This window comes from Armatimonadota bacterium (assembly GCA_031432545.1).
GTDB lineage: Bacteria > Sysuimicrobiota > Sysuimicrobiia > Sysuimicrobiales > Sysuimicrobiaceae > Caldifonticola > Caldifonticola tengchongensis.
Genome location: JAVKGX010000001.1, coordinates 169,298 through 398,037, shown reverse-complemented (window position 1 = coordinate 398,037; position 228,740 = coordinate 169,298). Strand labels below are relative to the sequence as shown.

Genomic DNA, 228,740 nt, shown 5'->3' with positions numbered 1-228,740 from the left:
GACGTCCGATCTCCGGCTCGTCCTCGACGACCAGCACCATCGCGGCGCGGTTTCTGGCGCCCGCCGATCGCTCCGTCACGGCCGTATCCCCAAGACGAGCTCCACGTTGAGGACCCGCTCGCCCCGAATCACGCGCAGACGGACGCGCTGGCCCGGCACACGTTCCCCGACTGCCCGCAGCAGATCCTCCATGCCGCCGAGCGGGGCCTCGTCCAGCGCGGTGAGGACGTCTCCGCCTGCACCGTTGTCCGCCCCTCCCCGCAGCCCGGCCCGGAAGGCTGGGCTGCCCGGCACCACCTCGACGACGAGGACGCCCCGCGTGACGGGTAGGCCCCGTTCGGCGGCCAGCTCGGGCGTGACCGAGGTACCCACGATCCCGATCCACGCCCGCTCGGTCCGTGCGCCCTCCAGCAGAGACGGCAGCGACGCGGAGATCGTCGGGCCGGACACCGCCAGGCCGCCGGTCGCCCCGGGCCGCGTGGAGGCCGCCACCACCACGCCGATCGCCTCGGCCCGCGCGTTCAGCACCGGACCGCCCGAGCTGCCCGGCGCGACCGGCGCGCTGAAGCGCACCAGGATGCCGGGCACCAGGCCCGGAAGCGTCGTGTCCGTATCGAGAACTTCGCCGACGGTCATCACACCCGGTCGCCCGCGGGGCGTGCCGATCACCGCCACCGGGTCGCCGACCCGTACGTGCTCGTCGCTGACCCGCAGATGGGGAACCGGCCTGTCCGCCTCGACGCCCAGAACCGCCAGGTCGCGGCGCGCGTCGTATCCCACCAGCCGCGCCGCCTGCGGTCGGCCGCCGGGAGAGGTGACGGTGATGCGGTCGGCGCGGCGCGCCACGTGCGCCGCGGTGAGCAGATGGCCGTCGGGCGAGATCGCGAACGCGGTGCCCACGCCCGTGCGACCGTCGTGCACTGTGCGCACGACCGCGACGGCCGGAGCGGCACGCGCATAGATCGCCGCCGGGTCGAACGACGCAGTCTGCGCTGCCGCCGGCAGCGCAAGGGCCACGGCAACCGCCAGCGCCGTCACGCGCAACCCGGTGTGCATCACCCGCCTCGTCACGCCGGACCTCTCACAGATAGGCCAGCAGCCGCCCACAGGCGATCACCGATACCCAAACGGCCAGCGACGTCGCACCGGCAATCCTCGCCGGGCGCGGCGTGGGGACGTCGCGGTCCCACTGCGCCACGGAGCGGAACACGGTCCGATGAAAGACGAACTGATTCACCCAGGCCACGCCGATGAGTCCCATCTTCACGGGGAATACCGGGTTGGTCGACCACTCCGTGGGGTGCGCGACGAACATCGTCACGCCGCTGGCGCCCACGACCGCGAACCCGCCCCACGCCCAGGGCAGCAGGTGCCGGGCCATCTGAGAGACCGGCAGCCCGCGCGAGAGCCCCAGCAGCCGCAGGTCCCACATCGCGACCGAACCCACCAGCACCGCGATGCCGGTAATGTGCACGATCTCCGCAACCGGATACGCCCACAGCGCCTGGCGCATCCACAGCGCGGGCGGCGTAGCCTCCAGCCACACCGCCCACGCCGGAGCCCCCTCGTGGATCATCGCAGACGGAACACGCGCTCGCCGATCGCGATCCGCAGCGCACGCATCTCGTCGGGCACGCTGCGGTGCACGTAACCGGCCACCCTCACCACCGAGCCCTCACCCAGCAACTCCGCGGTGAGCCCCATGGCCCGGGCACGGGTCGGCGGAGGTAGGATCACCGTCCAGATGCGCTGCTCGGTCTCCAACTGCACGGTCACGTGTGGGTGTTCGTACGAGGACGATCGGATCCGGCCCGTCAACGCCACCTCCCGGCTGTCGTCGTAGGAGGACCAGCCGTGGTGCCCCGAGGCCACCGCTGCCGCGACCAGCGCCGCGCCGACGGCGAGGATCATCGCTGCGCCGAGTCTTCCCATGTCCGCACCTCCCGCTCTTGGCTCACGGTGCTGCACGCTTTGAATCGTCTGCCCCCCACCGTGATGTGCACAGGTGCGATCCAAAGGTCACCATCGCCCAGGTCCTTCAAGGAGATGTGAAGGACGGCAGGCGCCCCGTCAGGTCCGCGGCGCCGAAGGGACCTGGATCGGCGATCAGGGCGCGCGCCGCATCGACCTGTCCCCAGACGTTCCACAGCAGCACGCCGCGCACGCGGCCGTCGCGTAGGTAGTAGACGACACCCTCCCGGTATGGCTCCTTCCAGTCCTCCACCGTCTGCAGCCGCGCATCTACCTCGCCCACGGCCTCGTAGCCCACGTCGAACAGATCGGAGTAGAAGAAGGGCAGGTGCACGTACGGCTCGCCGGCGCCCGCCATATTCCGTCCCGCCGTCGTGCCCTGCGTGTTCGCATTGTCCTCGTGCTCCACGCGCATGCGCGTCCCCAGATCCGGTTGGATGAAGCGCGCCACATCTCCGGCGGCGAAGACATCCGGATGGCCGGCGCGCAGGTGCACATCGACCAGGATCCCGTCCTCCGCGTCGATCCCCGCACCCGAGGCGAGATCGGTGTTGGGGCGGATGCCGATGCCCGCGATGACCGCATCAGCAGCGAGCGACCGCCCCGCGTCCGTCCGAACGACGAACCCCCGTGTGCTGCGCTCGATGTCCGCAGCGCCCTCGCCGCTGACCACCTCGATGCCCCGCTCGCGGTAGTACTCGTTGAGGAAGCGTGCCAGTCCGGAGGGGAACAGGCGGCGGCCGATCCCTTCCTCCGGGAACACCATCGTGACTTCGGCGCCGTTGGTTGCCAGCGCGGCGGCGATTTCCGACCCGATGAAACCCCCTCCGATGACCGCAAACCGGCGCCGGCGCACGGTGAGCCGGCGCAGGTACAAATAGTCGTCCAGCGTGCGGAAGTAGACGACGCCGTCGCCCGACGGCAGGCGGCGCGGAGAGCCGCCGGTGGCGAGCAGCAGCCGGTCGAAGGTGTGCGCCTCGCCCCGATCGTCGGTGACGTGCTTGGTGGACAGATCGAGTTCGCGGGCGACCCTCCCCAGGTACAGCCGGACGCCTCGCTGCTCGGTGTTGCGCCAGATCTTCTCCAGGGGCTGTCCTTTCCACAGGCCCTTGGACAGCGGCGGCCGATTGTAAGGGGGGTGCGCTTCTGCGGACAGGATCCCGATCTCACCGTCTGGGTCGAGCTCGCGGATCCCCCGGACCGCAGCGTCGGCGGTCATCCCGCCGCCGACGATCAGGTATGGATGATGCGGCATGGTTGCCTCCTCAGTCTCAGACGCCAGACCCCACCGCCCGCACCACCGGATGAACGATCGGCACGCACGACAGGGCCAGGTCCGGAGTCGCCCTTCGCGCACCAGGCGTTCTGCTACTTCTCCAAACACGGGCGATCAACCCCGGCATTCCCGTCCCGCGTCGCACACCGGGTGCCGGATCGAACCGACAGTCCCAAATGCTAGCTGCCCGCCCGCTTGCGGCACTCGGCGATCAGTGCCTGCAGGACGGCCTGTGCGGCGTCCGCGTCCGCCGCCCGCACCAGCAGGTGGTCGCGGTGGAAGGTGGAGACGACGCAGACGGGGATGCCGGCCCGTGCGAGCCGTTCGGTGACGACCGAGAGGTAGCCGATGACCGATGCGTCCAAGACGGCGTCGAGGGTGATCATGCGGTAGTCGCGCTCCACCCGCGTCGGACGCAGCCCCCGGCCCGCCTGGTCCCACTCCACCTCGCGGCACACGAGCGACACCTCGTCCGGCGAGAAAGCAAGACAGAACGGCGAGTGGAAACGATCGGCGCGCCGCTGGACGGCCTGCGCTTCGGACAGCGGCAGGCTGACGACCGCCAGCGGCTCGGGTTCCACGAGGATCTTCGTGTTCGCCAGCACGGCGGCCAGTTCGGGATCGACGAGTGGCTGTGGAAGGTGCCGCACCGGTGTCGGCTCCGGACGAACGGGCCTCACTGCGATGATACCCGGACGGACCTCGAAGGGCCTGCGGCGAAGCGTACGGTCGGATCCGGACCCGTCCTAGCCGGCACCCAGGGCCTGCTCCAGGTCCTCCAGCAGATCCTCGACGTCCTCGATGCCCACGGAAACCCGGATCAGGCCGTCGGTGATCCCGGCCCGGATCCGCTCCTCGCGGGGCACGTGGAGGTGCGTCGTCGATGCGGCGTGGGTGACCAGGGAGTGCACCCCGCCCAGGCTGACCGCCAGCTTCATCACCCGGAGGCGCTCGACCAGCCGCGCGCCCGCTTGGACGCCGCCGCGGACCTCGAACGCCAGCATTCCCCCGAAGCCACGCATCTGCCGCGCGGCGACCTCGTGGTTGGGGTGATCTGCCAACCCGGGGTAGAAGACGCGTTCGACCCGCGGGTGTCCGGCGAGGAAGCGGGCGATGCTTATCGCGCTTTGGTTCTGACGCTCCATCCGCAAGCCCAGGGTCTGCACGCCGGTCAGCAGCAACCATGCGGCGAAGGGATCGGCGGAGCCGCCGTAGATGCGCAGTCGGTCCCAGCAGGCCTGCACGAACCGCCGCGTGCCGACGACTGCTCCCGCCACCAGGTGGTGGTGCCCGCCCAGGTACTTCGTGGCGCTGTGCACCACCGCGTCGGCGCCGAGCGCAAGCGGGCGGGTGTTGTAGGGGCTGGCGAACGTGTTGTCCGCGATCGCAAACGCGCCTGCCTCGCGCGCGATGGCGGCGACGGCGGCGATGTCCGTGACCTTCATCACCGGATTGGCCGGAGTCTCGATGTAGACAAGCCGCGTGTTCGGACGAATGGCCCGTGCAAAGCGATCCGGGTCTTGCGGGTCCACGAACGTCGTCTCGATCCCGTAGGCCGGCAGCATCGTGTGGAACAGCTCGAACGTCGCGGAATAGACCGCGTCGGCGGAGACGATGTGGTCTCCGCTGCGCACCACCGCCAGCACGGCGTGGCTGATCGCGGCCATCCCCGACGCGGTCAGCAGGCACGCCTCGCCGCCTTCGAGCGCTGCGATCCGCTCCTCGGCCACGCGGACGGTCGGGTTCGCCCAGCGCGTGTAGAAGGCCGGGGAGGCCTCCTGGGCCCGCCTGGCCCCTTCGGCGACGGTGCCGAAGGCGAACGTTGACGTCTGGTAGATCGGCGGCACCACCGACCCGAGCGGGTCGGGGTTCGTTCCCGCGTGCACCGCCAGCGTGTTGAAGCCCGCAGCGCGCCCCATTGCTACCCCTCGGTTGCCAAGGTCAGTCCGCGGTCGACAGCCGCCGGTCGATGGCGGCCGCCGTCCAGGCTCGGGTCGGCGCCCTCATCTCCGCCACCACGATGCCGACCAGGATCAGGGCGGCGCCGATCCACTGCACGCCATCCAGCACTTCCCTCAGCCACCAGCGCGCGAACAGCGCCGCGGCGACCGGCTCGGACGCGAAGACCAACCCCACGTGCGTGGGGGGCGTGAACCGCTGCGCCCAGGCCTGAATCGAGAACGCCCCCGCGCTCGCGACGACCGCCATCCCCGCCACCGCCCCCCAGATCTCGACCGGCACGGCGGAGGGCAACGGCTCGGTGGGGACCAGCAGCCCGCAGACGGCCGCCGCGGCCAGCATCTGCATCGCGCCGAGCGCAAGGGGCGGTGTCCGGGCCGAGGCACGGTCCAGCAGCAGGATGTGCAGCGCGAAGCAGGCGGCGCAACCGAGCACCAGGAGTTCGCCCACCCCCGGCCAGCTCGCGCCGTCCAGGGTGAGCATCGCAAGCCCTGCGGCGGCCAGTGCGACACCCGTCCACTCGCGCGGCCCGGGGCGTCGCCCCCACATGGTGCCCAACACCGGCACCAGCACCACGCTGAGCCCGGTGATGAAGGCGGCCGTGGTGGCGGTGGTGAGCCGAAGCCCGAGCGTCTGCAATGCGTACCCACCACCCAGCGCGGCGCCGCTCCACAGGCCGCGCCTCCACGCGGGCGCACCGGCGCGCCGCAGTGCACCGGCCGCAAACGGCAAGAGCAATGCGGCGGCGAGCGCAAAGCGCGCCCCCAGATAGGCGAACGGAGGGACGTGCTGCAGGATCGCCTTGGCCAGGGGGAACGTAGCGCCCCACACGGCCGCTACGAGGAGCAAAGAGGCATCGGCGACCAGACGGCGGGTGATCGGTGAGGGCGGCATGGAAACATCATAACGGGTCCTCCGGCGGCCTGCGGCCGGCCGCAATGCTACAGTAGTCCCGTGCGGTTCGGTGCCCACGTTTCGATCCGTGGCCGGATCCACAGGGCGGTGGATCGCGCCGTCGCCATCGGTTGCGAGTGCATGCAGATCTTCGTGGGCAACCCGCGCCAGTGGCGACCGGTCGTCTACGACCGATCCGACCTCGCCGAGTTTCGCCGCAAGCGGGCAGGGGCCAGCCTGGATCCGCTGTTCGCCCACACGCCGTATCTGGTGAACCTGGCCGCCGACGGCGAGCTGCACGAGCGGTCGACGCGTTCGCTGCTGCACACGCTGCGCGTGGTCGCCGCCCTGGAGGGAGCCGGCGCGGTGACCCACATCGGCAGCGCGGCCGTTCCCTTCCCCCGCGCCGTCGCGCGGGTGGCGTGGGCGGTGCGGCGTGCGCTGCGGGCCAGCGAGGGGGTGGCGATCCTCCTGGAAGGCAGCGCCGGGGCGACTCTAGGAGCCACGTTCGACGAACTGCGCGCGTTGCTGGACGCCGTCGACGGCCACCCACGTGTGGGGATCTGCCTGGACACCGCGCACCTGTTCGCGGCGGGGTGGGACATCCGCACCCGGACCGGCGTCGGCCGCATGCTCGACGCGTTCGAGCAGACGATCGGGCTGGGGCGGCTGCGGCTACTCCACCTGAATGACTCCCGGGCCCCGTGTGGCAGCCGGCTCGACCGGCACGAGAACATCGGACAGGGAACCATCGGCTTGAGGGGATTCCGGGCGATCGTGCGCGAAAGCCGGCTGCAGGGGCTGCCCGCGATCATCGAGACCCCCGGCTTCGACCGGGCAGGACTCGATCGCCGGAACCTGGACGTCCTCAAGACGCTGCGGGGAAAAAGCGGTCAGGACAGACTCCGGCCGCCGACCGAAGTCCCATGACCGCCATCCGCTGCGCGTTCCACCGCGATCGCGGCGCGCTGTTCTACTGCAGCCGCTGCGGAAAGGCGCTGTGCAGCGACTGTGTGGTCAAACTGTCGTCGGGGAACTACTGCCGGACGTGTGCCGAAAGCCCGTTCGGGCCACCGGGCCAGGTCCGCTCCCGATCGTACCTCTGGATCTGGCTGGTCGTCGGCGCCGCAGTCTTCCTGTTGGCCCTGTTCGCGTACGTCGCACGTTGACGGGTCAAGCGGAGCGGGATCGCGACAACCCCGATCCTCAGTCCGCTTGCCCCTCCACGTGTTTCACGCGCGCCCTGCAGGCTCCCCGGTGGGATCGAAGCGCAGGAACATCGCCTCCAGCGCCAGCCGCGGGTTGACGTTGCGGCGCAGGGCCGACTTGGCCTCCTCGATGGCCGCCACGCGGCGGCGCAGAGCAGCCAGATCCATCTGGGAACTGAGCTGGGCGATGTCGTCTTTGCGGTCCAGGTTCACCAACAGGGTGTCGTCCGCCGCCTCCTTCCACACGATCAGATCACGGTACCACAGCAGCGCGATGTCCAGCAGGTTGGCCAGACGATCCTTCTCCTTCGCTAGCTTCTCCGCGGCCTCCAGCATGGCGAGCAGTCCCTCGCGCTCGACCCGAGCAACCAGCTCCACGACGGCGTCACGATCCGCGAGCGCGTCCGGCCGCCGCGCCCACTCCGCCGCGAGTGCGACCCGGCCGCCCGACAGCGCCGCGAGGACCCGGGCGCGTGCGGGCTCGACCTCGTACTGCACCCGCAGGGCATACTCGATCTGCCGGATGGGCACGAGGTTGAAGCGTACCAGCTGGCAGCGGGACACGACGGTGGGCAGCAGTGCGTGGGCGGACTCGGCGATCAGCACGAATACGACCCGCGGCGGAGGTTCTTCGAGGAGTTTGAGCAGACTGTTTTGCGCTTCGGGCAGCATCGTCTCAGCCGGCCGCACGACGAAGATCTTGGTCCTGCCCTCGTACGGGCCGTAGGCCGCCTCCCGCCGGACGTCGCGGATCTGGTCGATGCCCACAGACTGGCGGCCGGGCGCGGGCCCGATCCACCGGACATCCGGGTGGGTGCCGGCCGAGACCCGGCGGCATGCGTCGCACTCCCCGCAGGCATCCTCCCGGTAGCGCTCGCACTGCAGGGCATGCGCGAAGGCGGCCGCGGTCTCCGCGCGTCCCGTGCCCGCCGGCCCGGCGAAGACGTACGCGTGGTGGAGCCGCCCGCTCCGCAGCGCCGAGCGCAACAGCCCGATGGCGTGGTGCTGGTCGAGGATGTCGGCGAACCGCATGGGTCCTAAGCTGCTCACAACCGCTCCATCCGCTCCACGTCGAGCACGAACACGATGGCGCCCCCGACCTGGACCCGCACGGGATACGTCACGTAGGAGTCCACCGGTTCGACGACGGGAGGGATCGGCGTCATGAGCTGTTCGCGCGTGTGGCAGACGCGCCGGATCGCCTCCAGCACGCGCTCCACCTGGTCGGCTTCCACACCGGTGAGGATCGTCGCGTTGCCGGCGCGCAGGAACCCGCCGGTGGACGCCAGCATCGTCGCCTGGAAGCCCGCCTCCGTGAGCTCGTCGATGAGCTTGCCGGCGTCCTTCTCTTGGACGATCGCCAGAACGAGCTTCATCCCATCCCACCGGGTGGATCGGCCTGCCGCCAGCGGCCCTTCGCCTTCAACAGCTGCTCGACCTCGCGCCAGATGCGCTCTGCGATCTCGTCGGGGTCGTCGGTACCCGTGATCAGCCGGATTCGCGGGTCTTCTGCAGCCAGACGGAGGAACCCTTCCCGCACCCGTTCGTGGAACTCCAAATCCTCCCGTTCCATCCGGTCCGCCGCGGCGTCCCGGCCCTCCAGGGCCCTGCGCAGCCCGAGGTCGGGCGGGACGTCCAGCAGGATCACCAGGTCGGGGAGAAGCCCCCCCGTGGCGACGTCGTTCACCGCCCGCACCAGGTCGACACCGAGTCCGCGCGCGTAGCCCTGGTAGGCCAGCGAGGCGTGGACGTACCGGTCGGAGAGCACGATCTTGCCCATCTCCAGCGCCGGCCGCACCATCTCGGCCACGAACTGCGCGCGCGAGGCGGCAAACAGCAGCATCTCCGTCTGGGGTGCCATGCGGGCGTGGCTGGCGTCGAGGAGGATCCGGCGGATCTGCTCACCGATCGCAGTCCCGCCGGGTTCGCGGGTCACGAAGACGTCGTAGCCGGCCGCGCGCAGTCGCGAGGCCAGGCGTTGTTGCTGCGTCGTCTTGCCCGCACCCTCGGGGCCTTCCAGGGAGATGAACACGCCCCTCATGGCGGGGTGCGCCGCCCGATCATCGCGGATAGATCACCACGCGCCTGTACGGCTCGTCCCCCTTGCTCTCCGAAGACAGGCCGTAGCGCTGGACGAGCTGGTGTTGTAGCCTGCGCACGTAGGAGTTCTGGGGCGACAACTCCACCGGCTGCGCCTCGTCGAGCACCTCGCGGATGGCGTCTTCGACCTCCCGCAGCGCCGCCTCCTGATCGTCCAGATAGTCCCCGACGTCGAACACCGACCGCAGGAAGTTCTCCAGCTGCGTCACGGTGTTGCTCTTCACGACGTGCAGCGGCATCCCGCGTGCCTGGGCGTCGCGCAGACGCTTGGGCTGACGCTTCTCCTGCGACTTGATCGTCAACACCACGTCTGCGTCCTCGAGGTGGTCCACCACGTAGGCCGGGACGCGCAGCTCACGGATGGCCCGCTCGAGGCGGTTGCGGCTCACCGCATAGGGGTAGATGCGCAGCACCTTGCGCCCGGGCCGGTCGCCGCCCGGCGAGACCGGCGCCGCGAACGGTCCGGAGGGGGCGAACGACTCCACGCGCGGCTCGTAGGGACGGATCTCGACCTCGCCCTCCTCGGTCCGCACCCGTACCTCGGGACGCGGCGGCACCCCGCGCAGGAACCGGTCCACAACATCGGCGACGTCGTGGTGCACGGCCAGCTTGTCCTTCTCCTGGATCTCGATGACGACGTCGAACGTCGGAGGAGCCTTTCGCTCCAGCACCGTCTTCTGCGTGCCGCGCCGGCGTGCTTCTTCATCGGACAGCGTGACGGCCTGGATGCCGCCGATCAAATCGGACAGAGTCGGGTTCTGGAGCAGGTTGTCCAGCGTGTTGCCGTGGGCGGTCGCGATGAGCTGCACCCCCCGCTCGGCGATGGTCCGCGCCGCCAGCGCTTCGGCCTCCGTCCCGATCTCGTCGATCACGATCACCTCGGGCATGTGGTTCTCGACCGCCTCGATCATCACCGCGTGTTGGAGGGCGGGCTCGGGCACCTGCATGCGGCGCGCCCGCCCGATGCCGGGGTGGGGGATGTCGCCGTCGCCGGCGATCTCGTTGGAGGTGTCCACGACCACCACGCGCTTGCCCAGCTCGTCCGCCAGGACGCGGGCCGCCTCTCGCAGCAGCGTGGTCTTGCCGACCCCGGGCCGCCCCAGCAGGAGGATCGAGGCCCCAGCCTCGATCACGTCCCGCACGATGTCTACGGTGCCGAAGACCGCGCGGCCCACGCGGCAGGTCAGGCCGACGACCTCCCCGACGCGATTGCGGATTGCCGAGATCCGGTGCAACGTCCGCTCGATGCCGGCTCGGTTGTCCTTCCCGAAGCGGCCGACGCGCTGGGTCACGTAGAGGATGTCCTCGCGAGTCACCTGCTCGTCGGAAAGGATCTCGGCGCCATTGAGGAATCGCGCCTCGGGCAGGCGGCCCAGGTCCAGGACCACCTCCACCAGCCCGTCGCGGTGCGGTCTGCGCTCGATCGCCTCCCGGATGTGCGGCGGCATGACCGCCAGCAGCAGTTCCAGATCGTCGGTGATGCTGATCTGCCTACCGGACAATTCCCTCTGCCTCCCGCGCACAGCTGTGCGCCATCCCCCTGCATTCCGCCGAAGCGGCAGCTGCGCGAGTCGTGCGATCGCCATGGGATCCCCTCCCGGCGTGCCGTGTGTGCGCTGCGAAGTCAGACGTCCCCCGCGACCCGCTCGTCGTGGCCCCGCACCGCCCCCAAAAGCAAAAGGAGGGGCAAAGACCTCCCCTCCTCCCGTCGGCTGCGTCGCGCTGCGGCATCGGGTCGCGTATCACGTTTGCCTACTCTATTATAGCGGCGCCGCCGATCTCCTGCTCCGCGTCCGTACCCCGGCGCCCCGACGGCGAGTCTGTGGCCCGCCAGCGCCCGCAGACTCGGCCGGCTCCTCGCTGACGAGCCTTCCCCCCTTCACGGTGGCACCGAGCACGATCCCCGCGCTGATGAGAACGATGTTCTTGACGATGTACTGGCCCTCAAGCGTGGGGGCGTACGGGATCCTCACGAAGACTTCATGGGGGAAGAGGAACAAGGGTGTGATCGTCCCCAGCATCTGCAGCCACAGGAGCAGCAAGGTCGCGCGCATGAACACGCCAAGCATCAAGCCCAGACCAATCAGGCATTCCCAAGCAGCGAGGATCGGGATCGAGACGTCAGGAGGGAGTCGACCGAACGTGAGGACAGAGATGGTGCGAGTGGCGAGATCCTGCGCGGGGCTCAATCCGCTGAAGAATTTGAGGAAGCCAAACCAGAAGAAGACGATGCCCAGACTCACGCGCAACAGAACGATCCCGTGGCGCGCCATCCAAGCGGTAACCCGGCGGTCCACGGCCTCAAAGATCCGCTGGAGCGCACCCACGCCTGCCCTCCTGATGGGAACCGGCAATCGAGGTTGCGGACACTATGCACCTACCCCTCACGTCTCCTCACCCGAGCCAGGCCCCAGCTCGCTGACGGAAGCATCGTTCGGGTGCGTTGCGCCCTCGGGTTGGTCAGGTCACGCTCACCGCGCACACCGGTTCCTCAAGGATGCTAGCACAGGGGCTGCACTCCTGGCCCCTTCCCTGACACCAGGTGTCAGAGACCGGGAGCGGCTCTTCGTGCTGGCGATCCTGGCCATCGCGGCGGCTCCGGCTCTGTTCTTGCCGGCGGAGACGACCGTCCGTAGCGCCCCAGACCCCAACGGCTGATGGAGGTGGCCGGCCCGGCCATCCGGAGACATCCTTTGCGCTGCCGAAACCGCACCAACCCCGCCCAGGTCTACGGAGGGGAGGAACCAGCATGGCGTGGCTGGCCTAAATCTCGGCAATCCGTGAGGAGGTCTTCACGATGAGCAATCCAGGGAATCCGCCGGCGGTGGTCGGCACGACCCCGTTGCGGTTCGTTCGCAGGGTGCCAGGCCGGGCCGTGCTCGGCTCGACGGCCGCCCTCGCCGCCAGCACCCTGCTCGTGCTCCTCTCCCTCTCCACGGTCCGGGTGGCGGCAGCGCAGAGCGGCGGCGAGCACCATCACCACCCGTCCGGGCCGAGCCCCTGTCCCTCTCCCACTACTGCCATCCACGATTCGCCGGGTGGGGTGACACCTGAGCAGAGGGCCACCGCCGACCGGTTCCTCGCGGAGGTGCGGGCTGCGGCAGTCCGATTTGCCGAGGTGCAGGCTGCGGAGGCCGAAGGCTACCGGCGCGTGACTCCGTTCCTCTTCGGGACGTGGAGGGCCGGCGCACTGGCACAACCGCGCCTACAACCGCGATGGACGGTGGCTCGACCCTCAGTACCCCGAGGGGCTGGTCTACCTGCGGTTGCGCGGCGGGCGGACCGCGCTGCGAGGGGTGATGTTCGTTGCTGCCAAAGGACAGGGTCCCCGTCCGGGCGGGCGGCTTACGGCGTGGCACACCCACGACAACCTGTGCATCCGCCCCGACGGCCGCATAGCCGGCGCGCTCGGGCCGGGACGGTGCCCGCCCGGTAGTGCCTTCGTCGGGGAAGCGGTGGAGATGATGCACGTCTGGCTGTTCGACCACCCAGGCGGGCCGTTTGCCCACCACCTGGACGCCGAAGGTCTTCGCGCAGCACTGAGGCAGTTTGGCCGGTGACCACGTGAGCCTTCCGGTGTCTGACACCAGGGGTCAGAGATCATCTAATCCACCACATGGAGGACGAAGCACTTCAGGTACCGGGTCTCGGGCATCGCCGCCAGCATCGGGTGATCGCGGGCCTGCCCGCGAGCCTCCAGCAGCCGCAGCCGACGTCCGGCGTCTGCGGCCGCGTCCAGCACCGCGTTCCACAGCATCGCCTCGTCGACGTGGTACGAACACGAGCAGGTAACCAAAAAGCCGCCCGGTCGGAGCAGCCGCAGGGCCCACAGGTTGATGTCCCTGTAGCCCGCCAGTGCCCTCGGCACCGCGGCCGCGCGACGGGCGAACGCCGGTGGGTCGAGGATCACTACGTCGAAGCACCGGCCCGCACGCACCAGGGCGCGCATCTGGTCGAAGGCGTCGGCGACCTCGTACGCGCACACCTGGGCGACGTCGTTGTGCACCGCGTGCTCGCGCGCTTGCTCCACAGCCGGCCCGCTGCGATCGAAGCCCAGCACCGACCGGGCACCGCGCAGCGCACAGTGGATCCCAAACGCCCCGGTATAGGCGAACGGCTCCAGGACCTCTGCATCGCCAGCCAGGGGTGCGACCGCCAGCCGGTTCTCCCGCTGGTCACAAAACCAGCCGGTCTTCTGACCGCCCTCCACGTCGACCACAAAGCGCGTGTCCGCTTCTCGGATCTCCTGTCGCGCATCCGCCCGGCCCCGCAACCACCCCCGGTACTGGGGTAGCCCCTCCAGCAGGCGGCTTTCGGCGTCGTTGCGGACGTAGACGGCCCTCACTGCCGTCTCGCGGCTCAGGATGTCCGCCAGCATCTCGGCCCGCACGTCCATCCCCACGGTGAGGGTCTGCACGACGAGAACGTCGTTGTACCGGTCGACGATCAGTCCCGGCAGCAGGTCCCCTTCCCCGAACACCACCCGGTAGGCGGTCGTGTCCGCGACGACCCGCTGCCGCAGTGCCACCGCCGCCCGGATGCGCCGGACGAAGAACGCCTCGTCGATCGGCTCCTGGTCGAATGTCAGGAGGCGCACGCGGATGCGTGAGTGCGGGTGGAACAACCCCCGGCCGAGATAGTGGCCACGATGGGACACCACGTCGACGCAGGCGCCGGCGGCCGGCTGCGCCGACGCCTCGGCGATCTCGCCTTCGTAGACCCACAGGTGGCCCTGGCGGACCCGGCGGTCCCCGCCTGGGCGGAGGGTTACCCGCACGATCCGTTGGGTCTCGGTCATGACGCCGGACCCGGATCGACCCTCAGGCTAGGCTGTGCCCGGCAGAACACGGCGTGCGGCGCGACGCTCGTTTGGGGCGCGATCAGAACAGGTTCATCTGCGCGGTCTGCGCCGGCTCGCTGTCGCGCATGCCCGGTGGGGGATCTTCGAACAGGTGGATGCGCCCGAACTCGCCGTCGTACCCGGGCTCGATGTATACGCGGCCCTCGCGCATCCGGCGGATCCCCTCGGCGACGCGGGGATGTGCGGCGCGCTCCAGTTCCCCCAGCGGGGTGTCCATGAGCACCCTGAACTCGCCGCCGAAGCGCTGCACGAGCTTGAGGTACTCGTCGCGCACGCGCATCGTGGCCACGCTCTGACCGAGTCCTTCCGCGACGATCTCCTCCAGCGGGATCAGGTTGCGGTACGGGGGCCGGCCCGGCGGCGTGTAGCCTTCCTCGCGATCCGCCAGCGCCTCGATCCGGTGCAGGACGCCGACGGTGACCGGGCGGCCACACTCGGAGCACCGTCCGCGGTGGGCGATCGTCGTCTGCGGCTTCCAGCGGATCCCGCATTGCCGGTGCCCGTCGTAGTGATACTTGCCCTCTTGGGGGAAGAACTCGATCGTGTACGCGATGGCACCCGTGCGGATCGCCCCGACGATCCCCTCGTAGGACAGCTGACCGTCGAGCACCGTCGCCTCCCGCCCGAGTTTGGAGGGCGAGTGCGCGTCGCTGAACGAGACGAGCGCCACGCCGTCCAGTTGCGACAGCCGCCAGTTCATCGGCGGATCGCTGCTCAGTCCCGTCTCGATCGCCCGGACGGAGGACACCTGGTCGCCGAAGCACTCCGCGAGGGAGTCGAACCCCGAACGGGCGCCGAAGACGGAGAACCACGGCGTCCACGCGTGCGCGGGAATCACCAGACACTGTGGCGAGATCTCCATGACGTACTCCACGAGCCGCCGGCAGGAGATCGTTAGCGTTGGCCTGCCATCGGCCATCAGGTTGCCGAACCGCCCCAGCACGGCGTTGATCCGGTCGCACACCTCGAACGACGGGCTGCAGACGATGCTGTGCACCTTGCGCAGGCGGCCGTCCTGCGCGTAGACGTTGCTGACTTCGGCCGACAGGACGAAGCGGGTGTCACCGTACCGTAACAGGCCCGGCTCGGCCGGGCTGAGTTTGGCTCGCAGCTCGCGCAGCCACACGGGATGGGTGAAGTCGCCGGTCCCCAGGACGTCGATCCCCTTGCGCTGCGCCCACGCGCTCATGTGCTCGACGTCCATGTCGGCGCTCGTAGCCCGGCTGTACTTGGAGTGCAGGTGCAGATCGCAGATGAGCATCGAAGCCTCCTCGGCCGTCTGAACCCGACCGCGCATGCACCTCCTGGGAAGGGAGATTCTCTGCTCAGGGTGGGGCGTCCTCGCGGTGCGGCCGAAATAGGCGGGGCCGGGCGCGCGTTTTCGCGTGCAGGATGCGACTGCGAACCGTCAGTGCTCCGGCCACGGACCGCCAGGCGGCACGATCCGCCGGAGGAGACGCGGCTGCCCTCGACGCGTACTCGCAGGCGGTGATCGGCGCCGTCGAGCGGGTGGGCCCCGCGGTCGTCAGCGTCGGCATGGCCCGGCGGGCGCCAAGGGGTGCCCAGGCCGAAGCCGCCCCACCGCTGCGCGGGGATGGCAGCGGCGTACTCATCACACCCGACGGCTACGTCCTCACCAACAGCCACGTCGTGCGGGGCGCGGACCGGATCGAGGTGCGCCTGCCCGACGGCCGCGCGATGGACGCACGCGTGGTGGGCGACGACCCGCACACCGACCTGGCTGTCCTCAGCGTGCCGCACAACGGTCTTCCGCATGCCGAACTCGGCGATTCTTCCTCGCTGCGCGTCGGCCAGCTCGTGATCGCGATCGGAAACCCGCTGGGCTTCGCCGCCACCGTCACCGCCGGGGTCATCAGCGCCCTGGGCCGCACGCTCCCGACGCAGACGGGCCGGCCGATCGAGAACGTGATCCAGACCGACGCCGCCCTCAACCCCGGCAACTCCGGGGGACCGCTGGTGGACTCCGGCGGCAGGGTCATCGGCATCAACACCGCAGTGGTGTTCGGCGCACAGGGGATTTGCTTTGCGATCCCGGTCAACACCGCGCGCTGGGTCGCCGGCCAGCTCATCCGCGACGGTCGCGTGCGCCGCTCCTACCTGGGGATCGGCGCTCAGGTCGTCCCGCTGGAGCGCCGCCGCGCCGTCGCCCACCGCCTCGCCGCCGACAGCGCCGTGCGCGTCACCGAGATCCATCCCGACTCGGCGGCGGAGCGGGCGGGCGTGCGCACCGGAGACCTGGTCGTCCGGGTGGGAGAGACCGAGGTGCGGTCGCTGGACGACCTGCTGATCGCCCTCGGCCGCCATCCGGTGGGCGAGCCTCTGACGATCCACGTCCTGAGGGGGAGCGAGCGTCTGGTCCTGGAGGCGCGGCCGACTGAGTTGCCCTCCTGACCGTACCCGACGGCGTGATCGTCTGCACGGGGAGGAAATCTCCAGACACCTAGGATCGCCCAATGGGTGGTGGAGCGGTCCGGCCCGCCGTAGAATCGATGACGGGATGCGTCTTTCCGTCGTCGTGCTGTTGTGCCTGTTGGTGTCGGTCACGGTGGCTGCGCCCGCAGCCCCGCTGTTCAAGCGAGGGACGGTCACGATCGTGCAGGCGGACCGGCGGGTGGTGCTGGACGTCGAGGTCGCCGACACGCCGCAGGCGCGTGCGCAGGGCTTGATGCACCGGACCTCGCTCGCAGACAACGCCGGCATGCTGTTCATCTTCGAGGAGGCCCAGCGGCTGTCGTTTTGGATGAAGAACACGTTCATCCCGCTGTCGATCGCCTTCATCGACCCGCACTGGCGGATCAACGACATCCAGGACATGGATCCGCCCCAACCCGGTGGCGACATCCCCATCTACGTCTCGCGCCACCCGGCCAAGTACGCGCTAGAGGTCAACCAGTGCTTCTTCCGCCGCCACGGGTTTACCGTCGGCGCGCGCGTCGTCTACCGCCCGGCAGCGGCGGTTCGGGGAAGGGACGCCGGGGGTCGGGGATCGGCACTCATCAAGGGCTGCACGGCAGGGCCTTGAGGACGTCGCTGGCGCGGGTCCTCATCGCGTTGTGCCTCGCCCCGGTCGGCTGCGCGCAGCGCCGGCCGTTGCTGTCCGTCTGCCTGTCGGCCGACGCCCGCTTCGAGATCCGCTACGTGCACTCCGTCGAGAAGACGCCGGTGATCGAGATCTACCGGGTCGGCCCCGACGGCGCGATCTCCATTGAGGGCATGCGGTTCCGGTCGCTGGGATGGGGGCTGCCGTCGGAGGGGTACGTCTACCGCGACGGCTGGTACGTCGTCTCCGATCTGCACCGCCGCATCGGCACGCTGCACCTGCGCGTCAGCAAGATCGCCCGCCACGAGCTCCTCACAGGCGCACGCACCTTCCCGCTGTACGACCGGGTGCGCGACGGCGCCGGCGTCGTCGTGGCCGCCTCGCGAACACCGGACTGCCCGCTGCGTCTGGAAGCGGTGCCCGCCAGTCCCTAGGCCGCCCACCCGGGACGCAGGGCGTACACGGGCGCTTGGGCCCTCTTTGGGTGAAAGCAAAGGGGACGTCACCCCGGCACTGACCGAGGTGTTGCTGCGAACGCCTGCTCAGCGTACGCCCGCGGGATCAGTCCCCTCCCGCGCCAGCGTCCCCAGGCGCGCGGCCAGTTCGTCCAGCAAGACCCGCCGGGAGGCCCCCGACAGTTCGGACCAAGGTGGGATCTCACACCACGCACGCTGCTGCGAAGGCTTCTTGGTGGGCCCGAGGAGGATGGTGTGGCTCGAGGGTTGCTGGAACCCCTCTACGAGGACCAGGTCGACACCGAGCCCGCATCCGGCCGCGACCCGGGAGCACAGCTCCACGGCACCGTGCGCGGCGACTTCGACCATGAGCAGCGGCGCCCCACGCGGGCCGCGAAGAACGGACCGCCGGGCCTGATGTCCACTCTGCCCGCGACTTTCTGTGCTCCCAGCTCCAGCCAAACCTGCGGGACACGGTCGTAGCAGCCCACGGAGACCGCGCCGGTCGTGAGCACCACATCGCACGACCCCGACAGCACCTCCCGGAACGCGGCTCGAAGGCTTTCCGGCCGGTCCGGCAGGATGCCTCTGTACTCCACCTCACACCCAAGCCGAGAGATTTCCGCCACCAGCGCGGAGGCGTTGGTGTTGAACACTTTGCCCGGCGCGGGCTCTGCGGGAGGTTCGCTCAACTCGTCGCCCGTAGAAAACAGCACCACTCTGGGCCGACGGTAGACCGGTATCTCCGGGACCCCTCTTGCCACGAGCGCCGCCACCGCGCCCGGCCCCACCACCGCGCCCGCGTGCAGGACCTGCGATCCCTCCTGCAGTTCTTCGTCGGGCTGCACCACGTGGGGCTTGCGGGGCGGCGACTGCGCCACCACCCGGCCGACCGCACCCGGGGACAGCACCCACTCCACGTCCACGGGGTCAGTCGCCCCCAGCAGGATGCGCAGGATCTCCTCCACCCGCTCCGCCATCCCCCCCTAGCATCGCGCAACCCGCCCCGCGTTACCACTCGGTAGCCGGCTTCCGCCCCAGCACCGTACGTTCTGCTAGAAAACGTCCGTGCGGTCGAAGGGGGCACCGGCGGTACGGTCCTCGGAAACTCCTGCGGCTGCGGGAACTTGAGCCAGACCGCGTCGGTCAGCGGGGCAAGTCGTGACGGGGCCGGCCGGGGCGGCTGTGCAAACACCCGGTCGGCTGGGTCCCCGCCGGAGGAGTCGCCCGAACCGAGAGAACAGCGCGAACTGCGCGACTTCGGCCCACGCGGGCGGTCTGCGGAACACACAGCCCGCCCGGCCCGTGAGTAGGGAGGACGCCATTCCGCTTTGGGAGGATACCGATGGTACGCCGTGCGCTGATTGCCGTGTTCACCGCGATGCTGTTCGCCGGGTGTGGCGCCAACGGGATCCTGGGAGAACAGCCCGTCACCAGCACGTTTCGGGATCCGCAGGGCGACGCGGCGCAGACCAGTGGGACGAACTACGACGTGACGTTGATCCGCACCAGCCGCACGTCCACAAACCTGTCGGTCGAGGTCACATTCGCCCAGGGCGTCGCGCTGCCGGGTGCGGGTCAGTCCCCCGGACCGACGCAGCTGTCGGGCTGGGTCGAGTTCGACACCGACCGGAACAGCGCCACCGGCAACCCCTCGGCCTGCTCGCCGTTGCCGTTTGCCCTCGGCGTCGACCGGTACCTCGACCTGCGGTTTCGCAACCCCGACGGGACGTACGAGGTCTTGGACCACACCTTCAACTCGACGGGGCGCGCCGCGGTTGCGGCCTCCGGCAACCGCGTGATGTTCCACCTGACGCCGTCCGCCCTGGGGGACCTGCACACCTACCTGGTGGTCGTGGCCGGAAACGGGCTGTCCGGATTCACTCCCACCGACTGCGCGCCGGATCAGGGCGGTGCGGTGGTCACGCGCAAGGACCTGCCGACCCCGACGCGTCGTTAGGTTGGCCTCGGTCATCGGCACGGCGGGGCGGCGGTCGGCCGCCCCGCCGCGTTTTGTTCGTGCGCACCCGCCCCTGGTAGAATCCACACCGGAGATCGCGTGGAGATGAACGGCGATCCGCAGGCCCAGCGAGCACGGCGGAGCCCCCGGCCGGACACGGGCTGGGGAAAGCTGTGGGGCCACGTCCGCCTGTACTTCGTCGCCGGTCTCGTGGTCCTCGCACCGCTGACCATCACGCTGGTGATCCTGCGGTTTGCCTTCTTCTTCCTCGACGAACGGGTTGGCGGCTTCGTAAAGCGGCTGACCGGACTCGACGTCCCCGGCGTCGGCATCCTCGCGACTGCGGTGCTGATCCTACTGATTGGCGTCGTCACGACGAACGTCCTGGGCGCCCGGGTGGTGCAGGCGCTCGAAGCGGTGGTGTTGCGCGCGCCCCTGGTCAACACGATCTACCTCACGGTCAAGCAGGTGAGCGACCTGGTCTTCAAGCCCGACGGGGTGGCCTTCAAGCGGGCAGTCCTCATCCAGTACCCGCGCCCCGGCGTCTACTCCCTAGGCTTCGTCACCGGATCCGCGCGGCGCCTCGACCCGAACAACCCAGACGACGAATACCTAATCGTCTTCGTCCCCACCAGTCCCACGCCGGCCACCGGCTTCATGACCGTGGTGCCCACCCGCGACGTCCTACCGCTGGAGATGTCGGTGGAAGAAGGCGTGAAGACTGTCGTCTCGATGGGCGTCCTCATGCCCCCGCGCTTCTCAGCACCCGGCCCGGCCAGCGACGATCCGCCGCGCGGCTAGCCCGACGCCCTGTGAGGATGGTGAGGTATGCTGGCGTCATGAGATCCCTGGCCCTGATCGCCGCCGTCGTCCTGCTGGCCGGCACCGCGCACGCCCAGCTGCTCGCCACGGGGACGTTCGTGGTGTCGGGCAACGACTCCCGCGTCGAGATGTTCGTCCGCGACAACGTCGGCGGCTTTTCCGCCCGGGCGCGAGAGGTCGAGGGACAGGCCACCGTCCGGCAGACCGGCGAGCGCAGCTTCGTCGCGGACCTGGAGGTCCGCGTCCCGGCACGCTCGATTACGACCGGCTTCGGACCGCGCGATGCACAGATGCACCGCGAGACGCTGCAGACCGAACGGTTCCCGGCGATCGTCTTCGTGGGGTCGGTCACCACGGACGCCGCGCGCGTCCTCTCGACGTTCCCCGCGGTCGCCCACGGCCGCCTCACGCTGCGCGGCACGACCCGGCAGGTCTCCGTCCCCGTCCGCATCACTCCGCTGCCCGACGGGTTCCGGGGCCGCGGGGAGTTCGAGATCAAGATGTCCGACTTCGGTATCCCCGTCCCGCGCTTTCTGTTCTTCGTCGCCGAAGACGCCGTCAAGGTGACGGTGGACCTGCTGCTGCGCAGCCCGTAGTCCCTACCTGTAGACGATCCGGGTGCCTTCCACTCGTGCAAACCGCGTGAGCCGGTGCGGTTGGCAGGCGCCGTCGAGGATGTGTCGGACGAGCCACCCGCGGACGCAGAGCGCATCGGCCAGCAGCTGTCGGTGACAGCGCCACGGCACCGCCTCGGCGCACATCAGTGCCAGCCGCCGTCGACCGGCGAGGGCGCACACCTCCGCCACGATCTCCTCGAAGGCCGGCTGGAGCATAAAGTCGGCATATCCGCGAAACGCCCCCACACGCCAGCCGGTGTTCGGTGAGTCCGGCACGGGCGTGCGGTACCCGCCCAGATCGGCGCGCCAGACGTAGTCGATTCCGCGCACGGCCAACGCCGTGGCCAGCGCCTCGCGACCGAAATGAGGAAACCGCCGCGACGAGGGCCACCGCCGCACGTCGACCACGGCCTGGACGGCGTGCCCTTCCAGCAACGTGAGGAAGTGATCGAGCGATCGGGTGGAATGGCCGATCGTGTGGACGACGCGATCCTGACAGCGGTCCATGTCTCAGCGGCCGAGTGAGGAGGCGATCGCGAACAGCCCGATCGAGCACAGGACGATGGCGCCGCCTGCCGCGATGTCCAGGTAGAAGGCCGCCGCCATCCCCACGACGACCGCGACCACCGCCGCCCCGGCGGCCAGCAGGAGGGTCGCGCGGAAGTCGCGAGCCGCCCGCAGCGCGGTCAGCGCCGGGATGACGATCAGAGCGCTGGTGAGCAGGATGCCGACGATGCGCATGGTGACGACGACCGTCACCGCGACCAGAATCGTCAGCAGCAAGTTCAGCGCGTCCACCGGCACGCCCTGGACCCGCGCGCTCTCTTCGTCGAAGGTGATGGCGAACAGGTCCTTGTACAGCACCGCGACGCTGCCCAGGACCACAAGACCAAGACAGAGGATGATCCACAGGTCGCGGGGCTGGACGGCCGTGATCGCGCCAAACAGGTAGGAGAACAGGTCGGCGTTGAAGCCACGGGCTAGACTGATCAGGACCACGGCCACCGCGAACCCGCCGGACAGAAACAGCGCCAGCGCCGCCTCGCCGAACAGCTGGCCGGACGAACGCAGCCGCTCGATCCCGACCGCGCCGATCACCGTGACCGCCAGCGCGCCGGCCAGGGGGTACGTGCCCAGCAGCAGGCCGGCGGCGATCCCTGCCAGCGCCACGTGTGACAGGGTGTCGGCGATGAGGCTCAACCGCCGCAGGACCAGAAAGACACCGATCGTCGGGGCGATCAACGCGATCATCGTCCCGGCCAGCAGCGCCCGCTGCATGAACCCGTAGCTGAGCAGTTCCATGGTCGGCAACCAGCCGTCGGCGCCGGGCGCCCTCAATGCCGGTGGGCCACCACCAGGCTCTGCGCCCGGTACAGTTGCTCCAGCGCGCCGGACCGCAACGCCTCCTCGGGACTCCCGTGGAAGAACAGGGATCGGTTCAGGCACGCCAGCTGCGTGACCTCCTGGGCGACCACGCCGATGTCGTGCGAGACCAGCACGAGCGTCGTCCCGAGGTCGCGGTTGAGGTGGCGCAGCAGCCCGTAGAAGCGCTCCTGGGCCTCGACGTCCACCCCCACCGTCGGTTCGTCGAGGACCAGCAGGTCCGGCTCGCTCGCGAGCGCGCGCGCGATGAAGACGCGCTGTTGTTCGCCGCCGGACAGCCGGCCCACCAGACGATCCCGGTGCGCGGCCATGCCGACCGTCTCCAGCGCGCGCTCGGCCGCTTCGTAGTCGGCGGGTCCGAACCGCCGGCCCAACCCGACCCGCCCCGTGCGGCCGCTGACCACGACCTCGAACACGCTGGCTGGGAAGCGGGACTCGAAGGCCACCGCCTTCTGCGGCACGTAGCCGATGCGGTGCCAGTCCCGAAACTCGCGGATGTCCTGGCCGAACAGCCGGACGTGACCGCAGCACGGGCGCAGCAGACCCAGCATCACGCGCAGCAGCGTCGTCTTGCCCGAGCCGTTGGGACCGATGATGCCGAGGAAGTCCCCGCGACGCACCACCAGGTTGACGTGGTCGAGGACCCGCTCCGTGCCGTAGTCGAAGCAGACGTGCTCCAGCTCGGCGACCGGCGTGCCCCTAGCGGCACTCGAGCCCTTCGACGAGATTTCGAAGGTTTTCATCCATCACCGCGAAGTACGTCTTGCCCTCCCGCCGGTCTTCTTCCGTCAATCCTTCGACCGGGTCCAAGACCAGGGTGCGGGCGCCCACCTCGCGCGCAATCGTCTCCGCCACGCGCGGGCTGACCAGCCTCTCATAGTAAATCACCTGGATCCCGTGCTCGCGAGCCTCCCGGACGATCTCCCTGAGCTTGCCGGGCGAAGGCTCCGCCTCCGGCGACAGCCCCGCGATGGGGATCATCTTGATGCGATAGCGGCGCGCGAAGTACCCGAACGCCGCGTGCGCCGTGATGAACTCCCGGATCCGGCAGTCGGCCAGCGCCTGCTCCAGACGCTCGTGCAGGGCCTGCAGGTCTTTGCGCAACGCCTTGCTGTTCGCGCGGTAGGTCGCCTCACCCTCCGGATCCGCCCGAACGAAGCCCGCGAGGATGTTGTCCACCTGTTGCTGCGCGAGGACCGGGTCCAGCCACACGTGCGGGTCCAGCGCCTCCTTTTGGGGGCCTTCTTTGCGTTCCTCCCCCGGGTGGTCGTGCCCGTGCTCCGCGGCGACCAGGGGCAGCCCCTCGGTCGCGTCCACGACCACCGCGCGGTCGGAGATCTCTCCCCGCAGGCGTTCGATCCACGGCTCGAATCCGGCTCCGTTGTAGATCACCAGGTTTGCCTGACCCAGGGCCACGACGTCCTGTGGGGTCGGTTCGTAGTCGTGGGGTTCCGCCCCGGGGGGCACCAGCAGCCGGACGTCCGCACGGTCTCCGCCGATGCGCTGGGCGAACTCGTACAGCGGATAGAAGGACGCGACGACCGACAGTCTCTGCTCCGGGCGAGCCGGAGCGCACGCGACGATCGCCACGAGCACGGCCGACAGCCAGGCGACACGCTTCATCCCAACACACCTCCAGTGTTCGGTTCGGGCTTGACCGCGCGGGAGGCGCGCGGTAGGATTTACTGGAATATTACCATATAGGAAAAACACTGACAATGAAGGCTCGCCACGACGACCTGCGCAGACACGGGTTGCGGGTCACGCCTCAGCGCACCGCGATCCTCGACGCGATCCGCCGTGCGGGACGACCCCTGACCGCCCGCGATGTCTGGGAGCGGGTCCGCGCCGCCCATCCCCGGATGAGCCTGGATACCGTCTACCGCAACCTGGTGGCCCTGGCGGGGTTGGGCGTGGTGGGCCAGATCCACCTGCAGAACCAGGAAGTCGCCCGCTTCGAGTTCCAGGGGCCCCGAAGCCACCACCACCACGCGGTGTGTCTGCGGTGCCGCAAGACCTTCCACATCCCGGCCTGCCCGCGGCCGCTGCTGCGCCCGCCGCGCGAGGACCCCGGGTTCCGCATCACCAGCCACGCCTTCGAGATCTACGGGTACTGCGGCCGCTGCGGCGAGCCGGCGTGACGACCGGGCAGCGGGCAGGCGTCAGGCGGGAGTCTGTGGGCGGTCGTCCGGGTGGAAGGCCCCTCCGGGGGCCGGCCATCCCCTCAGGTCCTGCTCAATGGCCGTCTGCAACGCCTGGCAGGTAGCACCCATGGCGCTACCGACGAAGATCCGAGTCCCGGTCGGATTTACCACGACCACGAAGTCTCCGTCTTCCAGCACCCGGTAGCCCGGCGGCAGCCGGAAACCCAGTTCCTCCTCGGTCACCTGCCACATAGACCTTATGGATTCCTGGGGAAGCAATTTTAATGCCCACAGAGGGTTCATTGCGTTCGGATGCCCGGGTTGCATCTGCTAGGCTGCTGCCATTGGCGGCGATAGCCACCTCCTTGGGCGTTCGGGCACACCTGCTTGACACCACGGCGGCGACCACCCACAGGCGATCGGGAGCTGGGATCCCGCATGCGGTCGGCCCGCAAGTCCGCGGGGCTGGCCATCAAGGAACTCGCGGCTCGCCTCGGGGTCCGGCCCGGGCGCCTGGTGGCCTGGGAGAGCGGGCAGCGGCAGCCGCCTTTGAAGTACCTGCTCGAGGTCGCCTCGGTCTGCGGGGTCGACCTCGGCTGGATCCTGACGGGGGAGCGCAAACCCCAAGCCCCGTGGGAAGCGCACCTCGCGCGACTCGAAGAGGAGGTGCGGGCGCTGCGGGCTCTCGTCGGCGCGATCGCCGAGCGACCGCCCCGCTACCCGACGTCCTCGGGGCCCGTCGGCGCCGAGCAGCTAGCCTCGTTTGTCGGCGACTTGGACGTGGAGCGGGCGGCACGCGACCTGATGCCGGCGTTGCTCGCCGTGCTGCCGAGAGTCTCCCGGACACAAACCCGCCACCTGGAAGCCGCGCTGGTGCACGCGTTGCGCACGGCGCTGCCGGCCCTGCTGGCCGACCTCCTCGCGCGGCTCCAGCGGGAGCCGGTCGCCGCCGAACCGTAGCCGTTCAACCACGTGCGGTCTGCCACGCCAGGTGCTCGATCTCGGGCAGGACCAGCCTGTCCATCGCCAGCCGCACCGCGTCGGGAGACCCCGGCATGCACAGGACGACCCTGCCGGCGACGGTCCCGCCGACCGCGCGGCTGAGCATGGCCGCCGGACCGACCTCCTGATACGACAGCATCCGGAACAGTTCGCCGAACCCGTCCAGACGCCGCTCGATCATGCGCGAGACGACCTCGTAGGTGTTGTCCCGGGGCGAGATCCCCGTCCCGCCGGTAGTGAGGATCACCTGCACGCGGGGGTCCTGGGCGGCTGTCCGGATCCAGTGCTCGATCTGCTCCGGTTCGTCGCGCACGATCCCGCGGCGCACCACAAGGTGGCCGCACGACCGAAGAAGGTCTACGATCAGCTGCCCGCCGGTGTCGGTCTCCGGCGTGCGCGTGTCGCTGATGGTCAGCACTGCGCACCCGACCGGCCCCCGGGCCGCCTGGTGGTGGGCGTGCACGCTGGGCGTTCCCTCCACCGCCCCTCCCGCTGCGTTGGACGCCGACGCCGATCCAAACTTATCCTGAGAGCAGGATAGCGCACCAACCACCCCAGGAGCAGATTTCGGCGCAGCCGCCTCGACGCGGAGGCCACGGCGGCACCGGGCAGGCACATGCAGGACCTCCACAGGACCCTGGAGCGGAAGTCAGCGGAGCTGACCGCGCTGCGTGAGATCAGCCGCACGATCAGCCAGGCCCACGACCTCGACACCACGCTCGCCACGATCACCCGCAAGACCGCTGAAGTCATGGGCATGGACTCGTGCTCCCTGTACCTCCTCGACCCCCAGGGCGAGCACCTGGTCTTGCGCGCCACGACCGGCCTCGCGCCCGAAGCCGTGGGACGCGCGCGGTTGCACATGGGAGAGGGGCTGACGGGCTGGGCCGCGGAGAACGCGCAGCCCGCGTGGAGCAGCGACGCCGCCTCGGATCCCCGGTTCGTCCTGCTGCCCGAGACGCAGGAGTTCCGCTTCCGATCTCTGCTGGCCGTGCCGTTGACCGTGGGCGGTCGCGTGCTGGGAGCGATGAACGTGCAGACGCGGGCGGTGCACGAGTTCGCCGACGACGAAGTGGAACTGCTGAGCATGATCGCCGACATGGCCGGTGGTGCGATCGAGAAGGCCACGCTGTACGACCACATGCGCCGGCAGATCCACGAGCTGTCCACCTTGGCCGAACTCAGCCAGACGCTGTCGGCCCCCCTGTACCTGGATCAGGTGCTGCAGGTGATCGTCGAGATGGCCGCGCGCATGCTGGACGCGAAGCTGTGCTCCCTGCTGCTGGTCGACGAGGCCGCCGGCGTGCTGCGGCCGGCTGCGGCGCACCCCACTGGACAGGCCTACACGCAGCGCCCGCCCCTGGCGCTGGGCGAAGGCGTCGCCGGACGGGCGGCGCAGAGCGGCGAAAGCGAGGTCGTGTCGGACCTGCTCTCAGACCCGAAGTACGCCGACCCGGACTTTGCACGCCGCGAGGGCCTGCGGTCGATGGTCTGCGTGCCGCTGCGCGTACGGGATCGCGTCATCGGCGTGCTGAACTGCTACCGCGCCCGCCCCAACGCCTTCTCGGCCGCCGATGTGAGCCTGCTGACCACGCTGGCGACCCAGACCGCGCTGGCGATCGAGAACGCGAACCTGGCGATGCGCTCGGCCGTCGTGCGCGAGATGCACCACAGGGTCAAGAACAACCTGCAGACGATCGCGATGCTGCTGCGGCTGCAGATGTCCGACGGGGACGGCCCGCGCGTCCGCGAGGTGCTCACCGAGACGATCAACCGCGTGCTGGGCATCGCCGCGGTGCACGAGATCCTGTCGCTGGAGGGGTTTCGAACCGTAAACCTGCGCGACGTCCTCGAACGGATCGCCCACGCCGTCGTCGCGAACATGACCCGGCCAGATCTGGCGCTTGAGGTCTCCGTGGAGGGTGACGACGTGTACTTCCCCTCCCAGCAGGCCACGTCGGCGGCGCTGGTCGCCACCGAACTGATTCAGAACGCTCTCGAGCACGCCTTCGTCGGGCGCGAGCGCGGCAGGCTGACCGTCCGAGTCGTGGACGCACCTGCGTGCGTCCACCTCGAGGTCGCCGACGACGGAGCGGGACTGCCCGCAGGCTTCGACCCGTCCCGCTCGGCCGATCTGGGCCTGCGCATCGCGTCGACTTTGGTGCGCGAGGACCTGCACGGCGAACTGACCGCCCACGACAGGGGCGGTGCGGCCTTCGTGGTCACCATCCCCAAGGAGACCCTTGTGCCGTGACGCGCCAGACGGCGACCCGCATCGTCATCGCCGACGACGAAGCCCTCATCCGCATGGGTCTGCGGGCCATGCTCGAGGACAAGGGGTACCGCGTCGTCGGGGAAGCCTCCGACGGGGCACGCGCGGTCGAACTGGTGCGCCGGCTGCGTCCCGATCTGGTGTTCTTGGACGTCAAGATGCCGGAGATGGACGGGATCGCCGCCGCCGCCCGGATCCAGCAGACCCAACCCACGCCGGTCGTGCTGCTCACCGCGTACAGCGAGCGCGAGCTGGTTCGCCAGGCGCAGCGGTCCGGCGCGCTCGCCTATCTCGTCAAGCCCGTGAAGGAAGCCGACCTGGTGCCCGCGATCGAGGTCGCGCTGGCACGCTTTGCGGATCTGCGCAGCAAGGACAACAGGATCGGGGAACTGCAAGACACCCTGCAGGCCCGCAAGCTCGTGGAGCGGGCCAAGGGCCTGCTGATGCAACGCCACGGCCTCACCGAGGACGCCGCCTTCCGCCGCATCCGGTCCGAGGCCCGGCGCACGCGCCGGTCGATGGCCGAAGTCGCCCGCCACATCCTAACCACCCAGCGCGGGACCTGACCGGACCTGTGGTGGCACATCAGAGGATGTCGGGCAGTGCCGCGACCAGCCGCTCGATGTCGTGGGCGTCGTTGTAGACCTGGACCGACACGCGCAGCAGACACCGGCCGTTCCAGCGCACGATCGGGACTTCGATTCCGAGGCGGTGCAGCCGATCCTGCGCCGGTTCTGGGTCGGCCAGCGGCAGGAGAAGGCTGACCATCTGCGCGTAGAAGTCGGGCCCGTCGGGGCTCAACGGCGGCAGGCCCGTGATCCGTCCGATCCGCTCACGCGCCAGGCTCGCCAGGTCGTGGCATCTGGCACGGGCCTGTGGGCCGATGCGATCGCGCAGGAACGCGATCGCAGCCGGCACGCTCAGGTAGGCTGCTGGGTCGCGCGTGCCCTGCCATTCGTGGTGAGCGACCAGGCGCGATCGCGCACCGCCCAGCAGCAGCCCGCCACCCTTCGCTTCCTCCCGGTCCGCCCCCGCCGCCGTCGGCCGCTCCGGGTCCCACCCCCAGCTGACCACGAGCGGTTCGAGCAGGTCGTGTACTTCCCGTCTCGCCCACAAAAAGCCCGCGCCCTTGGGCGCGCACATCCACTTGTGACAGTTGCCGGCGTAGAAGTCGGCACCCAGCCGCCGCAGATCGAGCCGGACCTGGCCGGGCGCATGGGCGCCGTCGATCACCGTCAGGATGCCGGCGGCCCGGGCGCGGCGGACGAGTTCCGCAACGGGGAAGATGAGCGCGGTCGGAGAGGTGATGTGGCTGCAGAACAGCACCCGCGTCCTGTCGGTGACGCGTGACCACACCGCGTCGACGACCGCCTCGTGCGAGGTGACGGGCACGGGGACTTCGGCCCGCACGTAGCGCGCACCGCGTCGCTCGCAGACGAACCGCCACATGCGATCCACGGCACCGTACTCGTGGTCGGTGGCGAGCACCTCGTCACCCGGTCCCAGCCGTAGGGAACGCGCGACGACGTTGAGGGCGGTCGTGGCGTTGGGCACGTAGACGACTTCGTCGGGGTGCGCGCCGATGAAATCGGCCAGGGCGGCCCTCGACGACGCCATCAGGTCGGGCAGGCGGCGCCCGAGGAATTCGACCGGCTGCCCTTCGAGTTCTCGCTGCCAGCGCTGGTAGTCCTCGAAGACGGACTCGGGGCAAGCGCCGAACGACCCGTGGTTCAGGAAGACGACGTCGGGCCGCAGCAAGAACGCCTCGCGCACATCCCCCACGCTACCACCCCTCCGACCACGGCGAAACCCGGACGATCCGCCCACCCGCCGCTTGACATTTGGGCTTGCGGTTTGGTAGGTAACCAGAAACCGAATAGCGATCGCGGCGCAGTACGCGGCGAGGAAGTGCGCCTAGGGTTCCGCGGCCCCACCGGGGCCGGTCTGGTTCGAGCGGCGCAGGCGGGCAGCAGCCCGCTACACCGTCGGGAGAAGAAGCCCGAGGGGGAGGTTCCTCACAACGAGACCCCCTCGGGCTCTTTCTATAGGAGCGCGCCAAGTGTCCATGCACACCTCCTGCCACACCGCAACGCCTGCCGAACGGGATGAAAAAGACGCCTGCGGCGTCGGATTCGTCACGCGCACCGACGGAAGCGCTTCCCACGCGGTCCTGCAGAGCGCGCTGGGGGCTCTGCGCAACCTGGCGCACCGCGGCGCGCAGGCAGCCGACGGACGCACCGGCGACGGTGCGGGCCTGCTGACCGACATCCCGCGAGGGCTGTTTGCCCGCATCCTGCGCGAGATGGACGTCCACCCGCAGCCCGGGCGGTTGGCCGTCGGCGTCTTCTTCTTCCCGACCGACCCGGACGCCCACGCAGCATGTTGTCGCACCTGCGAGGAGGAGTTCGGATCGCTGGGTCTGCGGCTGGCCGGATGGCGCCAGCCGCCTATCCAACCGGCGGCGCTGGGCGAACACGCCGCGAGGACCCTGCCGCGCATCGAGCAGGCCTTTGTTTTCGGCCCCGAAGACCTCGACGAGGAGACCACGGAACGCCTGCTGTATCGTGCGCGTCGCCGGATCGAGCGCCGCCTGGCACCAGCGCGCGCCTACGTCGCTTCCCTGTCCTGCCGCACGGTCGTCTACAAGGCGCTGGTGTCGGCGCCGCAACTGGAGCGTTTCTATTTGGACCTGCAGGACCCTGACTTCGCCGTGCGGGCCGCGGTGTTCCACCAGCGCTACAGCACCAACACCAGCCCGTCGTGGCCGCTGGCGCAACCGTTCCGCCTCCTGGCACACAACGGCGAGATCAACACGTTGCTGGGCAACGTCCACTGGATGCGCGCACGCCAGGCCGACCTGCGCAGCCCCCTTTGGGGTGAGGCGATCTGCGATCTGCTCCCGATCGTCCAGGAAGGCGGCAGCGACAGCGCCATGCTGGACAACGTCCTCGAACTGCTGCGGCGCAGCGGGCGCGACGTACTGCACGCGCTGCGGATGCTGGTACCCGAAGCCTGGGAGGGTGCCGCCGACCTGGATCCCGACGTGCGCGGCTTCTACCGCTACCACGCCTGCCTGGCCGAACCGTGGGACGGGCCGGCGGCGGTGGCATTCTTCGACGGCACCGTCGTCGGCATGGCGCTGGACCGCAACGGCCTACGCCCTGTCCGCTACACCGTGACGCGCGATGGGTGGGTCGTGGCCGCGTCGGAGGTGGGCGTCGTACCCGTCCCGGCCGGCCGCGTGCTGGAGCGCAGCCGCCTCGGTCCGGGGCAGACGATCGCGGTCGACCTCCAACGCAAGGCCGTCCTGCGGCATCCCGAGATCCGCCGCGTCCTGGCCGCCCGCGCCCCCTACGCCGGGTGGGCGTCACGCATCGTCGAACCGGACGTGGGGGCGCGGCGCCACCTCGAGCACGCAGGCGACCTGCACGCCCTCCACGTGGCCTTCGGCTATACGAAGGAAGACGTGGACCGCGTGCTGCGCGCGATGGCCTCCGACGGCAGGGATGCCGTCGGCTCGATGGGCGACGACACGCCACCTGCGGCGCTGTCGGCCAGGCCCCGGCTCCTGTACCAGTTCTTCCGCCAGCGCTTTGCCCAAGTAACCAACCCACCGATCGATCCGCTGCGCGAGCGCGTGGTCATGTCGCTGGACGTGCGGCTGGGCCCGCGTCGGTCGCTGCTCACCCAGACACCGGAGCACGCCGAGGTGGTGGAACTGCGCAGTCCGATCGTGGCCGACTTCCACTGGATCCGCCACACCCCTCTGCGCGCGGCCAAGGTGGCAGCGCTGTTCAACCCCGCAGGCGGCACCGCCGGAATGCAGGACGCCCTCGAACAGCTCTGCCGCGAGGCCGCAGAGCGCGTGCGGGCGGGCCACAGCCTGATCGTCCTGACGGATCGGGGCGTCGACTCGGAGCGGGCAGCGATCCCGATGCTGCTGGCGACCTCCGCCGTCCACCACCACCTGATCCGCGAAGGCCTGCGCATGCGGGCGGGCATCGTCGTCGAGACCGCAGAAGCCCGCGAGGTCCACCACGTCGCCTGCCTGATCGGGTACGGGGCGGAGGCGGTCTGCCCATACCTGGCGCTGCAGACCGCCCAGGCGCTGGCGCCCGACGGTGCCGCCAACCTCGTCCGCGCCCTGGAAGGTGGGCTGCTGAAGGTCATGGCGAAGATGGGGATCGCCACGCTGTCGGCATACTGCGGAGCTCAGGTCTTCGAGGCGCTGGGACTGCAACGCGCGCTGGTGGAGCGCTACTTTCCTGGCACGCCGACCCACGCCCCGGGCGTGGGGCTGGAGGCGATCTGCCGCGACGTGCTGCAACGCCACGCGGCCTTCTGCCAAGTCCACCACCGGCCCTACTCCGTGCTGCCGGACACGGGGTTCTACCGGTTCCGGCGCGGGGGCGAAGTCCATGCCTACGACCCCGAGGTCGTACGCGCCATCCACGGCGTGAGCCTCACCGGACGCGACGGGAACGTCCGCACGCTGGTGGACACCGTCGGTGCACGGCCTCCCCTAGCGCTGCGGGACCTCCTGGAGATCGTCCCCGCCGGCCCCCCGCTGCCGGTCGAGGAGGTGGAAGGCGCCCAAGCGATCCTGCGGCGATTCGCAATCTCCGCCATGTCCCACGGCGCGCTGTCCCGGGAGGCCCACCAGACGTTGGCGATCGCCGCCAACCGGTTGGGCATGCGGTGCAACAGCGGCGAGGGCGGCGAGGATCCCGCGCGCCGGTCGGTGGAGCCCAACGGGGATTGGCCCAACACCACCATCAAGCAGGTGGCCTCCGGACGGTTCGGCGTCACCGCCGGTTATCTGAGGTCGGCACGCGAGATCGAGATCAAGATGGCCCAGGGCAGCAAGCCCGGCGAAGGCGGCCAGCTGCTCGGCTTCAAGGTGACCGAGGAGATCGCGCGGCTGCGCAAGACGCAGCCCAAAACGACCCTCATCTCCCCACCCCCTCACCACGACATCTACAGCATCGAAGACCTCGCACAGCTCATCTACGACCTCAAGCAGGTGCACCCCACCGCGCACGTGGCCGTGAAGCTGGTGGCCACCACGGGCGTGGGTACCATCGCCTCCGGCGTGGCCAAGGGATTCGCGGACGTCATCCAGATCAGCGGCCACGAGGGCGGCACGGGCGCCTCTCCTCTGGACTCCATCAAGAACGCGGGTTTGCCCTGGGAAGTGGGGCTGAGCGATGCCCGGCGCGCGCTGAGCGCCAACGGCCTGCTCGGCCGGGTGCGGCTGCGGGTGGACGGGGGGTTCAAGGTGGGGCGCGACGTGGTGCTGGCGGCTTTGCTGGGGGCCGACGAATTCGGGTTCGGCACCGCGGCTTTGGTGGCCCTGGGCTGCGTGATGGCCCGGCAGTGCCACTCCAACACCTGCCCGGTGGGCATCGCCACCCAGCGGGAGGACCTGCGCGCGAGGTTTCCCGGCACGCCCGAGCGGGTGGAGACGTACTTCCGCACCCTGGCCGAGGACGTCCGCTCGCAGCTGGCGCGACTGGGTGTCCGATCCCTGGGCGAGATCATCGGCCGTTTGGACCTGCTGCGCGTGCGGGACGACGTGAGCCTGTACCGCGCCGAACGCCTGGACCTCTCGGAGATCCTGCAGCCGGCGGACGGTGAGCGGCGCGGCCGCATCGCGAACCCGCTACCCGTGGAGGGCAAGTTGAACCGTCTGCTGGTGCAGCAGTACCGCCAGACGGTGGAGCACGGGGTTCCGGCAGAAGGACGCCACCCCATCACCAATCGGGACCGCGCCGTGGGCGCCACCCTCGCGGGTGAAATCGCCCAGCGGTGGGGCGACGAGGGGCTGTCGGAGGGCACCCTGCGCCTGACCTTTGAGGGTGCTGCCGGCCAGAGCTTCGGGGCGTTCTGCGTACCGGGGATGCACCTCCGGCTGGTAGGCGAGGCCAACGACTACGTCGGCAAGGGCATGTCGGGGGGCGAGATCGTGATCGTGCCCCCGCCGCCGCTGCACCGGGAAAGCTGGCGGCACACGATTGCCGGCAACACCGTACTGTACGGGGCCACCGGCGGGATGTTCTTCGCGGCGGGCCGGGCGGGTGAACGGTTCGCGGTGCGCAACAGCGGCGCGGTCGCGGTGGTCGAGGGCGCCGGCGACCACTGCTGCGAGTACATGACCGGCGGGGTCGTGGTCGTCCTCGGGCCGGTGGGCCGCAACTTCGGTGCCGGCATGACCGGTGGGTGCGCGTACGTGCTGGACGACGCCGGAGTGCTGGGCCACCAGGTCAACGCGGACTCCGTCCAGACCGCGCCGCTCACGGAGGACGAAGCGGAAAAGTTGCGGTCGCTGCTGGTCCGCTACCACGAGGCGACCGGAAGCCACCGTGCCCGGTCGCTGCTACGCCGGTGGGGCCGGGTCGTGCGTCAGTTCTGCGCCGTCCGTCCCTGCCCCGTGATGCACGCCACTTCTTGGGTCCCTGTGCCGGAGGCCTCCCCGACCCGCTCCACGCGCTGACGCAGCGTGCGCAAGCCGCTACCCTGACTTCGCACTCTCAGGCCGCGGTTTCCCCCTAGGCCACACCCCCTCTCCCCGGGGGCGTCTACTGTTCCGACAGGTCGAAGGCGCCCGACGAGCAAGCGGATGGTGATGGCGAGGGACGAAGCCGTAATGCGCATCGGTGTGCGGGCGCCGAAGCTTCCTCCGCCCGATGGGGGAGGTGACGGGGGCGGTTGTGGCTCACGGGCAGATTGTCTCACCGAAACCCAAAACCCGTTGACAACGCCCCGGAGACGGGATTACAGGCCCGTTCGGATCACGACCATTTGAATGCTCGTCATCTCCTCCATCGCGAACCGCACGCCCTCCCGGCCGACACCGCTCTGCCGGTTCCCACCGTACGGCATGTGATCCACCCGGAACGTGGGGACGTCGTTTATGACGATCCCGCCGAAATTCAACCGGCGAATCGCCTGGAACACGCGGCCCAGGTCCCTTGTGAAGACTGCCGCCTGCAACCCATACGGCGTTCGGTCTGCAGCCCGCAGCGCCTCCTCAAAGTCCTCGTAGGGAATCACGGAGGCGACCGGCGCAAAGGCCTCCTGCGCTACCACCTTCATCTCGGGCCCTACGTCCGCCAGGACAGTTGGCCAGTAAACCGGGCCCTCTCGCCGCCCGCCAACCACGATCCGCGCTCCCTCCTCCACCGCCTCGCGGACCCACTGCTCAATCCGTACCGCTTCTCGTTCGTCGATCATCGGTCCCACATCGACCCGTTCGTCCAGTGGATCCCCGACGACCATAGACTCCGCCGCGTCCGCGAACCGCTCCAGGAACGGTTCGTACTCCTTTCGTTGAGCATACACCCTCTGCACAGAAAGGCACACCTGTCCGGAGTTGTAGTACGCACCCACGGCACACCGCCGCGCCACGTCCTCCAGATCAGCGTCCGGCGCGACAATTACCGGCGACGTATTGCCCAGCTCAAACGTCACCTTTTTGATCCCCGCGCACTCCGTAATCCGACGTGCCACGTCCGTGCTCCCGGTAAACGTTACCTTCGCCACCCGCTGGTCGCTCACCAGCCACTCACCCACGGAACCGCCGGGCCCCAGCACCAGGTTGATCCCTCCCGAAGGTAGCCCGGCGTCCTCGAGCAGTTCACACAGAACGACCGCTGTCAGCGGTGTGGTGGTCGCAGGCTTGAGCACGATCGCATTCCCCGCCGCGATCGCCGGCGCCACTTTGTGTGCTACCAGATTCAGAGGGAAGTTGAATGGGGTGATCGCTGCTACGACTCCAACAGGCCGCCGGATATAAAACCCAAAGTAGCCGTCTCCCTGAGGGACGGCGTCGAGGGGGACGGTCTCTCCATGGATGCGCTTGGCCTCCTCGCTCGCCACGTTGAAGGTGTTGATGGCCCGGTCCACTTCCACACGGGCGTACTTGAGCGCCTTGCCTGCCTCCGCAGCGATCAGGCGCGCCACTTCTTCCCGCCGTTCCCGCAAGGCGGACGCAACTCGAGCAAGGACCTCCGCCCGCCGGTACGCAGGCAACTCCGCCATCCGCTCCGCGGCTATGCTCGCGGCTCCCACCGCGGCGTCCACGTCCTCCCGGCGCGCCGTCGGCAGCGTTGCGAGAACCTCCCCCGTGTACTTGTTCCGAACCTCGACTGGATCGCCTCCGGGTACCCAGTCGCCCCCGATGAGCAGGCGCTCGCGGATTTCGAATGCCATCGCCCGTTTCCTCCTTCTTATGAGAGCCGCAAGTACGCGGTCTGTAGCGATTGGCTGGTTGCGAGTTCCGACGCTGTCCCCTCCGCCACCACCCTGCCCTTCTCGAGCACGTAACCTCGGGAGGCCACTGCGAGCGCCTGGGTGGCGTTCTGCTCGACAAGCAAGACCGTCGTACCCTTATGCGCGACCCGGTGGACTGCTCCCAGCAGCTCCCTCGTCAGGCGGGGCGACAAACCCAGGGACGGCTCGTCCAGCAAAAGCAGGCGCGGTGAAGACACGATCCCTCGGCCGATCGCTACCATGGACTGCTCTCCCCCGGACAGCGTGCCCGCAAGCTGCTGCCGGCGTTCCCGAAGGACAGGAAACAACTCGTACACCTCGCTCAGCCCCTGCCGGACACGTTCCTCGGAGCGGACGTGCAACGCTCCCATTCTCAGGTTCTCCTCGACCGTCATCTTAGGGAACAGGCGGCGCCCCTCAGGCACCACACCCAGGCCCCACGCGACCACTTGCGCCGGTGGCGAGCTGTCGACGCGACGGCCGCCGAGCCACACCTGGCCACTACGCGGACGGAGAACTCCCACCACGCAGCGTACGACGGTCGTTTTCCCGGCTCCGTTGGCTCCTAGCAGGCACACGACCTCACCTTCGTGAACCCGGAGCGACACATCCTGCAGGGCCCGCACCGCCCCATACCACGCAGACACTTCCCTCAGCTCCAGCAACACACTCATGCGCCCAGGTACGCCTCCCGGACCTCCGGGCTCGCCGCCACCTCTTCGAAGCTCCCCTCTGCAATCTTGCGGCCGTAGTTCAGCGCCACCACCCGCTCCGCCAGACCGCGAACCACGGCCATGTCGTGCTCGATGAGGGCCACCCCTAGGTTGGGCCGGTGGCCGCGCAGACCCGACACCTCGTCCATGAGGGCTTGCGTCTCCCGCACGTCCAGACCCGCCGACGGCTCGTCCAGCAGAAGGAGTTCCGGGTCGCTGGCCAGCGCGCGGCACAGCTCCAATCGACGGCGTTCGGCCAGCGTCAGTTCACGGGCGGCGCGGTAACACCGGCGCCTGAGGTCGGGGCTTACTTCCTCGAGCAGGGCGGCTGCCCGCTCTGCCACCTCCCGCAGACGCCTCTCTGACACCCGCGGACTCATCAAAAGGTCCGACCACCGCGTTCGCAGGGGCCCGACGCAGCCCAGCATCACGTTGTCGAGCACGGACAGGTCTAAGAACAGACGGCTGACCTGGAACGTACGAGCCACCCCACGCTGCACCACTTGGTGGGCGGGCAGCCCTGTCACATCCTCTCCCTTCAGTGCCACCCGGCCGCGGTGCGGAGGGTAGATCCCCATGACCACGTTGAAAAGGGTGGTTTTCCCGGATCCGTTAGGCCCGATAATCGCCACGACTTCCCCTCGGTTCACCTCCAGGCTCACACCGTCCAGGGCCGTGAGCCCGCCGAACCGTATGAGCAAACCCTCAGCGGACAGCAACGGTGTCGGACTCAACCCGCCTCCCCGCGCGCGGCACGGTGTGCGATCCGGAGACCGAGGGGTAGCTGCGCGTGCCTTTCGGCAGCAGGCCCCGCGGCCTCACGTGGAGCATGCCCAGCAGCACCGCGCCATACAGCAGCAGCCGGTAGTCCTGAAAGGCCCGGAACTTCTCGGGCACCACCGTGAGCAGGACCGCGCCCACCACCACGCCAGCCACGTGATCCGCCCCTCCCAGGATCACCATGCTCACAAGCATCACAGAGTGGAGAAACGTAAAGTTGTCCGGCGCGATGAAACCCACGGTGTGCGCGTAAAGGGCTCCCGCGAGCCCACCTAGGAATGTCCCGAACCCCATGGCCCACAGCTTCGCCCGAGTCACGTCCACCCCGAGACAGCGCGTGGCTACTTCGTCCTCCCGTAGCGCGTTCCACACAAGTCCCAGCTCCGAGCGATGCAAACGCTGCGCGATCCATGCGGCGGCCGCGAGCACCACAGCCGTCAGATAGAAAGACGTCGCCTGCGCGGGTAGGGAGAGGCCGGCGACCGACACAGGAGCCCGCAGGGAGAGGTTACCCACGGACAGCGGCGGAATGCGACCTAGCCCGGACGGCCCCCCAACCGCGGTCAAGTTCACGAGCACCAAGTACACGACGATGCCGAAGGCGATGGTCACCAAAGAGTAGTAGTACCCGCGCGTACGGGCGGCGGGGAGTCCCACGAGCACCCCCACCGCGCAGGTGACCACGGCACCGGCCACAGTTCCCAACCAGGGATCCCACCCCACCTCCCGGCTCAGCACCGCGGAGGTGTAGGCACCGATCGCCGCGAATCCCGCGAACCCCAAATTGACCATTTCGGTACTGCCGACCTGGACATTGAGTCCCACGGCCATCAGTGCGTGGACTCCGGCCAACACGAGGACAAACAACCAGTAAGGACTCCCCCGCAGCACGAAGGGTATCAAAAGTACCCACACCGCGAGGCCGCCCAGGGCCCACCCCGCACACTCCCGCACCGCTCCGAACGGCCGTCCGTCTCGTCCCGCGGTCCATCGACCCGCCCACACGCCGCCCCCCGCGCCCGCAGCGAGTAGGAGGGCAAGACCTGCCCAGGATTCCACCAGAAGGAAGGCGAACACCCACGCGCCAATGGCAGCTTCCACCATCAGCACCCGGGACGGCATCGGGACGCTCATACCTTCTCCACGGACCGCTCGCCCAGGAGGCCGGTGGGTCGTAGTACGAGGAAGGCGATCACTAAGAGGAAGGAGAGAACGTCGCGCAACTGCGACCCACCCGGCAAGTATGCCGCTGAGGCGGTCTCCACTCCGGCCAGCACCAGGCTGCCCACCAAAGCGCCGTAAAAGCTCCCTAGCCCCCCCACCACCGCCGCCGAGAACCCCTTGATCGCCATCAGCAGACCCATGTCGTACCGTACGATGCCGTAGAAGGCGCCGTTCAGGATGCCGGCAACCGCACCCAGTGCGGATCCCACAAAGAAGGTGACCGCAACGGTCCGGTCAAGATCCACGCCCATAAAGAGGGCTGCCTCTCGGTCTTGTGCCACCGCACGGATACACGCACCCATGCGGGTGCGGTTGATGAATCGATCGCACATCGCAATCAACAACCAGGCCACCACGAGGATGGTCACCGCGTCGTAAGGGACCCTCAGGCCCCCCAACGCGACCGAGCCCCCCGGGAACAGAGAGGGAAACACCTGCGGGTTCGATCCGGCCGGGTACAGCAGCCTTACGGCCTCTCGAAGGACGATAGAAACACCGACCGTAGCCAACAGCATCAGCAGCGGTGGCGCCACGCGCAAGCGGCGCAGGGCCAGGCGCTCCACGAGCACCCCTGCGCAGCCCACAAGCACTATCGCCGCTAGGACTCCACCCCAGATGGCCTCCCCGGAGCCCCACGCCGTCAAGACCAGCAGCGCCAGCGAGACAAACACCGCCAGGGTGGCCATCTCTCCGTGCGCGAAGTTCACCAGATCGAGCACACCAAAGAAGAGGGTGAACCCCACGGCCACCAGCGAGTACATGCCCGCCAGCAGCATAGCGTTCAGCAGCTGCTCTACCACCACAGCGCGCCCAGCCTAGGGATCAGCGCACCTGGCGCCTACCCTTCGCGTACTCGGAGTCTTCCCACACCGTCCACTTGCCGTCCTGGACCACGTACCGCGTCACAACCACCAGGCGGGTCTGTCCCTCCCGGTCGAAGGTCACCTCTCCAAGGAGGCCCCGGTGGCGTATGTTGCGGACGGCATCCACCAGCTTCGCCCGATCCGGGCCTACCTGCCGTACCGCCTCCAAGAGGATGTTCGTGGCGTCATACGAGTACGGGCCGTACGCACCGTACGGCTCTCGGTAGCCGGCCGTCCGGTAGTCCTCGATGAACCGCCGACCTGTGGCGATCCCCTCCAGGGGGACGCCCGGTTTGATGGCCAGCGTACCCTCGGCGGACGGGGCCGTCGCCACGTCGATGAATCGGTCGTCGAAGATCCCTGAAATGCTGAAGAAGGCGGCGGCAAGCCGCGCACGCACCATCTGAGCCCGGAGAAGCGCTCCTTCCGTGACGACTCCGCCGAAGAAGACGGCGTCGGGGCCTAGGCCCCGCAGGCGCGTGAGCAGAGCGCTAAAGTCCCGGTCTCCCACGTTGATGCCGTCTGTGCTCAGGATCTCCCCACCCAAACCCCGCGCGGTACCCACGAAAGCGTCCCGCGTAAAGTTGCCGTATGTTGTGGTGTCGTGCACCACCGCCCACCGCCGCAGACGCAGGTCACGGATCACCCAACGCGCGCCGACCGCGGTTTCCTGTTCCGCGGTGGGAGCCACGCGCGTCACCTCTGGGTAGCCCCGGCGCGTGATGTCCGGGTGGATGGCGCCCCAGATCACGATGGGAGTGCGGTGCTCGTGAAATACCTCGATGGTCGCAAAGGCTACGGGGCTGTTCCAGTGGCCCGTCGCAGCCACCACTGCAGGATCCGAAACGGCCCGCAACGCCGCAGCCCGTCCGGTCGCCGGGTCGGAAGCGTCATCCAGCACCACACCCTCGATCCGGTACGGGAACCGGCCCGAAGCGTTGGCTTGACGAATGGCCAGATCAAAGGCGTTGCGCGCACCCAGCCCCTGCGGGGCGTTAGGCCCGGTCAGCGGGCCGAGAAACGCCAGCTTCACAACGGGTGCGGGCGCACCTGGCGCGCCTCGGGCCAAGCCCAAGGCGACAACCATCACCACGAGCCAACCAAACGGCAACCTACGCATCACCTGCCCTCCTCTCATCCGTTGTGTCCTGCAAGTTCGTACAGCGCACGGGCCACGGCTTCCGACCTTATCGGTAGTTCCGTGACGCGCACGCCCACCGCGTCGTAGACGGCGTTCGCGATAGCCGCCGCAGGTGGCCCCACCGGCGGCTCCCCGATACCCCGAGCACCGAAGGGTCCCATGCCCTCCCCGGACTCCAACACCAGGGGGATCACGTCAGGGACGTCCATACTCGTAGGAATCAGGTACGTGGAGAAGCTCGTGGTCTGGTTGTTCCCTGCGTCCAGGATCACCCTTTCCATGAGCGCGTATCCGATCCCCATCACTGCTCCGCCCTGAATCTGCCCCTCGACGCTCTGAGGGTTGATGGCCTGCCCCACGTCGTGGCAAGCTACGTAGCGCCGGACCCGGATTGCCCCGGTCTCCGTGTCTACCTCCACCTCTGTAGCGTGAGCGCCGTACGTGAAGTCGGGGAACACTCTCCCTCCGCCCCTGTCCAAATCTATGGGATCGCCCGCTGGCGCATGGTAGGTTGCGAAAGCGCTGCGGGGTACACCCACCCGAGCACACTCGCGCAGGACCCGCACAAGGGAAACACACCGGCCGTCGGGCGTACGCACCTCGTGGCCATCCAGCTGCAACTCCACCGGGGTCGTCTCCAGCAGTTGGGCGGCCACCCGCAAGACGTGTTCCCGAAGCTCGGTCGCCGCGCGAAGTACCGCGTTGCCGGACATCATAAGCTGCCGCGTGGCGGTGGTCGTCCCCGCCAGCGGCGTGAGAGCGCTGTCGGATACGTGGATGGAGACGCGATCCAGAGGAACACCGAGCACTTCGCCGGCGATCTGGCACAGGGAGGAGGCCTGGCCCGCGCCCACGTCCGGCACCCCTGCGCGTATGAGGACGCTACCGTCCATCTCGAATCCCACCCAGGCGCTCGCCCAATCATGGAGCCAGACGATGCGCCCGTAGGGCTGCAGGTTGCATGCAAGCCCGCGTCCTACCCGCAGGTGCGGCCCCGAAGGAGGCTGGGCGGGCCCTAGGGCTTGCCACGCCCGGCGCGCGACCTCAGGCAGGGCCACGTGCGTCTCCAGTACCTGGCCGATGGGTAAGCGGTCACCCTTGCGCAAGCCATTGCGAACCCGAAGCTCCACCGGGTCCATTCCGAGCTCCCGGGCCAGACGGTCCATCTGCTGCTCGTACGCGAAGACCACCTGCATGGCCCCGAAACCGCGCATGGCGCTGGTGGGCGGGTTGTTGGTGTAGACGACTTGCGCGTCCACAGCCACGTTCGGGACGCGGTACGGCCCGCATGCCGTCGTTGACGCATAGAGTAGGACCAGGGCACTGAGAAAGGCGTACGCGCCCGCGTCCGCCAGCAGCTCTACTTCCTGCGCGACCAACTCGCCCGTGCGAAGCGCACCCGTGCGGTACCTCATGACAAAGGGGTGGCGTTTGGGCCGCGCCAGCAGGGACTCCTGCCGCGTCCAAACCATCTTCACAGGCCGCCGCGTCACCCACGCCAGTAGCCCCAGGAATACCTCCACGGTGACGTCTTCCTTCCCGCCGAACCCACCCCCCAAGTACGTGCCGATGACGCGGACCTTGTTGTGCGGCAGGCCCAGGACATCCGCCACGTCGCGGAAGTGCTCGATCACCTGGGTGGCCACCCGGATGGTCAACACACCGTCCGAGTCCACCCAGGCCACTCCCGCCTCCGGCTCCAGGTAAGCATGGTCCACGAACTGGGTACGGTAAGTCCCTTCGACCACCACGTCGGCCCGGGCCAACGCCCCTCTCACGTCACCGGTCCGGACGGTCCACCGCGCCAGGAGGTTGCTCTTGCTGTCCGAGTGCACGAGAGGTGCGCCCGGCGAAAGTGCCTCTTGGGGGTCGAATACCCCCGGCACTGGGTCGTACTCCACCTCGATGGCCCGCAGCGCCTCCTCCGCCAGTTCTTCTGACTCCGCAGCTACCAGGGCGACAGGTTCACCCTGGTAGCGGACCCGCTCCTCAGCCAACACGTGCACCTTGGCCCGCAGGGGTCCCACCTCCGTCGTCTGGCCGGGCACGTCCGTCCACAGGGTGTTCCTGGGCACGTCTCGAGCTGTGAGAACCGCAACCACTCCCGGAAGGGATCGGGCCCGCTCAGTGTCCAGGCGGACGATGCGGGCCGACGGGTGCAGCGACCGCAGCACCTTGCCCACCAGCATCCCCGGCATTTCCCAGTCCGCGGCGTACGCGGTACGTGCCAGAACCTTGTCCCACGCGTCGTGGCGCGGGACGGGCTTCCCGACGACGCGCCAACCGACCCGCTCCAGCACCTCCCTAGCGGACACTGCACACCTCCCGGACGTAGGCCTCCACAGCGTCCAGAAGCTTCGCATAGCCGGTACACCGACACAGGTTCCCTGCAAGAGCCTTGCGGAGCTCCTGGCGCGTGGTCTGCGGATGCGACCGGACGAACGCGTAGGCGGTCAACACCATCCCGGGTGTGCAGAACCCGCACTGCACCGCACCGTGGCGAACAAACATCTCCTTGAGCGGGTGCGGTCGGCCATCCGGCGACAACCCGAGGAGGGTGGTGATGCGCGCGCCGTGCACCCGCGGCGCGAGTACCAGGCAGCTACTGACCGCCCGGCCGTCGAGCAGCACGGTACAGGTCCCGCAAACCCCCTCGTCACAGCCCTCCTTGACGTCCACAGTCCCCAGGTCATCTCTCAACACCGACAGGAGGGTACGATGCGCTTCCACCTCGATGCGGCGCGGGCTACCGTTGAGCTCGAAGGAGATGGAAAGCCGCGTGCGTTCCTTCATGGTGTTGCCTCCTCGGCGCGGGCCAGAGCCCGGGTGAGTGCCCGGCGCGCAAGCACGTACGTAAGGTGGCGACGGTAAGCCGCGCTGGCGTGGACGTCCGACTCCGGCTGGATGTCCGCGGCGGCCCGCCGGGAAGCGGCCTCGACGCGCCTGGGGTTTGCTGGCGCCCCCACCAGCTGGTCCTCTGCGCCCTGTGCCCGGACCGGCGTCGGTCCTACGCCCGCCAGCGCGAGGCGAACCACGTCCACCCTTCCCTCGTCGTTGAGCTGCACTCGCGCCGCGGCCGCAACCACTGCGAAGTCACCTTGGCGCAACGCGAACTCCTCAACCGCCCATCCCTCCCGGGGTTGCCGTACGGCCACTCGTACCTCCGTAAGCAGCTCCGCAGGCTCCAGGGCGGTGGTGAGGTACCCCCGGAAGAACTCCTCCGATCGGAGGGTGCGTGAGCCGGTCGGTCCTTCCGTGACCAGTTGAGCATCCAAAGCCAGGGACACCATCGGCAGCTCCGCCGCCGGGTCCGCGTGTGCCAGGCTCCCTCCCAAGGTGCCGAGAGCGCGCACGCGGACATTTCCGACGAGGCCCGCAGCCTCCGACAGCAACGGGCACAGCGCCCGGACCTCCTCGGACTCCTCGAGCGTTTGGTGGCGCACCAGAGCACCGAGCACCATGGCGTCGTTTTCCCTTCGCAGGTGGGCCAAGGGCAGGTCGTTGATGTCCACCAACAGCTCGGGTTCCACCAAACGCAAATTCATCAGCGGGACCAGGCTCTGGCCGCCGGCCAGCACTCTCGCGTTCGCTCCCCCTCGCCGCAAGCAATCTATGACGTCGGCGACACTCGTGGCCCGCTCGTAACGAAATGGCCGAGGACCCATCAGACGTCCCAGCCTCCGTCCACCACAATCTCCTGACCGGTGATCTGGCGGCTGTCGTCGGACGCCAGAAAGACCGCGGCCGCGGCGATGTCCTCCGATGTGGAGAACCGTCGCAGCGCCATCTCACGAACGTATTCCTCGTACACCTCCCCGGCGGCCCGGCCCTGTTTGCGTGCCTTTTCCCGGACGATGATGGTCATTCGATCTCCCTCCACTACCCCGGGCACGAGGACGTTGACGTTCACGTTGTGTGGGCCCACTTCGAGCGCAAGGGTTCGTGTGAGACCCCGGATCGCCCACTTCGACGACGAGTACGCGGCCCGATAGCGGTAGCCCCGCAAACCGGAAGTGCCACCGACGTTGATGATCTTGCCGTAGCGCTGTGCCATCATGACGGGAACCACCGCCTTGCAGCACAGAAAGACGCCGTACAGGTTGCTGTTCAAAACGTAGTGCCAGTCCTCCGACGAGATTTCATGGAGTGGCGTCTCGATCGGCCCAATCACCCCATGCGCGGTCACCAGGACATCAATCCGTCCGAACGCATCCACACACGTCCGGGCCATCGCCTGCACGGACGCTTCGTCCGTCACGTCCACCCTGACCGGCAGCACCTGGCGCTCGGGGAAGGCCGCGCGGATTCGACCGGCGTGCGCCTGCAGAGCCTCGCGGTCCCGGCCTGCGATCACCACGTGCGCACCCTCCCGTGCCAAAGCCGCGGAGATGGCGCCCCCCATCCCCTTGGCACCTCCCGTCACGATGCACACACGGCCCTCCAGCTTCATACGCGCCTCCTCACCGGGGCTCGAGGTTCAGCAGCCGCGCCGGGTTGTCCCGCGTCATGCGTGCGAGGACGTCGAACGGTACGCCTTCGTCCAGCAGCGCCGCCACCAACATTCGCAAGCCCTCGGGGTGCGGTGGACCCGACAGCTGCCCGAGATCCGAGCTCAGCAGCAGGTTCTGGCCCCCGAGTTCCTTGATCCATACGGCGAGCTCTGCCGGTTTCTGTTCGTAGAAGATGGGCGACACACACGACACCGCAACGTACTCGAGAAACGCGCCCTTGCGCACAAACTCCCGCTGGGCGTCCAGGTCGTAGCGAGTGAGGGCCCAGTTTGCGTGAGTCACCAGAAACTTTCGGACGCCCCTTCGGAGGGCTTCTTCCAGCAGCAGACGCGTCTCCTGGGGACTCAGATGACCCGTGGCCAGGCACACGTCCGCCTCAGCCACCAGATCCAGGATCGTAAGGACTTCGGGCTTCAACTGGCCTTCCTCGTCCAACACCGTGATTCCGGGACCTGAGAGCTGCTTCCGGGGCCGACCCAGCTGTGGGTAGTCAGAGGTCTGGAAGTACTCCGCGTGCCACTTGGAGTGGTTGCTGGGCATCCAGACGACCTTGGCTCCGTAGTGGATGGCGGCCTGCACGACGTGCGGGTTGAGTCCGCCCACGGACCGGTTGAGCACGATCGCCCCGAAGGCCTGGATTCCGTCAAACATCTTGTTCACGTAGTAAGCACGACCCACGGTCATGGAGTCGTGGTCCTTCAGCACGAACCCCCGCATGCCGTACTGCAGCGCCGCGCGTGCGAGGTCCGCGTCGTCCAGGGGCCTTCGGAACAGGGCAGGATGCGTGTGCGCGTGCATGTCGATGGCGTCCCGCAGCAGGTCCAGGTCCGGTCGATCCATCCCCTCCCCTCCCTCCCGGTTCCCTAAACAGCGGCGAACAAACCTTCACCCTTCATCTCCCGCAGGGTGTCCTCCGCGGCCTGCAGAATCGCATCCACCTCACGGTCCGTATGAGCCGCCGACAGGAACCAGTGCTCGTAGTTGTCTGGATGCACGAACACGCCCCGAAGGATCATGCGGTGTGCAAACTCCCTAAACAGGTCACGTCGGGTGGCGGCTGCCTCCCGGTACGTGCGGACCTGCGTCAGACGGGTCACGTACAGCTGCATCATGGAGCCTTCTCCCTGCACGAGCACGGGCACCGCCAGTCGCGTCGCCACCTCGCGCAAGCCATCTTGTAGACGCGTCCCCAGCCGGTTCAACGTCTGGTACACTTCGCCCTCGCCGCGCCGCAATACGTCCAGGGTGGCTTTAGCCGCGGCCAGGCAGAGAGGGCTCGCGTTGTAGGTGCCCGCGTGCCGCACCCGCCCACCCTCCAGAAGCGCCATGATCTCCCTCCGTCCCACGAAGGCACCGACGGGCGCGCCATTCGCCATGGCCTTGGCAAAGGTGGACAGATCCGGGCGCAGACCGTACACCTCCTGCGCGCCGCCCGGAGCCATGCGGAAGCCGGTAATCACCTCGTCCAGGACGAACAACACGTCGTTCTCTCGGCAGATCCGCTCCAGCGCCTGCAGGTATCCGGGGGCAGGCGCGATGAAACCCTTGTTGGCCATCACCGGCTCCGTGATCACCGCGGCGAGCTCGTGCCGGTGCCGCCGGATCCAGCGCTCGGCCTCTTCCAGGTCGTTCCACGCTGCCACCAGAGTGTGGGTGTAGTGCTCCTCCGGGATGCCCGACCCCACAGGCACCCGCACAGGGGCTCTCTCCGAGCCCACCACGTCCAGGGGAGGGTTCACGCTCACCAGCACGGCGTCGTGGTTGCCGTGGTAGTGACCCTCGAACTTTAGGATCTTCGGCTTACCGGTGAAGCCGCGGGCCAGCCGCAGCGCGTGCATGGTGGCCTCGGTGCCAGACGGTGTGAACCGTACCATCTCCGCAGTGGGGATCATCTGGCGGACGGCCTCCGCCACCTCCACCTCGAGCGCGTTGCAGGTCCCGTAGATCAACCCGCAAGCTGCCTGGTCCTGGACCGCCTGGGTCACCTCGGGGTGTGCATGGCCCAAAATGACAGGCCCGAACGCCATAACGGTGTCCACGTAACGGTTCCTGTCTTCGTCGTAGAGATAGGCACCCTCCGCGCGGGCTGTGTAAAAGGGGTGCGGTTCGAAGGTCCGCCCGCCCCGCACGGGCGACGAGACCCCATCGGGAAGAACCCGTCGGGCCCGCTCCGCAAGCGCAGCCGACTGGGCCATCTTTGCTTGCCAGGTTTCCAGCTCCGTGGTCACTGTCCACCTCCCCTTAGCGCGATGCCCCAAGGGGCGTCGCTGCTCGCTGCCCTCCCAGCGCCCGCGTGATCTCGTCCGCGTGCCTGCACACCAATGGGATCAAGTGTGTCAGTGCCTCGTCCCCGAAGCGGATCAGGGGGCCGGCGATCCCGAGCCCACCCGCAAGTTGTCCTGCGACATCGAACACCGGCGCCGCTATCCCCGCCGCGCCCTGGTTCGTCTCCTCGAAGCTCAGCGCGTACCCACGGCGCCGGATTTCCGCGAGCTCCTGCTCCAATGCGTCTGGTTCCGTGATTGTGTTCTTGTTCAGGCGCGGCAATCCGCGCAGCGCGACCACCCTCCGCACCTGCTCGGGCCGCATAAAAGCGAGGAGGACCTTGCTGGAGGCACCCGCGTGAAGGGGGACCCTGCGACCCACCTCGAGAATGAGGCGCAGACGTTGAGGGCTCTCCAACCGTTCCACGCACACGCTCTCCGTTCCGTCCTCGCTGACGACCGTGAGCAGCACCGTCTCCCCCGTAGCCTCCTGCAACCTGCGCATCACGGGGTAGGCTACCTGCCTCAGCTCAATGCTTTCCAAGGCTCTCCGCCCCAGCGCCAACGCACCTGAACCGAGTCGGAAGCGACTGGTCACCGGGTCCCGACGGACATAGCCGTACACCTGGAGTGCTCGCAGGATTCGGTAAACCGTCGGACGCGACAGCCCCGTAGCGTGACTGATCTCGCTGACCAGCCAGGCCGGCCGTTCAGGCGTGAACATGTCCAGGATCTTCAGCGCCCGCTCTAAAAGTTGTGCCCCGCGCATGTTTACAATATGGACAGTTCACCACATATTGATACGCCCAATACAAGCGGAGACGAGCACGCCTGTCAAGTGGTTTTGCGTGTGCACTTCCTCGGAAGAAGACTTGGAGGGCTCGGACATCCCCGAACACGGTACGCTCGCCTACGCCCCCGAGGCGTTGGCGGCGGGTGCGGGGTTGTATGGCGAACGTCAAACCGTAGGAGAAAGGGAGGTGAGGACCGTGGAGGGGTGGGTCGCGTTGGGCTGGTTCGTGCTCCTGTTCTGCGCGTGGGTGGTGCTGCCCACCCGCCTCCTGCGGCGCGCGGGTCGAGGATGAGGTTTGACGGCCGGCTTCCTACGTGGTATAAGCGTAAAAAACTGAATCATCGACTCGGGGCCACGACGCCCCTGCGCGGATGCGCGGGGGTGTCGTGTCTTTTCGGTCGGTGGATGGAAAGAACGATGGAGCGACGTTGGGATCCATTGATGCTGTGGGATGACTCCGGCGCCGCGCCGCCGGGCGAACCGCGCACGCGCGTCGAGCCGAACAGACGGGACGAGCCAACAGAGTCGGACGAAACGGGAGGTGCGCAGAATGGCTTCGAAGACCGCACGTGACGTCCTGGCAGAGATCAAGGAAAAGGGCATCCAGATGGTGGACTTCCGGTTCACCGACCTGCCGGGTACCTGGCAGCATGCGACGATCCCGGTCTCGGCGATCGACGAGACGACGTTCCGCAAGGGCATCGGCTTCGACGGCAGCAGCATCCGCGGGTTCAAGGAGATCCAGGAGTCGGACATGATCCTGCTCCCCGACCCCGACACCGCGCGGGTGGACCCGTTCTGCACCGTGCCGACGATGACGATGATCTGCGACGTGCTCGACCCGGAACTGCGCGCGCCGTTCTCGCGTGACCCGCGCCAGGTGGCCAAGCGCGCCGAGGAGTACCTGCGCGAGACGGGTATCGCCGACGTCTCCTACTGGGGCCCCGAGGCGGAGTTCTTCGTGTTCAGCGACGTGCGCTATGAGAACTTGCCGCACCGCGCCGGCTTCGCCATCGACTCGCCGGAGGGCATCTGGAACACGGGGAACGGGGAGCGCAACCTCGGCTACAAGATCCGCACCAAGGAGGGGTATTTCCCGACTCCGCCCAGCGACACGCTTATGGACCTGCGCAGCGAGATGAGCATGTTCCTCGAACAGTGGGGCATCCCCGTCGAGTACCACCACCACGAGGTCGCCACCGCGGGACAGTGCGAGATCGACATGCGGTTCGCCACCCTCCTGCACATGGCCGACAACCTCATGTGCTACAAGTACATCGTCAAGAACACCGCCCGGCGCCACGGGCTGACGGCGACGTTCATGCCCAAGCCGCTGTTCGGCGACAACGGGTCGGGGATGCACACGCACCAGAGCCTGTGGAAGGGCGACCGCAACCTGTTTTACGCCGAAGGCCAGTACGCCGAGCTGAGCGAGACGGCCCTGTACTACATCGGCGGGCTGCTCACGCACATCGACGCGCTGTTGGCGTTCTGCGCCCCGACGACGAACTCCTACCGCCGCCTGGTGCCGCACTACGAGGCGCCCGTCAACGTGGCATTCAGCAAGCGCAACCGCAGCGCGGCGATCCGGGTCCCGATGTACGAGACCGGTCCCGAGGGGGCCGCGGCCAAGCGCGTGGAGTTCCGGCCGCCCGATCCGACGTGCAACCCTTACCTGGCGTTCGCGGCGATGCTCATGGCGGGGCTGGACGGCGTGCGCCGCAAGATCGACCCGGTGGCGGCCGGGTTCGGCCCCCTGGACAAGAACACCTACGAGCTGGACCCCGATGAGGCAGCGCGCGTGCGCAGCGTGCCCGGGTCGCTGGCGCGCGCGCTGGAGGCACTGGAGAGCGACTGCGAGTTCCTGCTGGAAGGCGACGTCTTCACGCGCGACCTGATCGAAACCTGGATCGCGTACAAGCGGGAGAAGGAACTGCACGAGGTCAACATCCGGCCGCACCCGTACGAGTTCTACCTGTACTTCGACGTCTGAGGCCGCGGTCTGCGGTGTCCGGAGACCCTGACCGCGTGGACGTCGCGGTCCGCTACCGCACCTACGCCACCGAGCACGTGCGCGCCGTGCGGCGGCTTGTTGGGATCGAACTCGACTACTCGCCCGCGTCGCTTGAGATCTGCGACCGCCTCATCGACGAAGGATGGGCTGACCACACGCCCGGCAAGGTCGATGCGGTGGTGAACCTCTTCGGTGCCTATCTGGGGGAGGTGATCATCCGCAACCTCGGTGGGCAGTGGGCCGTGGACGACAAGTTCGGGATCTGCGTGGCGGGCATCGGCCGCATCGGCGGCCGCGCGCTGCCCCTCGTGCACGCCGGCCGTCGCTTCCTGCAGGGCCGCCAGGCGTCGCTGTCCGCCTACTACGAATCCCTGGCCGCCCTCCTCGAACGGCTCGGCGGCTGAGCCGTCGCGGCACACAGGAGACCGCACCCGCTCAGAGCTTCATCCGGGGATCCAGCGCGTCGCGCAGCCCGTCTCCGAGGAGGTTGAAGCCCAGCACCGTCAGCATGATCGCCAGCCCGGGGAAAACCAGGGTGTGGGGGGCGAGCTGGATGTACTGCCGGGCGGTCGAAAGCATCGCGCCCCACTCCGCGGTCGGCTGCTGCACGCCCAGACCCAGGAAGCCGAGCGCGGCCGCCGAGAGGATGGCGGTGGCGACCTGCAGGGTCGTCTGCACGATCAGCACGGCCATGGTGTTGGGCAGGATGTGCCGGAACACGATGCGCCCGTCGCCGGCCCCCAGGGCGCGTGCGGCGTCGACGAACTCCTGCTCCTTGAGGCCCAGCACCTGCCCGCGCACCAGGCGCGCGTACACCGGCACGGACACGATCCCGACGGCGATCATCACGTTGACAAGCCCCACCCCCAGGATCGTCACCAGCACGATCGCCAGGATCACCCCCGGAAACGCGAGCATGATGTCCATCAGCCGCTGCCAGAACAGATCGAACCAGCCACCCAGGTACCCGGAGAACAGCCCGATCGGCGTGCCGATCACGACCCCGATCGCGACCGAGATGGCGCCGATCACCATCGACAGCCGCGCACCGAAGATGATGCGGCTGAGGATGTCCCGCCCCAGCTCATCCGTCCCCAGCCAGTGGCGGGGGCTGGGGCCGGCCAGGCTGGCCTCCAGGTCCGAGAAGTAAGGGTCGTAGGGGGCGATCAGCGGCGCGAACATGCCGCACGTCGCGAACAGCCCCAGGATCCAAAGACCGAGCACCGCGCCCCGGTTGCGCCGCAGGCGCCGCCAGACCTGGCTGCCGGCGGTACGCGCCCGCATCAGGGGCCGGGGAGCCGCCACGGTATCGGTCGCCATCACTCGTACCGAATCCGCGGATCCAGCATCGCGTACGTCGCGTCGACAACGACGTTGAGGAAGACGAACGTCGCCGCGATCAGCAAGACCGCGCCCTGGATGATCGGGTAGTCGCGCGCCAGCACCGAGTCGACCAGCAGCTTGCCGATGCCCGGCCAGGAGAACACCGTCTCTGTGAGCACGGCCCCCGACAGCAGTGCCCCCAGCTGCAGGCCGACGACGGTCACCACCGGGATCAGGGCGTTGCGCAACGCGTGGTGGTTGACGACCACGCGCTCGGCCAGACCCTTCGCGCGTGCCGTGCGGACGTAGTCCTGGCGCAGCACCTCGAGCATCGCCGAGCGGGTCATGCGCGCGATGATCGCCGCCGACGCCGTGCCCAGCGTGATCGAGGGCAGGACGAGGTGTCGCCAGGTCTCGTACCCGAACGCCGGCATCCAGTGCAGCCGGACGGAGAAGACCAGGATCAGGTTCAGCCCCAGCCAGAACACCGGGATCGAGACTCCCGCCAGTGCCAGGATCATGACGATGCTGTCGACCCACGACAGGTGGCGGGTCGCCGACAGGATGCCTGCCGGGATGCCGATCAGCGCGGCGACGAAGATGCTCGCCAGCGCCAGGCGCACGGTGCGCGGGAAGCGTTGCCCCAGCTCTTCGCTGACGGGCACCCCGCTGAACAGCGACCGCCCCAGGTCGCCGGTCAGCGCGTTGCGCAGGAAGTACGCGTACTGCACCAGGATCGGCTGATCCAACCCCAGCGACTCGCGGATCTGCTCGACGACCTCCTGCGTGGCCGCCTGCCCGGCCATGATCTGCGCCGGGTCTCCGGGGATGAACCGGACCATCGCGAAGACGACGATGGACACCCCCAACAGCACCGGGATCGCCAGCAGAACGCGCTTGAGGAGATAGCGCCACATGGGCTCAGAAACCGGCGGCCAGCCGCTGGGTGTCAGAGCAATAGGGGTCAGGGGACGGGCAGGCCCTGCCTGCCCGCGGTCCCTGACCCCCTTACGTGCGTCCCCCTACCGCCGCAGCCAGGCGTGGAACGCGACGATGCGCTCCGTCGGGTGGACCAGCAGATCCTGCACCTCACGCCGCACACCGGTTACCTGCGACTCGCTGTGCAGGAACAGCCACGGCGCGTCGCGCCAGATGATCTCCATCGCCTCCCGGTACGTCGCCGCCCGGCGTGCCGCGTCCGTCATCGCGCGCGCCTGGTCGAGCAGGCTGTCCACCTGCGGGTTCCGGTAGAAGAATCGGTTGAAGCCCGCCGGCGCCCACTGGCTGCTGTGGAACAGGCTGTACAGGCCATAGTCGGCGTCGCCCGTGACCGTGCCCCAGCCGAGCATGAACGACTCCACCGGCGTGCGGTCCGGCGGCTGGTTGGTGAACGATAGGTAGGCTGCCCACTCCATCGTCTGCAGCCGCGCGTTGATGCCGGCTGCGCGCAGCTGGGCCTGGACGGCCGCAGCGACCTGCGCGTCCTGCACGTACCGCCCGGTCGGGTGCAGGATCGTGACGTTCACCCCGCCACCGTGCCCGGCTTCGGCGAGCAGTTGCCGCGCCCGGTTGACGTCGTAGGGATACCCGCCCGCCTGGATCCCACTGTAGCCGACGATGCCGGGCGAGATGGGAGCGTCCGAGACCCGCGCCGCACCGCCCAGCACCGTCTGCGCGATCGCGCGCTTGTTCACGGCGTAGTTGAACGCCTGTCGGACGCGGACGTCGTTGAACGGTGGCTTTTGGTTGTTGAAGGCGATGTAGATCGTGCGCACGCTGCTCGTACGGTCGATCCGCAGCGCCTGGTTCAGGGCCAGGCGCGTCGTCTCCCGCGGAGGTACGCGGACGGCGACGTGGATCTGCCCACCTTCCAGCGCGAGCACGCGCGCCCCGTCGTCGGGGATGACACGCCACACGATCTGGTCGAGCAGGGGCTTGCGCGGACCCCAGTAGTCGGGGTTGCGCTCGAGCACGATGCGGTCACCGCGCACCCACTCGCGGAACCGGTACGGCCCCGTGCCGACCGGCTGCCGCCCGTAGGGTTCGCCGGTGGGCGGCCGCATGCCGCCGGCCCGCTGCACCGCCGTCGGGCTGTGGATCGCGAGGAAGTCGTGCGTCAGGTGTGCGAGCAGCGGCACGAACGGGCGCCGCAGGTTCAGGCGCACCGTCCGCGCGTCCACGGCGTCAACGCTGGCCACCTCGCCGAGCAGGATCGCACGGAACGGTGCCCGGTTGTCGGGGTTGAGGATGAAGTCGAAGTTCCACTTCACCGCCGCGGCGTCGAACGGCGTGCCGTCGTGGAACCGGATGCCCGTCCGCAGGCGGATCGTCATCGTCCGCGCGTCGGGCGACAGGGTCGGCATCGCCTCCGCGAGCAGCGGGACGATCCGCCCCTCCGGCGTGAGTTGGTAGAGCGTCTCGGCGATGTGCGCGATCACCTCGGCGTCCGGAGAAGCCGAAGCGTACGGGCTGAGCGTCACCGAGTCGGCCCCCCGCCCGATGATCAGCGTGCCGCCCGCCTGAGGCGTCGCGGGCGCGCCCGTCGCCGGAAGGACCAACACCGCCGCCACGAACGCGGCGACGATCACCAGCGCGAGTCGTCTGGACACAGCGTCCCCCCTCCCTGGCCTGAAATTGCCCTGCTTTGGATTCGGGCACGAACGCTCCGGCTCCTGCGCCGTGCCGGAGAAGCGACCAAAAGACCTTTGTGACATTATATACTGTGCGCGTGTCACAGGTCGACGAACTCGTCCAGGAGATCCGGGGGGTCACCGGAGGGCGGCCCGTGGTGGTCGCCTTCAGCGGCGGGCTGGACAGCACCGTCGTGGCCGCGCTGTGCCGGCGGGCGCTGGGCCCCGACAACGTGCTGCTGGTCACCGTGAACATGGGGCAGTACGCGTACCACCGCGGCAACGAGATCGTGCTGGAGATCGCCGACGCCCTCGGGCTGCGCCAGCGCTGCCTGATCGGCCAGCCGATGCAGGACCGGATCATGGCGTCCGGCCCTGCATGCAACCGGTGCACACGGGACATCAAGCTGGGCCTGGTCAAGGCGGCGGCCCAGGGGCGCCTCGTCCTCACCGGCGCCAACCGATCGGACACGTGGGGCCGCTTCGGGCTGCGGGTGTGCAACGGGTACTACGCGCCGCTGCTGGACCTGGACAAGGAGCAGATCCGAGCCCTGGCCGCCGAGCTCGGCGTCACCCCTCCCCGGATCGGCGAGAACCCGGGCCGGGAGGGGTGCAAACTCAAGCACCTGCTCAAGCCGCTGGCCAACCGCGACTACCACGGACGCGCCGTGGCGGCGGCCAACGAGGTCGTGTTGGAGGTCGTGAGGCGGACGGGGTTTGCGGCCGAACTCGCCAACGTGAAGATCGTCGGTCCGCTGCGGCGCAACATCGGTCTGGTAAACCTTCACCCTCGCCCGCCGGACGGCGTGACACGATCCGTGCTGCTCGCTCTCGCCCAACTGCCCGAACTGGACGAGGTGCACATCGTGGACAAGCCCTTGGTCCTGGTGGCGAAGGCGAACCCCTCAATCCTGGGGGACGTCCAGGCCCGCTACTGGCTGCAGCACGGTCGGATGCAGCCCGACTTTGCACAGCCCATCGAGGTGGAGTGGCATCCGGCCCGGAACCGGAAACTGAAGACCTTCCACGTGGTCGCCTTCCGGTGGGCGGATCCGGGGGCGGCCTAGGATGCTTCGCACCCCACACGACTCCCGCTGGCCGCACGAGTCCGGCGGCCAACGACGACCGGGAGGCAGCGTGGGAACGAACTCTCGCACGGCGGTCGTGTTCGTTGCGGCCGCCTTGGCGATCTCGGCGTGCGGAGGCAGCGGGGCGGTCCCGTCCCCGGCGCCGCGATCCGTGGCATGCATCGATCTCGCCGCGGATGCGTCCGTCCGACAGGGCGCCCGGTCGGCCGTCCGTCCGCTGCCGATGCGCCAGCTCCCCGCCGGACCGGCCGAGATCCCCGGCGAATACGTCGTGAAGTTCCCCGCAGGAGTACACGGCTCGGCGAGGCGGCTTGCCGTGACCCTGGCGGGCGCTTCGGTGGTCACGGAGCACCCCGCACTCGGGGTGGTCGTCGCTCGCGTCCCAGCACCCTCGGAAGCCGAAGTGCTCGCCCGCCTGCGCGCCGCCGCAGGCGTCGCGTACGTCGAGCACAGCCTGCGCGCCTACGTCCTCCGCACGCCGAACGACCCGCGGTTCCCCGACCAGTGGAACCTTGGCATGGCCACAATTTGTATGCCGGCGGCCTGGGAGATCACCACCGGTAGCCCGGCGGTGAAAGTGGCCGTCGTCGACACCGGGATCGCCGCGCATCCGGACGTCCTGGCGATCTCCTACGAAGACGGCAAAGACTACATCGACGGCGACGACGACCCCGCGGATCCGGGCTATCCGGACGACGGGTTCAGCCACGGAACCGCGGTCGGCAGCGTCATCGGGGCGGAGACGGACAACGGTCGCGGCATGGCCGGCGTGACGTGGGGTACGTTGGGCGTGCGCCTGGTCATCGTGCGCGCGCTGGACAGCAACACCGGCGAGGGGCGCTTCGTCGACGTGGCGGCTGGCATCGTGTGGGCCGCCGACCGGGGAGCCAGGGTGATCAACCTCAGCCTCGGGGGTGCGCCCGGAGCCGACTGCCCGCAGGTCATCAGGGAGGCCGTGGACTACGCGGTCGGCACGAAGGGCGCTGTGGTTGTCGCCGCCGCGGGCAACGACGGCAAAGCGGTCAGTTGCCCCGCCAACCTGCCCGACGTGATCGCGGTCGCGGCCACCGACAGGAACAACCGGGTCACCTCGTACTCCAACCGCGGCCCCCAAGTGGACGTGGCCGCGCCCGGCGGCGACGGGTTCGGGTCGGACTGCTCCCACGGGATCATCGTCGCGAGCCCTTCCAAGCTGGTGACAGAGACGTACTGGTGCGCGAACGGCACGTCGTTCGCCGCTCCGCACGTCTCCGGCGTGATCGCCCTCATGATCGCCAACGGCATCACAGGCCCCGACACAATCAGGCGGAAGCTCGCACAGACGGCTTTGGACATCGAAGAGCCCGGACGTGACGACAAGAGCGGGTGGGGCCTCGTCCAGGCCGACCGCGCCGTCACCCCCTGACGGGCCGGGTCTGGGTCGTCAAGTAGATACCCTTGACACATCGTAATATGGCTGCTAGCATTGGGTTGGGGCGTGCATGGTAACCTTGACACGCTCCGAACCCAGGATCCCAGCAGGAGGTGGTATGCGATGCTGACCCGTTGGAACCGTTGGAATCCCTTCGAGGAGATCAACGCGATCCAGCGTGAGATCGGCAACCTCTTCAACCGGTTCTTCGGGAGCACCGAGGCCGCGACGACCCGGATGACCCACTGGATCCCGCCCATGGAGGCCTTCTACCACAACAACGCGCTCGTGCTCCGTTGCTTCCTGCCGGGCGTGGATCCCAAGACGGTGGACGTCTCGGTCACCGACAACCTGCTGACGATCAAGGGCGAGCGGAAGCTCGAACTGGAGATCCCGCGTGACGATTACCTGTTCAGCGAGGTGGCGTACGGGACGTTCGAGCGGACGTTGACCCTGCCGCAGGCGCTGAAGAGCGACCAGGTTGCCGCACGGTACTACAACGGCGTCCTGGAGATCACGATCCCGGTGGCCGAGGGCGCGCTGCCGAGGAAGGTGAACGTCGAGGTCGTCGCGCCTGGCGAGAAGGTCCTCGCCGGGTCAACCCGGTAAGGTCTCCCAAGCCGTGCGGTGGCCGGTAACCGTGTGGACAGGTTTCGCCGGCCACTTCCTACAGGAGCGGAGCTGCCCACAGCGGCGGCTCTGCTCCGTCTTCTGGGTCCGAAAGCCGGCGGCCCCCGGTAACGGTCACGTAACGCCTCAGGTCCTACGGTGGAACCGGCAGATCCGGTGCGCAAACTGTCGGCCGCCGTGCGTTCACCCAACAGAAGACATAGGCGCCGTTGGGACTGGGGAGGTGGCGGGCATCGTGCAGGAACCGTTGGTCTTCTGGACATCCGTCTTGCTGTTCGTGCTGCTGTGCCTGTCGCTGGCACCCACCCGAGGACTGTCCCGGCCGGCGCGACGCCGGACGACCGTCGGACGACCGCAACCCGTGCACCGGGAGGCGGACGCCCAGTCGCTCCCCGTCGGGGACGGTTCTGCGGTCGCGTACCGTGTGAGGAAAGGCCACCGCGGGTGAGGAAGACGAGATGGACCCCGGACCTTCCGAGAACCGCCTGCTCGCCGCGCTGGGCTACCCGCTTTGGATCCCCGCGCTGATCGTCGTCCTGACGGACATGAGGTAAGGATCCCTACATGCACTACCACGGCTGGCAGGCGCTGTTTGGGGATTGGCTTGGCTGGCGGTGTGGGTGGCGCTCAGCGTGCTGTCCAGCCTGCTCTGGTTCATCCTTTTCCCCCTGCTGTTCCTGCTGCCGCTGCTGTCGGTGGCGGTCCTCGCGATCTCCATCTGGTTCGCCGTGCGGGCGTACCGCGGCGAGCGCTTCGAGATCCCGGTCGTGACCGACCTGGCGCGCAAGTACATGCTGAAAGAACCGCAGGCCTGACGTCCCTGCCCGTTTGCAGCACGACGAAGGCTGACCCAGAAGCCTGCCCCCTCGGCTCCCAGCACATCGGCGCAGGATTCGGCGGGCGCACCGGGAACACAACCGGCCAGGGAACCTTCGGCAGACGATGGGCTATCGCGTTCTGCATCCCCCTTCGCACGAAGACCCCGCCGACCTGGAGGGTCTGCTGCGCGGGCCCGATGTCGTGTGGGTCGACATCACCGGTCCCGCGGAGGACGACGTCGGGGTGATGCGCGACGTCTTCGGATTCCACCCGCTGGCAATCGAGGACACCCGGAACCAAGGTCATTCTGGTCCTGACGCTGGCGGGCATGCGGTTGTTCCGGCAGGAGGCGGTGTATTGATGCCGCGCTCGATGAGCGCAGATCCCAACCGTTCCTGGCGCCGCCTGCCGGCCTACGCCCTGCTGACGGCGGGGGCGGTCGCGACGGTCTTGCCGTTCGTATGGATGGTGCTGGGATCGTTCAAGACCGACGCGGAAATCTTCCGGTTCCCGCCCACATGGCTGCCCGAGCAGTGGAGGTTCGAGAACTACACCGAGGCGATGCGGCGGGCACCCTTCGCCCGCTACTTCCTGAACAGCGCGATCGTCGCCGCCGCCGGCGTCATGGCGAACCTGCTGTTGAGCAGCATGGCCGGATACGCGTTCGCGCGGCTGGACTTCCCCGGCAAGCGCGTGCTGTTCGGTGCCATCCTCGCGACGATCATGATCCCCTTCTACGTGACGCTGATCCCGCTGTTCGTCCTGGTCACACGCATCCCGATCTTTGCCGGCCCCCAGGTGCGCGCTGGTCCTGTGGACGGTGCTGTTCGCCGGCCATTTCCTCACGCGCCGGATCCACGATCGGCCGGCGTGGATCGCGCTCCTGCACCCGGTCGCGGCGTTGGCGATCCCCTACGTCATGCTGCGTTCGATGCTGCGCACCCTGCGTCAGGGCGGCATCACGTGGCGCGATACCTTCTATCCGCTGGCGATGCTCGCTCCCAACTCCGGTCGGCACCGTCCGACGACCTCACGATCCGGACGAGACGCCCACCGCTGGAGGAGGCGCGCCTACCGGTGAGAACGACGCGCGACCCCTTGACCCGCGAGCCGATGCGCCTTCTCATAAAGACGTGCCGCTTCGGGGAAAGCGCGTCCTCGTCACCTCCGGCCCCACGCGGGCGCCTCTGGATGCCGTCCGCTACATCACCAACAAGTCCAGCGGGCGGCTCGGATCGTTGATCGCGGAGATGGCTGTACAGGCGGGGGCGTCGGTCACCTTCGTCTACGGGCGCGGCTCCCAGTTGCCGCAGATCCGCGCCCGGGGGCGGGACCACCTGCGGCTGGTGCCCATCGAGACCGTCGACGACCTCGTCAACGTGTTCCGCGACGAACTGCCGTCCGGTTACGACGCGGTCGTCCATCCGATGGCGGTGCTGGACTTCGCTCCCGCTCAGGCCCACCGCGACAAGGTCGCCTCCGAGGAGGAGTGGGTCGTGCGCCTGGTACCCACGCCCAAGGCGATCCGGCTGGTGAAGGAGATCAGCCCGCGCACGTTTCTCGTGGGGTTCAAGCTGGAGGTCGGCAAGACCCCCGAGGACCTGGTGGCCTCGGTGCGGGAGTGGAAGCGGAAGAACGACTGCGACGTCGTCGTCGCCAACGACCTGCGCGAGATCGAAAGCGGGGTGCACCGCGGCTACTTCATCGGGCCGGAGGGGGAGCTGCTGAGGATCGCGGAGGGCAAGGAGGAGATCGCCCGCGCCGTGATCGAGATCCTCGACCGCGCCTGATGGGAAACACGACAACGCCCGGGCCTCGCTGAGGGAGGCCCGGGCGTTTGTCTGGGTTCGTTCAGTAGCTCTCAGGGATCGGCGGGCAGCTCCCAGGGCCCGGCTGGACGAGCAGGCTGCCGTTGTTGTTCGCTGCGTCCAGCGCATTCTTCAACTGCTCCTGGTAGGCACGCTGCGGGTGGCCGGCCGGTGTGTTGCCGTCGGTCCCCAGCGAGGCGTTGGCAAGGGCCATCAGGTCGTTGACCGAGATGAATCCCGCGGCGTTCGCTCCCGGGAAGCCCACGCCCACGAAGAGCATCCCGCTGCCGCTGACGAACCCCTCGCGCACGTTGAGCGCCATCGCCGCCAGCTGCGCCGACAGCATGTAAGCCATGTTGGTCGCCGTCGCGTTTAGCAGCCACGTGCGGAGCTCAGCGGCGCTCACGGGATCGAAGTGACTGCCGTCGGCGTTGCGCAAGTTCAGAGCCTGCAACGTCGCGAGATCGTCTGCATCGATCAAGGCCTGCCCGTTCCGGTTCGTCCAGAAGCCGATCGTCCGCCCGCCGGTGGGGCCGAGGCAGACGTTGCCGAAGTTGGGTCCGGCCGCGTCGGTCGAGCCCACCGTCACCGTCCCGGATGTCGGCGTCGTCGGGACCCACACACCGGCCGGGTGGAAGCCGGGGGGCGGCGCGACTTCGCTGATCGTGTAGGTACCGGAGTTGGCCTCTACGAGGAAGCCGTAGGTCCCCAACCCCGGGCCCTCGATCGACGACGTGTACGTGACGTCCGCCGGCGTGGGCGGGGTCTTCTCGATCCGCCAGCCGCCGATGTTGACCTCGTCGCCGTCCTTGGTCCCGTTTGTGTTCGTGTCGTACCACTTGTAGCCGGTGATGGAGACCAGCGGCGGCTGCCCGTTGCCCCGACGCCGCACCTTGAAGTTGTCCGTCTTGGCATTCCTGCTGTCGAAGATCAGCGTCTTGCCGTCGGAGCCGATGGTCGCGTGGTCACTGCGGATCAGCCAGACCTTGTACTCTCCGCCCAGGTTGGGCGTGTCGTCGTAAGGCATGAGCTTGACGGGTGTCACCCCGGTGGTCGGGTTCGTGGTTCCGTTGGGGTGGGGACAGAGCCCCGTCGCACCGGTGATGCGGCCCCCGGATACGGTGACCTGCCGGCACTCGGCGTTGTCGCTGGACAGCAGCGTCGCCCCTGACGGGTCGGTCACCTGGAAGTAGTACGTGCCGTCGGGAAGGCCGGCGGCCCTGGGACTCTGCGGACCACCGTTGATGTAGACGTCGTCCTTGCTGTCGTAGATGTTCGCATTCACCGTGGTCCCGTCGCTGAGCGACGTCCAGATGGCGCCGGTGATCTGCAACGTCCCAACCCGGGAAACGACCCCCGATCCGCATCCTGCGACGAGGGCGATCGTTGCCAGGTACAAGAGGACTCGGTTGTGCCTGGCACGCATGGCCAACCCCCTCCTTGATCCTGCTCCCTCCGCCACTGTGGCACCGCTGAGACCTGCCCGCCACCGCTGAAGGTCGTCCGCCCGCGAGTGGGAGGACCTAGGACCTCGGACGGATCCGCCAGGTGGGGCGAGTGGGCATAAGAGCAACTACCAGCGAGTCAGAGGGGGTGTCGCCCATGGGAGCGTGCTGGCGTGTCGTGTCAGTCGTGACGGCATCGGCCGCCTCGGTCTTGCACGGCCGTGCGAACGGCCGCATCGGAAAACGTTTGAGGCGGCGCACGGGTCCTCTGCTGGCCGCCGTCGTCGCGTTGATCGTCGGGATCCCTCCGCTGGCGCGCGCCGACGTCGTCTACAACACCCTATCGAGCACGGCAGGCGCCAGCGTGACCATCCCAGCCGGGGGTTCGGCCGTGGTCGGGTACTACATCCAACCGACTAACACCCCACCCGGAGATGTCAGTGGCTGCAACGCCACCGGCAGCGCCCCCGCCACAGTGACTCTCTCGGTGCCCAGCGGCGTAACGGCAAATCAGACCTCGCTTGTGTTTACGGGCTGCGCCGGCGCCCCGCCGCAGTCCATCGGTGCCCCCAACGTGCTGGCCGTCACCTTCTCTTCCAGTATGCCGGGAAGCTACACCATTTCGATTGCCAGCGTGACCGGCGGAAGATCGGGCAGCCTGTGGGATACCTCCAACGCGACCTTCACGCTCGTCGTGACTGCGTCCGTGAGGCCCACGCAGACCGCCGTGGTCTGCGTACCCAACCCCGTTCCCGTGAACGCACCGACGACGTGTACGGCCACCGTGACGGATACGGGCTCGGGCACGCCCACGACTCCGGCCGGCACGGTCAACTGGACGGGCGGAGCAGGATCCTTCAGCAGCACGGCGTGCACGCTGAGCGGTTCCGGCAACGCCGCCAGCTGCCAGGTCACCTACACGCCCAACCCGGGCTCGGTCGGCGCCCACAGCATCACCGCCACCTACGCGGGCGACGCCAACCACTCCGGCAGCAGCGGCAACTTCTCGCTGACGGTCGCCCAGCGTGAGACCTCCACGGCCGTGGCCTGCGTTCCTGCGGCGGTCTTCGTAAACGGGAACACGACATGCACGGCGACGGTTACGGACACAAGTGCCGGCACGGCGATCACCCCGACCGGCACGGTCACGTTCACCAGCAGCCTGCCCGGCGCCTTCACCGGGAACCCCTGTACCCTGAGCGGCTCGGGGAACTCGGCCAGCTGCCAGGTCAGCTTCAACGCGACCGCCGTAGGGTCGCACCAGATCAACGGAACCTACAGCGGTGACATCAACCATACGGGCAGCGGGGGAAGCGCTGCGCTGTCGGTGACCTACAACTTCGTCGGGTTCCTGCCGCCGATCATGTTCACGAACCCGTCCCCCGGCTTTAACGCCGTCCGGGCCGGGTCCACGGTGCCCGTCAAGTGGCGGCTGCTGGACGCGAACGGAGCATACGTCAGCGCGTTGAGCGCGGTGGTGTCGATCCAGGTCGTCCCCATCCACTGTACCAGCGAGGCGGAGGCCGGCGTGCCCGAGGAGGCGACCGCCACGGGCGGCACGTCGCTGCGCTACGACTCGACGGAAAACCAGTACGTCTTCAACTGGCAGACGCAGCGGGACTGGGGCAACCACTGCTACCGTCTGCTGCTAAACCTGGACGACGGCAAGACGCACTCGGCCGACTTCCGGCTGAGGTAGGTCACAGCCGAGCAACCTGGCGCCGCCGTGCTGGCACGCACCCTGAACGACCTCCTCGCGGCGGCGCTGGCTGTGCTCCTCGCCTGTCACTTCGCCCTGCCCGAGGCTTGGGCCCAGCAGACGTTCACGGTCGTGCGGTTCGTCACCGCGCGAGAGGGCGGACCGGTGCCGGTGGGGGAGACCAATCTGTTCGAGGCCACGGACACCAAGGCCGTGGCCTGGGCGCAGGTCATCGTGTCCGGGCAGGCCCACGCCGTGGTGTTCCGGTGGATCGATCCCCGAGGACGGCTGCACCGCGTATCGCCGACCCGCCTCGTCCCGCCCGGAGACGACGTCATCTGGGACGAGTTGCCGATCCGCGGGCAGCCCGCTGCGGAGCTGCCTGGTGTGTGGAGCGTCGAGCTGTACGCGAACGATCGACCGGCGGCGGCGGCGAGGTTCACCATCCTGCCGCGGCGGGTGCCCCCCGCATTCACCCTGGTCCACCAGACGACCGTGGCGACCCGAAGCCAGCAGACGCAGACGGGATCCGGCACCTATACCCACAGCGTCATCAACTCCACGGACCACCTGACGCAGTTCACCCTCCGCCTGCGCCCCGACGCCAACCTGATCGCATCGGCCTCCGGAGGCTTGTTGTGGGGGACGTCGTCCGGGACGCGGGGATCGCTCGCGATCTCCTACAACTCCGGACCGCACTTTTTCGCACAGGCGGGATTCCAGATCTCGTCGGTGACCGACCACCTGGAGTCGCCCGCGCGCCGGACCGACGCGCAGGCCACGTTCTTCGACCTCAGACTCAGCCCGCCCCACGGGCCCACGCTCTCGCTGAGCTACCGTCGCGACGAGGCGGTCGACGATCGCTTCCCCAGGCTGACCGACGGCACGACCACGACCTGGACGCTGTCGTCCAGCTACTTCGTGCGGCCGCTGTTCTTCAGCGCCACGTACACGGTGCAGGACGTCGACGACCGAACGAGCACGAACTTCGACTTCTCCTTCCGCAGCCTCACGCTCACGGCCGTCTACTTCCCGGGTCCGGCGCTGTTCGTGATCGCCTCGCATACCCGTCTGGCGCAGGACTTCGGTGCTACGGCCTTCTCGCCGGCGTTCGGCCAGCAGTCCAACACGACCTCGGTTCGTCTCACTTATCGGCCCACGCCGCAGCTCGCGCTGACGCCGTTCGTCTCCTCGAACGACCTGGCGCGCACCGACGGCCTGCTCTCGATGTCGACCACGCAGTTCGGTGTGGAAGCCGCGTACCGTGTCACGCGGTGGCTGCAGCTGACCGCGATGACCCAATGGCAGACGCAGGCTTCGATTTTCGCCGGCTTCGCAGGCTCCACGGAGCAGCGCCTAAACCGGTTCGGCGTCGACCTGTTCCTGGCCGGAAACCTAACCCTGGGCGCGGCGTTCAGCCCGCAGATTACGGTCAAGGGGAGTGCGGGGACGTACGCCGACGTGTGGACGGCCTATGTGAACTTCTTTCCGGATCCGAAGTTCTTCCTGACCGGGACGTACACGGTGACCCGCACCCAGGGGTCCGGAACCGACACGCTCCACGCGGCGTGGAGCCTGTCGGCCCGCTACGCGCCCACTCCGTGGGTCGAATACCAACTCAGCGCCCAGGTAGCGGACACGCGCTCCAAGCTCTTTCCGGCCGCCAGCGTCTACCAGCTCGGGTATCACTTCACCGCGATCTTCCGGTTCTAGCCGCCGGGCAAGGAGCGCATCAGGAGTCCGCCCCGCTGTCCGGCCGAGGGCGGAGTCACGAATCCGGCAGCCCACGCGCGGGGGTCAACCCGCGCGGGCGTCTCCATTGGACAACAGTTCGTGGGAGTGCACGACCAGTTCGAGGCGGCTGCGGGCTCCACACTTGGCCAGCAGCGACGAGACGTGGGTCTTGACGGTCTTCTCGGACACCCCGAGCTGTCGGGCGATCGCGCGGTTGCCCATCCCCTTGACGATCAGCGCCAGCACTTCCCGCTCACGGGGCGTGACGGCGTGCGGCCTGGCCGCCCAGCGGGAGGTCAAGATCCGGCGCTCGGCCCAGACCTCGCCCCGTGCCACCGCGGCCACCGCCCGCCCCAGCACGCCGCCGTCGGAACCCGCCCGCAGGTACCCTCGATAACCCATGCGCAGCAGCCGGGCCACCTCCCTGTCGTCGCCCTGCGTCAGCGCCAGCGTGGGCATCGCCGGGGGAGACGGATAACCGTCTGCCAGCGACGTGAGGTCCCATACGGCGACGTCGGCCTCTTCCTTGGGCGAGACGAACGCGCGGTGGCCCATCGATTCGAGCAGGTGCACGAGGGCCGTGGCGATCGTCCCGTGGGGCGAGAAGACGTGTACCCTGAGCATCGGGTCCCCGACAGGCAGCGGCACCGAATTGTTCCCAGGCACGGAGGCTGACTCCTCCTTTGGTCCTACGACCAACGGGACGAGCAACCTACGTGCCAGTTCCTCCCCGGAGAGGGCCAGCCGCCTACCCGTAGCCCAGTTCTTCGATCCGGTCCTCGTCGAAGCCGAAGTAGTGGGCGAGCTCATGGACGAGCGTGCGGCGGATCTCTTCACGCAGCTCGTCGTCGGTGTCGCAGGCGGCTTCCAGCGGTCCCTGGAAGAGGGTGATGCGGTCGGGCAGCAGCGGAGGGTCCAGCCCCCGCTCCGGCAGCGGCACGCCCTCGTACAGGCCGAACAGCGAGTCCCCCTCGGCCAGACCGACCGACCCCAGCTGCTCTTCGGTGGGCCAGTCCTCGACGACGATCTCGACGTTCTCGACGGCGCGGCGCAGTTCCGCCGGGACGGCACGCAGGGCCTGCTCGACGACTTCTTCGAAGCGGCGGCGGCTGATGCGCATGGCACTCAGCGGACAGCCTCCACCTCGTCCGCCAGGCCCTCGAGGAACTCCGGGTCGGCGTTGAGCGAGTCGGTGCGACGCAGCACCAGCCCCTGCTCGCCGGCTGCCTGCTGCGCCTCGACGTCGATGTCGTACAGCACCTCCAGGTGATCGGAGACGAAACCGATCGGCACAACGAGCACCTGATCGAAGCCGCCGCGGCGCAGCTGCAACAACACCTCCAAGACGTCCGGCCCCAGCCATCGGAACGGGGTGTGGCCGGCGCTCTGGTAGGCCAGTCGCCAGTGGCGCAGACCCAGGCGGGTCGCCAGCGCGCGGGCTGTCTCCTCCAGCCGAACTGGATAGGGGTCGTCCCACTCCAAAATGCGTTCGGGCAGGCTGTGCGCGGTGAACACCACGAACGCATTTTGCGGTTGCGGGAAGGTGTCCAGCCCGCGCCGGATCCGCGCCTCGACGGCGTGGAGGTAGCGCGGATTGAGGTGCCAGCCGCGCACGGCGTGCAGGCGGACGTCGGGCCGATCGGCGAGCACGGGATGCGCGTACTCCAAGTACTCGTCGATGATCATGCGCGACTCGTGCGGCGCCAGCACCATCGCGATGATCCGCAAGAGGCCGTCGTCGAGGATCGCGCGGGTCACCTCGGCGACGAACGGCGGCGCATGCTTCATGGCCAGATAGACGCGGTACCGGCCGGGCGCACGCCGGTCGAGGGCCGCCTGCAGCCCACGCGCCTGCGCCTCGGTGATCTCGCGCAGCGGCGAGGCCCCCCCGATCCGCCGGTAGCGCTCCCGGAGGTCTTCGAGTTCGGAGGACGAGGGTCGGCGGCCGCGGCGGATGTGGGTGAAGTACGCCTCCACCTCCTCCAGGCTCCGGGGCGTGCCGTAGGCCATGAGGAGCACCGCAATCGGCGCGTCCATCGAACTATCCACCTCCCGGCGTACGCCGGCCGCGCTCGTGGACCCAGTCCACCAGACGCCTCAACCGGTCCGGGTCGGTGTGCGGGGGCACGCCGTGCCCGAGGTTGAAGATGTGGCCGGGGAGGGATGCGCCCTCGTCGACGACGCGCTCGGCTTCGGTCCGCAGCCTGGCGACTGGGGCCGACAGCAGCGCAGGATCCAAATTCCCCTGCAGCGCGCGCCCTGCGCCCAGCACAGCCGCGGCGTCGGGGAGCCCCACGCGCCAGTCCACGCCGATCACCTCGGCTGGCAGGCCGGCGACCTCGCGCAGCAGGTGGGCGTTTCCGGTGGCGAAGTAGATGCGCGGCGCCCGGGGGCCCACGGCGTCGAGCATCCGGTGCAGGTGGGGCGCCACCGCGCGGCGGAAGGTCCGCGCGGACACCGCTCCAGCCCAGGAGTCGAAGACCTGCACGAGGTGCGCGCCGGCTTCAACCTGCGCCCGCAGGTAGGCACCCAGGCTTTCCGCCAGTCGCGCCATCAATCGCTCCCACGCATCGGGCTGCGCGTGGATGAACGCGCGTGTCTGCGTCCAGTCCCGCGAAGGTTGGCCCTCGATCAGGTAGGCAGCGAAGGTGAACGGCGCGCCGGCGAAACCGATCAGGGGGCGGTCCAGTTCGCGCCGAAGCGTGCGGATCGCCTGGAAGGTGAACTCCAGCGCGCCCAGGTCGATCGCCGGCAGCGAGGCCAATTCGTCCGCCGACAGCGACCGCTGCAGCACGGGTCCTTGCCCCTCTACGACGTGGAACCCCAGGCCCATGCCCCACAGCGGCACCAACAGATCGCTGAACACGATCGCGGCGTCCACGTCCAGGCGCCGAAGCGGTTGGAGGGTGACCTCGGTTGCCAGGTCCGGATGGCGGCAGAGGTCTTCCATGGTGTAACGCTCGCGCAGCGCCCGGTACTCCGGTAGGTAGCGGCCGGCCTGGCGCATGAACCAAACCGGCGTGGTGTCCACGGGCTGGCGGCGGGCGGCGCGCAGGATGCGGTCCCGAAAGGACACCGTCGTGGCGTGGTGCTCGGCGGTCGGGCCGGAGGCCGCAGGCTCGCTCACCGCACCAGGCCCGTCGACAGATACACGATGGCCAGCAGCACGACCAGGTTCGTCCGGCCGACCCACAGCGCCAGCGGCACGTAGGCACCGCTCGCAGACGCGGCGCGCGGGGCGATCCAGAAGTCGTGCGCGGCCTTGAGGACGACCGCCACCCCGACGAAGGTCAGCTTCCAGGCCAGCGTTCCGTGTCGGGGATCCCAGCCCCACCACAGCAGGTAGGCGCCGGTGACCAGCAGCGCGGCGACGGCCGCCCATGACAGCACCCGGAACCGCCGCCCCAGCAACCGCAGTGCCGCCGAACCGTGCGGGGGTTGCCGCCGCAGCGCGGGGGCGACCGCAAAGAACAGGAGGTTCCCGCCGACCCAGACCGCGGCGGACAGGATGTGGAGGTAGACGGCGGCTCGATACACGGAGGGTCAGCCGTCGAAGCGCACTTCCTCCCGCACACCCCACCCGAAGTCCGCCTCCGACAGCACGAACGCCCGGTCGGGCCGCAACGCGAAGAAGCGGATGTCGCCGCGCTCGGCGAGCACGTCTTCGACCGGGAAGCGTCCCCGCGCGGCCGGGAAACGGTCCAGGTACAGGTCGATCGCATGGCGTGCGCGCTCGCCGCGCAGCCTCTCCACCGAGCCCGCCAGCTGGATGCCCCGCAGCGGCCGCGTTTCGTTCGGGTGGATCGCCGCAGCCGCCCTCCCGGTCACCAGGGCATCCTGCACGTGGCGCGTCCCCAGCCGCGACATGAAGTACAGCACGGGGCCCGCCTCCCACGCGTACAGCACCGGCGCGGCCCACGGGCCTTCCCCCGAAGCGGTCGCCAGCGTCATGATCCGGTTCTCTTCCAGCAAGCGCCAGAACACCTCGGCGGCGCGGCGCGGGTCCGCAACGGACATGCCCCGCGACGGGCCCGCCACGGAGATCGGTTCGGCGGCTTGGTCCGCGCGCATCAGCCGCCCAGGGCGAAGACCTCGCCGACCACCTCGTCGAGGGGGCCGTGCCGGCCCGTGAACATCGGCGTGTCCCGCAGCGTGTAGGGGCGTGCGGCGGTGGATCGCAGCGCAACCACCAGATCGGAGAAGCGCTCGAGGTCATCGGTCTCGTAGCCGACGACGAACTCCCAGTCCGCCACGCCGGTGCAGTACAGGAGGAGCTGCTCGATCCCCTCGAAGGCGTGCCCGACGCGGGCGTGTTCCAGCATGACCGCCCGCCGCCGCTCCGCCGACAGCTGGTACCACTCGTGGGTCTTGCTGAACGGATACACGACCAGATACCGCTTGCGCGGGCCCGGGACGCGCACGCTGGTGCCGCTGCGACCGGTGTACGGCGAGGGGCGCACCGTCCCCCACAGGCTGGCCGCCCACTCCATGTGCGTGCGCAGAAGACATCGGGCCGCCGCCTGGTAGGACTCCACGCCCGCTGCCGCGATCCACAACCCCAGCTCGGCATCGGCGCGAAGACCCACGAGACTGTAGGCGTACACTCCCGCGACGCTCGGCGTCTCCTCCGCGAGTTCGACCGCCCGTCGAACGCGCTCGGCTTCCTGCGACGTGCGGTAGCCAGGGGGTATGCGGAAGTACAGAAAACCGTGGACGTTCGGGTCGCCCATAAGCACCTCACGGTTGCTCCGCGCAAAGTGTACCACAACCGCTGCGCGCCGATTCCCGCCCTCGACGCGGCGCTGCGTCCCCTGCGGCGAGGTCTCCTCCCCGTAGCGCCCGATCGCGCCTCCACAGGCGTGCGGCATCGCCCGCCGATCGCACAGACGCTTTTGACACCCCGCAGGGGCGTTCGTACACTTACCGAAAACCATACGCACCGCGGCGCACCGAGTTGGCAGATGCCGGCCACGCGGGCGCCGAGCCGCAGCAACAACGCGGATGCGTCGCTCGCACGCCCGGACGGAATCCGGGGTGGATGACCGGCCCAGCGGAGTCGAGCCCTCCGGCTGGGCCGCGTGCTTTGGCGGAACCGATCGCCACTGCGCAGCGTAGTAGCGGACACGATGGAGATTCGAACGGTCAGCGCCTACCTCAACGCCGCCGCCTCGGACGACCGTCTGACGCGGACGACCCACCACTACGTCGCCGACATGCTCGACCACTTCGGGCCGGATCGGGTGTTCGAAGGCATCTACGGAATGACCCGCCAGCTCGAGGACATCGTCTCGTACTTCCGCGCTTACTCGATGGCGATGGAGCGGCGCCTGCTGCTGCTCGTCGGACCGCAGGGGTCGGGCAAGACGATGACCGTCGACAAGATCAAGCGGCACCTGGAGGCGTACTCGCACACCGAGTCGGGTCTGCTCTACGCGGTCGAGGGGTGCCCGTTCCACCAGCACCCCTTCGACCTGGTGCCGCCGGAGGTGCTGGCGTCCCGCGGGTTCCACTGGCACGAAGAGGCCCTCCCCTGCCCGGTGTGCGACCGCTTGATCCAGCGGTACGCCGGATGGGAGGACGTGCCGGTCCAACGGATCTATCTGTCCGCCCGGCACAAGGTCGGGATCGCCAAGCACACCCCTACCGACCTGCGCCGTGAGGACATCACGAACTTCGTCGGCAACATCAACTTCGCGATGCTCAAGGAGCGGGGGTCGACCTACGACCCCGACGCGTACGACTTCGAGGGCAAGATCATCTGGGCCAACCGCGGCATCCTCGACTGGACGGAGGTCTTCAAGAGCCGCCGGCAGCTGCTGTCGCTGCTGCTCGAACTTATCCAGTCCAAGCGGGTGGACCTGGCGAACTTCCCGACCGTCCACGTGGACACCGTCGTGATCGGGCACACGAACTACCCCGAGTACAACGTCTTCTTGTCCGAAGACATCATGGAGCCGCTGCGCGGCCGCATCCACAAGATCGACTTCCCGTACAACACCGACCTGGCCGGGGAGATGGAGATCTACCGCCACCTCGTCGAGCGCGCCAACCGCGTGCGCGGCGAGCGCAAGCACGCGCCGCACGACGTCTACGAGCTCGCGGCCCGCTACGCGATCAAGACCCGGACCGACTCCAACGGACTGCGGGGTCTGAGCCCACGCTTCTTCGAGGATGCGTTCTCGACCGCCTACACCCGTGCCGACGCGTGCCTGGATTTGGAGGTGCTGAGCGACGCGATCGAGCGCACGTTCGCTCATCAGTCGATCAAAGACCTCAACCTCAAGGAACTCCTGCGCCAGTTCGAGGAGACGAAGCTGGAGTTCGTCCACGAAAAGGTCTCGCTGATCGTCGAACGGATCGTGCCGGAGCACTTCTTCGACTACGGACAGAACCTGTACCGCAACTACCTGGACGCGGTGGCCCGCAACGTCGTCGGCGACGGACTCACCGAGCGGGAGAAGGAGCTGATCGACGAGGTCGAAGGCCTGCTCGTCCAGAAGCGCCAGATCAGCCGGCAGGGGCGCGTGGCCTTCGAGAACGTGTTGCTCGAACGCGCCGACGAGCTGCGTGCCATGCCCTACACGGAGAACGAGCACCTGCGGGGGGCGATCAACGAGCTGGTGTTCAACAAGATCAAGAACTGCCTGCGCCTGTACGAGAAGACCGAGGAGCTCGACGCCAAGAGCCGCGAACTGTTCGACGTCCTCTACCGCAGCGCGGTCACCGAGCACGGGTACTGCGAGGTGTGCGCCCGCAGCCTGTTCAAGATCCTCGGCCGGAGCGTCTGATGCGCGTGCCCGGCAGGAAGCGGATCCCCACACCTCTTTGGGGCCGCCGGCCATGAGGATCCACCGCGGGCGCATCGCGCAGCACGAGCACGACGAGCTGCTGCGCGCCTACCTCAAGCAGAACCTGAACGAGCTCATCCAGCAGAAGGAACTCGTGGTCGACGGCAAGGTGAAGACGCAACTCGCCACCCTGGACCTGCCGACGCTGCGCTACGGAGACGACGAAGCCTTCCTGGCCCAGGGCGGGGGCGACGGCGGCGGACGGGGGGCCGCCGACGGGGTGCAGGCGCTGGGGGGAGTGTTGGGCGGCGATCACCACGGACCGGAGACGCACGTGGAGGTCGACTTCGACGAGTTCGTGCGTCTGGCCCAGGAGGTCCTGCTGGACGAGATCCGCCTGCCCGCGCTGCACCACACGCCGCGCGGCGGGGACGTCGAGAGCGAGGACATGCCGGAACTGGACGATCTCGACCGGATCGGGCTCGTCGCCGATCTGAACCTCGAGGAGACGATGGTCACCAGCCTGGCGCGCAACCTCCGGGAGCAGGGTGTGGCCGACTACGATGTGGACCTGCGCCAGGACGGCTGGTACTTCGTCGAGGACCCCACCCTGGCGCGCAACCACCGATCGCTGGAGGTCTACGTCCTGGACATCTCCGGATCGATGCGCGGCGATTACCTCTCGCTGGTCCGCAAGACGATCTTTTTGCTCTGGTACGCGCTGGAGCGGCGCTACCCCACCAACCTGCGCCGGTACGTGGTCTTCCAGGACGTCGCCGAAGAGAAGACGCGCGAGGAGTTCTTCTCGGTGGAATCCAGCGGGGGCACGCACATCTCGGCCGGGTTCGAGAAGGCGATGGAGCTGCTGGACGGCGCGGGCGAGTACGACAAGTACTTGTTCCTGTTCACAGACGGCGAGACCAGCAGCGGCGACTTCGATCTGGCCAAGCGGCGCTACGAAGAGGCGCTGGCCCGGTTCGACCTGGTCTGCTACGGCCATGTCAACCCCGGCGGACGCGGCATCGGCGGTTTCAGCGAGTACGCGCAGGAGACGGCCGGACGCCGACCGGGGGCGACGTTCGCGAACCTCGTGGATCTGGAGACGGTCCGGCAGGCGATCTCCGACTTCCTGTCCTGCGTCGACCGGCCGGAGGGCGGTGCGCGGTGCGGGAGTACGAGACGGTCATCCACCGCGTCGAGGCACTCGCGCGAGAGCGCGGCCTGACGTTCGATCCCGTCGTCTTCCGCATGAGCGAAGCCGACGAGATCGCCGAGGTCGCCAGCATGGGTCTGCCCAACCGGTTCGTCCACTGGTACTGGGGCGGCGCCTACAAGGAACTCTCGCTGCAGCAGAGCAAGGCGGTGCTCAGCATCCTCGAACTCGTCCTGAACACCCGTCCCTCCTACGCCTTCCTGCGCCGCTCCAACACGTATCTGCAGAACGTGCTGGTGATCGCGCACGTCTACGGCCACGCCGACTTCTTCGCGAACAATCACTGGTACCAGAAGTCCAACAAGGACATGCTCAACGAGGCCGAGCGGCACGCGCGGATGTTCCGCCGGCACGAGGCCACGCACGGACGGGAGCAGATCCAGGAGCTGCTGGACGCCTGCCTGACGGTCGCCACCAGCGTCAACGCCTTCGAGCGCGATCCCACACGGCGCCGGCGGCGTGTCGTCTACGTCCTCGAGGAGCGGGCGCCGCTGCTGCCGCACGAGCGCGAGATCCTGGAGGCGGTGCGGCGGGAGGCGGAGTACTTCGATCTGGTGCAGCGTACCCACATCACGAACGAGGGATGGGCGACGTTCGTCGAGGCGGAGCTGCTGCGCGAGCTGCTGGGTCCTCGGGAGTGGAGCGAGGTCTCCGTCCACCTGTGCAACCGGCCGGCGCCGTACATGATCGGCTACGCGCTGTTCCGCGCGGTGCAGCGGCAGGCGGGCCCCCAGCGCGCGCTGGCGATCCGGAGGTTCTACGAAGACGTCCGGTTCATCGACGAGGTCCTCGACCAGGACCTGGTCCACCGGCTCGACCTGTTCGTCTACGATCCCAAGGACCGCAGCCGCAACACCGACGTGGATGCGGTCAAGGAGATGCTCATCCAGCAGAAGCTGGGTCGGGGGGAACCGCAGATCGAGGTCGAGGACCCCGCCCACCCCCGGGACCTGACCCTGGCGCACGTCGAGGACGGCAAGAAGCTGGATCCAAAACGGATTGCGCTGTACCTCCGGGCGGTACACCGGCTGTGGCGCGGCCCGGTGCGGTTGCGGGCCAACGGCAAGGTCTACACGTACGACAAGCGCGGGCTGTCCACGTCCTGAGGCGCCCGAGGCCGGCCAGCCCGGGACTGCTTGACAGGACGGCGGGGTATAATACGGAAGGGGTGATCGCCGTGATCTGGATGAAGGTCAAGGGCGTCGCGATGGACCACCAGATGAACCCGGTCGTCCTCCTGACGGACGCCGAAGAGCGGATGGCGCTGCCGATCTGGGTGGGCCCCGCCGAGGCCCAGGCGATCGCCCTGCAGCTGCAGGGCGTCACCCCACCGCGCCCCATGACCCACGACCTGCTCCGGTCGGTGCTCCGGGAGATGTCGGTTTCCCTGACCCGCGTGGTCGTCACCGACGTCCGGGACCAGACCTACTTCGCCGAGATCCATCTCAAGCGCGACGGGACCGACCACGCCGTCGATTCCCGGCCCAGCGACGCCATCGCGCTGGCGCTGCGGATGGAGGCGCCGATTTTCGTGGACGAGCGCGTCGCCGCCCAGGCGATCCCGCTGAAGAAGGAAGACGAGATCGACATGGACGAGTGGCGGCGCTTCCTCGACAACGTTAAGCCCGCTGACTTTAAGCGGTCGCTGCACTAGCGCGGCCTACCCGATCGCCATCCCGCCACAGGCGACGAGCGTCTGCCCCGTGATGTAGCGCGCGTCGTCAGAAGCCAGGAACAGCACGGCTTCCGCCACCTCCTCGGGGGAGGCGAACCGTCCGAGAGGGATCGTTGCCTCGATCCGGGCGCGGTCCTGGGGGGTACGGTGTGCGTGTGCACGGGTGTCGGTATACCCGGGTGCGATGGCGTTGACACGGATGCGGGGGGCCAGGGCGTGGGCCAGGCACTTGGTGAGCATCACCAGAGCCGCCTTGCTCACGGCATAGTGCGGCGCCCCGGCGCCGGCCACCAGTCCCCGCATCGACGCCACGTTGACGATCGCCGACCCATCGCCCATCACCTCGGCGGCTGCGCGGCTGCAGAAGAACGGCCCCTTGACGTGCACGTCCATCTGCTCCTCCCACAGCGCCTCGGTGATCCCCCACACGTCGGTGCGGTCCACGACGCCGGCGTTGTTCACCAGGACGTCCAGGCGGCCGAAGGCGGCCACGGTCTCGGCCACCAGGCGCGCGCACGCCTCGGGCGAACGCACGTCGGCCCGCAGCGACACCGCCCGCCCGCCTCGCGCTTCGATCGACGCGACCACCCCCTGGGCGCCCTGCGCATCAGTGGCGTAACCGACCGCCACCGCCGCCTGCGCCGCGGCGAACCGCCGCGCGATCGCCGCGCCGATGCCGCTGCTCGCACCCGTCACCAGGACGACCCTGCCCGCCAGCACACCGACGAGTTCGCAGTGTGCCCCGTCGACCCCTGCACAAGGATTCGCACCGCGGCCGGCGAACAGGAGGCGGGAGGTGTCCCGATGACCGGATGGATCGTGCTCGGCCTGGTCGCGCTCGCGGCCCTCTGGGTCGTGTTCGAGTACAACCGCCTGGTGACGTTGCGCAACCGCCTCCAGAACGCGTGGGCGCAGATCGACGTGCAGCTGCGCCGCCGCTACGACCTGATTCCCAACCTGGTGGAGACCGTCAGGGCATACGCCGCCCACGAGCGCGACGTGTTCCAGCGGGTCACCGAGGCGCGGGCCCGCGCGATTGCGGCCGGCACCGTCGGAGAACAGGCCCAGGCCGAAAACGTGCTCACCCAGGCGCTGCGGTCCCTGTTCGCAGTCGCGGAGGCCTATCCCGAGCTGCGGGCCAACCAAAACTTCCTCGCACTCCAAGAAGAGCTCAGCGGCACGGAGAACAAGATCGCTTTTGCCCGGCAGTTCTACAACGACACGGTGATGCAGTACAACACTCTTCGGCAGGTGTTCCCCACCAACTTACTGGCCAACGCGCTCCGGTTTGGTCCCCAGGAGTACTTCGAGATCGAAGAACTCGCAGCGCGCGAACCGGTTCGCGTGCAGTTCTGATCCCGCACAGACGGCCCCTTTGCGTTCGACATCGGCGTCCGGTCACAGAGCCGGCTGAGAGTGTCAAATCGGACATACGTTCGTATCTATCGATCGAGGATTTGGGCATAGGAACGTTGAAATAGGTGCGTGGTTCGGTCGCGTGGGGACGAGTCCACGCGGTCCACGAAATCCCGCAAGACAACCTGGGAGCGTGAGATGGGCTTCACCCGGCCGGCGCTGGCCGTCGTGTTTGCCATTTGTCTCTTCGCCGCATTGACCGCAAGCACATCGGCAAGCAGCCTCACCTACACCGTCAGATCCGGCGATACGCTCACGTCCATCGCTGCGCGTTTTGGCACCACGGTTTCTGCGATCGTGCAGGCGAACGGCCTGGACGATGCCCACCGTCTTCAGATCGGTCAGACTCTGCGGATCCCCAGCGGTACCCGTGCCGCACGGTCCGCCAGCGCACCGCCGGCTGCGCCCACGACGTACACGGTCAAGGCGGGTGACACACTGTCCGCCATCGCCGACCGTTTCGGCGTACCGGTTCCGGTCCTGGTGCGACTGAACGGCCTTGCGGACGCGGACCGCCTCCGGGTCGGGCAGGTCCTACGGATCTCGGATGCCTCCGCAGGGACCCCGCCGCGCGCCCCCACACCGTCGGTTCCCGCACAGGTGCATGTCGTTCAGAGGGGGGACACGCTGTGGGGCATCGCCCGGAGGTACGGCACCACGCCGCAGCGCCTGGCTTCGCTGAACGGCATCTCGGAGAGTGCGATGCTGCGCATCGGCCAGCGCCTGCGCCTACCCGGAGCGGACGCCGCAGCCCGGCCCGAAGCGCCTGCGACGCGGCGGGTTGCCGCGGCGTCGTCGCGGGGCGCGGCGCTCGTCGCCATGGCCCGGCGATTCCTGGGGACGCCCTACCGGTGGGGTGCGACCGGCAACGGAGCGTTCGACTGCTCCGGCTTCCTGTACGCCATGTTCCGCCACATGGGGATCACGCTGCCGCGGACGTCGTTCGCGATGTTCGGCGTCGGGCGCCCCGTGCCCCGGTCACAGCTGCAACCCGGCGATTTGGTCTTCTTCACCACGTATGCGCCCGGCGCCTCACACGCGGGGATCTACGTCGGCGGCGGGATGTTCATCCACGCGTCGTCGGCGGGGCGCGGCGTGCGGATCGACGCGCTGAGCAAACCGTACTACAACGCCCGCTTCATCGGTGCCCGGCGTCACTTCTGACCGCGGTCTTGCCGGGGGGGCGGCGCGATCCCGGCCCCGGGCGCCACCGTCCGACATCCCTCGATTCCCTGCGGGCGCAATCGCACCGTGTCCCGAGTGGTACAGTGGATCTGGTCGACGCCTTCGCCCAGGTGTGGGGAAAACACATGGCGCCGACCGCGGAGCCGCCCGCCGGGTTGGACATGGACTGACCCGCACCCCACCGAGTGATGTCCATCCGCCTGACGTCTGCGATCGTCCTCGGCAAGGCATCGGCCGGTCTGAGCCGCGTGCTCGGTCTGGGAGGCGGGACGACGGTGCCCGGGCGCGTCGCGCGCACGCTGGACCCACAGATCGTACGCTCGCTGGGCGCACGGCTCCCGCACGGCACGGTCGTGGTCACCGGCACCAACGGAAAGACGACGACCGCGCGGCTGATCTCCCACATCCTCTCCGAGGCCGGACTGGTACCCGTCCACAACCGCGCCGGTGCGAACCTACCCGCCGGAATTGCCGCCGCGCTCGTCGAGTGTGCGCACTGGCGGGGCGGCATGCGGGGTGACGTCGGCGTCTTCGAGGTCGACGAGGCGACCCTGCCGGCGGCGATCGATGCGCTGCGTCCCCGCGTCGTCGTGCTCACCAACCTGTTCCGGGATCAACTCGACCGCTACGGGGAGGTGGACATCGTCGCCGGACGGTGGCGAGAAGCCATTGCGGGGTTGCCCCCCGAGACGGTCGTCTGCTTCAACGCCGATGACCCCCAGGTCGGTGCGGTCGTCGAACGGTTCGGCGCGCAGACGATCCCGTTCGGCATTGAGGACGAATCCGCCGGCGGCACGGCCATCGAGGACGCGGCCGACGCACGCTACTGTTACCGCTGCGCGACACCGTACGACTACCGCGTGGTCTACCTCTCCCACCTCGGGGACTACACCTGCGCGCGGTGCGGCGCCCACCGGCCCGAGTTGAGGGTTCGGGCGGAGGCCGTCTGCCTGCGCGGCACCCGTGGCGCCGACGCCACCGTGGTGTGGGACGGCGTCCGTATGGACCTCCGCACGGTGCTGCCGGGCCTGTACAACGTCTACAACCTGCTGGCCGCGACGGCCGCCGCCGCGGCGATCGGCATCCACCCGCAGACCGTCCGGCGGGCGCTCGCCTCCTTCGCGCCGGTATTCGGGCGCGCGGAACGGCTGCGCTGGGACGGCGTCGACGTGCAGATCCTGCTTGCCAAAAACCCGGCCGGCTTCAACGAAGTGCTGCGCGCGCTGAAGGCCGAGCGCCCTGCCGCGGTGCTCATCGCGATCAACGACCGGACCGCCGACGGCCACGACATCTCCTGGCTTTGGGACGTGGACTTCGAGATGTTGTGCGACCTGGACGCGCCGATCACGGTCAGCGGCATCCGGGCTGCGGAGATGGCGCTGCGCCTGAAGTATGCCGGCGTGGACGACGCGCGCGTGACGGTGGTCGGCGACCTCGACGCCGCGCTGGCGGCGGCCCGGCGGGGTGTCCCCGACGGCGGCGCGCTGGTCGTCGTGCCCACCTACACCGCGATGCTGGAACTGCGGCGCGTGCTGCGCAGGCGCGGCGTGGTGAGGGGGTTCTGGGAAGATTGAGCGGTGCTGGAGTGGCCACGATGGACCTGCAAATCTGCCACCTGTATCCGGACCTGCTGAACCTCTATGGCGACCGTGGCAACCTCATGGTGCTGCGACGGCGGGCCCAGGCGCGCGGCATCTGCGTATCGATCGCGCCGGTGCGCCTGGGCGACCCGCTGGACGCCTCCGCCCACGACCTGTTCTTTTTGGGCGGCGGCGAGGATCGCCAGCAGGTGCTGGCGGCCGCGGATCTGCGACGCCGCGCCGACGACCTCCAGCGGGCCGTCGCCTCCGGGGCCGTCGTGCTGGGGGTGTGCGGCGGTTACCAGTTGCTCGGTCACTCCTACCGGCCGGCGGAGGGAGGGCAGCTGCGGGGGATCGGACTGCTCGACGTCACGACCGAACACCCGGGCAAGGCCGCCGGGCGTCTGGTCGGCAACGTCGTCGTGGACTGCGCCCTGCCGGGTGTCGGCACGCTCGTGGGTTTCGAGAACCACGGCGGCCGCACGCGGCTGGGCGGTGCGGCGAAGCCCCTGGGCCGCGTGGTCATCGGGTTCGGGAACAACGGCGAGGACGGCTCGGAGGGCGCGGTGCAGGGAAACGTCTTCGGCACGTATCTGCACGGCCCGCTGCTACCCAAGAACCCGCGCTTCGCCGACCACGTCCTTCGGCTGGCCCTGCGGCGTCGCCACGGCGAAGTCGACCTGCACCCCTTGGACGATCGGATCGAGGAGACCGCCCACGCTGCGGCGGCCGCGCGCGCACGGGCCGTCCCTCGGCGGTAGGCCGACCCGGGCAGGCGCGCGGCCTCGCCGAATGCGGTCGTCACCGGCCGAGTGCCGCCAGCATCTCCTCCACCGAGGTGAACTTCACGCGGGGCCTGCCCTGCGCCCTGCCGCGCGCCACCTCCAGTTCGTCGAGCCGGCGCCAGTCGGCGTAGGAGATGCAGCGGGGCTGGCGCTGCCGGATCAGCCGCTCCGCGGCCTCCGCGTCGGGATCGTCGGCCGCCAACACGCGGCCGACCCGCACGTCGGCGACCATGTTCGCGACGGTCTCCGCGGCATCCGGCTTGTTCGTGCCGATGACGCCCGTCGCGCCCCGCTTGATCCATCCCGCGGCGTACAGCCCCACCAGGGGTTCCTTCGTCTCGGGGTCGAGGACCCGTCCCTTGTCGTTGAGGATGACACCCCACTCCTCGTGGAACGGCACACCGGGCAGGGGCACACCCCGGTAGCCGATCGCCCGAAAGACCGTCCCCACCGGCAGGTCCTCGTGTTCTGCGGTCGGCCGGGCCACCAGCGTCCCCGCTTCTGTCCTCTCAAGACGGTTGCGCACCAGGCGCAATCCGCCGACGTGACCGTCGGACGCCAGAAACTCTACCGGCGAGACCAAAAAGCGCATGATCAGCCGGCGGGGTTTGCCGGTCGGCGTGCGCCTGGCGAACTCCCGCAAGATCTCCACCTTGATGCGGGCGGTCCGGTCGTTGCGCTGCTCGATGTCGGCGCGGCTCAGCTCGTCCAGGACCACCTCCTCGGGCAACGCGGTCGCGTCCGCGTTAGGGAGTTCGCCGAGTTCGCGGATCTCCGGGTTGGTGAAAGCGGCCTGCGCAGGGCCGCGGCGGCCCAGGAGGTAGACTTCCCTGACGCGGCTCGCCGCGAGCGCCTCCAGGGCGTAGTCGGCGATGTCCGTCCGCGCCAGTTCGTCCGTCGAGCGCAGCAGGATCCGCGTGACGTCCACGGCCACGTTGCCGACGCCCACCACGGCGACGGCCTCGCGCTGCAGGTCGAACGTCAGGTGGGTGAAATCCGGATGGCCGTTGTACCACGCGACGAACTCCGTCGCCGAGTAGCTGCCCTTCAGGTCCTCACCGGGCAGCCCCAGCCGTCGGTCCGCCTGCGCACCGGTGGCGAAGAGGATCTGGTGGTACAGCCCCTTGAGGTCGTCCAGAGTCAAGTGCCTTCCGTACTCGACGTTGCCGAAGAAGCGAAAGCGCGGGTGGGACGCGGTCCGGTCGTACACCGCCGTCACCGACTTGATCTTCTGGTGGTCGGGGGCCACGCCGTACCGCACCAAACCGTAGGGCGCGGGCAGCCGGTCGAAGAGGTCCACCTCCACGACGACGTCCCGCTGGTTGAGGAGATGGTCGCAGGCGTAGAATCCGGCTGGTCCCGCACCGAACACGGCCACGCGCACAGGACGCGCCTCGCTCCCGGGTCGGCTCATACCCAATGGGGAATCCCCGCGCCGGCGATCACCGAAAGGCCACTCCGGTCGGGGCGCGACGCGCACGGAGCGGGCCGCAAGACCCGCTCCGCCGTCTACTCACCGGCTCTCTCCGTGAGGATCTGCAGGGTGGCCACCTCGCCCTCGTAGGCGTCGCGCTGGGCCTTCACCACGTCCCCGATGGAGACGATCCCGACCAGACGCCCTCCGTCGACCACAGGCAGGTGACGAATCCTCAGCTCGGTCATCGTATGGGCGACGACCATCAGGCCGTCCTCGGGCCTCCCGACGACGATCTCCGCCGTCATGACGTCGGCAAACCTGCGTTCGAATAGCCGCTCGTCGCGCACGGCCTCGCGGACGATGTCGCGTTCGGAGAGGATGCCGACCGGCCGGCCGTCCGGGTCGACGACCACCAGCGCGCCGACGTGTGTCGCGCCAGCAGCGCCAGCGCGTCCCGGATCGTTTGGTCGGGCCGGGCCGTGTAGACGTGACCGCCCTTCCGTGCGAGGATGTGCGCGATGTTCATCGCCGGACCGTCCTGCCCGCCACCGCCTGAGAGCGTACCAGGAACACCGCCGAGAGGACCAGGACTCCACCCAGCAGTTGCGGTCGGTCCAGGACTTCTCCGAAGAAGACGTAGCCAAGCAGGCCGGCGACGACGGGCTCGAACGTCGCGACGACGCTGGCCCGCCCGGCCTCGATCCGCGCCAGCCCACCGACGTACAGCCACTGGGCCGCCAACGTGGTGATCAGCGCCAGGTACAGCAGCGCCAGTGGCGCCCGCAGCACGTGCGCGGGGACGAAACGTCCGGCCGGCACCCCCGCCAGCAGCCCGCCTGCCACCAAGAAGATGGTACCGAAACCCAACGCGTACACGAGGATCACGAGCGGATCGTGCCGACGCAGCGCGTGCTTGCCGAAGATGCTGTACAGCCCGTAGGTCAGACCGGCCCCCAGGCCCGCCGCGACGCCCGGCAGATTCAACCGCAGCGCCGCTGGGTCGTAGACGCGTACGACGAGCGCGCAGCCGACGAACGCCAGCGCCAAGGCTGCCAGCTTGGGGCCGGACAGGTCTTCGCCGAACAGGATGGCCGACAGCGCGATCACCCACGCGGGGGCGGTGTACAGCAAGATCGCGGCGGTCGCCACGGTCGTGAGCGTGATCGCTGTGAAGTACGTCACGAAGAAGATCGCGATGCTCACCAGGCCGTAGGCGGCAAACAGCGGCAGGTCGCGCGCCGTGATGCGGACAGAGCGGCCGCGGGCCCAGGCCAGCGCCACAGCCCCGGCGCACGCAAGCCCGGCACGCCACGCCGAGGCCTCGAACGCGCCGACACCCGCCGCGTCCAGGAAGCGCACCGCGATCCCCAAGCTCCCCCACAAGGCCGCCGCCGCCAGCACCATCAGATAACCGACCAACCCGTCGCCATCGGCCCGCACGGCAACACGATTTCGGCACGCGCGCCCCCGTCCCTCGTTATGCAGGGAGGTATACTGAACACAGATGAAGGCGGAGGTGCAGCGATGGACCTTGCCGGCGTGCGTGTGGCGGTGCTCGTGGAGGACCTCTACGAGGACCTGGAACTGTGGTACCCGGTGCTCCGGTTGCGGGAGGCCGGCGCGGAAGTGAAGGTGGTCGGGCCGCGGGCGGGGGAAACCTACAAGAGCAAGCACGGTTATCCGGCCCGCGCCGACGTGGGCATGGACGAGACGCAGGCTGCCTCGTTCGACGCGGTGGTGATCCCCGGCGGCTACGCTCCGGATCGGATGCGTCGCCACGCCTCCATGCTGGATCTCGTGCGGTCGATCCACGAAGCCGGCAAGCCGGTGGCGTTCATCTGCCATGCCGGATGGGTCCCGATCTCGGCGGGCATCGTGCGCGGCCGGACCGTCACCAGCGTGAGCGCCATCCGCGACGACCTGGTCAACGCGGGCGCGAACTGGGTCGACCGAGAGGTGGTCGTCGACGGCAACCTGGTGACCTCGCGGACGCCGGCCGACCTACCCGCGTTCTGCCGGGCGCTCGTCGAGTTGCTCGCCCGTGTGAAGGTGGCGTGAGCGCGCGACCGATCCCGCTGCGCGAAGCGGCCCGTCGGCTAGAGGTGGCTGCGCGCGACGCCGGGTTGCAGGTCGACCGGCGCAACGTCGTCTTCCGCCCCACCCCCTTCCCCTCCTACGAGTACGTCCTGTGGCGGCAACAGGCCCACGCGGTGTTGTGCATGCCCGCCGACCGGGTCGAAGCCGACGACTGGCGCGCGGCCCTCGCCGAGCCGATGCGGCGGGCCCGCGCGTACCTCGAACCCTTCGTCCACATCCAGGAGCGGGTCGACCTGGCCGCGCGCGGCGCGCCCCGGTTCCAGCAGTTTTTGAGGGTGTAGCGTCTCGTGGTCCGGTCCGTCCTGGTCATCGGCGGCACGGAGTTCTTCGGAAAGCACGCCGTCGAGCTCTTCCTCGACGATGGGTGGCGCGTGACGGTGCTCTCCCGGGGACGACGCCGCCCCGGCTGGTGGGACCGCGTCGAGCACATCGCCTGCGACCGCACGGACCGTGAGGCGTTCAGCGCCGCCCTGCGCGGCCGGTCCTTCGACGTCGTCTTCGACAACGTCGCCTTCGACGCGCCCGACGTGTCGTCGGCGCTGGAGGTCTTCCGCCAGACCGTCGGCCACTACGTGCTCACGAGCAGCGGCGCGGTGTACGCAGAACGATCCGGCGACCGCGTCTTCGCGCACGCATCCGAAGACGAGCCGATGGTGGACGCCCGTGCGGACAACCATCCCTACGTCGCCGGAAAGCGCAGGGCCGAGCGGGCGCTCGTCGACCACGCCGGGGGCCTGCCCTACACGGTGATCCGCCCGACCGTCGTCCAGGGACCGGAGGATCCGACGCGGCGGCCGTGGTTTTGGATCCAGCGGATCCTCGACGGCGGGCCGCTGCTCGTGGGCGATCCGCGCCCCGAGCCGGCATGGAACCACGCGTACAGCGAGGACGTCGCGCGCATGGTCGTGCGCGTCGCCGGCAACCCGGTCGCGTTCGGCAAGACCTACAACGCCGCCGGCGGCGAGGTCATCACGCTGGTGGACTATCTGTGGGCTTTGGGCGAAGCGCTCGGCCGGCGCCCGACGCTGGTGCGCGCCGCGCCCGGCGCGTGGAAGGAAGCCCTCCCCGACTACGCCCCGCCGTTCGGGCGACGCTTCGTGATGGACATCGCGCGCGCCCGCGCCGACCTCGGCTACGAGCCGACGCCCGCGGGGGTGTGGATCGCCGCCACCGCACGCTGGTTCGCCGACGCGTACCGCGGCGAAGACAGCCACGGCTACGGCCGCCGTCAGACCGAGATCGCATTCGCGCAGTCTTTCGTCACCACGGAGCGACCATGATCCTCGAACAGATCCAGACCCGTCCGATCGGCACCAACTGCTACGTCTACGGGGACGATCAGACACGGCGCGCGTTCGTCATCGACCCGGGAAACGACGCGCCGGTGATCCTGGAGATCCTGCGCCAGCACGAGCTCCAGGTGGAGGCGATCGTCGCCACCCACGGTCACTGGGACCACGTCGGCGCGGTCCGCGCGGTCCGCGAGGTGACCGGCGCGCCGTTCTTGGCCCCGCGGGCCGACCTGGAGATGATCCGCAACGCCAGCGTGCGGGCGCAGCTGATGATGGGCCTGCCGCTGGACCCTCCGCCTGACCCAGACCGCTTCATCGCCGACGGGGACGAACTGGCAGCCGGGTCCGTGCGGCTGCGGGTCGTCGCCGCGCCCGGACACAGCCCGGGGCACGTGATCCTCGTCGGCGACGGTCTGGCGTTCGTGGGCGACGTCGTCTTCGCCGGCGGCATCGGGCGGACGGATCTGCCGGGCGGTGACTGGGAGGCGCTGCGCCACACGCTGGAAACCCGCATCCTCACACTGCCCGACAGCACGATCCTGTACCCGGGGCACGGACCCCACACGACGGTCGGGCGCGAGCGCGTGTCCAACCCCTTCCTTGTGGGTCTAGGTGGGTGACCCACCCGCAGCCCGGCAAGCGTCTTGCGATTGTCTTCCTGCACGGCGCAGGCGGCCGGGGACAGATCTGGCAGAACCAGCTGCTGGACTTCCCCATCGCGATCGCCCCCGACCTCCCCGGGCATCCGGAAGGCCGACCGTTCGACCGCGTCGAGGACTACGCGGCGTGGCTGCGCGCCTTCCTCGACCGCGGCGGGATGCACGGCGTGGTCCTCGTCGGACACTCGATGGGCGGGGCCGTCGCGCTGCGGGCGGCGCTCGACGCGCCCGACAGCCTGCGCGGCCTGGTGCTCGTCTCCACCGGGGCCCACCTGCCGGTCGACCCCGACGTGCTCGACGGGCTGCACCGGGCACCCCTGCGGACGATCGATCGCGTGGTGGAGACCTGGTTCGTTCCCGGGGCGGACGCCCGCCAGCGGGAACGCGTGCGCACCGCCATACGGGAGTTGGGGCCCGACACGCTGCTGCGGGATCTGAGCGCGTGCGCCCGGTTCGACGTCCGCGACCGGGTCCACGAGATTCGCCTGCCTACCCTCATCCTGTGCGGTGACGCCGACATCGTGACGCCACCGGCGCTTTCGAGCTTCTTGCACGAACGGATGACGCGGTCGGATCTGATCGTTGTACCGGGTGCAGGTCACATGCTGCCGCTACAGCGCCGCGTCGCGTTTCGCGACGCCCTGCGTCGTTTCCTCGCGGCGCTCGCGGCGGAAGGGGCGGGGTGAACCGTGGCGTTCGAGATGCCGGCGGCCGCCCAGTTGGGCGGGTTGGTGTTGCGTGTGCGGGACGCGCGGCGGATGCGCGGCTTCTACCAGGACGTGCTGGGCCTGCGCCCCGACCCCGTCGAACCGGACCGCCTGACCACGGGAGAAGGAGGCGTCGTCGTGCACACGCACCACGACCCCGACGCCCCAGTCCGGCCCCCGGGCGTGGTCGGCCTGTACCACTTCGCGCTGCTGCTGCCGGGCCGCGCCGCGCTGGCCGCCGTCGTCCGTCGGCTGCTGGAGGCCGAGTGGCCGATCGAGGGCGCCTCCGACCACGGCGTCTCCGAGGCACTGTATTTGCGCGACCCGGAGGGCAACGGCATCGAGCTGTACCGGGATCGGCCCAAGGACCTCTGGCCAGTCCGGGACGGCGAGCTGCAGATGGTCACCCGCGCCCTCGACCTCCAGGGGCTGCTGCGGGAATCCCGGACCCCTGCGCCGTTGGACCCGCAGACCCGACTCGGACACGTCCACCTGCACGTCGATGACCTGCGGTCGGGCGAGGCGTTCTACGCGGGCGCGCTCGGTCTGCGCGTGACCCAGCGCGGCTACCCCGGTGCGCTGTTTTTGGCCGCGGGGGACTACCACCACCACGTGGGCCTGAACGTCTGGGGATCGCGCCGGCGCGCCGCCGACGGGGCGACCGGTCTGGTGCGCTACACCTGGCGCGTGCCCGCGGGCACGGTGACAGACCTGCGGGCGCACCTCGCGCCGCGGGAGATCGGGTACAGCCCGACCGGAAACGGCGTGCGGCTCACCGACCCTGCGGGCGTGGAGGTTGAGGTGGTCGAAGCCTAGCCGGCGGCCGGCAGTTCCACGGTGAAGCGCGCACCCCCCTCGCGGCGGTTCGCCGCCGTGATCGTGCCGCCGTGGTCGCGGACGATCCCGTAGGAGATCGACAGCCCCAGACCCGTGCCCTCGCCGATCCTCTTCGTGGTGAAGAACGGGTCGAAGAGCCGGTGGAGGTGCTCGGGGGCGATCCCGGGCCCGGTATCGGCGAACTCGATCACCACCCGGTCGCGCCGGTGTCGCGTCACGACCTCCAGCCGCGCCGGCGCCCGTCCGCGCATCGCGTGGATCGCGTTGTTGACGATGTTCAAGAAGACCTGTTGCAGTTGGTGCAGGTCCCCCCGCACCGGCGGAAGGTCCGGGGCGAGGCGTGTGACGACCTCGATCCCCTCGCGCACCACCTCGTAGCGCTGCAGCGCCAGGGCTTGCTCGACGGCCGCGTTGACGTCCACGAGATCCCACGCCCGCGGCTGCTGCCGTGCGAAGGTCAGGAGGTTCTGCACGATCCGCCTCGCGCGGTCGGCCTCCTGCACGATCACCGTCAGGTTGCGGTGGATCTTCGGTGGGAGATCCGACTCCCCTTCCAACAGCTGCGCGTAGCCGAGGATCGACGTCAGCGGGTTGTTCAGTTCGTGGGCGACCCCCGCGACCAGCTCTCCCATCGCCGACAGCTTCTCCGACTGCACGAGCTGGGCCTGGGCTTCGCGCAGCTGCCGGGTGCGTTCCTCGACCATGCGCTCCAGGTCCTGCTGGTACTGGCGCAGCTTGGTGCGCGAATCCTGTAGCTCGCCGACCATCCGGTTGAAGACTTCCCCCATCAGCTCGGTCTCGTCGTCCCTTCCGGAGGTCGGCACGCGCACACCCAGGTCTCCTCCGCGCACCGCCTCCATCGCCGCACGCAGAGACTCCAGCGACGTCGTCACGGCGCGCGCGACGACCACGGCCACGGCGCCGCCCGCCAGCAGTCCGACGGCACCGACGACCGAGAGGCTCAGGACGAACGACAGGATCGAGTCGTTCACCAGCGCGATGTCCGCCAGCGTCCGGTCGCGCTCCACTTCGATCAGCGACCGCATCGATTCCAACCTCTCCACGACGGCGGCCATGACCGATGGAAAGCGAGTCCGGAGCTCCCGGCTGGGGACGCCGCCATCCCGCGCCTGCGAGGCGGCGGTGCGCGTGAGGGCCTCGAACGACTCGACCGCCGGCATGGTGTCGGCCAGCACCGCCTGCAGTTCCGGCAGCACCACCAGCCCCTGCAACTCTTCGAACAGCCGCCGCGACGGCGCTTGGTCGGTCAGCCGTCCGGCGTACCCCGCGCTGGGGTCGGCGAACAGCACCAGCAGGGCCGCCCCGCGCTGCCAGAAGAGCAACTCGAGCTGCTGCGAGGCGGTGACGGCACGGCTGAACCGGAAGATGCGCTCGCTGTTGAGGGCGAGGTTGCGCAAAAACGATGGCAGCAGGACACCGTGCTGGAATGCGGTGAGCTCGGCGACCCCCGACAGGGCAGCGGCCTGGATCTGCGCGAACCGGTCGTCCAGCAGGGCGCGCAACGCGCGGTGGTGGGTCAGGACGTCGGCCAGCGCGACCGTCGATCCTTCCGGACGGCTGCGCAAAAGCGCCGCCCCTGCAGACATGAACGCCATGTTCGCGCGGTCGGCCTGCTGGCCGAAGCGGCTGTGCTCCGGCTCGGCCAGTCCGCGCCGTACGCGGCCGAGCGTCGTGATGAGCACGCGTGAGAGGACGCCGTATTCGACCTCGGCCCCGCGGTTCGCGCCGCCGACTGCCTGCAGGAGGCGGAAGAGGCGTCGCTCGGCGAGCAGCGAGGCGGCCAGGACGTCGGCGGCGGCACGGTTCTCCGCGTCGAGGCGGCGGGCGAGGTCGACGATGCGCGTGCTCGCATACACGAGCAGGCCGAAGAATGATCCCAACAGCAGCGAGATCAGCAGGTAGCCCGCGAGGATCCGTCGCCCGATCCGCGACCGCATCTTGTGCGTCTATCTTCGAGGACAAAGCAAGGGTTGACAAGCGCGTTGGAGGGGGCCGGGCAGCGCCCAAGTTCGGTGCACCCCCGGAACGCGACCCGATGGTACGCTTCTACCTGTGGACCGCCACCTCGACATCAACTGCGACGTGGGGGAGTCGTTCGGCGTCTACCGGCTGGGGGCCGACGAGGCGGTGATGCCCTATGTGACCTCCGCCAACGTCGCCTGCGGGATGCACGCGGGGGATCCGGTGGTGATGCGGCGGACGGTGCGGCTGGCGCGCGCCCACGGCGTCGCCGTCGGCGCCCACCCCGGATACCCGGACCTCGCCGGCTTCGGGCGGCGTCCGCTGCCGATGACGCCGGACGAGGTGGCCGCCTTCTTGCTCGCGCAGATCGGGGCCCTGGAAGCGATCGCCCGCGCCGAAGGTGTGCGCTTGCAGCACATCAAGCCTCACGGCGCGCTGTACAACGCCGCCGCACGCGACGAGGAACTCGCGGCCGCGATCGCCGAGAGCGTGCTGGGCGCATCGCCCGACACGATCCTCGTCGTCCTGGCGGGCTCGGCCGCCGAACGCGCCGCGCGAGCGGCCGGGCTGCGCGTGGCGCGCGAGGCGTTCTGCGACCGGGCCTACCGGAGCGACGGCTCGCTCGTACCCCGCAGCGAACCGGGCGCGGTCTTGCTGCAGCCGTTCGAGGTCGCTTCCCGCGCGGTGCGCATCGCGTACCGGGAACCCATCCAGACACTCGACGGCGGCGAGATCGTCGTGGAGGCCGACACCGTCTGCATCCACGGCGACACCCCGGGTGCGGAGACGCTCGCCGCCGCGGTGCGGGCCGCGCTGGAGGAAGCACACGTCCACATCCGCCCGATGGGGGAATGGTTGTGACCGCCGACCGTTGAGGGTCACGACGATGTATCTGGCGCGCGCGATCGCCTTCCTGGAAAACAGCGCCAACGACTTGGAGCAGGCGCGGGTGGCGGGGATCCTGGGACGCGCAGGGCCGGACGGCAAGGTCGTCCGGCAGATCGCGAGCCGCCAGAACGACGACGGCGGATTCCCCTACGAGATGCAGCCCGGCCGCGCCAGCGCCATCCACACGACCTGCACCGTCCTGGACTGGATGCACGACCTGGGCATCCTCGACTCGCCGCAGGCCGAACGTGTACAGACCTACCTGCTCGCGATGCAGCGCCCCGATGGCGCGTGGAGCGAGACACCGGGGATCCTCAAACACCGACCGCCGCCGTTCCTCCACCCCGCCGACCGGGCCGCCCGCGCGCACTGCACCGCGCTTGCGGGCCTGTGGGTGCGGCGGCTCGTCGGCGACGCCGACTACGCGGTGACGCTCGCCGCGACGTACCTGCGCGCCCACTGGGACGACGAGGGACGCTGGGGACGGTTCCCGTCTACGCTGTGGCTGGTCGCCGCGTTCTTCGCGAACCTCGACGGTGGGGACGAGATCGCCGCCCGGGCGCTGGAACGGCTGCAGGCGTGGGTGCAGGACGCGACCGCCGGACAGCTGGCCTGGATGGCCGGTACACTTGGCCTCGCCGGCTACGGTCTGCACCACCCCCTCTTGCGCGCCGCGGCCATACGGCTGCTCGAAATGCAGGAACCCGACGGCGGATGGCCGTCGGACGGCGGCGTCCTGCACCGCGTCGAGGTCACGATCCGGTCGCTGCGCGCGCTGACCGGTCTGGGCGTGCCCTCTGCGATGTCGTGACGGCACGAACGTCCATCCGGCCGCCGACCCGTGCGATCGAGCCCCCAGGAGGAAGCCCTGTCCGACGCGCGAACCTATCCGCAGCGGGGACCTACGGAGGCGTAGTTTGCGTGTCGCGCGCATCGTCCTGATCGCGGTGTTGGCCCTGGTGATCGTTGCGGGGGGTGGCGCCGCGTACGCAGTGCGGCGCGCCTACCCGAGGGTCTCTGGGTCTCTGATCGTCCCCGGCCTCCAGGCACCGGTCGAGGTGGTGCGCGACCGCTGGGGCGTACCTCACATCTACGCGCGCAACGAGCGCGACCTGTTCTTCGCCCAGGGGTTCGTGCACGCCCAGGACCGGCTGTGGCAGATGGAGATGAACCGGCGCACCGGCAGCGGGCGCCTGTCGGAGATCTTCGGCGAGCGGACGCTGGGAACCGACCGCTTCCTGCGCACGATCGGGCTGCGCCGTGCGGCGGAGCTGGAGTGGCAACTGCTCTCGCCGCAGACGCGGGGGGCGCTGGAGGCGTACGCGGCCGGCGTCAACGCCTTCCTCGCGCACGCCGGGGGCAGGCTGCCGGCGGAGTTCCTGATCCTGGGGTTCCGGCCAGAGCCGTGGCACCCCCTGGACAGCCTGGTGTTCGGCAAGCTGATGGCCTACGACCTGGGCGGCAACTGGCAGACGGAGATCCTCCGAGCGATGCTGGTGGCCCGCTTCGGGCCACAGGTCGCCGGTCGCCTGGTACCGGCCCACCTCCAGGACTCCCCGATCATCGTTCCAGAAGCCACGAGCTACGAGGGGTTCCGCGACGTCCGGCTCCCGGCGGCGGCGGAGCGGGGCGGGCAGCTCGGCGTGGGCAGCAACAACTGGGTCCTGGCGGGCGCGCGCACCGACAGCGGCAGGCCGTATTTGGCCAACGACCCACACCTGCGCATCGCGTTCCCGTCGATCTGGTACGAGATCCACCTCGAGGGCGGTCCCTACCGCGTCGCGGGGTTCAGCTTCGCCGGCGTGCCGGGGGTGATCATCGGGCACAACGACCGGATCGCGTGGGGCGTGACGAACGCCAACCCGGACGTCCAGGACCTGTACATCGAGCGCTTCCATCCCGACGACCCACATCGGTACCTGTACCGCGGCGTCTGGCTGTCCGTCGAGGAAGTCGTCGAGGAGATCCGCGTCAGAGGACGTGTCCACCCCGAGCGTCTGGTCGTACGGCTCACCCGGCACGGTCCGTTGATCAACGACGTTGTCGACGGCCTGCGCGAGTTCGTGGCGCTGCGGTGGACGGCGCTGCTGCCGTCGACGGTGGCCGAAGGCGTCCTCCGGTACAACCGCGCCCGCGACTGGCAGGAGTTCCGCGAGGCGCTGCAACACTTCCACGTCCCGGCACAGAACTTCGTGTACGCCGACGTCGACGGCAACATCGGCTACCAGCTGCCGGGATGGATCCCCATCCGTGCCCGCGGGGACGGAACGGTGCCCGTACCCGGTTGGACCGGGGAGTACGAGTGGACGGGCTGGATCCCGTATGAGGAGTTGCCCAGCGTCTTCAACCCGCCGCGCGGCTGGATCGCCACGGCCAACAACCGGATCGCGCCCGACGGGTACCGTTACCTCCTCGGTACGGAGTGGGCCGAGGGGTTGCGGGCCCGCCGCATCGCGGACGTGCTGGAGGCGCGGGCCCAGCACGCGATGTCCGACCTGCAGGCCCTGCAAAACGACAACCTGTCCCTACCGGCGCTGCGGATCGCGCCCGTCCTGGCGGCGCTGCCGACGGCGGACGAGTCGGTCCGCGCCGCCCAGCAGGACCTGCGGCGGTGGGACGGCGTCCTGATGGCCGACAGCCGCGCGGCTGCGATCTACCAGGCATTCCTGGTCCGCGCGGTGGAGCGCGTGTTCAAGCCGGTGCTCGGGCAGGACGTCTGGGACCGCTACGCGCGCCGGCACTTCGTGATGGGCGCGCTGTTGGGCCTGTGGGAACGGCCCGATGACCCGTGGTGGGGCCCGGGCGGTCGGGATCGCACGGCTGAGGAGGTCCTGCGCGAGGCCGTTGCGGATCTGACGTCCCGGTTGGGACCCGATCGCACGAAGTGGACGTGGGGCGCGCTGCACCAGGTCCGATTCAACCACACGCTCGGCGAGGTGCCGGTGCTCGGGCGGCTGCTGAATCTGCGTCCGATGCCGTCGCCGGGCGACGGCTGGACCGTCAACCAGGCCGCCTACTCGCTGCTGCGCCCGTTCGATCAGACCGTCGTGGCCTCGATGCGCATGATCCTCGACGTGGGCGAGTGGGACCGCTCCGTGGGGATCCACACGACCGGACAGAGCGGGCTGCCCTTCCACCCCCACCGCGGCGACTTCGCACCCCTGTGGGTCCGCGGCGACTACCACCCGATGCCGTGGACCGCACAGGTGGTCCGCGCTCAGGCGGCCGCGACGTTGACCCTGCAGCCGGGTCCGTGATTCGAGGCGGCGATCGCGGATCGGTTGCTCACGCCGCCCCCTTGCCCGGATTGAGGATGCCGTCCGGGTCGAACACTGCTTTCAACCTGCGCATCCACGCCACCGCCCCACCGTGCTCCCACGCCAGGTAGCGCCGCTTGCGCAGTCCGATCCCGTGCTCTCCGCTCACCGTCCCTCCGAGTTCGATGGTCCGGCGCACCAGCTTCTCGCTGAACGCCTCCGCCAGGCCGTAGCGGTCCGGCGGCGCGGCCACCAGCGCGTGGAAGTTACCGTCGCCGACGTGCCCGACGATCCGGCCGGGCTGGCCCATCGCGTCGAGTTCCGCCCGGGCGTAGGCGACGATCTCCGGCAGTCGGGACAGCGGCACTGCGACGTCCGTCGTGAGGAAGCGGCAGCCGGGGTGCATGTGGGTGAAGGCGTAGTACGCCTTGTGCCGCGCCTCCCACTGCGCGCTCCGTTCCTCCGGCGTGCGCGCGGTATCGACCAGGACGGCGCCGCCTTCCTGCGCGATCGCCCGCGCAGCGGAGGCTTCCGCGTCGATCGCCGCCCCGGTCGAGGCGTGGAACTCGAAGAACAGCGCCGGCTGTTCCGGGTAGCGGCGTCCCAGGAAGGCGTTGACGGCCTGCAAGGCCGACCCGTCCAGCAGTTCCAGGCGCGCGACCGGCAGGCCCGCCGCCATGATGGCGTAGGCCGTCTGCGCCGCGTGCTCGACGGACGGAAAGAAGGCCCGCAGCGTGTGCACGTGGGCCGGCAGCGGGTGCAGCTTGACGGTCAGCTGTGTGATCACACCCAGCGTGCCCTCCGAACCGACGAACAGGTCCCGCAGGTCGTAGCCCGAACTGCTCTTGCGGACCGCGCGGCCGAGTTCGAGCACCTCCCCGTTGGCGAGCACGACCTGCAGCGCCAGGACGTTCGCCCGCATGCCGCCGTACCGGACGGTCATCGTCCCTGACGCGTTGGTCGCCGCCATACCCCCCAGCGAGGCGTCCGCGCCGGGGTCGACGGGGAAGAACAGGCCGCGCGGCCGCAGCGCCCGGTTGAGCGCCTGATAGGTGAGCCCCGGTTCCACGACGGCCGCCAGGTCTTCGGCTACGACCTCCACGATCCGGTCCATGCGTCGCAGGTCGAGACTGATCGCCGGCCCGGTTGGCACGAGGGCGCCCTCGAGGCTGGTGCCCGCGCCGAACGGGATCACCGCCACGCGGTGTTCGCGGGCGACCGCCAGCACCCGGCGGACGTCGGCGACGTCTTCCGCGAACGCCACGGCCACCGGCCGCCGCGACTCCGGATAGCCCTCGTCCCGGCCGTGCTGGTCGAGGACGGATTCCGTCGTCGACACCTTCGAAGCGCCCAGAGCCCGCTCAAGCGCACCTGCGATCGCATCCAACGGGACGTCCATCGTTGTCTCCTCCGCAGCCTCCTCTCGCCATCCGAGCGTGGTGACTTCCCGGGCGTTGACGCGCGGGCGCGGGGTGCCGTAGCCTGAATCTACCAAACGTTCGGTAGGCCTGGATGGCTGACGTAGCGATCCGCCCCAGACACGAGGAACTGCTCGCCGCTGCGGTGCGGCTGTTCCGGGAGCGCGGCTACCACGCCACCTCGATGCAGGACCTCGCCGCCTCGCTTCGCGTCCAGCGCGGCAGCCTCTACCACTACATCGAGGCCAAGGAGGACCTGCTCTGGGAGATCATGGAGCGCGCCCTCGGCCGCCTGTTCGCCGCGGTCGAGCCGGTCGCCCTCTCCCAGCGTCCGCCGACCGAGCGGCTGCGCGCCGCGATCGCCGCCCACCTCGCCGTCGCCGCCGAACTCCGCGACGAGCTGACCATTCTCCACGTCGAACTGAAGTCGCTGTCGGCCGACCGCCGACGCCGCATGGCCGATCGACGTGACCGCTACGAGGCGCTGTTCCGCGACCTGATCGGCGACGGCGTGCGCAGCGGCGCGTTCCGTCCGGTCGACCCGAAGACGGCGACGTTCGCGATCCTCGGGGCGTGCAACTGGTTCACGCAGTGGTTCCGGCCCGACGGTGCGCTTCCGCACACCGCGTTCGCGGCGGCGTTCGCCGACCTGTTCGTTTTGGGTCTGCGCGCCGGCGCTTGACACAGCCAGGAGGTCTGCATGCTCGAGCACATCCGTGGTGCCGCGGTCCTGGGTGCGGGCACGATGGGGTCCCAGATCGCGGCGCTGTTCGCCAACGCCGGCGTGCCGGTGCTGCTGCTGGACATCGTGCCGTCCGAACTCACCGAGGAAGACAGACAGCGCGAGCTGACCCTCGACCACCGCGAGGTGCGCAACCGCCTCGCCCGCGCGGGGCTGGAGCGGGCGCTGGCGGCCAAGCCCGCCGCCTTCACACTCCCCGAGCGCGCCCAGCTGGTGACCGTCGGGAACTTCGAGGACGACTTGGCGCGCATCGCCGACTGCGACTGGGTCATCGAGGCGGTCGTCGAGGAGATCGGGATCAAGCGGGCGCTGATGGAGCGGGTGGAGCGCCACTGGAAGAGCGGGACGATCGTCAGCACGAACACCTCGGGCCTGCCCATCCACGACATCGCCGAGGGTCGCTCCGAAGGATTCCGGCGCCACTTCCTGGGCACGCACTTCTTCAACCCGCCCCGGTACCTGAAGCTGCTCGAACTGATCCCCACCCTGCAGACCGACCCCGCCGTCGTCCGGCGGGTGGCCGCCCTCGGCAGCCGCGTCCTGGGCAAGGGCATCGTCTACGCGAAGGACACCCCCAACTTCATCGCCAACCGCATCGGCACCTTCGGCTTCCTGCACGCCCTGCGCGTGATGATGGAAGAAGAGTTGACGATCGAGGAGGTCGACGAGCTCACCGGCCCGCTGCTCGGCCGACCCCGCAGCGCCACCTTTCGCACCACGGACATCGTCGGTCTGGACGTCCTCGCGCACGTGGCCCGCAATTCCTACGAGCGCCTGCACGACGACGAGCACCGCGACGTCTTCCGGTTGCCGGACTTCGTGCAGAAGATGCTTGAGCGCGGGCTGCTGGGCGAGAAGACCGGTGCGGGCTTCTACAAGCGCGTCGATGGTGAGATCCACGCCCTCGACTACCGCACGCTCGAGTACCGTCCGCGCCAGAGACCAAAAATCCCCACGGTCGACGCGGTCCGCAACGTCGAGGACTTCGGGCGCCGCGTCCGAGCGGTGCTCGCCGCCGGCGACCGGGCGTCGCGGTTTCTGTGGCGTACGATGTCGGGTGTGCTCACCTACGCCGCCCGCCGCGTCCCGGAGATCGCGGACGACATCGTCAACGTCGACCGCGCGATGAAGTGGGGCTTCGGATGGGAACTCGGACCGTTTGAGACGTGGGACGTCTTGGGGGTCGAGGAAATCGCGAACCGCCTGACCGCCGAAGGCGTCGCCCTGCCCGAACTCGTGCGCGACGTGCTGGCAGCAGGCGACGGTTCGTTCTACCGGCGGCGGAACGGAACCCTGGAGGCGTTCGATCCGCGCGAACGGGCCTACCGGCCGGTGGCGTGGCCCGAGGGCGTGATCGTGCTGGCCGAACGCAAGTCCCAGGGCGCGGTGGTCGCGCGCAACCCGGGTGCCAGCCTGGTGGATCTGGGCGACGGTGTGGGGTGCGTGGAGTTCCACAGCAAGATGAACGCGATCGGCGAGGACATCGTCTCGATGCTCCACCGCGCGCTGCGCGAGGCCGACATCCGGTTCGACGCGCTGGTGATCGGAAACCAGGGCCAGGACTTCTCGGTCGGGGCGAACCTGATGTTCTTGCTCATCGAAGCGCAGGAGCACAACTGGGAAGACCTCGACCTAGCGGTGCGCACGTTCCAAAATGTCAACATGGCGATCAAGTACGCCCGCAAACCGATCGTCGTCGCCCCTCGCGGACGTGTCCTGGGAGGCGGTTGCGAGATCGTCCTGCACGCGCCGCGGGCGCAGGCGGCCATGGAGACCTACATGGGGCTGGTCGAGCTGGGGGTCGGACTGATCCCCGCCGGCGGCGGCACGAAGGAAGCTGCCCTGCGGGCCGCCGAGCGCGTGCCGGACGAGGTGCCAGCCGACCTCTACTCGCCGGTGCGCTGGGCGTTCGAGAACATCGCGCTCGCCAAGGTGGGGACGTCAGCGGAGGAGTGCCGACGGCTGGGCTACCTGCGCGACGGCGACGGCATCTCGATGAGCCCCGACCGGCTGATCGCCGACGCCAAGGCCGTGGCCCTCACCTTGGCTGCGACCGGTTACCGGATGCCGCTGCGCCGCAAGTTCCGGGTGGGCGGCGAACGCGTGCGGGCCGCCCTGTACGCCGGATTGTACAACCTGCGGATCGGCGGGCACATCACGGAGTACGACGAGCACATCGCCCGCAAACTCGCCTACGTGATCACCGGCGGCGACGTGCCCGAAGGCGCCTGGGTGAGCGAAGAGCACCTGCTGGACCTCGAGCGGGAAGCCTTCTTAAGCCTGCTCGGAGAGAGGAAGACGCAGGAGCGCATCAAGCATATGCTGGAGAGGGGCAGGCCGCTGCGGAACTAGGCGTTGCTCCCTCCGAGCAGGGGGACGCCGAGGGGAAGCGATGCAGGACGCACTCATCGTGACCGCCGTCCGGACGGCGGTCGGTAAGGCAACGCGCGGATCGCTCAAGGACGCGCGTCCGGACGAACTCGCCGCCCAGGTGATCCGGGGCGCGCTGGCGCGGACGCCCGGACTCGATCCCGCCGATGTCGATGACGTGATCCTGGGCTGCGCGATGCCCGAGGGCGAGCAGGGGCTGAACGTCGCCCGCATCGCCGCGTTGCGGGCCGGGATCCCCGACTCGGTGCCGGCGGTCACCGTGAACCGGTTCTGCTCGTCGGGCCTCCAGGCCATCGCGATGGCCGCAGAGAGGATCATGGCCGGATGGGCTGACGTCGTCGTGGCCGGCGGCACGGAGAGCATGAGCCAGATCCCTTCGGTGGGTGTCCGGTTCGCACCGCACCCCGAACTCGTGGAGAGCTGGCCCGAGATCTACATCTCGATGGGCAACACCGCCGAGTGTGTCGCCCGGCGCTTCGGCATCCCCAGAGAGGAGCAGGACGCGTACGGGCTGCGTAGCCATCAGCGGGCGGCGGCAGCCATCCGGGACGGACGGTTCCGCGACGAGATCGTCCCCGTCACGGTGCGGCGGTGGGAGGACGACGGTCCGGCACCGCGGCCGCGGGAGATCGTCTTCGAGGTCGACGAGGGCGTACGGTTCGACACGAGCCTGGAGCAGATGGCGAAGCTGCGCCCGGCGTTCGCTCGCGACGGGACCGTCACCGCCGGCAACTCCTCGCAGACCAGCGACGGTGCGGCCGCCTGCGTCGTCATGAGCGCCCGGCGTGCCGACGCGCTGGGGCTGCGGCCCCTGGCAGTGTTCCGCTCGTTCGCCGTCGCCGGCGTCGCCCCCGAGATCATGGGGATCGGACCGGTCGAGGCCATCCCCAAGGCGTGCCGCCTGGCCGGCATCCGGCTGCAGGACGTGGACCTGATCGAACTCAACGAGGCGTTTGCGTCCCAGACGATCGCGGTGATGCGGCAACTCGACCTCGACCCCGACAGGACCAACCCCAACGGTGGCGCCATCGCGCTGGGACACCCCCTCGGCTGCACCGGTGCCAAGCTGACGGCCACGCTGCTGCACGAGATGCACCGTCGGAACGCCCGGTACGGGATCGTCACGATGTGCGTCGGCGGCGGCATGGGTGCCGCCGGGGTGTTCGAGAAGCCAAGCGCCTGACCGGTGGGACGAACGACAGACGGAGGTCCGTCATGGAGACCGAGGCACGCACGGCCCTGCCCGGAGGAGGCTTTCTGATCGACCGCGCAACCCCCGGTGACGTCTTCACGCCGGAAGACCTCAACGAAGAGCAGCGCATGGTCCGCAAGGCCGCCTCCGACTTCTTCGCACGCGAAGTCGCGCCGCGCGCGGAGGCGATCGAGAAGCAGGATTGGGACGTCACCAAGATGCTGCTGCGGCGGCTGGGCGAGATGGGTTTCCTGGCGCCCGATCTGCCGGAGGCGTACGGAGGCGGGGGGATGGACAGCCTGGCGTCCCTCGTCATCGCCGAGCGCATCTCAGCCGGCTCGTTCTCCGTCACCTACGGGGCCCACGTGGGCATCGGCATGCTGCCGATCGCGTTCTTCGGCACGGAGGAACAGAAACGCCGCTACCTGCCGGCGATGGCCCGTGCGGAGAAGATCGGTGCGTATGCGCTCACCGAGCCCACGGCCGGATCGGACGCGCTGTCCATCCGGACGCGCGCGGTGCTCAGCCCCGAGGGGCAGCACTACCTGCTCAGCGGACAGAAACAGTTCATCACGAACTCCGCGATCGCCGACGTCTTCGTGACCTACGCGAAGATCGACGGCGAGCACTTCACCGCGTTCATCGTCGACCGCGACACCGAGGGTCTGACGATCGGCGACGAGGAACACAAACTCGGCGTCAAAGGCTCTTCGACGCGCAGCCTGTTCTTCGAGAACGCGAAGGTCCCCGTCGCCAACCTCCTCGGCGAGGTGGGTAAGGGGCACCGGGTGGCCTTCAACATCCTGAACCTGGGCCGGTTCAAGCTGGGCGCGTGGTGTATGGGCGCTGCGAAGTACGCGCTGCACCAGGCGGTCGGCTACGCAGTCGAGCGGCGGCAGTTCGGGAAGCCGATCGCCGAGTTCGGTCTGATCCGGCAGAAGCTGGCCCAGATCGTGATCGGCACGTACGTCGCCGAGAGCATGGTCTACCGGACTGGGGGACTGGTCGAGTCCGCGGTGGGGAGCATCCGCGGCAGCGAAGAGGTCGTGCGGGCCCTCGAGGAGTACGCGATCGAGTCCTCGATCAACAAGGTATTCGCCTCCGAGATGCTCGACCGCGTCGTCGACGAAGTCGTCCAGATCTACGGCGGCTACGGCTACATCGAGGACTACCCTGCGGCGCGCGCCTACCGTGATTCCCGGATCAACCGGATCTGGGAGGGCACCAACGAGATCAACCGCATGCTGATCGTCGACATGCTGACCAAGCGGGCGATGCGCGGGCGGCTGAACCTGCTGCCGGCGATCCAGCGGGTGGTCGGCGACCTGACGGAGCTGAGCCCGTCGGCCGAAGCCGCCGACGGCCCCCTGGCGGAGGAGGCCGCGCTCGTCGAGGCCATCAAGAAGGCCGCGCTGTTCGCCGCGGGTGTGGCGGTGCAGAAGCACCTCGATCAGCTCGAGCACCAGCAGGAGATCCTCGCCTGGATCGCCGACCTCGTTACCGAGGCCTTCGCGGCCGAGAGCGCCCTGCTGCGTGCCCAGAAGGCGCACCGGCGGGGCGCCGAGCGGGCGGACCTCTTCGCCGCCATGACCCGGGCGCACGTCCACGCCGCGATGCCCCGTGTGGAGGCGACGGCGCGCCACGTGCTCGCCGCCACCGACGAGGGCGATGCGCTGCGGACCGCACTGAGCGGCCTACGCCGCCTGCTCCGCTACACGCCGGCCAACCTCGTCGCCCTGCAGCGGGAGGTGGCGGATGCGGTGATCCGTGCGGGAGGCTACCCGGAGTAGCGACGGGCCACGAGCCATCCACTCCCGACTTTGGAGGTGAGCCATGGCCACCGAACTCTTGTCCGAGCGCCCCTGGATACGCTTCTACGACCCCGGCGTACCCGCCACGCTGGAGTACCGCGCCATCCCCCTGCACCGGATCCTCGAGGAGGCGGCGCAACGGTACGGAACCCGAGACGCGCTGATCTTCTTCGGCAGGCGCATCACCTTCGCCGATCTCGACGCGCTCGCCAATCGATTCGCCGCCGGCCTGCAGCGGCTGGGTGTGCGCAGGGGGACACCGGTGTCTTTGCACCTGCCGAACTGTCCGCAGTTCGTCATCGCCTACTACGGCATCCTCAAGGCCGGCGGAATCGTGGTGCCGCACAACCCCCTGTATACCGAACGTGAGGTCGCCCAGCAGCTGCGGGACTCGGGGGCGGAGGTCGCCCTCACGCTCACGATGATGTACCCGACCGTCTCCGCGGCGGCCCGGGACACCGCGGTGCGCGAGATCGTCTACACCGCGATCAACGAGTACATGCCGCCGCTGCTGAGGCTGCTGTACCCGCTGAAGGCCCGGCGCGAAGGGCAGTGGGTATCGGTGCGGCCGGGGTCGGGGGTGCGTCCGTTCACCGACCTGCTCGCCGACGCCGCCCTCACGCCGGTCGAGGTCTCCCCGCAAGACCCCGCGGTCTACCTGTACACGGGAGGTACGACCGGCATCCCCAAGGCAGCGATCCTCACGCACCGCAACCTCGTGTGCAACACGGCGCAGGCCATCGCGTGGTTCCCGAACATCGATCCGGCGGGAGAGCGCTCGATGGCCGTCGTGCCGTTCTTCCACAGCTACGGCATGACGGCGGTGATGAACTTCTCCGTCTGGACCGGGACCACGATCATCCTGGTGCCGCGGTTCGACCAGGAGATGGTGCTGGACGCGGTCGCCAAGCACAGACCGACTCTGTTCCACGGCGTGCCCACGATGTATATGGCACTGCTGAACAACCCGAAGCTGGGCAGGTACGACCTACGGTCGATTCGGGCCTGCATCAGCGGCGCGATGGCGCTGCCGCAGGAAGTACAGCGGCGCTGGGAGGAGGCCACCGGCGGCCGCCTCGTCGAAGGGTACGGCCTGACCGAGGCGTCTCCGATCACCCACTGCAACCCCGTGTTCGGGCACCGGAAAGCCGGCAGCATCGGCGTCCCGTTCCCGGACACCGACGCCCGCGTCGTCGATCCCGACAGCGGACGCCCCCTTTCTACGAACGAGGTGGGCGAGCTGGCGATCCGCGGCCCCCAGGTGATGCAGGGATACCTCAACCGCCCCGACGAGACCGCCAACGTCCTGCGGGAGGGATGGCTGTTCACCGGGGACATGGCCCGGATGGACGAAGACGGGTTCTTCTACATCGTGGACCGCAAGAAGGAGATGATCAACGTCGGCGGCCTCAAGGTGTTCCCGCGCGACGTCGAAGAAGTCCTCTACACACACCCCGCGGTGCGTGAGGCGGCGGCGATCGGCGTGCCCGACCCGGCGCGCGGCGAGGTCGTGAAGGCGTTCGTCGTCCTCAAGGAGGGCGCCACCGCCACCGCGGACGAGATCATCGCCTTCTGCCGTGAGCGGCTGACCGGATACAAGGTGCCGAGGGTCGTCGAGTTCCGCGAGGCGCTGCCCAAGACGTTGATCGGCAAGATCCTGCGCCGCGCGCTCGTCGAGGAGGAACTGGCCAGGCGCTGAGCCCACCCTGCCACCCCGGCCGGTCGAGCTTACCCCTTTGGGAATCGTGTTCTCGTGAAGTTTCGTATAGTCCAGTAAACGCCCCGCAGCGGTCCTGCCGCCGCGGTGATATAATGCGCTTTGTCCTGTCCGGCAGACGCCTTTCTCATCGGGCCGACCCCGTCCGGTCGCCTTCGTAGGGATACACGTGCTCAGCCGACGATTCTGGGGATACGTTCGACGCCACCGCCGCGCCTACCGCCTCGGTTACGCGGCGGTCGTCGCGTCGATCGTCATGGCGCAGCTGTCGCCGTGGGTGCTGCGTGCCGCCATCGATGGCATCGGCCGCGGCGAGGCCATGCACCGCCTGCTCCTGTACGCCGGGACGCTGCTCTTCCTGGCCCTGGTGGAAGCGGCGTTCAGCTACGCGATGCGCCTGCAGATCCTGGGCGCCGCCCACAAGATCGAGACCGAGCTGCGCCGGGACTTCTTTGCCCACCTCCAGCGCATGGACCTGGGGTTCTTCCACGGCATCCGCACCGGCGACCTCATGGCCCGTGCCGTCAACGACATCCGTGCCGTGATGCGCTTTGCGGGTGTGGGCCTCATGCGGTCGGTGCACACCGCGATCATGCTGGTCGCCTCGGTGGCCTTCATGCTGACGATCAGCACGCGGCTCACGCTGTGGGTGATGTCGGTCCTGCCGCTGGTGACCGTCCTGTTCGTCGTGCTGGGACGCGAGATCCACCGCCGGTTCGACCGCGTGCAGGAGCAGTTCAGCTCGCTGTCGGCGCGCGCCCAGGAGAACTTCAGCGGCATCCGCGTCGTGAAGGCCTTCGCTCAGGAAGAGGCGGAGTGCGAGAAGTTCGAGGGCGAAAACCGCACCGTCTTGGAGACGAACCTCCGTCTTGCCCGGGTTCAGGGGGCCCTGTGGCCGGCCATCGGACTCATCCTGGGTCTGGCCGCGGTCGTCCTGCTGTGGCAGGGGGGAAGCGAGGTGATCCGGGGACGGATCACGCTCGGGCAAATGGTGCAGTTCTCCTACTACCTGGCGCGGCTGAGCTTTCCGATGATCGCGCTCGGCTGGGTCCTGACCCTCTGGCAGCAGGGACGCGCCTCGATGGAGAGGCTGGACGAGATCTTCAATACCCTACCCCGCATCGCCGACCCCAAGGATCCGATCGTGCTCTCACAGCCGCATGGGGAGATCGAGTTTCGCGGCGTCACGTTCGCGTACGACGGTCGGCCGGTGTTGCGCGGCATCGACCTGCGGATCCCGGCCGGGAGCACGCTGGCGGTGGTCGGCCCGACCGGGTCGGGCAAGAGCACGCTGGTGAACCTCATCGCCCGGCTGTACGACCCGACCAAGGGCCGGATCCTGCTGGACGGATACGATCTCCGCCGCCTGGCGTTGCGGTCCCTGCGAGGAGCCATCGGGTTCGTGCAGCAGGAGACGTTCTTGTTCTCGGACACCCTGCGCGAGAACATCGCCTTCGGCCTGGAGGAGCCCGACGAAACGCGGGTCCGCGAGGCCGCCGAGATCTCGCGCATCGCGCGCGACATCCAGGACTTCCCGCGCGGCTACGACACCGTCGTCGGCGAACGGGGTGTCACGCTGTCCGGCGGACAGAAGCAGCGGACGGCGATCGCCCGCGCTGTCGCCCGCGACCCGCGGATCCTCATCCTCGACGACGCCCTGAGCAGCGTCGACACCCAGACCGAGGAGGAGGTTTTGCATCGGCTGCGCGAGGTGATGGCGTCTCGGACGAGCATCATCATCTCGCACCGCATCTCCACCATCCGCGACGCCGACTGGATCGTCGTGCTCGACGACGGCCGCATCGCCGAGCAGGGGACACACGACACCCTCCTCGCCCGAGGAGGACTGTACGCGGATTTGTACGAGAAGCAGTTGCTGCGCGAGGCGCTTGAAGCGACGGACGTGCCGGATGCAGCAGATCCGGGATCGGCGATCGGGGCCGAGCGAACCGAAGGCGAACCACCGACACGATGAGCACCCACTTCCAGGAGGACGAGATCCTCGGACAGGCCTACGACGCCCGGCTCATGCGGCGCCTGCTGGGCTACGTGCGACCGTACTGGCCGATCGTCGCGGTCGCTGTCCTCCTCCTGCTGGTGGCCTCCCTGACGGAACTGGCAGGACCGCAGCTGTACCGCATCGCAATCGACCGCTACATCGCCCCTGCGGTCGGCGCGCCCGCAGGGATCGAGATGCGGGGATTGACCGGTGTGGCGCTCTTGTACCTGTTGATCCTCGGCGTGGGGTTCGGCGCCCGCTGGCTGCAGAGCTACCTCATGCAGCTCGTGGGGCAGCGCGTGATGTACGACCTCCGCATGCAGTTGTTCCGCCACCTGCAGTCGCTCCCGGTGAGCTTCTTCAACCGCAACCCGGTGGGCCGGCTGGTCACCCGCATCACGAACGACGTGGATTCGCTCAACGAGCTGATCACATCCGGAGTCGTCGCCGTGTTCGGCGACTTCTTCACGCTTGTCGGCATCATGGCCGTCATGCTCTACATGGACTGGCGGCTGGCCCTGGTCACGTTCTCGGTGCTGCCGCTCATCTACTGGGCAACCGACCGGTTTCGGGTACGGGCGCGCGAGGCCTACCGTGCCATCCGCGTTCGTCTGGCCCGGATCAACGCCTACCTCAACGAACACATCATGGGGATGGCCATCGTCCAGGTCTTCAACCGGGAAGCGCGCAGCCTCCGCAGGTTCGACGAGCTGAACAACAGCTACCTCGAAGCCAACCTGGCGGCCATCCGCAACTTCGCTCAGTTCTTCCCCACCATTCAGGTCCTGGGCACGCTGTCCGTCGCCCTCCTGCTGTGGTATGGGGGCGGGCAGGTCGTGCAGGGGGCCGTGACGCTGGGCGTCCTCGTGGCCGCGATCCAGTACGCGGAGCGTTTCTTCGATCCGATCCGGGACCTGTCGGAGAAGTTCAACCTGCTCCAGCAGGCGATGGCGTCCTGCGAACGCATCTTCCGGCTGCTGGACGAGCCGGTCACGGTCCAAGATCCACCCCAGCCGGTCCCGCTCACGAAGGTCCGCGGCCACATCGAGTTCCGCGACGTCTGGTTCGCCTACGAGGACGACGAGGGCTGGGCGCTGCGCGGGGTCTCGTTCGAGATCCACCCGGGTCAGAGCGTAGCGTTCGTGGGGCACACGGGAGCCGGCAAGACCTCGATCATCAACCTCCTCTGCCGCTTCTTCGACCCGCAGCGCGGACAGGTGCGCATCGACGGCGTCGACGTACGGCAGCTGCGCCAGCAGGAGCTGCGCCGCCACATCGGGCTGGTGCTGCAGGACGTCTTTTTGTTCGCGGGCACGATCGAGGACAACATCCGCCTGGGCAACAGGGAGATCACGCCGGAACAGGTGCGCAGGGCCGCGGAGTACGTCGGCGCCCACCGGTTCATCGAGCGGTTGCCCGAAGGCTACCAGACGGACGTGCGCGAGCGCGGCGCGCGCCTGTCGGTGGGGCAGAAACAGCTGATCGCGTTTGCACGCGCGATCGCCCACAACCCCGAGGTCCTCCTGGTCCTCGACGAGGCCACGAGCAGCGTGGACACCGAGACGGAGATGCTGATCCAGGAGGCGATGGCCCGGGTGCTGCGCAACCGCACCTCGATCATCATCGCCCACCGCCTCTCGACGATCCAGCACGTCGACCGTATCATCGTGCTGCACAAGGGCAGGATCGCTGAGCAGGGAACGCACCGGGAGCTGCTCGCCCAAGGTGGCATCTACGCGAAGCTCTACCGCCTCCAGTACGAGGACCAGGAGGTGCGGCGCGTTGCCGAGGCGGCGGGCGACTGACGACCCGCGGCCGAGTCAACCGCGCTCTTCGACGCCGTGACCGAAGAGCAGATCGTCGCGCAGATCCGCACCGTCATCCACGAAGCCATCGCCGAGCGCCGCGGGCTGGTGGCCTTCACGAAACTCGAAGCGCTCGAGATGGACCGCCTGGCCCGCAAGACCGAACGGGAAGCGCTCGCCCGCGCCGCGGCGCTCTTGCCCGAGGTCGCCTTCCGATGGGAGATCAACGAGATCCGCGACGCGATCGCCGAGATGGAGCGCCAGCTGGCCGGGGTCGACGAACTCACCGGCATCCGCGACGCCTCTCGTGCCCTCGCCCGCGACGAGGTCATCTGGCAGACGTTCGAACGCGTGGCGCAACTGCTGGGGCTGTCGGAGTAGGTGCGCGCCGAGCACCACGGGTCCGCGGAGGAACCACGCTGAGGTGGACTTCGGGGATCGGATCAGCGCCGGCGGCGCCCGCGACCGCCGCGCTTGGCCTCGGTGTTGCGCTTGAGGTCGAGCAGCCGCTCCTCGCTCTGCTTGAGGAAGGCCTTCAGCTTCTCCTCGAAGGTCGTCCGCTGCTTCTGCCGGTTGGCACGCTCCTCGGGACTGAGGGCCTGTTTGACGGACAGGTCGAGCTTGCCCCGCTCGTTGAGGCCCAGAACTTTCACGCGGACGGTCTGGCCCTCGCGCAAATACTCCCGGATGTCGCGGACGAAGGTGTCGGCGATCTCGGAGATGTGAACCAACCCGCTGCGGCCGCTGGGGAGGTCCACGAACGCGCCGTAGTTCGTGATCTTCGCGACCACGCCCTCGACGATCTGGCCGATCTGCACCGTGGCGTTCCCTTCGGCGCCCATGTCGCCTGCGGGCTTGCCGTCCGGAAAATTCGGCTGCATTCTACGGCCCCCGCCAGCCCGAGTCAACGCAACGGAAGACCGGGTCCAGCCCCCTCAGGGGACGGGTTCGGGCGTTGGGTCCGGCGTCGGTCTGGGCAACAGGACGACGGCGATCTCGCCCGGACGGACCAGGCCCAGTTGCTCTCGCGCCACACGCTCGATGTACGCCGGCTGCTGCAACAGCCGGATCTGCTCGCGCAACCGCCCGTTCTCCTCGACCAGCGACGACCGGGTCCGTTCGAGCTCGGCAATCTGTCGGTCCAGCAGGTACACACGGTATGCGGCCCGTCCGAAGGATACCGCGAACGACACCACCAGGACCCCTGCGATGACCAAGCGCAGTCCGCGCGCGAGTCGCGACGTGCGTCCGGTTCGGCCCGCAGACGCCGCTGCTGCGTGTGTTGCCACGAGTGTGCTCCGTCGACGGCCCGGACCGCCTTCCTGTCGCCGGCGACCCGGACCTGGCTGCGTCCCGCACTGCGTGCAGCGACCCCGCTACGACCCTTCGCTCGGAAACTTCCCGAAGACCCATCCGATCTCCTGCCGCAGACCCGACGCACGGGGGCCGGCCACTAGCGCGCGACGGCCGCCCGCACGATCGCCAGGGTGACCCCCGCGCACGCGAGGAGACCGACCCAAAAGGCCGCCTGCCAGACCTCGAACGACCGGATGGCGCTCAACGCCCACGGGTGCAGAAAACCCGCACCGCGCCGCATCTCCAGCCATGCCAGGGAGACGTTGCGCACGTACCGCTCCGTCTCCGGGTAGCGGGGCCGGCCGTATCGTGCGACGGCTTCCGGCCCCGCGTTGTAGGCGGCCAGGGCCAGCCCGACGTCACCCCCGAACCGCACGAGCATCCTGCGCAGGTACCGGGCGCCGGCGTCCAGGTTGGCGTCCGGCCGAAAGGCGCACTCCGGGGCGCGGCACGCCGCCGGCGCGACTTCCGGCCAGGTCTGGGGCATCACCTGCATGAGACCGCGCGCCCCCTTCGGGGATAAGGCAGCGGGGTCGAAGTTCGATTCGATCGCGACCACCGCCGCCACGAGCGCCGGATCCAGCCCGTGACGGGCCGCGGCGCGGTTGATCGGCTCGGCGAACGGGATGCCGCGCGCCGGCACGGGCTGCGGGACATCTCGCCCCAGCAGCCGCAGGGCCTGCTGCGGGGCGTCGGTGACCCACCGTCCGATCACCGAGGTGCCCGCAGCCAGCAGCAGCCATAGGACGATCCATCCCCGGGGGACGTGCAGGCGGCGTCTGGCTCTCGAAGTCCGCGGCTTCACCGCGCGAAGGCCTGGCGGCCGGCGTACCGTGCCGCGGTCTTCAGGTCGTCTTCGATCCGCAGCAACTGATTGTACTTGGCCACCCGCTCGCTCCGGCAGGGCGCGCCGGTCTTGATCTGGCCACACCCGCAGGCAACGGCGAGGTCGGCGATCGTCACGTCTTCGGTCTCGCCAGAGCGGTGGGACAGGATGACGCCGTAACGCGACCCTTGGGCCAGCCGCACGGCGCCAGAGGTTTCGGTGAGTGTGCCGATCTGGTTGGGCTTGACGAGGATCGCGTTGGCCACGGACCGTTCGATGCCCTCCCGCAGACGGGCGACGTTCGTGACGAACAGGTCGTCACCGACGAGCTGGACCCGCCCGCCGAGCGCCTGCGTCAGGATTCCCCAACCATCCCAGTCGTCCTCGCTCATGCCGTCCTCGATGGACAGGATCGGGTATTGCTCGATCAGACTCTCGTAGTAGGCCACGACGCCGTCGGCGTCCAGTGCCCTGCCGTCGATGCGATATCGGCCGTCCCGGTACAGTTCGGTGGCGGCGACGTCGAGCGCGAGCGCGATCTCGCGGCCCGGCTCATAACCGGCCCGACGGATCGCCCCCACCAGCAGGTCCAGCGCCGCCCCGGCTCCGGGCAGGTCGGGCGCGAAGCCCCCTTCGTCGCCCACCCCCGTGTCGAGATCCCGCTCCCGCAGCAGGGCCTTGAGGTGGTGGTACGTCTCCGTGCCCATTCGGAGGGCGTCGGCAAACGACGGCGCGCCCACCGGAACGATCATAAACTCCTGGATGTCCAGGTCGTTGTCCGCGTGGGCCCCGCCGTTGATCACGTTCATCAGCGGGACCGGCAAGAGGTCGGCGAGCGCGCCTCCGAGATAGCGGTAGAGCATGACTCCCTGCTCGGACGCCATCGCCCGTGCGACCGCCAGCGAGGTCGCGAGGATGGCGTTGGCGCCCAGCGCGGACTTGTCGGCCGTCCCGTCGAGTTCGCAGAGGAGTCGGTCCAATCCGGCCTGGTCGGCGGCGTCGCGTCCGAGGATCTCCGGTGCGATCCGCTCCTGCACGTTGCGCACGGCCCGCCGCACGCCCCTGCCGAGGTAGCGCGCGACGTCGCCGTCGCGCAGTTCGACCGCCTCGTGGACACCGGTGCTGGCCCCGGACGGGACCGCCGCACGCCCCGTCGCGCCGCTCTCCAGGTGCACGTCCACCTCGACCGTCGGGTTGCCGCGCGAGTCGAGGACTTCCCTCGCGTAGACCGCCACGATCGAACTCATCGCCTCAAGCGCTCCTTTGGAACCTCGTCGCGATCGGTCACCACGCCTCCCGTACGCGGCTGCGGTCCACGATCTCGGTGAGCAGGGCGGCTTCCGATTTCGGCGGCGCACCGTCGGGGACCTTCAGCACACGCGCGGTGACCCTGCGGGTGCCGAAGTCGATCTCGATGATGTCCCCCGCCCGCACCGCGGTCGACGCCTTGGCCACGTGGTCGTTGACGCGCACCCGGTGATTCGAGCACAGCGCGTCGGCCAGCGTGCGGCGCTTGACGAGGCGGCTGACCTGCAGGAACTTGTCCAGGCGCACGGCTCTGCGGTCGACGGCTTGCGGCCCACCCAGCCGATCTTCGATCGGCGGCCCTACCCGCTGCCCGCCCTCTCCTTCGCTTCCCGCCACAGGCCCTCCAGGTCCGGCAAAGACATCTGCTCGACCCGGTGGCCGCGCTGGGCCGCCAGGTTCTCCATGGAGCGGAAGCGGCGGATGAACTTCGCACACGTGTCGCGCAGCGCCTGCTCGGCATCCACCCCCACGAAGGCCGCGACCTTCACGGTCGTCATCAGGACGTCGCCGACCTCCTCATGCACCGCGGATGCATCGTGGCGCTCGACGGCCTCGGTGAGTTCGCGCAGTTCCTCGTCGACCTTCACGAGCGCGCTCCGCGCGTCCGGCCACTCGAAGCCGGTCTGAGACACCCTCCGGTAGATCTCCTGGGCCCACATCAGCGCCGGCACCGCAGAGACCACGCCGTCCAGCACCGACGTCTGCTCGCCGCGCTCGGACTTTTTGATCTCCTCCCACCGTTGCTTCACTTTGTGCGGGGTGTCGATGCCCTCCGCGATGCGTCCCTGGGCGTCCGGGAAGACGTGGGGGTGGCGGCGCACCAGTTTGTCGCGAATCCCCGAGATCACGTCCTCGATCGTGAACCGACCGGCTTCCTCGGCGATGCGCGCGTGGAACACCACCTGAAGCAGCAGGTCTCCGAGTTCGTCGCGCAGCCGCTGAGGATCCTGCGCGTCGACGGCATCGAGGACCTCGTAGGCCTCCTCCAGGAGGTAAGGTCGCAACGACTCGTGGGTCTGTTGCCGGTCCCACGGGCATCCCCCGGGTCCGCGGAGCGCGGCCATCACGCGCACCAGGTCGTCGAAGCTCGTCTCGCCCAAGACGCGACCCTCAGATGTTCTTCACGATCTTGGCTTGCTCCCGCGCTGTCTTCAGCCACGCTTCGAACGCCGCGCGCCGCTTGCGGTCTGTGAGCACCCGGACGATCTGCTCCCGCGCGCCTTCCAGGGTGGCCGGCTTCGCCGCGGTCCTCTCCTGGACCTGCAGGATGTGGTACCCGAAGGACGTCTTCACCGGGTCGCTGATCTGGCCGACGGGCAGGGAGAACGCCGCCCGGTCGAACTCGGGCACGGTCTGTCCCCGCTGGATCGGGCCGAGTTCCCCTCCCTGGTCCTTGCTGCCTGGGTCCTGGCTCAGTTCCCTGGCCACGGCGGCGAAGTCCTCTCCGGCACGCAGTCTCGCCAGCACGATGCGCGCCTCCGATTCCGTCTTGACGAGGATGTGCCGGACGCGGGCCTGAGCGGGCTGGTCGAACGTCGAGCGGTTCTGGGCGAAGTACTGCCTGACCTCCGCCTCGCTGACCTGCGGCTGGCTGATGCCCGCGATCAGCTTCTGGGCGGTGAGGTCGAACCGGATGCGGTCCCGCAGGTCGGCCACCGACAGACCCCGCACCTTGAGCGCGCTCTCGAAGTCGGCCTGGGAGGGGAAGCTTCCACGGATCTCGGCGACTCGGGCGTCGACGTCGGTGTCCGAAGCGAGCAGATTGCGCCTGCGCGCCTCCTGCAGAATCAGGGCGCGGTCGATGAGCTGGTCGAGGATGCTGTCGGCGAGTTCCTTCCTCTGCTTGGGACCCTCTCCCTGCGTGAAGTCGATCCCGTACTGCTGGCCGATTTCCCGCACGTACCGGTCCACCTCGGCGGTGTAGATCGGTTCGCCGTTGACCGTCGCCGCGACCGCGCTGCGGGGCCGCAGTGCGCGCACTGCGACGACCGTCGCGCCCACCACCAGGGCCAGCGCGAGCACCGAGGCCACCCACGCCGTCCGGTTTCTCAGAAGGCTTCCCAGGGGGTTCCTCATCGGACTCTCCTCTCACGTCCGTCGTTCGCGCCGCCCCAAGGCCAAGACCGTCCCCTCGTGCGCCGGACGCGTGCTTCTGCATCTACGATCCGCTGCGCGGCCACGGGTGCGGCAACCGGACCTCACGCCCGGATGCCGCCGGCCGGCAAGCGCTCCGAACCGACGCGGCCCTGCTGCCGCAGACGGGCGAGCGCGTCCAGGACGTCGCGGACGGCACGCACCGCCAACGCATCCGCAGCGTCGGTGAGCAGCAATCCCTCCGGCACCGCGCGCACCCGTCCGCGGAACTCCACGGGCAGCCAGGTCTTCTCCCGAGGCGACAGTCCGCCGCGCATGCGGATCAAGACCCCGCGCGGCCCTTGGGTCACCGAAACCGCACCCACCGCGCGCGCGTGCTCCCGCAGCGTCGCGATCTCGATCAGGTTCGTGACCGGCTCGGGCGGCGCACCGTAGCGGTCACGCAGCTCGTCGCGCAGCGCCGCCGCCTCCTCGGACGAACGCAGCGCCGCCAGGCGTCGGTACACGCTCAGACGCTGCGGTTCGTCCGGGATGTACGACTCCGGGAGGAACGCCGGCAGGCGCAGTTCGATCACCGGATCCGGCGCCTCCTCGACAAACTCGCCGCGCAGCCGCCGGATCGCTTCATCCAACAGCCGAGTATACAGGTCGAAGCCGACCGCCGCCACGTGTCCGTGTTGCTCGGGGCCCAGCAGGTTCCCGGCGCCGCGGATCTCCAGATCGCGCATGGCCAGCCGCAGGCCGCTGCCCAGCTCCACGAATTCTCGCATCGCCTGCAACCTCGCTGCGGCCTCCTCCGTGAGACGCACCCCGCGTGGGTACACCAAGTACGCGTACGCCTGACGGTCGGCCCGCCCGACGCGACCCCGCAACTGGTACAGCTGCGCCAGTCCCATCTGGTGGGCGTCCTGGACGATGATGGTGTTGACCTGCGGGATGTCGATCCCGATCTCGACGATCGTCGTGCAGACCAACACGTCGTAACGGCCACCCACGAAGTCCACCATGACCTTCTCCAGCCGCGCTTCGGGCATCTGCCCGTGCGCGATCGCCACCCGCGCGTCGGGCACAATCGCCTGAATCCGCCGCGCCGCGCGCTCGATCGTCTGCACGCGGTTGTGCACGACGTAGACCTGCCCCCCGCGGCTCATCTCGCGGCGGATGGCCTCCTGGACGATCGCGTCGTCGTCCTCCTCGATCACCGTACGGATCGGCTGGCGTGCGTCCGGTGGCGTCTCCATCACGGACATGTCCCGCAAGCCCACCAGGGACATGTGCAGCGTCCGAGGGATCGGCGTGGCCGTCAGGGTCAACACGTCCACGCTTGCGCGCAGTTGCTTGAGGCGTTCCTTGTGCCGGACCCCGAACCGCTGCTCCTCGTCGATGATCACGAGTCCCAGATCGCGGAACCGCACGTCCTTCTGCAGCAACCGGTGGGTGCCAATGACGACATCCACCTCACCGGTGCGCAGGCCATCGAGGACCGCGCGCGTCTGTTGGGGCGACCGGAACCGGCTGACCATCTCCACGCGCACGGGGAAGGCGGCAAACCGGCTGGCGAACACACCGTAGTGCTGCTGGGCCAGCAGCGTGGTCGGGACCAGGACGGCCACCTGCTTGCCGTCCATCACCGCCTTGAAGGCCGCCCGCAGCGCCACCTCAGTCTTTCCGTAGCCGACGTCGCCGGCGACGAGTCGGTCCATCGGTTTCGGCGCCTCCATGTCGCGCTTGACGTCCTGGATCGCCTGCCACTGGTCCGGTGTCTCTTCGAACTGGAAGCTGGCCTCCAGTTCGCGCTGCCACGGGCTGTCCGGGGCGAAGGCGTGCCCGCGGGCCATCTCGCGACGCGCGTAGATCTCCAACAGCTCGCGCGCGATCTGCTGTGTCGCCTCCCGCACCTTTCGCTTCTCGCGGTCCCACTCGGCGGTGCCCAGACGGTGGATGCGTGGCTCGGCGCCTTCGACGCCGACGTACCGCTGGACGAGCCCGATCTGGTCGGTCGGCACGTACAGCGCATCGCCCTCCGCGTACGCCAGGTGGAGGTAGTCGCGCTCGGCGCCGTCGATCGCCTTGCGGGTGACCCCCACGAAGCGTCCAATCCCGTGGTGGACGTGCACCACCAGGTCGCCGGGTCGGACGTCGGTCCACGAGCGCAAGATCGCGCCTTCCTTGGCGACGCGGAACTTCCGGCGGCGACGGCGCCAGCCCAGGACCTCCGCGTCGGTGACGACGACCAGACCGACGTCGGCGATGCGAAAGCCGCCGGACAGCGCTATGGGCACGGCGACGGCGGATCCGGGGGCCGGCGGCGCATCCAAGTCCGGCGCGGTGTCCACCGCCACTCCGTGGTCGGCCAGCACTTCGGCGACCCGGTGGGCCTGGGCGCTGGCGACGACGACGCGCTGTCCGGACCTCTGCCAACGCTGGACCTCCTGGGCCAAAGACCCGACCTGCCCCGCGAACGGGTCGACGGCCCCGGCTGCCAGCGCCAGCCCCGGTTGCCCTTCCGGCGGCCCGTGCAGCGCGGAAACAGGGAGCACCCGCAACCGCCGGGCGCGTTCACGGATCTCGTTCCAGGACAGATACGGCAGCGGGGCCACACCCCGCTCCCACAGCTGCCGCTCGACCTCCAGGGCGGCGCGGTGCACCGAGTGCGCCTGGTGTTCGAGTTCGACCGGCTCGTCGAGCACGAGCAGGGCGCCGTCGGGGAGCAGGTCCACCACGCACAGGTCGCCCTCCGGCTCGGCCGCCGGCGGGATCGCAACGGAGTCCTGCCGCCTTTCGGACCGCTGCGTCTGCACGTCGAAGACGCGGATGGACTCGATCACGTCGCCGAACCACTCGATCCGCACCGGGTACTCAGACCCGGGCGGGTAGACGTCCACGATGCCGCCGCGCGCCGCGAACGCGCCCTGCGATTGGACCAGCGACACCCGCTCGTACCCGCCGGCGGCGAGGCGCCCGACCACGGATTCGAGCGCGACCTGCTGATCGGCTCGGAGTTCGAGCATGGCGCCACGGATAACCTCGGGTCGGGCGACCCGCCGTTGGACCGCGGCGACCGGAGCGGCGACGACCACCGGCTGCCTGCTGGCCAAATCGCGCAGCGCGCGCAACCGCTCCCCCACGGTCTCCGGCGAGGGCGGCAACTCGTCGTGGGGGAGCGACTCGGCGGGCGGGAACAACCGGATGCGGTCGCGCAGCGACGGGGCGAACGCCGCGACGTCGTCGCACAGCCGCTCCGCGGCCTCCCGGCCCGCGGTAAGCACGAACACGGGTCGGTCTCCCTCCGCAGACAGCAGCGCGCACATTAGCAGGGCCTTGTACGAGCCGCTCGGTCCGGTGACCCAGGGGATGCCGTCGCCCGAGCGCACGGCCCCGCGCAGTGCGACGAACGGCTCCCACTTGTCGACCAGCGGCACCAACCCGCGCAGCGACACAGCAACCCTCGCAAGTACAAATAGCGCCCGCCGGCACAAGAGGGGGGTGACCCTCCCCGGCGGACGCCGCTATCCTGCACCATAAGTAAGGTTAGCACACAGCAAGAGGGAGGTCGGGATGGCGTACTGGCTGCTGAAAAGCGAGCCGGACGAGTGGTCGTGGGACGACCAGGTCCGGGCCGGGACCGACGTCTGGGACGGGGTGACGAACCCCCAGGCGGTGGGCAACCTCAAGAGGATGCGGCGGGGCGATCTTGCGTTCTTCTACCACACGGGAGGCGAACGACGCATCGTCGGCATCGTCGAGGTGGTAAGGGAGGCGCACCCCGACCCTGACGACCACACCGGCCGCCGCGTCGTCGTGAGCGTGCGGGCCGTGCGGCCCCTTCCCCGTCCGGTGACGCTGGCCGAGATCAAGGCGGACTCCGAGCTGGCCCACCTGGCGCTCGTCCGCCAGCCGCGCCTGTCCGTCGTGCCCCTGGATGCCGCCTCCTGGAGACGGATCCTCCAGTTGGCCTCCCGCCCGGTGTGCTGACGCTGCCCCTATAATCGAAAGCGGAGGGGTGTCAGAGCGGACGAATGAGACGGTCTTGAAAACCGTTAGGGCCGACCAGCCCTCGTGGGTTCGAATCCCACCCCCTCCGCCACCGTACCCGGCTGCCCCGGGGCCGCGGGACAGAGCGCCCGGACGCGGGAGTCAGTTCCCGTAGACGTCCAGCGGGTGGGGGCGCAGGGCGTCCCCGAGCCTGCGCTTGAGTTCGTCGAACGTCTCGACGTCGTGCTGGCCGACGAACGTGATCGCGGTCCCGGCCCGGCCGGCCCGCGCCGTACGGCCCACACGGTGGATGTAGGTCTCTGTGTCCTCGGGCATGTCGAAGTTGATGACGTGGGAGACCGCGGGCAGATCCAGCCCGCGCGACGCGACGTTCGTGGCGACCAGCAGCGGCGTGCGGCGCGCCTCGAAGGCACGCAACGCCGCCAGCCGTGCGCCCTGGCGCATACCGCCGTGCAGCACCCCCACCCTGTGGTCTCGCTGCAGCACCCTGGCCAGGCGCTCGGCGCGGTGCTGCGTGCGCCGGAACACCAAAGCCGCCTCGATGCGCTCCCGCCGCAGCAGCCGGCGCAGCGCCCTGACCTTGTCCTCTTCGGCCACCTCGACGTAGAACTGCGTGACCGTCGCCACCGTCGGTGCCGGCGCGGCGATGCGGATCCACACCGGGTCTTGCATCTGCTGCCGGGCGATCGCACAGATCCCCTCCGGCATCGTCGCCGAGAACAACACCGTCTGGCGCCCACCGGGGGTGGCCCGAAGGATGCGGGAGACGTCGGGCAAAAACCCCATGTCGAGCATGCGGTCGGCCTCATCGAGGACGGCGACGCGCAGCGCGTCCAGCCGCACGGTGCCCCGCTGCATGTGATCCAGCAGCCGGCCGGGTGTGGCGACGGCCACCTGGGGGTGACGGCGCAGCTCGTCGATCTGCCTGCCGATGGCCTGGCCGCCGAACAAGGCGACGACCCGGATGCGGCGGTCGCGGCCGAGGTTGCGCACGTCCTCGGACACCTGGACCGCAAGTTCGCGCGTGGGCGTCAGCACGACCGCCTGCAGCGCGCCGACCGTGGGTTCGAGGCGGTCCACGATGGGGATCGCGAACGCTCCGGTCTTGCCGGAACCGGTCTGGGCCTGACCCACCACGTCCTTGCCCGCCAGGACGAAGGGAATGACGCGCGACTGGATCGGGGTCGGCTCCGTCCAGCCCAGGCGCTGGATTGCCGTGCGCGTGTGGGGTCGCAGTTGCAGGTCTGCGAACGCCCCCTGCACTTGCGGGACCTTCGTAGAAGTCAAGACAGCCTCCTTCGTGTTCCGGCTCTGGGCCGGATGCGGCGGTGCCGCGTGAGACAGTGCCGGCATCGTGCGTGTGCCCCGCCGGACCCGCTCACCACGAAGAAGGCCTGCGACAGACAGAACGCATCTATGACGGTCGCCTCACTCTAGCACGCCCCATGTGGGCACGCAACCGGAATCGTGCGACCACGGGGGGCAGGACTGCCCGTTTGACCCGTCAAAACCGCCCGGTACGGGAGGAGCAACCATGGACGTCGCAATCATGGTCGAAGGCCAGAACGGACTGAACTGGCCACGCTGGAAACGCACCGTGCGGGCGGTCGAGGACTTGGGGTTCGCTGGCCTGTACCGGTCCGACCACTTCACGAACGCTGCCCCGCCCGACCGCGACTCCCTCGAGCTGTGGGTCTCGCTCACGTGGCTGGCGGAGCACACGACCCGCATCGCCTTCGGGCCGCTGTGCACGCCGGCGTCGTTTCGTCACCCGGTCTTCACCGCGCGGATGGCCGCCCAGGTGGACGACTTGTCCGGCGGCCGGATGACCCTGGGGATGGGCGCCGGTTGGCAGGAACGCGAGCACGTCAAGTTCGGCTTCGACCTGCTCGACGTCCCTGAACGGTTCCGTCGGTTCGAGGAGTCGCTGCAGGTCGTCACACACCTGCTGCGCGACGACGGACCGGTCAGTTACACCGGCCGCTACTACACGCTGCGCGAAGCACAGCTGCTGCCGCGCCCGCAACGACCAGGATGTCCTCCCATCCTGGTGGGCGGCAACGGTCCGCGACGCACCCTGCCACTGGCTGCCCGCTACGCGAGCGAATGGAACGCCACCTTCCAGACGCCGGCGGGCTTCGCAGAACTCAGTGCCCGTCTGGACGCCCTGCTGGTGCGCAACGGGCGTCCGCCCCACGCGGTCCGCCGCTCGATGATGACCGGGCTGCTGTTCGGACGCAGCCGGTCGGAGATCGAGCAGAGGGCGTCCGCGCGCGGTCGCACCGTCGAAGAACTGAGGGCGCGTGGCGTCCTGGTCGGCGGGCCCTCGGAGATCAGAGACCAACTGCAGGCCCTGGGCGGCGTCGGCGTGCAGCGGGTCATGCTCCAGTGGCTGGACCTGGACGACGCCGCGGGGCTGGAAGCCCTCGCCCGCACCGTCGTCACCTGACCGGCGCCGGCCCCACCGCCCGCTCAGCCCCGCAGCGCTCCGGCCAGCAGACCGCGCAGGAAGTACCGTCCCAAGAAGACGTACACCAACAGCGTGGGGGCCGCCGCCAGCAGCGCACCCGCCATCTGCACGTTCCACTCCACGATGTAGCTGCCGGCGAGGTTGTACAGCGCGACGGTCACCGGTCGGACGGCGGGATTCTGAGTCAGCACCACCGCGAAGAGGAACTCGTTCCAGATGGACGTGAACTGCCAGATCAGGACGACGGCGAAGGCAGGCATCGAGATGGGGAGCAAAACCAGCCGGTAGATCCCGAGCAGGCCCGCGCCGTCGGCCTTTGCCGCGTCGATCAGCTCGTCGGGGACCGTGGCGTAGTAGTTGCGAAAGATCAACGTGGTGATCGGGATCCCGTAGACGACGTGCACGAACGCCAGGCCCGACAGCGTGCCGTACCCCGGTACGGCCCACTTCAACCAGGTCGGCAGGTCCAGCGCGTGCGCGGCGAAGTTCACCCGCTGAAGGGTGTGCACCAGCGGGATCAGGACGCTCTGGTAGGGGATAAACATCCCGAACAGGATCAAAGTGAAGACCGCGTCCGCACCCCGAAACCGCCACTTGGCGAGGACGTAGCCGTTGACCGACCCCAGCAGGGAGGACAGCAACGCCGCCGGCACAGTAAGCGTCAGGCTGTTGACGAAGTGCGGCGACAGGCGGGCGTACGCCTGCCGGAAACCGTCCAGCGTGGGGGCCGCCGGCAGGTGCCACATGCGGTCCAGCCCGGCCTCCGCGTAGGACTTGATGCCGGTGATCAAGAGCACGTAGACGGGCAGCAGGTAGAACGCCGCCGCCAAGACCAGCGCCGCGTAGAGCGAGACCCGGCCTAGGGCAACCGCTAGGTGCGGGCGCGCCGCGATCACCAGCGCCTGCGCCTGCTCCTGTGCGCCGCCGACCGCGCGTCCCGCCGGTCTCACGTCGCGCTCTCCCGCCGCATGCTGCCCACCAGATACGGAACGATCAGCACGCTGACGCTCACCAGCATCACCACCGCGATGGCGGCGCCTTCGGCGAACCGGTCCGCGTGGAAGGTGGTCTCAAACATGAAGTACGCGGGGACGTCAGTGGCGAAGCCGGGCCCACGCTTGCTCATCGCGGCCACCAGGTCGAAGATCTTCAGCGAGATGTGGCCGAGGATGATCAGCGCGCTCAGAGTCACCGGGCGCAGGTAGGGGAGGATGACGTGGCGGTAGACCTGCCACTCACCGGCTCCGTCGATCCGCGCCGCCTCCCGCAGCTCCTCCGGAAAGCCGCGCAGCCCTGCGAGGTAGAGGGCCATAACGAACCCCGACATTTGCCAGGTCGCGGCGATGACGATGGACAGCATCGCCACCGGCACGCCGAAGACCGGACCGGTGAGGAAACCCAGCCCCATGCCGGCGAGCACCTGGCCGAGTGCGCTGTCGGGCGTGATGTAGAGAACCGTGTGGTCCGTGTACCACTTGAGGTGGGGCAGACCCGCCTGGGCGAGCAGGACGTTGACGCCCGTGATCCGGCCGGTGGCGGGGTCGCCCGGAGCCAGAAGCCACCGCCAGGCGACCCCGGTGACGATGAACGAGATCGCCATCGGGAAAAAGAAGATGCTGCGGAAGACGCTTTCGCCCCTCACCCCGCGGTCCAGCAACAGCGCCAGTCCCAGCCCCAGCGCCATGCACGCCGCCAGCAACAACGCGGTGAAGACCACCGTGTTCCGAATGTCCAGGTGGAAGCGCGGGTTGGCGAACAGCGTCGCGTAGTTGCTCAGGCCCGCCCAGCTGAGGTCCGGGCGCAGCCCCGACCAGTTCGACAGCGACACCCACACCGTCCAGCCGATGAAGCCGTAGACGAACAGCCCCACGGCGGCGATCGAAGGGGCGACGAGAGCCGCCGCGAGGATTCGATCGGATGTCGACCTCATCTCACGGGCCCGACACGGGCTCGGGGTGGCTCCGCCGGACAGGCGCTACGTCGGTGAGGTCAGCGGCACACCCGCGCGTCGACGCAGGCCTTTGCCAGCGCGGCCTGGGCCTTGGCCACGTCGCGATCGCTGACGAAGGCGCTCATCACGTCGTTGATCAGGGCCACCCAGGACTCGGACGCCGCCGCCCCGTGGGCCAGGCTCGGCACGATCCGGTCCCGCGCCCAGTCCTGCATCGCCGACTGCAGGTACGGGCCGAACAGGGCCGGGTCGCAGTCGTTGCGCGCGCAGATCGAGCCCTTGACGGGATTGAACGCCTCCTGCCCGGCCCTAGACCCCACCAGCCGCAGCCAGGCGATCGCCTGGTCGCGGTGGGGTGCGTTCTTGGGCAGGCCGAAGGTATCGGACAGCGCCACGAAGACGCCTCGTGTGCCCGGCGGCGGCGCCCAACCCGAATCCCGGAAGTTCTTGGCGAGGTTGTCGGCGTCCACCCAGTCGCCCATGATCGTCATCCCCGCGCGGCCCTGGATCACCAGGTCGTTGGCCTGATCCCACGACAGCGCCGAGTGATCCGGGTTGACGTAGGTGAGCATGCGCGCCATGATCTCCAGCGCGCGCCGGACCTCCGGGCCGTTCCAGTCGGTTGCGCCGGTCCACAGACCGCTGTACGCGTCCGGGCCCAGCACGCCGGCCAGCACGACTTCGAACAGGTGCACCGACGCCCAGATGCCGACGTCCCCCAACGCCAGCGGGGTGATGCCCTTGGCGCGCATCTGCTCTGCGAGGGCGAAGAAGTCGTCGAAGGTCTCCGGCGGCTTCCAGCCGTTCTCCTCGAAAGTCCGCTTGTTGTACCACAATACGTTGGCGCGGTGAATGTTCACCGGCACCGACCAGTAGCTGCCCTCGTGCCGCAGCAGGCCCAGCACGCCGGCCGGGAAGACCTGTTCCCATCCTTCCTGCGCGTACAGGTCGTTCAGCGGCTCCATGTATCCGGTCACGACCCAGGTGTCGATCAACTCGCGGCCCATGTGGACCTGGAATGAGTCCGGCGGGTCGCCCCCCAGCATCCGCGCCTTGAGGGCGGGTTTGGCCTCAAAGCCCGCCCCACCCGCCACGGTGGCGTTGATGATCTCCACGCCGGGGTTCTGCTGCCGGTACAGCTCGAACAGCTTCAACAGTCCGGCCTCCTCGCCCCCCGTGGTCCACCATGAGAAGATCTCCAGCCTCGCGGCCGGCGGTGCCGGAGCCCGCATCCGACTGACCTGGTAGAGTGCGACCGCCGCGACGACGACGATCACGACGGCGGCGACGAACAGTGCGCGCCTGCGTGGCATCGTCATCCCCCCTCTCCGAACATAGCATGGCAGCGGCCCACAACCGGGGTCAAGCCGACGGTTCCAACAGAGCGTCTACCCGGAGCCGGGAGGATCGCAGGGCTGTCTGGCGACCGCTCAAAGGTTGCGAGAAGTCCCCCCGGCCGGCCGGGTCAGCACGACGTCGGACAACGCTGGGTCGATTTCTTCCTCCCGGCCGTCGACGCGAACCCGCAGGGTCCCGTCTTGCCTTCTGTGCAGGACGTGGACGCGCGCGCCGGGGCGCATGCCCTTCTCGTCGAGCCGGCGCAGCACGTCGGGGTCTTCGTCTTCCACCTCGGCCACCTCGACGGTGTCTCCGATGCGCCGGGCTGCAAGCGGCTCCGCACGGAGTTCTGGGTCCTGCCCGGCCCGCGGGATGCGCGCGCCGTGCGGGTCGTGTTCCGGACGGCCCAGCACCTCGTCCAGCCTCGCGGCCAGTTCGCGCGTGCCGAGGTGTTCCAGGCGTTCCGCCTCGGCGTGCACTTCCGCCCACGACAGCCCGCCTGCGTCCACCAGGTAGCGCTCCCACAGGCGATGCGACCGGATCAGTTCCTGCGCCCGCGCGCGGCCGGCGTCGGTCAGGCGCACCACGCCGTCGGAGGGGTCTGCCAGCCCTTCACGCGCCAGCCGCCGCAGCGCGCTGCGCGCCTGCCGCAGCCCCGTGCCCAATCTCTCCGCGACGGCCGCGATCGTCGCCTCCCCCTGGCGGTCCAGGACGTACGCCTGCTTCAAGAAGTCCTCCAGCGCCGTGAGGTAGACCACGCGGCGCCGCCGGATCGCCGACCACACGATCCCCTCGCGGGGACTGAGCAGCATCGCGCACGCGAACACGACCGTCGCGACTAGAACCATCGTCGCGCCGGAGGCGACGTTGAGGTGGTAGGAGAGGAACAGCCCGCTCAGCGCCGACACGACGCCCACGGCGACCGCGATCCCGAGCATGCGCGACATGCGGTCCGTCAGCAGGAATGCCACCGCTCCGGGGGTCACAAGCATCGCGACGACGAGCACGATGCCCACCGTCTGGAGGGAGGCCACGATGGTCATCGACAGCAGCAGCATCAGCGTATAGTGGAGCACGCCGGACGGCAGTCCCATCGCCGCGGCGGCGACCGGGTCGAACGTCCACAGTTGGAGCTCCTTGTACAGCGCAAACACCACCGCCAACACCACGGCTCCGGTCGCGGCGGTGAGGATCAGGTCCGCGTCAAAGACCCCCAACACGTTGCCGAACAGGATGTGGAAAAGGTCGACGCTCTTGCTGCGGATGCGGCTGACCAGCACGAACCCCAGCGCGAACGCGCCGGTGAACATGATGCCCATCGCCGAGTCTTCCTTGATGCGCGTGTGACGCTCCACCGCGGAGATGCCCAGCGCTGTCAGCATGCCGGTGGCCACCGCACCGGTGAAGAACGGCAGGCCGGCCATGTACGCGAACGCCACGCCCGGCAGCACAGAGTGCGAGATCGCGTCCCCGAGCAGGGCCCACCGCTTGACCAGCAGGTAGCAGCTCAGCACCGCGCAGATCGTGCCGACCAGCAGCGACGCCAGTAGCGCACGCTGCATGAACGCGTACTGCATGGGGTTGACGAACAGGTCGTACAGGGCCGTCACGGCCGGATCACCATCCTCTGGTCGGCGGCATCGAGCAGGGTCAGACGGCCGCCATAGGTGCGCTGCAGCAGAGACGGCGTGAACACCTCCTGCGGCGGCCCGTAGGCGATCGGATACTGGTTGAGCAGGACCAACCGGTCGAACGCCGTCTGCGCGCGGCTCAGGTCGTGGGTCGCCACGACGACGGTGCGGCCCTCCTGCTTGGCGGCGTCCAGCAGGCGGTAGATCGTTTCCTCGGTGGCAGCGTCCACGCCGACGAACGGCTCGTCGAGCAGCATGATCGGGGTCTCCTGCGCGAGCGCGCGGGCCAGGAACACGCGCTGCTGCTGGCCGCCGGACAGCTGTCCAATCTGGCGCTGCGCGTACGCCTCCATCCCCACGCGCCGCAGACACTCCGCGGCGACCTGCCGGTCCAGCGCCCTCGGCCGGCGCACCCACCCGATGTGGTTGAACCGGCCCATGAGCACGACCTCCTCGACGACGATGGGGTAGTCCCAGTCCACCTCGGTGCGCTGCGGCACATACGCCACCAGTCGCCGCGCCGCCTGCGGGCTTTGGCCGAAGATCGCCACCCGCCCGGTGTCCGGTGTGAGCAGGCCGACGATGGCGCGCAGCAGCGTCGACTTGCCGGCGCCGTTGGGTCCCACCAGCCCCACCAGGCGCCCGGGCTCGATCGCGAGGGTCACGTTGCGGATCGCCGGCTTGCCCCCGTACGACACCGTCAGGTTGCGGGTCTCGATCGCGGGCGGGCCGGCGTCCTGCTCCCGGGTGCGCGGAAAGTCTGAAGGAATCATCGCAGCGCCTCCACGATCGCGGCGACGTTGTGCCGCATCATCTTGACGTAGGTGTCGGCGTTGCTGCCCGGGGGTCCGAGGGAGTCGCCGTACAGGCTGCGGCCGACGCGCACGCCGGCGTCGCGGGCGACGCGCTCCATCAGCTTGGGGTTGATCGTCGTCTCGACGAACACCGCGGGCACCCGCTCCCGCCGGATGCTGTCCACCAGACGTGCGATCTCCTGCGCCGACGGTTCGTCCTCCGTGCTGATCCCCCAGATCGTACCGACGACCGCGAAGCCGTAGCGATTCCCGAAGTAGCGGAACGCGTCGTGGGTGGTCACCAGCTTCCGCCGCGCGGGTGGGATCTGGGCCACCTGCTGCTGGATCCAACGGTGCAGCTCGTCCAGTTCCCGCAGGTAGCGGGCGGCGTTGGCCTCGTACGCGCTCCGGCCGTCGGGGTCGAAGGCGATCAGGGCGTCGCGGATGTTCTCGACGTAGGTCCGGGCCGCCAGCGGGTCCATCCACAGGTGCGGGTCGGGGTCGCCGGCGTACGCGCCGCTCGTCTGGATCGCGGGCCGCAGCCCCCTCGTGACCTCGACCATGACGCGCCGTCCGCCGGCGTTGGCGATCAGTTTGTGCAGCCACTTTTCCAGGCCCAGCCCGTTGTAGAAGAGGATGTGGGACTCCGCGATCCTCTGGACGTCGCGGGGGACCGGCTCGTAGGTGTGCGGGTCGCCGCCCACCGGGATCAGACTGCTGACCTCGATCCGGTCGCCGGCGACCCCGCGCGCGAAGTCGGCGAGGATGTTGATCGTCGCGATCGCGCGCGGACGCTGCGCGGCCGGGCTCGCGGACTCCCCGGCGCAGCCGGTAGCCAGCACGGCCACGAGCCACAGGGCGGCGAGGCGGGGTGCGGTCAACCCGCCACCTCCCGGACGAAGATCCCACGGGCCACCCGCCCGGAGACCCGGCGCGCTCGGCCCGCGCCGGCATGGACCGTGACCCCGCCGTCGGGCGAGCGGGACAGCACGCGGACGCGCACGCCGGGCAGCAGGCCCAGCGCGGCGATGCGCCTCAGGCGCACGGGGTCGCTGTCGCTGACGCGCGCGACGACGACCGAGCGACCGGGTGTGGCGTCGGCGAGAGCTGGGTGCACCTGTTCGTCGACCTCCCCGTCGGCGGACGGGATCGGGTCGCCGTGGGGGTCCGAACGGGGGTTGCCCAGCACCCGCGCGATCCGCTCCTCGACGGCCTCCGACAGCGCGTGTTCGAGCCGTTCGGCCTCGGCGTGCGCCTCGTCGATGGGCAGACCGAGCCTCTGGGTCAGGTACAGTTCGAGCAGCCTGTGGTGGCGGATGACCTCCAGCGCGGCCCGCTCCCCACGGCCGGTGAGGCGCACGCCGTAATAGGGGGTGTGCGTGAGCAGCCCGTCCTTGGCGAGCCGCTTCACCATCTTCGTCACCGAAGCCGGCGCCACGCCCATGCGGTCGGCGATGGCGTTGGTCGTCACCGGGCCACCGGCCTGGCCGAGCTTGTAGATGACCTTGAGGTAGTCCTGCGTGGCCTGCGTGACCTGTTCTGTCATCATCTGCGCGCCTTTTAGCCACAACTAAATTAGCACTCGCTAAATCTAGACTGCCCGGCCACCGCTGTCAAGACCCTGCGGCGCAGGCGACGCCAGCACCGGATGCGGTCGGCGCACAGGGCTCGGGCGGCAATCCGCGGCGCCGGTGTACAGCGGGTCTCGATCCGCCCTATCCTGGTGACGAATGAACGCCCTGCGGGAGGTGAACCATGGCCGACGAGGTGCGGCGGGTCGACTACTACTACGTGACCGTTCCGGACAGACCCGGCGAAGGAGCGCGGGTGCTTTCGGCGCTCAGAGAAGGCGGCGTGAACCTCCTCGCCTATCTCGCGTTCCCTGTCGAGGGCGGCAACGCCCAACTCGACCTTGTACCCGAGGACGCCGTGGCGCTGCGGTCGGTCGCGGACCGCTCGGGCTGGCAGCTGACCGGACCCAAGCGGGCATTTTTGATCCGGGGGGACGACCGCGTGGGTGCGGCCGCGGAGTACGCCAAGAAACTCGGCGATGCCGGAATCAACATCGTCGCGGCGGCGGCAACCTCGGCCGGTGGGGGCCGCTACGGGATGATCCTCTGGGTCAGACCCCAGGACTACGAGGAAGCGGCGAGGGCCATCGGCGCGTAGCCGACGCGCCTACGCCGGTCGGGCGGGCTGGCCGGCGAGGTGCTGGCGGAACCAATCCGCGGCGAGTTCGGCGACCCGTTCCAGGGCGCCGGGTTCCTCGAAGAGGTGACCCGCCCCAGGGACGATTTCCAGGCGCTTGGGACAGCGCAGGTCGGCGTAGGCTTCCTCGTTCAACCGCATCACCGGCCAGTCCCTGCCTCCGACGATCAGCAGCGTGGGCGCGCGAACCTGAACAAGTGCTTCGCGCGCCAGGTCCGGCCGCCCGCCGCGTGAGACCACCGCGCCGATCCCGTCCGGTCGCTGCGCGGCGGCCACCAGGGCTGCGGCTGCGCCCGTGCTCGCCCCGAACAGCCCCACCCGCAGACCGGTCGAGTTCGGGTCGCGGGTCAGCCACTCCGCCAGGCCCACCACCCGCCGCGCCAGCAGATCGACGTCGAACCGCAGCTCGGCCGTGCGCGAATCCGCCCGTTCCTCCTGTTCGGTCAGCAGGTCCACGAGGAACGTCGCCAGCCCGGCGCGCTGCAACGCCTGCGCCACGAACCGGTTGCGTGGGCTGAACCGGCCGCTCCCTGTGCCGTGCGCGAACAGCACCACCCCGCGCGCGTCCGCGGGCACCGCGATGTCTCCGCTCAGGACGACGCCTTCCACGGGAACCTCCACGTGAGCCGTCCGCATCGCTTCCATGCCCGTCCCCCACCCCTATTCTGCCCCGGGAGCCGACACGCGTCGCACACGATGCTACGATCAAATGGTAGAAGGCCGGTGAAGGGGTGACCGATCGATGCCGATGTACGAGTACGCCTGTGCGGAGTGCGGGCAACGGTTCGAGCGGCTTGTGCCCAGCAGTGCGGACGCCGACCGGATGACCTGCGAGCACTGCGGCGCGACGGAGGTTCGCCGTTTGGTCTCGGTGTTCGCCACCGCGAAGGCAAACGGCGACGGCGGCTGCTGCGGCGGCGGGTGCTGCCGGGTCAACTGAGCCGCCCGGGCACCGGGTCTGGCCCCCTGCGGACACCGCCGCGTGCCAACGAGATCGCGACGAGGACGGCCGCCCCGCCCGCGACCTGCAGCGGCGCCAACCGTTCCCCCAGCAACAGCCAGGCGAAGACCGCTGCCAGCACGGGTTGCAGCAGCAGGACCAGGGACGAGAAGGCGGCCGGCAGGTGGGCGAGCGCATAGGCGATCAGGCTCTGGCCGACGAACTGGCTGATGACGGCCAGCCCCACCAGCACCAGCCACCCGCGCAGCGAGGGCGCCATCAGGCTCTCCCTCGACAGCAGCGCGATCGGCAGCAACGCCGCCGCGGTCACCGCGCTGCTCCACGTCATCACCGTCGCGGTCGACAGGCGCGCGCGGAGTCGCCCGACCGCGAGGATGTACGAAGCGTAGAACACCGCGGTCGCGATCCCCAGTACATCGCCCAGGACGCTCTGCGCGCCCAGCCGCACGCTCGCTCCCATCAGCAGGATCGCACCGCAGATGGCCAGAGCGAGCGCGGCCAAAAACGTGCGGGTGAACCGCTCCCCGAAGAGCAGATACGCACCCAGCGCGACGAAGATCGGGGCGAAGTTCGCGAGCAACGTGGCGTTGGCGACCGTCGTGAACCGGATCGACCAATGCCAGACCGCCAGATCACCGGCAAAGAACACGCCCGCGGCGACCAGCCGCGGGACGTCCCGGGCGAGGGGACGCGCGGTCTGCAGGACGCGCCGCTCCCGCTCTCGCCACAGCCACAACAGCGGCAACGCAAACGCCATGCGCCAGAAGGCGGTCGCCGACGGTTCAACCTCGCTCAGCCGCACGAAGATGGGCGCGAACGCGATGCCGGCGGCGCCCCCCACCAGCGCCGCCAGACCGAGGTGCGCAGCACGATCCGGTGACGAACGAGCGACCGTCCCGAGGACGCCGCCGCCGGAGGGATGCAGCGACACCGTCGGGGACTACGGGGCCGGACGACCGACGATGCCGGCGCGGCTCATGCGCCCGCTGTCGCGGAGACGAAACCGACGGCGGGCTCCTTCGAAGGCCATGCGGACCCTCCTACCGGAACGCCGCAAGGACCGGCTCCAGGTCGACCTCCCCGAGCTCATCCTCCCACATCGGGAGCCGCTCGAAGCGCTTGCACCTGCGCGGGTTGCGGTACACCACCCCCAGGGGGACCTTGCCCCGCCGGGCGAAGTCGCGGACCAGCGCCCACGCGGCGTCCTTGCTGGACGCGTCGTGGTCGGGCGGAACGTGCTCGACGTGGTCACGGAACCACTCGTAGGTGTTGAACTTGTTGTACGTCACGCACGGCGAGAAGTCGTTGATGAACGCGAACCCCGGGTGCTGAAACGCTTCGACGAACATCCGCGTCGCGTGCTTCACGTCACCGCTGAACGACTGCGCCACGAATGTCGCCTCGCTCGCCAGCGCCAGCAGCAGCGGATCCACCATCGGGGGGTGCTCCTCGCTGAACTCCTCCCGCTCCTGCCCCAGCCCCGCGGTCGGCGAGTCCTGCCCCTTCGTCAGCCCGTAGACGCCGTTGTTCATCACCAGCAGCACCATGTCTGGGTCGCGCCGGCAGACGTGCACGAAGTTCTCGATGCCGATCGCCAGCGTGTCGCCGTCACCGGCCAGCGCGACGACCTTCAGGTCCGGGTTCGCCATCTTGGCGCCGACCGCGTAGGCGAGCGCGCCGCCGTGGGTGCCGTGGAACGCGTTGCCGTTCAGGTAGTTTCGGATCTGTCCGGAGCAGCCGATCCCGCCGATCAGCAGCAGTTCGTGCGGCACGATCTCCAGCTCGGTCAGCGCCTGCTTGAGAGCGGCCAGCACGCCAAAATCCCCGCACCCCGGACACCACTGGATCCGGTGCTTGGGGACGGCGTTTTCGTCCCAGATCTTAGTCCCCTTCGTGCTCATTGCGCCCCACCTCCACCTTCACCGGCGCCGTGCCTCCGATCCGGACGACCGCTCCTTCGCGCTCCAGTGCCTTCTGGACCGCATCGGCCACCTCGGTCGGGTGCATTGGGATCCCGTTGTACTTCAGCACCCGGCGCGTGGGGATCAGCAGCTCCTGCTGCAGCAGGTCGGCGAACTGGCCGCTGTAGTTCTGCTCGACGACGACCACGGGGCCGGCGTCCGCCAGCAGCGCGTCCAGCGCGTCCCGGCGCAGCGGCCAGACGTGCGTGAAGTGCACCAGCGCGGCCTTTATGCCCCGCGCCTGGAGAACCGCACGGGCCTCTTCGAGCACGGGCCGGGTGTTGCCCCAGCCGACAATCACGGGCGCGCCGCGCACCTCCCCGAAGACCTGCGGCGGCTTCCAGTCCTCGCGCAGGTAGGTGTCCATCTTGCGCATGCGCTTTTCCATCATCGCCGCGCGCTTGGCCGGGTCGATCGAGACGAACCCGAACTCGTCGTGTTCGGCGCCGCTGGTCTTGAAGATCGCCCCCGGGGTCCCGGGCACGCTGCGCGGGGAGATCCCCGACTCGGTGATCTCGTAGCGCCGGTAGGTCTTCCCCCGTACGTCGTCTTCGCGGACGATCGCGTGGCGCGTGACCTTCGGCCGGTGCGCGAAGACCTCCTCCAGGACGGTCTTCTTGCCCTCGGAGAGGTTGAGATCGGTGAGAAAGAACACCGGGCACTGGTACTTGTCGGACAGCTCGCACGCCTCGAGCATCAGCGTGTAGCACTCCTCGATCGTACCCGGCGCGATCACTATGCGCGGGATGTCGCCGTGTCCGGATCCCAGGACGAGGTTGAGGTCACCCTGCTCCGGGCGCGTCGGCATGCCGGTCGAAGGGCCCGCCCGCTGTGCGTCGACGACGATCACCGGCGTCTCGGTCGCGCCGATGACGCCGATCTCCTCGACCTTCAACGAGATCCCGGGACCGGAGCTCCCGATCATCGCGCGCGCGCCGGCCAGCGCCGCGCCGATCGCCGCGCGGATGCTCTCGCGTTCGTTCTGCCCCTGCAGGACGCGGCCACCGTACTTCGGCAGGTACCGCTCCATGAACTCGAGGATGCCGCTGGCGGGCGTGATTGGATATCCCGCGTAGAAGCGCACGCCGCCAGCGATGGCCCCGGCACCCAGGCAGTCGTTGCCCGAGACGTACACCGCCTTCTTGGCCGGACGGGGCTCCAGCCGCACCGTCAGCTCGTAGCCGCGCTCGGCGAGGATCTTCTCGACCGCCTCCCGCCCGCGGGCGGCCGCCTGGAGGTTGAGATCGACGAGTTCGCGGCCCTTGCGCAAAAAACGCTCCTCCAGCAGCTGCGTCAGATAGGCGGTGTCGTTGTCGAAGTCCACCAGCCGGAACAGCGCACCGGTCATGATGATGTTCTTGACCACTTCCTTCTTCAGTTCAGTATGCGCGATCTTGCGGGCCGGGATCGGGAACACCTTGACCCCGCGCGCTTCCAGGTCGTCGGTGGGGATCTCGCCTGTCGAAGCGTCGTACAGCAGGATCCCGCCGTCTCGCAAAAAGCCTCCGTGACGCAGGACGGTGTCGCGGTTGGGCTGCTGCTTCGCGTCGGGGTTCGTGTCGTAGTCCAGTGCGACGAGGATGTCGATGTCGGGGTCGCCGTAGGAGACCGCCGGCGTCTCCGTGACGAGCATAGGGTCGTACTGGTGCGCGCCGTAGATCGTCGACGCGTACCCCTTCTCCATCGCGATCGCGTACAGCCCGGCGCGGGTGAAGATCTTGCCGAGCAGGTCGGTGACGGTCGTCACACCGTCGCGGAGCTGCACGCCGCCGACCAGCAGTTTGAGGCGGTTCGTCCTCACGGCCCTTCCCTTCCTTTCGCCGGCGACGCCGGCGCGCCCCGGCCCCGAGTGGCGAAACAGGCGCTGCCGGCCTCAGCAGCGCCTTTTCGTGTTCATCCTAGCACAACGCCTGCTGCCGTCCCAATCGATCGTCGCTATCGAACGGATAGGGCATGCCTATGGCGAAACGCACCGGCGCCGGCAAGCCACGACGTCTGCCCGTCCAACGGGCTATGATGGAAGCGCTTGGCGTCCCCGACGGAGGCGGCGGCAGGCCCCGCGGGGGGAGTCGGCAGCAGGAGGGACGATGCCGGAGGTCGGTCTGATCGTGGCGTTCGGGGCCGGGGTGCTGGGGTTCCTCTCCCCGTGCATCCTCCCGCTGGTGCCGGGTTACGTCGCGTTCGTCTCCGGGGTGTCGGTGGCCGAACTCCAGGGCGGCGGGTGCGCCCCCCTGGCCCGCGTTCTGGTCGGCAGCCTGCTGTTCGTGGTGGGATTCTCGGTCGTCTTCACGTCCCTCGGCGCTTCGGCCTCGCTGTTGGGGACTCTGGTCCTGGAGTACCGGTCGGCCCTGACGCGCGCCGGCGGAGCGGTCGTCATCGCCATGGGCCTCGTCCTGCTCGGCGTCCTCCGGATCCCCGCCCTGTATCGCGAGCGCCGGATTCCGTTCACGCAGAACCGGTGGGGGATATGGGGCGCGCTGCCGTTGGGGATGGCGTTCGGGTTCGCGTGGACGCCGTGCGTAGGGCCCACCCTGGCCGCGATCCTGACCCTGGCGACCACCGCGGGCACGGTACAGGACGGCGCGCGGTTGCTGTTCGTCTACTCCCTGGGGCTGGGCCTGCCCTTCCTCGTCACGGCCGCGGTCCTCTCAAGCGCCGTCGGCGCGCTGCGCTGGGTGACGCGGCACGGACGCGCGATCGAGACCGCCGGAGGGCTGCTGCTGTTGGTGATGGGCGGTGCGATGGTCACCGACTCTCTGTTCGCGCTCAACGCCTGGCTGTTCCGGATCATCCCGTTCCGCCCGGCCCTCTGAGATCAGTCGTCCATCCACACGGTCTTCTGGGCCGCCGGGGTGCGCCGGCGCTGCGGCACTTCCAGGGGATACCCTGCGTAGACGACGCCGACGATGCGGCGGTCTGCGCCCAGGCCGAGGAACTCGCGCAGCGGCGGGTGATCGCGCAGCCCGCCGGTACGGAAGTACGTCCCGACGCCGAAGCTCCACAGGGCCAGCATGAACGCGTAGGCGGCGCCGAACGTGGCCCACAGGTCCTCCTCCCGGACCTCGGGGTCGTCGGCGAGGTGCGAGGTCACGACAACGATGACCGGCGTGTCGGCCGCGTCGCGATAGACGCGCTCCAGTGCCGCCTGGACCTCCGGCGCGTCGGGGTTGGGCATCAGCGTGCGGCGGAAGTCCCGCCGGATGGCCGCGAACCGTTCCTTCGCGCCGCCGGACAGCACGAAGAACCGCCACGGCTCGGTCAGGCGGTGGTTGGGGACCCAGACCGCGGCATCCAGCGCCTGTTCGAGGATCGCCCTCGGCACGGGGTCGGGGCGGAACTTGCCGACGCTGCGCCTTGTGCGGATCAGCTCCAACACGCCTGCCGCTTCCGTCATATCCGACCTCCTGAGGATCTGCGCTTTCAGTCTACGGAAGCAGGAGGAAAAACGGAACGGACGGCCAAGACAGCTGAAAAGGGGGTCCAGGTGAGGCGCCGTGCGCGCGTCCGGATCCGCGCGTGGCTGGTTGCGTGCGCGATCCTCCTGGCGGGCTGGGGGTCGGCTTCCGCCCAGGACCCTAACACGCCCACCGCCACCGTCATCCGCAACCTCATCGAGTCGTTCATCGGCGACGACACCGTCCGCAGCGTGCGGCTCACCGGTGCCACGGCGGACGTCCACGTGGCGATGGACGACGTAAAGGCGATGCCGCGCGACCGCAAGGAGTGGATTTGGTTCTTCACCGACGTGACCGACATCGCCACCAGCCGCGTCTTCTTCCCGCCGGCGTTCCACGAGGGCGTCTCCCGCGTCCACCGCATCAACATACAGTACACGTTGGCGGGTAAGACGATCGTCCGCGCCACGCGCAGTCGGTCCGACCGGAAGTCCACCGTCACCGTCTCGCCCCCCTAGCCCGCGCCCTGTCCCGGACTGCAGGCCCGGTCGGGGCGCCCGGCGGGTCGCGAGGTCCGACCGGATCGACGAGACCCGGCGCCAGTCCGGGTGAAGGCGCGTCGTCGGTAAGCCCGCCGGCCCTCGCCAGGGTCACCTCCGAGCCCCGCTCGACGAGGAACCGTACCAGTTCGTGGTCGCTGCCGATCGCGGCGTGGAACAGGATCGGGATGCCGTGGGCGCCGCGCGCGTTGGCGAGCGCGGGGTCGGCTTCGACGGCTTGGCGAACGAAGTCGTCCATGCCCAGCATCGCCGCGGCGCAGATTCCCAACTCCGCCCCCTCAGACACCAGGTACGCGGCGATCTCCTTGTGTCCGACGTGGGCGGCCGCCCTCAGGGGCGTTTCGCCCGCGCTCGAGCAAGCGTTCACCAGTTCCGGGTGCGCCCGCACCATCTGCCGCACGCCGTCCAGGTCGCCGTGCTCCCTGCGGACGAACTCATCGACGACCTCTTGAGGCAGCTCGCACCGGTCCACTGCAGTCCGCCCTTCTGGGTCCTCCGGCGGTCGGCCGAGCCGTCGCCGATCCACGGTAGGCGAGCGCTGCCGACCGTGCGGAGCGCGTCTGGGGCCGGATGCTCCCGGCGGATGCGGCCACCGCGCGCTGCACGACGGCCGCGTCCGGACCCACCAAGAACAGGTACTCCGTGTTCCGAAGGGGACCTGGACGGCCCACCTTCTCGCCGCGTGGGTTGTAGACTCCGATCTGCGCGCCGACGTAGCGTTTGAAGTCCACCTCAACGGTCGCGACGTAACCGCGCTCGCCCAGCAGGTCGGCCATCTGCTCTTTGGTCACGAAGCCCTCGTTGTTGAACGACACCAGCAGGTAGCTGGCCCGTACCGACGTCACGATCCGGCGCAGTGCGTCGTGAATGCGGCGCTTGGAGTTGAAGGCGCTGTCGTAGTCGCGGCAGTCCACCCGCTTGCACGCGACCCCGTACACGGGAGGGTTGTCCCAGCGCACCAGCGTCTCCCAGACGTGGTAGTTGCCCAAGTAGCTGTGCTGATTGTACGGCGGATCGAGGTACACCAAATCCGCCTCCACGACCTTGGCCGCCTCGACCGCGTCCATCCGAAGCGCGGCCCCGTACCCCGGCAGCACCTCCGGCACGCGCAACTCCAGATCCCTCAGCGCGCGCGGCGCCCAGGTCTTCAGGTAGGCCATCTGAACGCCGGTGGTCGAATCGACGCGGTCGGCCGCCTCCATCAGCGACGCCAGCGCCACGGCCTCCACGTCCGGCTCCAGGCACATCTCGGCGATGCGTTCCCGGATCGCGTCGATCCGCTCCCCGTTCTTGGGGTGGAAGTAGCGCGAGCGGACGCAGAACGTCTCGGTGAAGTAGCCGGCCTGCGGCCTGACGGTGCGCAGTTCCGCGATCACCGCGCGCGCGTGGGGCAGGACCCGGCGGGCGTCGGCCTGGACATAGCAGCGCGCCAGGACGTGCGCGTAGCAGAGGTGGTCGTTGGCCACCACCCGGTAGCCGCGACGCTTGAGCGCGTGGGCCACGCGCGCGGTCCCCGAGAACAGGTCGGCGACCGTCTGCACGTCCGGCAGTGCCTCCACCACCCGCAGGAGGCGGGGGAGGAGGACGCGCTTCGAACCGATGTACTTGATCAACGGAGGCGAGCACCCGTCAGGGCATCCTGCCCAAAGTCACGTTCCTCTGGGAGAGGGTCGCGGTGGGGGGCAGCCCGATCCGCGTCCGCCGCGCCGGCCCGTCCAGCGTCACCACCCACCCGTTGAGGACATCCCTGCCCACCAACGCCTCCGCCCCCAGCTCCGCCGCCTCGACCACGACCTCCGCGCCCGACATGCGAAGCCGGGCGGCGTACAGGGGCACCCTCACCGTCTTCCCAGAGATCCCGCGCACCGTCAGCGCTCCGATCCGGGGCAGCCGCACCCGCGCCGCCGTACCCGCGGGCAGGACCGTCAGGTCGGCGCCGCAGTCGACCAGCGCCCGCAGCGCTACGGCGTCCGTGCCCACCGGCGGCATCACCGCCAGCGGCAAGACCGGAGCCGGCGGGGTCCTGGCCGCGTCGTACGGGTAGTCACCGATCATTCGCGCACAACCATCGGAGAAGGCAGCCGCGCCACGCGCTCGGCCGCGGTGACCTTCGGCATGAACACCGCTCGGTTGCCCAGGCGCGCGAAGACCCGCCGCGCCAGCGCGTCGAAGTCGAAGTCGTGGTCGATGACCCTCCTGCCGTCGATCGCGACGTACTGGTCCCGGTAGCGCCGCAGCAGCCTGCCGCGGTTGGCACGGTACCACCGCGCGCTGTCCTCAAGACCTCGTTCGTCTTCGGCCTCGGTCCCCTCGCCGACGACCGCGGACAAGGCCTCGCGGACGAGTTCGGCCAGCGTGATCCCGCGGCGCGCCGCCACCGCCTTCGCCTCGCGGACCAGGGACTCGGGCATCCCTCGCAGGTACAGCGTCGCGCCCTTTCCCATTGCGCTCACCTCTGTCGTCAAGATAACACGGCCCACTTCCGACGTCATCCCTCGCCGGGCGGGCCGCCATGCTACATTGGCGACAGGGGGACCTGGCTCAGGCGGAGGTGCGAGATGCCCCAAGCAGAAGAGCGCGCACACGTTCCAGCGCTGCGCGAGATGAAATGCAGCGCCTGCCGCGGCGGCGAGCCGACTCTCACAGACGACGAGATCGCCCAACTGCATCCGCAGGTTCCGGACTGGCAGGTCGTCGAACGCGACGGCATCCGGCGGCTGGAGCGCGTCTTCCGGTTCAAAGACTTCGCGGAGGCGATGGCCTTCACCCACCGCGTCGCCGAGATCGCGGAAGCCGAGGGCCACCACCCCGCGATCCTCACCGAGTGGGGGCGCGTCACCGTCACCTGGTGGACCCACAAGATCCGGGGCCTGCACCGCAACGACTTCATCATGGCCGCCAAGACCGACGAGGTCTACCGCAGCTCGTCGTGACCCTTGACGGCCCTCGGTGCCCACGAGACGCGCCCCTCACGTCGCGAGGTATGCGCGGCGGACGTGGGGGTCGTCGAGGAGTTCGGGGCCCGGGCCGGTGAGGGTGATCCGGCCGTTCTCGAGCACGTACGCGCGGTGGGACATGCGCAGGCTGCGGCGGACGTCCTGCTCGACGAGCAGGACAGTCAGGCCCTGCCGGTTGACCTCTCGCAGCGTGCGGAACAGCTGCTGGACGACGACCGGTGCCAGCCCCAAGGACGGCTCGTCGACGAGCAGCAGCGCCGGCTGGGCCATCAGGGCGCGGCCGATCGCCAACATCTGCTGCTCGCCGCCCGACAGCGTACCCGCGGGCTGCCGCGATCGCTCGCGCAGCCGCGGGAACAGTTCGTAGACCAAGTGCAGCGAGGCGCCGCGGCGTGCCCAGGCCGACGGCAGCATCGCCGCCCCCAACACCAGGTTGTCCTCGACCGACAGCCCCCAGAAGACATGCCGGCCCTCCGGCACGTGCGAGATCCCCAGCCGTACGATTTCCGCAACCGCCTTCCCATCGATCCTGCGGCCCGCGAAGACGATCCGACCCTCCGCCGCCCGCACGATCCCCGAGATCGTTCGCAGCAGCGTCGTCTTACCCGCGCCGTTCGCTCCAACCAGCGTCACGATCTCGCCCGACCGCACTTCCAGGTTCACGTCCCACAGGACGCGCACGGCTCCGTAGCCGGCCTGGAGGTTGGAGATGCGCAACAGCGCTTCGCTCATTCGTCGTCCGAGCCGAGGTAGGCGTCCAGGACGCGCGGATCGGATGCGACCTGCTGGAACGGCCCTTCGGCGAGCTTGCGGCCGAAGTTCATGACGATGACGCGGTCGCACAGCGCGCGCACGCTGTGCATGACGTGATCGATGAGCAGGACAGTCACGCCCGCTTGCCGCACGCGGCGGATCGTCTGCACCGCCTGCGCCGCCTCCGCCGGCGTGAGCCCGGCCAGGACCTCGTCCGCCAGCAGCAGCCGCGGGTGGGTGGCCAGCGCCCGCGCGAGCTCCAGCCGCTTGAGGTCGGCCACCCCCAGGCCGGCGACGGACCGGTGCATCAACGGCTCGAGGCCGACCAGACGGCAGATCGAGACTGCGTCCTGGCGCGCGCGCTCCACCGACTTGATGGTTGCGTGCCCGAACAACTCGCCTACGACCACGTTGTCCAGAACGGTCATGTCGGCAAACGGCTGCATCAACTGAAAGGTGCGGCCGATCCCCAGCCGCGCGCGGTCCTCCGGTCGGGCGCGCGTGATGTCGGCCCCCCCGAACACGACGCGCCCGGCGTCCGGCGCGAGCAGACCGGAGATCAGGTTGAAGACGGTGGTCTTGCCCGCCCCGTTGGGACCGATGATCCCGAGGATCTCGCCTTCTTCTACGTGGAACGAGAGGTCGGAGACGGCGACCAGGCCGCCAAACCGCTTCGTGAGGCCCTCGACAACCAGCAACGAGCCACCGCCCGAGCGCGCTGCCGACGTCGGGGGCTGCGGTGCCGCCACGCCGCCCGGCGCGGCCGCCGGCCCATCGGCCCGCGCTGCCCGCCCGGCGGGCGACGGGCCTCGCGCGCGGGCAGCGGCCTGGTGCCAGACCCCCAGCAGGCCGCCGGGCATGAACAAGATCGCCAGGGCCAGGATCAGCCCGTAGAGGATGAGGTATCCCCTCTGGATCGACTCACGCAGCACTTCCTCCGCGGCCCGCAGCAGCACGGCGCCCAGCACCGGCCCGGCGGTCGAGTACAGCCCCCCGAAGATGGGGGCGACGAGCGCGCCGACCGAGACCGCGAGGCTGTAGGACTCCAGGGGGCTGATGAACAGAAACGCGTGCGCGTAGTAGGCGCCCGCCGCACCGGCGAAGAACGCACTGATCCCGAATGCCGCGATCTTGAAGCGCACCACGTCCACGCCCATGACGCGGGCGACGCCCTCGTTCGTGCGCATCGCGGTGAACGCGTACCGCCACCGCGACCGCTGGATCACCCACGACGCGGCGACTGCGGCGGTCAGCACTGCGAGGATGAACAGGTACTGCGGGACGATGCGGCCGCCGAACAGCGGCACCGTCACCAGCCCGGTGGCGCCGCCGGTAAACGGCAACTGGTTGGTGGCGATCCGCAACGTCTCGGTGAACGCGAGCGTGCCGATCGCGAAGTAGATCCCGTGCAGACGTAGCATCAGCAGGCCCAGCCCGACGGCGACCGCCACCGACACAACAGCGCCCAGCGCGATGCCCGCAAGCGGCGGGACGGTGAGGAGCTTTACGGCCAGCGCGCTCGTGTATCCACCCAGGCCGTAGAAGGCGGCGTGCGCGAGGGACAGCTGTCCGGTCCGCGCCAGCACGTCCCACGAGAGCGCCAGCACCGAGAAGATCAGGATCGCGCGCGCCTGCTGCAGGCGGTAGGGGCTGGCCTCCTCCGCCCAGAAAGCGAACGCCACGGCCGCACCCAACAGGACGAGCGCCGCCCCCGCTGCCTTTGGCCGGCGCGTCATCGGAACAGCCCCTGGGGCCGCACGATCAGCACCACGAAGATCAACACGAAGAACACCGCCTCCGACCACCCGCTGCCGCCGGGGAGGTAGAACTCCACGAAAGCCTCCGCCAGCCCCAGCACCAGGCTCGCGTACACGACGCCGCGGATGTTGCCCAGCCCCGCGACCACGATGATCGCAAAGGCCTTGAGGGTGTACAGTAGGCCGACGTAGGGCGAGATCGCGAACTGCATCACGAGCAGCACGCCCGCAACACCGGCCAGCGCGGTCGAGATCCCGAACGCCAGCAAGTACACGCGCTCCACCTCGATCCCCACCAGGCTGGCGCCGAGGCGGTCCTGCGCCACCGCCTGGATCGCCTTGCCGACGCGGCTGCGGTCGAGCAGCAGGTACAGGGCGGCGGTCACCGCCAGCGCAACCGCGAACACGATGACCTGTGGTACCCCGAGGCGGATCGCACCCAGCGCCACCGAGAGATGCCCGTAGGGGACCGGCGTGGTGCGGTTGTCCCCCGACCACAGGATCACCGCCATGTTCTGCAAGAAGATCGAGATGCCGAACGTCAGCAACATCTGGTTGAGCGGCGGTGCGCGCAGGACACGCTGGATGCTGGTGCGGTACGTAGCCGCGCCGAGCGCGTAGAGTACGACCGCGCCCAGGGGAATCGACAGCAGCGGGTCGACGCCGTACAGCTCGTGCGCCCAGTAGCCCAAGAACCCGCCGAGCATCAGGTACTCGCCGTGGGCGAAGTTGACGATGCCGACGACGCCCACGGCCAGGGCCAGCCCGACCGAGGTCAGGGCGTACAGCCCCGACCGCAGGACGCCGAACGCCAGCATCTGCAGCAACTCGGTCATGGACTCCGCAGCCCGTCGGTCCGCCCGCTACCTCCCAAAAGGTGCCGGGTAGAGCAGGCGGCCGCCGGCGATCTCCTCCGGCCAGACCACGACCTGCTTGCCGTTCTGCCACTGGAAGCCGATCAGACGCGTGAAGCCCTGATTGCGCCCGTAGATGCTGCGCTTGAACGTGAGCTTCATCCCGATCGGCCCGTCGTAGTCCGTCGCCCTCATCGCCCGGATCAGAGCTCCCAGTTCCGTGGACCCGGCACGGCGGATTGCGTCGGCCACAGTGACCAGGTTCGTGTACGCGAGCGGCGCCCAGTACGAGGTCGGTTCCTCGCGGAACCGCTCGCGGTAGCGGCGCACAAAGTCGCGCGAGGCCCGCGCCGGGTTCTCCGGTGTCCACAGCGCGACGCCCGAGATGTAGTTGCCGGCCGGCAACCGCTCGAACCCGACCGGCCAGGAAGGCGGCGACCCCAGGATCATCTTCGGGGAGTAGCCGACTTGCCGCGCCTGCGTAGCCATCGGCACCACGTCCTGGTCGAAGCCGACGAACAGGAACACGTCAGCGTCGGACCCCCTCGCCTTCGTCAGCAGAGGAGTGAGGTCGGGCGAGCCGGTGCGGAACGGTTCGGCCGCGACGATCGTCAGCCCGTACTGCCGCGCGAACGCCCGTGCCTCGTCGACGGCGCTGGCGCCGAACGGACCGTCCTCGTAGGCGAGGAAGATCGTGCGGGCGCCGGCGCTGCGGATGAACCGGTAGGTGGAGTCGGCGTTGTGGTACTGCCAGGGATGGTAGTGGAAGAACCACTCCGCGTCGGCCAGCGCCTGTTCGACGATGACGGCCGCCGCGCCCGTCCAGGCCATCAGCACCGGACGCTGCCGTGCCTGCGCGGCGACGGCGATCGAGACCGAGGACTGCAGCCCGCCCAGGACCGCGATCACCTCGTCGCGGGTGACCAACTTCACGTACGCGGCAGCCCCCGTCGGCGGGTCGCCGCGGTCGTTCTCGATGATCAGCTCGACCTGCCGGCCGAGCACGCCGGTGCGGTTGACGTCGTCCAAAGCGAGCTGGTAGCCCCTCTGCATGAACTGACCGCTCACCCCGGCGGCTCCGGTGAGCGGCACGATCGCGCCGACCCTGATCGTCGGCCGCTGCGCCTGCGCCGGCACCGACCCGGCCAGCAGGATCAGCACCGACAGAACCGCCCACGTCTTCCATCGCCACGTGCTCATCGTCCCCCCTCCCCTGGTTTTCCGTCCTCCGGACGGGCTGGTGGTTACGGGCCGAGCAAGAACTCCTCGACCAGCCGATTGAACTCTTCTGACCGCTCGATGAACAGCAGGTGTCCGGTCCCTTCGAAGACCACACGTTCGGCGTTCGGAAGGCGATCGGCGAGCAGCTGCGCGTTCGCCGGCGGCAGCACGCGGTCGTCGGATCCCGCGATCACCAGCGCGGGGTGGCGGACCTCATGCAGGCGCGACGAGACGTCGAAGGCCTGGCCGGCCGCGAACTGCCGCATCCACGCCTCGGGCGGCTGCGGGTTCTGCAGCCGCCAGTCCACGATGCGCTCGATCTCCTCCGGGTGGGATTGCATGTAAGGCGGGCTGAAAGCCAGCGCCATCGCGGCGCGCAGCCCCTCGCGCGGGGGCAGTGCGCGCGCGGCCAGCAGGGCCTGCGCGGTCTGCGGCGGCATCGGGACCGCGTCGGGGCCGCCCGGCGTGGTGTTGACGAGGACCAGTCGGTCGACGCGATCGGGGTGACGCAGGCTCAGATTGAGGGCGATCATCCCGCCCATCGACACGCCCAGCACGTGCGTCCGACGTACGCCGAGGTGATCCAGCAGCGCCGCCGCATCGTCGGCGAACAGATCGATCGTGTAGGGCGCATCGGGTTTGTCGGACAGCCCGACGCCCCGGTTGTCCGGGGCGATCAGGTGAAAGCGTCTTCGCAGCGCGGGCCGCTGCTTGAACCACATCCACAGCGCGTACCCAAGCCCCTCCAGCAGGAGCAGGGGCGGGCCGGTTCCTTCCTCCTCGTAGTAGAGCCGGATGCCGTTGACCTGCGCGTACGGCATCAGTCAGCCACCCCCGGTCTGCGCGAGGTGCTCGCGCAGCACGCGCTTGAGCACCTTGCCGGCGGCGTTGCGCGGCAGCGCCGGCACCACTTCCAGCAGGCGCGGGATCTTGTAGCGGGCCAGGTGCGGCTCGCAGAACCGGAACAACTCGTCGGCGGTCAGCGCGTGTCCAGGGCGCAGGACGACAATCGCCTTGGGCACCTCGCCCCAGCGTTCGTGCGGGACGCCGATCACCGCGGCCTCGGCGACCGCGGGGTGACGGTACAGGACATCTTCGACCTCGGCCGGATAGATGTTCTCGCCGCCGGAGATGATCATGTCCTTCTTGCGGTCCACGATGTAGAAGAACCCCTCGGCGTCCCGCCGCGCCAGGTCTCCGGTCTTGAACCAGTCGCCCTCGAACGCCTCCTCCGTCTCGCGTGGGCGCCGCCAGTATCCCGAGAAGAGGTTGGGGCCACGGGTCCACACCTCGCCGACCGCATCCGGCGGCACCTCGCGTCCGTCGTCGTCGACGACGCGCGCTTGGACGTGGACGGCGGGCTTGCCGGCCGACCCCGCCTTGCGGAAGGCGTCTTCGGCCGGAAGGATCAGACACGTCGGTGCGGTCTCGGTGAGGCCGTAGCCCTGCTGAAACAGCAGGCCGCGCTCTTGGAAGGCCTCGATGATCCGCAGCGGACACGGGGCTCCGCCGCAACTGAAGCGGACACCGGATACGTCCGCGCGACGGAAGGCCTCGGACTCCAGCAGCATCAGGTAGATCGAAGGGACGCCAAACATCGCGCTGACCCGGTGCTCTTCGAGCAGCCGCACCGCCTCTTCGGGATCGAAGCGGCGCTGAAGGACCGCGGTGCCGCCGACGTGCAGCGTCGGCAGTGCGAACAAGCCGATCCCGCCGATGTGGAACATCGGCAGGACGTTCAGCGTCACGTCGTCGGAGGTCAGACGGACCGCCGTTCCGATGTTGATGCTGTTCCACAGCTGCGTCCGCTGCGTGAGCACCGCGCCCTTGGGGCGTCCGGTCGTTCCGGAGGTGTACATGATCAGCAAGGGGTCGTCGAACCCGCCGGCCGGTGCGGGCGGGTCTGCCGACAGTTCGCCGTAGGCGGCCGCCCACGGAGGTACGGGGAGGTCGGTGTCGAACGCGACCGCCGCGCGGATTGATCCCGCTTCGGGACGAGCCCGCAGCGCTTGGGCGAGGTCTCCTAGCTCGGGATCGACGAACAAGACCACTGGCTCGCTGTCGCTTACTTGGAAGGCCAGTTCCGAGGCGGTCAGCCGCCAGTTGAGCGGCACGAGGATCGCTCCGAGCCATGCCGCAGCGAACAGGACCTCGACGTACTCGGCGCGGTTGACCGACAGGATCGCCACCCGATCCCCCCGCCGCACACCCATCTGCCCCAGGGCGCCCGCCAGCGAGGCGACGCGGTCGTGCAGGGCTCTGTAGGTGAAGCGGCGGGGGCCGTCGATCAACGCGGTCCGACCGGGCGCGATGTCGGCGCGGCGCTCCAGCCAGTGCCAGATGCCCCAGTTCGTGGTGGGACGCTGCGCAAACGTCGGGATGTCGGTCATCGGGTTCCTCCGACCTGCTTCACCATCGGATCGCTGTCGCCGCCCACGTGTATCCGGTGCCGGCGCTGACGGCCACGACCAGGTCGCCTGGCCGCAGCCGACCCGCCCGCGACGCTTCGGCCAGTCCGACCAGAGGATCGATCGCGGACATGTGCCCGAAGCCCTCGAGGTAGGTAGCCTGTTGGGGCTCCAGCCCCAACGCGGCCAGCAGCGCGTCGTGCATCGACCGCTTCATATGCAGCGGGGCGATGAACGCCACGTCCTCGGACGTAAACCCGCTGCGCTCCACCGCCTCGCGTACGACCCGTACGAATCGGTCGAGCGACACCGGATCCAGGCGTTCCTTCATGCCCTGCGGGTCACGGACGTCCAACGCGTGCATCCCCCGCTCTACCGTCTGGTGGGAAGCGGGGTACACCGACCCGCCCGCGGGGACCATCACGTCGTCCGCGAAGGAACCGTCGGTGACCGCGGCCGACTCCAGCACCCTGTGGCCGTCTGCGCCCCGCCGCAGCAGCGCCGCGGCGGCCCCATCAGCGAAGTTGAAGGCAAACCGCGAGCGGTGGTTGCGGTAGTCGATCACATACGACTCGCGCGACGCGCCCACCAGCAGCACCGATCCCAACCGTGCGTCAGCGGCCAGCATGTCGCGAGCCAGCCGCAGGGCGATGGGCGCGCAGGCACTGGTCGCCATCACCTCGAATGCGAACGCACGATCTAACCCCAGCGCATGCTGGATCTTGGGGGCGCAGCTCCACAGGTAGTAGTCCTTGTGCGCACTCCCGAAATAGACGACGGCGCCGACGTCCGTTCCGTACTCGAAGACCAGCGGGGCGGCCGCCTTGACCGCCATGTCCGAGACGTGCTCGTCCGCTGCGGCGATGTGCTTGCCGCGCAGGCCGAACTTGCGCTCGACCACCTCCAGGGGAATGCCCGTCCGGTCGGCGATCTCGGCCGCGGTCTGCACGCGCGCGGGTACATAGGTGGAGATCCCCACGATACTCACCGGAGGCGTCACGCCGGCCCCCCCGTAAGCGCACGCCGGATGAAGCGCATGACCTGGTCCATCGTGTGGGCGGGAGGCCCGTCCGGTTCCCAGAGCACGTAGCGCATGCCGACGAAGTCGGCGATCCCCATCAGGCAGTAGGCGACGACCTCGGGGTCGAAGGCGCCGATCTGTCCCCGCCGCATCGCCTCCGCCAAGCCGCGCGCGTAGCCGCTCGCCAGCCGACGGTAGTACCAGCGGAACAGCTTCCGATCCACGAACTCGGCCTGGTTGACGATCCGGTAGATGCCTTCGTGGCGGCGGATGAAACGGAAGAACGTCTCGAACCCGACCCGCTCGATCTCCAGGCGATCCGCCAGGCCCGCGGTCGCCTCACGGATCGCCCGCCGCAGGTTGCGGCTGCGCTCGCGCACCAGTTCCGCCAGGATGGCGCGCTTGCTCGCGAAGTACACGTAGAACGTCCCCTGCGCCACGCCCGCCCGCCGCGTGATGTCGGAGATGGACGCCTCGTGGTATCCCTTCCGCCCGAAGACCGCTTCGGCGGCGTCCAGCAGCTTCTGCCGCGTGCGCTGTCCGCGGGTGGAGGCAGGGCGGGCCACGGGGACGCGGCGCGCCGCGGACGTTCCGACAACGGGGTTAGTTGACAAGTGAGTCACCTATCATGTTGGCACATACCACGCCGGCTGCGGTTTCTCCTGCTGCCTGGTTGTTTGCCCGGCAGGACGCCCACGCGGTCACCGTGGGGACGCGCGGGCCGGCGGCCGGGGGCGATCGTCCCGACTTTCGTGGGGCGAACCTGGCCGCGGTCTTGCTCGTACCCTGCGGGCAGGAGGAGTTGGGGCGGTGTGGACGAATACCCCGGCAATCGCCGCAGCGTACGCAGCACCCGTCGGAGCATAGGCGTGATCCGTTTCGCTGCAACGACCGTCGCCGCCGTCCTCCTCCTCCTCACCGCCGGCGGCGCGGGTTCCGCAGCCGCGCGGCTTCTGTCGGTCGGCTGGACCACGCAGGATGGGGCACCGAAGGTCGTCGTCCACACGGACCGACACGTACGGTACCGGTCGGCGGTGGTGGGCGACCGGCTGGTCTTGGACCTGTGGCCGGTGGCGGGCACCCGACGCGGCTGGCAGCCCGTCGCAACCGGGCCGGTGGGCGCGGTGCGTCACGAGACGCTGCGCCCGGGCGTGCTCCGGCTGACGGTCTTTCTGCGCGGGGCCGTGCGCTACAAGGTCTTCCGACGGGCCGACCCCCACAAGATCGCCGTCGTCGTCCTGCCCTCGCATCGGGCTGCGGTGCGCCTGCCGCGCAGCGTCGCCTATCGCAAGATCCGGGTGCGCACGGGCGCCGGTTCCACGCGCGCACACGTGGTGACCGTCGATCCTGCCGACCCCGCGATCTCCATCCGTCCGGTGCTCGGCGCCGAGACGGTCCAGGGGCGGGAGGCGACGGCGCACGCGGCCACCCGCTCGGACGCGGTCGCTGCGATCAACGGAGGGTTCTTCGCGCCGTCCAACGGCCAGCCCCTCGGCCTGGTGATGATCGACGGCAAGGTCCTGTCCACGCCGTTCCCGCGCCGGTCGGTGTTTGCCATCACCGCAACGGGCCGCCCACGGATTTCGGCGTTCGCGTTCCGCGGCACGTTGCGGACCCCGACCGGCGCGGTGCCGATCTCGGCGATCAACCGCCCGCCCCGCGCCGGCGGCGTCGCCGTCTACACTCCCGAGTACGGCCCGCTGACGCCTCACCACGAGCGGCCCGTGCTCGTACGCCGCGGCGTCATCGTCGGCCTGCCCGCCGGGCGGGTCCCCATCCCGGACGACGGATACGTGGTGACGGCGACGGCGCGAGAGACCGATCGGCTGCTCCGGCCACTGGAGCGAGGGGCGCCGGTCCGGATGCAGACCTCCGTCGAGCCGGAGGGGGTGGTGCACGCGCTGGGCGGCGGGCCGCGCCTGGTGCGCGACGGACGGGTGGACATCCCCTATGGATGGGAGGGCTTTCGCCCGTCCGTGTACGCCAGGCGGACGTCGCGATCGGCGGTGGGGATCACGCGCTCAGACAAGGTGCTCCTCGTCGCGGTCGAAGGGCCTGACGAGGAGAACACGGGGATGAACCTGCGCGAGGTGGCTGCATTGATGCGCGACCTGGGAGCGGTCGAAGCGATGAACCTCGACGGCGGGGGATCCTCGACGCTGGTGGTGGGTGGGCGCGTGGTGAATCGCGACGAGAGCCGGCAGCGTGCCGTCCCATCGATGCTCGTTGTGACCTATCGCCCGCAGCCCTGACCCGACCGTCCATCGCCCCGACGCACCGACACGCGCGGTGCGCGCGACGGCAGGCTGCGTATGGGGTCGGCGAACTGCTCGGCCTCGGTCGACCCCTCCAGGGCCAGGGTGGCAGATCCCCCCAAGACCTGTGCCACGAGGTCGAAGTAGCCCGTGCCGACCTCGCGCTGGTGGCGGGTGGCGGTGTAGCCGAGCCGCTCCAGGTCGAACTCATGCTCCTGCAGCTCCACGTACGCGGCCATCCCCCGATCGGCGTACCCGCGCGCCAGCGAGAACGTCGAAGCGCACAGTGCGTGGAAACCCGCCAGCGTCACGAACTGGAAGCGGTACCCCATGGCGCCCAGTTCCCGCTGGAATGAGGCGATCGTCCGATCCTCCAGGTGGCGCCGCCAGTTGAAGCTGGGCGAGCAGTTGTAGGCAAGCAGCTTGCCGGGCAAGCGCGCGTGGATGGCCTCGGCGAAGCGCCGTGCCTCGCCGAGATCCGGACGGGAGGTCTCGAACCAGAGCACGTCCGCGTACGGCCCGTAGCTGAGGGATCGGGCGATCGCGGCCTCCAGGCCGTCGCGGGTCACGAAGTAGCCTTCTGCCGTGCGCTCGCCGGTCAGAAACGCCCGATCGGCGGGATCGACGTCGCTTGTGATCAGCTGCGCGTTCAACGCGTCGGTGCGGGCCACCAGGACCGTGGGGGTGCCGCAGACGTCGGCGGCCAGCCGCGCCGCGTTCAGCGTACGGATGAAGTGAGAGGTGGGGACGAGGACCTTCCCGCCCAGATGCCCGCACTTCTTCTCGGAGGCGAGCTGGTCCTCGAAGTGCACCCCGGCGGCGCCGGCTTCGATCATCGCGCGCATCAGCTCGTAGGCGTTCAGTGGCCCACCGAACCCCGCCTCGGCGTCGGCGACGACAGGCACCAGCCAGTCGCGCTCCCCCTTGCTCTCCGACCACTCGATCTGATCGGCACGGCGCAGCGCGTTGTTGATCCGCCGCACGAGCGCAGGAACACTGTTGGCGGGATAGAGGCTGAGGTCGGGATACGTCTGCTCTGCCAGGTTGCCGTCGGCGGCCACCTGCCAGCCGCTGACGTAGATGGCCCGCAGGCCGGCGCGGACCATCTGCACAGCCTGTGCCCCCGTCAGGGCCCCCAACGCGGCGACGTACGGTTCGGCGTGCAGCCGATCCCACAGACGTTCGGCACCGCGGCGCGCCAGAGTATACTCCACGCGCACCGAGCCGCGCAGCCGGACGACGTCGTCGGCCGTGTAGTCGCGCCGGATGCCGTACCATCTCGGCTCGGTCTGCCACTCGCAAGACAGCTGCGCGGCCTCCTGCTCGATCCGCGCCTGCGTCGCCACCCGACTGCCTCCCATCGCTTGGAGGTCTGCACCCCGCCACCAATGTGACGTGCCGGCGGGGCGGCCCTCGACCCAACAGCGCCGAACGGTTGGAAATTTAAGGTGGATGGCAACCGAAAGGCGACGAGTGGTCAGAGGTGCAGCAGCAGCTTCACCGCGCGGGCGGCCTGTCGGCTGACCGGGATCTCCGTCCCCGGCGGGTCGTCCAGCCGGAGCAGCAGCGTCCCGGAGAAGTACGGGTGCACCTCGCGGATGTGATCGAGGTTGACCGCGTAGCTGCGGTGCACCCGCAGGAACTGGCTTGCGGGCAGCCGCCGCAGGACCTGCGCGAGGGTCGCCTTGACATCGAACGCACCGACTCGGGTCACCGCCCGGACGCCGTCGCCGCGCGCCTGCAGGTAGTAGATGTCCTCAGGTGGCAAAACGACGGTCCGATCCCCTGCGGGCAGAGCCACGCGGCCACCGTGTTGGGAGGGTTCCTCGGACAGCAGGCGGTCGAGCGTGCGGCCGAGGCGAACCTCGTCCACCGGCTTGAGGAGGTAGTCGAACGCCGCCGCCTCGAACGCCTCGAGGACGTGGTCGTCGTACCCCGACACCAGCACCACTCGGGGGCGACGCGGCAGGGCATTGACGGAGCGCAGGACGTCGATGCCCGACAGCCCCGGCATCCGCACGTCCAGGAACAGTGCGTCGAGCGGTCCGGCCCGCAGCCTGTCCAGCGCCGCCTGCGCGCTCGCGACGACGTCCACCTGGTGTGGGCCAACGCGTCGCAGCAACCCGGCCAGGTGTTCGGCCGCCTGGGGATCGTCGTCGGCAACCAGCAACCTTAGAGTGCGCGTCACGTCGTAGCCTCCCACCGGTACGGGATCCGCACGACGACCCGCGTCCCCCTGCCTTCTTCGCTGCGCACGCGCAGGCCGTAGTCCTCCCCGTAGATCGCCTGCAGCCGGCGCTGCACGTTGAACAGCCCGATGCCCAACCCCGATCCGATGCCGCGTTCGGTGATCACCTCCAGCCGGCGCGGCGGGATGCCCACCCCATCGTCCTCGACGATCAACCGCAGGTGGTCTTCGGATTCTTCGGCGCGCACCCACACCGTACCGCGGCCGGTCTTGGGTTCGATCCCGTGCACGACCGCGTTCTCGACCAGCGGCTGGAGCGTGAGGACCGGCACCAGCCGCCCGAGCACCGACGCAGGAACCTCCACGGACGTGCGCAGTCGGTCACCCAGCCGCGTCCGCTCGAACGCCAGGTACTGCTCGACGTACCACAGTTCCTCTTCCAGCGTGCAGAACTCGCCGTGTGAACGCAGCGCGTGGCGCAGGAACTCGGCGAAATCCGTGATGAGCCGTCGTGCGCGCTGAGGATCTCGCCCGACGACGGCGGCCACGGAGTGCAGGGTGTTGAACACGAAGTGCGGGGAGATCTCGGCCCGCAGAGCGCGTAGTTCGGTCCGCGCGAGGCGGTCGACCTCCGACTCCAAGAACGCGATCTCCAGTTGCGCTCCGAGCAGGTCGCCCACCAAGACGGCCCCCTCCAGCGTCTGCGGGGCGAACGGGCGGCCGTCGGTGCGGTAGAACTTGATTGCGGCCGGGATCATGCCTCGCACGCGCATCGGCACCACAACGGCCCCGGTCAGGGGGCACCCGGGGTGGGGGCAGCCGATCTCCTCGCGGCTGCGAGCGACCGCCGCCTCCCCGGTACGCAGCACGCGCTTGGTGAGCTCTGTGGCCACCGGTTGGTCCGGTACGTGATGGTCGGCGCCTGCACCGACGAACGCCAGCACCTTGGCGCGGCCGATCAGGGCGACGGCGTCGGCGCGCAGGGCGTCGCGCAGCATCTGCGCCACGCGAGAGGCGGCGTCGTGGGTCAGCCCGCTGTGGAACGCCTCCCGCGCACGCCGGCCGATGACCACCAGGTGCCGGATGGTGGTGCCCAGGCTGCTGCGTCGGCTCCGCTCGTCCATGGGCGGCGTCTTGAACTTCCGCTTGACTCCCAGCATACCCGCAGGTGCCAGCCCCTACCCCCCTCTCTCAGAGGAGAGGAACTTGTCTTGGCCCGGATCAAGCGGGAATCGTCAGGCTCGCGAGGTCGCGAGGGTAATAGGTCAGCACCTCGTGGCCGTTGGGGGTGACCAGGACCGTGTCGGAGTGCCGGAATCCGCCCAGACCCGGCACGTAGATCCCCGGCTCCACAGTAAAGACCATGCCGGGCTCCATGATCCGGTCGTCACCCCGGTCGAGGAACGGTGCTTCGTGGTAGTCCAACCCGATCGCATGACCGGTGTGGTGCCGCCAGCAGTCCCACAGATCGTACTTGTCGAAGAACGCCCGCGTCACGCGATCCACCGCGCTGCACGGCTCGCCCGGCCGGATGGCGTCGATTGCCCGCTGCTGTACTTCGAGCATGAGCCCGAAAAAGCGGCGCGCGCGGTCGGACACCGGTGCAATGACCATCGTACGCTCCAGCTCCGACAGGTACCCGCCGACGTTGGCGCTCGCGCCGGTCACAAGCACGTCGCCGGGCGCAAAACGCGCATTGGTCGTCATGGCGTGGGGGAGCGCGGAGTACGGACCGATCTGGCCCCGGTACCCTGCCCGCGCCCCCACCCCGCCGTATCCGACCGCCCGGTAGCCGGGCCCCAGCGTGCGGATCATCGCCAGCGTCGCTTCGTGCGACGCCCGGTTGCTGACCTCGGTCTCGGTCAGGCCCGGACGCGTGTACTCCTGCAGCAGCGCGTGCGCGAGATGGCCCCACCGGCACGACTCGCGGATGAGCGCCACTTCCTCGGCGGACTTCATCATCTGCATCCGCTCGATCTCGTCGCGGACGACCACGACCGTCGCGGCCGGCAGCACCTCCGAAAGGCGGGGGCCCCGGTATCCGAAACGTCCTGCATACCCGTCGGCGTCGACGCCGATCCGTGCCCGCTCAAACCCCATCTGGGCCAGCAACTCGGCCAGACGTTCCATCGGGTGGCGGTCGTCCGGATACTCCGGGTAGGAGACCACGCGGTCCACGTCCGCGTGCTGCTGGGCGTGCTCGACTTCCAGCCGCGGGACGAACAGCACGCGTTCGGGACCGGCCAGCACCAGGGCCATCGGGCGCTCCGTGGGGATGAAGCCGAACCCGCCAAAGTACAGGACATTCAGGCCGCCGAACAGAACCACCCCGTCCACCTGGTGGGCGGTGAGGCGCTCACGGAGGGTGTTTCGGCGCCGGGTGCGCTCGGCTGGGGAGATCTCCAACCGCATCGACGTCGTCTCGCCTCCTCTCGGACGCTTCAAGGAGATCGGCTCTGGGCGGCGAATGCCAGAGCATGGGCGCCGAGGTCGGTTCGCGCTTCACGTTCGAGAAGTTCGCCAGTCACCCGTTCTTCGCCGAAGTGAACCGGTGGCTGGTGGAGCACGTCGGGATCCGGCGCGACGCCACCGTCGTGGACCTGGGTTGCGGGCCCGGCGCCGTCACCGAGATCATCCTCGAGTACGTCGACCCCGCCTCCGGCGCGGTGGTCTACGCAATCGACCCCTCCCCGTCGGCGCTGCAGATCGCCCGATCTCGGATTCGCTGCGCGATCGTGCACTTCCTGGAGGGGACGGCAGAACGCCTCAGTCACATCGTGCCGGCGGCGGACGTCGTGCTGTTCTGCAACGCCATCCACCTCGTGCGGGAGAAGGCGGATGTCGTCCGCGAGGTGTTCAACGTCCTGCGCCGCGGAGGCGCGTTCGGGTTCAACACGACGTTCTTCGAAGGCGCCTACCCCGCGGAGACGCTGCGCTTTTACAAGCTGTGGGTGCTGCGCGCGGTCCGCCACCTCAAAGAGCGAGGAATCGAGGTGACCCGCGGCGTCAAGGCCACCGCGATGCGGTGGCTGGGCGCGCAGGACTACTGTGCCCTCCTGGCGTCGCAGGGGTTCACCGACGTCCGGGTGGAGATTCAGCAGAAGCCGCTGTCGCGCCAGAGTCTGGAGGACATCAGCGAGTTCGAGCTGTTCATCGAAGGGGCGCTTCCCGGTGTGCCGCTCGCGGAGGGCTGCGAGGCGCTAAAGGTCGGGGTACGCCAGGCGTTCGAGGAGCTCGATCTGACGCTCGTGCCCCGCAACTGGCTGCAGGTCATCGCGCGACGGGCATAAACCGCCGAAGCGGCAGGGACGGGAATCGGCCCCGCCCCCACCGCCGACAACAGATCGATGCGTCGCGACGAGAACGCAGAAACCTCCCGGCGCCCTCAGCCGGTTCCAGGAACAAGCGTGAGAGAAACTGCGGGGTCTGGCTGAAGTCGAGCGCGGTTAGCCGATGACCCGGACGTTCGCGGCCTGGGGACCCTTCTGGCCCTGGGTGACCTCGAACTCGACCTTCTGTCCTTCCTGCAGGTTCCGGTAGCCTTCGCCGCTGATCGCGCTGTAGTGCACGAACACGTCCTTGCTGCCGTCCTCCGGAGTGATGAAGCCGTACCCCTTCTCCGGACTGAACCACTTGACCGTACCCGTTGCCATTCTCTCTTCCTCCGATCCGATCCTTTCCGATCCCACGGTTTCAGGATTTGTGGGACCGAGCCAATCATTGACCAGGCCGGGGCATTTGTCAACGGGTGGGCAGGCCACGGGCCGGTACGGCCCGCCGGTGTACTCAGCCCAGCTTTCGCTCGGAAAACGCAGCGGTGCAAGGGGGGCCGCCGGCGCAGCGCATCCGCCGCGCATCCAGATCCATCAAGACCGAAAACACCGTCTGCGAACGCTCGTCGGGGGGCAGGGCGGGGTTGGGGTGACGGCAGATGGAGTCGGGATGGCCGTCGTGGTCCCGCAGCAGGTCCTCCATGGCTTCCACCGAGAGCCGGCCCGGCCGCGTGCGCGCGCCCAACAGGGCGTCCATGCGCGCGCACCGTCGGTAGGTGGACTGCCGTTCCTCGCGCAACGGCTGCCACACCCCCAACGACTCCGCCGCGAGGAAGTGGTTGGCGTGCACCAGCGTGCCGTCGCGGAGTGCCAGACGCCGCCAGCCGATGGGTGCCACCTCCAGGTCCGCCACCGCCTCGGGATCGGATGCCTGCGCGATCAGAAAGTTCGCCGAGCACGCACTGGGCCCGGCGGTCGCCGCGCGCACCGCTTCGGCGAAGCCCCCGGCGCGAAGGATGCGTGCGGTGCGCAGGTGGAATGGGACGCCGGGACGGGACCAGTCGTCGTGGTGGCTGAGCAGGCCGTTGATCACCAACCCCAGGCCTCGGGAGTTCATGCCGATCTTGCCGCCGACGATGCCCGCCTCGGTGAACGCGAGGATCCGCAGGCTCCCGTGGACGACGTCGAGGAGCGCGCCCCGCACCTCGGGGATCCAGTCCCAGTTCTGACCCACCCACAGGTGCCCGTCCGCGGTCACCGAGCGCGAGGCGGCGAACGCGGTGCACTCCCCCGCCGCCTCCTCCATCCCGATGGCGGCGTAGGCGCTGTACATCAGCTCGTACCGTGCATTCAACATCGCGATCTGTTCGATCGTGCAGCCGCTGCCTTCCGCCACACCCTCCATCGCCTCGGCGTAGGCCGGCTCACAGGACCGGAAGACCTCCAGGTAGGCAAGCGATCGGGACCGGACCTGTTCGGCGCTCAGGCGGGCGTCGTTGCGAAGGCGCCGCTCGTACACCGCCACGTTGTGGCAGACCGCCTCGCCAAGCGCCTCGCCGTGCGCCCGTCCCTGCTCTCGGGGTCGCCCGCGCAGGGGTACGAGCGGCAGATCCGTCACCGCTGCCCCCCTCACCTGGCCGCCGCGTGCCGATGGAGGCACGCTCCTCATCCCCGTTGGGGCCCCAACGGTGCCTCCATCGTAATCCACGCCGGCTGGGGCACGAATCCCAGCCGCAGGTTGATGCTCAGCATCGCGTGGTTGGCGCTGTCGTTCCACGTCTTGATGCGCTGGTAGCCGTGCTCTTGCGCGTAGCGCACCGTGCACAGCTTCAACGCCCAGGCGATGCCCCTCCCCGTGCAGTCGGGGTCGGTCGCGGTCAGCCCCTGCCCGAGGGTCCCGGGCTCGTCGTCGCGCTCGAGGTGCGAACACCCGACGTATCGGTCACCGTCCTTTGCGATAAACGTCGCTTCGGGGATCGCCTTCTCACCGGTGACCCACCGCAGGAAACTCTCCCACGGCACGCCGGTCGGCTCGTCCGGCAGGGGCATATTGCGCAGGGCCAGGTCGTGCAGCCGGTGGAGCTTGCGCAGGCAGTCGGGGTCCTGCGTTCTCTCCTGCGCGAGCGTGGTGATCCAGATCCCCCGGGTGCGGAGGCGGTCCCAGCGGTGTGCGTGCGCCGCCAGGTCCACCCCGCGCACGTCGAGGATCGACTGCCAGGTCCTACGCCGTTCGCGGAACCCGCGCCGCCGAGCGAACGCCACCGCATGCGGGTGGGCTTCCCACACACGGGCCCTGGCCAGGATCGCCGCGCGCTCGCGCAGGCGCGCGTGCAGCACCTCCCACAGCTGTGAGCCCACACCGCGCCCCCCGAACGCGGGGCGCACGATGACTTGGCAGTCGTACTTGTCGGGGTGGAACATCTCCGCGTTGTGGCCGAACCAAGCTGAGCCGATCGGATCTCCGGAGTCCGGGTCGGTGGCGACGTAGCGTTCGCGGTGGACACCGGCGGCGGCCGCCGCCTCCCACCAGAACCGCAGCGTGTCGGCCGTGACCGGATCGGTCGGATGGTTCTCGTTGCGCATCTCGGCCAGGGCCGGGTAGTCCGATTCCTCGAAGGGACGGATCTCGATTCTCATCCGCGTGCGCCGCATGGCTCTCTCCTCGGGTACGCCGTAGGGCGTCCGACCGACGCGCCTTTGGCATGCCTGTCGGCACCCGGGCGCGCCGCCCGGAGGGGACGGGCTCGGTTCGGATACGCGGTCAGGCGGGGCGCACGCTCACGCCCGGACGGCCGGCGGACGGGCCTTGGATCTCGGAGCCGGTCGGCGCCTGCCCACCTCCTCCCGGATCGCAAGGGCGAGGGTCCGGCTGATTCTTGCAGCCCCCGGCCTGGCTGTCAACCGGCCGCAAGCGGCGCAGCAGGGAGAGCGCAAACCCATGCGAAAGTCTGGAAGCGATGCGCACGCCGGTGATCTACGGGCCCGAGTGCCGGCGGTACGACTTCGGCGGTGGCCACCCGCTGAACTCGATGCGGCTCGAGCTCACGGTCACGCTGCTCGAGTCGGCCGGCATGCTGGACGGCCCGACGTCCGGAGTCCTCCCGCCCCGCCTAGCCACCGACGACGAGATCGCGATGCTGCACAGCCCCGGTTACATCGCGGCGGTGCGCGCGCTCGGCAGTGACCCGAGCGCCGCCGGCCTGCGTTACGGGTTCGGGCCGGGCGACAACCCGCCGTTCGTCGGCATGCACGAGGCCGCCGCGACGATCGTGGGGGGTGCGCTGGTGGCGGCCGAGGGGATCGCCGAAGGCCGGTTCGAGCACGCCTTCCACTTCTCGGGCGGGCTCCACCACGCGATGCGATCGCTGGCCGCGGGCTTTTGCATCTACAACGACATCGCCCTCGCGTGCGAGTTCCTCCGGCGGCGCGGCTGGCGGGTGCTGTACGTGGACGGCGACGCCCACCACGGCGACGGAACGCAGGCGCTGTTCTATGACACCCCGCAGGTGCTGACGATCTCCCTGCACGAGAGTGGCGAGTTCCTCTTCCCAGGCACCGGGTTCGTGGACGAGACGGGGAGGGGTGCGGGCGCCGGGTACAGCGTGAACGTGCCGCTGCTGCCCGGCACCGATGATGCGTCGTGGCTGGAGTGCTTCGAGCTCGTCGTGCCGCCCATCGCCCGCGCATATCGGCCGGACGTGATCGTCAGCCAGCACGGTTGCGACACCCATCGGTTGGATCCCCTGACCGATCTCGGCTGCACGACCCACACCTCCGAGCGGTTCGCCGCCGCGGTGCACGATCTGGCCCACAAGCTGTGCGGGGGGCGCTGGCTCGCGGCCGGGGGTGGAGGGTACGACATCTGGCGCGTGGTCCCGCGTGCGTGGACGCTCGTCTACGGCGTCCTCTCCCACCAGGTAGTCGGCGACGTCGTGCCCGACGCGTGGATCGACCGGTGGCAGCCGCGCGCCCCGCACCCGCTTCCCCGCGCCATGCGCGACGCACCCTCCGACGACGCCCCGGACCGGATCCGCGCCCGCAACCGCGAGCAGGCCCAGCGCGCCGCAGACCAAGCCCTGGATGCGATCGACCGTGCACGCAGCTGACGGCGTCGGATGACCCCGTCACAGCAGCGGGTCCCGCAGGATGCGATCGCGCGTCGCGCGCGCCACCTCGCCGACACCGGGCTGGGGCAGGTCGGCGAGCTGGTTGCAGACCTCGGCGGCCTGCAACAGGATCCGCTGCAGGTCCCCTTCGGCCACCTCGCACGCCTCACACAGCGTACCGAACTCCGCTTCCCGCATCCACTGGATCGCAGCCCAGCCCCGCCGATCGGCCGGTGACGGCACGCGCCGGCGCCGGATCCGATCCCACTCCGCCTTGAACTCGGACACCAGCGGATCGGGCCGGACCCCCTCGTGCGCTTCGATCTCCGCCAGCCCCTCCACCAGGCGGGCCAGGGCCGCCAGGTCGGCGTCGTCCCCGGCGCGGGGGGCCCGTTCGCTGCTCAGGGCTGCCGCGTAGGCGGCCAGCCGCTCCGGCTCGGCCGGGAGCAGTCTGCGGCGCACGAGTTCCACGATGACGATGCACCTGGGGTGGCGAACGAGCGCGGCCCACCGTCCGTACGCGGTCGGGCGGAACTCCGCGTCGAGGTAGCCCAGCCCGCGCAGGACCCGCGCGCGGGCCGCAAACTCCTCGCGCAGCCCGCCGTGCAGTTCGCGCAACTCGCGGCGCAGCCGAAGACGGCGTTGCTCTCTGGCCCGCAGACGGTCGATGGTGGATAGGCACTCGGCCGCCACGGCGCAGCACGCGCACGGCCACACGGACATCTCGTGCGTCAGCACGCGCACTTCCTCAGCGGCGTCCGGGTCGCGGAGGCGGCGCAGCCGGTCGCGCCGCGCGGCCATCCGCTCGTAGCGAGCCCTCGTGTGCAGCCGGTCGTCGCACGGCCTGTCGACGAGCGGATCCGGGGGGATCGCGTCGAGCTGCGCACGCAGCGAGGCGATCTGCCCGCGGCGCTGGAAGGCCGCCAGCGACCGGTCCAGTTCAGCGAGCGCGGCGTCCAGGGGCCGTGCGGCCAACCAGTTGAGGACCTGGCTGTAACTCGGGGTGAAGGCCGACCGGATGGGCTCGGGCGCCGCACCGGCCAGTGATTCCGCCTCCGCGACCTCACCGTACCGGGTGGCCGGGAGCGCGACGACGCCGATCTTGTCGCGGCCGCGCCGTCCTGCACGGCCGGCCATCTGGTGGAATTCCGTGGCGGACAGGCTGACGGGACCGGTCGGGCTGTTGCGCACAAGCGTCGTCAGCACGACAGTCCGCGCGGGCACGTCGAGCCCCGCCGCCAGGGTCGTCGTTGCGCACACCGCCGTCAGCAGGCCGCGCTCCAGGAAGTCTTCCACAACCAGCCGCCACGACGTCGTGTGCCCGGCGTGGTGGGGTGCCACGCCGGCAGCGAGCAGGCCGGCCCGGAACGCGTGGGACGCCAGGTGGGGCAACTCGGCCGTCCACGCTGCCCACGCCGCCTGGCGCTCCTCCAGCCGCTTCGCACCGGCGACGGAATCTGGCGGCGACCCCCGCGGGCCAGCCCACGACCGGGCGAGCACAGCGGCTGCCTCGTCGCAGTCGCGGCGCGCCGGGAAGAACAGGATCGCCGGCAGCAGATCCGCGGCCCGCAGCGCCCCAAGGAGACTCGCGATCCAATCCGGGCGCTTGCAACCCGCCGAGGCCTGTTCGGCCAGTTCGACCGGCAGCAACCGTCCCCGCGCATCGACTGCCACGAAGCAAAGCGGCACGGGCCGCACGGTTTCCTCGACCACGGCCGGACGCCGGCCGCGGGCTTCGGCCAGCCAGTCGGACAGTTCGCCTGCGTTGGGCAGCGTGGCTGACAGCAAGAGCAGGCGCGTCCGTCGCGGTGCGTACATCAGGATCTCTTCCCACGCCGTGCCACGCTCCGGATCGCTCAGGTAGTGGGCTTCGTCCAGCACCACGAGATCCATTTCCTGCGCGGTTTGCGACTCTTCGGTGCGCGATCCCCGGTCGTACAGCGCGTTGCGCAGGATCTCGGTCGTGGCGACGATCACCGGGGCCTGAGCGTTGATCTTCCGCTCGCCGGTCAGCAGGCCGACACGGTCGGCCCCGTAGAGGTTCTGGAAGCGGCGGAACTTCTGATTGGACAGCGCCTTGAGTGGCGTCGTGTACCACGCGCTCCGTCCGGCACGCAGCCCTTCGCGGATCGCCTCCTCCGCGATCCAGGTCTTGCCGCTGCCCGTCGGCGCTTCGACGAGCACATCGCCTTCACGCAGACGCGACAGCGCCTCCCGTTGGAACAAAGATGGTTCGAACGCCACGGATGGGGGCGCACCAACCCTTCGCAAAATCGACTTGAGCGCAGGGTGGACCGGGGCGCGGCGGACGGCGCGCCTGCCTGCAGGTGCACGTCGGCTCACGGTCTCCATGATAGCCGAGCCGGTGGGCCGCAGCGGCGGGGTTCGCGGTCTGCTGTTCACCGCCCGGCCGCGCACTGTATCGTCTTGCTTGGAATGCCAGCGAATCTCACCCCTGAGTACCTCGCTGCGGAGCAGCGGTTCCGCCAGGCGGCGTCCCCACAAGAGAAGATGGAGGCGCTGGAAGAGATGCTCCGTACGGTGCCCAAGCACAAGGGCACGGAGAAGCTGCAGGCGGACATCAAGCGCCGCATGGCCCGGCTGCGGCAGGAGATGACGGGGCGGCGCGGCGGAGCGCGCGCGCAGCCATTCTATCACGTCGAACGCGAGGGCGCGGCCCAGGTGGCAATCATCGGACCGCCCAATGCCGGCAAGTCGTCGCTGCTGGCGGCCCTCACCCACGCCAGCCCTGAAGTCGCCGCCTACCCGATGACCACACGCGCGCCGCTGCCCGGAATGATGCCCTTCGAGAACATTCAGATCCAGCTGGTCGACACGCCGCCCGTCTGCCCGGAGTTCGACGAGGGCTGGCTGTACGGCCTGATCCGCGGCTCGGACGCGGCGATCTTCGTCGTGGACTGCAGCGACGACGGCATCCTGTACATCGAGGACGCGCTGCGCCTGCTGCCCGCAAACCGCGTCTACTTGATGCCGGAGGACGCTCCGATCGAGGAGGACCCGGCGCTCCCACGCGGAGCCCGCAAGCGGACGCTCGTGGTGGCCAACAAGTGGGACCTGCCCGACGCCGCCGACAACCTCCGGATCCTGCGCGACCTCCTGGCAGACCGACTGCCCGGCGAGGTGCTGCCCATCTCGGCGGTGCGCGGCGACGGGTTGGAGCAGCTGCGCGCGAGGGTGTTTCGGATGCTCGACCTGGTGCGCGTGTACAGCAAGCCGCCGGGCCGGCGACCCGACCTGGCCGCGCCGTTCGTCCTCCGGCGCGGTGCGACGGTGCTAGACGCCGCCGAGTTGATCCACAAGGACTTCGCGGATCGCCTGAAGTTCGCCCGGCTATGGGGGCAGGGCTACCAGGGCCAGATGGTCGGCCGCGACCACCGGCTGGCCGACGGGGACGTCCTCGAACTCCACGTCTGAAGACTCCCACGACCCGTCTGACCCGCGGCGGCACGCGACTTGCTCTCCCACGCGACAAGGGCCAACGGGCATGGCGATCTTCAGGCGTTCCCCGCAGCAGGCTCTTCGTCGCGTCGAAGAGCCACTTGCCGTCGTGTCGGAGCTGATCTCCGACGCGGTGTTCCTGTTCGACGCCCAAGGAGCCGTGACGTGGGCGAGCCAAAGAGCCGGCGAGGCGTTCGGGATGCGGCCGGCGGCGCTCGCGCGGTTGTCGGTGCGCGATTTGATCCCGCCCTCGCCTGCCGCCGAACGCGCCTTCCGGCAGCCGCCGTCGGACGGCGCATGGGAAGGTCGCCTCACCTTTCGTCGGCCAGACGGCCAGACGTTCGACGCGGCCGCGCGCGTGGGATGGATCGGCGACGTCGGCGTGTGCACCGTCGCGGTGCCCGGCGCCGAGGTCCACACATCGGCCGCACTCGCCGCGCGGACGCAGCAGCTCATCCGAGACCTGCCCATCGCCATCGAGGTGTACGATCCCAAGGGCAACGTGCTGGCGGCGAACGACGCTTGGTGCGCGCTGTTCGGGATGCCTGCCTCCCGGGGCCACCGGGGCAACGCCCTGCACCGCGGCTCAGTCTACGGCCCGGCTCAGCGGTCCGCCCTGGAAGCCGCATTCCGCGGGCAAGCGGCCGACATCCCGGCGTTCGAGTGGCTGCCGGCCTCCGGGCCGCGCACCGTCCCGCCCCGGCCCACCCGCCTCGTCGACATCCGGCTGGCTCCGGTCCGCAACCGTGCGGGCGAGCTCCGCTGCGTGGTCGCGTTCGCCTTCGACGTCACCGAGCAGAGACGGATGGAGGGGGCGCTGCGCGAGTCGGAATCGCGCTATCGCGCGCTCATCGAGGAGTCCCCGGACGCGATGTTTCTCCTGGAGGACGGCGTGTTCCGCCTGGTCAACCGGCGGTTCGTCGAGCTGTTCGGCGTGGGGTCCGCGGACGTGATCGGCCGGATCGGTCCTTTGGCGATGTGCGAGGTCGAAGACCGGGCGGCGCTCAGCGCTTACCTCAGCGATCGGCTGGCGATGCTGAGCCCGCGCACGACCGCGATCTTCCGGGCGCGGGCATCCGACGGAACGGTGCGCACCTGCGAGATCCATGCCAACCGCGTCCTGCTGCGCGGCAAGCCGATGCTGTTGGGAACGGTGCGCGACCTCACCGAGCAGCGCCGCGCCGCACAGACGCTGCAGTTGCAGGCCGATCTCCTGGACCAGGTCCACGAGGCCATCGTGGCCATGGACTGGGACGGCTGCATCGTCTACTGCAACCGTGGTGCCGAAACGCTGTACGGTTGGCGGCGCGACGAGGTCGCAGGACGCCCCTTCGACCGACTGGTCCAACCCGAGCCCCACGAAGCCACAATCGCCCGACTGCGGCCGGTGCTGCTGCGCGACGGAAGCTGGCGCGGCGAGATCCAGCACCGGGGTGACGGCGGGCGCACCCTGTGGCTGTCCGCCACCCTGTCGGTGCGGACCGACGCCGAGCGCAGACCTGTCGGCATCGTCGGCGTCTACCGCGACATCTCCGAGCAGAAGCGGCTGGAAGACCAACTCCTGCAGGCCCAGAAGATGGAGAGCATCGGCACGCTGGCCGGCGGTATCGCGCACGACTTCAACAACATCCTCGGGACGATGGTGGGCTACCTGGGGCTGCTGAAGGAAGACCTCCCGCCCGACACGCAGCTGCACGCCTACTTCGAAGTCGTAGAGCGCAGCGCGATGCGGGCGTCGGAGCTGACACGGCAGCTGCTCGGGTTCGCACGCAAGGGCAAGTTCGAGGTCCAGCCGGTCGATCTGGCGGCGCTGTGCAAAGACGTCGTGCAGCTGTTCCGCACCACCCTCGACGGCAAGATCGAACTGCGGACGCACTTCCCCGAAGGCTTGCCTGCCGTCGAGGGCGACAGCGGCCAGCTCCACCACGTGGTCTTGAACCTGTGCATGAATGCGCGCGACGCGATGCCCGACGGCGGCATCCTGGAGATCGCCCTCGCCCCCGCCCTGGCGCCGGATCCCGCCTCAGGCGACGTCACATCGCTGCGGCGCTACGTCGCGCTGTCGGTCGGCGACACAGGCGTCGGCATGGACGAACGCACGCGCGCCCGCATGTTCGAGCCGTTCTTCACCACGAAGGAGCCGGGCAAGGGAACGGGCCTCGGTCTGGCGATGGTGTACGGGATCGTCCACAACCACGGCGGCTTCCTCGACGTTCGAACCGCCGTGGGGCGCGGCACGACCGTCGAAGTCTACCTGCCGGTGGCGCAGGGGACCGCGGAGGAGCAAGGGGAGGGGGAGACCGAGGTGGCGGAGGGCGCAGGCGAGATGATTCTGGTCGTCGACGACGAGGAACCCTTGTGCAACCTGCTTCGCGACGTGCTCGTCCGCCGCGGGTACCGGGTGATGACCGCGACCGGCGGCGAGGAGGCGGTCCGCATCTATCAGCAGTACCGGGACGAGATCGACCTGGTGTTGCTGGACATGACGATGCCGGGCATGAGCGGCAAGGAGACCTTCCATGCGATCCGGGCGATCGACCCCGACGCCCGCGTGCTGCTCAGCAGCGGCTACACGCAGGAGGGCGCAGCGCAGGACGTCCTGCGCCGTGGGGCGTGCGGGTTCCTCCAGAAGCCCTACCTGATCACCGAGCTGGCCAGCAAGGTGCGCGAGATCCTGCAGGAGCCCACAGCGGGGACGGGGCGGATTGCAGACGGCTAGCCAGCGGTGGTGATCGGCGGGTCAGCGCCAACCCTCGCGTTTTACAATTGCCCTGCCGATGGCCTCTCCGACACCTGCTCCGCCCACCCTCGTCGTCCTCCAGGGGGACCAGACCGGACAGGAGCTGCTGGAGCAGGCGCTGCGGGTCTTGGCCCCCGGCGTCTGCGGGCTGCAGCTGCGCTTTGCAACCTACGACCTCGGCCTCCCCAACCGCCGCGCCACGCGCAACCAGGTCGTCTTGGACGCGGCACGCGCGCTGCGCGAGCACCGCGTGGGGCTGAAGGCGGCCACGATCACACCCGAAGGCGCCGACGACGTCGGTAGCCCCAACGCGCTGCTGCGGGAGGCGATCGGGGCGCAGGTCATCCTCCGGACGGGCCGGCGCATCCCCGGCGTCCGGCCCGTCGCCGGGGTGGTCGCACCGATCTCGGTCGTGCGGATGGCGGTCGAGGACGCCTACGGCGCGACGGAGTGGCGCGAGGGAGCGGCGCCGGACGAGATCGCCTACCGCACAACCAAAGTGAGCCGCCGCACCTGCCGCGTCGTCGCGGAGTTCGCGTTCCAGCACGCGCGGCGCATGGGCGCCAAGGTCTTCGGCGGCCCGAAGTACACGGTGAGCCCGATCTACGAGGGCATGCTCAAGGAGGAGATGGACGCCGCAGCCCGCCGGCATCCGGACGTCGCCTACGAGCCTCAACTCATCGACGCGGTGTACGCGCTGCTCCTGCAAACGACCGGTGAGCCGCTGGTCATCCCGGCGCTCAACCGCGACGGCGACACGCTGTCGGACCTGGTGCTGCAGATGTTCGGCAGCATCGCGGGCGCCGAGTCGCTCGTGCTGGCACTCGCAGAGGACGACCCGCAGGCCCCCGGCGGTACCCAACCTCTGCGCGTGCGCACCGTGGTCGCCGAGGCGCCGCACGGCACGGCACCGAGGCTGCACGGGAAGAACCTTGCGAACCCGATGGCGATGATCCTGGCGGCGGCTGCCGCCTTGGGCTACCTGGAGGACCGGGCGGCGGCGCGAGTGGCCCGGGCCATCTACGAGGCGACCTTCGAGGCTGCCCAGGACGGCGTCCGGACCGCCGACCTGGGCGGGGCGGCCACGACGACGGAGTTCACCGACGAGGTCATCCGCCGCGTACGCGCCAAACTCGACACCTGGGGCGCAGTGGGACTGCCCTGAGCCGGTCGGCGCGGACCCGGATCCGCCCCTTTTACGGGCCCCCGGCGGCTTCCTTGGGGCCGCGGCCGGCTGCGGGGGATTCCGGTTCGACGACCTCCAGCTCCACCGGCTCCAGCGGGGGCAAGTTCGCCTCCGACTCTGAGTGGGGCAGGGTGGCGCGCACGACCTCCTGGGAGATCACCTGCAGGGCGGCCGCCACCGGGACGGCCAGCAACACGCCGATGATGCCCATCAGCGCCCCGCCGACGAGCAGTGAGAAGATGGCCAAGATCGGCGACAGCCCCACGGCACGCTTCATCACGCGCGGCACCACGTAGTTCAGCTCGACCTGCTGGACGACCACGAACAGGACGACGACCGCGATCAGCTTCCACGTCGGCTGGAACAGGGCCACCAGGACCGCCGGAACCGCGCCGAGGAACGGGCCGATGTTGGGCACCAGTTCCATCAGCCCCGCCACGAGCCCGAGCAAAAACGGGTAGGGGATCCCCAGCGCCAGCAGCCCCGTGGTGATCGTCACGAAGATGAACAACGACAGCACGAACGTGCCGCGCAGCCAGCCACTGAACTTGCGCCCGATCTCTTCGATGACGTCGCCCACCAACGGGCGCTGCGCCGGCGGCCACAGGCGCAGAAAGCCGCGCTTGATCTGGGGCCCCTCGATCAACATGTAGATGGAGATGACGATCACCATCGTGGTCGTGAACACGCCGCTGACGAACCGGCCGAAGAATCCGGCGGCGGTGGTGAAGTACTGGGCGAGGTTCTCCACCTCCGCGGGCAACCGGGCGATCCAACGGCTCAGGTCCGGAATCCAAGGGTGCTGCGCGCGCATCCCCGCGACCCAGGCCTCCGCGTCACGGACGTAGCCGGGGATGCTCTGCAAAAACCCGGCTGCCTGCTGCACGATCGGCGTCACGAGGATCGTCACGATCAGTCCGAGCGCGGCGAACACTCCCAGCACGACCAGGAGGATGGCCCACCCCTTGCCCAACCGGCGGCCGCGCCCGACCGGGATGCGCTGCAGGGCCGCGACGCTGGGAGCCAAGCCCGCGGCGAGGATGGCTGAGATCAACATGATCACGAGGATGTCGGAGATGCGGACGAGCAGCCAAAGCAGCCCGTAGACGGCCCCGACCACGAGCGTCACGACCAGCGTGTTCACCGCCACGTCCGTCCGCTTCATCCGGACTCAGCCTCCTGCGCCGCCGACGTACCCTTCGCCCCGGTGGCCCCGGACTCCCGCACAGTTTGACAGCCGTCAAGCCCCGTCCGTATCATCCTTGGTGCTGCGCGTTCCGGCGTAGCTCAATGGTAGAGCACCTGGCTGTTAACCAGGGGGTTGTAGGTTCGAGTCCTACCGCCGGAGCCATCCCCGAGTCTGCCGAACCGCACCGATCGGCGGCGTCCGTTATACTGTCCTCGTCCAGACGACCATCAAGCGGAATCCGGAGACCACCGTGGGTAATGCCGTGAAGGAACTGCGGGAGCACTTGGCCGAGATCCACGACATCGGCAAGGCCATCGGCGTGCTGGGCTGGGACCAGCAGACCTATATGCCTGCGCGCGGGGGACCGCACCGCGCCGAACAGATCTCCACGCTCAGCCGGCTGGCCCATGCCAAGTTCACCTCGGACCGGACGGCGACGCTGCTGGACGCGGCCGAACCGGAAGTCGCTTCCCTGCCCGAAGAACACGACGACCGCTGCTTGGTGCGGATCGTCCGCCGCGACTACGACCGTGCCCGCAAGCTGCCGGAGGCGTTCGTCGCCGCGTGGGCGCGCGACCGCGTCCTGAGCAACCAGGTCTGGCGCCAGGCGCGCCCCGCGAACGACTTCGCCGCGTTCCGGCCGCACCTGGAGAAGATGGTCGACTACGCGCGACGGGCCGCGGACTTCTACGGATACGAAGATCACCCCTACGACGCGCTGCTGGAGGGCTACGAGCCCGGGATGCGCACCGCCGACGTCCGTCGGATCTTCGATGCGATCCGCCCGGAGCAGGTCGCACTCGTGCGGGCCATCGTCGAACGGCCGGAACCGCGCACGGACTTCCTCCACCGCGACTACTCCGTCGAAGCGCAGGCAGGGTTCGGACTGCGCATCGCGCAGGACTACGGCTACGACCTCACCCGCGGGCGCCTGGACACCTCCCCCCACCCCTTCGCAACCAGTTTCGGTCGGGACGACGTCCGCATCACGTCCCGCTACGACCGAAACGGCCTGTCCGAGGGGCTGTTCGCGATCCTCCACGAAACCGGCCACGCCCTGTACGAGATGAACACCGCCGCCTCCCTCGGACGCACCCCGCTGGCCCGGGGGTGCAGCATGGTCTTCCACGAGTCGTCGTCGCGGATGTGGGAGAACGTCGTCGGACGCAGCCGCCCGCTGTGGGAGCACTACTTCCCCCAGTTGCGGCAGACGTTCCCGGATGCGCTGGGGGACGTGACCGTCGAGGAGTTCTACCGCGCGATCAACAAGGTGCAGCCCAGCCTGATCCGGGTGGTGGCGGATGAGGTCACCTACAACCTGCACATCATGCTGCGGTTCGACCTGGAACTCGAGCTGGTGACCGACAAGATGCGCGCCGCGGACCTCCCCGAGGCCTGGGCAGCCGGCATGCGCTCCTACCTGGGGATCACGCCCCCCGACGACCGCGACGGCGTGATGCAGGACAGCCACTGGTCCAGCGGTTCGTTCGGGTACTTCCCGACCTACGCGCTGGGCAACGTGCTATCGGCCCAGATCTACCAGACGGCGCTGGCTGCCCGTCCCGAGATCCCCTCCGAGATCCGCGAGGGCCGCTTCCAGACCCTGCGGGAGTGGCTGGTCGACAACGTCTACCGCCACGGCCGCAAGTTCCTACCCCACGAACTGGTGCAGCGGGTGACCGGACGGCCGCTCGAGCCGCAGCCTTACCTGCTTTACCTCAAGGCGAAGTACAGCCAGATCTACGGCCTGTAGCCCGCCCAAACGCGACCGGCTGGGCGGTGGCAGGGATCTTGCTTTCCTGCCTGGGCAGATCCACACCGCGGGGAGGCAGAGTTGGGCACAGCCACGAGGACACGCCTCGGCGAGATTTTGGTTCAGACCGGCCTGATCACCCGGGCACAGCTGGACGAAGCGATCGCAGCCCACAAGCAGAGCGGGATTCGGCTGGGGGCCGCGCTGCTGCAGCTTGGCCATGCATCCGAGGACGACATCGCGTGGGCGCTAAGCACGCAGCTGCAGGTCCCCTACGTGCACCTGTCTCCCGAGCTGGTAGACCCCGCGGCGGTCGAGCGGGTGCCCGTCCATGCGGCGCGGCGTCTGGGGCTGTGCCCGGTGATCGCCACCACCGACGAGATCACGGTCGCGATGGTCGACCCGACCGACGAAGCCGCCGTCGCCGAGGTCGAACGGATCAGCGGGCTACGGGTCGCCACGGCCATCGCGCTGGCCAGCGACATCGAGACGACGCTCGCCGCCCTGCAGTCCCGTACCGGCAGCCCCGAGGTCGCCCTGGGGGCCCCAGCCCTGCGCTTCCACCTGAGTGCCGCGGCCGCTGCGGGCGCGGAGGAGATCTACTTCGAGCCGCTCGCTGCGGGCATTCGCGTCCGCTACCGAACCCCCGGCGGCCTGGTGGCCAGCCACGGCCCGTCGTTGGAACCGGGCACACTCGACGAGATCGCACGGGCGCCGCAGCCCGTGCGGGTGCAGATCCCACTTCCGGGTCATTGGCTGGACGTGAACCTACGGGCTGCGGCCACGCCGCACGGCACCGCGGTGTTCGGCACCCTGTCGGGGGGTTCGTTCGGCGACCTGCTGCCCGAGGGGGTGTTGGACCGTCTTTGCGAGACCATCCGGAAGCCCGGCGTGCTGATCGTCGGTTCCCCCGAGCCGGCGTTGCGGCGCGGGATCCTGCGGGCCCTGGCAGCGAGCGCGGACTCCCCTCGCACCCTGGTCGTCGTCGCCGGCGCGCCAGGCGCGACGGCCATCGGCAACGCTGTGGAAGTCCAGACGCCAGACCCCGACCTCGTTGCCCACACCCGGGCCGAGTTCGTGTCAGCCGACACCGGAGCCGACCTGGACCTGGCCGCCTTGCTCATCGCGGCCCGCCATCCTGGCCAGGTCCTGGTGGTGGGGACGCCGCACCTGCGCGCGGCCTGGGCCCTGGAGGACCTGGCCGCCCGGGCAGGCCGGCTGCACCTGCAGGCGGCGCTGACCGGCGTCCTCTGCACCGTACGCGTGCCCGCGCTGTGCCGGTGCGCGACCGAACACCGACAGCCCCCTCCCGGCTGGCCCGGGCAGCCGCCTGCCCGATGGGGGGCGCCCGCAGGCTGCGACGACTGCCGCCAGACCGGCTACGACGGATACGCCGTGCTGCACGAGTGGTACCCGGCAGGGCCAGAACTGCAGCGAGCCCTGCTGGAACCCTCGCCCTTTGCCCTGGCTGAGCGGATCCGATCCACTCTCGCGCCTGCGCTGGCGGACGGCGCGCGGGAAGCCGTGCAGCGTCTGCGGACGACCCCAAAGGCGGTCTGGGACCTGCTGGAGGCGTGACGTGGACATCACGCAGCTTCTGATCCTGGCCAAGGAGCGCGGTGCTTCCGACCTCCACCTCACAGTCGGAATCCCACCGAAGCTGCGCCTGCACGGCGCTCTGGTGGACGTCGACGGCTGGGCCCCGCTGACCAAGGAAGCGCTGCACACGATGATCTACGAGATCCTCTCGGACCATCAGAAGGCGAAGTTCGAGGAGAACTGGGACCTGGACTTCTCGATCGAACTGGCCAACCTCGGGCGCTACCGCGTGAACGTGTTCCAGCAGCGCCTGGGCGAGGGCGCGGTCTTCCGCTTGATCCCATCCCGGATCAAGACGCTGGAGGAACTCGGCCTGCCGCCCGTCCTCGGGGAGCTCGCCTTGCGCGACCGCGGGTTGATCCTCGTCACCGGACCCACCGGATCGGGCAAGTCGACGACGCTGGCGGCGATGGTGGATTTGATCAACCAGCGCCGCAGCGCCCACATCATCACGATCGAAGACCCGATCGAGTTCGTCCACGAACACAAGAAGTGCATCATCAACCAGCGCGAGGTGGGCCTGAACACCAAATCGTTCAGCGGTGCGCTGCGGGCCGCGCTGCGCGAGGATCCGGACGTGATCCTCGTCGGCGAGATGCGCGATCTGGAGACGATCTCGATGGCGCTGACGGCCGCGGAGACCGGCCACCTGGTGATGGCAACGCTGCACACGTCCAGCGCCCCACAGACGGTGAGTCGGATCATCGACGTCTTCCCCAGCCACCAGCAAGAGCAGGTCCGCGTCCAGCTGGCCGAGGGACTCGTCGGCGTGGCCGCCCAGATCCTGCTGCCCACGGCCGACGGATCGGGGCGAGTGCCCGCGGTCGAGGTGATGGTCGCCACCCCGGCGATTCGCAACCTGGTCCGCGAGAACAAGATCCACCAGATCCTCTCGGCGATCCAGACGGGGATGAAGGACGGCATGCAGAGCCTCGACCAGAGCCTGCGCAACCTGCTGAAGACCGGACAGATCACACCGGAGACGGCCGCGCGGTGGGCCGTCGACAAGCACACCTTCGCCCGCGACGGGGTCACCGGTGGGGTCGCCAAGCCGTCCCTGCACGGAGCGTGGGGATGACGGACCGCCGATAGAGTCGGGAGGACGGATCGTGCACATCAACGACCTGCTCGCTCGGATGGTGGAACTGGATGCCAGCGACCTGTACGTGAAGGTGGGCTCCCCGCCGATGTACCGGGTGCACGACGAGATGCGTCCGAGTTCCGACGAGCGGGTGACGGTCAACCTGGCGGCGGAACTCGTGTCTCAACTGCTGCGCGAAGACCAACTCGCCGAACTGCAATCCCGCCAGAGCATCGATTTGGCCTACAGCGTGCCCAAGATCGGCCGCTTCCGCGTCAACGTCTACCGTCAGCGCGGATCGCTCGCGATCGTCGCGCGCCGTGTCCGAACGGACATCCCGTCCTTCGAGGACCTCGGCCTGCCGGAGGTGCTGCGCGATCTGGTCATGCGCAAGCGGGGCCTGGTGCTGGTGACGGGGCCTTCCGGATCCGGCAAGTCGACGACGCTCGCCGCGATGATCGACCAACGCAACGCGCAGCGCGACGGCCACATCGTGACGATCGAGGATCCCATCGAGTACCTGCACGCGGACAAGAAGAGCATCGTCAGCCAGCGCGAAGTCGCCACCGACACCCCGACGTTTCACGACGCGCTGCGCGGTGCCCTCCGCCAGGCACCCGACGTCGTGCTGATCGGGGAGATGCGCGATCAGGAGTCCGCGGAGGCCGCGCTGTACTTCGCCGAGACCGGCCACCTGGTCTTGAGCACGCTGCACTCCATGAACGCCGCGCAGACCCTCGAGCGGATGCTGGCGTTCTTCTCGCCCGACCACACGCAGGAGATCCTCCACCGCCTGTCCATCACGCTCGAGGGCATCGTCTCTCAGCGCCTCATCCCGCGCTCCGACGGCCGGGGACGGGTGGCAGCGGTGGAAGTCCTTGTGGCGACGCCCCGCATCCGCGAACTCATCAAGAAGGGCGATATCGGGTCGATCCGCCAGGCGCTGCACGCCGGACGGCAGGAGGGGATGCAGACGTTCGACCAGGCCCTCCATGACCTCTACCAGCGCGAGTTGATCAGCTACGAAGAAGCCCTGCGCAACGCCGATTCCCCGAACGACCTGCGCCTGCGCATCCGGGGCCTAGCCTGACCGGGCCGTCGGCGATCTGCAGCCGCGGATCCCGACAAGCACCTTTCGTGGGCTTTTCTGCAAGAATGCGAGAGGTTTTCCGCAGGAAAGGAAATCGGAGTCCGATCTCGAATACGGAACGACCGTATCAGGTGCACAACGGGGGAGGTGAGTTTTTCGTGAGAGCACTAAGTATCGGCCGCCTGGCGGCCGCACTCGCCGCGGCCCTGGTTGTTTCCTCCTGCGGATCGGGCTTCCAGCTCGGTCCGCCGCCTACGATGTCTCCTGCGGCCGGTGCGGCATCCGGAGACTTCGTGCCCGACGAACTCCTCGTCCGCTTCCGGCCCGGAGCCAGCGCCGCGCGGATCGCGGGTGAGGTCGGGGCATCCGTCGTCGACCGGATCGGCGGGATCGACGTGCACGTGCTGAGGGTCGAACCGGCGCGGGCCGAGGTGGTCCTGCAGGCCCTGTCGCGCAACCCCAACGTCGAGTACGCCGAGCGCAACGGCATCGCCACGCTGTTCGCGGACCCGAACGACCCCTACGACAACACGACGTGCTACGAGTCGTCCAAACACGGCTGCGTGATGCAGTGGGGGTGGGAGAAGGTGCAGGCGTACGCGGCCTGGGATTTTACCACGGGCAGCGGCACGGTGCGCATCGCGGTCGTGGACACCGGCATCGACAACAGCCACGAGGACCTGCCGCCGGTGGCGGCCCAGCGTGACTTCGTGAACAACGACAACAACGCTGAGGACGACAACGGGCACGGCACCCACGTCGCCGGGACGATCGGCGCGCTGACGAACAACGGCAAGGGCGTGGCCGGCGCGAACTGGGCGGTCAGCCTGCTGGGGGTGAAGGTCCTCAGCGCCACCGGATCGGGTAGCTATTCTGCCGTCGCCAACGGCATCGTCTGGGCCGCGGATCAGGGTGCCAAGGCGATCAACCTGAGCCTGGGCGGCAGCCTGCCGTCGAGCACGCTGCGCAACGCCGTCGACTACGCGTGGAACAAGGGCGCCGTACTGGCCTGCGCGGCCGGCAACAGCGGGACCAAGCAGAAGACCTACCCCGCGGCGTACACGAACTGCATCGCCGTGGCGGCCACGGACGAGAACGACAACAAGGCGTCGTTCAGCAACTACGGTGCCGACTGGGTGGACGTCGCCGCCCCGGGGGTTCGGATCCTGTCGACGATGCCCGACACGGTCGTGTACCTGAACAGCCAGTACGGATACAAGACGCTGTACGACTCGCTCAACGGCACCTCGATGGCCACGCCCCACGTCGCCGGGCAGGCGGGCTTGATCTGGGCCCGGGGTCAGTGCACGAGCGCGTCGTGCGTCCGGAACAAGATCGAGAGCACCGCGGACCCGATCCCCGGCACCGGCAACTACTGGAAGTGGGGCCGCGTCAACTACCACAACTCCGTGAAGTAGCCTGTCGGCACGGGTCGAAGGCCGGGTCCTGGCGGGACCCGGCCTTCGTTTTTCCCTCACCCCCACCGCATCAGCCCGCCGTCCCTGCGCGGTGACAGCCAAAAGACACCGTCCCGGTCTGCGGTGCCGCGGATCGGCGGGGACACTACAATGCAGGTAAACGGCGCAGGGGAGGCCGGCGATGAATAGACGCTATCCGGGAGGATTCCCCGACGACTCCGAGGAAGAGGAACAGCGCGAGCAGGACCATCTGCCGTCGACCACGGAGGAGGAGGCGGACGAGATGCTGTACGGCGAATACGAGGAAGGCGAGCGCACGCGGATGGAGGAAGAGCAGGGCACCGTGTTCGGACCCGGCTGGCCCGAGGCGCCGGCGGTCCCTCCGGCAGCACCGGCCAAGCCGAAGAAGGCGCCGGCCAAACCGGCCCGCCGCAAGCCAGCGAAGAAGGCCGCAGCCCGACGCAAGCCTGCCGCCAAGACGAAGGCCGCTCCCAAGCGGAAGACGGCCGCCACCAAGCGCGCGGCCCGCAAGGCTGCGGGGAGAAAGACCACCCGACGGGCGGCGAAGAAGGCACCCGCGCGGCGTACCACCGCCAGGAAGGCGGCCAAGGGAACGGTGCGGCGCACGGCGAAGCGGCGCCGCTGAGGCCGCCCGAGATCACGGGAGGCCGCCGGTTCCGGCGGTCTCTTGCTTTTGCGGGGGTCTTTATGTCTTCTTCGGAGGGGCGCCGAACTGGATCAGGCCAGTCTGGCGCTGACCGGCCGGCTTGCGCTGCGGCACGCGCGGATGGGCCGCCAAGTCGAGGTTCAGGCTCTTGCCGCACTCACAGGTGACGGCTGTCGTCTGGCCGGCGTTCACCCACACCCGGCCGGCGGACTCTGCGCGTCTGCGCAGCGCATCGAGCGCTCCTCGGGCTTGCTCTTCGGCATCCTCGCGCGCCCCCTGCTCGCGCGTACCCTGGCCGTACAGGGGGTAGACGACCGCCTTAGGGTAGTAGACGGCGTACTCCCTCCCGCACCGCCCGCAGTGGAAGCCCAGCATCAGCGCCATATTGTGTCCTCTTGTGTCCTCGTCCAGATTGTATCCCCAAGGGAGCGTGCCTTGCGCGGGCGGGTCGGCGCAGCCGCACCCGGCCACAGCTCAGGCCCATTGACAGCGAACGTATGTACGCTATACGGTAGGTACGTGAAGCCCCCTGTTGAAGTGATAGAGATCCGGGTCAAGTCGGTGCTCAACCGCGTCCGAGGCATGGACTTCCGGTGGTCCATCAACCCGTACAGAGGATGCTCACACGGGTGTGTCTTCTGCTATGCCCGCCGCACGCACTGGTTCTTGGACCACGACGGAGTCGGGGAGTGGGCCACAAAGGTGTTCGTCAAGGTCAACGCACCCGAGGTGTTGCGCACAGAGCTGTCCCGGCAGTCCTGGAAGCGAGAGCTCGTGGCCGTGGGGACGGCCACGGATCCCTACCAGGCCGCCGAGGGCCGCTACCGGATCACCCGCCGGATCCTCCAGGCGCTGCGGGACCTCCGCACGCCCGCGAGCATCGTTACGCGGTCGCCGATGATCTTGCGCGACCTCGATGTCCTGGCCGACCTCGCGCGGGCGGCGGGGCTGACGGTGTGCGTGAGCGTCGCCACGACCGACAAGGATCTGGCCAGGCAGATCGAACCCACCGTGGCGCCGCCGGCTCAGCGCCTGAAGGTTGTGGAACGGCTCGTCGCAGCAGGGATCCGCACCGGTGTGCTGCTGGCGCCGATCCTCCCGGAATTGACCGACCATCCGGCGAGCCTGGCGGCCGTGGTCCGGGCCGCTTGCGACCACGGCGCACACTTCGTGGGACACAACGTGTTGCATCTGGGCGACGTCACGCGGGACGCGTTCTTTGACTTCCTGCACCAGCACCACCCGGAACTGGTTTACCGCTACGCGCGCCTGTACTCGGGCAAGTACGCACCGCGGACGTATCGGCAGGCGGTATCGCGGATTGTCGCCGAGCAGAAGGCGCAGACCCGGATCGCCAGGCGCGCATGCCTCGCGCCCCGGCCCGAACCCGAACAGCTCGTCCTGCTGTAGAGGTGTCGGGGAACGACCACCGCGGCCGCGGGCCCCAAGACGAGCGGTTGGCTGTTGGCGGCGACGTCAGTCGATCGGACGCACGCCCGTCGCCTGCGGACCCTTCGCGCCCTGCGTAGCAGTGTATTCCACCCGCTGGCCTTCGTTGAGGGTCTTGTAGCCCTCACCCTCGATCCCGCTGAAGTGCACGAACAGATCCTTGCCGCCGTCTTCCGGCGTGATGAATCCGTACCCCTTCTCGTTGTTGAACCACTTCACCGTGCCCGTCGGCATCCTCTCGACCATCCCTCTCCTGCGAGCTGCCGCACAACTGCGGCGCCCGCGCAGTATCTCACGAATCCCCCCGCGCGGCAACCCGCGACCGCCGCCGCGTATGCCACGCCGCGGGCGTGGAATCCTAGGGGGAAACGCGGCGCAGGTAATGCGCGATCGCCTTCGCGGTCAGGTCGGGTGCCTCCAGACTCGGCGTGTGGCCTGCACGGGGGATCACGACGAGTTCTGCGTCGGGCAGCGATCGCGCCATCTGTCGAGCGCTGTCGGGCGGTGTGAGGGCGTCCTCCTCACCCACCACGATCAGAACGGGGATGCCGAGGTTGGGCAGCAAATCCCGGCTGTCCGGGCGGTCCATCATGCCTTTCAGGCAGGCGGCCAGCACGTGGTCGGGGACGCGGAGTGCGATCCGCCGAACGTGACCCAACAGCGCCGGATGCCTGGCTTTGGTCGTCTCGCCCAGCAACCCCGGGACAAAACCATCCAAAAACGCCGACGCCCCTTCGCGGCGGATCTTCTCGATGCCGGCGAGCCGCTTCGCCTTGCCCTCGTCGGTATCGGGCTCGGCCCGGGTGTCGACAAGGATGAGGCCAGACAGACGATCCGCGTACCGGGCGGCGAACCGGAAGGCAACATACCCGCCCATGGAGTGGCCACCCAACACGAACCGTTCGAAGCCGAGGTGCTCGGCCAATGCCACGATGTCGTCTGCCAGCACATCCATGCCGTACTGTCCGACCGGCTTGGCTGACAGCCCGTGGCCGCGCAGGTCGGGGGTGACGAGCCGGCAGGTCTCCGACAACCACTCGCGCATCGGGGCCCAGATCTCACAAGAAAGGGGGAAGCCGTGGAGCAAAATCACGGCTTCACCGTGCCCGCCGTCCTGGTAGTAGATGTCGTGACCGTGCAACGCCGCGTAGGGCATGGGCGCTCCCGCATTATTGTCGCTCACCGGAACCGATCGCGGCCTCGGGCCTCGCCGTTTCCAAATTCTGCTGAGGCCCCGTAGAATACCTGGGGGCCGTTAGCTCAGTGGGCAGAGCGCCGGGCTTTTAACCCGGGCGTCGGGGGTTCGAGTCCCTCACGGCCCACCACGGGATTCCAAACAGAACGCCGTTCCCCCTCAGCGGGTTGGGGATGCGGGAAAGGTCGTATGCAGACTCCGCCCTGGCCGGAGTCTACGGCGGGCGCGGCGGATGGGGTGAAAACCCGATCCCTTCCCAACAGAACTCACGCGAACACTCGGCTGTTGCGGGCCGCCGGCGGGCCGCCGGGTTCCGGATCACCCGCGACCCAGACGCGGTTCTTGCCCGCGCGCTTGGCCCGGTACAGCGCCTCGTCGGCCCTGCGGATCAGTTCCTCCGCCGTATCGGCATGACGGGGAAACTCCGCGATGCCAAGACTCGCCGTGACCACCACGGGCGTGGACCCGACGTGCACAAGCGGCCGCGCCGACAGCCGGGCCCGGATCCGCTCGGCCACCCTCCCGGCCTCGTCCGCGCCGGTCTCGGGCATCACGATCGCGAACTCCTCCCCACCGTAGCGCGCAACGACATCCTCGGCACGCACGACGCCCCGCAGCACGCCGGCCAGCGCCCGCAGCACGCGGTCGCCTTCTGCGTGTCCGAAGGTGTCGTTCGTGGCCTTGAAGTCATCCAGGTCCAAAAAGCCCAACGCCAGCCGCTGGCCGCGACGGCGCGCCCGAGCGATCTCTTCGCGGATGCGGTGCTGGAAGTAGGCGTGGTTGAGTAGGTCCGTCAGACCGTCGCGAATCGCCCGCTCGCGCGTCTCCTCGAACCGCATGGCGTTCCGCAATGCCACGCCCATCTGCGCTGCCACGCTGCAGATCAGGTCGACGTCGTCGGGGTACAGACGCCGCCCACCCACGGTCTCCACGTTCAGGACGCCGACGACTTGACCTTCGACGAGGATCGGGCATGCGATCTCCGACGTGGTACCGTCCGTACCCGGGATGAAATCCGGACATGTGCGGACGTCGGGCACGAAGACGATCTGTTTGGTGCGCGCCGCACGCCCGGTCACGCCGCGGTTCAGCGGGATCTCCGGCACGTGCGCGTAACCGATCCACACCGCGGGCACCAACCTGTTTTCCTCGAGCCACATCACCGCGACGTGGCTGTATCCCATGATCTTATGGACCGCGTTCACCGACTCGCGCAGCACCTCCTTGGGTTCCAGCGCTGACGCGGCGATCTGAGCCGTCCGCTCGAGCGCTCGCAGCCGGGCATTCATCTCGTACAGGCGGCGCAGGCGGCGGAGCGCGACCGCACCCGCCGACACGCTCAAGGCCAAGAACAGCAGACTCGGGCCACGCAAGTCGAACGTCTGCGGCTCCGCGAACGCCGCCCACCGATCGAACATCAGCAGTTGCAGGCTGGCGATCACCGCCACGGTGGTCGGGACGGCCACCAGGAAGATGTCGTCGACGAACTCTCCGGACCGGTTACGATCCACGCGCATCGCTGCTCCGCTGCTCCTGTAGGAAGTCCACGAAGACGGCCACGACGTCGGGATCGAACTGCGTCCCCGCACACCGCCGCAGCTCGGCCACCGCCTCTTCGTGCGAGCGGGCTTGCTTGTACGGTCGGCGATCGATCATGGCCCCGTACGCATCCACCGTGGCCAAAATCCGGGCGCCCAGCGGGATGGTGTCGCCGGCCAGCCCGTCGGGATAGCCGGTGCCGTCCCAGCGCTCCTGGTGGTGTCGGACCAGCCGCGCGACGTTCCGCAACCGCTCGACCGGCTGCAGGATCCGCTCGCCGATGGCCGGGTGCCGCCGCATCACGGTCCACTCCTGTTCCGTCAGCGGCCCGGGCTTGAGGAGGATGGAGTCCGGGATCCCGATCTTGCCGATGTCGTGCAGCAGGGCCGCCCAGCGGATCTCGCGCGTCTGCTGCTCGTGGCAGCCCATGCGTCGCGCCACCGCTTGGGCCCACACGGCCAGACGGTCCGCGTGCCCGGCGGTGTAGCTGTCGCGGGCGTCCATGGCCCGAGCGAGCGCCAGGACCATCTCGATGTATGAGTGCTCGAGGTGGGCAAACAGGGATGCCCGCCTGATCGCGTTGCCGGCCAGCTCGGCCAACGCCTCGACGATCCTCACCTCGTGAGGCGCGTACGCGCACCCATCCGGGACCCTGCGGCGCGCCACCGACAGCGTGCCGATCGTTCCGTCGTCCGATCGGACCGGGACGATGACGACCGGACCCAGCCCGGCCTCCGCGCCAATGCGGACGCCGGAGTCCTCGGGAAAGGCCGCGGCGACGAACGGAACCCCGCTGGCGACCACCCGGCCGGACAGACTCTCCGGAGGCAAGCGGGTTCCGACGAGGTGCGGCAGAGCGCCCTCGACGTGTGCGAACGTCAGGCTGCCGTCCGGGGTCAGCAGAGCGATCGCGCCGTGATCCGAGCGCGTCAGTCGGACGGCGCGCTGCACGACGATCGGGTACATTTCCTCCACGCTCGAAGCCTGGCGCAGCGCGGTGCTGAGTTCGTAGACCGCCTCCAGTTCGGCGGTGCGCGCCCGCAGCGCGGCTTCCGCTTCCCACCGCTCGGTGACGTCGCGGGAGTTGACGACGACCGCACCGATGTCCGGGTCCGCGCGCAGGTCGCTGCCGATCGACTCCAGCCACGTCCACGCGCCACCGGCGTTGCGGAACCTGTAGCGCACCACGTGGCCGGATCGTCTCTCCCGCAGCATCGCCTGGAACTCGGCCCGCACCGCCGGCCGATCCTCTGGGTGTACGTAGTCGAACACGTTTTGTCCCAAAAGGTCCTCGGGTGCGTACCCGAGGACCCTCGCGATCGAGGGGCTCTGGTACAGGACCGTGCCGTCGGCGGCCAGCAACGTGAGAATGTCGGAGCTGTTCTGCACCAGCGCCCGGAACCGGCGCTCGCTGTCCCGGACGCGCGTGTGCAGCCGCGCTCGCGTCATCGCCATGCCGACGTATTCTGCCACCATCGTCATCAGGCGGAGATCGTCATCCCCCAGGCGCACCCCCTCCGGGGTCTCGACGTTGAGGGTCCCGACGACCGCGGCTTCGTCCACCAGCGGCACGCAAACCTCCGAGGCCACACCCTCCAGAGGTCCGACGTAGTCGGGGTCGAGCCGTACGTCCCGGACCAGCGCTCCCACCCCGGTGCGCACGACGCGGCCGTTCACCCCACGTTCGATCGGGATCTGGGGCAGAGCCCAGCCGGTCCCGGTGTGGGCCCGGCAGACGAGTTGGGCGTCCTCCCGCGTGTAGATCGCAACCCTCGGGTAGCCGAACACATCGGAGATCGCGTACACCACGGCCTCGAACAGAGCCGGTATGTCCATGGCGCGGGCGAGGACGGAGCGCACCCGGTGGAGCAACTCCAGTTCCCTGGCATGCCGCTGCACGGCGGCGTGCTGCTGGGCGTTGTCCAGCGCGATCGCGGCCACCTCTGCGAACCGCGTCAGCATCGCCACCTGCTCCGGGTCGAACCTCTTGCCGGGATCGGTGTGCACCACGGTCAGCACGCCGAGGGGTCGGCCGCGGCTCAAGAAGGGGACGGCCGCGGCGGCGCGCACCGCCCCGCGTGGGATCTGCGGACGCCGACAGGGCCACGTGTCGTAGTCGTCGACGACGACGGGCCGGCGGAGTTGCCACGCACGCCCGCCCAGCCCTTCTCCGGGACGGATGCCGACGCCGATGTACGCCCGCAGAGTGTCGGTCGTCGCCTCGGTTATGAGCATATCTTCTTCCGGGCTGTACAGGGCGACGATGCCGTGGGGCGCGCCGGCGAACCGGCAGGCGTGGCTGAGGATGGCCTGCAACAGGTCCGAGACCGCCATGCATCCACCGAGCGCGACGGCGATCTCGTGCAGCGCCCGGAAGGCCTCGTTTTGCTGGCGCACAGATGCTTCCCCGGCAGTGTCCGCCGGACGGTCGTCCTGGGCCGAGCCCGGAACGGACGAAAGCGGCAAGCCGCCGGCGTGCGCGGGCCGGCTGCCCTGCACGCGGTGTCTGACTCTCGTCCGCACGCACACCCCCTCGTCGTGCAGCCCCGGCCAAGAGACGACCGCGCTCGTGCGGTGGGTCGAGCAGCATCGGAGCAAGAAGGGTGCCACGTTCCCGGCTGCGGGCCTGCTCCGACAACCCGACGAGCACGGTACCCAAAGCCCGGACACCCGTCCGGACGGACGGTCCGCGCGCCGCCGGCGATGGCGCGCAGTTGGAACTGAGGAGTAGCATAGTGGCCAGATGGCGACGACGGTCCGACCGCCGGAGATCGAGACCCGCAACCCCGGAACGCCGCTCGACCTGGATCGGGTGCGGGAGATCCGTGTCAACCGCAGCGCGGTGGAGCGGCGCGCCGCCGCGATCCCCGCCCGGCGCACCGTCAAGCGGGAGTGGCAGGCGGCATGGCTCATCCGCGCCGTCCAGTGCATGGACCTCACGACGCTGGCCGGCGATGACACCCCGGGCAACGTCCGCCGGCTGTGCGCCAAGGCCCGCCAGCCCGTGCGATCGGACATCCTGGAGGGTTTTGGGCTTTCGCCCGCCGAGGTCCGCGTCGCGGCCGTCTGCGTCTACCACAACCTGGTCCCGGTCGCGGTACACGCGCTGGGGGGGTCGGGGATCCCGGTCGCCGCGGTGTCGACCGGCTTCCCGGCCGGCCAGACCCCCCTGCGCCTGAAGCTCGAGGAAATTGCCGAATCGGTGCGGGCCGGAGCCGAGGAGATCGACGTCGTGATCTCCCGCGCGCACGTGCTGACCGGAAACTGGCAGGCGCTGTACGACGAGGTCCGCGCCTTCCGTGAGGCCGCGGGCGGTGCGCACCTCAAGGCCATCCTGGCCTGCGGGGAACTCGGCACGCTGCGCCAGGTGGCCCAGGCCAGCGCCGTCTGCATGATGGCCGGCGCCGATTTCGTCAAGACGTCGACCGGGAAGGAAGCCGTCAACGCCACGCTGCCGTTCGGGCTGGTGATGGTTCGGCAGATCCGCGACCACTTCGAGCGGACCGGGTTCCGCGTGGGGTTCAAGCCGGCCGGCGGCATCCGCACGGCCCGACAGGCGTTAGAGTGGCTCCTGTTGGTGAGAGAAGAACTCGGGGCGGACTGGCTGCAACCCCGCCTGTTCCGGATCGGCGCGAGCGGTCTGATCACCGACATCGAGCGGCAACTGTGGCACAACCTGACCGGGCATTACTCGGCGGCGCATCACCACCCGATGCCGTGAGTCGCCATGACACCCAGGGTGCCTGACATCCTGCAGACGATGGAGTACGGGCCGGCACCGGAGTCGGCCGAGCCAGCTTTGCGGTGGCTGGACGCCCGCGGCCGACGGTTTACCCTGTTCGTCGCGAACCGGTGGGTCGAGCCGACCGGCGGTGAGTTCTTCGAAAGCCTCGACCCCGCCACCGGCAGGCCGCTGGCGCAGGTCGCCCAGGCGTCCGCCGAGGACGTGGACGCGGCAGTCCGCGCCGCCGCCGAAGCCTTCCAGACCTGGGGCCGCACGCCGGGACACGTCCGCGCCCGGTACCTGTACGCCATCGGGCGCCAGGTCCTCAAGCACGCGCGGCTGCTGGCGGTCTTGGAATCGCTGGACAACGGCAAGCCCATCCGCGAGACGCGGGACATCGACATCCCGCTCGTGGCGCGCCACTTCTACCACCACGCCGGGTGGGCGCAGCTGGCGGAGCGCACCTTCCCCGGTCACGAAGCCGTCGGAGTGGTGGGGCAGATCATCCCGTGGAACTTCCCGCTGCTGATGCTGGCCTGGAAGATCGCCCCGGCGCTGGCCGCCGGCAACACCGTCGTGTTGAAGCCCGCGGAATTCACGTCGGTCAGCGCGATGGCCTTCTGCGAGATCCTCCTCGAGATCGGCCTGCCCCCGGGGGTCGTGAACGTCGTCACCGGGGACGGCCGGGTCGGGGAGATGATCGTCCGGCACCCCGGCGTCCAGAAGATCGCATTCACCGGGTCGACGGAGGTCGGCCGGATCATCCGGCGCGCCACCGCCGGGACCGGTAAGAGGGTCTCGCTGGAGCTGGGGGGCAAATCACCGTTCGTCGTCTTCGACGACGCCGACCTCGACAGCGTCGTGGAAGGGGTGGTGGACGCCATCTGGTTCAACCAGGGGCAGGTCTGCTGCGCGGGCTCGCGGCTGCTGGTGCAGGAGAACGTCGCCGACCTGTTGACCACGAAGCTGCGCGCCCGAATGGAGACCCTGCGGGTGGGCGATCCCCTCGACAAGGCGATCGACATCGGCGCCATCATCGCGCCGGTGCAGTTGCAGAAGATCCGTACCCTGTGCGAGATCGGGGTGCGGGAAGGCGCGCGCATGTGGCAGCCTTCCTGGGCGGTGCCGCGCGACGGCTTCTTCTTTCCACCCACCCTGTTCACAGACGTCGCGCCCTCGGCCACCATCGCGCAGGTCGAGATCTTCGGCCCCGTGCTGGTGTCGATGACGTTCCGCACGCCCGCCGAAGCCGTTGCGCTCGCCAACAACACGCGCTACGGGCTGGCGGCCAGCGTGTGGACCGAGAACATCAACCTGGCCCTCGACGTCGCGCGCAAGATCAAGGCGGGCACGGTGTGGATCAACAGCACCAACCTGTTCGACGCGGCGAGCGGCTTCGGTGGCTATCGCGAGAGCGGCTTTGGCCGCGAAGGCGGCCGCGAGGGGATGTGGGAATATCTGAAGCCGAGTTGGCAGGCGGGCGCCGCATCGGTCCGCCAGGCCGAGCCGCCTCCGGTGCGGGGTGCGGAGGTGCAGGTGGGCTCAGCTCCCGACTTCGTCCGCCCCCTCACCGCCGACGGTACGGGGATGACGGACGGCCCCCCGCCGATCGACCGGTCGCCCAAGATGTACATCGGTGGCCGGCAGACCCGGCCCGACGCGCCGTACGGACGCCGGGTGTACGCGCCGGACGGGCGGGTCGTCGGCGAGGTCGGTGAGGGCAACCGCAAGGACATCCGCAACGCTGTCGAGGCCGCCCGCGCGGTGGAGGCATGGGGACTCACCACCGGCCACGCGCGAGCCCAGATCCTGTACTACGTCGCCGAGAACCTGCAGTCGCGCGCAGCCGAATTCGTTCAGCGGATCGCGCAGATGACTGGCGATCCGGAGGCCGCGCGGGTCGAAGTCGCCGCGACGATCGAACGACTCTTTTCCTACGCAGCCTGGGCGGACAAGTACGACGGGTGGGTCCACCACGTCAACGTCCCCCACCGCGACCTGACGATCGCGATCCCCGAACCCGTGGGCGTCGTGGGCATCGCGTGCCCTGACCCCTACCCGCTGCTGGCCTTCGTCTCGTTGGTCGCACCGGCCATCGCGATGGGGAACACCGTCGTCGCGATCCCCTCCCAGGACCATCCGTTGGCCGCCACGGACTTCTACCAGGTGCTGGACACCTCGGACGTGCCCGGCGGCGTCGTGAACATCGTCACCGGGGAGCGCGACGCCCTCACCAAGGTCTTGGCCCAGCACGACGACGTGGACGCGGTCTGGTACTTCGGTACCCCCGAAGGCGGCAAGATGGTTGAGTACGAGTCGGCCACCAACATCAAGCGCACCTGGGTCGACTGGTACGGAGTGCGCGACTGGCTCGACCCGCTCCAGGGAGAGGGCGAGGAGTTCCTCCGCCACGCCACCCAAGTGAAGAACATCTGGGTCCCGTACGGGGAGTGACCCACGGCCGGCGAGGGGGCAGTTGGTGCACGGTTCGCTTGATACACCTACAAGGTAGGGTAATAGACGGACTGGGAAACGGGCGGACGCTGGATGGGGCACCGCTGCCGGGGCGGGTGGGATGCACCCGGAAAGGAGGCGAGGGGCGATGCAGCGCGTGTTGATCCTGGGAGGCGGAAGCGGAGGGGCCATGGCCGCCAAGCGGCTTGGCGAGTGGTCGAGGCCCGGTGAGGTTGAGGTCGTTCTGGTGGATCGCAGCCCGTGGCACGAGTACCGGCCCAGCTACCTGTGGGTGATGACCGGCAAGCGCGAGCCCGACGAGGTGCGCCGTCCTCTGAAGCTGCTGGAGGCACGGTACGGCACGAGGGTGGTGCAGGCCACCGTGAACCGCATCGACCCGCAATCGCGGCGGGTGGACACCGACACAGGATCGCTGGACTATGACTTCCTGGTGGTGGCCCTCGGCGCGGTACTCCGCGGCGATCCCCGCACGGACAGCTTCGAGGGGCCGTGGGAGCTGGAGTATGCGGTGCGGCTGCGCGAGGCCCTGAGGGCGTTCCGCGGTGGACACGTGGTTGTGGGGCCCGTGGAGTGGCCGTACCGCTGCCCGCCCGCGCCTTTTGAGGTCGCGTTCATGATGCGGTACCTGGCGGACCAACGCCACGTGTCCGAACGCACCCGCATCACGGTGTTCCACCCGTGGCAGCAGCCCATGGAGACCTTCGGCCCTCTCATGGTGGAAGGGTTCCGGGCATTCTTGCAGCAGTTCCGCGTCGACTTCCTCGGAGGTTTCCAGCTGCAAGCACACGACCGCGGCGCCCGCGGGCTGCGTTCCGCGGAGGGCCGGACGCTGGAGTACGACCTGGCCATCCTGATCCCTCCGCACGCACCGCCGGAGCCCGTGGGCGACTCGGCCCTGGCGGCTGCGGGCGGCTACATGGACGTGGTCCTGCCCAGCATGGCCTCCCCGCGCTACCCGGAGGTCTACGGGATCGGCGACGTGGTGGCGCCCACCATCGGGCTCGGTATGGCCGGTGTGTTCGCCCACTTTCAGGCCGACCACGTGGTCACCCAGATCTTGGACCGGGTGCGTGGGGCCTACCTGGGCGAGCTGTACAACATGGTGGGCGTGTGCGTCATGGACACCGGCTACATGGGGGCTGCCGTGTGGTGCGACTTCACCGACAAGCTGTACGGCCGCTCCCCCTATCCGGACTGCCGAATGTTGGGCGGCATGCGGCTGTTCCGGTCGGTGAAGGTGGGGTTCGAGCGCCTGTGGTTCGCCAGCCTGTTCGGGCGGTGAGTAGGGAAGCAGCCATGACGGAGATGAGCGCACGCCAATCGGACCGGGAGGCCACCAACCGTCTGCTGACCAAGCTGGTCGAGCACGCGGAGGCGGCGGAGCAGCTTTTGGACGTGGTGGGTCGGCTGCAGCGCAGCGGACTGCTGGCCGCCGTAGACGGCGTGCTGGCGGAGTTCGACGAGCAGTTCAGCGCCGCCACCCGTCCGGAGCTCATGACCTTGGTCGCCAACCTCATGATGCTGCTGGGCGCCCTGGGCCAGGTGCGGTACGAGCCGCTGTTCCGCCTAGCCCTGTACGCGGCCCAGGCGGCCAACGAGAAACTGGCCCGGCCGCGCACCCGGCCCCTGAGCCTCAGGGAAGCATGGCAGGTGCTCCGCAGCCCTGAGGTGGCCCAGGCGGTGGAGGTGTTGCTGGCCGCCCTGCGGGCCATGCGCGCCCCCCCAGCCGGCGTCCTCGACCTAAGGGCACCGTAGGGGCGGCGCCGATCGCAGCAGCGGGGTGACCGGTAGGGAGGTGAGTTCTCATGCTTCCGCACTTCGGCGTCTGCCCCGCAACTCGGTGACGTCGACCACCGCCGCCGCCACGAGTCCCGGGACCAGGCAGGCAGCTACGTCCACGACGCCTAGTGGGTACGTCTGAAAGTACGGTCGAAGCCCCGGGACGTAGATCACCGCAGCGAGCAGGAGTGCGCCCACCGTTACTGCAGCGCCGAGGGACGGGTTACGCGATCCCGGACGCCACAGCGGTTTAGATGTGCGTACAGCGTAGACATTGAAGAACTGTGCCACGGCCAGCGCCGTGAAGACCACGGTCTGCCAGCCGGGGTGTCCGCGCGCAAGGAAGTACGCACCCAAAGCGAGGGTCGTCACGCCCATGAGCAGCCCCAACCCCACCACCTGCCGCGCGTGTCCGGCCGTGAGAAGCGGCTCGTCCCGGCGGCGCGGGGGCCGGCGCATCACAGCCTCCTCCGGAGGCTCGACGCTGAGCGCCAGTGCCGGCGGCCCGTCGGTCACCAGGTTGATCCACAGGACCTGTAGCGGGTACAGGGGGAAGGGCAGTCCGGCCACTACGGCCGCCAGGACCGTCCATAGCTCCGCCACGTTCGTGGTGAACAGGTAGCGGACCACCTTCTGCACGTTGTCGAACACCACCCGCCCCTCTTCCACGGCCGCTGCCACGGTGGCAAAGTGGTCGTCCAAGAGCACCACCGCGGAAGCCTCCTTGGCCACCTCGGTGCCACTTCCCATGGCGACCCCCACTTCCGCCCGACGCAAGGCCGGAGCGTCGTTTACCCCGTCCCCCGGTGACCGGCACCACCTCTCCCCGCGCCTGCAACGCCTCCACCAACATCAGTTTGTGTTCTGGCACCACCCGCGCGAACACCGAGACGTCCCGTACAACCCTCGACCGTTCGTTCTGCGACAGCGCGTCCAACTCGGGCCCGGTGACCACCCGTGCTGCAGGGGAGTCTGCGATACCGGCTTGCCTGGCCACCGCGAGGGCGGTGGTCGGGTGGTCACCGGTGAGGAGCACGACCCGGATCCCGGCCTGCCGGCACCGCGCCACTGCCTTCGGCACCTCCGCCCGGAGCGGATCCACCAGCGCCACCAGGCCCAAGAACACCAGGTCCCTTTCGGATTCCTCTTCGGTGGACGGCAGCTCCCCCGGAAACCCGCAGGCCAGCGCCAGCACCCGCAACCCGCCTCGGGCCATCTCCTCCACCCGTTCCGCGACGGTCTGCCGCCATGGCTCACCCAACGGATCGGCACGGCCTTGCACCCGGATGTGTGCACAGCGCGGGAGCACCACCTCAGGTGCGCCCTTGACGAACACCAAGTGACGGGCACCGTCAAGATCCCGCACTCGGTCCGCGTCGGCCACTTCGTGCACGGTGGTCATGCGCTTGCGAGCTCCGTCGAAGGGCCACTCGCGCCTCCGCGGCAACAAGCCATCCCACTCTCCCCTACGGAAACCCCAGCCGAACGCCGCGGAGGCCAAAGCCGCGTCCACCGGATCCCCTATGGTCTGCCCTTGCTCGTCGGCTTCCGCGTTGTTGCACAAGCAGGCCGCCAGGATCGCCAAGTGGGCGCTTTCCGGCAGAGAGCTTCCCAGCTCCGTCGACCCGCAGCCCCACGGCCTCCACCAGGCGAGCGTCCGCGGGCACCCGGTCTCCGGCCTCCAGCAACACCAAGTCGCCCGGAACCAGCTCGCTGCTCGCCACTTCGGTCACGCGACCCGCCCGCCGGACCCGGGCTTTGGGCACGACCAAGTGGCGAAGGGCAAACATCGCCCGCTCTGCGCGATACTCCTGCAGGAAACCGAGCGCGGTGTTGAGGGCGACCACGACACCCACCGCCACCGCCTCCTTGGTGTTGCCCAGCAACCGCGAAACCACCGCGGCAGCGAGAAGCACTGCGACCAGCGGACTTTGGAACTGCGCGAACAGTATGCGCATAGGGCTCGGACCGGTGGTCTCCGCCAGCGCATTGGACCCCACGGAACGGACGCGTCGGGCGGATTCGGATGGATGCAGCCCCTGCTGAAGGTCGGTGCCCAAGTGCCGGGCGGCTTCCTCCGGCGAAAGGGCGTGGCAAGGCAGCTCAGGGGCAGGCCTGGAAGTTTTTGCGGATGAGTCCCGCACGCCAACCATGGTACCGTGCGCTCCCCCGTCTGCAGCCCCGCCGAGGAACTGGTGGCGAAGTGGCAAGTTACGTTTCACAGCGCTCAATGCTTGACCCGTGCCATTCCTACCCGCATCCGCCCGCAAGTAGTGCCTACCAGGGGGCGGGGGTTGTCCCCCCTCCATCCGGGGGGATCGCAATCGTCCGGGCCCTGCCCGTGGCCAGCCCGGCGGCCCCCCAAGCCTACCGGCGACATTGACTCGCCAGGGTTTCGCGGAGGGTCGGCCCTGGCGCGGCAGGGTTTGTCGCTGTCGGCCGCGAACCGTTGCTTCCCACCCGGCGGAGGTGTCGCCATGGGCAGGACGGATCCGCAGTCGCCCATCCTCTGGTTTTCCGAAATTTCCAAGGACGACGTCGCCCTCGTCGGCGGCAAGAATGCCAACCTGGGTGAGATGCTACGCGCCGGCGTTCCGGTGCCGCCCGGGTTTGCCGTCACCGCGCACGCCTACCGGACGTTTCTCGCCCACGCCGGCGTGGCCACGCGGTTGACCCGGCTGCTGCAGCGGATCGACCCCCGCGACCTCAAGGCACTGCACGAGGCTGCCTCCGAGATCCAGGAGATGATCCGGCGCGCACAGATGCCGTCCGACCTCGCTGAGGCCATCCGCGAAGCCTACCGCCGACTGGGCAGCGAACTCGGCGAGCGGGATCCATATGTCGCGGTGCGTTCGTCGGCCACCGCCGAGGACCTGCCGACCGCTTCGTTCGCGGGCCAGCAGGAGACCTACCTCAATGTCCGCGGCGCAGACGACCTGCTGGACAAGGTCCGGGGCTGCTTTGCAAGCCTGTTCACCCCGCGCGCCATCGCCTACCGCACGCAGAAGGGGTTCGATCACGAACGGGTCTACCTGAGCGTCGCCGTGCAGAAGATGGTCAACAGCCGTGCCAGCGGCGTGATGTTCACGTTGCACCCGGTCACCGGGGACAAGGACGTGATCGTGATCGAGGGCACCTGGGGCCTGGGCGAACTCGTGGTAAGGGGAGAGGTGACCCCTGACGAGTACGTGGTGCGCAAGACCGATCTGGCGATCGCCTCCCAGCGCGTCTCCCGCAAGGGCAAGCGGATGGTCCGCGCGGGCACCGGCAACGCCGTCGAGACCGTGCCGCCCCCCCAACAGGAGCAACCAGCCCTCACCGAAGAGCAGATCCGCACGCTCGCCCGCCTGGGGTTGCGCCTCGAGGAACACTACGGCGCGGCGCTGGACATCGAGTGGGCGCTGGACGCCGACGACGGCAACCTCTACATCGTGCAGTGCCGGCCGGAGACCGTTTGGTCGGCGCGGGAAGCCGACGCGCGGGGGCAGTTCATCGGGCCGGCCCAGCAGCGCGTGGAAGCCACCCGAGCCGCCACGCGCAAGGTCGAGGTCGCCGCCGAACGCGTGCCCCTGGTGCGCGGGCTGGCCGCCTCGCCCGGCCTGGCAGCAGGCGACGTGCGGATCGTATTGGACGTGGCGCACATCGACCAGTTCCAGTCCGGCGAGATCCTGGTCACCGAGATGACCACGCCCGACTGGGTGCCCGCGATGCTCAAGGCGGCGGCGATCGTGACCAACAGCGGCGGGATGACGTCGCACGCGGCGATCGTGTCGCGCGAACTCGGTGTGCCCTGCGTCGTCGGGACGGGCAATGCCACCGAGGTGCTGCGCACCGGTCAGACCGTGACCGTCGACGGCGGCAACGGGATCGTCTATGAGGGCATCCTCCCCGAGGCGGTGCGCCAGCCTCAGGTCAGTGCGCCCACACCGACCGTCGTCCCGGAGCCGGTCCCGGTCACCGGCACGAAGATCCTGGTGAACCTCGGTGTCCCCGACCGCGCCGAGGACGTGGCAGCCCTGCCGGCCGACGGCGTGGGGTTGATGCGACAGGAGTTCATCATCGCCACCTACATCGGCGACCATCCGCTCGCGCTGATCGAGCGGGGTGAGGGCGACCGCTACGTGGACCGGCTGGCGGACGGCATCGCACGCGTCGCCCGGGCGTTCGCCCCACGGCCGGTCGTTCTCAGGCTGAGCGACTTCAAGACCAACGAGTACCGCGAGCTGCGGGGCGGGGAAGCGTTCGAACCGACCGAGGAGAACCCGATGCTCGGTTGGCGCGGCGCCAGCCGCTACGTCGACCCGGTGTTCGAGCGCGCGTTCGATTTGGAACTGCGGGCTATCCTGCGCGTTCGCAACGAGATGGCGCTGCGGAACGTCTGGGTGATGGTGCCGTTCGTCCGGACCGTCAAGGAACTCGGTCGCGTGCTGGATCTCATGCGGACGCGGGGGCTGGAGCGGGGTCCAGACTTCAAGATCTGGATGATGTGCGAAGTCCCCAGCAACGTGATCCTCGCCGACCGGTTCGCCCCGCTCGTCGACGGCTTTTCCGTCGGCAGCAACGACCTCACCCAGTTGATCCTCGGCGTCGACCGAGAATCGGGCCGCCTGAGCGCGCTGTTCGACGAACGCGACGAGGCGGTGCTGCGCGCGATCCGGCATGTGATCCGCACCTGTCACCGATTCGGGACGACGGTCTCCATCTGCGGCCAGGCGCCGTCGGTCTACCCGGAGATGACCGAGGCGCTCGTGCGGGCCGGCATCGATTCGGTCAGCGTCAACCCCGACGCCGTCGTCCGGACCCGTCGGCTGGTCGCCCAGATCGAGCAGCGGCTGCTGTTGGAACGCTGTGTGCACCCGGAGCGGGCCCCCGACTCGGAGCCCGACGGAGGGATGGGCTGAGCTCGTCAGGCGAGGGAGGCAGGCGGATGCGGTTGTCGCAGGAGTGGTTGCAGGTCAAAAGCGAGCACCGCCATCAGGTGATCGATCTGACGCATCGCGTAGGGGAATTCGTGCGCGCGTCCGAAGTCCGCCGAGGGATCGTGAACGTCTTTGTGAAGCACACCGCCTGCGCGCTGGTCGTGGGCAACCGGCGGGAGCGCGTGACCGAAGAGACGCTGCTGCTCCTGGAGGACATCTTCAACGAGTCGGCCATCCGCCGCACCTCGCTGCACGGCCGGCGCGACCCGAAGGCGATGTGGAGCTACGTCCAGCACGTCTTGATGGGATCGTCCATCGCCGTCCCGGTCGCCGACGGCGCCCTCGATCTGGGCGAGTGGCAGGCGCTGTACCTCGTGGAGCTTGCAGGCCCTGCCACCCGGGAAGTCCGCCTCACGCTGGTGGGAGACTGAGGGCGTCGCCAAACCGCGCGGACCACACCGTCGGTCAGGCGGCTGTGCTACCCTTCTTCGTGAACCGAATCTGCCTGCGAAAACCATGCCATCCCGGACATTCGATGCCATCGTCGTGGGGCTTGGCGGCGTGGGAAGTGCGGCCGCCTACCATCTGGCACGGCGGGGGCTGCGCGTGCTGGGCTTAGAGCGGTTCGCCGCGCTGCACGACCGCGGATCGTCTCACGGCCACACCCGCGTCATTCGCCAGGCTTACTTCGAGCACCCAGATTACGTGCCGCTGTTGCTGCGTGCCTACGACCTGTGGGCGGAGCTGGAACGCGAGCGCGGGGTGGAGCTGATGCTCACGTGCGGCGGGTTGATGGTCGGACAGCCGGACAGTGCCGTGGTGGCCGGCTCGGCCCGCAGCGCCCGCCTGCACGCACTCCCGCACGATCTGCTGTCGCCGAAGGACGTGCGTTCCCGGTTTCCTGCCTTCCACCTCGGGCCAGAGGAGGTCGCGCTGTACGAGCCGCGAGCTGGGGTCCTCTTCCCCGAAGACTGCATCCGCGCGCACCTGGACGGTGCTTCCGCCTACGGCGCGGAGTTGCAGTTCGAGGAACCCGTCACCGGGTGGGAGGCCGACGACGTCGGCGTGACCGTGCGGACGGAACGTGCCGCCTACCAGGCCGGTGCACTCGTGGTCACCGCCGGACCGTGGATCGGGCGGCTGCTGGCCGACCTGGCGCTCCCGCTGGAGGTGGAACGGCAGGTCGTGTTCTGGTTCGAACCCCGCATACCCGAACTCTTCGCACCCGAGCGCTTCCCGGTCTTCATCTGGCAGGTGCCCGAGGGCACATTCTACGGCATCCCCGCCCTGCGCGGCCGCGGGGTCAAGCTGGCGCGTCACCACGGCGGTGCGACGACCGATCCGGACGACGTAGCCCCTCCGAGGGCGTCCGAATCTGAATGGGTGCGCGGGCAGATCGCCTCCCGCTTGCCCGAAGCCGACAGCAGGTTGCAGGCGATGGCAGCGTGCCTGTACACGAACACGCTCGACGAGCACTTCGTGATCGACCGCCACCCGCGGCACCCCACCGTCGTGTTCGCCTCGGCGTGCTCCGGGCACGGGTTCAAGTTCACCTGCGTCACCGGTCAGGCCCTCACCGACCTCGCAACGGAAGGCCGCACGGATCTCCCGGTCGGATTCCTGTCCCTGTCGCGGTGGGCGGGGCCGGCTCGGGGCTGACCCGCCCGCCACTTTGGCTGGATCCGCTTGACCGGCCTGTCGCAGCGCGCCCCGACATGTCCTTCTGGTCACGGCGGGCGGACCTACGGCATCATGGATGCGTGGCGAGCCGGAAACGTTCGATCCCCCAACTGAGGGGCGTCGCACCCGGTGAGAAGCCTCTGTCGGAACTGCTCGACGAGGCACTGGCGAGCGACGGGCCGCACCCCGTGCGCGTCGGGGACGTCGCCGACCGTCTGGACGAACGAGGCTTCGGTTTCCTGCTCATCCTCCTAGCGTTGCCGACCCTCATCCCGATCCTGCCACCCGGCGCATCGGGCGTGGTCGGGATCCTGTACGTACTCGTGGGGGCCCAGATGATGTGGGCCCCCGAGCGGCCATGGCTGCCGCGGCGCGTGGCCGACTACCGACTGTCTGTCCGGGTCGTCGAGGGACTGCGGCGCCAGGGCGTCGGGCTGCTGCGACGCATGGAGAGGCTGTCGCGGCCGCGGTGGACGCCGTTCAGCGACGCTGTCCTGCTGCGGGTGGCGGCGGTCGTCGTGCTCGCGATGGGATTCGTGCTGTGGCTGCCGCTGCCGTTTTTGAACACGCTGCCCGGGATATCGATGATCGTCGTCGGCATCGGATTGATGAACCGCGACGGCATCTTCCTCTTGTTGGGCATCGGGCTGGCCGCCGTGGTGGCGTCGCTGATAGGGCTCGGGGTGGAAGCGCTGCGGGGCTTCATGCGGTGGCTGCTCTCCCTGTTGCCGTCCTGACTTCGGGGGGGACACGAGGTTCGATGGGCACCGAACGCGAAGACCACCGGCCGGTCGCGCGATTCGCCACGATTCCGGTCCGCGGCAAGGGGCGCGGGAGGGACCTGGGCTTTCCGACCCTCAACCTGCACATCCCCGCAGACCTCACCATCGAGCCCGGGATCTACGCCGCACGGGTGCAAATCGAGGGGCGCACCTATGAGGCGGCGCTCCACTACGGGCCCGTACCGGCATTCGGCGAAGACGAGCCGTCTTTGGAAGTACACCTGCTCGACACGGCTCTGGAAGCGACCCCCAATCGCGTGGAGGTCGAAGTGGTGCGGTACCTGCGGCCCGTGCGCTGGTTCGAGACGCCTCAGGCGCTGAGCGCACAGATCGCCGAGGACGTGCAGCGGTCGCGGGAGGTGTTGGGTGGGATGTACGACCACGACACGGCCACGCGGCGCGTGGCGGAGGAGATGGCCCGGCGGGGTGTCCGGATCGAGGTCCTGCGCTTTTTGGGCGGCACGCGAACGGTCCAGGAAGCCGCTGACGCGATCGGGACCTCCCCAGAGCGCATCACCAAGACGCTGGTGTTCCTGGCAGACGGTCGACCGGTTCTCGTGCTGGCCTCGGGCGCCAACCGCGTCTCACGGGCCAAGCTCGCCGCGGTCGCCGGCGCCGGGCAGGTGCGGACCGCCGACGCCCAGACGGTGGAACGCACGACGGGCTTTCCGGTAGGGGCCATCCCACCGGTGGGACACACAACGCCGCTGCCGACCTACATCGACCAGGATCTGCTCCGCCACGAGGTCGTCTACGCCGGCGCCGGTGCCCCGGACGCCATGTTCGCCGTCGCACCTGAAGACCTTGTGCGTGCCACCGGCGCGCGCGTCGTCGATCTGCGCGAGGACGGCTGACGGCTCAGTTCACCTTCTCGCCGGTGAACAAGCGTCGCAGCGCGCTGCGAGCCGCGTTTGCGCGCAGGTAGGCGATGTGCTCGCCGGAGAACGGGCGCGGCTCGATCCCGAAGTGTTCGATCAGCGCATTGTTGGGTGTCGTGTTGGGCACGGCCAGCAGGTCGAGCAGGCTCCTCGACACCGGCGTGCCCGGCAGCACCTTCTCCATGAGGAAGACCGGTGGGCGCAGCAGCCAGACCGGTGCGGGGAACAGCCACCGGCGCACCCCCAGCGCCCTCAGGATACGCCGCTCGATCTCGCCCAGGGTCAGCACCTCCGGCCCGCCCAAATCGAGCGCCCTGCCGATGGTCGTGTCGTCCTGCAGCGACCGCACGATGGCCTCGACGACGTCGTACACCGACACCGGTTGGAACTCCGCACGGCCGCCGCCGATCAGCGGGAAGACGACCGGCGTCAGACGGACCAGCCTGGCGATCGCGTTGAAGAACTCGTCCTGGGGCCCGAAGATCGCGGACGGGCGCAGCGTCGTCCAGCCTGAGGCGCGCAGCGCCACGTAGTCCTGCGCCCGTCCTTTGCTGCGCAAGAATGCGTAGGGCGAAGCGCTGTCGGCGCCATTCTGGCTCATGAAGACAAACCGGCCCACGCCGGCCCGCTGTGCCGCGTCCACGACGTTCACCGTGCCCTGGTGGTTGACCGCTTCGTACGTCCGGTCGCCTCTTTCGAGCGCGATGGCCACCAGGTGGACGACGGCATCTACGCCCTCCATCAGAGGGGCAAGCGCGTCGCGATCGGTCACGTCTGCACGGACGATCTCGATCCTGCCGGCGAGGTCGCCCAGGCGCGCACCGGCCCTGTCCGGGTCGCGGACCATCGCACGCACCGGCTTGCCGAGTTCCACCAACCGCCGGACCGTGTTGTTGCCGACGAATCCGGCCGCCCCGGTCACCAGGACCTTCATCGTCAACCCCCCGCTCTCATCGTCGCCGGTCCCGGGCGCAGGTGTCGACGCGCAGCATCCGTCCCAGCCGCCCCCGGTTGCGGGCCACCCACCGGTACACCGCCTCCGCGAGGCCCGGGAGGGCGGCCGCGACGGCGGCCAGGGGGCATCCGCCGGGCAGCAGGCGCAGAAGCGGCGCGAGGGCGGCACCCCCCGAGTGGACACGGCCTGCGGGCGTCACCAGATGCCAGGAAGCCATGCGCTGCCCACCGTCCACGCCGGCCAGCAGCCGCTCCGCCTCGGGGTCTTGGAGCGCCACCGATCGCAACGCGCCCGCGCGGTCCCATGCCAGGATCTTCGCCACCGCCCACCGGCAAAAACCGCAGTCGGCGTCGTACAGGACCACGTGACGACGTCCGGCTCCTTCGGTCGAGATCGCTGCCCAACGATTTTCACTCACCCGTGCGCGCACCTCCCCGTACCCAACACTAGCGGAAAGGCCACATCAACGGCACCAGCAAGATCGCGATCGCGTAGACCAGGAGGGTGAGCGGGCCACCGACCCTGAGGAAGTCTACGAATCGATATCGGCCCGGGCCGTACACCATCAGGCATGCGGGCTCCAACGGCGTCAGGTACGAACAGCTCGCGGCCACCGCCACCGCCACAGCGAACGTGCGGGGGTTGAGGTCGAGCTGCAGCGCTGTCTGAATGGCCACCGGCAGGACGACGACGGCTGCGGCCTGGTTGGACATCGGCTGGGTGAGCACCACGGTGAGCACGAAGAAGCCGCTGAGAAGCCACAGCGGGCTGGCATCGCCGGCCGCCTCGACGACGAGGCCCGCCAGGTACCTCGCGGTGCCCGTCTGCTCCATTGCCGTGCCCAGGGCGAGCATGCTGCCAATCAGGATCAGCACCTTCCAGTCGACCTCACGGTAGGCTTCCTCCGGAGTGATGCAGCGCGTCGCGAAGACGACCACCGCTGCGGCCAGGACAGCGGCGGGCAGCGCCACGACCCCCGCCGCGCCGGCCACCAGGGCCGCCGCGAAGGCGAAGACCGCCATCGGCGCCCGGCCGACGTTCGGCCTGTCGTCTCCGACGGCGCCCAGCACCCGCACGGCGTCGGCGTTGGCGAGGGCGGCGATGCGGTCACGCGGCCCCTGCAGCAACAACGCATCGCCCATCTGGAGCCGGAGCTGACTGATCTTGCGGCGGATCGTAGAGCCATACCGGTTGATCGCCAGCACCTGCAAGCCGTACCGCTCCCGAAACCCGATGCCCTTCAGCGTCCGGCCGATCAACCGCGAACGCGGGACGACAAGCGCCTCCACCAGCGCCACGTCCCCGAGTGCGAGGTCCGGATCGGACAGCTTCACGTCGGCCTTGATCTCGATACCGGTGGTGTCCTTGATCTTGAGGATCTCGTCGCGCGCCCCCTCCACCAGCAGCACGTCGCCCGGTTGCAGGCGGGTGTCCGCGCGCGGGGTCTGGTAGCGGTTCTTGTCGCGCACCAACCCGACCACCTGCAGATCGAGCCGCTGCCCCAGTCCGGACTCCGCGAGGGTCCGCCCGACCAGCGGCGAGTCGGCCAGCACGATCGCCTCGCTGAGGTAGGCGCCCAGTCCGAAATCCTCCGTCAGCGACCGGCCGGCGACGCGTTCGGGGATCAGGCGGCGGCCCACGACCAGCATGTACGCGATCCCCGCGATCGCGATCGGTAGGCCCACGGGCGTCAGTTCGAACACGCCGATCGGCGGCATCCGGTACTGTGTCAGCAGACCGCTGACCACGAGGTTGGTGGAGGTGGCGACCAGTGTGACCGAGCTGGCGAGGATGGTTGCAAAGGCCAGCGGCATCAGCAGCCGGGACGGGCTCATCCGGGCCCGCGAGGCCAGGCCGACCACGACCGGCAGGAAGAACGCCGTCGCCGCGGTGTTGTTGATGAACGCCGACAGCGCCGCCGCCGGTACCATGATGAGGATCAGCAGCCGGGTGCCGTCGTCCCCGGCGCGCCGGAGGATGGCGCGGCCGACCATCTCGACGACGCCGGTGCGCAGCAACGCGGCGGTCAGCACCAGCAGCCCCAGGATCGTCATCACGGTGTCGCTGCCGAATCCCGCAAACGCCCCTTCCGCCGGCACGAGACCGGTAAGGACGAGTGCCAGCAGCAACCCCAGCGCGGTGACGTCGACGGAGACCCACTCAAGGGAGAACAGGACCAGGGCGATCGCGAGGAGGACCAGCAGGGTCGTGATCTCGGGTGTCATCGGATCCATCCTACGATAGGATCCGGACGGCGATGCGCAACCGCGGCGAGAGATTGCACAAAGTGATCGCGGCGTCGGGCCTCGCCTCTCGGCGCGCGGCCGAGGCGTTGATCCGCGCCGGGCGGGTTTCGGTCAACGGGCGCACCGCGATGCTGGGGCAGACCGTCACCGCCAACGATGAGGTGCGCGTGGACGGCAGGCCGCTGCCGCCACCCAGGCGGTTGGAGTACTGGGCGCTGCACAAGCCGGCCGGCTACGTCAGTACCCTGCACGACCCCGCCGGGCGGCCGAAGGCGCGCGACCTCGTGCCTTCCCGCACCCGCCTGTTCAGCGTCGGCAGGCTGGATTTGAACTCCGAGGGGCTGCTGCTGTTCACCAACGACGGCGAACTCGCCCACCGCCTGATGCACCCCCGATACGGCGTCCCGCGCACCTACAGGGCCCGGGTGCGCGGAATGCCGTCGCGGGCGACGCTCGACCGACTCCGGCGCGGGGTCTCCCTCCCCGACGGGCACACCGGGCCGATCGAGGCGGCCATCGAGCGGCCGGCCGGCAACCACACCTGGCTGCGGGTCACCCTGCGCGAGGGCCGTCACCGCGAGGTCCGTCGGGTCCTGGAAGCCGTCGGCCATCCGGTCGCCCGGCTCATCCGCGTGGCCTACGGCCCGGTGCGCCTGACCGGTCTGCCCCCCGGCGCGGCCCGCCCCCTCACGCCTGCGGAGATCGCTCGCCTGCGGCGGACGCCGCGCACCCCTTGAACGCCCCACGACCGCCTTGCACGGCACAGCACGCAGGAGTATAAAGGCTATTGTGCTCAGAGCCCGCCGGTTCCTTGCCTCTCGCCTGTGGCGCGTCCTCGTCGGCAACCCGCTGGAAACCCAACGGCTGATCCACGAGCGGCTGACCAAGATCAAGGGCGTCGCGGTCTTCGGGGCCGACCCGATGTCCAGCAGCGCGTACGCCACCGAGGAGATCCTGCGCGTACTCGTGCTGATGGGGGCGGCCGGGCTCGCCCTCACCGTGCCGGTGTCCCTGGCGATCGTGGTGCTGCTGGTCGTCGTCGCCGTCTCCTACTATCAGACGATCCACGCCTATCCCTCGGGCGGTGGCGCGTACGTCGTCGCCCGCGAGAACCTCGGGGTCGCGCCAGCCCTGGTCGCCGCCGCCGCGCTGCTCACCGACTACGTGCTCACCGTAGCCGTGAGCGTGTCCGCGGCCACGGCCGCGATCACGTCCGCCTTGCCCGCGCTGTTCCCGCTGCGGCTGGACCTGGCCGCGGTCCTCGTCGCAGTCATCACGATCATCAACCTCCGCGGCGTTAGGGAGTCGGGGACCATCTTTTCGATCCCGACCTACCTGTACCTGTTAACGTTCGGCGGCACGGTCGTCGTCGGGGTAGTGGCCGCGCTGCGGGGCGAGCTGACGCCAGCCCCGGGGCCGTCGGAGGAAGTCGGCCCCGTTCAGGCGCTCTCGCTGCTGCTGGTGCTGCGGGCGTTCGCCTCCGGCTCCACAGCGCTGACGGGCATCGAGGCCGTCAGCAACGGCGTGCCCGAGTTCTACCCGCCCGAAGCCCGCAACGCCAGCCGGGTGCTCGTCGTCATGGTGGCGCTACTGGGCTCCCTGTTCTTCGGCGTGAGCTTCCTCGCCAGCCACCTCGGCGTGTTGCCTAGGGAGACCGAGACCGTCGTCTCCCAGATCGCCCGCCACGTCTTCGGTACGGGATGGCTCTACTACGCCGTCCAGGCCGCCACGGCGATGATCCTAGTGCTGGCCGCCAACACCGCATACGCCGGATTCCCGCGCCTGGCCTCGATCCTCGCCCGAGATCGCTTCCTGCCGCGCCAGCTGAGCAACCTGGGCGACCGCCTGGTCTTCGCCAACGGCATCCTATTGCTGGGCCTGGGCGCGGTCGTGCTGTTGGTCGTCTTCCACGCCGACACGCACCAGCTGATCCCCCTGTACATGGTCGGCGTGTTCGTCTCGTTCACGCTGTCGCAGGCCGGGATGGTGCGCCTGTGGCTGACGCAGCGGCCGCCGGGGTGGCGGTTCAAGATGCCGATCAGCGCATTCGGCGCCTTCGTCACCGGCGCCGTGACCATCGTCGTCGCCATCGCCAAGTTCACCGAGGGCGCGTGGATCACCGTCGTCGTGATCCCGCTGTTCGTGCTGATGATGCGTGCTGTCCACCATCACTACGACGACGTCCGACGCCAGCTGTCGCTGGAGCATGCCCGACTCCCCAGGCCGTTCCGAGCCCACAAGGTCATCGTCCCCATCAACAACGTGCACCGCGGCGTCCTGGAGGCGCTCCGCTACGCGAAGGCCATCAGCGACGATGTGACCGCCGTGTACGTGGAAACCGACGCAGCCAAGCGCGAGGAGATCGAACAGAAGTGGGAACGGTGGGTGACCGACGTACCGCTGGTCGTGCTGCCCTCACCCTACCGTTCAGTCGTCGGGCCGATCCTCCTGTACCTAGACCAGATCCACCGTGAAGCGGGACCCGACACGGCGGTCACCATCGTGTTGCCGGAGTTCGTACCCCGCAAGTGGTGGCACAACTTGCTGCACAACCAGACGGCCATGATGCTGAAGTTCGCGCTGCTGTTCGGCCAGCGCAGAGGGCGCCGCTACAAGGTCTTGGCCGATGTACCGTATTATCTGACAAAGTGAGCCTCGCATGGGTCCGTGATCAGGGGCCGGTGGCCCGTTCCGGCCGGCGTCTTGCGGGCGGATCGTTGGCGCTGATCGTTTGCCTGCTGATCGCCGCCTGCGACCGCGGACCGGTGCCGCTGGTGGAGTACCGGAACGAATCCATCGGCGTCGCGCTGCGTCATCCCCGCGGCTGGACGGTCCTCACGGCTCCGGACGCCGACTGGGTACAGATCGTCCCCCCGCAGGGCAGCGGAGCCCAGCCCGATCCCCTCCGGTACTCCGAGTTCGTCAGCATCCGTATGGTCCGCGGCGTGCGGAGCGCGGACGAGGATCGGATGCGCGGGATCGCCTTCTCGGAGCTGCCGTTCCACGGCGTCGCCAAGTTCCAGCGTGAAGCCGTATCCGGCGGCGAGGCCCGCTACCGGTTCGAAGGAACCGGAACGTCGGCGATCGGCCAGTGGGCTTCGGTCGGCGTGCTGATCGTGGGCCGCGAGCGGGCGCTGCACGTCGTGTGCGCGAAGCCGATCGAACGGTGGCGTGACGGCCAGCGCGAGTGCGACGACGTCATCGCCAGCGTCGAGGTCTCGGGTCGATAGCGTGAGGCGCAGCGGCATCGGCAGTGGCGAGAACGCCATCCGGACGTTCATCCGGCAGCGGATGAACCGCGGTCCCGAACGGGTCGCCGACTGACCGTTGGCGTTGCCCGCCCGCGGACGATAGACTGCGGCCAGGATGACTCCACCGCAACCGACTCGATCCGGGCCGGCATCCAGGGGGGAACGCGGCCCGGTGCGCCACGCTGTCACCACCCTGCTCATGCGAGCGGTCCGCGCGCTGGCCGGGCTCTACTGGTGGGTGGTACAGCCTGTTGCGATCAGCGTGAAGGTGTGGGTCGAGCGGGACGGCCACCTGTTGCTCGTCCGCCACACCTACGGCCCGGAGCCGGAGCGGTGGCACCTGCCCGGCGGTCACGTGAAGCGGCGGGAGTCGACGATCGAAGCCGCAATCCGGGAGGTGTGGGAGGAGTGCGGTGTGCGCATCCGGCCCACGGGACTCATCGGCGTCTACTACGCCGCGCGGGAGTACAAGCACGACCACCTGTTCTTGTTCCGCGCGGTGGCTGTGGCCCAGGAACCCGCCTGGCGCAACCCGGAGGTCGCCCAGGCCGCGTTCTTCCCGCTCGACGCGCTTCCGCCGCTGTCGGGCGGCACGGCGCGGCGGGTGCCGGACGCCGCGCGCAGCGAAGTGGTCTTCGGGCCGTGGTGACCGACCTGTGAGAGCCGTCCGAATGGCCGGCAAATCCGAGGGAGGGCCGTGCAGCGTAGCTATCGGATCGACGACCGGACGGTGCTCATCGATCTGTTCTTCCTGGGGCGCGCCCAGGTCATCGGCTGCTACCTCCTGTTGGGCGATCCGCCCGCGCTGATCGAGACCGGCCCCGCATCCTGCCTGGATGCGCTGGGTGCGGCCTTGGCGGAAGTTGGGTTGGGAATCGGTGACCTCGGCGCGTTGGTGGTCACCCACATCCACCTCGATCACGCGGGGGCGGCCGGTGTGCTTGTGCGGCGCAACCCCAACCTGAAAGTCTTCGTCCACCCCGTTGGCGCACCCCATCTTGTAGATCCCTCCCGCCTTTTGCGCAGCGCGCGGCGGATCTACGGAGACGACATGGACGCGCTGTGGGGGGAGGTGGCGCCGGTTCCGGCCGACCGCGTCGTCTCAGTCGGCGACGGGGCTACGCTCACGGTCGCCGGTCGGACCCTGCGGGCCGTGGACACCCCCGGGCACGCCAACCACCACCACGTGTACTGGGAGGAGACATCGGGCGCGGCGTATACGGGAGATGCAGCCGGCGTGGCGTTGCCCGGATGCGACTACGTCCGGCCGCCCACACCACCGCCCGAACTGGACCTGGAGGCGTGGACGCGAACGCTGGACCGGCTTGAGGAGTTGCGCGCGCGCCGGCTGTGCCTCACGCACTTCGGGGTGCGTGAAGACCCGCGCGAAGTGCTCTCACAGATGCGCCGTCGGTTGCGCGAGTTCTCGGAGGTCCTGTATCCGGGGTGGGAAGCGGGGGAAAGCCTCGAGTCCTTGGTCGCGCGCATGCGGGCGCACATGCAACCGCAGGTGGAGGCGGCGTGCGGGTCCGATGCCGCCGAACGGCACGAGATAGCGGCCAACTACCAAATGAACGTCGCGGGGTTCATCCGGTACTTCGAACGCCACCGCACACAGGGACAGCGCAGCGGCGGGTAGCAGGCAGCCCGGCGCCGCGCGTGCTCGCACTCCGTTGTGATCGCCCCAGCGGTCCTACCCCCCTTGCACCGGACGGATCCCGCGCAGGTGGACCGTGTAGATGGGTGACGCACAGCCGAACTGGTCGAACAGCCAGTCCAAGAACTCCTCCGTGAACAGCGGGTACAGGCGGAGCCGGGTCTTGTCCAGCGTCACGCGGTTACCGACCGCCTCCACGCGCACGAAGCCCGCGTTCTCCATCTTCGCGATCAGCGCTGGCTCCGCCAGCGTACCGGCCAGTCAACCAGCGTAGGCCGCCTCGCTGTCAATGACTTCCTTGGGCAGACGACCGTTCCCCCTGCCCGCCCCTGGCCGGGCAACGGCCCGGCAACGGGCAATTCGGGTGGTGGCGTCGTATTCCTCCTTGGACTTTGCCCCCTCGCCGATGGCCGAGCACATCGTGCGCACGCACTTTGGGATCGAGCCCGCACGGCGCTCGCTGAGGGCCGAGGAAGTGGTGCTCTACCTGCTCCTCGAGGTCACCGAGGCCGCCGAACTGTGGGGCCAGAGGGGCTACCTCGCCCGGGCGGTCTCGTTCGGCCCGCACGGGATCTGCGACGAGGGGATCGTGCCTCTGCAGCACTTCGTCGACGCGCCGGGGCCCGACGCAGTCGCGATCGTCCAGGAGACCGACGCGCACGGCCAACACCGTCCCGTCGTCTACCTGCACCGCGCGGGAAACGTCACGGAGCACGTCCTGTCCGTGCACCCCTTGTTCGACTGCCGCACCCTCGATCACCAGGCGCAGCTGCCCAGCGCCCTCGCCGGGCTCATCTGAACGACGCCGACGGTGAACTCGAGGTGGCGCCCCGACCGCCTGCCATCCGATTCCCTCGGCGCCGCAGCAGCCGGGCGCTCAGTCCGCCCACGCGCCCAGCAAGCGGCGGACGACGATCAGCTGCCCGACGTGGTAGGCGTTGTGGTTGGCGACCAAGAGCGCCTCGCGCAGAACCGTCTGCCCTTGGCCGTGGGGGATCGGCGCGAACAGATCGGTGGCGGGATCGGCGACCAAGTGCTGCATCGCCCGAAGATCGGCGCGGAACGCAGCCACGCTCCGACGCCATGCGTCGACGTCCGCGGGGGCGGGTTCACTCGGCCAGTAGCCGGCCGGCCACGGAGGGGACCGGTGATCGGGGTTGCGGGTGAACTCAAGGATGTCCCACTGCGCGGTGCGCATGTGCTCGATCAGTCCCCACGGTGAGTACGGCAGGCCGGCGGGGCGTACCCCGTGCAGACGCACCGGCAGGCCCCGTACTGCGCGGTCGAAGCTGGCGTGGGCGTCGCCTCCGCGCAACAACCACAGCAGGTGACGGCGAACGGCTTGCGGTGCGACCACGACGAGCACCTCCAATCCCGGTCGTCGGCCGACGCCTCCCGCGCACCGAGCCCGAAGGCGACGCTCGTCGGCTCACCCGCGGAGGATCGCGGCCCGCGGGCTGTCCAAGAACACCTGGCGCAGGTCGTCCGGCAGTGAGTCGGCGATCCGGCCCAGGGCACGCGCGCCGACGCCGTCGAACAGCGCGACGCGCCGCGGGAGCTTCGTCTTCTCGCGCCGGGTCACGGTCTCCCCGTCGTCTACCCGCTCGTCTGCACCGCGTGCTCCAGGAGGTGTGCCTCGATCCACGCCTCCCACTCTTCCTCGGTTCGATCGGGATCGAGCACGTCGTCCCGATCGAGAAGCAACGGTGCCCCCAGCGCCCAGCCGCCGATCAGCTCCACCTCCATCTCGGTCGCCCGCTCGCTCAGCAACACCTCTGAGCCCGGGGCGATCCGATCCGCGACGCGTGAGGCGACCGCGTGCAGGCGGCGCACCGCAGCCCATGTCTGGATCGCTTCTTCGGCGCGCCATCGAGCGTCGTCCTCGGTCTTCCCCCGCACAACCCCGGGCACCGCGGCCTCGCCCGCCGCGTCGAACACCCGGACTTCCCAGCGCGGCGGGTCCTCGACCGGGCCCCGGAAGGCAAACCGGTAGACGACGCCGAACACCTCGAAGTCCTCGTCCCACTCCCGGTAGGGCAGCCGCATGGATCAACGCCCGACGGCAGGCACCCGCCGGTTTGTCAATCGGCGCCGCCTGCCCGCTGTCATGGTGCCAGCATCGCTCCGTGCCGGCGCAACGTCAACCGGGCGAGAGACCTACGCGGCCGTCACAGCTCTGCGAGGAAGTCGTCGACGGCCCGCCCAAAGCTCGTGGCGTCCACGGCTGGGTACCGATAGAGGCGGGGCTGGATTTCTGCAAAGTAGGCCCGCAGGCCAGCCGGGTCCACTAGCCCGAGGCGGATCATCGCGCGGACATCCTCGACGTCCTGAGCGTGCCCCCGTTCGATCTTCGCCAACGCCTGTGCGTACGGATCGAAGTGGTGAAACCACAGGCGACCCTCCCGCGCAGCGAACGGGCTGCGGTCCTCCCACCCCGGCCGCACGGGGATGAAGTCCTCGGGCGAGGCGAGCTCGACGTTGATGCGCAGTTCTTCCTTGATCTTGGGGATGGCCCGAAACACCGAGTCGACCTCCGGCACGATCCGGATGTCCACATCGATCGTGGACGCGCGCCAGCCGATCAGCACCGCGGTGGCACCGCCGGTGAAGTACACGCGCGCCTCCTCATCGGATGCGCGGCCCAATGCGCGCATGAACGCACGGATGCGCGCGGCGTCGGCTACCTGGCGCACTCCGCGGCCCGCTCGAAGCTGACGAGACGGCGTAGTAGGGCGTTGTAGCGCGAGTGCGCCGAATCGGGATCCTCGGCCGCCAGCCGTTCGTACAGCCGGCGCTCCGGCGAGGGGATGGTCGTGGGGATCGAAAAGCCGATGCGCCGCAGCCGAGGGGCACCGATGGAGACCAGCAGCGCGGGCACCGACTCGACGCCGCGCTCCAGGTCGGCGAGCCCCGCGTCCACGAGGTCCTGGCCGGGAAGCCGCTGGCCGCGCACGGGAACATTATAGTCGGCGGTCGCCGCTAGCCTCGCACCACCCTGTGGACCGCCCCACAACGGATGCACCGGACCTCCTCGCGCTCGTACGGCTGCGGCACCGACACCGTGGCCCCGCACGGACATCGGATCGTTCGGTAGTCTCCCAGGCGGTGTACGATCTCCCGCACCTGGGCCCTGGTGGCGACCGGCCCCTCCTCCGACGGAGGGCGAATGCGTAGCGCGCCGGCCGACGCGAGCGATCTGGGGCCGATGACGCGCCCTCCGCGAAGCCTGCGGTAGGCGGCCTCGTAGTCCGCCAGGCCGGCGCCCGCCATGCCCCGCAGGATGCGGATGCGCTCGCTGGTGGGCGGGTGCGTGGCGAACAGCCCCCGGTCACCCGCCTGCAGCGGGTTGACGATGAACATGGATGCGGTGACCGCGTTGGCCGCAACCGGGCGCGCAGGCGCCTGGGCGATCTTCTCCAGCGCCGATGCCAACCCCTCGGGGTAGCGGGTAAACTGCGCGGCGCTCGCGTCGGCGAGATATTCACGCCGCCGGGAGGTCGCGAAGTACAGGATGCGGACGAGCAGGGGCGCCAGAACCGCCAGCACCAGCGCGGCCACCGCCACGATCGCGTGCCCTGTTCCATCGCGGGAACGGCTCCGCCGCCAGCTGCGCCCACCGTAGCGCATCGAGCGCCACAGCACGTCCGACAGGATCACGACCGACCCGAGCAGCACCGCCGCCAGGGTCATGAACTGCACGTCGCGGTTGCCGATGTGCGCGACCTCATGACCGACCACTCCCTGCAGTTCGTCGCGGTTGAGTCGGATCATCAGCCCGGTCGTGACCGCGATCGCCGCCTCTTCCGGTCGCCGCCCGACGGCGAACGCGTTGGGCGCGGGGTCGTCGATCAGGTAGACGCGCGGAGGGCGCGGCAGCCCGGCGGCGATCGCCATCTCCTCAACCACGTTCCACAGCCGCGGGCTGTCTTCGCGCGCCAGGGGTCGGGCGCCGGCGCTGCGCAGGACGATGGCCTCACCAGCCGTGGCGTACACCGCCAGCTGCACGCCCAGCACGGCCAGACCGAACAGCAGGCCGACCGGGCCCCCGCCCCCGCCCAGAGCCCACTCGCCTGCCACATATCCCAGCGAGGCGAGCACAGCGGCCATCGCGGCCACCAGGACGTTGGAGCGCCAGCGGTTGGAGCGGATCTGCTCCCACATCGCTAGCCCTGAGCACCGTGCCGGCCCAGGACCTCGGCGAGGACCGATGCCGCGCCCACGGGTTGCCGCAACAGGTGATCCAGCTCGCCGCCATCCAGCCACACGCCGTGGCCTTCCGGGCACCGATCGATCCTTAGGTCGCCGGCGCAGACCTCCACCATCCCCGCATCGCACCGCGGGCACAGGACGGCCCCGTCTGGCCTGTGCGCGGTCGCCGACAGCGATCGCATGAGCGGATCGGCGTCCGGCATCGTTGCGCGGGAAAGCAGCGCCTGCAGTTCCGCGGTGTCCATCCACGCCCCGCCGCACCGCTCACAGACGTCCACCTCGACGTCCCTGAAGACCAGCAACAGCAGACGGGTATCGCACCGCGGACAGACGACTTTCACCACGACCCCCATTTTTCCAGTGTCTCGCCGACAGCGCTATCCTTAGTATGGCAACCCCACGCGACAGGAGGACTCTCCACATGGCCAAGGGTACAATGGCGCAGAAGATCATCGCCTCCCACCTCGTCGAGGGCCGGATGGTCCCGGGCGAAGAGATCGGGCTGCGGATCGACCAGGTGCTGATCCAGGACCTCACCGGCACGCAGGCGATGATGCACTTCGAGGCGATGGGATTGCCACGCGTGCGCTGCAAGGTCGCGGTGGCCTACGCCGACCACAACGTGCTGCAGGTCAAGCCCGAGAACATGGAGGACCACCTCTACCTGGCCAGCGCCTGCCGCAAGTACGGTGCCTGGTACGCCAAGCCGGGCACCGGCATCGGACACCAGATCCACCTGGAGCACTTTGCGATCCCCGGTGAGACCGCGCTGGGCGCCGACAGCCACACTCCGCACTGCGGCGGCGTCGGGATGCTGGCGATCGGCGCCGGCGGTATGGACGTGGCCGTGGCGATGGCCGGCGGCCCGTACTACGTCGACATGCCCTACGTAGTCGGCGTGCGATTGGTCGGTGCACTGCAGCCTTGGGCGACGGCGAAGGACGTAATCCTCGATCTGCTGCGGCGCTTCACGGTACGCGGCAATGCCGGCAAGCTGTTGGAATTCTTCGGTCCAGGGATCCGGACTCTCAACGCGCAGCAGCGCGTGACGATCACCAACATGGGCACCGAGATCGGGGTGACCACCTCGATCTTCCCCAGCGACGAGGTCACCCGGGACTACTACCGCCGCCTGGGACGGCTGGACGACTGGCGGGAAGTGCTGCCAGACCCCGACGTCGAGTACGACGACGTCGTGGAGGTAGACCTGAGCGCCATCGAACCCCTGGTCGCCCTGCCCAGCAACCCTGACAACGTTAGGCCGGTGCGCGAGGCAGCCGGCGTCAAAGTCCACCAGGTCATGGTGGGGTCGTGCACCAACGGCTCGTACACCGACCTGCAGGCCGTCGCGAAGGTCCTCAGGGGCAAGCACGTCCACCCGGACGTGACGTTCTTCGTGCATGCGAGCAGCCGTGCGGCCCTGGAACTGCTCGCCAGAGAGGGACTGCTGGCCGACCTCATCGCCGCCGGCGTGAACGTCAGCGAGGCGACATGCGGGGCGTGCATCGGCATCGGGCACGTGCCGGCCCCCGGCACACGCAGCGTGCGCGCGATCAACCGCAACTTCAAGGGGCGGTCGGGCCTCAAGGAGGACGATGTCTACCTGACGAGCCCGGAGGTCGCGGCGGCAACGGCGATCACCGGCGTGCTCACTGACCCCCGCGATCTGGACATCCCCGCGCCCCCGGCGGAGCTTCCGGAGAGGATCAGCCAGGACAACCCGGGACTCGTGCCGCCGCTGACCGAGCCGGAGGCCGAGGCGTTTCGGGTCCAGCGCGGCGCCAACATCGTGCCGGCCCCGGTGAAGGCGCCGCTGGAGGGCGACCTGCGAGGGCGGGTGCTGATCCGGGTCGGCGACGACATCTCCACGGACCACATCAGCCCAGCGGGCTCCGAGTACCTCGCGTACCGGTCCAACATCCCCAAACTCAGCGAGTTCGTCTTCGCGCGCATCGACCCGGAGTTCGCCGCGCGCGCCAGGGAGTGGGGCGGGGGCATCATCGTCGGCGGCGAGAACTACGGACAGGGATCCAGCCGCGAACACGCGGCCATCGCCCCGATGTACCTGGGCGTGCGCGGCGTCGTGAGCAAGGGGTTCGCGCGCATCCACCACGCCAACCTCATCAACTGGGGAATCGTGCCGATGGTGTTCGAGGATCCCGCGGACTGGGCCCACCTCGAGCAGGGCGACGAGATCGAACTGCCCGGCATCCGCGCGGCGATCGAACGCGGGGACCAGCGCCTTGTCCTCCACAACCGTACGAAGGGCACGCAGATCCCGGTGCGGGTCAACCTCAACGAGCGGGAGCGCGCCTACATCCTGGCCGGCGGCAAGCTCGCGTACACGAAGCTGCACCCGGTCGCCTAGGGCCGCTGTGCCTCAGCGCACGAGGGAGACGTCCTGGCTCCCGAGCCCGGCCAGGTTCGCGGCGCGGGCCCGCACGATGGATCAGGGCCGCAGCCTCCGCCACAGTTCCGGGCTGAACAGCAAGAAGACCGGGATCACCTCGATGCGGCCGGCCCACATCCCGAAGATCAAAAAGGCCTTCGACGCCGGCTGCAGCTGCGCGTAGGATGCAGCAGGCCCGACGCCGCCCAGCCCTGGGCCGATGTTCCCGATCGTCGCCGCGGGCGCGGTGAACGCAACAACGAAGTCGCCTTCCAACACCCCCAACAGCAGCGCGCCGGCCGCGAAGAGGACGACGTAGAGTGTCACGAATGCCGCGACTCCCCGCAGCACTTCGTCGCCCACGGCGCGGGCCCCCAAACGCAGCGGCATGACGGCCTGTGGGTGCAGCGTGCGGTGCAGCTCGCGTCGCACCAGCGCGGCGATCACCAGCCAGCGCACGACCTTGATGCCGCCGGCCGCCGATCCAGCGCTGCCGCCGATGAACATCAACCCCACCAGCACGGCCTGGGCGGGCGGGGGCCACCGGGTGAAGTCGACCGAGTGGTATCCGGTCGTGGTCAGGATGCTCACGACCTGGAAGAAGGCGTGGCGGACCGCGTCCGCTCCGCGGTGGGCGCCGCCCGCGGCGAGATGGAGCGCGAGGCCTGCACCGGCCACGAGTACGATCGCGGCGTACGCGCGCACCTCCGGATCGGCGAACAGAGGACGCGGCTCTCGCACGAAGATCAATCGGTACTGCAACACCAGGCTCAGCCCGGCCAGAAACATGAACACGACGGCCACCCACTGCACCGCGGCCGGGTAGGCCGCCATCCCCTCCGCACGTGGACTGAACCCACCCGCCGGCAGGGTCGTGAGCGCGTGGGCCACCGCGTCGTACGGGGACAGCCCGGCGAGCCAGTAGGCCACGACGCAGGCCGTCGTCAGCAGGAGATACACGCGGAAGACCGAACGCGCTGTGTCCTGCAGGCGCGGCGTCAGCTTCTCCTTGTGGACGCCCGTGCTCTCCGCGAAGAACAACTGGCGGCCTGCCACGGCCAACTGCGGCAGGACGGCGACGAACAGGATCACGATCCCCAGACCGCCCATCCACTGGGTGGCGGCCCGCCACAGGAACAGGACCGGACCGAAGCGGTCGAAGTCAGTGAGCACCGTCGCACCCGTGGTGGTGAACCCCGACACCGACTCGAACAGCGCGTCCAGGTACGTCAGCCCGCCCGACAGCCAGTACGGCACCGCACCGAGCGCTGGCGCGATGAGCCACAACGTCGCGACGGTGAAAAATGTCTCGCTCCGACGCGGTTCGGTGTGACCCTGGCCGACGGCGCGCAGCAACCCTCCTGCGCCGATCCCCGTAAGCGCTCCGACACCGAATCCCGACGGCGGTTCTTCGAGCAGCAGCGCAGCACCCCAAAACAGCGCGAGCAGGACCCCCAGACCCAGACAGACGGTCCCGATGATGTAGGCGGCGACGGCCGGATAGGAGGGGTCAGGCGAGGCGCCTGAGGACCTCATTCTCGATCTCGCGGGGAGCCAGGATGAGGAGGTGGTCTCCGCCCTCGACGGTGGTCGACGGTCCGGGGAGGGAAGCCCGCTGGCCGTTGAGCACGGCCACGACGGTCGCACCCCGGGGCAGATTCAGTCCGGACAGCGGCATCCTGCGGTACCGTTTCGGCAATTCCACCTCGATCAGATCCAGCGTCTCTTCCAGCACGGGCACGTGGCCCACCTCCGGCGCCAGCCAGTCGACGACCTGGCGCACCGCGGACACCGTCGGCGTCACCGGGACGTCGATACCCACCTGCTCGAACAGCTGCTGATGCTCCGGGCGGCCCACCCGCGTGATCACCTTCGGCACGCCCATCTGCTTGGCCAGCAACGACACCAGCAGGTTCTTCTCGTCGTTGTCGGTGACCGCCACGAGCACGTCGGAGCGAGACAGACCCTCCTCGGTGAGCAGGTCCAGGTCGGTACCGTCCCCGTGCAGGACCCAGGCACTGCTCAAGTGCTCGGAGAGGAACTCACACCTGCGCGCGTCGCGCTCGACGATGGTGATCTCCAGCTTGTGCTTGACGAGTTCGCGGGCGACCATGTAGCCGACGCTGCCGCCGCCGACGACCATGATCCGGCGGACGCGGCCCCGGGGGGCGAAGCAGGCCTGCAGTGCGGTGAAGCCCAACGGGGTCGTTGCGAACAGCAACCGATCGCCCGGTTCCAGCACGATCTGCGCCAGACCCTCGTCCTCTCGGGCCAGGAAGGTGCGTCCGCGCAAGATCCCCGCCAGGTGCACCCCTTCCGGCCACTGTTGACCCGCCAGCGGCTGCTGCGCGAAGACGCCGCCCGCGGCAATCCGGTACTCCACGAACCGCAGACGGCCGCCGGCCAGCGTCTCCATGTCGAGCGCACCCGGCACCTGGACGATCTCGATGATCTCCTCGGCCACCGACCGCTGCGCCCAGATCACCTTGTCGATGCGGTGTCCCAGCACCTCGGCGGCGCGCGGGTCGGTGAGGATCTCTGCGTAGGACGCGCGGCCGACAAAGCATAGGACCTGCCGGGCGCCCAGCCCCTTGGCGAGCATCGAGACGATCAGGTTCACCTCGTCGCGGTCGGTGCACGCGATGAAGGCGTCCGCCCGGTCCACCTTCGCCTCGGTGAGCACCTCGGGGTCGGTGGCTTGACCGACCAGGACGCGCACGTCGAGCGTGGCGAGTCGATCCCGGACCTCCGGGCGGAGGTCGATGACGACGACGTCGTGCTGGCTTTCCAGCGCCTTGGCGATCTGGGAGCCGACGAGTCCGGCGCCTGCGAGGACGACGTACATGGGACCCAGACCCAAGGCTAGCGCGAAAGGCGGGCGTCCGACAACGGCGGACGCGTCGGCGAGGCTTGATCGAACCCGTCGGAACCCGGATAGTGTCGAAGGGGACGGCCCATCCTGACGCCGCCCGGAGGGACCGTGGAGACCGGACCGTACGCCGTCGAGACCGAACGGCTGGTGAAGGCATTCGACGGCATGCGCGCCGTGGACGGGATCGACCTGCGGGTGCGGCCCGGTGAGTTCTTCGGCTTTCTGGGTCCCAACGGCGCCGGCAAGACGACCACGATCCGGATGCTGTCCGGGATGCTGCGGCCGACGGCGGGCACCGTGCGCGTCCTTGGATACGACGCGCAGGCCGAGCCGCTGGAGGTCAAGCGCCGCATCGGGCTGCTGCCCGAGGAGGTCAGCCTCTACGAACGCCTGACCGGTGGCGAACTGCTGGTCTTTGCCGGCCGCATGTACGGTCTGCGGCCGGATGAGGCCGCCCGGCGGGCCGACGACCTCCTCACCCTGCTAGACCTGCAGGAAGTCCGGGGCCGGCTGATCGCCGACTACTCCATGGGCATGAAGAAGAAGGTGGCCCTGGCGGCGGCGCTGATCCACGGCCCTCGCGTGCTGTTTTTGGATGAGCCGTTCAACGGCATCGACCCGATTTCGGTGCGTGCGATTCGGGGCTTGCTGCAGCAACTCACACGGCGCGGCACCACGATCTTCTTTTCCTCCCACGTGATGGAGGTCGTGGAGAGGCTGTGCGACCGCATCGCGATCATCCACCGCGGTCGCATCGTCGCCGAGGGTACGATCCCCGAACTGCGCGAACGGGCGTCGGGCGGCGAGGGGACGCTGGAGGATGTCTTCTTGACGCTGGTCGGGGCCGACACCGACCCGCAGGCGCTGGCGTGGCTGACCTGACGGCCCCACCTGCCGCGCGCGATCAGCTGCGGCTGCTCTTGTGGCTGAAGTGGCGCCTGATCTGGCGCACCGCAGGACGCGAGGGGATGTCCCGTCTGGGCCTGGCGGCCGCCGCAGGATTCTTCGTGCCGGGCTCGCTGTGGATCGCCTGGTCCCTCTGGGTGACGGCCCGCACGCTGGGCCCGCACGCCGAAGACCTCCACCGTGCGGTGCTCCTCGGCGTGCACATGATGTGGATCCTCAGCCCGCTTGTGGGCATCGCGCTCGGAGACACCTACGACGTCCGGCAGCTGCTCGCCTACCCCATCTCCCGACCGACGTTGCTCGCGGCCCTGCTGGGCGGCGCGGTGCTCGACCCACCGGTGCTGCTGACGCTGCCCACACTGGCCGCCGTGGCCTTCGCCGTCCCGGGCCCGCCCGCGGTGCAGGCTGCGGCCGGTTTGTCCGTGGGGCTGTTCTTCGCGCACGCCGTCGCCTTGAACCAGGCGATCGCCGTCGCCACCGCCGCAGCGGCGCAGAGCCGACGGGCACGGGACCTGGTCGTCGTCCTGGCGCCGCTGGGGCTGATGCTGCTGCTGCTCGCCTTCCAGGCCGCGGGGCGGCGCGGGGTGCGGTTCGACCTCGAACAGTTCCTCACCAGCCAGACCTGGCAGGTCGTGGCGTGGCTGCCCCCGGGTCTGGCGTCCCGTGCCGTCGACGCCGCGTACCGAGGGGACTGGGTGGAGAGTGGTGCGCTGTTGGTGGGCCTGGTGGCTTTGGCTGCGCTTTCAGCGACGGCGCTCGTGTGGGCCGTTCGCAGAACCTACGAGGGCGAGGGACTGGAGCGGACGCAGACGCGTCGGTCACTGCGCGAACCCCGGCGGGGTGGGGAGGTCGCGGGGTCGTTGCTGCCGGATCCGATCGGAGCGGTCTTCGCCAAGCAGCTCAGGGTCGCGCTGCGCGACCCCTTCTTCAAGTCCCGCGTGCTGAACTTGCTGTACCTGCTCGCGCTGGTGTACTTCCCCCTCGTCGCCTTCCGTCCGCCGCCGCGCCTGCTCATGTTCGCACTCGTCCCGGCCGTCGTCATCCTGCTGTTCGGGCAGATGCCGATCCTCGGCAACCTCTTTGGGTCCGACGGCGAGGCCACCCGGTTCCTCTTCCAGTCGCCCTGTCGGCGGCGGGACCTCCTCCTGGGCAAGAACTTGGCCCTCCTCGCCGTGCTTTTACCGTTCAACGCCGCGCTGCTTTCGACGCTCGCGGCGCTCACCGGCCAGTGGTACGCGCTACCGGGTGTGTTGCTCCGCATGGGCCTGGGCTCGGTCGTGCTCGCGGCCGTCGGGAACTTCTTGTCCGTATGGCTTCCGTTGCGCGTCGTCACCCGACAGGGCGGGCTCCAGCAACACTCGTTCGCGCGGGGCTGCGGATACGCGCTGATTCAGCTCGCGGCCGCCGCCGCCGGCGCCGTCTTGCTGCTGCCGGCCATGGGGCTGCTGGCGTGGGCTCCGCCCTCCTGGGGCACAGCAGCCGTGCCGGCGGCTGGTGCCTACGTCCTGATGCTGTATGCGGCGGCGCTGAACCAGGCCGCCCGGGAGCTGCAGCGCCGCGAGGAACAGATCGTGCACGCCCTCGCCGCCTGAGGCGGTGCCGGGCGACGCGCCCGCGGGCCGACAGGAGGGGCAGGGGACGGTGCAGAAGTGCACCGCACCACGAGCAGGGTGGGAGGTCGAACCATGCGTGCGAGTCGTCTTGCCGTTCTGGCAGCTGCGGTAGTCCTGATCCTGTCGACGACCGTACCGGTGGCGTCCGGACCTTCGGTGATCCGCCTCTCGATTGCCACCGGAGGCACCGGCGGCGTGTACTTCCCGCTGGGAGGGGGCCTTGCGTCCCTGATCTCCCGGCACCTCCCCAACGTCACCGCCACGGCAGAGGTCACGCCGGCTTCGGTCGACAACATGCGCCTGATCCAGGCCAAGCGCGCGGACCTAGCCTTCACGCTCGCCGACACCGCCTTCGACGCCTTCCGGGGGCTGGAGGCATTCCGCGGCAACCCTGTCCCGATCCGGACGCTGGCTCCGCTGTACAACAACTTCAACCACCTGGTGACGGTGGACGGCACCGGCATCAACACCATCGCGGACTTGCGCGGCAAGCGCGTCTCGGTGGGGGCGCCCGGCAGCGGGACCGAGATCACCGCGCTGCGGATCCTCGAGGCCGCTGGACTGAACCCCGACCGGGACATCCAAAAGGAGCGGCTGGGCGTCGCCCCTTCGGTGGACGCCCTCAAGGACAGGAAGATCGACGCGTTCTTCTGGAGCGGCGGGTTGCCGACCGCGGCGATCCTGGACCTGGCGGCTACCCCAGGCGTGCGAATCCGTATGGTCGCCCTGGACGGCCTGGTGCCCGCCCTGCAGCGCCGGTACGGGAACCTGTACTTCCGCGCGGTGGTCCTCAAGGAGTTCTACCCGGGCCTACCGGCCAACGTTCCCACCATCGGCGTGGCGAACCTGCTGGTCGTGCACCAGGACTTCGATACGGAACTCGCCTACCAGATCACGAAACTGCTGTTCGAACGTCGCGCGGATTTGGCGCAGGTGCACAAGGAGGCGGCGAACATCACACTGGTCGGAATCGCAGGCCGGTCCCCGGTGCCCTTCCACCCGGGGGCCATCCGGTACTACAGGGAGCGCGGCGTCGAAGGTTTCTAGGGCGAAGGTCCTGGCCGCCGCGATCGTCGGTGCGGCTGCGGCGGCGTCTGTTCTTCCGGCTGCGGCGGTCGAGGTGCGCCACGCCGGCACGGGTCGGTTGCTGTGGCGGGTGCCCGTCGGGCCGCGCTCGCAAGTCCGACTCGAGTACACCTACTCGCTGTACGGCGCGCCGACCGCCGAGCGATTCGAGGTCGCCGCCGGGGGGTTGCGGCTCGTGGAGGTGTCGAGCACGGAGGAGGCGGTCCTGGAGCACCTGGGGCTACCTCCCCCGTATCACAGACGCGGCGACGAGCTGGTCGGGAGGTCCGACGGCGCGGTGCACACAAGGCTCACGGTGCGCATCGGACCAACCGGCCGGCAGCGGCTGTGGGTGGACGGGCACGACCTGCCGTTGTACCGCGTGGGTACGGGGGAAGCGGTGGAGATTGTGTTGCGACGCGTGCCCCGGGTGATCCTGTGGCTGGGCACGGACACACGGTAGCGGAGCAGGGTGGGATCGGCCCGCGGTGTGGGACGCCCTACGCTCGAGCTGCAGGCATCGCGCCCCGATCCGACGGATCTGTCGACCGCCCACGGCCGAGTGCCGTCCGAGGGGTCCATGAACGAGCGTGACCTCGCACCGGTCAAGTCCGACCAAGAGATCAAGGAACTCGTCGAGGCCTACGAGGGAAAGACCCGACACCTCGGTGGCGCGTGGGCCGCCCTCGTCACGTTTCTGGCCGTCGCCTCTTCCCTGTACCACCTGTACTCCGCCACCGTGCCGTTCATCCGCCAGATCCACCTGACCCGGCACCTGCTCATCGTCTTGGTCCTGAGCTTTCTGCTGTACCCGGGCACGAAGCGTTCGCTGCAGCGCCGCAGCCCAACGGTCTGGGATCTGTGCCTGGCAGGCGGCAGCGCAGCGGCGCTGGGATACGTCCTGATCGACTTCGAGCAGTTCATCTACCGTGCATACATCCCCACGCAGTTGGACATGCTGTTCGGCATCCTCACGATCCTCCTCGTGCTGGAGGCGACCCGCCGCACCGTCGGCAATGCTCTGCTCGTCCTGGTCCTGGGTGCCCTCGTCTATGCCTTCGTCGGCCCGTATTTGCCGGAACCGTGGACGCACCGCGGCTACGATCTCGTGCGCGTCGTCGGCCAGCTGTTCATCACCCTGGAAGGCATCTTCGGCGTGCCGTTGGAGGTCTCGGCGACGTTCATCATCCTGTTCACGATCTACGGCGCCGTGCTGGACGCCTCCGGAGCGGGGAGGTTCTTCGTCGACTTGGCCCTTGCCCTCACCGGTCGCCGTCGCACCGGCCCCGGACAAGCCGTCACGGTGGCCTCGTTCCTGCTCGGCGGGCCGTCGGGGAGCGGGGTGGCCACCACCGTCACCGTCGGGGCCATCACCTACCCGATGCTCAAGCGTGCAGGATATGACCGCGAGTCGGCGGGCGGTCTGCTGTCGGCGGGCGGCATCGGAGCGGTGATCTCCCCGCCGATTCTGGGCGCGGCGGCGTTCATCATCGCCGAGATCCTGAAGATCTCCTATCTCCAAGTCGTGATGATGGCGATCATCCCGACGGTGCTGTACTACTTCTCGATCATGCTCATGATCGAGTTCGATGCGCGCCGGATGTCGCTGCGGCAGGTCCCCATCGACGCTGGAGACCCCGTACGGCTCGTGGCGCGCTACTGGTACCTGCTCTCCTCGCTCGTGGTCATCCCCGCTCTGATGATCGCCGGGTTCACAGCGATCAAGGCCGTGTACTGGGCCACCCTCATCGCCTGGGCCACCAGTCTGCTGCGCCGCGAGACCGCCCTGCTCACCGTGCGGAGGGCTGGGACCCACCGAGAGCCGGGCGACGTCCGGATTGGACCGGTGGTCGTGAACGCCTCCAAGACGATCGCTGCGCTCGACAACGGGACGCGCCAGGTGCTCAACGTCGCGGTGACCTGTGCCGCGGCAGGGATCGTGGTCGGGGTCGTCAACCTCACCGGGCTGGGCCTGAAGATCTCCGACGTCATCGTCGCCTACGCCGGCGGCCAGATCCTGCCGACGCTCGTCTTCGCGGCGATCGCGCTGTGGGTTTTGGGACTGGCGCTGCCGATCACCGCGACTTACATCATCGCGGCGGTGATCGTGGCGCCCGCCCTGACGAAACTCGGCGTGCACGAACTCGCCGCGCACATGTTCATCTTCTACTACGCCATCCTGTCGGAGGTCTCGCCGCCGGTGGGGCTGTCACCCCTTGCGGCCGCCGCCCTGACCGGTGGTCGACCGTTCCGCACGATGCTCATGGCATGGAAGTACACGCTGCCGGCGTTCGTGGTGCCCTTCATGTTCACCATCCACCAGGCGGGGCTGGGGTTGCTGCTGCTGGCACCATGGCAGACCGTGGCCTACACGACGACGACGGCGATCTTCGGTCTGAGTGGACTCGCTGCAGCCGTCACCGGCTGGTTCGTGGCCCAAGCCACGGCGCTGGAGCGGGCCGTCCTCGCAGTGGCCGGCGTGGTGCTGATCTACCCGTCCGCCTTGGAGGACGTCGCCGCGATCGCGGGGATCCTCGCGGTGGCCGCGATCCAGTGGCTGAGGCGCCGCCCGGCCGCGGTCCCCAGGAGCTGAGTCTATCGGAGGCCGATGCGGGGAACAATTCTAGCGGGGAGCCGAGCCGCAGGCGGTGCCCACCTACAGCCGCGAGCCGGTTGCCTGCGGGTGATGTATGGGCACGGAAGAGACCGTAAACCCTGTGGAGATGTTCGAGACGACGTCCACCGCCGATGTGATCGTCTGGTGCGTCGGGTTGCTCACCCACAAGGCCAGGCTGCACCTAGGCCTGATCCCGGGCCGAGAGCAGAAAGACCTGGAACAAGCCCGCCTGGCGATCGACGGCGCCGCCCGGCTCGCCGAGCTCCTCGAGGGCAAAGTCCACGGTGACGTCTTGAGCGAGCTGCTCATGCACATCGCCGACCTCCGCTTCAACTACCTGGACGCCACCCGACAGTAGCCCGCAGCCGCGCTGGACGGCGCTCCCCACGTGGGGATCGCCGGCGTCGCCTCCGCCCGTTTCCCGTACAATAACATCGCGATGGCCAACCGACTGCACGACGCCCGCAGTCCGTACCTACGGGCTGCTGCGCATCAGCCGATCCACTGGTACCCGTGGTGCGAGCAGGCCTTCCGCCGCGCCCGCGAGGAGGACAAGCCGATCCTGCTGGACATCGGCGCGGCGTGGTGCCACTGGTGCCACGTCATGGACCGTGAGTCCTACGACGATCCCGAAGTCGCCGCGATCGTCAACGAACACTTCGTGGCGATCAAGGTCGACCGCGACGAGCGTCCCGACCTGGACGTCCGGTTCCAGAACGCGGTGAGTGCGATCAGCGGACAGGGTGGGTGGCCGCTGACGGCGTTCCTCACCCCGGACGGACGGGTGTTCTACGGCGGCACCTACTTCCCCAAGGAGGACGCGCACGGACGCCCGGGGTTGAAGCGGATCCTGCGCAGCGTCGCCGACACCTACCGCAAGGAGCGTGACCGCACGCTGGAGTTCGCGGCGAAGCTCGCCGAGGAGTTGCGCCGCGCCCAAAGCCCTGCCGGGTCTGCGGACCCCTCACCGGAGAAGATCGAGGCTGCCTTGGACGAGATCGCCCGCGCGTTCGACATCCGCTGGGGCGGATTTGGGTCGGCCCCGAAGTTCCCGCACCCCTCGGCGCTCGACCTGATCCTCTATCACTGGTGGTACCGCCGGGAGGCGTGGATGGAGGTCGTCGCTGAGCGCACCCTGGAGTGCATGGCGCGCGGAGGGATCTACGACCACCTCGGAGGCGGCTTCCACCGTTACAGCACCGACGCCCGCTGGATCGTGCCCCACTTCGAGAAGATGCTGTACGACAACGCCGCCCTGCTTGCTACGTATGCGCGCGCGAACCTGCTGCTGGGCCGACCGCTGTTTCGCGCGGTCGTCGACGGCACCGCTGCCTTCCTGCTGGACACCCTCGGCGATCCCCACGGGGGCTTCGGTGCCAGCCAGGACGCCGACGTGGGCCCGGGCGACGACGGAGGGTACTACACGTGGACACTCGATGAGGCGCGTGAGGTGCTCGAGCCGGAGGAACTCGAAGTCGTGCGCTGGCGGTTTGACCTGCACGAGCGCGGCGAGATGCCTCACGACCCCGCGCGCAACGTACTGTGGGTGGCCGCCGACCCGTCCGAAATCGCCGCCGTGCTGGGCAGATCGGAAGCCGAGGTCACCCGGCGGCTGGCGTCGGCGGTCGGCAAGATGCGTGCCGGGCGCACCGCCCGGCCCGCGCCGTTCGTCGACCGCACCCTGTACACCAGCTGGAACGCCATGGCCATCGCGGCATTGCTGGTGGCCCACCAAGCCACCGATACCGCCCGGTATCGCGACGAGGCGTTGCGCGCACTGCAGCGCTTCCTGCGCGAGGGGTTCGACGAGGCGTCCGGTTTCCCGCACGTGCTCGGCGACCCCACGGGACCGAGGACGCTGGACGACCAGGTACACATGGGTGCAGCGCTCCTGCTGGCCCACCAGTGTACCGGGGACCCACACCATCTGCTCGTTGCGCGCCGCATCGCCGCCCTGCTGGAATCCGACTACCGCGATCCTTCCAGCGGTGCGTACTTCGACGTGCCGCACGGCGCAGCACGGGGTCCGGCGCTGGAGGTCCCCTACAAGCCGATCCAGGACGCCCCCACGCCCGGCGCCAACGCGGTGGCCGCCTTGTTCTTCCAGGACCTCGCCACGCTTACGGGCGACATGCAGTGGCGGGAGCGGGCGGAGGAGATCCTACACGTCTTCGGCCAGACGGCCTCCGCCCATGGCTACTTCGCGGCGACGTACTTCCTGGCCGCCAGCCGCCACCTGCGGCCCGGTGCGCACGTGGTCGTCGTCGGCGACCGGGCGGATCCCGCGGCGCACGCCCTGCATGCGGCCGCTTGGCGCGCCGCGCATCCGGACAGGATTGTCCAACGGAAGTCTGCGCACGAGGACCTCCTACCGCCCGTGCGCGCGATGGCCGAGCGCACGGGCGGTGGGGCCGCCGCGTTCGTGTGCGTGGGGACGTCCTGCTCCCTGCCCCAGTTCGACCCGGATGCGCTGCGCCGCCTGCTGGAAACCGGCTCCGCCGGGACGTAGGCGCCGCCCGCGTCGGAAAACCGCCTTGTACATCCGACTCAAGCACGCGCTCAGCGAACTCACCCTCGAAGCGGTGGCCACTCCCCACCAGGCGCGGTGCACCGCCTGGCTCGGCGCGTACGCGGCCATCGCGTCGGCTGGCGAGGCGGTGTCGCTAAGCACCGTGAGGGTCAGCGCGCGGCAACTCGCGGCACCGATCGGCTGGCGGCTCGACCCCGCCGACCTGCGGCCCGCCACCCGCAGACGCATCCTCTGGCGCGGCGGCGACCGCATCGCCCTACCCCGCGCCCACCGGCCCCACTGGGGCTACTTCGCGCCGCAGGCACGGCGGCTGTACCGCGCGGTCGCCCACCTGCACCGGCATCCGTCGCACGATCGGCTGCCGGACGTACTGTACCGCGGTCTGGTTCTGCTGGACTGCGGGCTGTTCTTTTCGTGCCACGAATATTTCGAGGGTGTGTGGCGGCAGATGCAGGGACCGGATCGGGCCTTCTATCACGGCCTCATCCAAGTCGGCGCCGCCTTCTACCACCACGAGAAGGGCAACCGGCACGGCGCGGTCACGCTGCTGCGCCGCGCCGTCGACAAGCTGACCCCCTACGCCTCAGGCTGCCTGGGTCTGGACGTCGCAGGGCTGATCCGGGCGCTGCGACCCTGGGAAGACCGCTTTGCGCGAGGCGAGCCGTCCCCGTATCCTGTGTTCGTAATCGGCTCTCCACCGTCCACCTACGACGCTTGTCAGAAAACGGGAGGCCCATGAAGGACGTCTTCGACCACATCGAACGCAACGCGGACGACTACCTCGCCCAACTGCAGCGCCTGGTGCGGCAGCCGAGCGTCGCTGCCCAGGGCATCGGAATCGAGGAGTGCGCGCACCTGGTGGCGAGGATGCTCGAAGAAGCCGGAGCGCGCACTCAGGTGCTCCGTCTGGAGGGAGCTGCCCCGCTCGTGTACGGCGAGATCCCGGGGCACGCCTCAAAGACGTTGCTCATCTACGAGCACTACGATGTACAGCCTCCCGAACCCCTCGAGGAGTGGCAGTCTGATCCGTTCGACCCGCAGATCCGCAACGGCAAGCTGTACGGTCGCGGCGTGGCCGACACCAAGGGGAATCTGGTGGCACGGCTGAGCGCGATACGTGCCCTGCACGACGTGCGCGGGCGGATCCCGGTCACGGTGAAGTTCCTGGTAGAGGGCGAAGAGGAGATCGGCAGTGTCAACCTGCCCCGCTACGCGCACCACCATGCGAGCCTGTTCCGGGCGGACGGCTGCCTGTGGGAGTCGGGCGGCAAGGACCACCAGGAGACCCCCAACCTCTACCTGGGCGTAAAGGGGATCTGTTACGTGGAACTGCGGGCGCGCGCGGCCAACCGCGACCTGCACTCCTCGCTGGCCACGATCGTCCCCAACCCCGCGTGGCGGCTGGTCTGGGCACTGGGGACGCTCAAGGACCGGCAGGAGAACATCCTGATCGAGGGATTCTACGACGACGTGGCCGAGCCGACACCGGACGAACTACAGGAGCTGCGGCGCATCGCCGCCCAGCGGGACGACCAGGCGCTGCTCCGGGATCTGGAGCTGGACCGCTATCTCCTGGGACTGTCCGGATTGGAGCTGCTCAAGCGTCATCTGTATCAGCCGACCTGCACGATCTGCGGTCTGGTGTCGGGCTACACGGGCGCAGGATCGAAGACCGTACTCCCCAAGGTCGCGCGGGCGAAGCTCGACTTCCGCCTCGTGCCGAATCAGCGCGCCGACGACGTGCTCGCCAAACTGCGCGCGCACCTGTCGCGTCACGGGTTCGGCGACATCGAGGTCGACGAACTCGGACTCGAAAACCCCGCCAAGACGCCGATGGACTCCGAGATCGCGCGGGTGGTGGCGAACGCGGCGCGAGAAGTCTACGGACGCGAGCCGATCGTCTACCCGCTGATGGCCGCCACCGGACCCATGGACGTCGTCTGCGCCCAGTTTGGCACGCCGGCGGTCGGGGCGGGCATCGGGTATCCGGGCACGAACGTGCACGCGCCCAACGAGAACATCCGGATACGCGACTACGTCGACGGCATCAAACACGTCGCGCTGATCCTGGAGCTGTACGGCCGGTGATCCATCGGTCGGAAGCGGGCAGCCGCGCTTTCCACCTGCGGCGGTTGACTGTACACTGCGCTTGGGAGGGGTGGCCGAGAGGTCCAAGGCGGCGGTTTGCTAAACCGTGGCGGGGTAAAACCCGCCCGTGGGTTCGAATCCCACCCCCTCCGCCAACGGAGTGCCCGCACAAGCAAGGTCACAGCGGGAAGGGCTGCGCCAGGTGAGTGGCTGTATAACGGATGGCGTCACTCGCTGCCCAGATAGACCATCACCAGGTGAACGCGGCTTCCTCGGTCCTTGGCGATCGCGAAGGTGATCCCCAGCGGTGTGTAGGAGAGAATCAGGGTCGTACGGTCCTCCTGGGCCTGGGGGGCCGGCCCATAAGCACCCACGACCTCGTCGCGCGTGCTGCCGACCCCGACGCCTCGGGCCGTCCGGTACGCGGGGCTTTCCACGAAGATCGCATCCACGCGGCCGTCCCGGTCGACGCGCACGGTCAGGCCGCGGCGCGGCCAGAAGAACTTGATCGTCTGGTCGCCGGGCTCGCGTCCCTCGGGCGGCCCCAGGACCTGGAACACCTGGGTCATGCGCATACCCAAGACGATCGGTCCCACCGACCGGCCGGGCACGATCAGCAGCGATGTCGGAGTGGCCGCCTGAACCACCACGGCGGCGGCCAGCACGAGCACCGTGACCAGCAGCGGCTTCGTGGACACCCGACACATCGCCTGATAGAATCCTGTTTGCCGCGCCCGTAGCTCAATGGATAGAGCATCTGACTACGGATCAGAAGGCTGGGGGTTCGAGTCCCTCCGGGCGCGCCACACCTCCCGATCCCCCTAGCACCTCCAATCGTGCATACGCCGCCGCGGCGCCCGAGGTTCCGGGTCGCCAAGACGACGGCCCTCGCCCACCACGGCCTGCTACGGACGGCTGCCCGGAGGGTTCGGGTCCGGCCGGCACCGCGGCATCAGGTCCCGAAGGCGCGCCAGCCACAGCTGAGCCAGCGCTGCGGTCGTCGTGTTGTTCGCCCGTGCGTGGTTCTGGTCCACCGTGATGATCAGCTGCCGGCCGACGTAGATCGCCCAGTCGGCTCCCACCGGCCGCGCCACGATGTTGGCCGCGGTGACCTGCTCGGTGGCGTACGCGCGCACGATCCGAAGCCGCACCGCCTCGCGTCGCTGCTCGATCGACTGACCCCCGGCGGGGAACCGAATGCGCAGCGTGAGCTCGTTGCACAGGTAGATCGCACCCACGTTCACGTCCGCGGGCGCCTGCGCAGGCGCCGGCAGTGCGAATGCGACGACGAGCACGCACACAACCGGCACAGCGACTCGCCTCATCCTCCTCCTCCTTCTGGGGTCGTCGGGACCCCTCGTCGTTAGATTGGCCAAACGGCGGCCGTTGTCCTGTGACGTAAACATCGTCCGGGATTCTGCGCGCCATTTCTCATGGCCGCGCAAGCGGTGCTAAAATCCGCTTTGGACTGCGCGCCCGTAGCTCAGTGGATAGAGCAGGGGACTCCTAAGCCTCTGGTCGGGGGTTCGATTCCCTCCGGGCGCGCCACCCAGCCCCCGCGAGGCCGCACCGCCATCTTCCGATCTGGTTTCTGAGTTGTGTGAATCGAGGTAACATTCGCCGCCAGCAACTGGGTGAGCGGACGGATCACCTTCCCCAGTCCGTTCGGGCCGCAGCTCGTCGTCCTCGACGGCGCGGTGACCGTGCAGGTCGCCGGTGACACGTGGATCGTGCGGGGCGGCCAGATGGGCAGTTACGGCGAGCTGCAGGTGAGCCAGGGATCACCGCGTACAGCCTGTCGGGGGCGGGCGCGCCGCTGCAGACGTTCTACGCGCGTGTGATCGGCGTCCGCTGACGTTCCGCGAACACGGATCCCCGGGCGTCGCCGCAGCCGTGGGGTGTCCCCGTGGCCGGGGCCAGGTGCCAGGCGCCGTGTTCGGGGCGGGCCAACTGCACAGCCAGCCGGGCCGGCCCACAGGTAGGCTGTGCCAGCGCCAGGGCCAGAATCGCTCGTTCGTCTTGGGCACTGAGCCCCGAGGGCCGGCCGCGCCTGGGACCCCATCGTCGGGGGTAGACCCCGTCGGGCCCATAGGCCAGGTACCGCCGTCGCCAGCGGTAGAACAGCGTCCGGGAGATCCCAAACTCCCGGCAGGCCTGGCTGACGTTGCCCAGGGCCTGCGCCCGGGCTATCACCCGCAGGCGGAAGGCATGTACACTGGCCTCAAGGGTCATAGGCGGTTACTCCCATCTCCCCACGCACGGGGGCTGTCCAACGGGCAGGATACGTCACATGACCCTCCTTTGCTGTCAACACTAAACTGAAACAGTACAGTCTAGGACGTCCACAGGTTGGGCATAACCCTTCCGAAGGATTTCTGCAGGAAACAGTCAACAAGACTCTACGTCAGCTGCACGTTTGGCCAGCTCGGGAGGGGGCACCCCTTGGCGGACGCCACTGAGCCTCAAGAACCGCATCGGGCGAGCCGCCGCCTCGGCGTCGCGCTGTGGAGCCTAGCCGCGGCGATCTTGTTGGTGGCGATTTGGGGCACCTTGCGAGGGGCGGGTCCCACCAACCGGGCCGCCCCCACGCCGCTCGCTCCGCCCACCCTCCTGCCGGAGATCGCCGCCACGAACCAGCCCGTCCTGGCTTCCGCCCCTGCGCCCCGATCCCTTGCGACATCGCGGCCTGCACGCCGGACGCCCACGGCTGCACCCACCGCGGCGGCGCGACCCGTCCAATACTGGATCCGGTTCGGCCCCACCGAGGACCTGCGCGAAGTCGAGGCGCTGGTGGCGCGGCTGTCGCAGTCCTACGCGGTCGTCGGACGCATCCTGACGTCGGACCGGCAGGCGGGATTTCGCGTGGTCGCGACGCCGCTGCGCCTGCGCAGCGCGGCCGAAGAACGGCGGCGCACCCTGGCAGCTGTCGGGATCGAAGCCAGCGTCGTCTCGGACGGCGACGGCTCGTACCGCCTGGACCTGGGCGTATTCGATAGCCCGTCCGCTGCCGAAACACGGGCGCGCCAGGTGCGGGCGCGCGGCTACCCGGCGGTCGTCCAGCCCAACCGCGTCCCCGTGTATACGGTGGTGGTCGGCCCGGCCCGGGAGGCCGTGGCGCTGGCGATCGCCCGCACGCTCCAGGCCAGTGGGTTTGCTCCGACGATCAGCCGAAGACCCTGACGATAACGCTCATCCCAGACCGAGCACAGGGGAAAATGCCCGCATGGGAGCCTCGAAGCGGTGGCGCGACAAGCTCGCCGAAGTGGTGCGGCGGATCCGAGAAGCGCTCGCATTCCCAGAAGCCGCGGCGTGGGGCAGCACCGGAGGTGAGCAGACCTGGCACGCGCTGCTGATCACGCATGACCCCCAACCGCGGCGGTGGGTGCCCACCTATACGGAACCAGGGTGGGCGACGTCCGTGGCACCCGACGCCGCCGAGGCGATGGAACTGCTGAGGGTCGAACACTACGACCTGATCCTCCTCGACCTACGGACCCCCAGTGCCGATCCCATCGAGCTGGTGCAAGACATCCACGCCTATCGTCAAGTCCCCATCGTGGTGGCGGGGGTGCGTGCCGATCGGCAGGTGATTGGGAATGCGCTCGCCGCCGGAGCGGACGACTTCTTCTACATCGACGACACCCCACAGACATCGTCATTCGTTCTGCGCCACACGATGGATCGGGCGCGCCTGACCGGCACGTTGCGGGAAGGATACACGGCGGCCGCACGCGACTTCCTGACCGGTGCCGACAGCGAGCAGGCGTTCTCCGCCGCCTACGCCGCCGCGATGGCCCGCTCGCCCCATACGGGTGAGGACCTGTCGGTGATCCGGTTGGGGGTGGAGAATCTGGCCACGATCAACGCCGCGTTCGGTCGCCACGTGGGCGATTTGGTGCTGCGCGAGGTCGCGCGGATGCTGCGGGCCCAGGTGCGGAGGACCGACCACATCGGCAGGCTGCGCGGGGGACAGTTCGCCGTCCTGTTGCCGGGCGCGGGCAGCACACGGGCCGAGGAGGTCGTGACGCGGCTTCGGGCGGCCACGGCCCAACTGCGGTTGCCCGAACAGCCCGACCTCTACCTGCGCCTGCGCATCGGATGGGCCGTCCGCGGCGACGTCGACACAGACCCCCTCGCGGTCGCAGAGCACCGCATGAGCGCCGCCGATCCGATCGTCGCCGGGCCCCCCGGGGCGTACTAGCGCGCCCGCGCGATCTCCTCTAGGGCCTTCGGGTTCTCCAGGCTGGACACGTCGCCCGGGTCCTGTCCTATGTAGGCGGCGCGGAGGACGCGGCGCATCACCTTGGCGTTGCGCGTCTTCGGAAGGTCGGCCACGAACTTCACCTCCTCGGGTCGCAGCGCCTTGCCCAGCTTGTCCGCGACGAGAACGCGTAGTTCCTCGCGGAGGACCTCGGAGGGCGCGTAGCCCGGACACAGCACGACGAAGCAGACCAACGCCTCCCCCTTCACCTCGTGGGGCACACCGATCGTCGCGGCCTCCACCACCGCGGGATGGGCCGTCAGCGCCGACTCCACTTCCGCCGGGCCCACTCGCTTGCCTGCGATCTTGATCGTGTCGTCCGACCGTCCCAGGATGTACCAGAAGCCCTCGGCGTCCCGCGCGGCCCAGTCGCCGTGAACCCACACCCCCGGCCACCGCGACCAGTACGTCTCTAGGTAACGCCCCGGATCGCGCCAGAAGCCGCGCGTCATCCCCGGCCACGGTCGGGTGATGACCAGCTCACCGACTTCTCCCGGCCGAACGGGACGACCGTCGGTGTCGTAGATGTCCGCGGCGATTCCCAGGCACGGCCCCGCGAACGAACAGGGCTTGCATGGGTGCAGCACGGTGCCGCACACGATGCCGCCGGAGATTTCGGTTCCTCCCGAGTAGTTGATGATCGGACACCGGCGCCCGCCGACATTGTGGAAGTACCATAGGTAGGGCTCGGGGTTCCACGGCTCCCCTGTGGAGCCCAGCACCCGCAGCGAGCTCAGGTCGTGCTGCTGCGGGAGGCGGTCTCCGTATTTCATCAGCGCCCGCACCGCGGTCGGGGCGATCCCCAGCACCGTGACGCCGTAGCGCGCTGCGAGTTCCCACAGACGGCCCGGATGCGGGTGATCCGGCACGCCCTCGTACAGGACCATCGTCGCGCCCAGCGCGAGGACGCCCAGCACCTCCCACGGCCCCATCATCCAACCCATGTCGGTCAGCCAGAACATCACGTCGCCTTCCTGCACGTCGAAGTGGAAGGCCATGTCTTGGGCTGCCTTGATCGGAAAGCCGGCGTGCACGTGCACCGTGCCCTTGGGACGGCCGGTGGTCCCGGACGTGTAGATGATCATGAAGGGATCCTCGGCGTCCATCACCTCGGTGGGCACCTCGTCTGGGGCATCCGCGGTCGCCTCGTGCCACCAGACATCGCGGCGGGGCTGCCATCCCTCATAAGTGCCGACGCGCTGCACCACGAGCATGTGCTGTACGCTCGGACACGCCTGGGCCGCGGCGTCCGCAGTCCGCAGCATCGGCACGACCTGCCCGCGCCGGTGGAAGCCGTCCGCGGTCACGATCACCTTCGCCTCGCAGTCGCGCACGCGCGAGGCCACTGCGTCCGCTGCGAAGCCGGAGAAGACGGGCGTCAGGATGGCGCCGATCTTGGCGCACGCCAGCAGCGCGACGGCGACCTCGGGGATCATCGGCAAAAACAGTGCCACACGATCGCCCCGCTCGACGCCCAGGCTGCGCAAGGCCGCCGCTGCCCGGCACACTTCTGCGTGCAGCTGGCGATAGGTCAGCGTACGCGTCGACCCGTCTTCACCTTCCCAGTGGATCGCCGGCTTGTCGGCCGTCGCGGCACGCCGATGTTTGTCCAGGCAATTGTGTGCCAGGTTGGTCTTGCCGCCGACGAACCACCGCGCCCACTCGACGCCCCGGGACGCGTCGCAGACCTGCCCGTACGGTCGGTACCACTCGACCTTCATCTCCGCCAACGCCGCGTTCCAGAACCACTCCATGTCTTCGATCGATCGGCGGTACAGGTCGTCGTAGTCGGCGATTCCGTGCTCCCGCATGAAGCGCCGAAGCCGGCTGCGCTCGACGTAGGCTTCGCTGGGACGCCAGACGACCGCCCCACCCAGCACCGAGGTTTCCATCCCGATCCACCTCCACCGGATTCTGTTGGCGGCCGGACCGGCGGCTTCCTCCGCGCCCGCGGGCACTGCGGTTGCCGCCGGCGGCTGCGCTGCTAGCATAGGGTCTGTTGGCATCTGCGGGCTTGCGCGGGTGCCGCATCAGAGATCTCGGACATGGCCCGCGATACGCTGCGAGGGGTGAAACGGGACGTGGTCGCATGCCGGCGCTGTCCGCGACTGGTCGAATACCGTGAGCGCGTGGCCCGGGAGAAGAAACCGGAGTATGCGGCCTGGCACTACTGGGGCAAGCCCGTCCCGGGCTTCGGCGACCCCCGCGCGCGGCTGCTGGTCGTCGGGCTGGCGCCCGCCGCACACGGAGCCAACCGCACCGGCCGGATGTTCACCGGCGATCTCCCCAATGGCGCGTCGGTCTGGTTGATCCGAGCATTGCACCGCGCCGGGTTCGCCAACCAGCCCACCAGCACGCACCGGGGCGACGGGCTGCGGTTGGTGGACGCCTACCTGACCGCGGCCGTCCGGTGCGCGCCGCCCGGCAATCGGCCGTCGTCTGCAGAACTCGCCAACTGCCTTCCCTACCTGGTGCGGGAGTTGCGGCTCTTGCCAGACGTACGGGTGATCGTCCCGCTCGGGAGGGTTGCGTTCGACGCGGTCCTCCGTGCGTTGGCGCATCTGGGCCTTGCCCTCCCACGCCCGCGGCCCGCCTTCGCGCACGGCGCACTGATCCGATTCCCAGGTGCGATGGGCGGACGACCGGTGCCACGGATCCTGTGCACCTACCACCCGAGCCGACAGAACACCAACACCGGCAAGCTCACGGAGAAGATGCTGGACTGCATCTTCGCCAGGGCCCGGCGAATGGTCGGGGCGGCGCCGTGAACGACGAAACGCTGATGCGCGAGGCGCTCGCGGAGGCCGAGCGGGCGGCCGCGTACGGTGAGGTGCCGATCGGCTGCGTGATCGCCCACCGAGGGCGCATCGTCGCCCGGGGTCACGACATGCGTGAGTCGCTGCGCGACCCCACCGCCCACGCCGAGATCCTGGCCATCCGCCAGGCGGCGCGCGCGTTGGGATCGTGGCGGCTGGAAGGATGCGCCCTGTACGTCACGGTGGAGCCGTGCGCGATGTGCGCCGGAGCCGTCGTGCTCGCCCGGATCACGCGGTTGGTCTACGGCGCCGACAGCCCCAACAGCGGCGGGGTGCGCACGCTGTTCCGGATCTGCGACGACCCTCGTCTCAATCACCGCGTCGAGGTGTCCACCGGTGTGCTGGCGAAGGAGGCCGGCGAACTGTTGCGGCGGTTCTTCCGCGACCTTCGGTAAGCCCTGCGAACCCACCACACCGAGTGCACAGCGGGAAGGGCGGGTGCGTGTGCTTCTCACGAACGGTCGGTGACGGTAGACTGGAGTCTGCGGAGGGGTGCACCGAACTGGCTAAGGGGCCGGTCTCGAAAACCGGTGGCCCTCGTGGGCCTTGTGGGTTCGAGTCCCACCCCCTCCGCCACCCCGACGCCCCTTTCCTTTTCACCGCGTACGAGCAACGAGCGGTCCGACGCACCCCACGGCGGTGGCGCACGCACGCGGACCTGTGAGACGATGACAGCACACCGCGCGGCGGTGAATTCGAGGTTGCGGGGGTCGCATGGCACGGCCACGCTACAGCGCGAACAAGCGGCAGCGCGAACTGAAAAAGAAAGCGGAGCGGGAGCGCAAGCTGGCCCGCAAACACGCGCGCAGGACGAGCACCGAGACCCCGACGGGCGACGGCGGCCGCCCCGATGTCGCGCAGGAGATCCACGCCATCCTGCCCACCGGCGGGGCCGCGTCACCTGCCGATCCCGACTGACGCAGACAACGGCGGCGTCGGACGCACCGCGGGCAGGTGCGCTCGCCTGCGTTCGCATCCTCCGGCGGTGAACGATGAAGTGCGCCACGCATCCTGCGGTCGAG

General features: G+C 69.2%; 221 protein-coding genes, 7 tRNA genes and 1 pseudogene (2 of these 229 running past the window's edge). 109 read left to right on the top strand and 120 right to left on the bottom strand.

Annotated features, from left to right (window positions below; all coding sequences use genetic code 11):
- The 8 genes from QN163_02010 to QN163_01975 form a co-directional block, all read right to left on the bottom strand.
- Positions 1 to 79 carry the start of a response regulator transcription factor gene (locus tag QN163_02010; protein ID MDR5682790.1) on the bottom strand. Its footprint begins 647 nt before the window's first position, so only the first 79 of its 726 coding nucleotides appear in the window; it begins with the start codon at positions 77 to 79; its stop codon lies beyond the left edge, outside the window.
- A complete protein-coding gene (locus QN163_02005) occupies positions 76 to 1,071 on the bottom strand; it encodes a trypsin-like peptidase domain-containing protein (protein ID MDR5682789.1) in 996 nt (331 codons plus the stop codon). Before QN163_02005 ends, QN163_02010 begins: the two co-directional genes overlap by 4 nt.
- Positions 1,072 to 1,081: 10 nt before the next feature.
- Complete coding sequence (locus QN163_02000) at positions 1,082 to 1,576, bottom strand: hypothetical protein (GenBank protein ID MDR5682788.1); 495 nt, start codon at positions 1,574 to 1,576, stop codon at positions 1,082 to 1,084.
- Positions 1,573 to 1,932, bottom strand: a complete 360-nt coding sequence (locus QN163_01995; protein ID MDR5682787.1) for a DUF6152 family protein — start codon at positions 1,930 to 1,932, stop codon at positions 1,573 to 1,575. The genes QN163_02000 and QN163_01995 overlap by 4 nt, the downstream gene beginning before the upstream one ends.
- A 106-nt stretch (positions 1,933 to 2,038) precedes the next feature.
- Positions 2,039 to 3,226 carry an FAD/NAD(P)-binding oxidoreductase gene (locus QN163_01990; GenBank protein MDR5682786.1) on the bottom strand — a complete coding sequence of 396 codons (1,188 nt, stop codon included), beginning with the start codon at positions 3,224 to 3,226 and terminating at the stop codon, positions 2,039 to 2,041.
- Between the two features lie 200 nt (positions 3,227 to 3,426).
- Positions 3,427 to 3,897: an ACT domain-containing protein gene (locus QN163_01985; GenBank protein ID MDR5682785.1), complete on the bottom strand. Its 471-nt coding sequence runs from the start codon at positions 3,895 to 3,897 to the stop codon at positions 3,427 to 3,429.
- Positions 3,898 to 3,993: 96 nt separating this feature from the next.
- The gene (locus QN163_01980; protein ID MDR5682784.1) at positions 3,994 to 5,166 is read right to left on the bottom strand and encodes a PLP-dependent aspartate aminotransferase family protein; all 1,173 of its coding nucleotides are present in this window, start codon (positions 5,164 to 5,166) and stop codon (positions 3,994 to 3,996) included.
- 22 nt (positions 5,167 to 5,188) lie between these two features.
- The gene (locus QN163_01975) at positions 5,189 to 6,100 is read right to left on the bottom strand and encodes a DMT family transporter (GenBank protein MDR5682783.1); all 912 of its coding nucleotides are present in this window, start codon (positions 6,098 to 6,100) and stop codon (positions 5,189 to 5,191) included.
- 60 nt (positions 6,101 to 6,160) lie between these two features.
- Between QN163_01975 and QN163_01970 the strand changes: the two genes are divergently transcribed.
- Together QN163_01970 and QN163_01965 are read left to right on the top strand one after the other, a co-directional pair.
- Positions 6,161 to 7,030: a deoxyribonuclease IV gene (locus tag QN163_01970; GenBank protein MDR5682782.1), complete on the top strand. Its 870-nt coding sequence runs from the start codon at positions 6,161 to 6,163 to the stop codon at positions 7,028 to 7,030.
- The gene (locus QN163_01965; protein ID MDR5682781.1) at positions 7,027 to 7,269 is read left to right on the top strand and encodes a B-box zinc finger protein; all 243 of its coding nucleotides are present in this window, start codon (positions 7,027 to 7,029) and stop codon (positions 7,267 to 7,269) included. Before QN163_01970 ends, QN163_01965 begins: the two co-directional genes overlap by 4 nt.
- 63 nt (positions 7,270 to 7,332) lie before the next feature.
- On the opposite strand, the gene holB is transcribed toward QN163_01965, so the two are convergent.
- From holB to QN163_01930, 7 genes are all read right to left on the bottom strand, one after another.
- Positions 7,333 to 8,358: a DNA polymerase III subunit delta' gene (holB, locus tag QN163_01960; protein MDR5682780.1), complete on the bottom strand. Its 1,026-nt coding sequence runs from the start codon at positions 8,356 to 8,358 to the stop codon at positions 7,333 to 7,335.
- Complete coding sequence (locus QN163_01955) at positions 8,355 to 8,684, bottom strand: cyclic-di-AMP receptor (GenBank protein MDR5682779.1); 330 nt, start codon at positions 8,682 to 8,684, stop codon at positions 8,355 to 8,357. The genes holB and QN163_01955 overlap by 4 nt, the downstream gene beginning before the upstream one ends.
- Positions 8,681 to 9,349 carry a dTMP kinase gene (tmk, locus tag QN163_01950; protein ID MDR5682778.1) on the bottom strand — a complete coding sequence of 223 codons (669 nt, stop codon included), beginning with the start codon at positions 9,347 to 9,349 and terminating at the stop codon, positions 8,681 to 8,683. Before tmk ends, QN163_01955 begins: the two co-directional genes overlap by 4 nt.
- A gap of 19 nt (positions 9,350 to 9,368) precedes the next feature.
- Positions 9,369 to 10,856: a R3H domain-containing nucleic acid-binding protein gene (locus QN163_01945; GenBank protein MDR5682777.1), complete on the bottom strand. Its 1,488-nt coding sequence runs from the start codon at positions 10,854 to 10,856 to the stop codon at positions 9,369 to 9,371.
- Between the two features lie 312 nt (positions 10,857 to 11,168).
- Positions 11,169 to 11,735 carry a DoxX family membrane protein gene (locus QN163_01940; protein ID MDR5682776.1) on the bottom strand — a complete coding sequence of 189 codons (567 nt, stop codon included), beginning with the start codon at positions 11,733 to 11,735 and terminating at the stop codon, positions 11,169 to 11,171.
- A 1,277-nt stretch (positions 11,736 to 13,012) separates the two neighbouring features.
- Positions 13,013 to 14,206, bottom strand: a complete 1,194-nt coding sequence (locus QN163_01935) for a class I SAM-dependent rRNA methyltransferase (protein ID MDR5682775.1) — start codon at positions 14,204 to 14,206, stop codon at positions 13,013 to 13,015.
- An 82-nt stretch (positions 14,207 to 14,288) separates the two neighbouring features.
- Positions 14,289 to 15,566, bottom strand: a complete 1,278-nt coding sequence (locus QN163_01930) for an endonuclease Q family protein (GenBank protein MDR5682774.1) — start codon at positions 15,564 to 15,566, stop codon at positions 14,289 to 14,291.
- Between the two features lie 95 nt (positions 15,567 to 15,661).
- On the opposite strand from QN163_01930, the gene QN163_01925 reads away from it, so the two are divergent.
- From QN163_01925 to QN163_01915, 3 genes are all read left to right on the top strand, one after another.
- Positions 15,662 to 16,681 carry a trypsin-like peptidase domain-containing protein gene (locus QN163_01925; protein ID MDR5682773.1) on the top strand — a complete coding sequence of 340 codons (1,020 nt, stop codon included), beginning with the start codon at positions 15,662 to 15,664 and terminating at the stop codon, positions 16,679 to 16,681.
- 106 nt (positions 16,682 to 16,787) lie between these two features.
- Complete coding sequence (locus tag QN163_01920; GenBank protein MDR5682772.1) at positions 16,788 to 17,312, top strand: DUF192 domain-containing protein; 525 nt, start codon at positions 16,788 to 16,790, stop codon at positions 17,310 to 17,312.
- Positions 17,309 to 17,764: a DUF1850 domain-containing protein gene (locus tag QN163_01915; GenBank protein ID MDR5682771.1), complete on the top strand. Its 456-nt coding sequence runs from the start codon at positions 17,309 to 17,311 to the stop codon at positions 17,762 to 17,764. The genes QN163_01920 and QN163_01915 overlap by 4 nt, the downstream gene beginning before the upstream one ends.
- A 302-nt stretch (positions 17,765 to 18,066) precedes the next feature.
- On the opposite strand, the gene QN163_01910 is transcribed toward QN163_01915, so the two are convergent.
- Entirely contained in the window at positions 18,067 to 18,765 is a 699-nt protein-coding gene (locus tag QN163_01910) for a molybdopterin-binding protein (protein MDR5682770.1), read from the bottom strand.
- 365 nt (positions 18,766 to 19,130) lie between these two features.
- On the opposite strand from QN163_01910, the gene QN163_01905 reads away from it, so the two are divergent.
- The 3 genes from QN163_01905 (at position 19,131) to QN163_01895 (ending at position 21,163) form a co-directional block, all read left to right on the top strand.
- Positions 19,131 to 19,745 carry a hypothetical protein gene (locus QN163_01905; GenBank protein ID MDR5682769.1) on the top strand — a complete coding sequence of 205 codons (615 nt, stop codon included), beginning with the start codon at positions 19,131 to 19,133 and terminating at the stop codon, positions 19,743 to 19,745.
- A 105-nt stretch (positions 19,746 to 19,850) separates the two neighbouring features.
- On the top strand, positions 19,851 to 20,546 hold the full coding sequence (locus tag QN163_01900) for a DUF502 domain-containing protein (protein ID MDR5682768.1): 696 nt from the start codon (positions 19,851 to 19,853) through the stop codon (positions 20,544 to 20,546).
- A gap of 38 nt (positions 20,547 to 20,584) precedes the next feature.
- Positions 20,585 to 21,163 (top strand): YceI family protein, encoded by a 579-nt coding sequence (locus QN163_01895; GenBank protein MDR5682767.1) that lies wholly within the window; start codon positions 20,585 to 20,587, stop codon positions 21,161 to 21,163.
- 3 nt (positions 21,164 to 21,166) lie between these two features.
- Here QN163_01895 and QN163_01890 read toward each other — a convergent pair whose 3' ends face one another.
- From QN163_01890 to QN163_01875, 4 genes are read right to left on the bottom strand one after another with little or no spacing between them, the layout of a single operon-like run.
- The gene (locus tag QN163_01890) at positions 21,167 to 21,691 is read right to left on the bottom strand and encodes a DUF488 domain-containing protein (protein ID MDR5682766.1); all 525 of its coding nucleotides are present in this window, start codon (positions 21,689 to 21,691) and stop codon (positions 21,167 to 21,169) included.
- 3 nt (positions 21,692 to 21,694) lie between these two features.
- Positions 21,695 to 22,486: a metal ABC transporter permease gene (locus QN163_01885; protein MDR5682765.1), complete on the bottom strand. Its 792-nt coding sequence runs from the start codon at positions 22,484 to 22,486 to the stop codon at positions 21,695 to 21,697.
- Between the two features lie 32 nt (positions 22,487 to 22,518).
- The gene (locus QN163_01880; GenBank protein ID MDR5682764.1) at positions 22,519 to 23,310 is read right to left on the bottom strand and encodes a metal ABC transporter ATP-binding protein; all 792 of its coding nucleotides are present in this window, start codon (positions 23,308 to 23,310) and stop codon (positions 22,519 to 22,521) included.
- Positions 23,267 to 24,190 (bottom strand): metal ABC transporter substrate-binding protein, encoded by a 924-nt coding sequence (locus tag QN163_01875; protein MDR5682763.1) that lies wholly within the window; start codon positions 24,188 to 24,190, stop codon positions 23,267 to 23,269. The genes QN163_01880 and QN163_01875 overlap by 44 nt, the downstream gene beginning before the upstream one ends.
- A 95-nt stretch (positions 24,191 to 24,285) precedes the next feature.
- Between QN163_01875 and QN163_01870 the strand changes: the two genes are divergently transcribed.
- Positions 24,286 to 24,708, top strand: a complete 423-nt coding sequence (locus QN163_01870) for a Fur family transcriptional regulator (GenBank protein MDR5682762.1) — start codon at positions 24,286 to 24,288, stop codon at positions 24,706 to 24,708.
- Positions 24,709 to 24,729: 21 nt separating this feature from the next.
- On the opposite strand, the gene QN163_01865 is transcribed toward QN163_01870, so the two are convergent.
- Positions 24,730 to 24,954: a hypothetical protein gene (locus QN163_01865; GenBank protein MDR5682761.1), complete on the bottom strand. Its 225-nt coding sequence runs from the start codon at positions 24,952 to 24,954 to the stop codon at positions 24,730 to 24,732.
- Positions 24,955 to 25,098: 144 nt separating this feature from the next.
- Here QN163_01865 and QN163_01860 point away from each other — a divergent pair, with 144 nt between their 5' ends.
- Positions 25,099 to 25,671, top strand: coding sequence for a helix-turn-helix transcriptional regulator (locus QN163_01860; GenBank protein MDR5682760.1), 573 nt, complete (start codon positions 25,099 to 25,101; stop codon positions 25,669 to 25,671).
- 4 nt (positions 25,672 to 25,675) lie between these two features.
- Here the strand turns inward: QN163_01860 and QN163_01855 are convergent, their stop codons facing one another.
- A complete protein-coding gene (locus QN163_01855) occupies positions 25,676 to 26,194 on the bottom strand; it encodes a MogA/MoaB family molybdenum cofactor biosynthesis protein (GenBank protein MDR5682759.1) in 519 nt (172 codons plus the stop codon).
- 135 nt (positions 26,195 to 26,329) lie between these two features.
- Here QN163_01855 and QN163_01850 point away from each other — a divergent pair, with 135 nt between their 5' ends.
- Positions 26,330 to 27,967 (top strand): GAF domain-containing protein, encoded by a 1,638-nt coding sequence (locus QN163_01850; protein MDR5682758.1) that lies wholly within the window; start codon positions 26,330 to 26,332, stop codon positions 27,965 to 27,967.
- Entirely contained in the window at positions 27,964 to 28,551 is a 588-nt protein-coding gene (locus QN163_01845) for a response regulator (GenBank protein MDR5682757.1), read from the top strand. The genes QN163_01850 and QN163_01845 overlap by 4 nt, the downstream gene beginning before the upstream one ends.
- A 19-nt stretch (positions 28,552 to 28,570) precedes the next feature.
- Here the strand turns inward: QN163_01845 and QN163_01840 are convergent, their stop codons facing one another.
- Entirely contained in the window at positions 28,571 to 29,767 is a 1,197-nt protein-coding gene (locus QN163_01840) for an aminotransferase class V-fold PLP-dependent enzyme (protein ID MDR5682756.1), read from the bottom strand.
- A gap of 283 nt (positions 29,768 to 30,050) precedes the next feature.
- Here QN163_01840 and gltB point away from each other — a divergent pair, with 283 nt between their 5' ends.
- Positions 30,051 to 34,478, top strand: coding sequence for a glutamate synthase large subunit (gltB, locus tag QN163_01835; GenBank protein MDR5682755.1), 4,428 nt, complete (start codon positions 30,051 to 30,053; stop codon positions 34,476 to 34,478).
- A 281-nt stretch (positions 34,479 to 34,759) separates the two neighbouring features.
- On the opposite strand, the gene QN163_01830 is transcribed toward gltB, so the two are convergent.
- From QN163_01830 to QN163_01770, 13 genes are read right to left on the bottom strand one after another with little or no spacing between them, the layout of a single operon-like run.
- On the bottom strand, positions 34,760 to 36,196 hold the full coding sequence (locus QN163_01830; GenBank protein ID MDR5682754.1) for an aldehyde dehydrogenase family protein: 1,437 nt from the start codon (positions 36,194 to 36,196) through the stop codon (positions 34,760 to 34,762).
- A gap of 17 nt (positions 36,197 to 36,213) precedes the next feature.
- Entirely contained in the window at positions 36,214 to 36,930 is a 717-nt protein-coding gene (locus QN163_01825) for an ABC transporter ATP-binding protein (GenBank protein ID MDR5682753.1), read from the bottom strand.
- Positions 36,927 to 37,703, bottom strand: coding sequence for an ABC transporter ATP-binding protein (locus QN163_01820; protein MDR5682752.1), 777 nt, complete (start codon positions 37,701 to 37,703; stop codon positions 36,927 to 36,929). Before QN163_01820 ends, QN163_01825 begins: the two co-directional genes overlap by 4 nt.
- Positions 37,675 to 38,883 (bottom strand): branched-chain amino acid ABC transporter permease, encoded by a 1,209-nt coding sequence (locus tag QN163_01815; GenBank protein ID MDR5682751.1) that lies wholly within the window; start codon positions 38,881 to 38,883, stop codon positions 37,675 to 37,677. Before QN163_01815 ends, QN163_01820 begins: the two co-directional genes overlap by 29 nt.
- Positions 38,880 to 39,776: a branched-chain amino acid ABC transporter permease gene (locus QN163_01810; GenBank protein MDR5682750.1), complete on the bottom strand. Its 897-nt coding sequence runs from the start codon at positions 39,774 to 39,776 to the stop codon at positions 38,880 to 38,882. Before QN163_01810 ends, QN163_01815 begins: the two co-directional genes overlap by 4 nt.
- Positions 39,777 to 39,795: 19 nt before the next feature.
- Positions 39,796 to 40,956 (bottom strand): branched-chain amino acid ABC transporter substrate-binding protein, encoded by a 1,161-nt coding sequence (locus tag QN163_01805; protein MDR5682749.1) that lies wholly within the window; start codon positions 40,954 to 40,956, stop codon positions 39,796 to 39,798.
- Between the two features lie 14 nt (positions 40,957 to 40,970).
- Entirely contained in the window at positions 40,971 to 43,292 is a 2,322-nt protein-coding gene (locus tag QN163_01800) for a xanthine dehydrogenase family protein molybdopterin-binding subunit (protein MDR5682748.1), read from the bottom strand.
- Positions 43,282 to 43,770: a (2Fe-2S)-binding protein gene (locus QN163_01795; GenBank protein MDR5682747.1), complete on the bottom strand. Its 489-nt coding sequence runs from the start codon at positions 43,768 to 43,770 to the stop codon at positions 43,282 to 43,284. Before QN163_01795 ends, QN163_01800 begins: the two co-directional genes overlap by 11 nt.
- On the bottom strand, positions 43,767 to 44,642 hold the full coding sequence (locus tag QN163_01790; protein MDR5682746.1) for a xanthine dehydrogenase family protein subunit M: 876 nt from the start codon (positions 44,640 to 44,642) through the stop codon (positions 43,767 to 43,769). The genes QN163_01795 and QN163_01790 overlap by 4 nt, the downstream gene beginning before the upstream one ends.
- Entirely contained in the window at positions 44,642 to 45,427 is a 786-nt protein-coding gene (locus QN163_01785; GenBank protein ID MDR5682745.1) for an SDR family NAD(P)-dependent oxidoreductase, read from the bottom strand. Before QN163_01785 ends, QN163_01790 begins: the two co-directional genes overlap by 1 nt.
- 10 nt (positions 45,428 to 45,437) lie before the next feature.
- Positions 45,438 to 46,328 carry a DUF6282 family protein gene (locus QN163_01780; GenBank protein ID MDR5682744.1) on the bottom strand — a complete coding sequence of 297 codons (891 nt, stop codon included), beginning with the start codon at positions 46,326 to 46,328 and terminating at the stop codon, positions 45,438 to 45,440.
- A gap of 23 nt (positions 46,329 to 46,351) precedes the next feature.
- On the bottom strand, positions 46,352 to 47,716 hold the full coding sequence (locus QN163_01775; protein MDR5682743.1) for a glutamate-1-semialdehyde 2,1-aminomutase: 1,365 nt from the start codon (positions 47,714 to 47,716) through the stop codon (positions 46,352 to 46,354).
- A 13-nt stretch (positions 47,717 to 47,729) separates the two neighbouring features.
- The gene (locus tag QN163_01770) at positions 47,730 to 48,521 is read right to left on the bottom strand and encodes an IclR family transcriptional regulator (GenBank protein MDR5682742.1); all 792 of its coding nucleotides are present in this window, start codon (positions 48,519 to 48,521) and stop codon (positions 47,730 to 47,732) included.
- 103 nt (positions 48,522 to 48,624) lie between these two features.
- Between QN163_01770 and QN163_01765 the strand changes: the two genes are divergently transcribed.
- The 3 genes from QN163_01765 to QN163_01755 all read left to right on the top strand — a co-directional run bounded on the left by QN163_01765 (position 48,625) and on the right by QN163_01755 (position 50,963).
- A complete protein-coding gene (locus QN163_01765; GenBank protein MDR5682741.1) occupies positions 48,625 to 48,837 on the top strand; it encodes a hypothetical protein in 213 nt (70 codons plus the stop codon).
- A 258-nt stretch (positions 48,838 to 49,095) separates the two neighbouring features.
- On the top strand, positions 49,096 to 50,538 hold the full coding sequence (gene glnA, locus QN163_01760; GenBank protein MDR5682740.1) for a type I glutamate--ammonia ligase: 1,443 nt from the start codon (positions 49,096 to 49,098) through the stop codon (positions 50,536 to 50,538).
- Positions 50,539 to 50,573: 35 nt separating this feature from the next.
- Positions 50,574 to 50,963 (top strand): DUF6278 family protein, encoded by a 390-nt coding sequence (locus QN163_01755; protein MDR5682739.1) that lies wholly within the window; start codon positions 50,574 to 50,576, stop codon positions 50,961 to 50,963.
- Positions 50,964 to 50,994: 31 nt separating this feature from the next.
- On the opposite strand, the gene QN163_01750 is transcribed toward QN163_01755, so the two are convergent.
- From QN163_01750 to QN163_01740, 3 genes are all read right to left on the bottom strand, one after another.
- A complete protein-coding gene (locus QN163_01750; protein ID MDR5682738.1) occupies positions 50,995 to 51,879 on the bottom strand; it encodes an ABC transporter permease in 885 nt (294 codons plus the stop codon).
- On the bottom strand, positions 51,879 to 52,799 hold the full coding sequence (locus QN163_01745) for an ABC transporter permease (protein ID MDR5682737.1): 921 nt from the start codon (positions 52,797 to 52,799) through the stop codon (positions 51,879 to 51,881). The genes QN163_01750 and QN163_01745 overlap by 1 nt, the downstream gene beginning before the upstream one ends.
- A gap of 105 nt (positions 52,800 to 52,904) precedes the next feature.
- Positions 52,905 to 54,491 carry a glutathione ABC transporter substrate-binding protein gene (locus tag QN163_01740; protein MDR5682736.1) on the bottom strand — a complete coding sequence of 529 codons (1,587 nt, stop codon included), beginning with the start codon at positions 54,489 to 54,491 and terminating at the stop codon, positions 52,905 to 52,907.
- Positions 54,492 to 54,604: 113 nt separating this feature from the next.
- On the opposite strand from QN163_01740, the gene QN163_01735 reads away from it, so the two are divergent.
- The 7 genes from QN163_01735 (at position 54,605) to QN163_01705 (ending at position 60,250) form a co-directional block, all read left to right on the top strand.
- A complete protein-coding gene (locus tag QN163_01735; GenBank protein MDR5682735.1) occupies positions 54,605 to 55,579 on the top strand; it encodes a 7-cyano-7-deazaguanine synthase in 975 nt (324 codons plus the stop codon).
- Between the two features lie 70 nt (positions 55,580 to 55,649).
- Positions 55,650 to 57,005 (top strand): S8 family serine peptidase, encoded by a 1,356-nt coding sequence (locus QN163_01730; protein ID MDR5682734.1) that lies wholly within the window; start codon positions 55,650 to 55,652, stop codon positions 57,003 to 57,005.
- 129 nt (positions 57,006 to 57,134) lie between these two features.
- On the top strand, positions 57,135 to 57,620 hold the full coding sequence (locus tag QN163_01725) for an Hsp20/alpha crystallin family protein (GenBank protein MDR5682733.1): 486 nt from the start codon (positions 57,135 to 57,137) through the stop codon (positions 57,618 to 57,620).
- A gap of 256 nt (positions 57,621 to 57,876) precedes the next feature.
- Positions 57,877 to 58,089 (top strand): hypothetical protein, encoded by a 213-nt coding sequence (locus QN163_01720; protein MDR5682732.1) that lies wholly within the window; start codon positions 57,877 to 57,879, stop codon positions 58,087 to 58,089.
- A gap of 151 nt (positions 58,090 to 58,240) precedes the next feature.
- A complete protein-coding gene (locus QN163_01715; protein ID MDR5682731.1) occupies positions 58,241 to 58,456 on the top strand; it encodes a hypothetical protein in 216 nt (71 codons plus the stop codon).
- 127 nt (positions 58,457 to 58,583) lie between these two features.
- The gene (locus QN163_01710; protein ID MDR5682730.1) at positions 58,584 to 59,702 is read left to right on the top strand and encodes a hypothetical protein; all 1,119 of its coding nucleotides are present in this window, start codon (positions 58,584 to 58,586) and stop codon (positions 59,700 to 59,702) included.
- Complete coding sequence (locus tag QN163_01705; protein MDR5682729.1) at positions 59,594 to 60,250, top strand: phosphopantothenoylcysteine decarboxylase; 657 nt, start codon at positions 59,594 to 59,596, stop codon at positions 60,248 to 60,250. Before QN163_01710 ends, QN163_01705 begins: the two co-directional genes overlap by 109 nt.
- A 61-nt stretch (positions 60,251 to 60,311) precedes the next feature.
- On the opposite strand, the gene QN163_01700 is transcribed toward QN163_01705, so the two are convergent.
- The gene (locus tag QN163_01700; GenBank protein ID MDR5682728.1) at positions 60,312 to 61,694 is read right to left on the bottom strand and encodes a hypothetical protein; all 1,383 of its coding nucleotides are present in this window, start codon (positions 61,692 to 61,694) and stop codon (positions 60,312 to 60,314) included.
- Positions 61,695 to 61,960: 266 nt separating this feature from the next.
- On the opposite strand from QN163_01700, the gene QN163_01695 reads away from it, so the two are divergent.
- Entirely contained in the window at positions 61,961 to 63,412 is a 1,452-nt protein-coding gene (locus tag QN163_01695) for a PxKF domain-containing protein (GenBank protein MDR5682727.1), read from the top strand.
- A 27-nt stretch (positions 63,413 to 63,439) separates the two neighbouring features.
- Positions 63,440 to 65,125, top strand: a complete 1,686-nt coding sequence (locus tag QN163_01690) for a hypothetical protein (protein MDR5682726.1) — start codon at positions 63,440 to 63,442, stop codon at positions 65,123 to 65,125.
- Positions 65,126 to 65,209: 84 nt separating this feature from the next.
- On the opposite strand, the gene QN163_01685 is transcribed toward QN163_01690, so the two are convergent.
- The 7 genes from QN163_01685 to QN163_01655 form a co-directional block, all read right to left on the bottom strand.
- A complete protein-coding gene (locus tag QN163_01685) occupies positions 65,210 to 65,794 on the bottom strand; it encodes a response regulator transcription factor (protein ID MDR5682725.1) in 585 nt (194 codons plus the stop codon).
- A gap of 100 nt (positions 65,795 to 65,894) precedes the next feature.
- Positions 65,895 to 66,266: a metallopeptidase family protein gene (locus tag QN163_01680; protein ID MDR5682724.1), complete on the bottom strand. Its 372-nt coding sequence runs from the start codon at positions 66,264 to 66,266 to the stop codon at positions 65,895 to 65,897.
- 5 nt (positions 66,267 to 66,271) lie between these two features.
- Positions 66,272 to 67,183 carry a ferrochelatase gene (hemH, locus tag QN163_01675; GenBank protein ID MDR5682723.1) on the bottom strand — a complete coding sequence of 304 codons (912 nt, stop codon included), beginning with the start codon at positions 67,181 to 67,183 and terminating at the stop codon, positions 66,272 to 66,274.
- 4 nt (positions 67,184 to 67,187) lie between these two features.
- Positions 67,188 to 68,273, bottom strand: a complete 1,086-nt coding sequence (gene hemE / locus QN163_01670; GenBank protein MDR5682722.1) for a uroporphyrinogen decarboxylase — start codon at positions 68,271 to 68,273, stop codon at positions 67,188 to 67,190.
- Positions 68,270 to 68,683, bottom strand: coding sequence for a hypothetical protein (locus QN163_01665; protein MDR5682721.1), 414 nt, complete (start codon positions 68,681 to 68,683; stop codon positions 68,270 to 68,272). The genes hemE and QN163_01665 overlap by 4 nt, the downstream gene beginning before the upstream one ends.
- A gap of 6 nt (positions 68,684 to 68,689) precedes the next feature.
- Positions 68,690 to 69,217, bottom strand: coding sequence for a pyridoxamine 5'-phosphate oxidase family protein (locus QN163_01660; GenBank protein MDR5682720.1), 528 nt, complete (start codon positions 69,215 to 69,217; stop codon positions 68,690 to 68,692).
- Positions 69,217 to 70,014, bottom strand: a complete 798-nt coding sequence (locus QN163_01655; protein ID MDR5682719.1) for a chlorite dismutase family protein — start codon at positions 70,012 to 70,014, stop codon at positions 69,217 to 69,219. Before QN163_01655 ends, QN163_01660 begins: the two co-directional genes overlap by 1 nt.
- Positions 70,015 to 70,272: 258 nt before the next feature.
- Between QN163_01655 and QN163_01650 the strand changes: the two genes are divergently transcribed.
- The 4 genes from QN163_01650 (at position 70,273) to QN163_01635 (ending at position 74,801) form a co-directional block, all read left to right on the top strand.
- Positions 70,273 to 71,934, top strand: coding sequence for a hypothetical protein (locus QN163_01650; GenBank protein ID MDR5682718.1), 1,662 nt, complete (start codon positions 70,273 to 70,275; stop codon positions 71,932 to 71,934).
- 52 nt (positions 71,935 to 71,986) lie between these two features.
- Positions 71,987 to 73,159: a DUF444 family protein gene (locus QN163_01645; protein ID MDR5682717.1), complete on the top strand. Its 1,173-nt coding sequence runs from the start codon at positions 71,987 to 71,989 to the stop codon at positions 73,157 to 73,159.
- Complete coding sequence (locus tag QN163_01640) at positions 73,099 to 74,253, top strand: SpoVR family protein (GenBank protein ID MDR5682716.1); 1,155 nt, start codon at positions 73,099 to 73,101, stop codon at positions 74,251 to 74,253. Before QN163_01645 ends, QN163_01640 begins: the two co-directional genes overlap by 61 nt.
- 62 nt (positions 74,254 to 74,315) lie before the next feature.
- Positions 74,316 to 74,801 carry a bifunctional nuclease family protein gene (locus QN163_01635; GenBank protein ID MDR5682715.1) on the top strand — a complete coding sequence of 162 codons (486 nt, stop codon included), beginning with the start codon at positions 74,316 to 74,318 and terminating at the stop codon, positions 74,799 to 74,801.
- Positions 74,802 to 74,807: 6 nt separating this feature from the next.
- Here QN163_01635 and QN163_01630 read toward each other — a convergent pair whose 3' ends face one another.
- Positions 74,808 to 75,542 carry an SDR family oxidoreductase gene (locus QN163_01630; protein ID MDR5682714.1) on the bottom strand — a complete coding sequence of 245 codons (735 nt, stop codon included), beginning with the start codon at positions 75,540 to 75,542 and terminating at the stop codon, positions 74,808 to 74,810.
- An 84-nt stretch (positions 75,543 to 75,626) separates the two neighbouring features.
- Between QN163_01630 and QN163_01625 the strand changes: the two genes are divergently transcribed.
- The 4 genes from QN163_01625 (at position 75,627) to QN163_01610 (ending at position 79,764) form a co-directional block, all read left to right on the top strand.
- Positions 75,627 to 76,178, top strand: coding sequence for a LemA family protein (locus tag QN163_01625; GenBank protein MDR5682713.1), 552 nt, complete (start codon positions 75,627 to 75,629; stop codon positions 76,176 to 76,178).
- A 198-nt stretch (positions 76,179 to 76,376) separates the two neighbouring features.
- Positions 76,377 to 77,402: a LysM peptidoglycan-binding domain-containing protein gene (locus tag QN163_01620; GenBank protein ID MDR5682712.1), complete on the top strand. Its 1,026-nt coding sequence runs from the start codon at positions 76,377 to 76,379 to the stop codon at positions 77,400 to 77,402.
- Between the two features lie 209 nt (positions 77,403 to 77,611).
- Complete coding sequence (locus QN163_01615) at positions 77,612 to 78,997, top strand: MurT ligase domain-containing protein (protein MDR5682711.1); 1,386 nt, start codon at positions 77,612 to 77,614, stop codon at positions 78,995 to 78,997.
- Between the two features lie 20 nt (positions 78,998 to 79,017).
- Positions 79,018 to 79,764, top strand: coding sequence for a glutamine amidotransferase (locus tag QN163_01610; protein ID MDR5682710.1), 747 nt, complete (start codon positions 79,018 to 79,020; stop codon positions 79,762 to 79,764).
- Positions 79,765 to 79,804: 40 nt separating this feature from the next.
- Here the strand turns inward: QN163_01610 and QN163_01605 are convergent, their stop codons facing one another.
- From QN163_01605 to QN163_01595, 3 genes are all read right to left on the bottom strand, one after another.
- Positions 79,805 to 81,172, bottom strand: a complete 1,368-nt coding sequence (locus QN163_01605) for an FAD-dependent oxidoreductase (GenBank protein MDR5682709.1) — start codon at positions 81,170 to 81,172, stop codon at positions 79,805 to 79,807.
- Positions 81,173 to 81,297: 125 nt separating this feature from the next.
- Positions 81,298 to 81,618: a CBS domain-containing protein gene (locus QN163_01600; protein ID MDR5682708.1), complete on the bottom strand. Its 321-nt coding sequence runs from the start codon at positions 81,616 to 81,618 to the stop codon at positions 81,298 to 81,300.
- A 109-nt stretch (positions 81,619 to 81,727) separates the two neighbouring features.
- Positions 81,728 to 82,645 (bottom strand): EamA family transporter, encoded by a 918-nt coding sequence (locus QN163_01595; protein ID MDR5682707.1) that lies wholly within the window; start codon positions 82,643 to 82,645, stop codon positions 81,728 to 81,730.
- An 84-nt stretch (positions 82,646 to 82,729) separates the two neighbouring features.
- Here QN163_01595 and QN163_01590 point away from each other — a divergent pair, with 84 nt between their 5' ends.
- The 6 genes from QN163_01590 to QN163_01565 are packed head-to-tail and all read left to right on the top strand — an operon-like array spanning position 82,730 to position 86,776.
- Entirely contained in the window at positions 82,730 to 83,263 is a 534-nt protein-coding gene (locus QN163_01590) for a type 1 glutamine amidotransferase domain-containing protein (GenBank protein ID MDR5682706.1), read from the top strand.
- On the top strand, positions 83,260 to 83,583 hold the full coding sequence (locus tag QN163_01585) for a hypothetical protein (protein MDR5682705.1): 324 nt from the start codon (positions 83,260 to 83,262) through the stop codon (positions 83,581 to 83,583). Before QN163_01590 ends, QN163_01585 begins: the two co-directional genes overlap by 4 nt.
- Before the next feature lie 6 nt (positions 83,584 to 83,589).
- A complete protein-coding gene (locus QN163_01580) occupies positions 83,590 to 84,582 on the top strand; it encodes an NAD-dependent epimerase/dehydratase family protein (protein MDR5682704.1) in 993 nt (330 codons plus the stop codon).
- The gene (locus QN163_01575) at positions 84,579 to 85,214 is read left to right on the top strand and encodes an MBL fold metallo-hydrolase (protein ID MDR5682703.1); all 636 of its coding nucleotides are present in this window, start codon (positions 84,579 to 84,581) and stop codon (positions 85,212 to 85,214) included. The genes QN163_01580 and QN163_01575 overlap by 4 nt, the downstream gene beginning before the upstream one ends.
- Complete coding sequence (locus tag QN163_01570; protein ID MDR5682702.1) at positions 85,211 to 85,939, top strand: alpha/beta hydrolase; 729 nt, start codon at positions 85,211 to 85,213, stop codon at positions 85,937 to 85,939. Before QN163_01575 ends, QN163_01570 begins: the two co-directional genes overlap by 4 nt.
- 3 nt (positions 85,940 to 85,942) lie before the next feature.
- A complete protein-coding gene (locus QN163_01565; GenBank protein ID MDR5682701.1) occupies positions 85,943 to 86,776 on the top strand; it encodes a VOC family protein in 834 nt (277 codons plus the stop codon).
- Here QN163_01565 and QN163_01560 read toward each other — a convergent pair.
- Positions 86,773 to 88,755 carry an ATP-binding protein gene (locus tag QN163_01560; GenBank protein ID MDR5682700.1) on the bottom strand — a complete coding sequence of 661 codons (1,983 nt, stop codon included), beginning with the start codon at positions 88,753 to 88,755 and terminating at the stop codon, positions 86,773 to 86,775. The genes QN163_01565 and QN163_01560 overlap by 4 nt on opposite strands.
- Positions 88,756 to 88,870: 115 nt before the next feature.
- Here QN163_01560 and QN163_01555 point away from each other — a divergent pair, with 115 nt between their 5' ends.
- The 3 genes from QN163_01555 to QN163_01545 all read left to right on the top strand — a co-directional run bounded on the left by QN163_01555 (position 88,871) and on the right by QN163_01545 (position 92,925).
- Entirely contained in the window at positions 88,871 to 89,641 is a 771-nt protein-coding gene (locus tag QN163_01555) for a 5-oxoprolinase subunit PxpA (protein ID MDR5682699.1), read from the top strand.
- A gap of 25 nt (positions 89,642 to 89,666) precedes the next feature.
- Positions 89,667 to 90,479: a terpene cyclase/mutase family protein gene (locus QN163_01550; GenBank protein MDR5682698.1), complete on the top strand. Its 813-nt coding sequence runs from the start codon at positions 89,667 to 89,669 to the stop codon at positions 90,477 to 90,479.
- Positions 90,480 to 90,585: 106 nt separating this feature from the next.
- Positions 90,586 to 92,925, top strand: a complete 2,340-nt coding sequence (locus QN163_01545) for a penicillin acylase family protein (GenBank protein MDR5682697.1) — start codon at positions 90,586 to 90,588, stop codon at positions 92,923 to 92,925.
- 28 nt (positions 92,926 to 92,953) lie between these two features.
- Here QN163_01545 and QN163_01540 read toward each other — a convergent pair whose 3' ends face one another.
- Entirely contained in the window at positions 92,954 to 94,324 is a 1,371-nt protein-coding gene (locus tag QN163_01540; protein ID MDR5682696.1) for an FAD-binding oxidoreductase, read from the bottom strand.
- A gap of 113 nt (positions 94,325 to 94,437) precedes the next feature.
- On the opposite strand from QN163_01540, the gene QN163_01535 reads away from it, so the two are divergent.
- The 8 genes from QN163_01535 to QN163_01500 all read left to right on the top strand — a co-directional run bounded on the left by QN163_01535 (position 94,438) and on the right by QN163_01500 (position 106,381).
- On the top strand, positions 94,438 to 95,025 hold the full coding sequence (locus QN163_01535; protein MDR5682695.1) for a TetR/AcrR family transcriptional regulator: 588 nt from the start codon (positions 94,438 to 94,440) through the stop codon (positions 95,023 to 95,025).
- Between the two features lie 18 nt (positions 95,026 to 95,043).
- A complete protein-coding gene (locus tag QN163_01530; protein MDR5682694.1) occupies positions 95,044 to 97,437 on the top strand; it encodes a 3-hydroxyacyl-CoA dehydrogenase/enoyl-CoA hydratase family protein in 2,394 nt (797 codons plus the stop codon).
- Positions 97,438 to 97,477: 40 nt separating this feature from the next.
- Entirely contained in the window at positions 97,478 to 98,659 is a 1,182-nt protein-coding gene (locus QN163_01525; GenBank protein ID MDR5682693.1) for an acetyl-CoA C-acyltransferase, read from the top strand.
- Positions 98,660 to 98,691: 32 nt separating this feature from the next.
- Positions 98,692 to 100,458 carry an acyl-CoA dehydrogenase family protein gene (locus QN163_01520; protein MDR5682692.1) on the top strand — a complete coding sequence of 589 codons (1,767 nt, stop codon included), beginning with the start codon at positions 98,692 to 98,694 and terminating at the stop codon, positions 100,456 to 100,458.
- A gap of 43 nt (positions 100,459 to 100,501) precedes the next feature.
- The gene (locus tag QN163_01515; GenBank protein MDR5682691.1) at positions 100,502 to 102,178 is read left to right on the top strand and encodes a long-chain fatty acid--CoA ligase; all 1,677 of its coding nucleotides are present in this window, start codon (positions 100,502 to 100,504) and stop codon (positions 102,176 to 102,178) included.
- Between the two features lie 187 nt (positions 102,179 to 102,365).
- Positions 102,366 to 104,171 (top strand): ABC transporter ATP-binding protein, encoded by a 1,806-nt coding sequence (locus tag QN163_01510; protein MDR5682690.1) that lies wholly within the window; start codon positions 102,366 to 102,368, stop codon positions 104,169 to 104,171.
- Positions 104,168 to 106,000: an ABC transporter ATP-binding protein gene (locus QN163_01505; protein ID MDR5682689.1), complete on the top strand. Its 1,833-nt coding sequence runs from the start codon at positions 104,168 to 104,170 to the stop codon at positions 105,998 to 106,000. Before QN163_01510 ends, QN163_01505 begins: the two co-directional genes overlap by 4 nt.
- Positions 106,001 to 106,036: 36 nt before the next feature.
- Positions 106,037 to 106,381: a hypothetical protein gene (locus QN163_01500; GenBank protein ID MDR5682688.1), complete on the top strand. Its 345-nt coding sequence runs from the start codon at positions 106,037 to 106,039 to the stop codon at positions 106,379 to 106,381.
- Positions 106,382 to 106,443: 62 nt separating this feature from the next.
- On the opposite strand, the gene QN163_01495 is transcribed toward QN163_01500, so the two are convergent.
- From QN163_01495 to mfd, 8 genes are all read right to left on the bottom strand, one after another.
- Positions 106,444 to 106,842 carry a S1 RNA-binding domain-containing protein gene (locus QN163_01495; GenBank protein ID MDR5682687.1) on the bottom strand — a complete coding sequence of 133 codons (399 nt, stop codon included), beginning with the start codon at positions 106,840 to 106,842 and terminating at the stop codon, positions 106,444 to 106,446.
- Positions 106,843 to 106,935: 93 nt separating this feature from the next.
- On the bottom strand, positions 106,936 to 107,289 hold the full coding sequence (locus QN163_01490; protein ID MDR5682686.1) for a septum formation initiator family protein: 354 nt from the start codon (positions 107,287 to 107,289) through the stop codon (positions 106,936 to 106,938).
- Between the two features lie 164 nt (positions 107,290 to 107,453).
- A complete protein-coding gene (locus tag QN163_01485) occupies positions 107,454 to 108,161 on the bottom strand; it encodes a transglycosylase SLT domain-containing protein (protein MDR5682685.1) in 708 nt (235 codons plus the stop codon).
- On the bottom strand, positions 108,158 to 109,429 hold the full coding sequence (eno, locus tag QN163_01480; protein MDR5682684.1) for a phosphopyruvate hydratase: 1,272 nt from the start codon (positions 109,427 to 109,429) through the stop codon (positions 108,158 to 108,160). Before eno ends, QN163_01485 begins: the two co-directional genes overlap by 4 nt.
- Before the next feature lie 37 nt (positions 109,430 to 109,466).
- Entirely contained in the window at positions 109,467 to 109,826 is a 360-nt protein-coding gene (locus tag QN163_01475; protein MDR5682683.1) for an RNA-binding S4 domain-containing protein, read from the bottom strand.
- Complete coding sequence (gene mazG, locus QN163_01470; GenBank protein ID MDR5682682.1) at positions 109,790 to 110,590, bottom strand: nucleoside triphosphate pyrophosphohydrolase; 801 nt, start codon at positions 110,588 to 110,590, stop codon at positions 109,790 to 109,792. The genes QN163_01475 and mazG overlap by 37 nt, the downstream gene beginning before the upstream one ends.
- Positions 110,591 to 110,600: 10 nt before the next feature.
- Positions 110,601 to 111,566, bottom strand: coding sequence for a peptidylprolyl isomerase (locus tag QN163_01465; protein MDR5682681.1), 966 nt, complete (start codon positions 111,564 to 111,566; stop codon positions 110,601 to 110,603).
- 122 nt (positions 111,567 to 111,688) lie between these two features.
- Entirely contained in the window at positions 111,689 to 115,024 is a 3,336-nt protein-coding gene (gene mfd, locus QN163_01460; protein ID MDR5682680.1) for a transcription-repair coupling factor, read from the bottom strand.
- A 118-nt stretch (positions 115,025 to 115,142) separates the two neighbouring features.
- Here mfd and QN163_01455 point away from each other — a divergent pair, with 118 nt between their 5' ends.
- Both QN163_01455 and QN163_01450 read left to right on the top strand, forming a co-directional pair.
- Positions 115,143 to 115,559 (top strand): EVE domain-containing protein, encoded by a 417-nt coding sequence (locus QN163_01455; protein ID MDR5682679.1) that lies wholly within the window; start codon positions 115,143 to 115,145, stop codon positions 115,557 to 115,559.
- A gap of 22 nt (positions 115,560 to 115,581) precedes the next feature.
- Positions 115,582 to 115,671: transfer RNA gene (locus QN163_01450), tRNA-Ser, on the top strand.
- Positions 115,672 to 115,721: 50 nt separating this feature from the next.
- Here QN163_01450 and QN163_01445 read toward each other — a convergent pair.
- Positions 115,722 to 116,867 (bottom strand): DEAD/DEAH box helicase, encoded by a 1,146-nt coding sequence (locus tag QN163_01445; protein MDR5682678.1) that lies wholly within the window; start codon positions 116,865 to 116,867, stop codon positions 115,722 to 115,724.
- A gap of 247 nt (positions 116,868 to 117,114) precedes the next feature.
- Here QN163_01445 and QN163_01440 point away from each other — a divergent pair, with 247 nt between their 5' ends.
- Positions 117,115 to 118,029 (top strand): LLM class F420-dependent oxidoreductase, encoded by a 915-nt coding sequence (locus QN163_01440; protein ID MDR5682677.1) that lies wholly within the window; start codon positions 117,115 to 117,117, stop codon positions 118,027 to 118,029.
- A 23-nt stretch (positions 118,030 to 118,052) separates the two neighbouring features.
- Here the strand turns inward: QN163_01440 and QN163_01435 are convergent, their stop codons facing one another.
- From QN163_01435 to QN163_01405, 7 genes are all read right to left on the bottom strand, one after another.
- Positions 118,053 to 118,946, bottom strand: a complete 894-nt coding sequence (locus tag QN163_01435) for a carbohydrate ABC transporter permease (protein ID MDR5682676.1) — start codon at positions 118,944 to 118,946, stop codon at positions 118,053 to 118,055.
- Between the two features lie 50 nt (positions 118,947 to 118,996).
- Positions 118,997 to 119,980: a sugar ABC transporter permease gene (locus QN163_01430; protein ID MDR5682675.1), complete on the bottom strand. Its 984-nt coding sequence runs from the start codon at positions 119,978 to 119,980 to the stop codon at positions 118,997 to 118,999.
- A 59-nt stretch (positions 119,981 to 120,039) separates the two neighbouring features.
- The gene (locus tag QN163_01425; GenBank protein ID MDR5682674.1) at positions 120,040 to 121,320 is read right to left on the bottom strand and encodes an ABC transporter substrate-binding protein; all 1,281 of its coding nucleotides are present in this window, start codon (positions 121,318 to 121,320) and stop codon (positions 120,040 to 120,042) included.
- A gap of 111 nt (positions 121,321 to 121,431) precedes the next feature.
- Positions 121,432 to 122,949 (bottom strand): metal ABC transporter permease, encoded by a 1,518-nt coding sequence (locus QN163_01420; protein MDR5682673.1) that lies wholly within the window; start codon positions 122,947 to 122,949, stop codon positions 121,432 to 121,434.
- On the bottom strand, positions 122,946 to 123,743 hold the full coding sequence (locus QN163_01415; GenBank protein MDR5682672.1) for a metal ABC transporter ATP-binding protein: 798 nt from the start codon (positions 123,741 to 123,743) through the stop codon (positions 122,946 to 122,948). The genes QN163_01420 and QN163_01415 overlap by 4 nt, the downstream gene beginning before the upstream one ends.
- Entirely contained in the window at positions 123,740 to 124,645 is a 906-nt protein-coding gene (locus QN163_01410; protein MDR5682671.1) for a metal ABC transporter substrate-binding protein, read from the bottom strand. Before QN163_01410 ends, QN163_01415 begins: the two co-directional genes overlap by 4 nt.
- Positions 124,642 to 125,313 carry a metal-dependent transcriptional regulator gene (locus QN163_01405; GenBank protein ID MDR5682670.1) on the bottom strand — a complete coding sequence of 224 codons (672 nt, stop codon included), beginning with the start codon at positions 125,311 to 125,313 and terminating at the stop codon, positions 124,642 to 124,644. The genes QN163_01410 and QN163_01405 overlap by 4 nt, the downstream gene beginning before the upstream one ends.
- Positions 125,314 to 125,519: 206 nt before the next feature.
- On the opposite strand from QN163_01405, the gene QN163_01400 reads away from it, so the two are divergent.
- Positions 125,520 to 125,933, top strand: coding sequence for a hypothetical protein (locus QN163_01400; protein ID MDR5682669.1), 414 nt, complete (start codon positions 125,520 to 125,522; stop codon positions 125,931 to 125,933).
- 9 nt (positions 125,934 to 125,942) lie between these two features.
- Here the strand turns inward: QN163_01400 and QN163_01395 are convergent, their stop codons facing one another.
- Positions 125,943 to 126,617 carry a dienelactone hydrolase family protein gene (locus tag QN163_01395; protein MDR5682668.1) on the bottom strand — a complete coding sequence of 225 codons (675 nt, stop codon included), beginning with the start codon at positions 126,615 to 126,617 and terminating at the stop codon, positions 125,943 to 125,945.
- A 97-nt stretch (positions 126,618 to 126,714) separates the two neighbouring features.
- Between QN163_01395 and QN163_01390 the strand changes: the two genes are divergently transcribed.
- Entirely contained in the window at positions 126,715 to 126,912 is a 198-nt protein-coding gene (locus tag QN163_01390) for a zinc ribbon domain-containing protein (GenBank protein MDR5682667.1), read from the top strand.
- Here QN163_01390 and QN163_01385 read toward each other — a convergent pair.
- The 3 genes from QN163_01385 to QN163_01375 all read right to left on the bottom strand — a co-directional run bounded on the left by QN163_01385 (position 126,905) and on the right by QN163_01375 (position 130,695).
- Positions 126,905 to 127,864, bottom strand: coding sequence for a DMT family transporter (locus QN163_01385; protein ID MDR5682666.1), 960 nt, complete (start codon positions 127,862 to 127,864; stop codon positions 126,905 to 126,907). The two genes, QN163_01390 and QN163_01385, sit on opposite strands and share 8 nt — an antisense overlap.
- Before the next feature lie 109 nt (positions 127,865 to 127,973).
- The gene (locus QN163_01380) at positions 127,974 to 128,834 is read right to left on the bottom strand and encodes a thiamine pyrophosphate-dependent enzyme (protein MDR5682665.1); all 861 of its coding nucleotides are present in this window, start codon (positions 128,832 to 128,834) and stop codon (positions 127,974 to 127,976) included.
- Positions 128,815 to 130,695, bottom strand: a complete 1,881-nt coding sequence (locus tag QN163_01375; protein ID MDR5682664.1) for a 2-oxoacid:acceptor oxidoreductase subunit alpha — start codon at positions 130,693 to 130,695, stop codon at positions 128,815 to 128,817. Before QN163_01375 ends, QN163_01380 begins: the two co-directional genes overlap by 20 nt.
- Before the next feature lie 286 nt (positions 130,696 to 130,981).
- Between QN163_01375 and QN163_01370 the strand changes: the two genes are divergently transcribed.
- Entirely contained in the window at positions 130,982 to 131,707 is a 726-nt protein-coding gene (locus QN163_01370) for a cytochrome c biogenesis protein CcdA (GenBank protein ID MDR5682663.1), read from the top strand.
- 2 nt (positions 131,708 to 131,709) lie between these two features.
- Here the strand turns inward: QN163_01370 and QN163_01365 are convergent, their stop codons facing one another.
- Complete coding sequence (locus tag QN163_01365; protein MDR5682662.1) at positions 131,710 to 132,288, bottom strand: nitroreductase; 579 nt, start codon at positions 132,286 to 132,288, stop codon at positions 131,710 to 131,712.
- 90 nt (positions 132,289 to 132,378) lie between these two features.
- Here QN163_01365 and QN163_01360 point away from each other — a divergent pair, with 90 nt between their 5' ends.
- Positions 132,379 to 132,807, top strand: a complete 429-nt coding sequence (locus QN163_01360) for a hypothetical protein (protein ID MDR5682661.1) — start codon at positions 132,379 to 132,381, stop codon at positions 132,805 to 132,807.
- Here QN163_01360 and QN163_01355 read toward each other — a convergent pair.
- From QN163_01355 to QN163_01340, 4 genes are read right to left on the bottom strand one after another with little or no spacing between them, the layout of a single operon-like run.
- Positions 132,788 to 133,321: an ankyrin repeat domain-containing protein gene (locus QN163_01355; protein ID MDR5682660.1), complete on the bottom strand. Its 534-nt coding sequence runs from the start codon at positions 133,319 to 133,321 to the stop codon at positions 132,788 to 132,790. The two genes, QN163_01360 and QN163_01355, sit on opposite strands and share 20 nt — an antisense overlap.
- On the bottom strand, positions 133,284 to 134,462 hold the full coding sequence (locus tag QN163_01350) for a DNA adenine methylase (GenBank protein MDR5682659.1): 1,179 nt from the start codon (positions 134,460 to 134,462) through the stop codon (positions 133,284 to 133,286). Before QN163_01350 ends, QN163_01355 begins: the two co-directional genes overlap by 38 nt.
- A 16-nt stretch (positions 134,463 to 134,478) precedes the next feature.
- Complete coding sequence (locus QN163_01345) at positions 134,479 to 134,904, bottom strand: hypothetical protein (GenBank protein ID MDR5682658.1); 426 nt, start codon at positions 134,902 to 134,904, stop codon at positions 134,479 to 134,481.
- The gene (locus tag QN163_01340) at positions 134,901 to 135,314 is read right to left on the bottom strand and encodes a DUF5678 domain-containing protein (protein MDR5682657.1); all 414 of its coding nucleotides are present in this window, start codon (positions 135,312 to 135,314) and stop codon (positions 134,901 to 134,903) included. Before QN163_01340 ends, QN163_01345 begins: the two co-directional genes overlap by 4 nt.
- A 138-nt stretch (positions 135,315 to 135,452) precedes the next feature.
- Here QN163_01340 and QN163_01335 point away from each other — a divergent pair, with 138 nt between their 5' ends.
- The gene (locus tag QN163_01335; protein MDR5682656.1) at positions 135,453 to 135,782 is read left to right on the top strand and encodes a 4a-hydroxytetrahydrobiopterin dehydratase; all 330 of its coding nucleotides are present in this window, start codon (positions 135,453 to 135,455) and stop codon (positions 135,780 to 135,782) included.
- Between the two features lie 36 nt (positions 135,783 to 135,818).
- On the opposite strand, the gene QN163_01330 is transcribed toward QN163_01335, so the two are convergent.
- The 8 genes from QN163_01330 to QN163_01295 are packed head-to-tail and all read right to left on the bottom strand — an operon-like array spanning position 135,819 to position 144,386.
- Positions 135,819 to 136,538: an ABC transporter ATP-binding protein gene (locus QN163_01330; protein MDR5682655.1), complete on the bottom strand. Its 720-nt coding sequence runs from the start codon at positions 136,536 to 136,538 to the stop codon at positions 135,819 to 135,821.
- Positions 136,535 to 138,295: a branched-chain amino acid ABC transporter ATP-binding protein/permease gene (locus tag QN163_01325; GenBank protein ID MDR5682654.1), complete on the bottom strand. Its 1,761-nt coding sequence runs from the start codon at positions 138,293 to 138,295 to the stop codon at positions 136,535 to 136,537. The genes QN163_01330 and QN163_01325 overlap by 4 nt, the downstream gene beginning before the upstream one ends.
- Positions 138,292 to 139,152 carry a branched-chain amino acid ABC transporter permease gene (locus QN163_01320; protein ID MDR5682653.1) on the bottom strand — a complete coding sequence of 287 codons (861 nt, stop codon included), beginning with the start codon at positions 139,150 to 139,152 and terminating at the stop codon, positions 138,292 to 138,294. The genes QN163_01325 and QN163_01320 overlap by 4 nt, the downstream gene beginning before the upstream one ends.
- Before the next feature lie 27 nt (positions 139,153 to 139,179).
- Positions 139,180 to 140,370 carry an ABC transporter substrate-binding protein gene (locus tag QN163_01315; GenBank protein ID MDR5682652.1) on the bottom strand — a complete coding sequence of 397 codons (1,191 nt, stop codon included), beginning with the start codon at positions 140,368 to 140,370 and terminating at the stop codon, positions 139,180 to 139,182.
- 44 nt (positions 140,371 to 140,414) lie between these two features.
- Positions 140,415 to 141,212, bottom strand: a complete 798-nt coding sequence (locus QN163_01310) for an alpha/beta fold hydrolase (protein ID MDR5682651.1) — start codon at positions 141,210 to 141,212, stop codon at positions 140,415 to 140,417.
- Positions 141,213 to 141,215: 3 nt separating this feature from the next.
- On the bottom strand, positions 141,216 to 142,781 hold the full coding sequence (locus QN163_01305) for a long-chain fatty acid--CoA ligase (GenBank protein ID MDR5682650.1): 1,566 nt from the start codon (positions 142,779 to 142,781) through the stop codon (positions 141,216 to 141,218).
- Between the two features lie 19 nt (positions 142,782 to 142,800).
- Entirely contained in the window at positions 142,801 to 143,787 is a 987-nt protein-coding gene (locus QN163_01300) for a 3-oxoacyl-ACP synthase (protein MDR5682649.1), read from the bottom strand.
- 8 nt (positions 143,788 to 143,795) lie between these two features.
- A complete protein-coding gene (locus QN163_01295; protein MDR5682648.1) occupies positions 143,796 to 144,386 on the bottom strand; it encodes a TetR/AcrR family transcriptional regulator in 591 nt (196 codons plus the stop codon).
- 303 nt (positions 144,387 to 144,689) lie between these two features.
- Between QN163_01295 and QN163_01290 the strand changes: the two genes are divergently transcribed.
- Positions 144,690 to 146,072, top strand: coding sequence for a phosphodiester glycosidase family protein (locus QN163_01290; protein MDR5682647.1), 1,383 nt, complete (start codon positions 144,690 to 144,692; stop codon positions 146,070 to 146,072).
- Here QN163_01290 and aceA read toward each other — a convergent pair.
- The 4 genes from aceA to QN163_01270 form a co-directional block, all read right to left on the bottom strand.
- Entirely contained in the window at positions 146,054 to 147,436 is a 1,383-nt protein-coding gene (gene aceA, locus QN163_01285) for an isocitrate lyase (protein ID MDR5682646.1), read from the bottom strand. The two genes, QN163_01290 and aceA, sit on opposite strands and share 19 nt — an antisense overlap.
- 116 nt (positions 147,437 to 147,552) lie before the next feature.
- A complete protein-coding gene (locus tag QN163_01280; GenBank protein ID MDR5682645.1) occupies positions 147,553 to 148,263 on the bottom strand; it encodes a LytTR family DNA-binding domain-containing protein in 711 nt (236 codons plus the stop codon).
- Positions 148,260 to 149,387 carry a histidine kinase gene (locus QN163_01275; GenBank protein ID MDR5682644.1) on the bottom strand — a complete coding sequence of 376 codons (1,128 nt, stop codon included), beginning with the start codon at positions 149,385 to 149,387 and terminating at the stop codon, positions 148,260 to 148,262. Before QN163_01275 ends, QN163_01280 begins: the two co-directional genes overlap by 4 nt.
- 97 nt (positions 149,388 to 149,484) lie before the next feature.
- Positions 149,485 to 150,675, bottom strand: coding sequence for a Xaa-Pro peptidase family protein (locus QN163_01270; GenBank protein MDR5682643.1), 1,191 nt, complete (start codon positions 150,673 to 150,675; stop codon positions 149,485 to 149,487).
- Between the two features lie 65 nt (positions 150,676 to 150,740).
- Between QN163_01270 and QN163_01265 the strand changes: the two genes are divergently transcribed.
- Positions 150,741 to 151,553 (top strand): class I SAM-dependent methyltransferase, encoded by an 813-nt coding sequence (locus QN163_01265; GenBank protein MDR5682642.1) that lies wholly within the window; start codon positions 150,741 to 150,743, stop codon positions 151,551 to 151,553.
- A gap of 156 nt (positions 151,554 to 151,709) precedes the next feature.
- On the opposite strand, the gene QN163_01260 is transcribed toward QN163_01265, so the two are convergent.
- The 3 genes from QN163_01260 to QN163_01250 all read right to left on the bottom strand — a co-directional run bounded on the left by QN163_01260 (position 151,710) and on the right by QN163_01250 (position 154,187).
- On the bottom strand, positions 151,710 to 151,916 hold the full coding sequence (locus QN163_01260; protein ID MDR5682641.1) for a cold-shock protein: 207 nt from the start codon (positions 151,914 to 151,916) through the stop codon (positions 151,710 to 151,712).
- Positions 151,917 to 152,049: 133 nt separating this feature from the next.
- A complete protein-coding gene (locus tag QN163_01255) occupies positions 152,050 to 153,153 on the bottom strand; it encodes a C45 family peptidase (protein ID MDR5682640.1) in 1,104 nt (367 codons plus the stop codon).
- Positions 153,154 to 153,200: 47 nt separating this feature from the next.
- Complete coding sequence (locus QN163_01250) at positions 153,201 to 154,187, bottom strand: GNAT family N-acetyltransferase (GenBank protein ID MDR5682639.1); 987 nt, start codon at positions 154,185 to 154,187, stop codon at positions 153,201 to 153,203.
- A 305-nt stretch (positions 154,188 to 154,492) separates the two neighbouring features.
- Here QN163_01250 and QN163_01245 point away from each other — a divergent pair, with 305 nt between their 5' ends.
- On the top strand, positions 154,493 to 155,641 hold the full coding sequence (locus QN163_01245; GenBank protein ID MDR5682638.1) for an acetoin utilization protein AcuC: 1,149 nt from the start codon (positions 154,493 to 154,495) through the stop codon (positions 155,639 to 155,641).
- An 18-nt stretch (positions 155,642 to 155,659) separates the two neighbouring features.
- On the opposite strand, the gene QN163_01240 is transcribed toward QN163_01245, so the two are convergent.
- Complete coding sequence (locus QN163_01240) at positions 155,660 to 157,885, bottom strand: DEAD/DEAH box helicase (protein ID MDR5682637.1); 2,226 nt, start codon at positions 157,883 to 157,885, stop codon at positions 155,660 to 155,662.
- A 192-nt stretch (positions 157,886 to 158,077) separates the two neighbouring features.
- Here QN163_01240 and QN163_01235 point away from each other — a divergent pair, with 192 nt between their 5' ends.
- The 3 genes from QN163_01235 to QN163_01225 all read left to right on the top strand — a co-directional run bounded on the left by QN163_01235 (position 158,078) and on the right by QN163_01225 (position 163,005).
- Positions 158,078 to 159,076 carry a TGS domain-containing protein gene (locus tag QN163_01235; GenBank protein ID MDR5682636.1) on the top strand — a complete coding sequence of 333 codons (999 nt, stop codon included), beginning with the start codon at positions 158,078 to 158,080 and terminating at the stop codon, positions 159,074 to 159,076.
- A 70-nt stretch (positions 159,077 to 159,146) separates the two neighbouring features.
- Positions 159,147 to 161,819 (top strand): PAS domain S-box protein, encoded by a 2,673-nt coding sequence (locus QN163_01230; GenBank protein MDR5682635.1) that lies wholly within the window; start codon positions 159,147 to 159,149, stop codon positions 161,817 to 161,819.
- A 58-nt stretch (positions 161,820 to 161,877) separates the two neighbouring features.
- Positions 161,878 to 163,005 carry an isocitrate/isopropylmalate family dehydrogenase gene (locus tag QN163_01225; protein ID MDR5682634.1) on the top strand — a complete coding sequence of 376 codons (1,128 nt, stop codon included), beginning with the start codon at positions 161,878 to 161,880 and terminating at the stop codon, positions 163,003 to 163,005.
- Positions 163,006 to 163,036: 31 nt separating this feature from the next.
- On the opposite strand, the gene QN163_01220 is transcribed toward QN163_01225, so the two are convergent.
- Positions 163,037 to 164,191: an AI-2E family transporter gene (locus QN163_01220; GenBank protein MDR5682633.1), complete on the bottom strand. Its 1,155-nt coding sequence runs from the start codon at positions 164,189 to 164,191 to the stop codon at positions 163,037 to 163,039.
- Between the two features lie 111 nt (positions 164,192 to 164,302).
- Between QN163_01220 and QN163_01215 the strand changes: the two genes are divergently transcribed.
- The 7 genes from QN163_01215 to QN163_01185 all read left to right on the top strand — a co-directional run bounded on the left by QN163_01215 (position 164,303) and on the right by QN163_01185 (position 171,802).
- Positions 164,303 to 164,377, top strand: a tRNA-Asn gene (locus QN163_01215).
- Positions 164,378 to 164,465: 88 nt separating this feature from the next.
- Positions 164,466 to 165,968: a carboxypeptidase M32 gene (locus tag QN163_01210; GenBank protein ID MDR5682632.1), complete on the top strand. Its 1,503-nt coding sequence runs from the start codon at positions 164,466 to 164,468 to the stop codon at positions 165,966 to 165,968.
- Positions 165,969 to 166,049: 81 nt separating this feature from the next.
- Positions 166,050 to 167,546: a hypothetical protein gene (locus tag QN163_01205; protein MDR5682631.1), complete on the top strand. Its 1,497-nt coding sequence runs from the start codon at positions 166,050 to 166,052 to the stop codon at positions 167,544 to 167,546.
- A gap of 1 nt (position 167,547) precedes the next feature.
- On the top strand, positions 167,548 to 168,645 hold the full coding sequence (locus QN163_01200; GenBank protein MDR5682630.1) for a type IV pilus twitching motility protein PilT: 1,098 nt from the start codon (positions 167,548 to 167,550) through the stop codon (positions 168,643 to 168,645).
- Between the two features lie 31 nt (positions 168,646 to 168,676).
- Entirely contained in the window at positions 168,677 to 169,738 is a 1,062-nt protein-coding gene (locus tag QN163_01195; protein ID MDR5682629.1) for a PilT/PilU family type 4a pilus ATPase, read from the top strand.
- A 158-nt stretch (positions 169,739 to 169,896) separates the two neighbouring features.
- Positions 169,897 to 171,156: a S8 family peptidase gene (locus QN163_01190; protein MDR5682628.1), complete on the top strand. Its 1,260-nt coding sequence runs from the start codon at positions 169,897 to 169,899 to the stop codon at positions 171,154 to 171,156.
- Between the two features lie 181 nt (positions 171,157 to 171,337).
- A complete protein-coding gene (locus QN163_01185; GenBank protein MDR5682627.1) occupies positions 171,338 to 171,802 on the top strand; it encodes a hypothetical protein in 465 nt (154 codons plus the stop codon).
- A gap of 60 nt (positions 171,803 to 171,862) precedes the next feature.
- Here the strand turns inward: QN163_01185 and QN163_01180 are convergent, their stop codons facing one another.
- Complete coding sequence (locus QN163_01180; protein MDR5682626.1) at positions 171,863 to 172,207, bottom strand: hypothetical protein; 345 nt, start codon at positions 172,205 to 172,207, stop codon at positions 171,863 to 171,865.
- Positions 172,208 to 172,342: 135 nt separating this feature from the next.
- Between QN163_01180 and QN163_01175 the strand changes: the two genes are divergently transcribed.
- Positions 172,343 to 173,233 (top strand): radical SAM protein, encoded by an 891-nt coding sequence (locus QN163_01175; GenBank protein MDR5682625.1) that lies wholly within the window; start codon positions 172,343 to 172,345, stop codon positions 173,231 to 173,233.
- 66 nt (positions 173,234 to 173,299) lie between these two features.
- On the opposite strand, the gene QN163_01170 is transcribed toward QN163_01175, so the two are convergent.
- Together QN163_01170 and QN163_01165 are read right to left on the bottom strand one after the other, a co-directional pair.
- A complete protein-coding gene (locus QN163_01170) occupies positions 173,300 to 173,506 on the bottom strand; it encodes a cold-shock protein (GenBank protein MDR5682624.1) in 207 nt (68 codons plus the stop codon).
- Between the two features lie 124 nt (positions 173,507 to 173,630).
- Positions 173,631 to 174,455, bottom strand: a complete 825-nt coding sequence (locus tag QN163_01165) for an alpha/beta fold hydrolase (protein MDR5682623.1) — start codon at positions 174,453 to 174,455, stop codon at positions 173,631 to 173,633.
- 66 nt (positions 174,456 to 174,521) lie between these two features.
- On the opposite strand from QN163_01165, the gene QN163_01160 reads away from it, so the two are divergent.
- A tRNA-Lys gene (locus QN163_01160) sits at positions 174,522 to 174,597 on the top strand.
- Positions 174,598 to 174,733: 136 nt separating this feature from the next.
- Here the strand turns inward: QN163_01160 and QN163_01155 are convergent.
- Together QN163_01155 and QN163_01150 are read right to left on the bottom strand one after the other, a co-directional pair.
- Positions 174,734 to 175,984 (bottom strand): sensor domain-containing diguanylate cyclase, encoded by a 1,251-nt coding sequence (locus QN163_01155; protein ID MDR5682622.1) that lies wholly within the window; start codon positions 175,982 to 175,984, stop codon positions 174,734 to 174,736.
- Positions 175,968 to 178,403, bottom strand: coding sequence for a GAF domain-containing protein (locus QN163_01150; GenBank protein MDR5682621.1), 2,436 nt, complete (start codon positions 178,401 to 178,403; stop codon positions 175,968 to 175,970). Before QN163_01150 ends, QN163_01155 begins: the two co-directional genes overlap by 17 nt.
- Before the next feature lie 346 nt (positions 178,404 to 178,749).
- On the opposite strand from QN163_01150, the gene deoC reads away from it, so the two are divergent.
- From deoC to QN163_01130, 4 genes are all read left to right on the top strand, one after another.
- A complete protein-coding gene (gene deoC, locus QN163_01145; GenBank protein ID MDR5682620.1) occupies positions 178,750 to 179,727 on the top strand; it encodes a deoxyribose-phosphate aldolase in 978 nt (325 codons plus the stop codon).
- Between the two features lie 6 nt (positions 179,728 to 179,733).
- Entirely contained in the window at positions 179,734 to 182,184 is a 2,451-nt protein-coding gene (locus QN163_01140; protein ID MDR5682619.1) for an aldehyde dehydrogenase family protein, read from the top strand.
- 148 nt (positions 182,185 to 182,332) lie between these two features.
- Positions 182,333 to 183,487, top strand: coding sequence for an FAD/NAD(P)-binding oxidoreductase (locus QN163_01135; protein MDR5682618.1), 1,155 nt, complete (start codon positions 182,333 to 182,335; stop codon positions 183,485 to 183,487).
- Positions 183,488 to 183,510: 23 nt separating this feature from the next.
- Positions 183,511 to 183,960: a hypothetical protein gene (locus QN163_01130; protein MDR5682617.1), complete on the top strand. Its 450-nt coding sequence runs from the start codon at positions 183,511 to 183,513 to the stop codon at positions 183,958 to 183,960.
- Positions 183,961 to 184,008: 48 nt separating this feature from the next.
- Here QN163_01130 and QN163_01125 read toward each other — a convergent pair whose 3' ends face one another.
- From QN163_01125 to QN163_01115, 3 genes and pseudogenes are all read right to left on the bottom strand, one after another.
- Positions 184,009 to 184,554 carry a cation-translocating P-type ATPase C-terminal domain-containing protein gene (locus tag QN163_01125; protein ID MDR5682616.1) on the bottom strand — a complete coding sequence of 182 codons (546 nt, stop codon included), beginning with the start codon at positions 184,552 to 184,554 and terminating at the stop codon, positions 184,009 to 184,011.
- Positions 184,537 to 184,776: pseudogene (locus QN163_01120) on the bottom strand (hypothetical protein). Before QN163_01120 ends, QN163_01125 begins: the two are co-directional and overlap by 18 nt.
- A 674-nt stretch (positions 184,777 to 185,450) precedes the next feature.
- A complete protein-coding gene (locus QN163_01115; GenBank protein MDR5682615.1) occupies positions 185,451 to 186,137 on the bottom strand; it encodes a cation-transporting P-type ATPase in 687 nt (228 codons plus the stop codon).
- Between the two features lie 324 nt (positions 186,138 to 186,461).
- Between QN163_01115 and ppsA the strand changes: the two genes are divergently transcribed.
- From ppsA to QN163_01090, 5 genes are all read left to right on the top strand, one after another.
- Positions 186,462 to 188,885, top strand: a complete 2,424-nt coding sequence (ppsA, locus tag QN163_01110) for a phosphoenolpyruvate synthase (GenBank protein MDR5682614.1) — start codon at positions 186,462 to 186,464, stop codon at positions 188,883 to 188,885.
- A gap of 26 nt (positions 188,886 to 188,911) precedes the next feature.
- Entirely contained in the window at positions 188,912 to 189,334 is a 423-nt protein-coding gene (locus QN163_01105; protein ID MDR5682613.1) for a secondary thiamine-phosphate synthase enzyme YjbQ, read from the top strand.
- A gap of 85 nt (positions 189,335 to 189,419) precedes the next feature.
- On the top strand, positions 189,420 to 190,562 hold the full coding sequence (gene solA / locus QN163_01100; protein MDR5682612.1) for an N-methyl-L-tryptophan oxidase: 1,143 nt from the start codon (positions 189,420 to 189,422) through the stop codon (positions 190,560 to 190,562).
- A gap of 101 nt (positions 190,563 to 190,663) precedes the next feature.
- The gene (locus QN163_01095) at positions 190,664 to 191,320 is read left to right on the top strand and encodes an exopolysaccharide biosynthesis protein (protein MDR5682611.1); all 657 of its coding nucleotides are present in this window, start codon (positions 190,664 to 190,666) and stop codon (positions 191,318 to 191,320) included.
- Positions 191,321 to 191,343: 23 nt separating this feature from the next.
- Positions 191,344 to 192,219, top strand: a complete 876-nt coding sequence (locus QN163_01090; protein MDR5682610.1) for a YbaK/EbsC family protein — start codon at positions 191,344 to 191,346, stop codon at positions 192,217 to 192,219.
- A 4-nt stretch (positions 192,220 to 192,223) separates the two neighbouring features.
- Here the strand turns inward: QN163_01090 and QN163_01085 are convergent, their stop codons facing one another.
- Genes QN163_01085 through QN163_01075 form a run of 3 tightly spaced genes read right to left on the bottom strand, consistent with a single transcriptional unit; the run spans position 192,224 to position 195,432 of the window.
- A complete protein-coding gene (locus QN163_01085; protein ID MDR5682609.1) occupies positions 192,224 to 193,177 on the bottom strand; it encodes a complex I NDUFA9 subunit family protein in 954 nt (317 codons plus the stop codon).
- A gap of 16 nt (positions 193,178 to 193,193) precedes the next feature.
- A complete protein-coding gene (locus tag QN163_01080; protein MDR5682608.1) occupies positions 193,194 to 193,616 on the bottom strand; it encodes a DCC1-like thiol-disulfide oxidoreductase family protein in 423 nt (140 codons plus the stop codon).
- Positions 193,617 to 193,644: 28 nt separating this feature from the next.
- Positions 193,645 to 195,432 carry an SLC13 family permease gene (locus QN163_01075; GenBank protein ID MDR5682607.1) on the bottom strand — a complete coding sequence of 596 codons (1,788 nt, stop codon included), beginning with the start codon at positions 195,430 to 195,432 and terminating at the stop codon, positions 193,645 to 193,647.
- Between the two features lie 23 nt (positions 195,433 to 195,455).
- Between QN163_01075 and QN163_01070 the strand changes: the two genes are divergently transcribed.
- The 5 genes from QN163_01070 (at position 195,456) to QN163_01050 (ending at position 200,334) form a co-directional block, all read left to right on the top strand.
- Positions 195,456 to 196,181: a pseudouridine synthase gene (locus QN163_01070; GenBank protein ID MDR5682606.1), complete on the top strand. Its 726-nt coding sequence runs from the start codon at positions 195,456 to 195,458 to the stop codon at positions 196,179 to 196,181.
- Positions 196,182 to 196,233: 52 nt separating this feature from the next.
- Positions 196,234 to 198,096, top strand: a complete 1,863-nt coding sequence (locus tag QN163_01065; protein ID MDR5682605.1) for an APC family permease — start codon at positions 196,234 to 196,236, stop codon at positions 198,094 to 198,096.
- 65 nt (positions 198,097 to 198,161) lie between these two features.
- Positions 198,162 to 198,674 carry a hypothetical protein gene (locus tag QN163_01060; GenBank protein MDR5682604.1) on the top strand — a complete coding sequence of 171 codons (513 nt, stop codon included), beginning with the start codon at positions 198,162 to 198,164 and terminating at the stop codon, positions 198,672 to 198,674.
- 193 nt (positions 198,675 to 198,867) lie between these two features.
- Positions 198,868 to 199,344 (top strand): NUDIX domain-containing protein, encoded by a 477-nt coding sequence (locus QN163_01055; protein ID MDR5682603.1) that lies wholly within the window; start codon positions 198,868 to 198,870, stop codon positions 199,342 to 199,344.
- Between the two features lie 48 nt (positions 199,345 to 199,392).
- The gene (locus QN163_01050) at positions 199,393 to 200,334 is read left to right on the top strand and encodes an MBL fold metallo-hydrolase (GenBank protein ID MDR5682602.1); all 942 of its coding nucleotides are present in this window, start codon (positions 199,393 to 199,395) and stop codon (positions 200,332 to 200,334) included.
- A gap of 54 nt (positions 200,335 to 200,388) precedes the next feature.
- On the opposite strand, the gene QN163_01045 is transcribed toward QN163_01050, so the two are convergent.
- Complete coding sequence (locus QN163_01045; protein ID MDR5682601.1) at positions 200,389 to 200,574, bottom strand: hypothetical protein; 186 nt, start codon at positions 200,572 to 200,574, stop codon at positions 200,389 to 200,391.
- Positions 200,575 to 200,758: 184 nt separating this feature from the next.
- Between QN163_01045 and QN163_01040 the strand changes: the two genes are divergently transcribed.
- Positions 200,759 to 201,151: a hypothetical protein gene (locus QN163_01040; protein MDR5682600.1), complete on the top strand. Its 393-nt coding sequence runs from the start codon at positions 200,759 to 200,761 to the stop codon at positions 201,149 to 201,151.
- Positions 201,152 to 201,229: 78 nt separating this feature from the next.
- On the opposite strand, the gene QN163_01035 is transcribed toward QN163_01040, so the two are convergent.
- From QN163_01035 to QN163_01005, 7 genes are all read right to left on the bottom strand, one after another.
- Complete coding sequence (locus QN163_01035) at positions 201,230 to 201,709, bottom strand: DinB family protein (protein MDR5682599.1); 480 nt, start codon at positions 201,707 to 201,709, stop codon at positions 201,230 to 201,232.
- A 72-nt stretch (positions 201,710 to 201,781) separates the two neighbouring features.
- Entirely contained in the window at positions 201,782 to 201,934 is a 153-nt protein-coding gene (locus QN163_01030; protein ID MDR5682598.1) for a hypothetical protein, read from the bottom strand.
- A gap of 14 nt (positions 201,935 to 201,948) precedes the next feature.
- A complete protein-coding gene (locus QN163_01025; protein MDR5682597.1) occupies positions 201,949 to 202,398 on the bottom strand; it encodes a hypothetical protein in 450 nt (149 codons plus the stop codon).
- A 122-nt stretch (positions 202,399 to 202,520) separates the two neighbouring features.
- The gene (locus QN163_01020; protein ID MDR5682596.1) at positions 202,521 to 203,045 is read right to left on the bottom strand and encodes a DUF6036 family nucleotidyltransferase; all 525 of its coding nucleotides are present in this window, start codon (positions 203,043 to 203,045) and stop codon (positions 202,521 to 202,523) included.
- Positions 203,033 to 203,305 (bottom strand): hypothetical protein, encoded by a 273-nt coding sequence (locus QN163_01015; GenBank protein MDR5682595.1) that lies wholly within the window; start codon positions 203,303 to 203,305, stop codon positions 203,033 to 203,035. The genes QN163_01020 and QN163_01015 overlap by 13 nt, the downstream gene beginning before the upstream one ends.
- Positions 203,306 to 203,331: 26 nt before the next feature.
- Positions 203,332 to 204,513 (bottom strand): M48 family metallopeptidase, encoded by a 1,182-nt coding sequence (locus tag QN163_01010; protein ID MDR5682594.1) that lies wholly within the window; start codon positions 204,511 to 204,513, stop codon positions 203,332 to 203,334.
- 2 nt (positions 204,514 to 204,515) lie between these two features.
- Positions 204,516 to 204,902: a zf-TFIIB domain-containing protein gene (locus tag QN163_01005; GenBank protein MDR5682593.1), complete on the bottom strand. Its 387-nt coding sequence runs from the start codon at positions 204,900 to 204,902 to the stop codon at positions 204,516 to 204,518.
- Positions 204,903 to 204,982: 80 nt separating this feature from the next.
- On the opposite strand from QN163_01005, the gene QN163_01000 reads away from it, so the two are divergent.
- Positions 204,983 to 206,929, top strand: coding sequence for an aconitate hydratase (locus QN163_01000; protein ID MDR5682592.1), 1,947 nt, complete (start codon positions 204,983 to 204,985; stop codon positions 206,927 to 206,929).
- Positions 206,930 to 207,010: 81 nt separating this feature from the next.
- On the opposite strand, the gene QN163_00995 is transcribed toward QN163_01000, so the two are convergent.
- Complete coding sequence (locus QN163_00995; protein ID MDR5682591.1) at positions 207,011 to 208,486, bottom strand: TrkH family potassium uptake protein; 1,476 nt, start codon at positions 208,484 to 208,486, stop codon at positions 207,011 to 207,013.
- Positions 208,461 to 209,795, bottom strand: coding sequence for a Trk system potassium transporter TrkA (gene trkA, locus QN163_00990; GenBank protein MDR5682590.1), 1,335 nt, complete (start codon positions 209,793 to 209,795; stop codon positions 208,461 to 208,463). The genes QN163_00995 and trkA overlap by 26 nt, the downstream gene beginning before the upstream one ends.
- A 135-nt stretch (positions 209,796 to 209,930) precedes the next feature.
- Here trkA and QN163_00985 point away from each other — a divergent pair, with 135 nt between their 5' ends.
- The 10 genes from QN163_00985 (at position 209,931) to QN163_00940 (ending at position 220,796) form a co-directional block, all read left to right on the top strand.
- Entirely contained in the window at positions 209,931 to 210,704 is a 774-nt protein-coding gene (locus QN163_00985) for an ABC transporter ATP-binding protein (GenBank protein ID MDR5682589.1), read from the top strand.
- A complete protein-coding gene (locus QN163_00980; GenBank protein MDR5682588.1) occupies positions 210,692 to 212,320 on the top strand; it encodes a hypothetical protein in 1,629 nt (542 codons plus the stop codon). The genes QN163_00985 and QN163_00980 overlap by 13 nt, the downstream gene beginning before the upstream one ends.
- 93 nt (positions 212,321 to 212,413) lie before the next feature.
- A complete protein-coding gene (locus QN163_00975; GenBank protein ID MDR5682587.1) occupies positions 212,414 to 213,388 on the top strand; it encodes a TAXI family TRAP transporter solute-binding subunit in 975 nt (324 codons plus the stop codon).
- Positions 213,389 to 213,461: 73 nt separating this feature from the next.
- Positions 213,462 to 213,869, top strand: coding sequence for a hypothetical protein (locus tag QN163_00970; GenBank protein ID MDR5682586.1), 408 nt, complete (start codon positions 213,462 to 213,464; stop codon positions 213,867 to 213,869).
- A 117-nt stretch (positions 213,870 to 213,986) separates the two neighbouring features.
- Positions 213,987 to 215,999 (top strand): TRAP transporter fused permease subunit, encoded by a 2,013-nt coding sequence (locus QN163_00965; protein MDR5682585.1) that lies wholly within the window; start codon positions 213,987 to 213,989, stop codon positions 215,997 to 215,999.
- 97 nt (positions 216,000 to 216,096) lie between these two features.
- Positions 216,097 to 216,381: a hypothetical protein gene (locus QN163_00960; protein MDR5682584.1), complete on the top strand. Its 285-nt coding sequence runs from the start codon at positions 216,097 to 216,099 to the stop codon at positions 216,379 to 216,381.
- 30 nt (positions 216,382 to 216,411) lie between these two features.
- Entirely contained in the window at positions 216,412 to 218,532 is a 2,121-nt protein-coding gene (locus tag QN163_00955; protein MDR5682583.1) for a thioredoxin domain-containing protein, read from the top strand.
- 25 nt (positions 218,533 to 218,557) lie between these two features.
- Positions 218,558 to 219,292: a DUF309 domain-containing protein gene (locus QN163_00950; protein ID MDR5682582.1), complete on the top strand. Its 735-nt coding sequence runs from the start codon at positions 218,558 to 218,560 to the stop codon at positions 219,290 to 219,292.
- Positions 219,289 to 220,641 (top strand): M20/M25/M40 family metallo-hydrolase, encoded by a 1,353-nt coding sequence (locus tag QN163_00945; protein MDR5682581.1) that lies wholly within the window; start codon positions 219,289 to 219,291, stop codon positions 220,639 to 220,641. The genes QN163_00950 and QN163_00945 overlap by 4 nt, the downstream gene beginning before the upstream one ends.
- 64 nt (positions 220,642 to 220,705) lie before the next feature.
- Positions 220,706 to 220,796: transfer RNA gene (locus QN163_00940), tRNA-Ser, on the top strand.
- A 72-nt stretch (positions 220,797 to 220,868) separates the two neighbouring features.
- On the opposite strand, the gene QN163_00935 is transcribed toward QN163_00940, so the two are convergent.
- Positions 220,869 to 221,339: a hypothetical protein gene (locus QN163_00935; protein MDR5682580.1), complete on the bottom strand. Its 471-nt coding sequence runs from the start codon at positions 221,337 to 221,339 to the stop codon at positions 220,869 to 220,871.
- A 32-nt stretch (positions 221,340 to 221,371) separates the two neighbouring features.
- Between QN163_00935 and QN163_00930 the strand changes: the two genes are divergently transcribed.
- A tRNA-Arg gene (locus tag QN163_00930) sits at positions 221,372 to 221,447 on the top strand.
- A 99-nt stretch (positions 221,448 to 221,546) separates the two neighbouring features.
- Here QN163_00930 and QN163_00925 read toward each other — a convergent pair.
- Positions 221,547 to 221,966 carry a hypothetical protein gene (locus QN163_00925; protein ID MDR5682579.1) on the bottom strand — a complete coding sequence of 140 codons (420 nt, stop codon included), beginning with the start codon at positions 221,964 to 221,966 and terminating at the stop codon, positions 221,547 to 221,549.
- Between the two features lie 147 nt (positions 221,967 to 222,113).
- Here QN163_00925 and QN163_00920 point away from each other — a divergent pair.
- Both QN163_00920 and QN163_00915 read left to right on the top strand, forming a co-directional pair.
- A tRNA-Arg gene (locus QN163_00920) sits at positions 222,114 to 222,189 on the top strand.
- A gap of 86 nt (positions 222,190 to 222,275) precedes the next feature.
- Positions 222,276 to 222,482, top strand: coding sequence for a hypothetical protein (locus QN163_00915; protein ID MDR5682578.1), 207 nt, complete (start codon positions 222,276 to 222,278; stop codon positions 222,480 to 222,482).
- Here the strand turns inward: QN163_00915 and QN163_00910 are convergent.
- Positions 222,469 to 222,873: a helix-turn-helix domain-containing protein gene (locus QN163_00910; GenBank protein MDR5682577.1), complete on the bottom strand. Its 405-nt coding sequence runs from the start codon at positions 222,871 to 222,873 to the stop codon at positions 222,469 to 222,471. The two genes, QN163_00915 and QN163_00910, sit on opposite strands and share 14 nt — an antisense overlap.
- A gap of 210 nt (positions 222,874 to 223,083) precedes the next feature.
- Between QN163_00910 and QN163_00905 the strand changes: the two genes are divergently transcribed.
- Entirely contained in the window at positions 223,084 to 223,821 is a 738-nt protein-coding gene (locus tag QN163_00905; GenBank protein ID MDR5682576.1) for an SPOR domain-containing protein, read from the top strand.
- Between the two features lie 43 nt (positions 223,822 to 223,864).
- Positions 223,865 to 224,842 carry a diguanylate cyclase gene (locus QN163_00900; GenBank protein MDR5682575.1) on the top strand — a complete coding sequence of 326 codons (978 nt, stop codon included), beginning with the start codon at positions 223,865 to 223,867 and terminating at the stop codon, positions 224,840 to 224,842.
- Here the strand turns inward: QN163_00900 and QN163_00895 are convergent.
- Positions 224,839 to 226,794: an acetate--CoA ligase gene (locus QN163_00895; protein MDR5682574.1), complete on the bottom strand. Its 1,956-nt coding sequence runs from the start codon at positions 226,792 to 226,794 to the stop codon at positions 224,839 to 224,841. The genes QN163_00900 and QN163_00895 overlap by 4 nt on opposite strands.
- A gap of 153 nt (positions 226,795 to 226,947) precedes the next feature.
- Here QN163_00895 and QN163_00890 point away from each other — a divergent pair, with 153 nt between their 5' ends.
- From QN163_00890 to QN163_00870, 5 genes are all read left to right on the top strand, one after another.
- Positions 226,948 to 227,670: a uracil-DNA glycosylase gene (locus QN163_00890; protein ID MDR5682573.1), complete on the top strand. Its 723-nt coding sequence runs from the start codon at positions 226,948 to 226,950 to the stop codon at positions 227,668 to 227,670.
- On the top strand, positions 227,667 to 228,113 hold the full coding sequence (gene tadA, locus QN163_00885) for a tRNA adenosine(34) deaminase TadA (protein ID MDR5682572.1): 447 nt from the start codon (positions 227,667 to 227,669) through the stop codon (positions 228,111 to 228,113). Before QN163_00890 ends, tadA begins: the two co-directional genes overlap by 4 nt.
- 91 nt (positions 228,114 to 228,204) lie before the next feature.
- Positions 228,205 to 228,294, top strand: a tRNA-Ser gene (locus tag QN163_00880).
- Between the two features lie 138 nt (positions 228,295 to 228,432).
- Complete coding sequence (locus QN163_00875; GenBank protein MDR5682571.1) at positions 228,433 to 228,636, top strand: hypothetical protein; 204 nt, start codon at positions 228,433 to 228,435, stop codon at positions 228,634 to 228,636.
- 74 nt (positions 228,637 to 228,710) lie between these two features.
- Positions 228,711 to 228,740 carry the 5' end (the start) of a hypothetical protein gene (locus QN163_00870; GenBank protein MDR5682570.1) on the top strand. It continues 486 nt past the right edge of the window, so the window shows 30 of its 516 coding nt (coding positions 1–30); it begins with the start codon at positions 228,711 to 228,713; the stop codon falls past the right edge of the window.

What these genes read in the sequence shown, in the direction of transcription:
- eno (MDR5682684.1), bottom strand. Translation starts at nt 109,429, where the DNA reads ATGAGTTCGATCGTGGCGGTCTACGCGAGGGAAGTCCTCGACTCGCGC.
- QN163_01525 (MDR5682693.1), top strand. Translation starts at nt 97,478, where the DNA reads ATGCAGGACGCACTCATCGTGACCGCCGTCCGGACGGCGGTCGGTAAG.
- QN163_01975 (MDR5682783.1), bottom strand. Translation starts at nt 6,100, where the DNA reads ATGCCGCCCTCACCGATCACCCGCCGTCTGGTCGCCGATGCCTCTTTG.
- QN163_01825 (MDR5682753.1), bottom strand. Translation starts at nt 36,930, where the DNA reads ATGAGTGTGTTGCTGGAGCTGAGGGAAGTGTCTGCGTGGTATGGGGCG.
- QN163_01650 (MDR5682718.1), top strand. Translation starts at nt 70,273, where the DNA reads ATGGAGATTCGAACGGTCAGCGCCTACCTCAACGCCGCCGCCTCGGAC.
- QN163_01615 (MDR5682711.1), top strand. Translation starts at nt 77,612, where the DNA reads ATGTCCATCCGCCTGACGTCTGCGATCGTCCTCGGCAAGGCATCGGCC.
- QN163_01990 (MDR5682786.1), bottom strand. Translation starts at nt 3,226, where the DNA reads ATGCCGCATCATCCATACCTGATCGTCGGCGGCGGGATGACCGCCGAC.
- QN163_01930 (MDR5682774.1), bottom strand. Translation starts at nt 15,566, where the DNA reads ATGCGCGGTCGGGTTCAGACGGCCGAGGAGGCTTCGATGCTCATCTGC.
- QN163_01395 (MDR5682668.1), bottom strand. Translation starts at nt 126,617, where the DNA reads ATGGAAGCGATGCGGACGGCTCACGTGGAGGTTCCCGTGGAAGGCGTC.
- QN163_01135 (MDR5682618.1), top strand. Translation starts at nt 182,333, where the DNA reads ATGCAGCGCGTGTTGATCCTGGGAGGCGGAAGCGGAGGGGCCATGGCC.
- QN163_01505 (MDR5682689.1), top strand. Translation starts at nt 104,168, where the DNA reads ATGAGCACCCACTTCCAGGAGGACGAGATCCTCGGACAGGCCTACGAC.
- QN163_01745 (MDR5682737.1), bottom strand. Translation starts at nt 52,799, where the DNA reads ATGTGGCGCTATCTCCTCAAGCGCGTTCTGCTGGCGATCCCGGTGCTG.
- QN163_01235 (MDR5682636.1), top strand. Translation starts at nt 158,078, where the DNA reads ATGCCAGCGAATCTCACCCCTGAGTACCTCGCTGCGGAGCAGCGGTTC.
- QN163_00890 (MDR5682573.1), top strand. Translation starts at nt 226,948, where the DNA reads ATGGCCCGCGATACGCTGCGAGGGGTGAAACGGGACGTGGTCGCATGC.
- QN163_01400 (MDR5682669.1), top strand. Translation starts at nt 125,520, where the DNA reads ATGGCCGACGAGGTGCGGCGGGTCGACTACTACTACGTGACCGTTCCG.
- QN163_01535 (MDR5682695.1), top strand. Translation starts at nt 94,438, where the DNA reads ATGGCTGACGTAGCGATCCGCCCCAGACACGAGGAACTGCTCGCCGCT.
- solA (MDR5682612.1), top strand. Translation starts at nt 189,420, where the DNA reads ATGCCATCCCGGACATTCGATGCCATCGTCGTGGGGCTTGGCGGCGTG.
- QN163_01305 (MDR5682650.1), bottom strand. Translation starts at nt 142,781, where the DNA reads ATGACCGACATCCCGACGTTTGCGCAGCGTCCCACCACGAACTGGGGC.
- deoC (MDR5682620.1), top strand. Translation starts at nt 178,750, where the DNA reads ATGGCGACGACGGTCCGACCGCCGGAGATCGAGACCCGCAACCCCGGA.
- QN163_01140 (MDR5682619.1), top strand. Translation starts at nt 179,734, where the DNA reads ATGACACCCAGGGTGCCTGACATCCTGCAGACGATGGAGTACGGGCCG.
- hemH (MDR5682723.1), bottom strand. Translation starts at nt 67,183, where the DNA reads ATGGACGCGCCGATTGCGGTGCTCCTCATGGCCTACGGCACGCCCCGG.
- gltB (MDR5682755.1), top strand. Translation starts at nt 30,051, where the DNA reads ATGCACACCTCCTGCCACACCGCAACGCCTGCCGAACGGGATGAAAAA.
- QN163_01010 (MDR5682594.1), bottom strand. Translation starts at nt 204,513, where the DNA reads ATGTGGGAGCAGATCCGCTCCAACCGCTGGCGCTCCAACGTCCTGGTG.
- QN163_01105 (MDR5682613.1), top strand. Translation starts at nt 188,912, where the DNA reads ATGCGGTTGTCGCAGGAGTGGTTGCAGGTCAAAAGCGAGCACCGCCAT.
- QN163_02000 (MDR5682788.1), bottom strand. Translation starts at nt 1,576, where the DNA reads ATGATCCACGAGGGGGCTCCGGCGTGGGCGGTGTGGCTGGAGGCTACG.
- QN163_01370 (MDR5682663.1), top strand. Translation starts at nt 130,982, where the DNA reads ATGCCGGAGGTCGGTCTGATCGTGGCGTTCGGGGCCGGGGTGCTGGGG.
- QN163_01850 (MDR5682758.1), top strand. Translation starts at nt 26,330, where the DNA reads ATGCAGGACCTCCACAGGACCCTGGAGCGGAAGTCAGCGGAGCTGACC.
- QN163_01230 (MDR5682635.1), top strand. Translation starts at nt 159,147, where the DNA reads ATGGCGATCTTCAGGCGTTCCCCGCAGCAGGCTCTTCGTCGCGTCGAA.
- QN163_01925 (MDR5682773.1), top strand. Translation starts at nt 15,662, where the DNA reads ATGCGACTGCGAACCGTCAGTGCTCCGGCCACGGACCGCCAGGCGGCA.
- QN163_01415 (MDR5682672.1), bottom strand. Translation starts at nt 123,743, where the DNA reads ATGATTCCTTCAGACTTTCCGCGCACCCGGGAGCAGGACGCCGGCCCG.
- QN163_01325 (MDR5682654.1), bottom strand. Translation starts at nt 138,295, where the DNA reads ATGACGCGCCGGCCAAAGGCAGCGGGGGCGGCGCTCGTCCTGTTGGGT.
- QN163_01075 (MDR5682607.1), bottom strand. Translation starts at nt 195,432, where the DNA reads ATGGATCCGATGACACCCGAGATCACGACCCTGCTGGTCCTCCTCGCG.
- QN163_01365 (MDR5682662.1), bottom strand. Translation starts at nt 132,288, where the DNA reads ATGACGGAAGCGGCAGGCGTGTTGGAGCTGATCCGCACAAGGCGCAGC.
- QN163_01245 (MDR5682638.1), top strand. Translation starts at nt 154,493, where the DNA reads ATGCGCACGCCGGTGATCTACGGGCCCGAGTGCCGGCGGTACGACTTC.
- QN163_01270 (MDR5682643.1), bottom strand. Translation starts at nt 150,675, where the DNA reads ATGCGGTTGGAGATCTCCCCAGCCGAGCGCACCCGGCGCCGAAACACC.
- QN163_01655 (MDR5682719.1), bottom strand. Translation starts at nt 70,014, where the DNA reads ATGCCGCACGCCTGTGGAGGCGCGATCGGGCGCTACGGGGAGGAGACC.
- QN163_01885 (MDR5682765.1), bottom strand. Translation starts at nt 22,486, where the DNA reads ATGGAACTGCTCAGCTACGGGTTCATGCAGCGGGCGCTGCTGGCCGGG.
- QN163_01170 (MDR5682624.1), bottom strand. Translation starts at nt 173,506, where the DNA reads ATGCCGACGGGCACGGTGAAGTGGTTCAACAACGAGAAGGGGTACGGA.
- QN163_00925 (MDR5682579.1), bottom strand. Translation starts at nt 221,966, where the DNA reads ATGAGGCGAGTCGCTGTGCCGGTTGTGTGCGTGCTCGTCGTCGCATTC.
- QN163_01830 (MDR5682754.1), bottom strand. Translation starts at nt 36,196, where the DNA reads ATGGCATTCGAAATCCGCGAGCGCCTGCTCATCGGGGGCGACTGGGTA.
- QN163_01000 (MDR5682592.1), top strand. Translation starts at nt 204,983, where the DNA reads ATGGCCAAGGGTACAATGGCGCAGAAGATCATCGCCTCCCACCTCGTC.
- QN163_00875 (MDR5682571.1), top strand. Translation starts at nt 228,433, where the DNA reads ATGGCACGGCCACGCTACAGCGCGAACAAGCGGCAGCGCGAACTGAAA.
- QN163_01130 (MDR5682617.1), top strand. Translation starts at nt 183,511, where the DNA reads ATGAGCGCACGCCAATCGGACCGGGAGGCCACCAACCGTCTGCTGACC.
- QN163_01225 (MDR5682634.1), top strand. Translation starts at nt 161,878, where the DNA reads ATGGCCTCTCCGACACCTGCTCCGCCCACCCTCGTCGTCCTCCAGGGG.
- QN163_01645 (MDR5682717.1), top strand. Translation starts at nt 71,987, where the DNA reads ATGAGGATCCACCGCGGGCGCATCGCGCAGCACGAGCACGACGAGCTG.
- QN163_01710 (MDR5682730.1), top strand. Translation starts at nt 58,584, where the DNA reads ATGGGCTATCGCGTTCTGCATCCCCCTTCGCACGAAGACCCCGCCGAC.
- QN163_01045 (MDR5682601.1), bottom strand. Translation starts at nt 200,574, where the DNA reads ATGGAGAACGCGGGCTTCGTGCGCGTGGAGGCGGTCGGTAACCGCGTG.
- QN163_01440 (MDR5682677.1), top strand. Translation starts at nt 117,115, where the DNA reads ATGGACGTCGCAATCATGGTCGAAGGCCAGAACGGACTGAACTGGCCA.
- QN163_01220 (MDR5682633.1), bottom strand. Translation starts at nt 164,191, where the DNA reads ATGAAGCGGACGGACGTGGCGGTGAACACGCTGGTCGTGACGCTCGTG.
- aceA (MDR5682646.1), bottom strand. Translation starts at nt 147,436, where the DNA reads ATGGGAGGCAGTCGGGTGGCGACGCAGGCGCGGATCGAGCAGGAGGCC.
- QN163_01625 (MDR5682713.1), top strand. Translation starts at nt 75,627, where the DNA reads ATGACCGGATGGATCGTGCTCGGCCTGGTCGCGCTCGCGGCCCTCTGG.
- QN163_01880 (MDR5682764.1), bottom strand. Translation starts at nt 23,310, where the DNA reads ATGAAAACCTTCGAAATCTCGTCGAAGGGCTCGAGTGCCGCTAGGGGC.
- QN163_01040 (MDR5682600.1), top strand. Translation starts at nt 200,759, where the DNA reads ATGGCCGAGCACATCGTGCGCACGCACTTTGGGATCGAGCCCGCACGG.
- QN163_01335 (MDR5682656.1), top strand. Translation starts at nt 135,453, where the DNA reads ATGAAATGCAGCGCCTGCCGCGGCGGCGAGCCGACTCTCACAGACGAC.
- QN163_01680 (MDR5682724.1), bottom strand. Translation starts at nt 66,266, where the DNA reads ATGCGCATCAGCCGCCGCCGCTTCGAAGAAGTCGTCGAGCAGGCCCTG.
- QN163_01550 (MDR5682698.1), top strand. Translation starts at nt 89,667, where the DNA reads ATGTATCTGGCGCGCGCGATCGCCTTCCTGGAAAACAGCGCCAACGAC.
- QN163_01620 (MDR5682712.1), top strand. Translation starts at nt 76,377, where the DNA reads ATGGGCTTCACCCGGCCGGCGCTGGCCGTCGTGTTTGCCATTTGTCTC.
- glnA (MDR5682740.1), top strand. Translation starts at nt 49,096, where the DNA reads ATGGCTTCGAAGACCGCACGTGACGTCCTGGCAGAGATCAAGGAAAAG.
- QN163_00900 (MDR5682575.1), top strand. Translation starts at nt 223,865, where the DNA reads ATGGGAGCCTCGAAGCGGTGGCGCGACAAGCTCGCCGAAGTGGTGCGG.
- QN163_01520 (MDR5682692.1), top strand. Translation starts at nt 98,692, where the DNA reads ATGGAGACCGAGGCACGCACGGCCCTGCCCGGAGGAGGCTTTCTGATC.
- trkA (MDR5682590.1), bottom strand. Translation starts at nt 209,795, where the DNA reads ATGTACGTCGTCCTCGCAGGCGCCGGACTCGTCGGCTCCCAGATCGCC.
- QN163_01660 (MDR5682720.1), bottom strand. Translation starts at nt 69,217, where the DNA reads ATGCGCGCGGACCAAGCCGCCGAACCGATCTCCGTGGCGGGCCCGTCG.
- QN163_01405 (MDR5682670.1), bottom strand. Translation starts at nt 125,313, where the DNA reads ATGATGACAGAACAGGTCACGCAGGCCACGCAGGACTACCTCAAGGTC.
- QN163_01530 (MDR5682694.1), top strand. Translation starts at nt 95,044, where the DNA reads ATGCTCGAGCACATCCGTGGTGCCGCGGTCCTGGGTGCGGGCACGATG.
- QN163_01250 (MDR5682639.1), bottom strand. Translation starts at nt 154,187, where the DNA reads ATGCGGCGCACGCGGATGAGAATCGAGATCCGTCCCTTCGAGGAATCG.
- QN163_01260 (MDR5682641.1), bottom strand. Translation starts at nt 151,916, where the DNA reads ATGGCAACGGGTACGGTCAAGTGGTTCAGTCCGGAGAAGGGGTACGGC.
- QN163_01115 (MDR5682615.1), bottom strand. Translation starts at nt 186,137, where the DNA reads ATGGTTGGCGTGCGGGACTCATCCGCAAAAACTTCCAGGCCTGCCCCT.
- QN163_01890 (MDR5682766.1), bottom strand. Translation starts at nt 21,691, where the DNA reads ATGGACCGCTGTCAGGATCGCGTCGTCCACACGATCGGCCATTCCACC.
- QN163_01515 (MDR5682691.1), top strand. Translation starts at nt 100,502, where the DNA reads ATGGCCACCGAACTCTTGTCCGAGCGCCCCTGGATACGCTTCTACGAC.
- QN163_00945 (MDR5682581.1), top strand. Translation starts at nt 219,289, where the DNA reads ATGAAGGACGTCTTCGACCACATCGAACGCAACGCGGACGACTACCTC.
- tmk (MDR5682778.1), bottom strand. Translation starts at nt 9,349, where the DNA reads ATGAGGGGCGTGTTCATCTCCCTGGAAGGCCCCGAGGGTGCGGGCAAG.
- QN163_01430 (MDR5682675.1), bottom strand. Translation starts at nt 119,980, where the DNA reads ATGAGGTCGACATCCGATCGAATCCTCGCGGCGGCTCTCGTCGCCCCT.
- QN163_00910 (MDR5682577.1), bottom strand. Translation starts at nt 222,873, where the DNA reads ATGACCCTTGAGGCCAGTGTACATGCCTTCCGCCTGCGGGTGATAGCC.
- QN163_01795 (MDR5682747.1), bottom strand. Translation starts at nt 43,770, where the DNA reads ATGAAGGAACGCACGCGGCTTTCCATCTCCTTCGAGCTCAACGGTAGC.
- QN163_01540 (MDR5682696.1), bottom strand. Translation starts at nt 94,324, where the DNA reads ATGGACGTCCCGTTGGATGCGATCGCAGGTGCGCTTGAGCGGGCTCTG.
- QN163_00975 (MDR5682587.1), top strand. Translation starts at nt 212,414, where the DNA reads ATGCGTGCGAGTCGTCTTGCCGTTCTGGCAGCTGCGGTAGTCCTGATC.
- QN163_01805 (MDR5682749.1), bottom strand. Translation starts at nt 40,956, where the DNA reads ATGCGTAGGTTGCCGTTTGGTTGGCTCGTGGTGATGGTTGTCGCCTTG.
- QN163_01275 (MDR5682644.1), bottom strand. Translation starts at nt 149,387, where the DNA reads ATGGACGAGCGGAGCCGACGCAGCAGCCTGGGCACCACCATCCGGCAC.
- QN163_01955 (MDR5682779.1), bottom strand. Translation starts at nt 8,684, where the DNA reads ATGAAGCTCGTTCTGGCGATCGTCCAAGAGAAGGACGCCGGCAAGCTC.
- QN163_01070 (MDR5682606.1), top strand. Translation starts at nt 195,456, where the DNA reads ATGCGCAACCGCGGCGAGAGATTGCACAAAGTGATCGCGGCGTCGGGC.
- QN163_01090 (MDR5682610.1), top strand. Translation starts at nt 191,344, where the DNA reads ATGGGCACCGAACGCGAAGACCACCGGCCGGTCGCGCGATTCGCCACG.
- QN163_01965 (MDR5682781.1), top strand. Translation starts at nt 7,027, where the DNA reads ATGACCGCCATCCGCTGCGCGTTCCACCGCGATCGCGGCGCGCTGTTC.
- QN163_01910 (MDR5682770.1), bottom strand. Translation starts at nt 18,765, where the DNA reads ATGGCGGAGCGGGTGGAGGAGATCCTGCGCATCCTGCTGGGGGCGACT.
- QN163_01725 (MDR5682733.1), top strand. Translation starts at nt 57,135, where the DNA reads ATGCTGACCCGTTGGAACCGTTGGAATCCCTTCGAGGAGATCAACGCG.
- QN163_01770 (MDR5682742.1), bottom strand. Translation starts at nt 48,521, where the DNA reads ATGCGCGGGGCACAACTTTTAGAGCGGGCGCTGAAGATCCTGGACATG.
- QN163_01980 (MDR5682784.1), bottom strand. Translation starts at nt 5,166, where the DNA reads ATGGGGCGCGCTGCGGGCTTCAACACGCTGGCGGTGCACGCGGGAACG.
- QN163_01380 (MDR5682665.1), bottom strand. Translation starts at nt 128,834, where the DNA reads ATGAGCACGAAGGGGACTAAGATCTGGGACGAAAACGCCGTCCCCAAG.
- QN163_01315 (MDR5682652.1), bottom strand. Translation starts at nt 140,370, where the DNA reads ATGAGCACGTGGCGATGGAAGACGTGGGCGGTTCTGTCGGTGCTGATC.
- QN163_01465 (MDR5682681.1), bottom strand. Translation starts at nt 111,566, where the DNA reads ATGAGGAACCCCCTGGGAAGCCTTCTGAGAAACCGGACGGCGTGGGTG.
- QN163_00995 (MDR5682591.1), bottom strand. Translation starts at nt 208,486, where the DNA reads ATGAGGTCCTCAGGCGCCTCGCCTGACCCCTCCTATCCGGCCGTCGCC.
- QN163_00965 (MDR5682585.1), top strand. Translation starts at nt 213,987, where the DNA reads ATGAACGAGCGTGACCTCGCACCGGTCAAGTCCGACCAAGAGATCAAG.
- QN163_01425 (MDR5682674.1), bottom strand. Translation starts at nt 121,320, where the DNA reads ATGACGATGCCACGCAGGCGCGCACTGTTCGTCGCCGCCGTCGTGATC.
- QN163_01780 (MDR5682744.1), bottom strand. Translation starts at nt 46,328, where the DNA reads ATGGATCGACCGGACCTGGACCTGCTGCGGGACGCCATCGACATGCAC.
- QN163_01085 (MDR5682609.1), bottom strand. Translation starts at nt 193,177, where the DNA reads ATGAAGGTCCTGGTGACCGGGGCGGCCGGATTCGTCGGCAACAACACG.
- QN163_01895 (MDR5682767.1), top strand. Translation starts at nt 20,585, where the DNA reads ATGAGATCCCTGGCCCTGATCGCCGCCGTCGTCCTGCTGGCCGGCACC.
- QN163_01785 (MDR5682745.1), bottom strand. Translation starts at nt 45,427, where the DNA reads ATGAAGCTGGAGGGCCGTGTGTGCATCGTGACGGGAGGTGCCAAGGGG.
- QN163_01455 (MDR5682679.1), top strand. Translation starts at nt 115,143, where the DNA reads ATGGCGTACTGGCTGCTGAAAAGCGAGCCGGACGAGTGGTCGTGGGAC.
- QN163_01870 (MDR5682762.1), top strand. Translation starts at nt 24,286, where the DNA reads ATGAAGGCTCGCCACGACGACCTGCGCAGACACGGGTTGCGGGTCACG.
- QN163_01945 (MDR5682777.1), bottom strand. Translation starts at nt 10,856, where the DNA reads ATGCCGCCGCACATCCGGGAGGCGATCGAGCGCAGACCGCACCGCGAC.
- QN163_01900 (MDR5682768.1), top strand. Translation starts at nt 19,851, where the DNA reads ATGAACGGCGATCCGCAGGCCCAGCGAGCACGGCGGAGCCCCCGGCCG.
- QN163_01935 (MDR5682775.1), bottom strand. Translation starts at nt 14,206, where the DNA reads ATGACCGAGACCCAACGGATCGTGCGGGTAACCCTCCGCCCAGGCGGG.
- QN163_01345 (MDR5682658.1), bottom strand. Translation starts at nt 134,904, where the DNA reads ATGATCGGTGACTACCCGTACGACGCGGCCAGGACCCCGCCGGCTCCG.
- QN163_01025 (MDR5682597.1), bottom strand. Translation starts at nt 202,398, where the DNA reads ATGCGGCTGCCCTACCGGGAGTGGGACGAGGACTTCGAGGTGTTCGGC.
- QN163_01700 (MDR5682728.1), bottom strand. Translation starts at nt 61,694, where the DNA reads ATGCGTGCCAGGCACAACCGAGTCCTCTTGTACCTGGCAACGATCGCC.
- QN163_01560 (MDR5682700.1), bottom strand. Translation starts at nt 88,755, where the DNA reads ATGCGGTCGCGGATCGGGCGACGGATCCTCGCGGGCTACCTGCTGATC.
- QN163_01495 (MDR5682687.1), bottom strand. Translation starts at nt 106,842, where the DNA reads ATGGGCGCCGAAGGGAACGCCACGGTGCAGATCGGCCAGATCGTCGAG.
- QN163_01180 (MDR5682626.1), bottom strand. Translation starts at nt 172,207, where the DNA reads ATGGCGCTGATGCTGGGCTTCCACTGCGGGCGGTGCGGGAGGGAGTAC.
- QN163_01875 (MDR5682763.1), bottom strand. Translation starts at nt 24,190, where the DNA reads ATGAAGCGTGTCGCCTGGCTGTCGGCCGTGCTCGTGGCGATCGTCGCG.
- QN163_01390 (MDR5682667.1), top strand. Translation starts at nt 126,715, where the DNA reads ATGCCGATGTACGAGTACGCCTGTGCGGAGTGCGGGCAACGGTTCGAG.
- QN163_01320 (MDR5682653.1), bottom strand. Translation starts at nt 139,152, where the DNA reads ATGACCGAGTTGCTGCAGATGCTGGCGTTCGGCGTCCTGCGGTCGGGG.
- QN163_01330 (MDR5682655.1), bottom strand. Translation starts at nt 136,538, where the DNA reads ATGAGCGAAGCGCTGTTGCGCATCTCCAACCTCCAGGCCGGCTACGGA.
- QN163_01155 (MDR5682622.1), bottom strand. Translation starts at nt 175,984, where the DNA reads ATGCGCGTGGATCGTAACCGGTCCGGAGAGTTCGTCGACGACATCTTC.
- QN163_01590 (MDR5682706.1), top strand. Translation starts at nt 82,730, where the DNA reads ATGGACCTTGCCGGCGTGCGTGTGGCGGTGCTCGTGGAGGACCTCTAC.
- QN163_01920 (MDR5682772.1), top strand. Translation starts at nt 16,788, where the DNA reads ATGCGTCTTTCCGTCGTCGTGCTGTTGTGCCTGTTGGTGTCGGTCACG.
- QN163_01790 (MDR5682746.1), bottom strand. Translation starts at nt 44,642, where the DNA reads ATGGGTCCTCGGCCATTTCGTTACGAGCGGGCCACGAGTGTCGCCGAC.
- QN163_01575 (MDR5682703.1), top strand. Translation starts at nt 84,579, where the DNA reads ATGATCCTCGAACAGATCCAGACCCGTCCGATCGGCACCAACTGCTAC.
- ppsA (MDR5682614.1), top strand. Translation starts at nt 186,462, where the DNA reads ATGGGCAGGACGGATCCGCAGTCGCCCATCCTCTGGTTTTCCGAAATT.
- QN163_01185 (MDR5682627.1), top strand. Translation starts at nt 171,338, where the DNA reads ATGAATAGACGCTATCCGGGAGGATTCCCCGACGACTCCGAGGAAGAG.
- QN163_01995 (MDR5682787.1), bottom strand. Translation starts at nt 1,932, where the DNA reads ATGGGAAGACTCGGCGCAGCGATGATCCTCGCCGTCGGCGCGGCGCTG.
- QN163_01265 (MDR5682642.1), top strand. Translation starts at nt 150,741, where the DNA reads ATGGGCGCCGAGGTCGGTTCGCGCTTCACGTTCGAGAAGTTCGCCAGT.
- QN163_01815 (MDR5682751.1), bottom strand. Translation starts at nt 38,883, where the DNA reads ATGAGCGTCCCGATGCCGTCCCGGGTGCTGATGGTGGAAGCTGCCATT.
- QN163_00895 (MDR5682574.1), bottom strand. Translation starts at nt 226,794, where the DNA reads ATGGAAACCTCGGTGCTGGGTGGGGCGGTCGTCTGGCGTCCCAGCGAA.
- QN163_01610 (MDR5682710.1), top strand. Translation starts at nt 79,018, where the DNA reads ATGGACCTGCAAATCTGCCACCTGTATCCGGACCTGCTGAACCTCTAT.
- QN163_01750 (MDR5682738.1), bottom strand. Translation starts at nt 51,879, where the DNA reads ATGGCGACCGATACCGTGGCGGCTCCCCGGCCCCTGATGCGGGCGCGT.
- QN163_01310 (MDR5682651.1), bottom strand. Translation starts at nt 141,212, where the DNA reads ATGCCGTACGCGCAGGTCAACGGCATCCGGCTCTACTACGAGGAGGAA.
- QN163_01905 (MDR5682769.1), top strand. Translation starts at nt 19,131, where the DNA reads ATGGTACGCCGTGCGCTGATTGCCGTGTTCACCGCGATGCTGTTCGCC.
- QN163_00960 (MDR5682584.1), top strand. Translation starts at nt 216,097, where the DNA reads ATGGGCACGGAAGAGACCGTAAACCCTGTGGAGATGTTCGAGACGACG.